Below are 230686 nucleotides of genomic sequence, written 5' to 3' on the forward strand. Positions count from 1 at the left end.
TCGAGGTCCCGGGCCAGCTGCTCGCGGAGCTGGACCGCGCGCTGGGTGAACGACGTGCCGCGCCCGTCGACCTCGAGCAGCACGTTCGTCGTGAAGTCACCGACCACCTGGTCGATGGCCGGGTGGATGGGCAGGCGCCTGAAGAGCGTGAGGTTGAGGCAGAAGCGGGCGCTCTCGCTCCATGCGGCGAGCACCTCCGCGAACGCGGCGCAGACCACGCCGGAGCGGGTCAGCCCGGCTTGCGCGGACCGCTCCTTCAGCCGCTCCCATCGCCTCGCGTCCAGGCTCCCGCCCAGCCGCCGGAACGCGGGGCGCACCAGCTGCTCGGGAGGCGTGGCCAGGGGCAGCACCGGGGCTTCCGGCAGGTCATCCAGGCGCGCGCGCCAGTAGGCCTCGGCGCTCCGGTAGGCCGTCGTATCGCGGGCGGAGAGCTCCGCGAGCACGTGCTCCCGGAAGGACACCGGGACCGGCTCCAGCACCTTCTCCGGCGTCACGTACAGCTCGCGCCACTCCTCGAGGAGCGCGAGCACGGCGGCGGCGTCCATCGTGATGGCGTCGATGTCCAGGTGGATGCGCGTGCGGTTCCCATCGAGCAGCGTCGCGCGCAGCTCGAAGGTGGGCCACTGCCCCAGCGGCACGGAGCGGTTGGAGAGCTCCTGGCGAATCCCGGCGAGCTTCGCCTCGACGACGTCCCGCGCCTGTCCACGCAGGTCCAGCACGGGCATGGAGAAGGACGGCACCTGCTCCAGCACGCGCTGCTCCCCCGACGGGAGCACCACGGCGCGCAGCATGGCGTGCCGCTCGATGAGGCGCCGCCACGCGCGCGACAGCCGCTCCACGTCCAGCGCCTGGCCGTCGAGCTCGTGGTACAGGTGGCAGGAGATGCCGCCGACGCCGAAGTCGGTGCCGCGTCCGACCAGATAGGCCTCCTGGATTTCGGTCAGCGGGAAGGGCGCGTGCGCCTGCTCGGAGCGGAGGGCCTCGCCCTGGCGTCGGAGCAGCTCGAGCACCTCCGCCTTCCGGGCGGCGATGTGCTGCTGCAGCTCGGGCGTGATGACGTTGCGCGCGGCGCGGACCCGGAGGTGCTCGCCCTCGACCTTGAGCTCCACACCCAGGCGCGTCAGCTCGGCAATGAGTTCGGTGGCATTCAAAATTGGAACTCCTCCATCGGGTCATCCAGGGCCGCCTCCGGCGGAGGCGGCACGGCGTCGAGGCTCTCGAGGACGAGCGTCACGAGGTCGTCGAAGCTCAGGCCGCTCAACAGCTTCACGGCCGGGACCGAGAGCCCCAGCGCCAGCTCCAGCCGCGCCTTGAGCTTCATGCCCATCAGCGAGTCGAAGCCGAAGCGGACCAGCGGCAGGCGGCCGTCGGCCAGGTCTCCAGGGAGGGCCAGCATCGAGACCACCTCGCGTCGCAGCGAGCCGTCGACGCGCGCCCGACGCTCCTCGGGGGTCATCCGGGCCAGCTCGTGGAGCGGAGGGAGTCCCTCGGCCACCGCCGTGCCCGAGGCCCGGGGCCGCGCGCGGAGGAGGAAGTCGGTCAGGAGCGAGGCGTGGTCCGCCGAGGGATAGACCTGTCCCCACTTCGCCCAGTCGATGCGGGCGATGCCCACGTGGGTCTCGGTCGTTCCTCGCAGGAGCCTGCCGAGGATGGCCACGCCCTCGTCCGGCGCGAGGCTCTCCAGGCCCAGGGCCTCCAGCCGGGCGCCCCGGTCGGCGCGCGCCGCGGCGAGTCCGACCTCCGCCCAGGGGCCCCACGCCAGCGAGCACGCGGGCAGTCCACGCGCCCGCCGCTCGGCGGCCAGCGCATCCAGGAAGGCGTTCGCGGCGCTGTAGTTCGCCTGCCCCACCCCGCCGAGCAGCGCGGCGATGGAGGAGAACATCACGAAGAAGTCGAGCGGGTCCGCTCGCGTCTGCTGGTCCAGGTGGAGCGCCCCCGCGACCTTCGGCCGCAGGACCCGCTCGATGCGCTCGCGCTCCTGGCTCGCCAGCAACGCATCGTCGAGCAGCCCCGCCGCGTGGATGACACCCCGAAGCGGAGGCATGTCCGCGCGCAGCTCCGAGAGCGCACGCGCGAGGGACGCTTGCTCGCCCACGTCCGCCGCGAGCACACGCACCGAGACGCCCTCCGCCGCGAGGGCCTGGAGCACGACGCGGGCCTCCTCGGAAGGCGCGTTGCGCCCCAGGAGCGCCAGGTGCCGCGCGCCCTCCTTCGCGAGCCACCGCGCGCACCGCAGCCCCAGCCCGCCCAGGCCCCCCGTGATGAGGTACGTCGCGTCCGCGACGACCGGCACGGGGCCGGGCTCCGGGATGACCTCCAGGGACTGGAGTCGCTGGGCGAGCCGCGCGCCGTCCCGCCACGCGACGCGGTCCTCGCCATCCAGGAGCCGCAGCTCCGTGCACAGCGAATGCACCGTGTCCGCGGCCGGCGCGGGGTCCAGGTCCACGAGCGTGCAGCGGACTTCCGGGTGCTCGTGGCGCAGCGTGGCCCCGAGCCCCCAGAGCGGCGCCTGGGCCAGCGAGAGCGCGTGCCGCGCGTCCGTCGACTGGGCGCCCCGCGTGACGAGCCACAGCCGGGGGGGCACCGGGCGCTTCAGCTGGGTCAGCGCCTGGAGGACCCGCACCGCGCCGACCAGGACCTCGGTGGTGACCCGCGCCTCGCTCCCGGGCTCCAGGGCTCCGACATCGAGCGCCGCCAGGTACATCACCCCGCGACAGGGGCCCGCGCCGAGCGCCGCTTCCAATCGGCGCAGCAGCGACGCCTCCGACTCCGTCGATTCAGGGGCCGCCATCACCTGGCACGGCGAGCCCTCCGCCCCCAGCCGGTCCGCCACCGCGGCGCCGACACCGCCACGGTCCGTCAGGAGCAGCCAGGGTCCAGTCTCCCGCGTCGGAGCCGTGACGGCAGGCGCCGGTCGCCAACGGACCTGGAACAGGTCCTGGCCGGGCGCACGCACACGCTCCCTCGTGAAGGCCTCGCGGGGGGCGCGCCGGACGACGAGCCCCTCCACCCGCGCGACCGTCACCCCGTCCTCACCGAAGAGGCGGAAGTCGGCGCTCAGCGTCTCGCCCTCCTGGCCGCTCCCGGGCCGCGGCATGGCGTGCGCCCAGAGCGTGCCGCGAGGCGGCGACAGGAAGACCACGCCTTCGATGCCCACGGGAATCAGGGGCACGCCGTCATCGCGCACGACGCCCGGGACGCCGCGCAGGACATGGAAGAGGGAGTCGAGCAACCCGGGGTGCAACGGTGTCGCCGGCTGCCGGTCCTCGGGCTCCGGAGCGCGCATGCGTCCCAACGCCTCCCGCTCCCCCCGCCACAGCTGCTCGACCCAGCGGAAGCGTCGCCCGAGCGAGATCCCCTCGGCATCCATCGTCTCGTAGACCCGCGGCACCTCGAGGGGGGTCGGACATCGCGCGCGCAGTTGCTCCAGCGACACCGCCGCGTCGACTCGCGGCGCGCCGGAGCGCAGCACCTTGCCCTCCGCGTGGAGCACCCAGTCGCCCCCCGCCTCCTGGCTCTGGATGCGGAAGGAGGCGCGCCCCGACTGCTCCGCTCCCACCACCACCGAGACGGGACGCCCGAGCCCCGCCTCCACCACGAGCGCGCGCGGGAAGACGATGTCGGCCAGACGAATCGGCGCGGTGCCCTGGAGCGACTGGAGCGCGGAGAGCACCATCGAGACATGCCCGGCCCCCGCGACCACCACCGCGCCGTGCAGCAGGTGCTCGCCCAGCAACGGCATCCGCTCCACCGACAGCTCCACCTCGAACAGCGTCTCCGCCAGCGGAGAGCGCACGCGGCGCCCGTGCAGGGGCAGCACCTCCTGCGTGGAGGCGGGCCTCGAGGCGGCGGGAGCCGGGCTCGCGACCCAGTAGCGCTCCTTGCGCCAGGGATAGGACGGCAGCGGCACCAACGCCCCGCCCTCCGGGAAGAGCCGCTCCCAGGCTGGCGAGACGCCCGCGACGAACAGACCGCCCAGCAGCGCGCGCAGGGTGTGGCGCTCGGCCTCTCCCCGTCGCAGCGCGGACACCACCGTCGCACTCCGGCCCGCCTGCTGGAAGCACTGCTGCACCGGACGCGACAGGACCGCGTTGGGGCCAATCTCGACGAAGAGCGAATGGCCCTCGGCCGCGAGCGCGGAGATGGCGGGGGCGAAGCGCACGGGCTGCCGGAGGTTGCGGGCCCAGTAGTCGCGGTCGAAGTCCCGCCCGTCCGCGCGCAGGCCGGTGACCGAGGAGAAGATGGGGAGCGCCTCGGGCCGTGGGCCCAGTCCCTCCAGCGCCTGTCGCAGGGCCTCCAGGTGGGGCTCCACCGCGTGGCTGTGCGAGGCGTAGTCCAGGCCGAGCCGACGACAGGAGACGCCGCGCGCAGCCAGCACGCCGAGCACCTCCTCCATCGCTCCCGCGTCACCGGACAGGAGCACCGACGTCGGACTGTTGAGCGCGGCGATGGACAGCCGCGTGCCCTGCGCCGCGATGGCCTCGGCGGCCTCCGCCTCGGAGAGCTCCACCGCGCTCATCGCGCCACTCCCCGCGATGGCCGCGAGGATGCGGCTGCGCTCGAGGGTGATGCGCATCGCGTCCTCGACCGAGAGCACCCCGGCCGCGTGGGCCGCCGCCACCTCTCCGATGCTGGACCCCAGGACCGCGTCGGGCTCCAGCCCCCAGGAGCGCAGGAGCGCCACGAGCGCCGCCTGGAGCGCGAAGTGCGCGGGCTGGGAGATGTGGGCCAGCTCGAAGCGGGGCTGCTCGCGTCGCAGCTCCTCGATGACGGACCAGCCCGCGAGCTTCATCAGCACGGCGTCCACGGACCGCAGGGCCTCGCGGAAGACGGGCTCCTCCTCGAGGAGCGCGCGCCCCGCGCCGGACCACTGCCCTCCCTGTCCGGTGAACAGGAAGACGACCCTGGGGGCCGCGCCGGGGAGGGCATAGCCGGACGTGACGTCCGGGTGCGACAGGCCACGAAGGAAGGCCTCCAGCGCCTCCGCGGCACTGCTTCGGGAACGAGCCACCACGGCGAGCCGATGCTCGTGGTGACTCCGACGACAGCTCGTGGAGTAACAGAGGTCGCGCCACGCCGCGCCGTCCCCTCCGTTCAGCGTCGCGGACAGACGCCCCGCGGCCTCGCGCAGGGACTCCGCCGAGCGGGCCGACAGGACGAGCAATTCGGGACGCTCCACGGACGCCGGGGCCTCTGCCCGAGGCTCACGCTTCGGGGCCTCCTCGAGGACCACGTGGGCATTGGTCCCGCTGAAGCCGAACGAGCTGACCCCGGCGATGCGCCGCGCCCCGTCCGGGACCTGCCACGCGCGGTGCTCGGAGATCACCTCGACGGGCAGCTCGGCCCAGGGGATGTGGGGGCTGGGCTCCTTGAAGTGGAGGCTGCGCGGCAGCTCGCCCTGGCGAAGCGCGAGGATGGCCTTGATGAGGCTGGCGATTCCCGCCGCGCCCTCCAGGTGTCCCAGGTTCGTCTTGACCGAGCCGATTCCCAGCGGCGAGGAGGCGGGACGCCCACGCCCGAGGACCGCCGCGAGCGCCTGCACCTCGATGGGGTCACCGAGGGACGTCCCGGTGCCGTGCGCCTCGACGTAGCCGACGTCGCGCGGGGCGACGCCACCCTGGCGCAGGGCGCTCTCGATGACGCGCTCCTGGGCGGGCCTGCTCGGCGCCGTGAGGCCATTCGAGCGGCCATCCTGGTTGACGGCCGTCCCCCGGATGACGGCGAGGACGGGGTCGCCCTCCGCGAGCGCTTCCGACAAGCGCTTGAGGACCACCACGCCCGCGCCCTCTCCTCGCACATAGCCATTGGCGGAGCGGTCGAAGGCCTTGCAGGCGCCGTCCGGGGACAGCGCCTTCAGCTTCGAGAAGTAGACCGTCATGCGCGGCGAGAGCAGCAGGTTCGAGCCGCCCACGAGCGCGACGTCACACTCCCCCTCCCGCAGGCTCTGGCAGGCCAGGTGCGTGGCGACCAGGGACGAGGAGCAGGCGGTGTCGACGGCGAAGGTGGGGCCCTCCAGGCCCAGCGCATACGCGATGCGTCCGGCCGCCACGCTCAGCACGCCACCGGAGCCCGAGTAGGCGTTGATGCCGCGAGCATCGGCGGCGTTGAGTTCCAGCAGCGCGTAGTCGCTCAGGCAGATGCCCAGGAACACCCCGGTGGGGGTCCCCTTGAGCCGCTCCACCGCCATGCCCGCGCGCTCCAGCGCCTCCCAGCTCAGCTCCAGCAACATGCGCTGCTGCGGGTCCATCGACCGGGCCTCCGCGCCGGAGATGCCGAAGAACGAGGCGTCGAACGCGTCGATGTCGTCGATGAAGCCGCCGTGTCGCGAGTACGTCTTGCCGGGGACTTCCGGGTCCGCGTCGTACCAGTCGTCGAGCGCCCAGCGCGAAGCGGGCACCTCGCGCACCGCGTTCACGCCGTCTGCGAGCAGGCGCCAGTAGTCCTCCGGGCTCCGGACCCCACCGGGCAGCCGGCAGGACATCCCCACCACGGCGATGGGCTCCGCGCCGTCCACGGCCGCCCTGCGTGGCTTCACGGCCCGAGGCGCCGGCTCCGAGGCCGCCGCGTCGACGGAGGGGAGCTCGCGCCCCAGGAAGTCGAGCAGCTGCTCCAAGCTCGGGTGGTCGAACAACAACGTGACGGGGAGGGAGCGACCGAGCGCGGTGGACAAGGCGTTGCGCAGCTGCAACGCCATCAGGGAGTCGAGCCCCAGCTCCTGGAGGGGTCGACGCGGGTCGATGGGCGACGAGGACGACAGCCCGAGGACGTCCGAGGCCTGCGACTGGAGCAGCGCGAGCAGTCGGGCGCGGGCCTCACGAGGCGAGGCCCCCGCGAACACCGTCGAGGGCGGCGCGGAGCGGGTGGGCTCGGCGCGACGAGGCGCGAGGACCTCGAAGAAGGCAGGCAGCCCCTCCCGCACCGCGCGCCCGCCGGCGGCCACGACCACGGTCTGCGTGAGGTCGGCGCCGAGGATGCCCTCCAGCGACGCGAGGGCCGCGGCGGGGGCGAGCATCCCCACTCCGAAACCGGACCAGGACTTGCCGGCGTCGGCGGACAGCCGCGCGGCCATGCCCACTTCGGCCCAGGGGCCCCAGTTGATGCTCGTGGCCGTCAGACCGTTGGCGCGCCGGTGATGGGCCAGGGCGTCGAGGAAGGCATTGGCGGCGGCATAGCTGACCTGTCCCGTGGTCCCGAAGACGGCGCTCACGGAGGAGAACAGGACGAAGAAGTCGAGGCGCGACTCGAGGGTCTCGTGATGGAGGTTGAGCGCCCCGTGGACCTTGGGCGCGAGGACATCGGCCATCCGCGCCGTGTCCTGGAGCACGAGGAGGCCATCGTCGAGGACACCCGCGGCATGCACCACGCCCCGGAGCGGAGGCATCGCCGCGCGGCACTCCGACAACACCCGCGCGACCTCCTCGCGTGACGACACGTCGGCCTGTCGCACGGTGATGTTCGCGCCAGCGGACCGCAGCGCGTCCACGCGTGCTTGCGCGAGCGGCTCCGGCGCACGGCGGCCCAGGAGGACCAGGTGACGCGCGCCCCGGTCCACCATCCAACGGGCCACCTCGAGCCCCAGGCCCCCGAGGCCGCCGGTGATGAGGTACGTGGCGTCGGCGGAGAGAGACAGTGGATGGGGCGCACGCGGAAGCCGCGCGCGTGCGAGCCGGGCCACGAGGCGACGACCCGAGCGGAAGGCGACGCGGTCCTCGTCCTGCGACGAGGAGAGTTCCTGGGCGAGCAGCGCCGCATCCTCTCCACGAGCGGACGGGTCCAGGTCGATGCGTAAACAGCGCAGCTCGGGGTGCTCGAGGGCCACCACGTGGCCCAGGCCCCAGAGCGGCGACTGCTCGACGGCGAGGGCACCCTCCTCCACGCCGGTCGCCTGCGCGCCTCGCGTCACCAGGACAAGGCGCGGTGGAGTCCCACCGCCATGGGTCGCCAGCAGCTTCACGAGCCCGACCCCACGCTCGACACCGTCGAGTGGCGAGGACGTATCGAGCCCTCGCAGGTCGACGACTCCGACGCGGGCCCGCGTCGATTCGCCGAGCCCGACCCCACGCTCGACACCGCCGAGTGGCGAGGATGTATCGAGCCCTCGCAGGTCGACGACTCCGATGCGGGCCCGCGTCGATTCACCGAGCGCATCGATACGCTCGAGCAGGCGCCGCTCATCGCCCTTGTCGGAGGACCGCGCCTCCACACGTGCACCAGGGCGACCGTGGTCATCTGAAGCACCCGCGTCGCCGTGAGCACCAGGACGTGCGAGGTCGGAGGAGAGCACCTCCACGCGAGCACCCCGAAGCTCGAGCTGTCGGGCGAGCGCCTCCGCGAAACCGCCGCGGTCCGCGAGGAGGAACCAGGTGACGGGCTCACTCGCGGAGGCCAGCGCCGCCGCGGGCCGAGGCTGCCACTCCACCTGGAAGTGCAGCGGCGCCGCCCCCGTGTCTCGCCGCAGGACCGTGTCCCGAGGCGCCCGGCGAATCGTCAGGCCGTGGACCTCCGCCACGACGACACCCGCGTCGTCCAGCAACCGCAGGTCCACCGTCGAGGCTTCGTCGACCGCGCCCGTCCCCGAGCGCAGCACGAGATGACAGAACCGAGGACGTTGCGCCCCGTGGAGCACGAACCGGTCGATGCCGATGGGAACGAAGGCCATCCCCTCGATGGACGAGAAGCCCGAGACCGCCCCCAGCACCTGGAAGCACGAGTCGATGAGCCCCGGATGCAGCCGGTAGTCCTCCGCGCCATCCCCCACATCCGGAAGACGCAGGCGCCCCAGCGCCTCCCTCTCGCCCCGGGAGACCGCCTCCAGCCAGCGGAACTGGCGCCCCAGCACCAGGCCCTGTCGGTCGATGCCCTCATAGAAACGCTCGATGGACGGGAGCGCCTCGAAGCGGGCCTCGAGCCCGGCGAGCGGCTCGGCCTCGGAGGGCACCTCCCCGCTTCGCTCCAGTCGCCCCGTGGCATGCAGCGTCCAGCGCGGTGACTCCGCGTCATCGCTCGCGAGCCGGGTCGACAGCCGGAAGTCACCCCCGGCCGCGATGGACACCTGGAAGACCCGCTCCTCGGCGTCCTCCATCACGATGGGACTCAGGAACAGCACATCCTGGACGCGACAGCCCTCCGGCCCCCAGAGCCGACGGGCCGCCTCCAGCAGCATGCCGACCATGCTCGCGCCCGCGACCACCACCGTGCCGTAGAGCCGGTGGTCGGCGAGCAGCCGCACGCGGTCCGCTCGAAGGGATGACTCGAAGCGCATCCCGCCGAGGGGCGCCTCCACCGCGCGCCCCAGCAGCGGATGCCCCCTGTCTTGCGCGGCCCCGGGCGCGACGTCGAACCAGTAGCGCTCGCGCTGCCACGCATAGGACGGCAGCGCCACCCGCCGGCCCCCACGAGGGAAGACGCCCTTCCACGCGGGCTCGCGCCCCAACGTGTGGAGCGCGCCCAACGCGGCGAGCATCGTGACGCGAGGGGGCCGGTCACGGCGCGCGGAGAACAGCGCCGACGTCCCCTCCACCCCCGAGGCCTCGAGCGTCCGCGCCAGCGGCTGCGACAGCACCGGATGCGGGGAGACCTCGACGAAGACGCGGCAGCCGTCGGCGAGCATCGCCTGGATGGCCGGCGCGAACAGGACCCGCTGCCGGATGTTCGCGCGCCAGTGGTCCGCGTCGAGCACCGAGGCCAGGACCCGCCCACCCCGCACCGTGGAGTACAGCGGCGTCACCAGCGCCTTGGGCGCGAGCTCCCGCGTGCAGTCGTCCAGCTCCGCCAGGTGCGCGTCCATCTGCGCGCTGTGGAACGCGTGGTCGACGTTCAGGAGCCGGACGCGAATCCCCTGCGCCTGGAGGCTGTCCCGCAGCGACTCCAGCGACGCGCGCTCTCCCGAGACGACGATGTCCTCCGGACCGTTGAGCGCGGCGACCGACAGCGCGTCACCGTGAGGCGCGAGCAGCGGCGCCAGTCGCTCGAGCGAGGTCGCCACGGTGGCCATGCCTCCGCGTCCGGCCGTCTTCCCCATCAAGCGGCTGCGGCTCACGACCAGGGCCATCGCCTCCTCGAGCGACAGCGCGCCGGCGAGGTGCGCCGCGCTGACCTCTCCGATGCTGTGCCCCACCACCGCGTCCGGACGGATGCCCCACGCCGCCCACAGCGCGGCGAGCGACACCTGGAAGGCGAACAGGAGCGGCTGCTCCACCTCCGTGCGCGGCGGAGCGGCCCCCTCCCGCGCGGCCTCCATCGCCTCGACGAGCGAGGCCCCGGTGCGCGCGCGGAACGCCAGGTCGCAGCGCTCGAACATCTCCCGGAAGCAGGGCTCCTCCTCGAACAGGCGGGTGCTCTCCCCGAGCGGGAAGCCCCCCTGCCCCGATAACACGAAGCCCACGCGCGGCGCCTCGCCCTGTCGGACCACCCCCTGGGACTGGAAGGCCCGAGGAGGCGCCCCCTGGCCGAACGCCTCGAGTTCCTCCGCCAGCGCCGTCCGCGTCCGGGCCACCAACGTCAACCGGTGCGCATGGTGGTCACGCCAGAGCCCCGCGGTGGCGCAGAGGTCCGCGAGCGAGGGCGTGGGCGCGCCGCGAAGCTGCCCGGCGACACGACGGGCCTGCTCCCGGAGCGCGGGCTCCGTCCTCGCGGAGAGCACGAACAGCTCCGCGGCCCCGTCGGCGGTGGGAGGCACGGGGGCCTCCGGCAACACCCGCTCCCAACGAATCGCGTGGCCCGCCGAGGCGAGCGCGTCGAGCGCGCGATGAAGCCCATCCAGGTCCGACGCTCCGCGCTGCAGCCCCTGCACCACCGTGGCCGTCGCCGCGTGGGCCGCGATGTTCTCCTCCACCGAGCGCGCGTGGATGGGATGCGGGTTGACGTCGAGGAAGACCTCGTGCCCGGAGTCGAGCAGCGTCTTCACCGCGTCGGCGAACCGCACGGGCGCCTGGAAGTTGTCGGTCCAGTACCCGGGTCCCAGCGACACGCCGTCGACGAACGCGCCCGACACCGTCGAGACCATCGGGATGCGCCCCGGCAGCGGCCTCAGCGCCGGACAGCCTCCCAGGAAGAGCGGCGCGAGCGGCGCCACCTGGGGGATGTGCGCGTAGAAGTCGATCTCCACCGTGCGCGCGAAAATCCCCTCCGCCACCAGCCGCGAGGCGAAGTCCTGGAGGGCCGAGGGCTCTCCGCCGATGCCCGTGGACCGGGGGCTGTTCACCGAGGCGATGGCAATCCTCCCCGCCCCGGCGAGGCGCGCCTCCACCTCCGCCGCGGGGAGCCCCACCACGCCCATGCCCGCGCCGCCCGTCACGCTCCGCTGCACCTGGATGTAATGGCGCGCGAGCGCGAAGACCTCCTCCAGCGTGAGGATTCCCGCCACGTGCGCCGCGGCCCACTCGCCCACGCTGTAGCCGATGACGGCGCTCGGCTCGACGCCCCAGTCCCGCCACGTCGCCGCGAGCGAGACCTGGAGCGCGAGGACGACTGGCAACTGCACCTCGCCCCGCTCGAAGCGCGAGCGGTGGCGAGGCGCGAGCAACGCCTCCACGAGCGAGTCGCCCCCGAGCCCCCGGTACACGGCATCACACGCCTCGAAGCGCGCACGGAAGACGGGCTGCGTCGCGAGCAGCTCCCGCCCCATGCCCCACCACGCCGAGCCGGCGCCCGCGAAGAGGAACGCGACCTTCCTCGGCCCTCCGGGGAGCGGCGGGCGGGCCACGGCGGAGGGAGGCGCCACGGCCCGCCGGGGCCCCGGCAGATGCTCCTCGACGACGAGGTGACAGTTGGTGCCCCCGAAGCCGAAGGAGCTGATGCCCGCCAGCGCGGGCTCGTCGTCCCTGGGCCACGCCGTGAGCGCCGTCTGCATGCTCAGGCCCAGCGCATCGAACGGGATGTGCGGGTTCGGCTGCTCGAAGTGCAGGCTCGCCGGGAGCCGCCGCTTCCGGATGGAGAGCGCCACCTTGATGACGCCCGCGACGCCCGCGGCCGCCTCCAGGTGCCCGATGTTGGTCTTCACCGAGCCCACGCGAAGGGGCTGCCCGGAAGCGCGCGCCGCCCCGCCCAGCACGGCGCCCAGGGCCCGGGCCTCTATCGGGTCGCCCAGCGGCGTTCCCGTCCCGTGCAGCTCGACATACTGCACCCGCGCGGGGTCCACGCCCGAGGCGCCGTAGGCGGCGCGCAGCAGCTGCTCCTGGGCCTTGGGGCTGGGAGCCGTCAGCCCGTTGCTGGCGCCGTCGTTGTTCACCGCGCCGCCACGGATGACGCAGTAGATGGAGTCCCCATCCGCCAGGGCGCGCGACAGGGGCTTGAGGACGACGACGCCCGCGCCCTCTCCGCGCCCGTAGCCGTTGGCCCGCGCATCGAAGGTCTTGCACCGCCCGTCCGGCGCGAGCGCACCGAAGGCAGAGACGGCCTGGAGCGTGCGGGGAGAGAGATTGAGCTGCACGCCCCCCGCGAGCGCCAGGGTCGACTCGCCCGCGCGCAGGCTGCGACAGGCCTCGAGGATGGCGACCAGCGACGAGGAACAGGCGGTGTCGATGGCCAGACTGGGGCCCTCGAACCCGAACGTATAGGAGACCCTGTTCGCCACGATGCTCCCGGCGTGGCCGGTGCAGGTATGAAGGGAGGCGGAGGCCCCCTGGAGCGTCTGGAGGTCGGCGTAGTCGCGCCAGACCAGCCCCGTGAAGACGCCGGTGCGCGAGCCCCGCAGCGTCCCGGGCGCGATGCCCGCGTCCTCGAGCGCCTCCCACGACAGCTCCAGCATCAAGCGCTGCTGGGGGTCCATCTGCCCCGCCTCCCGGGGCGAGATTCCGAAGAAGCCCGGGTCGAAGCGGTCGACCGTGTCGAGGAACGCCCCAGGTCGCTCCCAGGCTCCGGCAGAGGCCGCCCAGCGCTCCGGGGGCACGTCCGTCACGCAGTCGACGCGCTCCTGGAGGACCCGCCAGAAGCCCTCGGCATCCGGCGCGGAGGGGAAGCGACAGGCCAGCCCGACGATGGCGACAGGCTCCGAGGGCTCCTGGCCGGGCACGTCCCAGCCGGGCTTCGACGCCGCTTCGGGTCCCAGCAGATGGGCCGCCAGCCCCGCGGGTGTCGGATGCTCCCAGATGAGCGTGGGCGACAGCGGCCGCCCCAGCACCCCCGACAGCCGGGAGATCAACTTGAGCGCGACGAGCGAGTCGACGCCCATCTGGAAGAACGGCGTCGCGAGCCCCACCTCGCTCGCCTCACGCCCCAGCAACGAGGACAGCTCGACCGCGAGCCACGCCCGCAGCCCGTCGACGTCGCCAACCCGCTCTTCCATTCCCTGCCTCACTGGCATCCAGGCGGTCTTCCGTCCACGACCGGAGACACCCTGGACGTCGCAAAAGACATACATGCCCGACCCCAGGCATGCACCCACGCATCCATGTGAATCAGCGATTGACCTGCTACCGATACACCCGGCAACGCATACAACAACCCATAACTCCGCCGCTCGGGCGATCTCTCTCTACGCCCGGAACTCGCGCAATACCAGATGATTTTCTGCCCCGCGGACAGGGGATGGAGAGCACTCCCGGACAATCCGATTTTGAGAATATGCACACTGCAAAGGCACCCGAACAAAGACACTCTCAACGCAGGTTTTGCGTCCGCCTGCGTCACATCAATGTCAAACACGCCATTCGCGCACGATTTGCGGGAGAGTGGACTCCCCATCCTCGGTTGAGGCTTCACGCCCGGGGCCGTCACGGCCGTCAGGAGAAGGCCCTCGACCCGGGGAGGGCCCTGGCCCCGCCGCGAACGCTCAGGTCTTCATCGACCGGATGAAGTCGATGAACGCCCGCAGCGGTGTGGGGAGGTGGTGGCGGCCGGGATAATAGAGGACCGGCCCGGAGAAGCTCGGCCACCAGGACTCGAGCACGGGGACCAGCTCTCCCCGGTCCAGGTAGGGACGAAGCCAGTCCTCGAAGTCGTAGATGATGCCGGTCCCCGCCACGGCGGCGGCCACCGCCAGGTCCGTCGTCGTCCCGAGGCCGACGATGAGCGGGCCCTTCGGCTCGACGTTGAGCGTCACCCCGTCGCGCTCGAACTCCCACGCGTGCAGCGGCCCCTTCGTGAACCGGCCCCCCAGGCAGTCATGGTTCAGGAGCTCTTTCGGATGCCTGGGGCGCCCACGCCGCGCGAGATACGCGGGCGAGGCGGCGGCCGCGAAGCGCTGGACACGCGGACCGATGGGCACCGCCACCATGTCCTGCGCGAGCCGCTCCTCGTAGCGGATGCCCGCGTCATAGCCCTCGGCCACCACGTCGACCAGGCGCTCCTCCGCGATGACCTCCATGCGGATGTCGGGGTACTTCGCCAGGAACGGCGGCACGATGCGGGGCAACACCAGCCGCGCCGCCGCGATGGGGACATTGAGCCGCAGCCGCCCCGCCGGTCGGCCGCGGAAGTCGTTGACCACGTCCAACGCCGAGCGGACCTCCCCCAGCGCGGGCTCCAGCCGCTCGAGCAGCCGCGCCCCCGCGTCCGTCAGCGTCACGCTCCGCGTCGTCCGGTGGAGCAGCCGGACCCCCAGCCGGGCCTCCAGCCGGCGGACGGCGTCCCCCAGCCGCGAGGCGCTGCTGCCCGTCACCCGCGCCGCGCCGCGAAATCCGCCCTCACGCGCCACCGCCCTGAAGGCCGTCAGGTCCGAGAACTCATCCATCACTGTGCGGATTTTCGCACAGCCCGTGCGCATTGCCACCGATTGTCGCGCAGCGGCGCCCTCCGTAGAGAAAGGGAGAACCTCGAATCCCAAGGACCTCCACCATGTCTCCCATCCCCCAGACCTATCGCCTCGGCACCCACACCGTCCGCCGCGTGGGTTACGGCGCCATGCAGCTCGCCGGCCCCGGTGTCTTCGGTCCACCCAGGGACCGTAAGGCGGCCCTCGCCGTGCTGCGCGAGGCCATCGAGCAGGGCGTCGACCACCTGGACACCAGCGACATCTACGGCCCGCATGTGACGAACCAGCTCATCCGAGAGGCGCTGCACCCCTATCGCGACGGGCTGGTCATCGCCACGAAGGTGGGCGCGGTGCGTGGCCCCCAGGGCTCCTGGGAGCCCGCGTCCTCTCCCGAGGACCTCGAGCGCTCGGTCCACGACAACCTGCGCAACCTCGGCCTCGACGTGCTGGACGTCGTGAACCTCCGGGCCATGTTCAGCGCCGAGGGCCCGGTGGAGGGCTCCATCGAGGCGCCCCTCACCGCGCTCGCCGAGCTCCAGCAGCGCGGGCTCATCCGCCACATCGGCCTGAGCAACGTCACCCCGACGCAGGTCGCCGAGGGCCGCAAGCTCGTCGACATCGTCTGCGTGCAGAACCACTACAACCTGGCGCACAGGCATGACGACGCGCTCATCGACCAGCTCGCCGCCACGGGGACGGCCTACGTGCCGTTCTTCCCGCTGGGCGGCTTCACCCCGCTGCAGTCGAGCACGCTGAACGACGTGGCCACGCGCCTGGGCGCGACGCCGATGCAGGTCGCCCTGGCGTGGCTGCTGCACCGCGCCCCCAACGTGCTGCTCATCCCTGGCACGTCGTCACGCCCCCACCTCCGGGAGAACCTCGCGAGCGCCTCGCTTTCGCTGAGCGCCGGGGACCTGGACCTGCTCAACCGCCTCACCGAGCGGGGCTGACCGCGCGCGGGACACCCCGCGCGGCGTCCCGCCCGACGTCAGTTGCCGCGGTAGGTCGTGTCGAGGATGCCGACGCCAGCCCCCTCCACGTAGAGGGTGACCCGCGTGCCCTGGGTGGCGGCCTGGGTGGCGCGCTCGAACAGCCCCAGGCGCTCCGCTTCACTGTACTGGTAGCCCGCCGAAGCGGCGCTCGCGCCCAGGTAGTAGTAGTTGCCGACGAAGCTCCCCGTGCAGTTCGCCGCCGTGTACACCTGCACGACCACGTAGCCCTGGCCGTAGGTGAGATTGGGCTGACGCGTGTACGTGGCCGCGCAGACGTAGCCATTCACGGTGATGGGCGCCGCCAGCGCCGGATTGGCAAACCCGACCGACATCATCACCGCCGAGACAACGAGGGACGCTCGCTTCATGGTGTTGCTCCTTCCAATGGGGACTTGGATTGGAATTCCCACAGCCATGATGGATGCCGGGCTCCGGAGAAATGACTTTGGCCTTTCCACACAAACCAACGCGCGAGCCGCTTTTTCTTCCCGAGGGTGCGGGCTTCTCCAACGCGAATCGCACTCGGTATTGGCCCGGGGAGGTATCGACGGCACGGGGGGCTCCTCGGGTACGACTACGGCTCCATCATGCGCGACTCGCGCACGGCGTTCTCGAGCAACGGGCTGCCGACCATCGAGCCCCTGGGGCGGGCAGGCCATCGGCCAGAGCGCCTCGAACGGCGAAGAACGACGTGGTGGCCGAGGGCGGTGGCAGCGGCACGGTGAACGCCAACCGCACCGCCGTGGGCGCGTGGGAGCAGCTCATCATCACATTCGAGTGAGTCGCGGCCCGCCGGCCAGCCCTTGCGTCGTGGCAGGCCGCGCGGGTCGAGTGGCCCCGGTGTGGCTCACCACCGTCGGTGGACGGTCGCCTTCGGGCCCGTCACCAGGCTCGCGTCCGGCACGTCGTCGCAGACGATGGCTCCGGCCGCGACCACCGCGTCGCGACCAATCCGGACCCCGGGAAGAATCGTCGCCCCCGCGCCAATCCACGCGTTCTGGGCCACCTCGATGGGCGCGCCCGTGAGGTACAGCCGCCGGTCCCCCGGGTCCACCGGGTGGCTCATCGTGATGAAGGTGACCTTCGGGCCGACCATCACCCCTTCGCCCAGCCGGATGCCGGCATGGTCGAGGAACGTGCAACCCTGGTTGATGAACACCCGCTCGGCCAGCTCCAGCCGCAGCCCATGGTCCGTGTAGAACGGCGGATAGACGGTGACCCGCTTGGGCAGCGGCCGCCCGAGAATCTGCTCGAGCAGCGCCGCCTTGCCCGCCTCGTCCTCGAACGGTAGGACGTTGAGGCGTGACGTCAGCCCGGTGACGTGCAGCACCCGCTGGCTCATCGCCGCGAACTCGGGGCTGAAGGCCCGCTCTCCTCTCGCGAGGGACTCCGGGTCGTGGATGCGCATGAGGTTCTGGAGGGGCATCCCACGAGCCTGGCCCTCGGGCCGCGCCCGCGTCCAGCGCCAGGAAACGCTTCAGCCCGGGCGGCGGATGGAGGACGCTGGGCGCCCCCCCCTCGCACGGAGTCGGTGATGACGTACATGCTGTTGGTCATGGAGGAGAGCAAGCGCAAGCGGAGCCGGACGGCGGAAGAAGGCCGCCGCGAGATGGAGCGGATGGTGGGCTTCGTCCAGGACCTCCAGGCGCGCGGGCTCTGGAAGGGCAGCGACTCCCTCCGGTCCGTCTCGGAGGGGGTCCGGATCGAGGTCCGGGACCACCAGCGCACCCTGCGTGATGGCCCCTTCGCCGAATCCAAGGAGGTCGTCGGAGGCTACGTCCTCTTCGACTGCGCGAGCCGGGAAGAAGCGCTCGCCATCGCCAGCCAGTGTCCCGCGGCCGAGTGGTCCACCGTCGAGCTGCGCGAAATCGGCGTCTGCTACGAGGAGGAGGACCCGGGCTGAGGCCCCCGCCTCCGTGCCTCGCCAGGAGGTTGGTGCAGTGGAACTCTTCGCTCGGACTGTTGCGTGTCTGCCCTGAAGCGCCCACCAACTCCTTTCAGCTTCCAGGAGACTGGGGTGGCCGCCGCACCCCATCCCTATCAATTCAAGATTAATATGGACTACTAGACACACCGGTAGTATCTGCGCGCCCCAGCTCGAAGCTGAGTCGGGGGCCGAGATGACTCGTGTCGCGAGGTCAGACGGAAAATCCGCAAGTCCTCACACCGAAGTGGCGGTCCTGAAATGGCTGCCTTCGCAGGCGGAATACCTGCATCAACAGGCCGTGCGGTTGGCTCGGGCAGGGGGACCACAAGCCGCGGGGGTCCGTGAGCGCGCCGAGGCCAGCGCGAGCGCGCTGCGAGAGCTGCTGGACCCCGGGCAGCGCGCCGTGGTGGATGGCTATGCCAGCAATCGCACCACCCTGCTGGTGGTCGAGGGCATGCGAGAGGTGGGCGAGGGCGTCCCTGAGACGAGGCCGTCGCTCGAGTCCTTGAAGGTCGACTTCGATTGCCAGGTGCTCGCGTCACGCAGCCAGCTCCTGTTGAACCTCTGTGACAATCGCGCCTTCGCGTACGATTTGGATTACAATGAGATGGTCCGCATCGTCGGCAACTTCAAGGGGGGCGGCCAGCACAAGATTCCAGAGGAGCCCGCGCCCGAGGACGTGGAGCTCTCCTCCCACTCCGGCCTCGCGCTCGGCGCCCACACCGAGCCGCCGTATTACTGCTCGTTCCACGCGACGCAGCGGCGCTCCCCGGCGCCCTCGACGCTGATTCTGACGGCGCGGTGGAATCCGCTCCAGGAACCGACCCAGGTCATCCCGGTGACGCCGGTGCTGGAGGCCCTGGGAGAGCCGGTGGTCGACGCGTTGACCCGCAAGCACTATCAATTCACCCGGCCCGACTCCTACGTCCCCGGTGACGAGGACGGCCGCGACGTCTCCATCGTGGACTACAACCCACACGGCGACTACGCGTTCCGGTTCAGCGCCTATCGCTTCTCCGCGTGCGCCGGGGCGCCGGAGACCGCGCACAGGGCCCTCGCCGCGCTGCAGGCCGGCATCGCGAACGCCGAGCGGCTCCAGGTGACGCTGGACTCCAGCAAGGCCATCCTCATCAACAACACCAAGGCCCTGCACTGCCGCGACATCATCAAGGACAACCGGCGCATCCTCGTGCGACTGTTCGGCTACAACCGCTTCTCGACCGCCATCGTCCAGTCGACCGACCCGATGCTGGTCCAGGGCTGACCCCGCGACACCATGCCTCGACTCGACCACCTCTCCGTCATCGCACCCTCGCTCGTCGAAGGCATCTCACATCTCCGGGAGTGCCTGGACCTCGACATCCCCTTCGGCCGCAAGCACATCCACATGGGCACGCACAATCACCTGCTCCGGCTAGGTGAGGCCGCCTATCTGGAGGTGATTGCCATCGACGAGGAGGCGCCGCCCCCCGCGCACCCCCGGTGGTTCGGGCTGGACGACCGCGCGGCGGTGCGGCGGGCGTGGGACGACGGCAGGCGCCTGCGGGGCTGGGTGGCGAGCACCGACCACTTCGCCCGGGACCTGGCCCGGCACCCGGGCGTCTTCGGTGAGCCGCGCGAGTTCCACGCCGGCGCGTCCAGCTACTTCTTCGCCGTGCCCGTGGACGGCTCGCTGCCGATGGGGGGCGTCGTGCCCTCGCTCATCGACCGCAAGGGGGCACGCCCGACGCTCGCGCCCCAGACCGAGCGGGGCTGTGAGCTTCTGGCCTTCACGCTCGAGCACCCGGACCCGGCCGGCATCACCCGGCTGTACGAGGCACTCGACATCCCTGGCGCGCCCGCCGTGAAGCACGGCGAGGCGCTCCGCTATACCGCGACGATTCGCACGCCGTCGGGAATCCGCATCCTGACTTGAACCCTGGGGTCGACGATGTCCAAGGTGGCTTCTCCCTTTCAGAAAGACGGCGGCGGTCTGGCGCTGTGTCCCTACGACGCGGAGCTCGACGCGCTGCTGGCCCGGGCCTCGGCCGACGAGCGTGAGCACATCGCGGCGGCACAGCGCGACCTGCGCGCGACGGCGCTCGACCACCGGCTCCAGTTCGACGCCAACCACGCGTACCCGGTGTGCCTGCGGCCGACCCTCATCGACGCGGACTGGGCCGCGGAGCTGAAGCTCGCCGGCGAGCGCTTCATCCGCGTGTTCGACGACGTGCTGGAGCTGTACCGCCACGACGACGAGGTCCGCCGGCTCTATCGCGGCTATGAGCCGGTGCGAGACTACCTGCTCGCCGCGCCCGGGTTCCGGCCGCTCACGCGCATCTGCCGCTTCGACGGCCTGGTGGCGCCGGACGGCCGCTACCTCATCCTGGAGACCAACACCGACTGTCCCGCGAACCTGTTCGCGTCCGGGATGGCGACGCGGCTGTGGCGCTCGCGGCCCAACCCCATCCTGGCCGCGTGGGGGCGCGACGTGGAGCTGGTCCCCCAGCCCATCGTGGAGACGCGCAACCTGTTCATCTCGGAGATGCTGGACACGTATCGCGCGGACAAGGGGCGTGAGCCGAGCGAGGTCCGCATCGTCAACTACAACGGCCGCTTCACCAGCGAGACCGACCTCATCATCCAGGGCTTCGACGAGCGCGGCATCCACTGCGAGTTCATCGACCTGCGGGAGCTGGCGCGCGGCGCGGGCCACGTGACGCACCGGGGCACGCGCATCGACCTCGTCTACAACAAGTGGGACCTGCGCGACCTGGTCCGGTGCCCCGACGCCGAGCCGTACCTGCGCGCGGTGGCGGACGGAGACGTGGTCAGCGTGAACCCGCTGGCCTGCCAGTGGCTCTACGCGGACAAGTCGATCCTGGCGCTCCTGAGCGACCCGCGGTTCGGCGACCACTTCTCACCGGCGGACCGCCAGCTGTTCCAGCGCCACGTGCCGTGGACGCGCGTGGTGGCGCCCGGGCGCTCCATCTCCATGGAGGGCGACGCGGTGGACCTGTGCGACTACCTCCAGCGCAACAGGTCCCGCTTCCTGCTCAAGCCGACCAACGCCACGTGGGGCGACGGCATCGTGATTGGGAACAAGGCGCGGGAGGAGGACTGGCGGCGCGCCGTCGAGACCGCGGCGTCCGACGCCTCGTACGTGGCCCAGGAGTACATCCAGGGCCACGTCGTCCACTGTCCGGACCCGACGACGGGCGAAATCACCCAGCGCATCGCGGACCTCAACATGTTCATCTTCGGCGGCAAGGCGGTGGGCTTCCTGTCGCGGGCCAACCAGAGTCCCATCATGAGCCTCTACAAGGGCGGCGCGATGCTGCCGGTCCTGGTCGCCCGCCACCCGGCGTCATGAGCCCCCCCCTCTCGGACGCCGCCGCGTGGCGGAGCATCTTCACGATTTCGTTCCTGGTCGGCATGTTCGCCGTCGCGGTGGGCGGCACGCCCGTGTTGCTCGGCGTGCTGCTGGCCCGCCAGGGCGTGGCCGACAGCGTGATTGGCATCTCCGCGGCGTGCAGCCCGCTGGGGTTGATTGCCTCGTCGTTCGTGATTCCGTGGGCGGCCGAGCGGTTCGGCGCGGTGCGCATCGGCGTGGCCAGCTGCCTGCTCGGCCTGACGGCGATGGTGGCGATGGCGCTCGTGCCAGAGCCGCTGCTGTGGATTGTCGCGCGCCTGCTGTGGGGCCTCGCGGTGGGCGGCTTCTACATCGTCAACAAGGCCTGGCTCGCGCAGCTCACGCCCTCGGGGCGCCGGGGCCGGGTGTTCGGCATCTACACGTCGTTCCTGTCCGCGGGCTTCGCGTGCGGGCCGCTGGTGGTGGCGCTGGTGGACTTCCGCTCGCCCCACTGCTTCGCGCTGCTCGGCGCCGCGTTCATCGCGTGCGCGCTGGGGGTGTTGCTCGTCCGCCAGCGGCTGCCGGACTTCCACGGCACGGCGCGCGCGCCGGTGCTCGGGGCGCTCGGGTTGATTCCGGCGGCGCTGCTGGCGGCCGCGTCGTTCGGCGCGTTCGACCATGCGTCCCTCGCGTTCCTGCCCAGGTTCGGGGCCGCGCATGGCACGAGCACGGCGGTGATGGGCATCGGGCTGAGCGTGCTGAACGTCGGCAACGTGGTGCTGCAGCCCCCCATCGGCTGGGCGTCCGACCGCTGGGGCCGACGCCCGGTGATGATGGGCTGCGCGTTGCTCACTGTGCTGGGCGGCGCCGCGCTGCCGTGGGTCATCGGCGTCGCGACGCCCCTGCTGTTCCTGTTCCTGTTCGTCTGGGGCGCGTGCGCCTACGGCACGACGACGGTGGCGCTGGCGTCCATCGGCGACCGCTTCAGCGGGGCGCAGCTGCTCCGTTGCAGCGCCGCCATGACGATGGCGGGCGGGGTCGGCGGGGTCACCGGCTCCTCGGCCATCGGCGTGCTGCAGGACGTGTTCGGCACCCAGGCATTCCCTCGCGCGCTCATCCTCATCTTCCTGGCGCTGGCCGTGGTCGCGGCGCGCTCGATGCGGGGCGGCAGCCCGGCCACGCTGCCCGACGCCGCCGCCACCCGGTGAGCACGCCCACACGCCGTCAGAGCGAGGCGGAGGGCTGACCGCCCTCCCGGGGCGTGACGCCACCGCGGACGGAGCCGCGGACCAGGTCCTCGAGCGTGGAGGTGATGGCGGCGCGGTAGCGGTCGAACGCGTCCACGCTCTTGGGGACATCACAGATGATGGAGTGAAGGAAGAGCCCCTCCGCGTTGCGGTAGAACCACATGTTCCCCGTGTTGGAGTGCGAGGACTCGGGCAGCGTCTTCGGCCGCCAGACGTCGAGCATGTCCGCGCCGGGGAGCTTCCGGTAGTCGAGGAAGGAGAAGAAGTTGACCGGGAACGGCCACGTCCTCAAGTGGAAGTACTGCGGCGCGAGCAACTCCCAGACCTTCACGAAGGGCACGTCGACGTTGCGCAGCAGCTCCTCGAAGCTTGCCTGAACCCCCTCGACCACCTCCGGGAACGTCATCCCGTCGGCGATGGGGAAGCGGATGGCCAGGGTATTGACGAACCAACCGAAGGACTTGCGCCAGCGGGGGTCCTTGCGCTCGGCGATGGGCATGAACCCCCGGTACACCTGGGCGCCCGAGATGTCCCGCAGGGCCATGCCCACGACGGCCAGCATGCCGATGAACAGCTTCACGCCGCGCTGCTGACAGAGGCACTCGAACGCCTGGGCCCCCGCGTCGTCCAGCAACCGCACGGTGCTGTTGCGGGCCGGGTACATGCGGCCGGACTCGATGCCCAGGTCGAGCGGGATGTGCGGGAACAGGTCTCCCGCGTCCGCGATGAAGGCGCGCCAGTAGTCCAGCTCGGGGCTGTCCGCGGTCAGCTTCGAATAGCGGTGGCGCTGCACGTCCCCGAAGTCGAGGTAGCTCCCCGCCACCCCGGGTGCCGGCGTCAGGCCCGCAGCCAGGGCGGCGTAGTCGCGCTGGACGTCCTCGACCGCGAACACCAGGGAGAGGCCGTCACACAGGATGTGGTCGAAGCCCATGTAGACGGTGGCCTGCGACGCCTCCACCACCACGCCCATCACGAACAGCGGCCACGACAGCGTGTCGATGTCCCGGTTGAACGTGGCCTGGATGTGGGCCGTCACGGCCTCGCCCGACGCGAAGTGCCCCACGTCGGTGCGCTCCAACCGGACCTCCGAGGGCGTCATGACGTCGCAGCGCAGGTCCCCGGCGATGAGCTGCTCGAACCCGCAGCGCAGCACCTCGTGCCGCTTCACGAAGTGCAGCAGCGCCGCCTCCAGCGCCGCCAGGTCGAGCGGGCCGGGGATGCTGAACGACAGGCCAATCCAGTAGTCCTCCGAGACGTGCTCCTGCCGGGCGGACACCGCGGCCGCGAAGTGCTTCTCCTGGTTGTAGGAGGCGGGCCGGTCTCCGGCCGAGAGCGAGGCGAGCGTGTTCGCGGCGGGGCGCAGTCGCCATTCATGGACATGCCCGGCGTGGAACCCCGCCTCCTCGAGGGGGAGCTGATGCATGGAGGAAACCCTTTCTCTTTCGTGTGTTCAGCGCATCGCTGACCTGGGTTCGTGTCAGTGAGCCCTGCGCACAGACTGTGGTTGCCTTTCGGCCTGGACAAGCTCTCTTCAGCTCAGTGTCGGATGCCTTCAACCAAGCCCGACGCCGGACGGGCGGTGACGTCTGCCATTGCGCTCCGGATGCGGGGGAGTCGGAACGACGGAGCAAGACAGTGTGGAACAGCCTCCACTGGGAACCAACGACACGGCTAGCGGCTTTCCACGAGCCGGCTCCGGCCGATGACGGACTCGCCTGGTGGGCCTCCGCGGCCATGGGCTTGCGTCAGGCGGCGAAGACGGCGCCTCGGGGCAAGCTGCTGAGCCTGGGCGTGGGTTCGGGGCAGGTGCCCATCGGGGTGAAGGTCCCGAACCCGAGCGCCCCCGAAGGCGAGTTCATCGTCCTGGGCCACGGCGCGCCCATCGCCCACGACAAGAGCGCGGACCAGCAGGGGCTGAGGACGCCCAGCGACGCCGACCCCAAGTACAGGGTCAGCTACCCCGTCTTCCTCTCGCGTCTGAGCGCCGTCCAGGCAGAAACGGGCGTGAGCGACCCGGAGCTTGCCCAGGCGATGCTGCGGATGGTGCGCAGCCCCGGCGAGGACCCCGGGGGCGTGCCCGCCGAAGTGCTTCCACTGCTCCGGGAGATGCTCGTCACATGGATGGTCGCGGAGCCCGCCCGCCACCGCTCGGTCATCTTCAACAGCGTGCTGAGCCTCCAGGAGATCGCCGACAAGAGACAGACCTTCGCGCAGATGCTCCCGGACAAAGGCAGATATCCCATGGCGGGCAAGGGCACCGCGAAGGACGGACGGCTCGCGGAGAAACACGAGAAGACACTCCTGGACGACAAGGCCGCGACGGCCAGCACGAAGGTCGAGGAGCGGCAGAAGGAGCAGCTGAAGAGGACCACCCCGGATGGGGACCTCTCCTCGCCGCTCGAGCAAATCCTCCACGAGTACGGCATCGGAGGCCCCCGCCTGCGCTACCTCCCGTAGACGGCGCATCCCGTGGCTGACCACGCACGCCGCTTCGGGTATGCAGCACGCATGACTCACCCCGATTTCGACCCCCAGCTGGCCCCGCTCCTCGCCCCGCTCGCGGGCTATGTCCCCTTGAAGATGACGCTGGAGCAGCTCGAGCACTTCCGCCGACTGAGCGACGTGACGCGGGAGGCGCTCATCGGGGACGCGCAGGTCGACTGCGTCGACCACACCGTTCCCGGGTGTCAGGGGGATGACATCGTCGTCAGCGTCATCTCCCGCAGGGGCCACTCGGTGGCCGGGCCCGCCGTCTACCACATCCATGGTGGCGGCATGGTGATGGGGACCCGCTTCGCGGGAGCACGGCCCCTGGTGGACTGGGCGCTGCGCCATGACGCCGTCTGCGTGAGCGTCGAGTACCGGCGGGCGCCCGAGCATCCCGCGCCCACCCTGGTGGAGGACTGCTACGCGGGCCTCAAGTGGATGGCGGCGAACGCGAAGTCGCTGCGCTTCAATCCCAACCAGCTCGTCATCTTCGGCGGCAGCGGCGGGGGCGGGCTCGCGGCGGGGACCACGCTGCTCGCCCGGGACCGGCAGGGGCCTCGGCTGCTCGGCCAGCTGCTGCAATGTCCCATGCTGGATGACCGCAACGAGACGGCCTCGGCGCATCGGTACGACGGCGTCGGCGTCTGGGACCGGACCAGCAACCTGACCGCGTGGCGCGCCGTGCTGGGAGACCGGCTCGGCGGTCCGGAGGTGTCCCCCTACTCCGCGCCCGCGCGGGCCTCGGACCTGAGCCGGCTGCCGCCCACCTTCATCGACGTGGGAGGCGCGGAGACGTTCCGGGATGAAGCCGTCACCTACGCGAACAGGGTCCTGGCGGCGGGGGGCGAGTGCGAGCTGCACGTCTGGGGCGGCGCGTTCCACGGCTTCTACGACATCGCCCCCCAGTCGGCGCTGGCGCAGGCGTGCATCGCGGCGCGGGACTCGTGGCTCGCCCGGATGTTCGCGCGCGACGTCCCCGCCCCGTGACGGGGTAGACTCCGGGCCCCCCTCGCTTGGAGTCCCCTGGATGAGAACCGTCCCCCTCGTCGTCCTCCTCCTGCCGCTGTCGGGTGTCGCCGCCACGAAGAACGTGACCACCGTGGCGGAGCTGCAAGCCGCGCTGTCCTCCGCGAAGGCGGGGGACGACATCGTGCTCGCGGATGGCACCTACACGGTGAACGCGAACCTGAACTGCGCGGCGGAGGGCACCGACGCCCAGCCCATCACCGTGCGCGCGGCCAACCGTCACGCGGCGCTCATCCGCTTCAACGCCACCGAGGGCTTCAAGGTGTCGGGGCGCGCCTGGGTCTTCGACGGGCTCACCATCGAGGGCATCTGCGCCCGCGACCAGGACTGCGAGCACGCGTTCCACGTCACCGGCCACGCGGAGGGCTTCGTGCTGCGCAACAGCCGCGTGCGCGACTTCAACTCCCAGCTCAAGGTCAACGCGACGAAGAACGGCAGCGGCGTCTTCGAGATGCCGCACCGCGGGCTCATCGAGCGCAACGACATCTACGACACCCGCCCGCGCGTGACGGGGACGCCCGTCAACAAGGTGAACATCGACACGGGCGACGACTGGGTGGTGCGCGACAACGAGGTGCACGACTTCGCCAAGCAGGGCGGCATCTCCTACGGCGCCTTCATGAAGAGCGGCGGCAAGCGGGGAATCTTCGAGCGCAACCGTGTCCTGTGCGTCAGGGACCAGCCCGCGTCGGACACGCGCATCGGCCTGTCCTTCGGCGGCGGGGGGACGGGCGCGGCGTTCTGTGCGCCGGCCTTCGACGCGACGGTGCCGTGTGACCCCGAGCACTCGGATGGCATCATCCGCAACAACATCGTCGCCAACTGCTCGGATGTCGCCGTCTACCTGAACCGGGCCGCGCGCACGCAGGTGCTGTTCAACACCTTCATCGCCACGACGGGCGTGGACTTCCGCTACGCATCCTCCACCGGCGAGGCCCACGGCAACGTGTTGTCGTCCGTCATCCGGAACCGCGAATCCGGCAGCTTCACCGCGGGGACGAACCTGATGAACGTGGCCACGGGCACGTGGACGTCCTGGTACGTGGCGCCGATGCGGGGCGACCTGACGCTGAAGGGCCCGGTGACGCAGCTGGTGGGCGCCGCCGCCCCCCGGGCCTCCGTCACCGAGGACTTCTGCCAGCGCCCCCGGCCCACCTCCGGCTCCCACACGTTGGGCGCGCTGGAGCACTCGCTCGGTGACTGCGCGCCCGTCACGCAGCAGCCCGACGCGGGCACTCCCGACGCGGGCGGCGGCACCCCGGACGCGGGCGGCGGCACCCCGGACGCTGGCAGCGGGACTCCGGACGCGGGCGGCGGCGTGGCGGACGCGGGCTCGAACCCGGACACGGGCGCCCCCGACAAGGACGGCGGCGGTTGCGGCGCCAGCCCGGGTCTGTGGCCCCTGCTCCTCGTGCTGCTCCTGCCGTTGAGCCTGCGGCGCCGGCTGCGTTAGCGGCGGACTCCGCCCTGGCCCGTGGGTGACCTGCCCACGGGCGCAAGGCGGGCACTGTCGGTCAGGTCACGGACACACGCCCGGGCTGCCGTCCACGAGGAGGTCCTTGGGCGGATTCAGGAGGAGCTCCACGACGCCCGTGTCCGGGGAGTAGTCGAAGGTCTGGGAGACGTTGACCTCGGGCCCCTTGTAGGCCCGGCTGGCATCCGCCAGGGGGAAGTAGGGGACGGTCACCGTCACGGGACCGAAGGGGACGGGCTGGATATCGCAGCCGCCCCCCGTGGGTGAGAAGCGATGCCCTCCCCAGGTGAACTCCACCGTCTTCCCCGGCTGGATGTCGAACGTCATGCGTTGGTCGTTTCCCTGACAGGCGGTGGAGCGCGGGCAGCCACAATTCGGAAAGCCCGTGCCTTGCAACTCCCCCTGCCCCACCCGGATGGAGTGCGACGCCGGTGTCTTGACCGTGGTGATGAGCTTGGCCGCGCAGGCCCCGACGTTGGTGAGGAGGAAGACGACGCGAGGCTGCGGGATGACAGGCCCCGCATCCACTTCGCCACCACCCGCATCCACTTCGCCACCGGTCTCCGGTTCGATGGCGGAGTCATCACAGGCAACAGCGGTGCCCAGCCATGCCGCCATCACGACACACCTCAACCACGTCTGCTCACGCACGTCCCCACTCGATTCTGGCCCCGAGGCGTGAACACTAGCGGAGCCCGTCATGACGCGCTATTGGCAAGCGCCATCTCCACCATGGTTGCCCCCACACCGGATTCGGGCCCCGAGCGCCCACGGCATCGACTGGCAGTGCTCGCGCTGCCGCTCGTGGTCCTGGTCTGGCTGGTGCTCGTCGTCACCCCTGTCTGGCTTCAGGCCGCGCGGGCCTGCTTCCCGAACTTCGACCTGGGCATCTATTCCCAGGCGGTGGCGCGTCTGTCGTTGGACCAGCCCAACCCGTGGGTCAGCGCGCGCCAGGTCTTCATCTTCAATGACCACTTCGACCCCATCCTCTGGGTGGCGCATCCGCTGGCGCGGCTCCTCCCGCCCATGTGGGCGGCGCTGGTCGTCGAGGCCCTCTTCGTGCTGCTCACCGTGGCGCCCCTGCTCTGGCTCCAGGCAAAGGGACTGCTGAGCCGCCGCGCCATCGTCCTGCTCACAGCGCTCCTGCTCTTGAGCCCCAGCGTGGTGGAGGCCCTGAAGTTCCCCGCCCACCCCACGACGTGGTCCGTGCTGCCCTGGGTGCTGACAGGCGTGGCCTTCCATCTACGACGCCCGGGGCTGCTGCTCGCCTCGCTGGTCCTCCTCTTCTCCTGCAAGGAGGAGTTCGCGTTCGGCGGCGTCATGTTGACGCTCGCGCTGCTCCTGCGGGGCGAGCGCCGCCTCGCGGCGGGCGTGGGCGCGCTGTCACTCGCCTGGCTCGCGGGCGTCTACGGGCTGCGCCCCTGGCTGCTGGGCCCCACCGTGGACTACGGCTTCCGGCTGAGCCAGGGAATGGAGGGAGGGTGGCCGCACTACCTCTCGCTCCGGCTGGCGCCGCCCCACCTGTCACGCATGGGCACCCTGGTGCTGCTGTTCGTCCCGCTGGGACTCTGGGCATGGCGCGAGCGCGTGAGGCCGGACTGGGCCTGGCTGCTTGTGCTCCTGCCGATGCTGGGCATCCGCTTCCTCGCCATGTCCTGGCGGTTCCACTACGGCGTGTCGCTCGTGGCCGCGGCGCTCATGGGCTTCCTGCCCGTCCTCCGCGCCCGGAGGCCGCCCGCGTGGGTCCTCGCCTCCACCGGCGTCATCCTCCTCGCCAGCAACGAGCCGAACCTCCGGAAGCTCACGAGCACCCTCACCTCCCCGATGACGTCTCCGCGTCACTGCCCCGCGACACCGGAGCGGCTGGCGAGCCTGACGCGGGGCATGGACCTGCTCCAGCAGCACCGCGAGGGCTCGGCGCTGCTCGGCAGTAACCTCGTCGCGCCGCTGGCGGACCGCGACGACCTCTACGCCGTGGGAGGTCCCCAGCCCGACGAGGGGCGCGTCCACGAATGGGTCTTCATCGAGAAGCCACCCCATGGCGACGTCTGGCCCCTCACGCCCGAGCGGGTGAGCGAGCTCATCGACGTGTGGCGCAAGGACGCGGGCACCCAGGTCCTCATCGACGACGAGCACGTCTTCCTGGCCCGAGGGCGCTTCACGGCGCACCGCTGACGCGCGTCTCGAAGAGGGTCCCCGTGAGGCCGTCGGTGAAGACCTTCGAGGGCGGCAGGCCGAACATCCCTCGGAACAGCCGGGAGAAGTGCGCCGAGTCGTAGAAGCCCGCGGCGTGCGCGACCTCGGTGAGGCTCCTCCCCCGGAGCGCGAGCGCCGCGGCCGCCTGCATCCGGTGCCACGCGCGATACGCCCCCATCGGCACGCCGACCTGCTCGCTGAACCGGTGCTCGACGAGCGAGGTCGAAGCCCCCACCCGCCGCGCCAACCCCACCGCGTCCGCGGGCGCCGACTCCCGCGTGGGAGCAGCAAGCCACGCGGCGACCCGCGCGATGCGCGCGTCGACCTCCCGCGGGCAAGGCCCCAGGTGCAGCGCCTGCTGGAAGAGCTCCGTCCAGGGCTGCAGGTGTCGCGCACCGAGGGCGGTCTCCACGGCCGCGCGCACCGCGCTCGCGTCGACCTGATGGCGCAGCTTCACGCCGGGCTCCAGGAACAGCACCGCGGCGCGCCCACCCTGGAAGTCGAGCGCGTGCCATTGCCACCCCCGCACGAAGGTGGCCTCGTGCTGCCCGACACGGCCGTCGCCGTCGACGAGCTCGAACGCATCATCCAATCCCACGAGCACGGCGTTGGCGGCGAACCGATGCCGGGGCAACTCGTGGAAGCGGCCGACGTAGAGCGCTCGACCTCCGCCCAGCAACAAGTGGCTCCGCATCTGCAGAATCATACAAGCCGGCCCGTGGCGCCGCACCTAGCGTGGCTTCGTGAAACACGCCGCTCCCCTGCCCGCCACGCACCGAGGAGGCCCCATGGCCGAGGTCCACCCGTCCCTCCCCCAGATGATTCTCGACCGGGCGAACGCGTCGCCGCATCGCGTCGCGTTCCGCGTCAGACATGACGACACCTATGTGGACCACCGCTGGTCGGAGCTGCTGCCGCGAATCGAGTCGCTCGCCGCGGGACTGTTGAGCGCGGGCACGGTGGACGACGGCGCGTGCATCACCCTCGTCGGCAACACCTCGATGGCGTCCTGTCTCGTCGACTTCGCGGCCCTGCGCGTCGGCCTCAAGACGGTGCCCGTCTACGCCAGCCTGCTGCCCGAGGAGGTGGGCTACATGCACGTGGACACCGCCGCGCAGCTCATCGTCGTGGACGACGCGAACCAGCTCGACAAGGTGCGCGCCTTCCGTGCGGGCTTCACCTTCTTCGACCGGCACTACCCACCCGACGCGCTCGCCGCGCGCGCCAGGGTGGTCGTCATCCATCCGGCCGGACTTGCTCCCGCCGATGACTGGGAGAGCCTGGAGGCGCTCGAGGCTCGCGGGCGCGCCCGACGGGCGGAGCTGGAGGACGAGGTGCGCCGCAGGGCGTCGCTGATTCGACGCGAGCACGTCGCGACCTTCACGTACACGTCGGGGACCACCGGCGCGCCGAAGGCGGTGATTCAAACCCACGACAACATGCTGGCGATGCTCGAGGACGTCGGCGCCGCGCGGCTCCTGGATGACAACGTGCTCACGCACGGCCTGTTCCTCTTCCTCCCCGCCGCGCACTCCTTCGGACGCATGGTGGAGTTCGCGGGCCCCTTCTTCGGCGCGCCGCTGGTGATGTCGTCGGTGCCCACGCTGGCGGCGGACCTGGTCGCCTCGCGCCCGGGCTTCTTCCCCGCGGCCCCGCGCGTCTTCGAGAAGATGATGGCGAAGGTCACCAGCACCATCGAGGGCGAGCGGGGCTTGCGCCGCTGGATGCTGGACTGGGCCCTGGGCGTGGGGCGCCGCGCCGCGACCCACGGCAAGTCCCGGCCCCTGTGGCTGGAGGCGCAGCGGGCCCTGGCGGACCGGCTCGTGCTGTCGAAGCTGCGCGCGCGCCTGGGCCTGGACCACGCCTCCGTGCTCCTGTCCGGCGCCGCCGCGCTTCGCGTCGACGTGCAGCTGTTCTTCCTCTCGCTCGGGCTGACCATCCTGGAGGCCTATGGGCTGACGGAGACGTGTCCCGGGCTCACCATCAATCCCAGGGAGGACGTGCGCCCTGGCACGGTGGGACGCGCGTTCTCCCGCTGCCAGCTCAAGGTGGACGCGGATGGCGAGCTGCTCGCGCGCGGACCGAACATCTCGCGGGGCTACCTGAACAGGCCGGAGGCCACGGCGGAGGCGTTCGATGACGACGGGTGGTTCCGGACCGGAGACCTCGCCTCCATCGACGCGGAGGGCTTCGTCCGGGTGACGGGGCGCAAGAAGGAGCTGCTCAAGACGAGCGGCGGGAAGTACGTGGCGCCGCTGAAAATCGAGGCGCAGCTCAAGCGACACCCGCTGGTCCAGGAGGCCGTCGTGCTCGGCGACGGACGCAACTACTGCACGGCCATGTTCGCGCTCGACCCGGAGATACTCGCCATGGTGGCCCGGCGCGAGGGCATCCCCGCCGACCCCGCGCACCCGCGCATCAACGACATCCTGAAGGCCCTGGTGGAAGAGACCAACGCGGGCCTGGCGTCCTTCGAGCGCATCAAGACATTCCGTGTCTCCCCGGGCCCGTTCACGGTGGATGGCGGCGAGCTCACCGCGTCGCTCAAGGTCAAGCGCCACGCCGTCACCCGCAAACACTCGGCGCTCATCGAGTCGATGTACGGGGCCTAGGCGTCGTCAACCCGCCTGGGCTCGCCTAAGTTATCCCCGCACTTCGCGCATTCCGCGCGAATCAACTGGAGATGGTCATGCGAGCAATCCTGGCAATCGCGGTGGCGTTCGGACTGACGGCCTGTGGGGGCGTGGAGACGGGTGAGCCGATGGCGCCCGAGGCCACCGAGCAGGCGTCGTCGGAGCTGGCCGGCAGTTGCGAGGCCCTCGTCGGGACCTTCTGTCGCCCCGGAGCGTTCACCTCCTGCACCTGGTCCGACGGCAACCTGGGCGAGTGCGAGTGTCAGCGCACGCCCTTCAACAAGTGGCTCTGCTACTAGCCTTCACGCCGTGTCAGTCCCGTTGATTCCGTCCCGAGGCAGGCAGACGGAATCAACGGACCTGCCTCAGGGCCCGGTGGAGAAATGTGGGCGACACACCCACAGGAGGGTGCCTAGAATCAGGCCTCCCCGCCGCTGAAGGTCGACTCCGCTGAACACCACCGAACCGCGCCACCTGGCCGGCCTGGACCTGCTCCGGTGCCTGGCCATCTTCATCGTCGTCCTCTTCCACTACCCACGCCCCGAGGGACACGAGTCCTACCGGATGCTCGCCAACTTCGGCTGGACGGGCGTGGAGCTGTTCTTCGTGCTGAGCGGCTTTCTCATCGGCTCACAGCTGATGGAGCCGGTGTCGCGCGGCGAGGCGCCATCCCTGAAGCGCTTCTACCTGCGGCGCTCGCTGCGCATCCTGCCGCCCTACCTCATCGTGCTGGCGCTGTACCTCTTCGTCCCCGCGTGGAGCGAGCGTCCGGTGGAGACGCCCGCGTGGCGCTTCCTCACCTTCACGCAGAACTTCGGACTGCGCCTGAATGGCTTCTCCCATGCGTGGTCGCTGTGCGTGGAGGAGCACTTCTACCTGGTGCTCCCGCTCACCGTGCTCGCGCTGCGAGGACGCGTCCGGGCCGCGCACCTGCTCGTGGGCGCTGGGGCGTTGATGCTCGGCGGAATGCTCCTGCGGGCATGGCTGTGGCAGCGGCACTTCTCGATGCTCGCGCCCGAGGACACCGCGTGGCGCGGCTACGACACGCTGCTGTACTACCCGACCTACGCGCGACTCGACGGCCTCTTGTGTGGCGCGATGCTCGCGGCGCTGCGCGTCTTCCGCCCCGCGACCTGGGAGCGCTGGACCCGAGGGGCGCGCGCGGGCGCCCTGGCCGGAGCGGGCCTTGCGTGCCTGGGCGTCGTGTTCTGGCTGAACGAGGAGCACTTCCGCTACCTCGCCCACACGATGCTCGCCTTCCCCCTGACGTCGCTGGGCTACGCGGCGCTGCTCGCGGCCATGGCGAGCCCCACCGCGTCGCGCGTGTGCGCCCGCATCCCCGGGGTGAAGACCTTCGCGCTCTTGAGCTTCACCATCTACCTCACGCACAAGGCCCTGCAGGCCGGAGCGCGCGTCGCGCTGGAGCCCTACGGCCTGGACGCGTTCCACCCGCTCACGTTGCTGGCCGGCGCGGCGGCGGTGCTGCTCGCGTCCCTCGCGCTGCACCACGGCGTGGAGCGCCCCGCGCTGAAGTGGCGCTCACGGCTGGAGGCCCGGCTCTCCCACGAGCCCACGCCGCGGCCCGCCCTCCGATAGCCCGGGGCCCCTCCACGGAGGCCCCCGGGACTACGGACGCTGCACGGGGCGGGACATGGGCGCGGCGGCGGGGCGCGGCGTCTCCTGGAGCAGGCGCAGCGCCCGCTCCAGCACCTCGTCCCGGCCCGCGCGCACACCCGCGAGCGTGGGGCGCACCGCCACGTGCGGCGTGAGCCCCTTGCGCTGGAGCTGACCGCCGTCCGCGTGCCGGGCATCCATGCCCGTGAAGCTCATCCAGATGCCGCCGGGCAGCACCGCGTACGTCATGTTCCCGTTGGCGCCGGCGGTGGGGCTCCCGACGAAGGTCGTCCCGCTGGTGACCTCCAGCATCAGCCCCAGGTGCTCCGCCTGGCTCACGGCGCGCTCGTCGATGAGCGTCACGGTGCGGCCCCGGTACACCGGCACGTCCGCGGTGGGCAGCGCCTGCACCAGGGCCATCCGGCCGTTCACCAACGTGGAGCCCGCGACGACGGGCACCTCGAAGCGGGACCAGGTCTTCGCGCGCTTCACGTTGAGGTACGGCGCCAGCGTCCCCGCGGTGCCACGCGGGTAGCCTCGCAGGTCGAACACCACGGCCCGGGTGGTCTGGACCTTCCGCATGACCTCCGGCACCTCGTCGGCCCCCAGTTGCGAGAGGTTCACGAGGGCGATGTTGCCCTCCAGCAGCTTGAAGGGCTCATGGGGGCGCTCCGGCCGGGAGAACGCGGCGGGCCGCTTCACCTTCACCTCCCGACGCCCCTTCTCGTTGAGCACGGTGAAGGTCGCCTCCGAGTCCGGGGGGCCCGCGAGCGCCAGGTAGACGTGGTACAGCCGGGTCGCCGCCTCGGTGGAGGCCTGGTGGACGGCGTCGATGCGGCGGACGCGCTCGTCGAGGAGCTCCGCGTCCACCTTCTCGATGACGTCCCCCACCTGGAGCCCCTGCGCGAGCGAGGCATTGGTCACGGACGTGATGACCACCTTCCCATCGAGGTCGAGCACCTCGACGGGCGCGGCGATGCCGCCCCAGATCTCCCTGAACGTGGGGTGGCCGCTGAGCGAGACGTGCCCGTCGCGCAGCTCCCGCGCGGACTTCGCCACCTCGAGCGCGTACGCCTTCGCGTCCTGGGCGGCCTCGAAGCGCTCCAACATCCCGGGGAGCGCCTGGCTCCAGTCCACGTCCATCAGGTGGCGATAGGGGAAGAACAGCTCCACCACGTTCCACAGCCGCACGGCCGCCAGCAGGCGCAGCTCGCGCGAGGGGTACGGGGACTCCGCGTAGGCGTTGTCCGGGCGCCACTGGGCCTCGGGCCGCGCCGGGGCGCTCGGGCCCTTGGGCTTGGACTTCTGATTCGCCAGCGCCAACGCGCGCGTGTAGGCCGCGTCCGGGGCGGACAGGTCCGCGCGCGCCGGCACCTCCGCGTCGAGCCCCAGCGGCAACACCGTCTCGCTGGTGCGGACCGTGGCGACGAGCGTGCTCCCCAGCGGCACTTCCTGCGTGTCCACGGCCAGCGCGTCCGTCACCGGGCCCTCGCCCACGAAGAGCGCGCGTCCCGAGGCGCGCAGCGCCAGCACCTTCGGCGAGACGACGCTCCGCGCATCCAGGAGGAAGACGACGCGCGCGAACTTCTTGCCGGCGTTGCCCTCCACCACCGAGCTGACGTCCTGGTTGAAGGCCGTGGTGTAGGGCGAGTCCATTCCCGTCTGGGCCTTGTAGCCACCGTGGAGCGAGGAGCGCGAGCCCGGCACGGACAGCTCGCCGTCGATGAAGAGGGGCAGCATCCAGTCCGCGGCGTTGGAGGCGCTCCAGGCCGCCGCCTCGTCGAAGCCTCGCATGCGCATGTCGACGACGGCGGCGCGCGCCTTGCGCACGGGGCCCCAGAGCTTCTCGCCCAGGCCCCAGAAGGCCTGGGGGCCCTCGGGCGTGGCGAGGTTGCGCAGGTCCAGGACGACCACGTCCTTCTCCAGGCCCAGGAGGGGCCGGAGCGTCGGCGGGGCCAGCGCCGCGGGCGGACGCGCGCTCTTCACGCGGGTGGCGGGGTCCTCGAGCGCGCCGAGCATCGACTGGACGGCCTCGGCGAACGCCTCGTCGCTGGTGGCGGCCTCCACCTTCGGCACCGCCGCCAGGAAGGCCGCGTCCCAGTCGATGCGCCGCGACAGCATCCACGGGTGGCGATAGCGCACCTGCCCCCAGAGCTCGCCCAACGCGCTGAGTCGCTGGAGCCTCAGCTGCGCCTGGGCCTCCTCCGGCTTCGAGGGGGCCTCCGAAGCCATCGCTCCCGAAGCCAGCAGAAACGCCAGACACAGTCCCAGCCTCGAGCCCAGGTCCTGGTGCCGCATGCAAGTCCTCCTCGTGTTCCAGCCAGCGAGCGAGGACTCTAAGTAGGTCGCCGGAAGTTCCGAGACAAATGCCGGTCGCATGCGCATTTTCTGGACCATGCGACCGGCAAGGAGCCCTGCCGAACTGGGGCTGACAGCAGAGGACAGGCGGAAGCTGGAGCATGCGCTGCGAAGCGTGCGCGACGCCCGCCACTTCCGTCGACTACTGGCAGTGAGACTCCTCGCAGAGGGCAAAGGCCCGGGCGAGGCTGCGCATCTGGCAGCCCTGAGCCGGCCAGCCGTCTACTTCTGGCTGGAGCGCTATCTGGCGCAGCGTGACCCCGAAGCGCTGCGAGATGCCCCGCGGCAGGGGCGGCCGAGGAATGCGCCGCGCCTGACGGCCGAGCGCCTGCGCGAAGTCGTCCGAGGCAGCCCAGAGAAGCAGTCCTGGGCGAGCCACGGCTGGACGGTGCCGCTGCTGTGCACGCACCTGAAGCGACAGGGCATCGAGGTGTCGCCCCGTACACTGCGCCGCCGGCTGCACGAGGCGGGCCTGGCGTGGAAGCGGCCACGGTACGTGTACGCCACGGCGGCGCCCCATCCAGGGCAGAAAAAGGGGGCCTTGTCCGCCGTCTGAAACGGCTCAAACGCCTGTTCCCCCGGGCCGTGCTGCTCGTCATGGACAGCACGGTGCTGCGGTGGTTTCCGCCGCTGCGCGCCGCCTGGGCCCCCAGGGGAGAGCAGGCCGTGGTGCCGATTACAGGCGAGAACGCCAAGCGCACACTGTGGGGCGCCATCAACCCTCGCACCGGCAAGCGCGTGCTGCTGGCAACCCAGCGCGCCAGACGCGAAGACTTCATGGATTTTCTGCGCGCCCTGCGTGCCGCCTACCCCGGTCGCCCTCTGCTGCTGGTGTTGGACCGCGCCAGCTGTCACACGGCCCAGAAGTCCCAGCAGCTCGCCGCTCGCCTCGGAATCCACCTGCTGCTGTTGCCCAAGCAGCGCTCAGAACTCAACTGCATGGACCACTTGTGGCGCTCCCTGAAGCAACGCGTTTCCGCCAACCGTCAGTACCCCACGGTCGAGCAGCACGTCGGCGCCGCCATCCGATGGGTGCTGGGCCTTTCTGCACGGGACGCCCTCCGCAAGGCCGGCTGCCTCGCCGAGGGCTTCTGGCTACGCGATTTGTTAGAGAACTTCTGGCGACCTACTTAGAGCGACCCGGAGCCGGAGTCGCGGGCCCGGTGCGCCTTCAGGATTCGCACGAAGCTCTCACGCTGACGTGCCTGGGAACGACGCAGTGGGTCCAGACTGGCGATCCAGAACGCGTCGAACAACGTCGGGTCCTCGCCGACCACCTCGACGAGCGCCTCGATGAAGTTGCGGACCCGCGCCGGCTCGCGTCGCGCGGAGGCAGGCACGAGCCGCCATTCCCGCTCCACCACCTCGCGGACCGCGTCCTCCTCGAAGACGACCACCCGGAAGACGATGCAGAGCGACCGGTCCGGGCGCTCCTCGGTGCTGAACCAATGGAGGAGCTTGTTGTCCGACTCGAGCCTGGGCCGTCCCTCCAGGGACGCCTGGAGCGCCTCCGCCGAGAGCTCCTCGCCGGGCAGGGGCGGCTCGCTGACGAGCTCCTCCGGCAGCAGGTCGAGCGCGGGGAGGTCCGGCGTGCCCTCGGGTGAAAAGCGCACGGAGCTGAACCGCTTGCCGTCCCCGCCGACGTAGGTCGAGAACGCGTCGAGCCGACGCGCCTCCACATCGAAGACATAGACATAGGACACGCTCCCGGTCTCATCCGGCGCGACCGGTAGGCCCGGGCTCTCCTCCGAATAGCGCTCCTCCTCCGTCTCGTCCTTCCCACCCATGCAGGTGGACCAACCCCAGGGGGCCTCGTCGATGAGCCGCGCCACCACGGCCTGGAGGTCGCCGCGGGCGCGCTCGACACACGCCATCAGGTGTTGCCCGAGGCCCGTGGGATAGCCATCCCAGTGATGATAGACACCGCGCCAGGGCCGAGAGGAGACGTGCTCGGGAATCTCCGAGCCCGACGTGTACACAGCGATTGCACCACGGGTCGACATGGGGCCGGAGTGTAGCGTCCAGCCCTCACGGCCTGTCGGACAATCACGCCTTCCAAGCGAAGTCACGCCTCACGGCCGGATGCCCAAAAGCGCCAGACGCAGCACCCGGCGCGCCGTGGGGGCATCCTGCTCGTTGGCGACCGCGATGGCGTTCACGAGCCGCAGCAGGTCCTCCGCCGTGGCGCCGGAGTGAATCGCGCCCGCCGAGGACGCCCGCGCCACCAGCCCGTTCAACACCTCGAGCAGCATGTCCGTGCAGCACAGCTCCCATGGTGACAGCCCCTCCGGGCCCGCGAGCAGCGCGGCGGCGAGCCCGCGGTGCGTCGCCGTGTAGACCGTCACCTCCTCCAGCCAGGCCGCCAGCTCCGCGGCCGGATTCCTGCCCGGCTGAGCGGACGCCATCGCACACAGCTGCGCGACGCCCTCCCGGAACACCACCTCCAACAACGCCTGCCGCGTCGGGAAGTGTCGGTGCAGCGTCGCCGAGCCCACCCCCGCCCGCCGCGCAATCTCCTCGAGCGACGCCTGCGCGCCATCCCGCGCGACCAGCGCCGAGGCCGCCGCGACGATCCGCTCCCGGTTGCGCTGGCCATCCACTCGCAATGACTTCACGCGCTCCACGACACCTGTCTCCTCACCGCGACGCGCCCCCACAACCGGGGGAGCCCTCCACATTCAACCACGGAATGGCACGGGGGGACGCCACCTGCCGTAGGGCCGCCGTCACCCAGGCGGTTCGGGACCCAGGCCCCCCGTGTCTCCCGCTCGCCCGCAATGGCAGTCAGCGTTCGACATGGACACACACACGAGCCCCATCCAGCCGGGGATTTTCTGTCAACACGCTGTTTCATTTCGATTCATTTCAGGAAATCCAAACAAGTACCACTTAGATGGATTTTGCGGCAAAACATCGAATCAGCCGCTAGGACAGACACCAAGCCGGTCATGGCGGGCGTCCGCCCATTCCTGGCATCTTCCTTCAAGGACTCATCACTCATGTCACACCCTCGCACCCTCTTTGTGCGCGCTCTTCGGGGCGCGTTGCTGTCCTCCGTGTTGCTCGCCGCCCCTGCCCTCGCCGAGGAGACGCACTGGGGCTATGCGCAGACCGTCGACCCTGAGCACTGGGGCGAGGTCGCCGGTGGCGCGCTTTGTTCCACGGGCATCCAGCAATCCCCCGTGGCGCTGTCCATCTCCGGGGCCACGCACACGAATGTGCAGGCGCCCAGCTTCCACTACGGCACCAGCCAGGTGCGCATGGTGAACAACGGCCACACGGTGCAGTTCAACTACGACGTGGGCAGCACCCTGCGCCTGGGCGACCAGGAGTACAAGCTGGCTCAGTTCCACTTCCACACGCCCAGCGAGCACACCCTGAACGGCGTGCACCATCCGCTCGAGGTGCACCTGGTGCACACCGACGCGGCGGGGACGCCCTGGGTCGTGGTGGGCGTGCTCATCGAGGAGGGCCTGGTGAACGCGGCGCTCTTCACCGCCTTCCGTCACCTGCCCCGTCACGAGGGTGAGACCAGCACGCCGCTGGGCGCGCTCATCAACGCCAGCGCGCTCCTGCCGTTCAACCGGGCGTTCTTCCACTACGCGGGCTCACTCACCACCCCCCCGTGCAGCGAGGGGCTGCAGTGGTTCGTGATGAAGAACCCCATCCAGATGTCCGACTCGCAGATCGCCGCCTTCGAGCGGCTGCCGCACCTCAACCCGAACAACCGCCCCGTGCAGCCGCTGAACGGCCGCGACGTGGGGCTCCAGTCCGCGCACTGAGGTCAGGCTCGGGGGCACTCCAGAAGCTTGGGGGGCCCCCACCCTGTTCAATCCGCCGACAAGCGGTGGGGTCCCCCGCTTTCGACCCGTCCGTCCTTCACGGACCCGACAGACGTCGTGTTGAGACAGAGCTCGAGGCGGCCCAGAGGATGCCGCCCTGTTTACAGACAAGCACTGCCAGCCGAGGCAGGTGCGGAATCCCGCTGCCTTGACAAACGGGGGGCCCCTCCGTATTCAACGACCATAAACGGTGGGGTCCCCCACTTACGAGAGGAGCCGCCGATGCGCCGCCACCCGACTGTCCTCGTCACCGCCGCCACGGGGAGACAGGGCGGAGCCACGGCCCGGGCCTTGCTGACCGAAGGCAGCACCTCGGTGCGTGTATTGGTGCGCAATCCGGAAGGGCCCAACGCCAGGGCGCTCGCGGCGGCGGGGGCCGAGCTCGTGGTGGGAGACCTGGACGACCTCGCGTCACTGCGCGCCGCCTGCGCGGGGGTCCAGGGGGTCTTCTCCATGCAGTCCCCCATCGTCTCCGCGACGGGCGTCGACTTCAGCAAGGAGGTCCAGCAGGGCAAGAACCTCATCGAGGCCGCGCTGGCCGAGCGCGTGGAGACGTACGTGCACACCGCGACGTCCGGCGTCGGGGACCACCGGAACATCGAGGGTTGGGCGGAGGGACGCTGGAAGGAGCACGAGGTCTACTGGGAGAACAAGCTCGCCACCTGTGAGCGCGTCCGGAGCGCCGGGTTCAGGCACTGGACGCTCATCCTGCCGGCCACCTTCATGGACCACGCGATGCTGGACACGTCCGCCTTCGTCGACGGGCACCGGTGGGTGACGGTGCTCGAGGCGGACCGGCCCATTCCCTTGATTGCCCCGGAGGACGTGGGCAACGCGTCCGCGGCGGCCCTCCTGAACCCCGCGCGGTTCCACGGGGTGACGCTGCAGCTCGCGGGCGACGTGCTCACGCCCCGGCAGATGGCGGAGGTCCTCTCCCGCGTCGATGCAAAGACCTACACCGTCCAGTCCAGCACCATCGAGGAGGCCGTCGCCGCGGGCCTCCATCCCGGCGTGGCGCGAGGGCTGACCTACATGAACGTCGCCCCCGCGCTGGCCCGGCCCGAGCTCGCCAGCGACCTGGGGCTCTCGCTCATGCGCTTCGAGCCCTGGTTGCGCCAGCGCCGTATCCAGGCAAACCGTGAGGCGCTCAGTACGGGCTCGCCGTCGGGCGGATGATGATTTCGCTCACGTCCACGTCCGGCGGCTGGCTGATGGCGTAGGCGATGGAGCGGGCGACGGCTTCGGCGGGAATCGCCACCTTGCGGAACTCACGCATCACGTCGCGCGCGTTCGAGTCGCTGATGCTCTCCGCCAGCTCCGACGTGGTGACGCCCGGGGAGATGACCGTCACGCGGATGTCCCCGCCCACCTCCTGACGCAGCCCCTCGGAGATGGCCAGCACCGCGAACTTCGTGGCGCAGTACACCGCCGCCGTCGGACTCACCGCGTGCCCGCCGATGGACGACAGGTTGATGACCTGCCCGGACTTCTGCCGCTTCATCACCGGCAGCGCCGCGGCGATGCCGTGCAGCACGCCCCGGATGTTCACGTCGATCATCCGGTCCCACTCGTCCACCTTCAGCTTCTCCAGCAGCGACAGCGGCATCACCCCCGCGTTGTTGATGAGCACGTCCAGCCGCCCGAACGCCTCCACCGTGAAGCGCACGAAGCCCTCCACGTCCTCGCGCTTCGTCACGTCCACCGCGCGCACCCGCACCTCGCCTCCCGCCGCCGTCAGCTCCTTCGCCAGCACCTCCAGCCGCTCCTGCCGGCGCGCGCCCAGCACCACCTTCGCGCCCTGCTGGGCAAGCAGGCGGGCCGCCGCCTCGCCGATTCCGCTGCTCGCTCCGGTGATGGCCACCACCTTGCCCTGGATGTTCGTCGTCATGTGCACGTCCCTCGATGGATTGCCCGGTGCCAGGAGGGCGCCGGGGACATGCACACCTTCTCAACCGAGGGCCTGGGGGCGTTATCCGGATGCTCGCCGGCTCTTGCCTAATCCTGCACGGGACGTTTGACTGCCTGCCATGAAGCGCGCCCCTCCCTCGGCGTCCGCCCCGAATCCCAGCCTGGACGAGCTGGCGACGCTCCTCGCGCGCCACACGCCCGCGGACGGCATCCACGCCACCGCCATCCCCCGGCTCTCGCTCATCCGCGCCTCCGCCCCCACCCCGGAGCTGCACGCGCTGCAGGCCGCCGCGCTGTGCATCGTCGCGCAGGGCCGCAAGCAGGTGCTGCTCGGTGACGACGTCTATGTCTACGGGACGGACCAGTGCCTGGTCGCCTCCATGGACCTCCACGTCACCGGCCAGGTCATCGAGGCGACGCCCGCCAGGCCCTACCTCTGCTTCCGGCTGGACCTGGAGCCCGGCCAGCTCAGCAGCCTGATGATGGAGGCGGCGCTGGAGGCGCCCGAGGACCGCGGCGTGGCCCGAGGGCTCGCGCTGGGCCCGGTGGCGGCACCGCTCCTGGACGCGACGTCGCGGCTCGTGCGGCTCCTGGACACCCCGCGCGACATCCCCGTGCTCGCGCCGCTCATCACCCGGGAGATTCTCTACCGCCTGCTGTCCGGGGAGAACACCGCGCGGCTGCGGCGCATCGCCATGGCGGACAGCCGCCTGGACGCCATCGCCCGCGCCATCCACTGGCTCAAGGCGCACTACGCCGCGCCCCTGCGAATCGAAGACCTGGCGCGCACCGTCCACATGAGCCCGTCCGCGCTCCACCACCACTTCAAGTCCGTCACGGCGATGAGCCCCCTGCAGTACCAGAAGCAGCTGCGCCTGCAGGAGGCCCGTCGCCGGATGCTCGCCGAGGCCATGGACGCGGCGATGGCCGGGCACTCCGTGGGCTACGAGAGCCCGTCCCAGTTCAGCCGCGAGTACAGCCGGATGTTCGGCGCCCCGCCGTCGCGGGACATCGCACGGCTCCGCGAGTCGCTCGGAGCCGTGCAGTGACGCCGTCAGCGGGGCGCGCCGCGCAGCTCGTCCATCAGCGCCTTGGCCGTGCGGCCGTCATGCACGCTGAAGTCGGCGAGCCCCGGGTGGACCTCGGAGCCGAGCGCCTGGATTTCACCCGACGCCGTCACCCGGAGCCGCCCCTGCCAGCCCCCGAGCACGTGGTACGCGCCCGGGTGCTTCGCCGCGGGGATGAGGAAGAAGATGGCCTCCTCCGCCAGCCGCAGCACGGGCTTGTCATCCGGCTCCATCCGGTGGCCGTCCGGCGCCAGTCCCCCCAGCTCGACGATCTCCAGCTTGCTGTCGGGCCCGAGCTTCGCGCCCCCCAGCGCGACCAGCCCCTCTTTCGCGCGGGCGACGTCCGACACCACCAGCGTGGAGACCGTCAGCGGCGTCTCCGCGTAGCGGTCCCCCGCCTCCTCCGGCGTGAAGTACCGCTGGGCCTTCTCGTTCCAGCCGTAGACGCGCTGAACCGCCGGACGCGACGACACCACCCGGGCCTGGACGATGACGCCCGACTCGCCCACCATCTCCTTGAAGCTGTCATGCGTCACCCAATGCACCGTCATCGGGTGGCTGTGCTCCACGGACTCGAGCGGCTGGGACACCGGTTGCGCGACCTCGGCGGACGGCGCCTCGCGAGCGCAGCCCATCATCGCGCCCCAGACGCACGGGAGCAGCAACAGCCTGCGTGCCTTCTTGAATTCATGCATGGCGTTCTCCTTTCCTGGCGGCCCGTCAGGGATACAGCGCGTTGAGGCCCTGCGCGTCGCAGCCGCTGAGCGTGGCGGGGTTGGAGCACTCGGTGCAGGGGTTCATCACCCGGCCCTGGGTGCAACCACAGACATGCTTCATTCCCACCGCGTGCCCCGTCTCGTGCTCGGCCAGCCACAACCGCCAGGTGGCGTCCGCCGTGACGCGGCTCAGGTTGAACTGGATCATCGCGCCGCCCCGGTTGATGCAGTTGTTGGCGCCGATGCCGCCCGGGTACGTCGTGTAACCCCACCACGTGTCGGAGGTGTTGGCGTCCCAGTAGTCGATGTCGTGGTTGGAGTGGTTGGAGCCGTCCGTGTTGAGGTACAGCGTGTTCCCCGGCGCCGCGGGCGGGTTGTTGAGGTTCGTCCAGGCCTGCGGCACCTGGCTGATGGACGAGTGGTTGTAGACGTTGACCGAAGTCCAGTGCTGGGAGCCGCTGTAGGTGATTCCGCACCACTTCCAGCCCGACAGGTTGTAGCAGGCGTTCAATCCCCCCGAGCCGCAGTCATCGCGGGTGCAGGCCCGGGCGTCGGGCGAGGTGAGTCCTCCGAGCGCGGCCACCATCGCGATGGCGGCCGTCCGGTTCCAGAGCGTTCGCATGAGCCGTTCCTCTTGGCGGGGCGTGGGCTACTGACAGGTGATGCCCGGCAGGCCCTGGTAGGAGCCCTGGGACGTCCACAGGGAGATGGTGCCGCCGCAGCCCGGCGTGGCCGCGTACGGGTCATCCGTTCCCCACGTCGGGTCGGAGAACTCGAAGTGCAGGTGAGGCCCCGTGGACGCGCCCGACGAGCCCGCCTTCGCAATCCAGTTGCCGCAGGGGATGTTCGCGCCCACGCTGTACTGGAAGCTGAACTTCTTCAGGTGGAAGTACTTGCTGCGGCGGTTGTCCGAGTGCCGGAGAATCATGTAGTTGGCCGCGCGGATGCCGCAGTTGGCGTTGGGGTCGTCCTTGTTCCAGGCCAGGCACCGGTCGTAGAACCCGTCGACGGCGCTCTCCAGGACGCCGGAGGCGGCGGAGATGACCCAGACGCCCGCGTCCATCGCCGCGAGGCCGCCCGACAGCGAGAAGTCCGTGCCCAGGTGGCCGTAGTAGGTCCAGCCCTGGCACGTCCAGTCCTTCACGCCCCCCAGGTCCTTGTACGCGCCGACATAGCAGCCGCCGCTGGCGCACTGGCCGGGGTTCATGGACATGGGGAAGCGGAACATCGTGCCCGCCAGCGCGGACGCGGGCGCCACCAGCAAGGCCCCCACCAGCAGGGCCTGCAGCTTCATCGAGAGCGTCGTCTTCACCGGGCACCTCCTTCCCGCACCGCCACACCGGTGCGCACATCCAGCGTCCACTGCTCGCCGCCGCCGGCCGCGTAGCGCAGCCGGTCCTCGGACAACCACTCCATGGCCCCGGTGTTGATGGGAGGCGGCACGAAGTTCGCGGGCACGCCGTCGCGCAGCGCGCCGGCCTTCAGGCCGACGTTGGTGAGCTGCACCGGCTCCGCGCCATCCAGCGTGGTGCGGAACCACGACGCCATGGTGGTGCGTCCCGACACGAACACCACCGTGCGCCCGTCCGGGGACATCGTGCCCATCGCATCCAGACCCGGCCCGTCCGCCACCACGGTGACGCGGCCGTCCACGGCCACGAAGCCCACCGCCGTCTCATGCGACTCGGCGCCGGTGCGCGACAGGGTGGCCACCACGCCGTCGCCCTTCACGGACGGCGCCAGGTCTCCGAGCACGCGCTGCGCCAGCAGGCGCTCCCGGCCCGAGTCCTCGCGCAGCCGCAGGTCTCCCTCGGGGGTGAGCAGCAGCGTCTTGTCGCCCAGCGCGCTGGCCTCCGCGTACTTGAAGGCGCGGTCCACCACGCGCACGGTGCCCCGGGCCTCGTCGTAGCGCAGCACCGCCAGCCTCGGCTGCAGGTCCGTCCCCGGCGGGGGTGCCTCCTCGATGACGCCCAGCACCGTCTGCGCGCCGCGGCCGTGCAGCGTGGCGACGAACGCCTTCGCGCCGAACTCCTTGGCGAGCATGGGCTCCACCGCCGCGCGCATCGCCCGCACGCGAGTCACCTCGCGCGACGCCCCACCCTCTTCCGCCTGAGCGACCGGCCCCGACAGCAACAGTCCGGCCACCGCCATTCCCAATGTCTTCATCACGAGACCTCACTGAACCTTCATGATTGCAATGCAGCCATGCCCGGCCGACACACGGCTCCGGGCACACGGCGACTCACCACTGACGAAGGGCGCGGGTGTCCCCATGCGGGGCATCGGGACGTGGGAAGCACGCCCTTCGCCCCCATGACCGACGGGGCGGATTTACGTCCCATTTCCCGGCGCGACGGACCGGACCACGGCGCCAGGGCGCGGGTCTCCAGGTCCTTCTTCGCCAAGGTGGCCGACCTTGTTCACGCCTCGAGGGCGGCCACCGTGAACGGCACGACTACACGCCGCTGGGCGTCACTCGGCGCCCGGCAACAGCGGGGGCGCGGAGAAGAACAGCAGCCCGCGGCTCAGCATGGGCATCCAGGCGCCGTAGTGGTCCTCGCCCGGGAACTCCAGGAACCGCACCTCCAGCCCGCCGCCCAGGGCGGACAGCTCGCCGGACAGCTCGCGGGTGTTGTCGACCATCCGCCGCTCGACGGCGAGCATGCCCCGCTCACCCTGGCTCTTGCGCGGCGTCTGCTCGAGCCCCCCCACCGTGAGCAGCACACGCGCCCTCACCGGCGTCGCCGCGTGGTGCGCCAGGAAGGACGGCTTCCCGGTGAGCACGTGGCGGTGGTTCCACCAGAGGGAGGGGCTGCCGGCGATGAACGTCTGGAACGACGTGGGCCGCGTGAAGAGCGCGTGCACCACCAGGAGCCCACCATAGGAGTGGCCCATCAGCGCCGTGCGCGACGTGTCCAGCGGCAGCCGCGCCGCGAGCACGGGCTCCAACTCCTTCTTCACGAAGTCCAGGAAGCGGTCCGCCCCGCCCTGCTTCTTCGAGAACCGGTCCCCCGTGTTCGACAGGTCCGGGGCCGGCGGCGTGTAGTCCTCACCGCGCGCCTGGTCACTCGCGGCCGTGTCGCCCGGGTAGCCCAGGCCGACGATGATGGGCGGCGCGGCCGGCACCCCGAAGCCCTTGGCGAGCCTGGGGAGCGCACGCGACAGGCGCTCCAGCGTGGGGAAGTGCGAGCCCCCATCCAGCAGGTAGATGACGGGGTGGCCCGCCGCGGGCGCGGGGCCCTCCGGGATGGCCACGAACATCCGGTGGGTCCGCCCCGTGTGCGTCGACGCCAGGTCGAACTGGAACGTGCCCGGCAGCGTCACCGGCGCCCAGTCCACCTGGACCACCGAATCGGCGCGGGGCGTGGGCCCCGAGGAACAGCTGGCGGTCAACAGCCCCGCCGCGAGGAACAAGGGGATTCGCATCAGGTGGCCCACTCCTTGGGAACAGACGGCTCCTGGCCGGGGCTCGCGGCCGGAGCGCCCAGGGACCAGACACTGTCCTGGGGACCCGTATGCGCGCGTCGGGACGTCGCCCGCGCCATCCAGGCGAAGCAGAAGGCCCCCAGGAGCGCGGTGAGGTCCACGCCCAGCCCGTCCAGCGTCGCCCAGGGGCCGAGCCCCGGCACGAGCCACCCCACCAGGGTGGTGAGCGGAATGGCCAGCGTGCAGAGCGCCGCGCCCCACAAGAGGTCGATGGACGCGCGCGCCGCGCCTCGCGCCAGCGCATAGCCGATGGAGGCGAAGAAGACCGCGTAGTAGCCGTATTGGTGGAAGACCCGCACGTCCGCCACGTGGGCGCCGAGCCACTTCGCCAGCACCAGGGTGAAGGAAATCCCGCTCACGCAGCCCAGGCAGATGCCGACGGTGATGGCCGCCATCCAGCGCACGTCCCGCCGCTGGACGGGCAGCGCTCCCGCGGCGCGCGCCTTCTTGCGGCGCGTCTCCACCCACAGCACGTTGCCGCTGTAGAACAGCCACGCGCCGCTGAGCGCGAGCAGGAAGTAGATCCACTTCACCGGCGGGCCGCCGAAGGTCCCGAAGTGCAGCGCGAAGAAGCTGCTGATGAGCGTGACGGGGGCGGACATCTGGCCCGGGAGGAAGTCGGCGGACTGCACCTTCCCGCTGTACGGGTCCAGCGCCACGAACCCTCCGAGCGCGCGCGGAGACAGCGCCGCCGGGTCATGCCCCCACACGCGCACCAGGGCGCGAGGCGTGGCGACCTTCACGTACTGGAGCGAGTGCGGCTCCAGCGCGGGAGCGGCGACCCGCGCCCGGGCGAGCAGCTCCGCGGGCGGCAGCATCGTGGTGGGGTCCGGAGCGCTCCGGACGTCACCGGCCGCCGGCCTGAAGCCGGCGCGCAGCGTCCCGCCGTGGATGAGCTGGTCCTGCACGTCGTAGATGATGTCGTGGAGGCCGAACACCGCCGCGGTGATGGCAATCAAGAGGTGGAACGGGAGGCTCGCGATGCCCACCACGTTGTGCGCGTCCATCCACCACCGCTTGAGGCCCTTGCCCACGCGCAGCGCGAAGAAGTCCTTCACCAGGGACGGCAGGACGATGACCAGCCCCGACAAGAGCGCGAGCGCGTAGAGCAGCGAGATGACGCCCGTGAGCACGCGGCCCACCTCGGTGTCGAAGGGCAGGCCCACCACCCGGTGCAGCACGTCGATGAACTCGCCCACCTTGCTGGGGTGTCCCTCGGTGACGACGGCGGCGCCGTTCGCCTGGAGCGTGGCGTGGAACCGACGCGCGCCGAGCACGTCGTGGTCCTCGTCGCCCTCGTTGCGGTGCCAGCTCATCGGCGAAGGCGCCTGGGCCGGCGCCGCCTCGAGCGTGAGGGTGAACTCCTCGGCCACTTCGGGGTGCTGGGCCAGGGTGGTCTTCACCAGGGCGTGCAGCTCCGCGGCGGACCTGGGCTTCGAGGAGGCGCGTTCAGCGGGCGGCGTGGCCCAGCGGGCCAGCGGGTCCTTGAAGACGGTGAAGGCGCCCGCGTAGAAGCAGATGAAGAGCCCCAGTCCGGCGACGATGCCAGCCCAGGTGTGGACGACCTTGTAGACCTTGATGAGGGCGGAGCGCATGGGAGTGCCGGCGGAGGTCAGGGGTTGCGCAGGAGCAGGAAGGTGCCCCAGGTGAGCACCGCCGCGCCGCCCAGCCACAGCCAGGCGCGCGGCCCCGTCCTGAAGAAGAAGCAGCCGCCGACGACGCCCATCCACACCGGCACCACGCTCCACATGACGAGCTGGTTGCGGGGGCTCGTCGCCATGGGCGCCAGGGCCAGGGACAACAGGCCGCTCACGCCGAACGCGAGCACCAGCCCCAGCAGCACGCCCGCGAGCGTCTTGGAGAGCCAGTCCGGCCGGAGGACCTCCTCATCGCCGCCCGCCATCACCGAGCCTCCCCTCGCCCGACGAGCAGCGCCGCGTACGGAAGCAGCATGAGGAGCAGCGTCGTCCAGACGAAGAGCACGTAGAGCGCCACCCAGGGCTGGAGCGACTGCCCCAGGAGCGGCAGCGCCGCGAGCACCAGGAGCGAGCCCACCCAGCGCGCCGGACGCGCGGGCAAGGCAGCGCGCAGCAGGCGCTGGTGGCGCGAGGACAGGTACAGGCCGAGACATCCCCCGAGGGAGAGCAGCAGCGCGAGGGGGACGAAGGGATTCATGGCGCCCGGGGAAGCAAGGGACAGCGGGAGCAAAGGCCCCCGCCGGGACACGGCGGAGGCCCTGCTCGAGGAACAGCGAGGACTAGCGGACGCGCAGCAGGCCGCGCACCTGGCCCTCGACGACGGTCTTCGCGTCACCCAGGCCCGTCTGCGGGCTCATGATGCGGAAGCGCGTCTGGGCGTTGTCGTTGACGAACTCGGGCAGCACCAGGAACTCGCCCGGGTTCTGGGGAATGGTGCGGCCGTTGGTGGGCACCAGGTCGTCGCGCACCACGGCCGTCGCCGTCGGAGCGTCGCCGAGCGTCACCTCCCACAGGCTCCACCACCCGCCCGTCGAGGCATGGCTGCCGTGGAAGGGCCGGCCACCCGCCACCGCGGCGTCGAACGCGACCTGCGCGGCCGCCTTGTCCATCACCCGCACGTAGCCCTTGCCGGGCGCGCCGGGCAGCAGCATGGACGCGATGTCTCCATCCGTGCCGGGAGAGACGAAGGCGTCGAGCGTGGTGAACCAGTTGTCGAACTCGCCCGTCGCGGGGTCGAAGCGAATCATGCACGGCTTCGCCGCCGTCGTGGGCGACACGAAGTGCGCGCCGGCGGCGAGCGACTCGGTGGCGTAGTAGATCTTCCCGTCCGTGTGCTTGACGCCGTCGCGCGCCCAGCCGCAGCGGGTGTCGGTCTTCACCGTGACTTCGTCCGTCTGCGTATCCACGATGACCAGCGCTGTCTTGGCCGGAATCGTCTTCACGTCGGCGGCGTGCCAGCCACCGGCGATGATGACGTCATTGCCCGCGGTGACGGCCAGGCTCTGCGAATAGCGGAACGTGAACTCGCCGTCCTTGAGCTGCGCCGTCAGGTCCTTGGAGCCGATGAGGGACAGGTCCTTCGGGTTCCAGATGACCAGCTTGTAGTTCACGTGGTCGAAGTAATAGGCCTTCGACTCGCTGACGAAGTAGTGCTGGGACTGGTAGCCGTTGGTCGCGCGGACGCCGTAGCCGGTGAAGGACAGCGCGGCCTCCGGCACGAGCGCCCCGGAGGCGTTGAGCGTGTAGGGCGTCATCGTCGGCTGGGTCGAGCTGCTCACGAACAGCTTCCCGGCACCCGGGTAGCCCGCGACGATGTACGCGTCCGCGGACAGCTCGAGGGCGTTGGCGATGCCGACGGTCTTCGCCTCCTGGATGTCGTCCACCGTCACCAGGTAGCTCTGGGTGTTGCCACCGGCGATGGGCACCTGGGTGATGAGGGCGTAGAGCGGGTCCGGCGTCCCCGCGTCCGGGTCCGTCGGGTTGCCGGCATCCGGAGTCGGCGTCGGGTCATCCGAATCCGAGCAGGCGGTGGCGAACACGGCGAGAGCGAGCAGTGCGGACTTCAGCTTCATCGGGCTTCCTTTGGCGATGACATCCTGAAAGGGGACACGGAGGGCGGCTCAGAGGTCGACGGTGAGGCGCGCGGACAGGGCGCGCCCCGGCCGCTGGACACCGACGAGGTCGAAGGCGGCGGCGTCGGTGAGGTTGTGGAGGTTGAAGGAGAAGGAATACGCGCGCCGCTCGAACCGGGCGCGGTAGGTGAGCGCGGTGGAGTGCAGCACCTGCGTCGGCACCGACTGCTTCGTGCCGCCATTGCCCGCGCTCTCCCAGGAGCGGTCGAACGAGCCGACGACGCGGGTGGTCCACTCCAGGCCGAGCGCGTCCTCGCGGGAGAGCAGCCGGCTCACCTGGAACCGCGCGGTGCCGGTGGCCTGCAGCCACGGGAGGTTGGGCATGCGGTCGCCCTTGAAGCGCGCGAACTGCCCCTCCTGCGCCAGGTTCTTGAAGTCGAGCCAGGTGACGGCGCCGGTGAGCCCCACCCAGTCACCGGGGGAGTCCCAGTCCAGCCCCGCGTGCGCGGTGACGGAGCGGGCGTGGTCCACGTTCTCGTAGGCCTGCGTGGTGTCGCCGGGGAACAGCTGGATGAGGTTCTCGATGTCGCGCAGGCCCGCCGAAGCGTTGGCGCCGAAGCGGCCCACGGGCGTCACCCACGAGAGCAGCTCCACGCCCACGTTGGCGTTGTGGCTCGACTCGGGGAGCAGCGCCGTGCTCTCCACCAGCAGGCCGCCGTCGCCGAAGAGCTCCTCCACCCGGGGCATCCGCGTGGTGCGCTCGTAGGACGCCTTGAGCAGGAGCCAGCGCGTCACGCTGAAGCGCAGCGTGTCGCCGTAACCACCCGCCCACCGCGTCTCCGCCAGCTGAGCGTTGGTCCCCGAGGTGAGGCGCTGCACGTAGCCCTTCACGAACAGCGTGTTCTCCAGCCGGCCCTCCCACAGGGACTGCCGGTGGGACAGCCCTCCGAAGCCGGACGTGAGCCCGAGCGGAATCCGCAGCGGGTCCTCCTGCCCCAGCCGGGTGAGGTAGGCGTTCTCGCCCGTCCGCTCGCTGTCGTCGGCGCCGAGCGACAGCTCCAGGTCCTCCACGTCGAGCAGCGTGCCGAGCAATCGCACACGTCCGAACAGCGTCTGCCGCTTCTGCGTGTTCTCCAGCGGGGACGAGCCAATCTCACCCGCCCGTGCCTGGGTCCCCTGGCAGACGCCATACCAGTCGTAGAGACAATCCGAGACATCGTACAGCTCACCGATGCGCTGGTTGTATCCCGCGATGGCCAGCACCTTGAGCCGCTCGTGGGCGGACACCTCGTAGCGCAGCCCCACGCCGTAGCTCTCCTGCCCGGAGGTGACGGCGCCATAGGGGCGAATCATCAGCTGGTCGTGCGGGACTTCCTTGTCGTACTGGCCCAGGTAGCCGGTGAGCACCAGCCGGTCGAGCCCCGGCAGCGACTCGACGCCCAGCTCCAGGCTCCCTCCGGAGCCCCGGTAGGCGTCATGGCTGCGGTTCAGCGCGCGAGGTCCCACCCGCCCGGTGACGGGGTCGGCCACGGGGACGGTGACGCGGTAGTCGTTCCGGGCCCGGTCATGGAACCCCGCGGCGCGCACGAAGACCTGCTCGTTCGCCCGCCACGTCACCCGGCCGGTGCCGCGGTAGCTGCCGAAGGAGCCCGCCTGGAGCGACAGGGACGCGCCCGTCTCCGGGGCCGCCAGGTCCGAGCGCAGGTGGATGGCCCCGCCCAGCGCGTCCGTCGCCAGGCGCACCGGGACGACGCCGTTGAAGACCTCCATCTGCCGGATGAGGGAGACCGGGACGCTCCCCAGCCCGTAGACATACGGCGAGTACTCGATGGGCACGCCGTCGAGGAGGACTCGCACCTGGTCGCCGGAGAGGCCGCCCAGGGACAGCTGCGTGCGGCTGCCCAGGCCGCCCGTCCTCTGGACCTGCACGGCCGAGGCGCGCGTCAGCACCTCCGCGAGGTCCTCCGCGCGCTCATGGGCCTTCTCCAGCTCCACCACGTCCACCGCCTCCGAGCCACGCACCAGCACGCGCGCCTCGGTGGCCTTGCCCCGGACAATCGACGTGAAGGAGGGCAACTCCGGCTCCGGGGGGACCTCCGCGGGCGCCTGGGCCACGGGCGCCGGGGGCGCGGGGCTCTCGGTGACGGGGGGAGCGGCCTCGGCGGGCGCGGCGAGGACGAAGTGGTGGATGAACTCGAACTGGCAGGCGACGGGGGTGCCGTCCTGCAACGCGGGCGTGAAGCGCGCCTTCGCCAGCGCGTCCACGGCCGCCTCGTCCAGCCCGTGGCCAAGCCCCTCGACGACCTGCGCGCGCGTGACGCGGCCCTCCTCGTCCAGCGTCAGCAGGAGCTTCACCGCGCCCCCGACCTTCGCGGCCAGGGCCTGGGGCGGATAGACGGCCTCCGGCTTGGACAGGAGCACCGGCGGGACGACGCCGCTGGACGGCGCGCGGGGCTCCTCGGTCGGCGCCGGGCTGGCCGGAGCGGCGACAGCGGTCCCCGGAGGCTCACTCGCCTCCTGCGCACGCGCATCCCCTCCCGACAGCAGGGACAGCAGCACCAGTGCGGAGAACGAAGAGGTCGGCGCGAGGGCGCCCCGACAGCGACGAGGTGTAGGCATGTTCAGGGAGTGCGGGTCGGAGCTCCCAGGATGATTTCGATTTTGAATCTCATATTCATTATCGACCCACACCACCTTTGTCCTATCAGCGGTGGCGGTGGGGGTCAATCAGGGAGGCTCTCCCGGGTCGGAACAGGGGGCCGTCCGGAGACCTGCGCTACTGAGACTGATAGGGCCGGTGACTCCGAGCCCGCAATCCTTGCGCGTGGGGCACTCCAAGGCCGCATCGAGCCGCGCTTCCCGAAGAGGTCCCGGTGCCAGGGGAGACAGGGGAGGTGTCCGGTGGCGGACTTCGAGCCCCCTTCACGTCCCGCTCAATTCCTGCTCAACCGCGACATGCGCGGCCTTCACAATGACAATCCAGACAGCCGCACCGCCCGCGGAAACGCTCAGCGAACCTGGAGGACGTCGCCTCATGAGGACCCGCCTCGACTGCCTGTCTCCCGAAGTCATCGCGAACCTGCACGCCCACCTGGCGGAGCTCCGGCGCCAGGGGCCCATCGTGCAGGTGGACCCGGGCGGCATGTGGGCCGTCACCCGCTACGACGAAGCACAACACGTGCTCAAGTCGCCGCAGCTCTTCTCCTCCACGGGGATGCGCCTGGCGTTCCAGCCGGAATGGCTCGGGCGCGCCAATCCCCTGGCGGAGTCGCTTCCCTTCCTGGACCCGCCCCAACACGGACGGCTGCGGACCCTCATCCTGCGGGACTTCACCTCCGCGGCCATCAAGCGCCTGGAGCCGCGAATCCGCGCCCTCACCCGGGAGCGCATCGCGCGGATGATGGAGCAGCGGACGGTGGACTACATGGAAGCCCTCGCCGTGCCCGTTCCCGCCACCGTCGTCTGCTGGCTGCTCGGGCTGGACACCGCGCTGCTGAAGCACTTCGAGCGCTGGGCGCATGACATCGCCCTCATCGGCGGTGTCCACCCGGAGGACACGAAGCAGATGGAGCAGTGCCGACGGACGCTCGACGAGATGGAGCGGTACGTCCAGGACGCCCTGGACGCGCGGCGCAAGACGCCGGGCGATGACTTGATGAGTGATTTGCTCCAGGCCCGCGCGGGCGGGCAGGCCCTGACCCCACAGGAGCTGATGAGCTTCTTCTTCGTGCTGTTCACCGGCGGGGTGGAGACGACGACCTATCTCATCGGTCAGTGCGCCCGGATGCTCTGTCAGCACCCGGAGCTGCTCTCCCGCCTGCGGGAGACGCCGACCCTCATCCCCCGCTTCGTCGAGGAGACCCTGCGCTACGAGCCCTCCGTCGTGGCGCTGCTGCGCACGTGCCTGCAAGACGTGACCGTGGCCGACACCGCGCTGCCCAAGGGGAGCGTGGTGCTGGTGTCGCTCGCCTCGGCGGGCCGTGACGAGAAGGTCTTCCCCGACGGTGACCGGTTCATCCTGGGGCGGGAGAGCGCGCAGCACCTCACCTTCGGCCACGGCATCCACTACTGCCTGGGGGTGATGCTGGCACGGATGGAGGCCAGCATCGCCCTGGAGGAGCTCATCCCCCACGTGAGCCGGATGGAGCTGCGCACGGAGCGCATCGACTGGACCACCTCCCTCGTCGTTCGCGGGCCGGCGACGCTGCCCGTCGAGCTCTTCCCCGCGTGAGCCAGGGCGCGGGGCCCCACGGGAAGGGGCGCGGACCCCTCATGTTATAGGGTCCGCGCATGCGGATGATCGACAGCGTGGAGTTGCACCCTCAGCGCGCACCGGCGCCGCCTCGCGCGGCGTCCACGCCCATCGCGAAGGACACGGTCCCCTACGTCGAGTTCCTCGCCTTCGAGCCCCATGGCTCCCTGCTGGTCATCGAGGCGCCCAACCTCGCCAGCCAGTTGGGGCGGCTGGTGCGCCGGAGCGGCCCCCGCTTCGACGTCGAGGCTGAGCTGACGGACCTGCGCGGCCCCGGCGCGCGCTCGCCGGGTGGGCGCTGGCTGCTCACGGGTGGCGCGTTGTTCTCGGGACAGGCGGCGTGCTGCCAGGTCATCGACCTGCACACCTTCCAGGTCGTGCACACCCTGCCCGTCATGCGGCCCTTCGTCTGGGTGGACGATGCGCACTTCATCGCCCAGTCGCCGAACTGGAGGACCGCCGTCACGGAGGGGGGAGTGACCCGGGCGGAGACACGACGCGTGGACCCGGCGCTCGCGGCCGCGCTGCCGGGCCTGGTGACGCCGGAGCCGTCGATGGTCCTCGTCTCCCTGGCCTCCCTCGACTGTCGGCCGTTGCTTCCTTCCCTCCTGCTCGATGAGGAGACCTGCGCCGTGCTGTCGTCCGACAAGGACATCCTCTACACGGCCACGTCCTTCTCCCGCGTGTCCGCGGTGAGTGTGTCCGACGGGCAGGTGCTCTGGCAGCGCCCACCGTCACGGCTCGTCACGGAAGGCACCGTCTACGCGATGGCGCTCGATTCCTCGACGAACCGGCTGGTGACTGTGGGCGGCGGCGTGGAGCACGACACGCTCGTGCTGGATGCGAGGAGCGGTGACGAGCTCTCACGCCACTCCCTGGAGAAGCTCACGCGCGGAATGACCCCGGGGCCGAGCACCCGCGGGGATGCCGTCCACTTCCGCGAGGACGGCCTGGGTGTCATCGGCACCAACAACGGCCTGGTCATCGAACTCGGAACCGATGGGCGCTGGTGCGCCTTCAAGGCGGGAAACCGCTCGCACCGAGCCATCGCGTTCTCGCCCGACGGCGCGTCCATGATTCTCGGAGGCGCGGCGAAGAACCTGCGCGTCGTCCCGCTCACGACGCGCTGAGCGGCGCTTCAGGAGTTCCTGGCCCCGGAGCTGGCAGCCCGTCACCGCGCGACCCAGGCTACGGGCGCACCATGTTCACGGGCACAGCCCCCGTCAGGTCCTCCACGCTGTCGAAGAGCAGCTGGCCCACGTAGTTGAAGTTGTGGGCCCACGCGCCCTTGTCCTTGCGACTGAGCTGGTAGTTGTGCGTCGCCTTCACGAGCGCGGGGGTGAAGGGCGCGAACGCGTTGGACGAGACGGCCTCCGTCGCGCTGCACGTGCCGTCCTTGTCCGTGTCCTTGAAGAAGTACGGATTGACGTCGCCGTTGTAGCAGAGGCCGTTGCTCGTCACCGTGCGCATGGCGGCCAGCAGGCGCGCGGCCATGCCATCCACCTCCGCCCGGAGCAGCTCCGTGGTGTTGCCGTCCCCGTCGTAGTCCTGGAGGTGCACGTTACGAACCTGCTCCGCCGACTCCTGGTCGGCATGACACGTCTCGCACCGCGTGCTCCACACGTCCGCGATGCGGAAGGTGTGGTTGCTCACGCCGGGGACATGGCAGCTGGTGCACTGCGAGCCCCCCAGGTGCGAGAGCCGCCCGGCGTACGTCTTGCCCGGGTACTCGTACCCTGTCTTCGCCAGCGTGCCCTCACGCGTCCCGGCGGCGGGCATGTAGTGGACGTTCTGGAAGCGGGGCGTGCCTCCCGCCGCCAAGGCATTGTCGAGCGTGGCCTTCGACGCGCGTCCGATGTGGCAGTTCGCGCAGAGGTTGTCCTGGCCCGGCAGGTTCACCGTCGTGCCATCCGGCAGCCACGTGCGCGTGGGGACGAACACGTCGTAGTCCGGCGCGAAGCTCTCGTGACACGTGGCGCACTCCAGCCCGTTGGCCGTCTCCGGCACCGCCTGCCCCACGCCATACTGCACGAAGAACCGGTAGCCCTGTGCGCCGCTGTGGCAGCGGGAGCAGCTGGCCTGCACCGTCTCGCTCGCGTCCCAGTTTCGCGCCGCCTTGCTCGCTCCATTGAAGTGGCCGGGGTCGTTGCGCACCAGCAGCGACGTATCGAAGGGGGTCGTCAGCGCGCCGTTGAGCGACTGAATCGAGTCGTGCAGGAGCTGGATGATGTACTTCGCGTTGTGGGCGAACGCGCCTGGGTCCACGCGGGCGAGCTGATAATTGAAGGCCGCCTTCTGCAGCCGCGGCGTCCAGCTCTTGTAGGCGTTGGTGCCCACGACCTCGGCCGTGGAGCATGTCCCATCGCCATCTCCATCCCGGAACCAGTAGGGATGGGCGTTGCCGTAGCAGAGGGGCTGGGCCCGCTCGGCGCCATAGCGCTGGAGCGTGGCGAGCAGCCTGTCGCGCAGCCCCTGAATCTCGAAGTAGATGCCCTCGGTGCGGTTGTTGTCTCCGTCGTAGTCCTGGTTGCGCGAGGCGATCTGCCGGATGTTCCACGCCTGGGTGACATCGGTGACGCCCGGATGGCACGTCGCGCAGGCGTCCCAGCGGACGCGGGTGCTGTGCGGGTCATGGCACTCGTTGCACTTGTCGAAGTCCGGCACATGGCGGAAGCGCGTGTCGTAGACCTGCCCGGCGTACTGGTAGCCACCGGCCGCCTGGGCGGCGAAGAGCGTGGCGGCCGCCGGGTAGTAATGGATGTTGGTGAAGCCCAGCGCCGCCGAGGCCGTGTCCTCCCCCACTCCCGCGTCGGCGACCTGCGCGTCGATGTCCTTCCCCGCGGCGCGCCCCTGGTGACACACCATGCACCGCGCCTCCGCGCCCAGCCCGGTGACCTCCTTGCCCGACGGGAACGTGACGGCCGTCAGCCGCGAAGCCGCGGCGTCATGGCACGTCTCGCACCGCACCACGGACTCCGTCCTGCCCGGCGCGTCCACGCGGCCCGGGGAGGAGCCGTCCCCGCCCAGGAAGTCGATGTAACCCTCCGAGCTGTGGCAGCGCGCGCACGTCGCGGGCACCATCCCCTCCTCGTTCCAGTGAGAGAAGGCCTCCGCCGTGGTGTCCGCGTGCGGCGAGCCCGCCCAGGCCACGTAATAGGGCACCTGCGACGGGTCCACGCCGGCGTCCCCCGCCGAGGGCCCCACGACCACCACCGCGTGACGCCCCTCCAACCGCGAGCGCTTCCCGACGACCTTCACCGCCGTCTCACCCACGCTGACGCCCGTCACCAATCCCGTGTCGTCCACCGTGGCGATGGCCGGGTCCTCGCTCTCCCACGTGTAGCCGTCATCCGTGGCCTCGCGCGTGGCGGCGCCGAGCTGGAGCGTCTGTCCCAGCAGGACCGAATGCGCCCCGCTGGTCGTGATGCCCGGGTTGGCGTTCTCCAGCTTCGCGCAAGCCACGAGGAGACAGGGCAGCGCGGCGACCAGGAGCAACGTCGTTCGTCTCATCGGGTCCCTCCTGGGAGATGTGTGGGTCATGGCAGCGCGCCTCCGGCGATCCACGCCAGGAGCGTCTGATACTCGGGGGTGCCGTCGGCGTAGATGGCTCCGCCGCCGTGTCCCGCCCCCGCGGCCTTGCGCAACAGGCGGCTGCCAGCGGGCGCCGCGGTGTCCGTCAGCGCGTTCGACACCTGGAAGTCCGCGTCCGCGTCGCCCGTCAACACGAAGCCCGTGTTGCCCGCGGCGCCTCCAGCGCGATGGCAGGACTGACAGCCCGATAGCAACAGGGGATGAGCGTCCGTGGCGAACGAGGGCGCGTCACCTCCTCCGTCGCCACCACCGCCGCCGTCACCACCGGAGGGCGTGCCCGCGTCGGGGCTCGCGTCGCCGCGGTGGAAGTCCGCGCAGCCCGGGACGAACAGGAGCGCGAGCAGGAGTCCGAGCCTAGAACTCATACGCCACCACCAGTCGCGTGAAGTCGTCCGGCACCTCGTCCACCTTCTCCAGGTTCCAGAACTGGAAGAGGCCCACGCTCAAGCCCTTCCAGCGGGCGACCGCGCCCACGTTGTGCGCGGAGGCGTCCTCGCGGGTGAGCGCGGTTGTGTCGAGAATCCGCCCGCGCTGATTGCCGAAGGTGCGCAGGCCCTGCCGATACTGGAGGTAGAGCCAATCGGTGGGATGGAAGCGGAGCTGGAGGTAGCTGGCGAAGTGGTAGTAGTCCGCGCCGGGACCGCCGTACCCCTCGGCCTCGCCTCCAGAGACGTCCGCGCGCAGCAGACCCGCGCCCAGTGAGAAGCGCTCCAGCACCGGCACCCCGCGAGGGCGCCACGACGCGACGTCCAGGGCCTGGAGGAACAGCCTCCGGCCGTATCCCAGCGGATTGTAGTAGGCCGAGTACCAGAGGCTCAGCGGGCCCCAGGAGCCACCCAGCCGCGTCCCCACGCCCAGCCGCGTCGCTTCCAACGGAGCGAAGTCCGACTGGAGGTTGAGTACTGCATCGGCCCGCCGGAGCTGGTAGCCCGCGATGACGTAGACATCCGCGGAGAGCAGGAACGGCCCCTCGCGGCGCTGCACGTTCGCCGTGAGCCCCTCGCGCGCGTAGACAGGCGGAAGCACCTTCTGGTCGAAGCCCGCGAGGCCGCCGTAGCTATGGTGGAACAGCGGCTCGGCGCCGAAGGGCACCAGCACCTTGCCCACCTTGGCGGAGAGCCGCACCGGCCAGTCCTCGCCGCTGACGCGATAGCCCACCTCCCAGAACTGGAGCGACAACATCTCCAGCGTCAGCGTCACCGGGTCCTCGGTGGACTGGCGCGTCAGGAAGAGGAAGTGGTGGTAGCTGCGCAGCGCGTTCGAGGCGCCCTTCTGGAAGGGCTGGTCGTTGTAGCCGAGGCGCTCGTAGTTGAGGTCGAAGCGCCCGTTGAGCGTGAGCGAGCCGAGCACGGGGAAGGTCCCGAGTTGGACGCCCGGCGGCGGCCCACCCGATGAAGCGGCGGGCCGCTCGGTGGGTGGCGTCGAGGACGGAGAAGCGGGCGCAGCGGTGGCCACGGAGGCAGGTGGCGTCAGGGACGGAGCAACGGGCGCGGCGGTGGCCAGGGGAGGAGCCTCCGTCCCGCGCGCGCCCTCCTCAATCCACCGGGCCAGGAGCGCGAGCTCCGCGCTCCCGGGCTCCCACACCGCGCCGCCCTGATGCGAGTCACCTCGCGCGCGTTGATACAGGAGGCTCGTGTCGGCCGAGCCGGGCGTCACCAGCGCCAGCACCGTGCGCAGGTGGGGCTCGGGCTCCGAGTGGGCGACATAGCGGGTGGACCCGGCGAACCCATCCGCCGCGTGACAGCTCGCGCAGCCCGCCAGGAGCTGCTCGTGGATGCGGGGAGCGAAGCGCAGCGAGTCCGAAATGGAGGCAGACGCCGGCACGGGCTGCGTCCCTGGCGCGAGCGGCGTGGACGAAGGAGGCGTCGGCGCATCCCCCACGCGCGCGGAAGCAGGAGCCCCCGGGGGTACTGCCACCGTCGAGGAGGGCACCACGGACTCCACCCCCACGCGCGAGGAGGCCATGGACTCCGAAGGTGTTGCCCCCGTCGAGGACGGCGCGACGGGCAACTCTCCCACGCGCGCGGAAGCAGGAGCCCCCGGAGGCATTGCCGCCGTCGCGGGTGGCGCCGAGGGCACCTCCCCCAGGCGCGCGCCCCCCGGAGGCGTTGCCACCGTCGAAGGTGTCGCTGAAGCCACGTCCCCCACGCGCGCGGAAGTCGGAGCCCCCAACGTCGTTGCCGCCGCCGACGAGGGGGGCAGCGCGGTCCCGGCAGGGGCCTGTCCTGGGAGCGCCCCGGATTCGACCCACTTCAGCAACGTGGCGTACTCGGGCGACTCGGCCGCGAGCGACTTCTTGCCACCATGCAGGACCGCGCCGGTCCCCTTCTTCAACAGCGGACTCTGCGCGGCGGCATCCAGCTTCACGAACCGCAGCGTGGTCTCGTAGTCCGTGCCATCGCCACGCAGCACCCACTTCGACCTGCCAGCCATGCCCTCCGGGCGATGACATGACAGACACCGGGCCACGAGGATGGGCCGGGCGTCGGCGGCGAAGGTCGGTCCGCGCGGCTTCGGCGCCCCTCCCGTCCTCGGCCCCGACGGAGTCAGCACCGGTGCTGGTGCCGCCTTCGTGGGCGCGGCAGGTGCCGCGGAGGTCTCGGGAGTCCCCGCGTCAGCGCTGCCTTCTGGTGCGGGCGGAGTCGTCGGCGGACGCTGGATGCCCAGCCGCTCCTGGAGCTGGCGGCGCTTCTCCTCCTGCGTCTGCGCGCGCGCGGGCATGGCCGCCGTCAGCAGGAACACCCCCACGCAGAGACGGCCCAGGTCAATGAGGCGCATGGCAGACCTCGCAGCGCATGGAGCTCGGCGCCTTGGCCGCCCGTCCATCGTGGCAACTGCCACAGTAGCGGCCCTCGCGCATGTCCTGATGGGTGAAGCCCAGTGGGGCCTGGGGGAACACCCCCGGGTGGCAGCTGTAGCAACGCTGCGAGTCGTGGGCCCAGTGTGAGAACAGCGCCGGCACCGGCGCCTTGCGTTCCTTCAAGGGAGGAATCCGGACATCCTGGGGCGCGTTGACCGCGAGGATGGGCGGCGCGAAGAGCAGCGGCACGGCGAGCACCACCCGCCAGCGCCAGCGATGCAGCACGGCCCCCGCGCGAGCGCGCCAGGGCTCCGAGGTCGGAGTGCTCATAGCGCCTTGCGCTCCTTGAGGATCTTCCAGACGGACACCACGTAGAGGCCCACTCCCAGCAACACCAGGGGCACGCCCACCGCGGTGAACACCACGAAGGTGAGCGGTGACCAGAACAGCGTGGTGAAGAGCTGGACACACAACCCCGCCAGCACCAGCAGGGCCGCCCTCCGGATGCGCTTCTCGTGGCTCATGGACGTGGCTCCGGCAGCCAGAAGTTCCGCGCCTTCACGCCCTCCAGGTCGTGCGCGAGGTCGTGACACGTGAGACACGAGCGCGCGCCGCTCTGGAGCTCCGCCTGGATGTGCTGGTGCGCGGACGCCTCCAGGAAGCTCCGGGCGTCGCTGTGACAGTGCAGGCAGTTGTAGTTGGGATACGGCTGATAGAGCTTCGGTCGCTCGGGAATGGTGCCGAAGTAGTGGACCCAGACGTGCTTGAGCCCGTTGAACTTCGCCTTCGCGTCACCGAACAGGGCGTAGTCCGTGTGGCACGCATAGCAGGTGGTGTCCCGGCTGATGAGCCGCTTCTGGTAATGCACCGCCGCCAGCGACGCGGCGTTGTCCACGAACAGGCTCTGCCCGTACGGCTCCATCTCGTGACAGCCCAGGCAGAACTGCGTCTGCGACGACTCACGCACGCCCACGGCGACGCCCGCGCCGGTGACGACCAGTGGGAGGATGGCCAGACCCGCGAGCAACACCAGCCGCCCCAGGTGGCTCGCGGTCAGGACTCCCGCCGCGAACGCAATCAGGGCGACCAGGACCGCCACGGCGATGACAACCACTATCAAGAGGGTGGGCAGGCGGGAACCTCGCTCCCTTTCCTATACAGGTCTCATGCCCATGCGTGAACCCTGGAATGAAGATGCGCAATCGACACGCAATTCCTGCGCACCCGCGCCATGGCGCGCAAGAATTGCGCGACCATGACCGGGGGGAGCGACAGCACGTCCAATCCCTAGCGCTTGTCGACGAGGTGGCGCAGGAGCGAGGTGAGCCCGGAGAAGCGGAACGACGGGTCGATGTACTTCTCGAGCACGTAGAAGGCGAAGTAGTAGGCACGACAGAAGGCCCAGATGGCGAGCAGCAGCAGGAGCAGGACGCGCCACTCGGGCAGCTCCATCAGGAGCAGCGCCGACGAGACGCAGCCGATGACGACGAAGAGGATGGCCTTCACCCACATCCACCGGTGGGATTGCAGGTCGCGCATCCCTGGAACGTAGCGCCTGGCGAGCCCTCTTCGACAGGCCGGCCCACCCACGCTCGACCTCCGGGACTTGCATACATACCAACCGTACGGTATGACATCACCATGCCACGCCCACCGAAACACGCGCCAGAACGCGGGGATGCCCGGACGCGGCTGCTCGAGGCCGCGCGCGACACGATTCGCGCGAAGGGCTTCGCCGCGACCTCGGTCGAGGAGCTCTGCCAGGTCGCGGAGGTGACGAAGGGCGCCTTCTTCCATCACTTCAAGAGCAAGGAGGGGCTCGGCGTGGCCGCCGCGGAGCACTGGAAGGAGACGACGACCGCCTTCTTCGCGAGCGCGCCCTACCACGCCCCCGCGGACCCGCTCGACCGGGTCCTGGCCTACGTGGCCTTCCGCAAGTCCATCATCACCGGGAGCCCCGCCGAGTTCTGCTGTCTGGTGGGCACGCTGGCGCAGGAGGTCCACGCGAGCGCGCCCGACATCCGGGACGCCTGCGCCGCGAGCATCTTCGGTCATGCCCAGACGCTCGAGGCGGACATCGCCGCCGCCATGCGCAAGCGCCGCGTCTCCGGAGGCTGGACGGCCGCGAGCCTGGCACGCCACACCCAGACGGTGATTCAAGGCGCCTTCGTGCTCGCCAAGGCGGGGAACGACGCGGCCCTCGCGCGCGAGAGCCTGGACCACCTGGACCGCTACATCCGCCTGCTCTTCAGGCTCCCCCCCCCGGAGAAAGCCTCACCATGACCCAGGCCTCATCGCTCGGCTGCGCCTGCGGGGAAGTCTCCCTGCGGGTGGACAAAGCCCCCATCATCAGCGCCGAGTGCTGCTGCGACAGCTGTCGCGCGGCCGTCGCGAGATTCCAGACGCTGCCCGCGTCACGGCTGCTGCTGGGGCCTCGGGACGCGTCACGCTTCGTGCTCTACCGCAAGGACCGCGTCCACTTCCTCCAGGGCACGGACCGCCTCGCGGAGTTCCGGCTCACGCCGGAGTCGAAGACCCGCCGCGTCGTCGCCACGTGCTGCAACACGCCCGTGTTCCTCGAGTTCCAGAGCGGCCACTGGCTCAGCCTCTATGGGGGCCTCTGGGCCGACGGAACCCTGCCTCCGCTGGAGCTGCGGACGATGACCTCCGACCTGCCGCCCGGGCCCGCGCTCCCCACGGACGTGCCCAACAGCCGGCACCAATCCGTCGCGTTCTTCATCAAGCTGCTCGGCGCGTGGGTGGGGATGGGCTTTCTCAGCCCGAAGCTCACCTTCGTCAAGGCGGAGCTGCCGCGCTGACCTCGCGCGCGGATGCGCCTGCTAGAGCCTGGCGACGACGAGCCCTCGGGCGTCACGATACCACCGACAATCGCATGACCAGAGCCCTCCAGGTGCAACAGCAACGCACAGGAACGACCGGGCATCAGCAGATAGATGGAACCCCGGACGCGACGAGGGGCGTCGAAGCAGCTCACGAATTGTTCGTGAGTTCATCGACTTGCTCGAGGAGTTCCCATGCCCGCTCGCCGTGTATCCCTGGTCCCTGTTTCACTGTGCGCCACTGTCGCGCTCGCCCTCCTCTCCGGCTGTGGCGGAGGCCTCGCGACGTCCAACCCGCGCTACTTCACCGACGGGAAATGGAACGCGTTGGACAGCCCGTATGCCCTCACGCCCATGCTCGCCTGCGCGTATCCGGCGGAGGGCAACGACAAGGTGTATCGCAACCTCGAGGACCATCTCGCGCCCGCCATCTGGAGCGCGTATGGCAAGGATGTCTCCGAGGTGAAGGTGAAGAAGTTGAAGGGAGACAGCGAATGGTGTGACGCGTTCCCGAACATCGCCGCGGACCGCTTCATCGTCCCGCCGCGGATGAAGAAGGAGCTGGCCGAGTACGTGAAACAGTCCGGCGCCAGGGGTGTCATCATCCCGGTCGCGCACCTGTATCGCTCGCCCATCATGAAGGATGTCCTGGGCCCTGATGGTTCGCCCATCGGGAGCGTGGAGACGGACCGCTTCGGCGCCGACGGCACCGCGGGACTCTTCGTCCACTACATCAACGAGAGCGGAGAGCTCGTCTACACGGGACGCTCGAAGACGAATGGCCTGGGCGTACTCGCGAACCCCATCGATTACATGCGGGACCATGCGTCCGACTACGCCCAGCAGATGACGCAGAAGGCGCCGCCCGTCACCCTCCAGTAGCCCTCGTGCTTGACTCTCCCCCTGGGGGAGACCGCCACCCTCCAGGCATGTCACCCACGGACATGTCTCGGAGGAAGCGCATGGCGGCGGCAATCCTTGGAACCCTCATCCTGCTGGCGGGCGCGGCGGCGGGCGCCTGGTGGTGGATGGGGAGGGCCCTCTTCCAGCCCGGCACCGTGACGCAGGTGCTGACCGCGCGGGGCGAGACGCTGGAGGTTCCTCCGGGACAACGCGCGGACGCCTCGTCCTGGCAGGTGACCGGTGATGTCCAGTTGCACCACGTCGCCGTGGGCGAGGGGCGGGACGTCCTCGTCATCCACGGAGGCCCTGGCCTGCCTCCAGCGAACCCCTGGCGCGCGGCGGCGCTGACGAGGGATGCCCTGCGTTGGCACTTCTATGACCAGCGAGGCAGCGGCGCCTCCTCGCGGCCCATCACCCTGCCGCCTCCCGGGGGCACCTGGCGGGCCATGCAGGAGGTGGAGGCCCGCCTGGGACTCGCCGCGCAGCTCGCGGACGTGGAGCGCATCCGGCGCCTGCTCGGCCGGGAGCGACTCACGTTGGTGGGCCACTCCTTCGGCGCCCTGATTGCCCTGCTGTACGCGGCCGAGTGGCCGGAGCGGGTGGACGCGCTCGTGCTCGTGGCGCCGGCCCCGTTGGTGACGATGCCCTCGAAGGGCGATGACCTGTTCACCCAGGTGCGCACCCGTCTGGACGAAGCAGCCCAGCGGGAGCTCGCGGCCTGGATGAAGCACACCTTCGACTTCCCTGCCCGCCTGAAGGACGACGAGGCCCGCCTCGCCGAGCACTTCGCCGCCTTCGGACCGCTGTATGCCCGGGCCCTGAACGCCGAGCGCCCCGACACGAGGCCTCCCGACACTGGTGCCGCTGGAGGCTTCCTCTCGCTCGGGCTCTACCTGAGCCTGGGACGCCATCACGACTGGAGCGAATGGCTGCGCCGGGTGCGCGCGCGCACGCTCGTCATCCATGGCGCCCATGACCTGCAGCCGCGCTCGGCCACCACGCGCGTGGTAGAAGCGATTCCCCACGCGCGACTCGTGGAGCTGGCGGGCAGCGGGCACTTCCCCTTCGAGGAGCAGCCCGAGGCCTTCGCGGCCACCGTGCGCGCCTTCCTCCAGGAGGAGGAGCGGTGAGCGGACTGCTGTACTCCATCGGCGAGGTGTCTCGCATCACCGGGCTCACCGTGAAGGCGCTGCGCCTGTACCAGGAGAAGGGGCTGCTCGAACCCTCCCGCGTGGACGCCTCCACGGGCTACCGCTACTACACCGAGCACGACATCTCGCTCGCCCACACCGTGCGCGCGCTGCGCGACCTGAAGCTCTCCCTGGAGGAGATTCACGGCGTGCTCACCCAGCTGGGACAGGGCGCCTCGCTCGCGGAGCAGCTCGCGCGCGTGCGGGCCCGACTCGCCGAGGAGGCCGCGAGCGCGCGACGCTCCGTGCTCGCGCTGGACACGCTGCTCGAAAACCAGGCCCGGGCGGAGGCCTACCTGCGCGCGCCACCGCCCCTGCTGGAACGCTGGCTCCCACCCGTTCGTGTCGCCGTGCATCGGGCCCGGGGGCGATACTCCGACGCGTCGGTGTTCTTCCCCCGGCTGCTGGCCGCGTGTGGCCCCCACGTGGCCGGGCCCCCCTTCTGCCTCTTCCACGAGGCGGAGTACCGCGAGGACGACGCGGACCAGTCCTGGTGCGTGCCTCTGGCCCCCGGGGCCGTCCCGGAGGGCGTCGCCATCTCGGAGCTGCCCGAGGTGCGGGCCGTCACGCTCGCGCACTCCGGCCCGCCCCACTCCGTGGGCCCATCCTGGGCCCGTCTCTTCGCCCACCTCCACGCGAAGGAGCGCACCCCGAGCGTCCCGCTTCGCGAGACCTACCTGCGCGTGGACTCGGCCCAGGGCGCCTCGTGGATGAGCGAGCTCGCGCTGTCGTGGGAGGCGAGCCCGGACTGAATCAGGGCGACGGCGCCCGGTGGCTCGTGGAGAGCCAGCGACGCACCTCGTCCAGGTACTCCTTCGGGAGCGCATGCCCGCTGTCGAAGGTCTTGTGTGTCTTTCGCACGGACGGAGCGGACTCGAACAGGGCGCGACTGTCGGCGACGGGCGCGAAATCATCCTGGTTCGCGGTCAGCAGCAACCAGTCCTGGCGAATCGTCGACATGTGCCGCGACGGGGCGACCTCCTCCATCGACGGGTCGATGTGGGGCGGCACCATGGTGATGAGGTGGGTGACGCGCTTCTCGCGTGCCGCCAGCAGGAGCCCCACCTGGGCCCCCATGCTGTACCCGACGACGAGCACGCGCGGCGGCTTGCCCTGGGCGAGCACCGCGGACAGCAGCGCGTGGGCATCGCGCACGGTGTCGGCGATCATCTTCACGTACCGCGCGGGCTCGCCCTTGTGGGCCAGCTTCGCGAGCGCCCCGGGCTTCGCCTCGGGGTTCGCCCGCTCGCCGTGCAGTCGCGCGTCGAAGAGATAGACGCGGTAGCCGGCCCGCAGGAGCTCGTCCTTCAAGACGCCGCCATGCGTGGGTCCCGCGTCCGACAGCCAGTCCTCCTTGCGGCGCGTGAGGCCATGCACCAGGACGGCGATGGGTGGATTCGCGTGCCCCCCTTCGGGCTCGAGCACCCGCGTGGGGATGCGCTCTCCATCCGCGCCGCGAACGTCCAGCGACGTCGTCGGGGCATCGGCCCGGGCCAGGGAGGCGGACAGCAGCAGCACGCACAGCGACAGCCAGCGGAACATGGTGGACTCCTGGAAGTGAGCTTCACCGTCACCCTGCCCTCCGCTGTGTCGGACAGGCGTCAACCCGCGGTTGACGTTCGATTGACGTTCCCTCCGGTAGCCTGCGACCGTCCTGCCATCCCGAGGTCCCCTGCCCGCTCATGCGAGTGCTCGTCGTCGAAGACAACCGTGACCTCCAGGCCAACATCGCGAGGTTCCTCGGCGCGGACTTCCAGCTCGACTTCGCCGCCACCGGGCCCCAGGGGCTCACGCTCGCGCTAAGCCACGAGTACGACGTCATCGTGCTGGACCTGATGCTGCCGGGGATGAGCGGCATCGAGCTGTGTCAGCGCTACCGGCAGCTCGCCGCCCGGCTGGTGCCCATCCTCATGCTCACCGCGCGCGACACGCTCGAGGACAAGGAGGAGGGCTTCCGAGCAGGCGCGGATGACTACCTCGTCAAGCCGTTCTCGCTGAGGGAGCTGCGGCTGCGGCTGGAGGCCCTGGCGCGCCGCCCCGTCCCTCCGAGCGGTCGGCGTCTGACGGTGGGCTCGCTCACCCTGGAGCCCGACACAGGACAGGCCCGGCGCGGCGAGCGCGGCGTGCGACTCAACCGGACCGAGGCGCTGCTCCTCAAGCTGCTGATGGAGTCCGCGCCCGGGCCCGTGTCGACGGCGACGCTCGCCCATCAGCTCTGGGGCGACGACGCACCGGAGTCCAGCGCCCTGCGCACGCACGTCTATGCGCTGAGAGGCGCGCTCGCCGAGCTGGGGATGGACGACTGCATCACCACCCACCGCAACAAGGGCTACAGCCTGGAGGCCCGTGAGGACTAGGTCGATACGAGCGCTCCTCCTGGGCGCCATGGTGTCGTCCGCGGCGCTCTCGCTGGTCCTCATGGGGGCGTTCTTCACGCTCTTCAGCTACGACCTCGAGGACACCCTCTTCGCGCGGCTCGTCGCCGCCGCGATGGACGAGCACGGCGGCGATGGGGTGATGCCACTCGGCATCAGGACCTATGTGGGCCACGCGAGCCTGCCGTCCTGGCTCCAGGCGGAGGTGCCGGCGGACGCGCTGGGTGGCGAGTACGAAATCTTTCCTCCCGGGCATGGACACTTCCATGTCGCGGTGCGACCGGACGTGTCGACAGGCTTCACGCGCTACGGCGTGCTCGACACGACGGAGCTGACCGGCACCACGCGCCAGCTGCGTCGCACGTCGGGCCTGCTGGTGGTGAGCGCGGTGCTGGCCCTGCTGGGCGCCGCCGGGCTCTCCCTGCTGGTCGCGAGGCGGCTGGGGGTTCCGCTGGAGCGGCTCGTCGCGCAGGTGCAGTCGGGCCATGAGCCGCGAGCCGAGGACATCGTCGTCACCGAGGTGCGGGCCCTGTCCCAGGCCTTGAGTGCCCGGGATGTCCGCATCCAGGAGCTGCTGGAGCGGGAGCGGGCGTTCAACCGGGACGCCAGTCATGAGCTGCGCACGCCGCTCGCCGTGGCGCAGGGCGCGGTGGAGATACTGGAGCTGGACCCGCCCAGGGACTCGGCGACCTTCGAGCGGCTGCGGCAGGCGGTCCTCCAGATGGGCCTGCTGACGGAGGGCATCCTCTGGCTGGCGCGGCCGGGGCGCTCGGACGAGACGTGCGGACTGGTGGGCATCTCTCGCGAGCTGCTCGCGCTGTACGGTGGCCACCTCTCCCGAGGCGACGTGGCGCTCGTCATCGAGGCGACGGACGAGGTCGTCGTGCCGCTGCCCGGCTCCGTGGCGCGGGTGATGCTGGGCAACCTCATCAAGAACGCGCTCGCGTATACGGAAGAGGGGCGCATCGTCATCCGCGTCACGCCCGAGGCGTGGAGCATCGACGACACAGGGGTGGGCTTCGGTCGGAGCGAGCCCGAGCGGAGGGGCTTCGGTGTCGGACTGTCGCTGGTGGAGCGGCTGGCGCGCCGGTTCCAGTGGACGCTGGACCTCCGCGCGGTGGAGCCGCATGGCACACATGTCCGACTGACCTGGCCTTCATGAGGGCGGGTGCTGGAACTCATGACCCGGGCCATCTACAACTGCCCCATGCACTCGAGCCTCCGCCGCCTGACCGCTCTTGTCCTCGTCTCGCTGACGCTCGCCTGCGCGACGCGAGCCACGGCGCCCTCCCCAGGAACCCCCATGACGACGCCCTCCCCGCTGGACGCCCCCGCCGAGCAGTACGTGAAGCTGGCCCTCGCCGTGGGGCAGCACGACGGCAACTACGTGGACGCCTATTACGGGCCGGAGGCCTGGGCGAAGGAGGCCGAGGCCACGAAGCTGCCCCTGCCCGAGATTGCCGCGCGCGCCGCCGCGATGGTGGCCGCGGTGGAGGCGACGCCGGTGCCCGCCGATGAGCTGCTCGCGATGCGCCACCGCTTCCTGCTGACCCAACTGCGCTCGCTGGAGGCGCGGGTGCGGATGCTGTCCGGCGAGAAGCTGAAGTTCGACGAGGAGAGCCAGGCGCTCTACGGCGCGAAGGACCCGGGGCACACCGACGCGGAGTTCGAGGCGGTGCTCGTGGAGTTGGACAAGCGCCTGCCCGGCCAGGGTCCGCTGGTCGACCGGCTGGACCGCTTCCGCAACGACTTCGTCATCCCGAAGGACAAGCTGGACGAGGTCTTCCGCGTCGCCATCCAGGAGGCCCGGCGCCGCACGCTCCAGCACGTGGAGCTGCCCGCCAACGAGCACTTCACGTTGGAGTACGTCACCAACAAGCCGTGGAGTGGCTACAACTGGTACAAGGGCAACTCGACCAGCGTCATCCAGATCAACACGGACCTGCCCTTCTACATCCTGCGCGCCATCGACCTGGCGGCGCACGAGGGCTACCCGGGGCACCACGTCTACAACGCGCTGCTGGAGCAGCACCTGGTGCGCGGACGCGGGTGGGTGGAGCTGATGGTGTATCCGCTCTACTCGCCCATGTCGCTCATCGCCGAGGGCAGCGCGAACTACGGCATCGACGTGGCGTTCCCGGACGCGGAGGCGTACTTGAGGGACGTCCTCTTCCCGCTGGCGGGGCTCGACCCGAAGCGCGCGGCCAACTACGTGGCCGTGGAGGCGCTGGCGGCGAAGCTGTCCTACGCGAGCAACGAGGGCGCGCGCCGGTACCTGGACGGACAGCTCAGCCGCGAGGCGACGCGGGACTGGTTCGTGCGCTACGGCCTGGTGTCCGTGGAGCGGGCGACGCAGAAGATGGCCTTCATCGACTCGTATCGCGCGTATGTCATCAACTACAACCTGGGCCAGGACCTGGTGAAGCAGTACGTCGAGCGCCACATGGGCGCCGACACCTCGCCCGAGCGCCGCTGGCAGGTGTTCCGCGAGCTGCTGTCCTCCATGCGGCTGCCGGCGGACCTGGACCCCGCCGCGAAGTGAGGGCCGGGTTCCACACCTGCCCAGGAAGCGCGAACAAGGGAGTCACACATGCGCGTCACACGGACTGTTCGACTCGAGGTGAACCCGACGACGGACCCGCGGTGGGCCGCATGGGAGGGCTCCTTCAGGTTGCCCGCGGCGCCTGGCGAAGCCGGAGGGCCCCAGTGGTACTCGGGCAAGCGGCGCGGCGAGCGCCTCGTGATCCACCGGCAAATCCCTGCCTGGGAGCGCTGGGTGTGGCGCCCGAGGAACCACGTGGAGTCCTCCGTGGAGAAGGTGGCTGAGAAGGAGGTCCAGGTGGTGACTCGCCTGGTGTGGCACGACTCGGTCATCCTGCCCCTCGCCGCGTTGGTGCTCGGGACGCTCGCGACGTTCCGGTTCCTGTGGGGGACCGCCTGGCTCTGGGGCTTCCTGGCGATGATGTATGCCTTCGCGGGCCTGCCGTGGCTCGTGGGCTCTCGACAGGTCCGGCGGGAGTCCCTGGCGTTGACCCACGCACTCGAGAGTCAGGCCACCGCGGCTGACACGACAACACGCCCCCATTGACGTGTCAGGCCAGGTGCTTTGACGTGTAGGCCCGAAGCACCCTCTCTTGAACACACCACATCCCCCCGGAATGACAGGCGCTGGGGGGATGGCTTATCGTGTGCAAGTGGGGGAGGCATGCACACTCGTGCGGACCGTCTGTCATTCGAGGCGCCTCTGGCAGAGCCGACCAGGCTCGTCGAGCAGGCCCGCGACCTGGTGAACCAGCGCGTGACGCTGGGGGAGGTCATCCCCTTCCTCACCGAGCCCGAGTTGCTCGCCGCCAGTGATGCCTTGCTGCTGTCGGTGCCCGGGTTCCGCGAGCTCCACGCCGAGCTGTGGGACCCGGCCCTCCCCGAGCCCGAGGCCCTCTCCACCCTGCCGGAAGGCTCGTTCGGCCGCTGCTACGCGGCCTACATGGCGCACTACCGACTGGCCCCGGACTTCTTCCCCATCCAGGCCGAGCTCGACCCGGAGGCGACGCCCACCCGCTACGCCGTCCACCGGCTCAACAAGTGCCACGACTTCTTCCACGTCCTGGGCGCCTATGAGACGTCGGACGCGGACGAGGTCGCCGTCCAGTCGTTCGTGTTCGGACTCGCGCCCTCCGCGCTCGCCCTGTTCCTGGCGGCGGCCTCCGTGCACCCGGACATCCTCCGCGACAAGTACAAGCACCTGCGCGACATCTACGAAGGGCGCATCCAGGCCCACGACTTCGTCCGCGGCGTCGCCGCCACCGCCCTGCTGGGCGCGCGCCTCGAGTCCCTGATGGAGGAGCCGCTGGAGGGGCTGCGGCAGCGACTCGGCCTGGGGGCACGGGCGGACTTCCGGCCCGGGCATCCCGGCGAGAACACCTGCTCGGGCCGCTCCGTCCCCGCCTTCTTCACGCACGCCGCCGCTCAGGGGCCGTGAAGCTTCAGCATCCGCCGCCCCACCTCCGTGTCCGCGAAGTCCGGCAGCCCCTCAGCGTCCGTGCTGACGCTGAGCTCCCGTAGAGCCTCGTCGCTCGCTCCCATCTCGCGCAGCGTCAGGCCAGCGAGGGCGTAGGCATCGCTCCCCAGGAGCAACCGACGTGGCTGTTTCTGCATCGCCGCGAGCCGCAGCAGCGCCTTCGCGGCCTTCTCGGGCACACCGCGCGCCGCGCCGGGGTTGGCCCTCACGCTCGCGTTGAGCGCCCCCACCGTGGCCTGGTAGTCGGGCTTCGAGGGATGAATCGTCATCGACGCGCCCGCCCAGTCCGTGGCGAAGCCACCCGGCTCCACGATGGTCACCTGGATGCCGAGCGGCGCCACCTCGTTCATCACCACCTCGCTGAAGCCCGCGACCGCGAACTTCGCGGCCTGATAGGCGCTCAGGCCCGGTGTGCCGCCACGCCGCCCGCCAATCGAGCTGATTTGGAGGATGCGCCCCTGGCGCTGCGCGCGCATCACCGGCAGCACCGCCCGCGTCACGTGCACCACGCCGTAGAAGTTGGTTTCCATCTGCGCGCGGAAGTCGTCGAGCGACAGGTCCTCCGCCGAGTCGATGTTGGCGTAGCCCGCGTTGTTCACCAGCACGTCGATGCGGCCGAAGGCCTCCACCGCCTCGCGCACCGCCCGCGCCGCCTGCTCGGGCTGGGTGACGTCCAGGGCCACCGGTCGGATGCGCGCGCCGTGCTCGCGAACGAGGTCCGCGAGCGACTCGGGGTTGCGCGCCGTGGCGACGACGCGGTGCCCGGCGGCGAGCACGGCGAGGGTGAGCGCGCGGCCCAGGCCACGCGAGCTGCCCGTGATGAACCACACCTGCGAAGTGTCTTGGGTCATGGGCTCAAGATGCGGCGCGAGCCCGCGCGCCTCAAATCCAGACGCGCCACTATCTCATCGAATCGCGCCAACGGTGCGGCGTGGTGCCCTCCCAGGCGCGGAACGCCCGCGTGAAGGAGTTGAGCTCCTCGAAGCCGAGCAGGAAGGCAATCTCGTCCACGCCCACCTGCTCGGTGCGCAAGAGCCGCAGCGCCGTGCGATGCCGGACGTCATCGAGCACCTGCTGATAGCTCAGGCCGTGCTCCTCCAACCGACGCTGGAGCGTCCGGGCGCTGAGCGCCAGCTCCCGCGCCACCTTCGCCACGCTGGGCCGCTCCCCCGCCATGCGCCGGGCGACCACCGCGCGGACCCGCTCGACGAGCGAGTCCTGCTCGACGGGCGCGAGTCGCTCGTCGAGGCTGGGGAGCAACACCCGCAGCAGGTTCGCGTTGTGGGTGACGAAGGGCGTGGAGAGCACCTTCGCGTCGAAGACGAGCGCGTCGCGCCGCGCCTTGAAGCGCAGCGGGCAGCCGAAGAAGCGCATCAGCATCGGCTCGTCCGCCCGGGCGCGGAGGAGCTCCACGCGCTTGGGCGCCAGCGACAACCCGCTCCCGCGCTGCAGCAGCACCAGCAACGAGGCCAGCGAGGCATCGACGAGGCGCGCGGGCGCGGGGCTGGAGGCGTGCAGGTACGTCGTGTGGACGGTGACCTCGCCGCCCTGGGTGTCGACGGACATGTCCTTCGGGCCGCACAGCCGCTTGTAGCGGGCGATCTTGCCCAGGGCCGTGCCCAGGTCCGGTGAGTGCAACGCGGCCAGCGAGGAGATGTCGTACTCGTGCACCTGCGTCTCACGCGCGAGGCGCAACCCGATGTCCGCCGGAGACGACTCCCCGAGCACCTCCCAGAAGTGGAAGAACTGCGCGGTGCTCATCGCGCCCCCAGCGGGCACGCGCGCGGCGGCGGTGGCGTGGGCCACGTTCGCGCCGAGCCGGGCAAGACGCACGCCCACGTCGGGCGCGAGGTGGACGAGGTCTCCGCTCATCGGAGAAGCGTAACGGGCCCCCTGGCGCGCGACCAATCCGATCGCGCCAATCGCCCGGACGGTGCCCCCGCGCGCCAGGACAATCCCTCACGCAAGGCCCTGGTCTCGGACCACGACCGCCTGTATGCCTGCCGGCATGAGCGCTCGGAATGCAATCGTCGTCGGCGGAACGGGCAACATCGGCGCCGCTGTCATCCACAGGCTGCGGGCGGAGGGACTGCACGTCATCTGCGCCTCGGAGGACGTGACGCGGGAGTCATCCGACTCGATGCGGGTGGACGTCACCGATGAGGCCTCCGTGAGGTCGCTGTTCGACAAGGCGTCCGCCAACGGGCCCCTTCATCTGCTGGTCAACTGCTCGGGCTTCGGGGCCTTCACGCCCATCGAGGAGACCTCGCTCGCCGACTGGCGGAAGAGCCTGGACGTGAACCTGACGGGTGCCTTCCTGTGCGCGCGCGAGGCGTTCAAGCGGATGAAGGCGCATGGCGGAGGGCGCATCGTCCACATCGGCTCGGTGAGCGACCACCTCACCCTGCCCATGAATGGCGCCTACGCCGCCTCCAAGCATGGCCTCCGGGGGCTGACGGGCGTGCTGAACGCGGAGGGAAAGGACCACGCCATCCGGGCCACGCTGCTGTCGCTGGGAGCCGTGTACACGGCCTTCTGGAAGACGCGTCCGGAGTTCAGCCCCGCCGACATGCTGTCCGTGGACGACGTGGCCGAGTCCATCTGGGAGATTGCCCGCAAGCCCTTGCACATCCGCGTGGACGAGCTGCGCGTGGTCCCCTCGAAGGGAGTCCTGTGATGACGTCGCCCTCGAACGCGGACCTGGTGCTCGTCACGGGGGCCAGCCGGGGAATCGGCGCGGCCATCGCGGAGGTGCTCGCCGGGCAGGGGCTGCGCGTCGTCCTCCTCGCGCGGGACGAGGAGGCCCTGGCCCGCCAGGAGGCGAAGCTGCGCGCCTCGGGAGCCCAGGCGTGGTCCTTCGCGTGCGACCTGGCGAACGAGGCCGCGCTGGACGCGACGCTCGCGAGGCTGGAGTCCACCGTGGGAGTGCCAGGAGTCCTCGTGAACAACGCGGGCTTCGGCGGGCCCTTCCACCGCGCCGACGAGGTCTCGCGGAGCGAGTGGGAGCAGCTCTTCGGGGTGAATGTGGACGCCGTCCACCAGCTCTGCCGCTGGGCCCTGCCGCGCATGAAGGCGGCGAGGTTCGGCAGAATCGTCAACATCGCCTCCTCCCTCGGCCTCTTCGGCGGGGCGCTCTCCTCCACCTACGCGGCCACCAAGCACGCGCTCGTGGGCTACTCCAGGTCCATCGGCGCCGAGTGGGGCGCGCACGGCATCACCTGCAACGCCATCTGCCCCGGCTACATCGACACGGAGATGCTGGCGAAGGCGCCGCCCGCGCTCCGCGAGGAGCTGCTGCGCAGGATTCCCGCCGGGAGGTTCGCCACGCCCGACGAGGTGGCCCGACTGGTGGCCTTCGTCGCGGGCCCCTCCGGGGGCTACATCAACGGCACCACGCTGGTCGTCGACGGGGGATTGTCGTCCCATCTGGCCAACGACCTGCCGACCTTCTGAGGCGGCGCCGCTACGCCTTCTTCAGCGCGGAGACCAGGTCGCCCGCGCCCAGCCGGGTGACCTCCTCCGCGGAGGTGTGCAGGAAGCGCAGGGCATACCCCTCGCTGCCCTGAGAGAGCGCGGGAACATCCGTCAGCCCCGCGAAGAACGTGGGCGCCTTGCCGGGCGTGAAGCTCCGCGCGGTGGAGTCCGCCTCCAGGCCTCGCAGCCTGCGAAGGAAGGAAGCGGTGTCCTCGTCCTCCGCCCGCTTCAGGACGGACACGGAGCCATCCCGACGCCGGACGTGCACGGTGCGGCTGCGCGCGGCGGCGTGCAGGGTCGCCAGCTCCCACAGCGTGGGCCGGGCGCCGGTGCCGAAGTAGGCCAGGGTGTCCTTGCCCAGGCGCGCGAGTCCGCCCCGGGAGCGGGCCACGCTCTGGAAGCCGTCCTCGGGAGGGACCTTCACGTCCACCCAGCGAAGCTGCTTCTCGACGAGGTCGATGACGAGCGGCACCGAAATCTGCGCGCTCCCCTGCAAGTCGAAGCGCTGCTCCACCGTGCGCGCGTCGAAGTGTTCCCCCTCCACCTCGTCCCGGACCATGAAGCCCGCGAACGCGTCCTCCATCCGGTCGAACGAGACGCTGTTGAAGGAGAAGACCACGGGGATGGCGTAGCGCACGCCCTGGGCGAGCAGGCGCTCCATGTGCACGTCCAGGAACTCTGCGCCTCCCAGCGGCGGAGAGCCCGACGTGACATCCCCCGAATGCACCGCGGCGTCATCCTCCAGCCGCAGGTTCGTGTAGTCACACCGGTCCACCAGCCACCAGTTCTTGTCGTAGAGCGCCACCGACAGGTCCAGGTCGACGTACGTGTTCTGGGGCTCCGTCCAGTGGACGAAGAAGCGCAGGACCTTCCCCTCCGGAATCGGCAGCAGGCTGCCGCGAGGCACCGCCACCAACGCCTTCGAGGCCGTCTTCTCCGCCATCGGCACCAGAAGGTCTCCGAGCGCCTCGTCGATGACCGCCTGGGGGAAGGACGGCAGGGCCTCCGCCCGTCGCAGCAGCTCCCGCTCCAGCGGCGCCACCAGCTGGCCAATCACATCCCCGGGGAGCAACGGACGACGGTCCTCCATGCCCCAGGCGTGGGTGGCCTCACCCTTCGGGAAGAAGACGCGCCGGGCGAACGGCTGGTGCCGCTTGCGCAGGTGCGCCGAGGCGGCGAGCAGCAACGCGGGCGGAGACCGGGGCAGCACGGCATCGAGCGTCGCGAGCAGCTCCGGCGCCAGCGACGCGGAGCCCGCGAGCGCCACCGAGAGCCGGCTCACATGGTCCAACCTGCGCAGCAGCTCACCGGGCCGCTGCCGGAGCAGCGTCAGCGCGCCCGGAAGCGCCCTCGCGCGCAGCGCCTCCTCGACGCGCGAGGTCCAGGAGCGGAACTCCACCACGACGCCGCCCTCGACGTCCCGCGTCTGGAAGGACTCGGGATGCTCGCGCGTGAGGCCCAGCAGCGTCGCGCCGAACGGCGTCTGCTCGGAGAGCACCGTCCCGCGCAGCACGGCGAACGCGAGCGAGACCTTGGGATGACGCCGCCACTCCTCAAAGACGTGCAGCAGCCCGCCAAAGGCCTTCCACAGGCCCGGGTTGCGCCCGACGTCCTCGGTGACGTTCAGCAGGGAGAAGCCCTCCATCATCCGGAGGACGGCGCGCCGCACCTGACGCGGCGGGCTCTTCAAGGGCACCTTGACGGAGAGGTCGGGGTTGCCACCCGCCCAGGCCACCAGCACGCGGAGCACATCCGTGGCGGTCTTCACGTGCGCCGCGGCGCCGGCCAGCACGTCCCCCGCCGTCCGGGGGTCCCGGAGGAGGTGCCCCACGATGAGCGCCAGGGTCTCCTTCACCGGGATGCGCCGGGGCAGCCAGCCCAGCACCCGAGGCCCGAAGGCGGACACGAGCCGCTTGAGGATCTCCAGGTCGCGAGGGTTGAGCACCGTGGACCGCGATGCCAGCCGTCGCATCAGTCCGCTCGCGGTGGCCTCGGGGTCCGTGCCCAGGGACAACCGCGTCAACTGGCTCCGACGGATGGAGTAGACGGTCCGCGAAGCGCCCTTGAGTTCCTTGGGCTGCAGGAAGGGGTCCGTCGGCGACAGACGTCGACGGCAGATGGGACAGGCGGAGTAGTCCTTGCCGTCGAAGCACTTCTCACAGACGAGGTGGGCGCACGGCGACAGCGCGCGCACCGAGCCCAGGGTGCCGCAGTGGATGCACGGCTGCTCGGGGTTCTGGTACAGCCACGACAGCACGCGCTGGACGAACAGCGCCTGCGTGTCGCGCGGGACGCTGTGGGGGAAGGCGCGGAACAGCGGGACGAAGGGGCGGTCCTTGCCCACCGTCGCCGCGCAGTTCTCGTAGAGGAAGCGGCCAGACGCGGCCAGGGGCTCGTCGGGGAGCGCGAGCAGCGCGTCCCGGAGGTCCCCCGCGAGCACGTAGCCGACACCCGCCAGGTCCGCATCCAGCGCGACCAGGGCCTCCTCGCGTGCCTTCGTGTCACCGCCGGCGGGCAGGCCCGTGGGAGGAAAGACGAGCCCCGTGGTCCAGAGCAACAGCGCGGCGGAATCGCCCGTGAGTTGGAGCGAAGGGGCGCCCATGGTGACTCCCTGAGAGAGGGGAAAGGCGGGGCGGAGAGCGGATGAGCTACCTCATAGGAGTGAGAAGGAAGCACACCCAAAGCCGCCCCGCAGAGAATCCTACCAGGGCTCACCAGGAACCGCCAACGAGGAAAAAGACCGGGGCATCGGACTCACGCCGTGCGCCAGCGAACCATCGCCAGACATCCTCGACGTTGAATTGACAGCGTGAACCCACCCCTCTCAAGTTGGGCCGTCGCCGACGCCGGCGATCTGGAGCACGTGAGGGTGTGGGCGGGCGCAATGCCTCTCAGACCCAGACACGCATCGCAGTCCATCGCGTCATTCCCATGCCGAGGATTGTTCCATGTCGAAATCGAATCCGTCGACTGTATCCAGCCGTCTGTTCTTCACACTCGCCACGCTCTGGGGCGTGCTCCTGGCGCCCGCCGCCCAGGCCCACTCGGCTGTCTATGGTGGAGGACCTTTCTACTCCGGGGGCACCGCGGTGATGGATGACCTGCGCGCGTCGGGGTTCACCACGGTGATTCTGTGGAGCTTCCACATCGAGGACAACGGGGACCTCGTCTACAACGACATCCCCGTGGTCCGGAATGGCGCGTACATCGGCGACGCGGCGTGGCCCACGCGGCTGGCCACGCTCAAGCGGGCGCCCACGTCGGTCAATCGCATCGAGGTGTCCATCGGCGCCTGGAGCGTCCCGGACTTCGAGCGCATGGCGAGGCTGGTCAACGGCACCGCCGCCGGCTGCGGCACCACGCTGGTCTGCGGCACCGGGAGCAACAGCATCCTGTACCGCAACTTCCAGGTGCTGAAGACCATCACCGGCGCGGACGCGGTGAACTTCGACGACGAGAGCGCGTATGACCTCGCTCCGACGACGACCTTCGGGCAGATGCTGATCGGCCTGGGCTACAAGATCGCCTTCGTGCCGTACACGCAGCAGACATTCTGGCGCAACCTCCGGAACAACCTGGGGAGCGCGGTGGACCGCATCTATCTCCAGGTCTACGACGGCGGCGCGGGCAACAACCCGGCGAGCTGGAACACGGCCATGGGGATGACGGTGTCCCCGGGCCTGTGGTCGCGGCACGGCACCAACTGCGCGTCGGGTGACAGCCCGGCTTCGGTGCAGACCAAGATGACCCAATGGAAGGCCAATGCCGGCATCCCGGGCGGCTTCATGTGGCTGTATGACGACATCCAGCGGTGCTCGGCGCAAGGGACGAGCGCGCAGTACGCGGCGGCCATCAACACCGCGGTCAGCGGCAACACGCCTCCGGTGGCGAACTTCGGCGTCACCCTCAGCGGGCTCACGGCGACGTTCAGCGACGCGTCCACGGACGCCGATGGCAGCATCGTCTCGCGCAGTTGGAGCTTCGGCGACGGCACCACGTCCACGGCGACGAACCCCGCGCGCACGTATGCGAGTGGCGGCAACTACAACGTCACGCTGACGGTCACGGACAACGGTGGGGCGAGCCACAGCAGGACCCAGACGGTCTCCGTGGGCACGGGCTTCATCAACCTGGCGCTGAACAAGCCCACCAGCAGCACCACGCCCTGCAACAGCAACGAGACTGCGGCCAAGGCGGTCAACGGGAGTGTCTCGGGTGGAACCACCGACAAGTTCTGCTCGTTGACGTCACCGGCGTGGATGGATGTCGACCTGGGCTCGGCCCAGACGGTCAGCAGCTTCACCGTGAAGCACGCGGGGGCAGGCGGTGAGACGGCGACCTGGAACACCCAGGCGTTCACCATCCAGACTTCGACCAATGGGACGACGTGGAACACCGTCGTCACGGTGAGCGCCAACACCGCCAACGTCTCCACCCACCCCATCACCGCCACGTCCGCGCGCTACATCCGGCTCCATGTGACGCTGCCCACCCAGGACTTCTCGCCGGCGGCACGCATCTACGAGTTCGAGGTCCGCTGAGTTCCAGGCATCCGCGCCGACCCGCGAGCATGTCTCGGGTCGGCGTGGGCGTCCCTCGTCAGGGCGCTGTTCAGAAGTGCGTGTGACTCGCCCCTACAAACATCACCAGCGTCCGTGGCCCTACGTCTCGAGAAGACGGCCATGACATGCCGGCACACCCTGCATCGACGTGGCGCGCACGGACCGGCGGCGCACGGGGGCGACTTCCTTGCGTCGAGCGCGGACACAAAAGGCCGCGACGGGCGCGCGCATCCATCCACGTCGTGCCCGATGAGAGCGCCCGTGGACTAGGGGGCGCTCCTTGCCAACCTCGAGCGTCGACACGGAAGGCCGCGACAGCCGGCCTCATCGATACAAGCCATGCCGAGCTGGAACGCCTCGCGAGTGCGCGGGGCACTACTTCCCGGCGTCGAGCGCGGACAGCGCGGCCTTCACCGCGTCCACCGCGTACTGGGAGAACTCCCGCTGCATCCTGGGCAGCCGCTCCGCTTCCGCGAGCGCCGTCTCCAGGTCCTCGCGCGCCTCGTCCTTGCGGCCAGCCCGCTCCAGCGTCCGCGCCCGGCTCAGCCATACCGCCAGCCGTCGCCCTCCCTGCGCCCGCTTCAGCGCGCGGTCCGTCGCGGCGAGCGCCTCGTCGTAGCGACCGAGCTCCCGGAGGTTCGCGGCCACCCGCGCGCTGGCGGAGAAGTCGTCGGGCAGCTCGCGCTCCGTCTGGACGAAGAGCGCGAGGGTGTCCGCCAGGTGCCCGCTCGACTCCGCGGCGCTGTAGAGCGGAGGGTCCCACGCCGCCCGCCCCCGCGCCGTGGTCTCCTCGGCGCGATACGCGAGCACCTTCGCGTAGTACTCCTCGGACAGCTTCCGGGCCCCCTCCTTGTCGCCGCGCTCCTCGAGCAGGTCCGCCATGGAGCCGTAGAGCCACGTCTGACCCTTCGCGTCGCGCTCGCGCAGCTGCTCGAAGGCCTTCTCGAAGTAGACCTCCAGCGCCTTCATGGCCGGCGCGGCCCAGGGCTTGGGCTCGTCCGCGTACCTCGCGCAGGCGTAGGCGGTGCTCGCGGCGCCCGCCCTGCGCGCTTCGTCGAGACTCGGAACCTCTTTCACCGCGTACTCCGCGCACGCCTGGAAGGCCTCGGCGTTCCACAGCGCGTTGAGCGCGGACTCCACGGCCCTCGCACGACGGCTCCACTGCTTGGAGCCTTGCGCCACCGCCTCCTGGTACTTGCGCGCCGCCAGTTCGTGCTCCCGCCTGGCATGGGCGCGGTCTCCTTCGAGCAGCAGCAATTCCGGCCCCGACACCTGGGCACTCAATGCGCGCCGGGCATCGTCGAGCAACGCCAGCACGTCCTCCAGCCCGGCGCCGCCCATCCAGCGCAGCGCGGGCGTCTCCGTCTCGGAGTCGAGCACCAGCAGCGTGGGCAGGTTGTCCACCGGGAAGCGCTCGAGGAGCGGCTCGTTGATGGGGTCATCCACATCCACCGCGAGCAGGACGTAGTCCTTCGCCTTCTCGATGAAGCCGGGCGCGGCGAAGACCTGCGCCTCCATGGTCCGGCACGGCGGACACCACACCGCGCCGAAGTCGATGAAGAGCGGCTTGCGCGCGGCCCGGGCCTGGGCGAGCGCCGCGGCGTAGTCGTTCTGGATGAACGCCGCGTGCTCGGGGGGACGTGCTTTCGTGGTGGCACAACCCACGAGGACCATGAGGCAGACGGGGAGGAGCCGCTTCATGGGAGGCGACTCTACCACCGCGACAGCTCACATCCGTTCGCCGGGGAGCTGGCTGGCCTGCTTCACCCAGGACACGAAGCGGGCCTCGTCGAGCGCGTCGTCCTCGCGGATGTCGAGGTAGCGGGTGTCCTGGCTCTTCGACTCGCCCGGAGGCATGGGCTTCAGCGCCGTGCCCCGGAAGAAGGCCACCTTGATGTACTTCGCGAAGCAGTGGATGCCGAGGAACATCCCCTGGCCCTCGATGCCATACATCGGCGAGTTCCACTTCACCGCCTTGGACACTCCCGGGACGGCGCGAGAGATGAGCGCGTCGAGTCGCGCGCCGACCTCCCGCTTCCAGCCCGGCATGGCCGCGATGTAGGCCTGGATGGGGGCCTCCCCGTACCCCTTCGCGATCTGCGGATTGCCTCCGGAGAGGAGGACTGGCGCCTTGGCCGGTGCCGAGGTCGCCTTGCGCTCCGTGGCCTTCTTCGCCGCTGGCTTCTTCGCCGTGGTCTTCTTCTCGGCGGTCTTCTTGGCCTGGGCCTTCTTCGCCGTGGCCTTCTTCGCAGTGGCCTTCTTCGCCGCGGCCTTCGCGGCCGTCTTGCCAACCATGTCGCGCACTCCTGGATGACGGGGGTGGGGCGCCATCACGCCCCGAACCCTATCGCTTCTTCGCCTTCGCACCGCTCGGCTTCGCGGCCTTCTTCACGGCGCTCTGCTTCCGCGCCGCCGGGGCCTTCTTCGCCGCCACCGCCTTCTTCGCCACCGGCGTGGCCTTCTTCTTCGGCGCACTGTTCAGGGCCGCGGCCGCCTTCACCAGCGCCTTGAACGCACTCGCGTCGACCTTCTCCCCCTCACGGATGTCGATGGCCCGGCGCGCGTTGCCCTCCAGGCTGGAGTTGAAGATGCCCGTCGGGTCGGGGACGCGGGCGCCCTTGATGAAGGTGAGCTTCGCGACCTTCGTGTACGCCTCCCCCGTCGTGACAATCCCATTGCAGGACCACACCGGCGTGCCCCACTTCCACTCCTCGGTCATCTCCGGGACGGCCTCCAGGATCAGCTTCCGCATCCGGGCCAGGGCCTCTCCCCGCCAGTCCCCCAGGTCGAGGATGCGCTGGTCGATGAGCCTCGACGCGGCCTCCCCGCTCGCCTGCCCCTCCCCCTTCTTCATGAGTGACCTCCGGCCAGCACCGGCGCCGCGGCCGGAACCGGAGCCGCCTGCAGGCGACGCCAGAAGAAGTACGACAGCCCCCAGAGCACGCTGGTCCCCACCACCCAACCCCACGCCTCGGGGCCGTCCCCCACCGCGCGGTGCGCGATGAACGCGGAGGCCAGGTTGATGGCGAACCCCGCGTAGGCCCACTCCTTCAGCCGCGCCGGCACGGGCGCGAGCAGCAGCACCACCCCGAGGAACTTCGCCCACGACAACCCCTCCCGGAAGTAGTCGGGGAAGCCCAGGTGGGTGAACGCCGCCGCCACCTGCGGCAGGCTCAGCTGCGCGTAGGCGGTGAAGCCGATCTGCAAGCAGAACAGCGCGGTGACAACCCAGAAGCCGATGGTGATTCTCTTCGAGCGCGTCATCTTCAGTTCCTCGGGGAAGAAGTGTGTCCAGGGGTCACGACGCCGAACTGCTCGGCGTACTCGGCATGCAGTCGCTGCCAGCCCTCGAACCGCATCGCCTCCGGGCCGACCAGGCGCCCCAGCGGCTCGCCCGCCAGGAGCCCATCCAACACGTCGAAGCAGATGTGCCAGCCCGCCGCACCCATCGCGATGAAGCCCTGGTGGATGTTGTGCCAGAGCGTCAGCCGCGTGCCGCCGCTCTCGCGCGGCTCCAGCTCCCAGCGGACATCGTTCCCGCCCCAGCTGTACTCGAGCAGCTTCGGCGCCTCGGCCCGCTTCACCTGCGTCTCGGCGACGAGCGGCTTGGGCGCGCCCACCGTGGTGAGCATCGCGGAGCCCACCGCGCCCAGGTTCCGGTCCGAGTCGAACGGCGCCCACTCCCGCAGCTGCTCGGGGTCCGTGAGCGCCTCCCAGACCTTCACGGGCGGGTGGCGCAGGTCACGCACGAGGACGAGCGTCCAGCGCTCCGCTTCCTTCTTGATGTGGGCCCCGGCCGCGCGGCCGGGGGTGTACTTCGCACGGTGAGTCATCGCTTCTTTCCTTTGCTGGAGGTCTGCTCCATACGGTCCAGATGGCGCTCGAGCGCGTCGACATGGGCCGTCCAGAAGCGACGGAAGGGCGCAAGCCACTCGTCGACCTCCATGAGCGGCTCGGGCCGCAGCCGGTAGACACGTCGCTGGGCCTCGACCCGGGACTCCACGAAGCCCGCCTCGCGCAGCACCCGCAGGTGCTTGGACACCGAGGGCTGGGACATCCGCAGCTCCCGCTCGATTTCGCCGACGGAGCACTCCGACGCGGCCAGCAGGCTGAGGATGCTCCTCCGGTTGGGCTCCGCGATGATTCCGAACGAGGATTCCATGCCGCATATATACCCATGTATTCATATAACCGTCAAGGCATGTACTGGAAATATGACAGGACCTTGTCAGGACATCGGGGGGTTTTGGCTTCGAGATGCCCGGCTCGCGACGTAGCCTCCGGCGCCATGGCCACCCCAGATGACCTGGCGTGCGAGCTCGCGGAGCTCGCGCGGCTGCGGCGCGCCCGAGACCTGATGGACCGGGAGTTCGACAGTCCCCTCACGGTGGAGTCGGTGGCCCGGGCGGCCGCCATGTCCCCCGCCCACTTCTCGCGCCGCTTCCGGAAGGAATACGGCGAGAGCCCCTACGGCTACCTGATGACCCGCCGCATCGAGCGCGCCATGGCGCTCCTGCGGCGCGGGGACCAGAGCGTCACCGACGTGTGCATGGCGGTGGGCTGCTCTTCCCTGGGTTCGTTCAGCGCGAGCTTCACCCGACTGGTGGGCATGCCGCCGTCCGACTACCGCGCGAAGCAGCACACCGAGGACCAGGTGCTGCCCGCCTGCATCCAGAAGGAGCGGACGCGCCCCCGCCGAGCAGGATTCGAGAAGCACCCTCCCACCCGTTGACCCACAGTGGAGTCATGACCCTCAAGCTCACCACCGTTCACCTGATTGTCGACGACCCGGACAAGGCGCTGCCGTTCTACCGCGACCTGCTGGGCCTGAAGCTCATCGGCGACGTCTCCCACGAGGCGTTCCGGTGGCTCACCCTCTCGCCTCCCGCGCAGCCGGACATCCAGATCGTCCTGAGCCAGCCGCACGCCGGCCGCACGAAGGAGGACGGTGACGCCATCGCGCGCCTGCTCGCCAAGGGCACGCTGGGCGGCGCCCTGTTCAGCAGCGCCAACCTCGCGGAGACCTTCGAGAAGCTGCGCGCCTCGGGCGCGGACGTGGTGCAGGAGCCCACGAACCAGCCCTGGGGCGTACGCGACTGCGCCGTGAGAGACCCCGCCGGCAACCTCATCCGCATCAGCCAGGCCTTCCCCCTGCGCGGCAACGCGGGCTGAGCAAGCCCGCCCCCGTCGTCCCCACACCCCACCCGTTCGCCGTTGGTACCCCTGTCATGACCGAGCCCAAGCACTCCACTCCCGCGCATCCCGCGGACCGCCACGACCTCATCCGCGTCCGGGGCGCCAGGGAGAACAACCTCAAGGACGTGAGCGTCGAGCTCCCCAAGCGCCGGCTGACGGTGTTCACCGGCGTCTCCGGCTCGGGCAAGTCGTCGCTGGTCTTCGGCACCATCGCGGCCGAGTCCCAGCGGATGATCAACGAGACCTACAGCGCGTTCGTCCAGGGCTTCATGCCGTCCCTGGGCCGGCCCGAGGTGGACGTGCTGGAGGGCCTGACGACGGCCATCATCGTCGACCAGGAGCGCATGGGCGCCAACTCCCGCTCCACCGTCGGCACCGCGACGGACGCCAACGCGAGGCTGCGGGTGCTGTTCAGCCGCCTGGGCAAGCCGCACATCGGCTCCTCCAACGCGTTCTCCTTCAACATCCCGTCGGCGCGCGCGTCGGGGCAGATAACGGTCGACAAGGGCGAGGGCCAGGTCGAGGAGCGCGTGGTCACCATCTCCGGCGGCATGTGTCCCCGGTGCGAGGGCATGGGCTCGGTGACGGACATCGACCTGGGCCAGCTCTACGACGACAGCAAGTCGCTCAATGAAGGCGCGCTCACCATCCCCGGCTACAACGCCGACGGGTGGCAGGTGCGCATCTACGCGAACTCGGGCTTCCTGGACCCGGACAAGCCCATCCGCAAGTACACGAAGAAGGAGCTGGAGGACTTCCTCTACAAGGAGCCCACCAAGGTGAAGTTCGAGAGCATGAACCTCACCTACGAGGGCCTGGTGCCCCGCATCCAGAAGTCGTTCCTGTCCAAGGACAAGGAGGCGATGCAGCCGCACATCCGCGCCTTCGTGGAGCGCGCGGTGACCTTCACGCCCTGCCCCGAGTGCGCAGGCACCCGGCTCAACGCGGCCGCCCGGTCCTCCAAGGTGAAGGGCATCAACATCGCCGAGGCCTGCTCGATGCAGGTGAGTGACCTGGCCGAGTGGGTGCGCGGGCTGAACGAGCCCTCCGTCGCGCCGCTGCTGGCCACGCTGCGCCAGACGCTCGACTCGTTCGTGGAGATTGGCCTGGGCTATCTCAGCCTGGACCGTCCGTCGGGGACGCTGTCGGGCGGCGAGTCCCAGCGCATCCAGATGATTCGCCACCTGGGCTCGTCGCTCACCGACGTGACGTACGTGTTCGACGAGCCGACCGTCGGGCTGCATCCGCACGACATCCAGCGGATGAATGACTTGCTGCTGCGCCTGCGCGACAAGGGCAACACCGTGCTGGTGGTCGAGCACAAGCCGGAGGTCATCGAGATCGCGGACCACGTCGTGGACATCGGCCCGGGCGCGGGCACCGCCGGTGGCGCGGTGGTGTTCGAGGGCACCGTCGACGGGCTGCGCGCCAGCGACACGCTCACCGGACGGCACCTGGGCTACCGCGCGTCGTTGAAGCCCTCGGTGCGAAAGCCGTCGGGGGCGCTGAAGGTGCGCGGGGCGAAGGCGCACAACCTGCGGGGCGTGGACGTGGACATCCCGCTGGGCGTGCTGGTGGTGGTGACGGGCGTGGCGGGCTCCGGGAAGAGCTCGCTGATCCACGGCTCGGTGTCGGGGCGTGAGGGCGTGGTGACGGTGGACCAGAGCGCGATTCGCGGCTCGCGGCGCAGCAACCCGGCGACGTACACGGGGCTGCTGGAGCCGATTCGCAAGGCCTTCGCCAAGGCCAACGGCGTGAAGCCCACGCTGTTCAGCGCGAACTCGGAGGGCGCCTGCCCCACGTGCAACGGCGCCGGGGTCATCTACACGGACCTGGCGATGATGGCGGGGGTCAGCACGCTGTGCGAGGAGTGTGAGGGCAAGCGCTTCCAGGCGGCGGTGCTGGAGTACCGGCTGGGCGCGCTCAACATCGCCGAGGTGCTCGACCTGCCCGTCAAGGACGCGGCGACCTTCTTCGGCTCCAAGGAGGCGCGCACGCCGGCCGCGCATGAAATCCTGAAGCGGATGAACGACGTCGGGCTGGGCTACCTGCGGCTCGGCCAGCCCCTCACCACGCTGTCGGGCGGCGAGCGGCAGCGGCTGAAGCTCGCGACGCACATGGGTGAGGAGGGCGGCGTCTACGTGCTCGACGAGCCGACCACGGGCCTGCACCTGGCCGACGTGGAGAACCTCCTGGGGCTGCTGGACCGGCTGGTCGACTCGGGCAAGTCCGTCATCGTCATCGAGCACCACCAGGCCGTCATGGCGCACGCGGATTGGATCATCGACCTGGGTCCGGGCGCGGGGCACGACGGCGGGACCATCGTGTTCCAGGGGCCGCCGGCGGACCTCGTCTCCGCGAAGGCCACGCTGACCGGGCAGCATCTGGCGGCGTATGTCGGCGGGGCCTCGGGCACGAAGGTCGGAGGCGGAAAGCCGGAAGCTCCCCGGGGGCGCGCGGCGCGGCGCTCGTAGTCGCGGCCTCCCACGAAGGCTCCGTGCTCCCAACGCGAGGGACACGGAGCCTTGCCGAGGCGATGGCTCAAGGCAGGACGGCGGTGGCTTCGACCTCCACGAGGATGTCCGGCTCGAAGAGCACGCTGACGCCAATCAACGAGGCCGGCGCGGGGACGAACTTCAGCTCCTGCGCGACCTGCTGAACACCCGCGCCGAACTGGGGCAGTTGCTCGGGCTTCCAACCGACCACGTAGAACCTCAAGCGGACCACGTCGCTGAACGAGGCTCCGGCCGCCGCGAGCGCGAGGCCGACGTTGCGCAGCGACTGCGCCACCTGCCCCGCCAGGTCTCCTCGCGCGACGAGCTTCCCCTCCGCGTCGTAGGCGACCTGACCGGCGATGTGGACCTGCCGGGAGCCCGTGGAGATGGACACCTGGTGGTAGAGCTCGGGCTTCATCATTCCATCGGGGTTGAGCAGCGTGACGGGCATGGCGGTTCTCCTGGGGTTGGCGATGTCATGACCCTATAGCGCTGGGATTGACGAACGGTGTTCCCCACTCCAGCGATGAGGCCGCTACAATCGTGGGGCCCATGAAGCGCGCCAACCTCGACGAAATCCTCGCCTTCATGTCCGTCGTGGACGCGGGCAGCTTCGTCGCGGGAGGGCGGGCCATCGGACTGACGCGCTCGGCCGCGGGCAAGGCGCTGGCCCGGCTGGAGTCGCGGCTCGGCGTGCGCCTGCTCCACCGCACCACGCGCCATGTGAGCCTCACCGACGATGGCCGCGTCTTCCATGAGCACTGCCAGCAGGTCCTCGCCGCGCTGGAGGAAGCGGAGGCCAGCGTCGGACAGCACACGGGGACTCCGCGAGGCGTCCTGCGCCTCACCGTGCCGGACGCGTTCGGCAGGCTGCTGGTGCTCCCGGTGCTGCGGGACTACCTGCGGATGTGGCCCGAGGTGCAGGCGGAGGTGAGCTTCAGCGACCGCGTCGCGGACGTCATCGAGGAGGGCTACGACCTGGCCGTGCGCATCCAGGCGACCCATACGGATACGCGCCTGGTCTCCCGGCTCGTGGCCGAGTACCCCGCCATCCTCTGCGCCTCACCCACCTACCTGGCCGCGCGTGGAGAGCCCCGGACGCTGGAGGAGCTGTCCGCTCACGACTGCCTGTTCTTCAGCAGCCGCGCGCGCAGGCAGCGCTGGCGCCTGCGTGAGCAGGGCGGCTCCTGGGTCCACGTGGAGGGACGAAGCCGCCTCCGGCTAGACAGCGGCGAGGCGCTGCGTGACGCGGCGGTCGCCGGGATGGGCGTCGCGTTCCTCCCCGGCTTCCTCGTCGACGCGGACCTCTCGCGAGGGCGTCTGCGGGCGCTGCTGCCCTCCGTCGAGACGGGCACCGTGCGCATCACCGCGCTCTACCCGAGCAAGACCCACCTGCCCGCCAAGGTGCGGCGCCTCATCGACCTGATGGTCGAGCGCTGGAAGCCGAAGTCGCGCTGACGTGGGTCGCCGCCACGCGAACCCGGGCGGGAAGGCCCAGGCGCGCCACCACGGCGTCCGGCCCATCCTCGGCCAGCGTCACCCGCGATTGCCGCGCCTCAGCGCGGAGCGCAGCCTTGCGGCTTGAACACTCGCTCCGTGGACGCGGGGAACCGGGCGAGCCTGCTGGCGGGCCGGCGCGGCCTCGGCGTGAGGTCACCGCCGCAGTTGGGGCAGATACCCTTCAAGCGCTCCGACACGCAGTTCGCGCAGAACGTGCATTCGAAGGTGCAGATGAACGCGTCCGTCGCGTCGGGCGGCAGGTCACGGTCACAACACTCACAGCCGGGGCGGAGCTGCAGCACGAGGGAGACCTCCTGGGCGTCGGGACCCAACGAAACACGGGGACGCGACCGGTGCAATCTCCCCGGCCCCGGCGCGAAGCCCCGCTGCCCGTTAACAGGAGCGCTTGACCTTGCCACGGGTGTCAGGGGCTGGCGTGGCCCCCAGGAGAGTCGGATGAACATCGGAGAACTCGCCCTGGAGTCCCCTCACTCGCCGTTCGCATCCCAACCGGAAGCGCTCGCGGCGCTCCTGGATGGCGCGCGCTGACGAAGGTCAGTCGCCCGAGGGCTCCGCCCGAAGCGCGAGGAGCAGCTCCACCTGGGCGCGCAACGTCCGCGCCTCCTCGTGCTTGCCCAGCTTGACGTAGAGGGCCTCCGCCTCCCGCCGCTCCTGGAGCTCCTTCTGGAGGAGGCCATCCACCGCCTCCGGTGACAGGAGCCGACGCGGCACGTCTCCGCTGCCCAGCCCCTCCACGCCCCCCGCGACGACCCCCGTGACGGCCTTGGGGGCGACGCTCAGGTCCGCCGCCTCGGCGTTGTCGAGCGCGGCCAGCGTCTCCCGCAGCACCGCCACCGCCGCCGCGTTCCTGTCCCTCAGCGCATCCTTGAGCGCGGCCCGCAGCCGCGTCTTCCAGTCACCCACCGTTCTCATCGGCCCACCGTAGAGGTCCCCACCCGAACACTCAAGGCAACCCACCAGGCGCTCCCCTCCCCGCCCGAACTTTGTGTCGATTTGACACGAAGCCTGGAGCTTGAGAGAGTGACGACGTCATGGACACCGCCTTCGTCGCCTTCATTCCGCTCTCGAACTGGCTGCGCGGATTCGATCGCTACCGCATGCGGTACTCGAAAGCGTCCATCGCCGAGTCGACCTTCCCCGACGCGTTCTACATGTTGAGGGAGGACGAGCCCTGGACGCCGGGGCTCGCGAAGGCGCGGCGGCTCGTCGCGAAGCTCGGCCGCGCGAAGGACCGCGTCGTCGCGCTGCGCGCCCGGCTGCCCACGTCGGGTGAGCGGGCGATGCGCCCCAACGACACCACGGGCACGGGAATCGGCTGGCGGTGGCCCTCGCCCGAGGTCCCCTTGAGCGGCGTCGCGTGGGTCGAGGACGACGGGACGCTGCGCCCCACCCTCCACGAGGAGGTCACCGCGCAGGCCTTCCAGTTGGACGACACGGGGCTCGCGCCGTGGGAGGACTGCCGCCCCCGCTCCTTCTCCGTGCTGCCCGTGGCGAAGGCCTGTCAGGCGAAGTGCGCGTTCTGCTTCTCGAAGGCCAGCGTCTCCGACCTGGCGCGGCAGCGCAGCGCCTCGCTCGAACATCAGCTGCACTGGGCGGACCTCGCCCGCGCCCGAGGGGCGGAGCGCGCCGTCATCACCGGTGGAGGCGAGCCCACCTTGATGGCCCCCGGCCCGCTGCGCTCGCTGGTGCGCGGCCTCGCCGAGCGGTTCCCGAAGACGCTCCTCATCACCAACGGCGCGCGCCTGGATGCGGGGCAGCTGCACGCCTTGCGCGACGAGGGCCTCACCACGCTGGCCGTCAGTCGTCACGGCGTCACGCGCGAGGACGACGCGCGCATCATGGGCCTGTCGGTGGACTCGGGTGCGCTCGCGCGGGCCTTCGGGCTGCGCAGCCGCGCCATCTGCGTCCTCCAGCGGGGCGGCGTGGATGACGTCCCCAAGGTCCTCGCCTACCTGGAGCGCAGCGCGCGCGACGGGTTCCACGAGGTCTGCTTCAAGGAGCTCTACGTCTCCAGCCTCTCCGAGAACGCATGGGCGCCGAGCGCCGCGAACCAGTACTGCGCGGCGCATCAGGTGCCGCTCGCGCTCGTGCTCCACGCCATGGAGGTCGGAGGCTTCACGCAGGTCGACGCGCTCCCGTGGGGAAGCCCCGTGTTCGAGGGAGAAGTCGCGGGGCGGGTGCTGCGCGTGGCGGCGTACACGGAGCCGTCCGTCGGCTGGGAGCGCACGCACCGGAAGGTCCGCTCGTGGAACCTCATGAGCGATGGGACCTGCCTCGCCTCGCTCGAGGACCCCGCCTCGGAGCTGCGCGGATGAGACACGAGGACTTCCTCGCGCTGCGGGACTCGTGGCGCGCGAAGCGGCCCGGGCTCATCGACCTGGCGGAGCTCAACGTCTACCGGAGCCTCGGGCCTGGCTTCGCGCCCATCGCGCCTTCCACCCACGCGGAGTCGCCCTACCGGTGTCACCTCGCCGAGCGCTATCTCGCGCACCTGGGGCTCGACGCGGGGCTCAAGGCGCGAACGCAGGTCAGCCACGGGGTGCGGCGCTCCCTGCGCGCGCTGTTCGGGTGGCTCGCGTCCCGGCGGGCGCGCCTCGGCGTCCCCGAGGACGTGTACCCGGTGTACCTGCAGCTCGCCGACGAAGCAGGTGTCCAGGTCGTTCGCTACGCCTCGCGCGAGGGACTGCCCGCGCTCCAGGCCTGCGACGCGCTCCTGATGTGCGAGCCGCTCAAGCCCTGGGGGCGCGAGCTCGGACGCGAGGAGGCCGAGCAGGTGGAGGCGTGGGTCCGCGCCGAGCCGGGGGAGCGGGTGCTGCTCATCGACTCCGCGTACGCGACACCTCCGGCGCCGTGGGTCCTGCGGCTCATGCAAGAGGAGCTCGCATTCGTCCTCGTCTCGCTGTCGAAGGGCTGGCTCATCCCGGACCACGCGGGGCTGTGCATCACACCATCGCGGTGGCGCGAGGACATGCGCGCCGCCTTCGCGCCGCTGCCGAAGGACGAGCGCAAGCTGCGCATCGGCTACGCCGCGCTCACCGAGCACGCAGCGCGTCCCACCGAGGTCCGAGCACGTCTCGTCGAGCATGCGCGCGCACTGGACGCGCTCACCACCCGCAGGCCCGAGCTGCGCGCCTCGCGCTGCATCGGATACTTCGCCACGTCACAGTGCTCGTTCGAGGAACTGCTGGAGCAGGGCGTCCTCGGCGTGCCGGCGTCCGTCTTCGGCGGCCCCGAGGCGCTGAGCATCCTCTCGAGCCTCCCCGCCGCGCCGTCGGCACGAGCGACCTGATGGCACGGCGGTGGTTCTTCACGCAGCGCGGCCTGTATTGACACCCAGCCCGCGGGCGCACCGGGCCTCTCCCGCGACCGGTGCGCCCTCTCTCGTGAAGCCGTCGCTACTCGAAGAGGGAGAGCTGCCCCAGCGAGCGCAGCTGCCCCGTCGTCTCGCGCGGGACCGCCTTCACCCGGACCTGGGACACGGCCGTCGTGCCGGTCAGGTCCACCTCCACGAAGGGCCGCGCGCCCGTGCCCTCGAGCAGGTTGGCCAGGGGCACCCACTGCGTGCCGTCGGCGCTGCCCTCCAGCACCAGCTCGTTCACGGCGCCGGAAACCTCGAAGTTGCGCAGCACCGCCTTGCGTGGCACCACCGGCCTGGCCAGCTGCACCACGACCTCCTGGACGCCCGTCTGGAAGAGCACGAGCCCATCCAGCTCTCCGTTCGTGAGGCGGCACGGCGTCTCCGCGTTCAGGTACGTGCACGTCGCGCCACGGCTCACGGGGACGAGCGCCCGGCGAGGCAGGGCCCGCTCATCGCTGACATAGGTGAGGCTCACCGACTCCGAGCCCGCCTTCGCGTCACGCTCGACGCTGACGAACGCCTCGAGCCCCGCCGCGTCCTCGAGGACGTAGTCGCTCAGGCGCACGGGCGACACGGCATCCGTCACCCGCCAGGCCTCACGCAGCGAGGGGCGCACGGACAACACGTGCCCATCGCTCTCCAGCCCGTGCGTCGCGCGCAGGGAGCGGAAGCCCACGCTCACCCCTCCCGCCTCCTCGGTGGCCGTCATCGTGCCGGTCCACTCCTGCAGCACGGGCAGCTGGACCTCCGACTCCTGCACGAGGAACGCGGCGGAGACGCTCCGACCCTCACGCTGCGCCGGCGAGCGGAGGACGAAGCAGCGCGCGATGCTCCCGTTGCGCGTGTCCGCTCCCAACAGGTCCAACTCGAACGTGCCATCCGCGCGGGCCTTCACCGACTTCCAGCTCGCCGTGAAGCCCGCGAACGCACACGACGAGTTGTCGCTGCGGTAGACCTTCAACATCGCTTCGGGCAACGCCGCGCCCGCCTCGTCGACCAGGCGCCCCTTCAGGACGATGTCCAGGTCATCCGCGACCTTGCTCTCGGTACAGCCGACCACCCACGTCAAACCACCCAGTGTCAACGCGCGAATCCATCGCATGGGAACCCCCTTGGCCAATGAGCCGGGGCTTCATTGCAAGATCGGGCGCAGGGGCCGCTCCCTCTGGAGGCGCGGAGCAGGACCCGTCCTTTCGTGACAGGGCCGTCATGGCGAGCCCCCTACGCGGGTGCCACCGCCACTTCGCGGTGGCCTCGCCGGGGCCGAGAGCCACGCGGCCAGCTCCCCGCGCTCCTTCGCCGCGCCCCAGGCCTCGCGCGCCAGCGTCAACGCACGGGCGCGCCTCAGGGGCGCTTGCGCTCCTTCTCCGAGACGCGCTCGGGCGCGATGCGCAGCAAGACGCCCAGGAACCGCTCGGACAGCGCGACCTTGGCCCCCGCGAAGCGACGGACGAAGTCCAGCGCATCGAGAATCTGCTCCTGCTTGTACGCGAACAGGATGGGCAACGAGCTGAAGCTGAGCTCTCCCGCGGCATGCCAGCCCGGCGAATCGGGGACGATGCCAGCAAGTTCCTTGAAGCGATGTTCCTGTTCCCGGGCCAATTGCTCCAGGACCTTGCTCACGGCGGGCTTCTTCAGCTCCGCCAGGGCATCGCACCACGAAGCGAAGGCCGAGGTGGCCGGCACGCCGGGAAGCCGGTAACGCTTGGGCCACTGCTCGACCTCCTCGAGCAGCTCCACGCGCCGGCGCAGCTCGCCCGGCTCGGTCAGCTCGAGCCCCGCCTCGGGAAGCAGCTCCTCCAACGTCAGCATCTCGAAGGCGTTGCTCGGCCGGAACACGTTGGCCCGGAACACGTCCTTGTCGGGCAGCCGAACGTTCAGCTCCATCAGCCGGGTGCGCAGGGGCCGCAGCCGCTCGAAGTCCTCCGGACGAGACTCGATACCCAGCGGCGCGGTGAAGTCGCGCTTGCAGGCCCGGCAGGCTTCGTCGTCCGCCGCGACGGGAGCGCCACACGAGCACCGCAGCGTGCCCACCTCGGGTTCGGGTGGCTCGTATTGGAGCACCTCTTCCCGGAGGTGCTTCTGGAGCGTGACGAAGTCCGTCTTCACCCGACGGTCCTCATGGGGCACCGGGAGCGCCCGATGGCGCTCCTCCCACAGGAAGCACCGCACCTCGCCGTCGAGGGCGAACTCCGCCAGCACGCCCCGCCCGCCCATCGACACCGTCAAATCGAGCATCGACTCGAGCAACGCGCGCAGCTCGGGCGCCTCGGCCTCCGGGACGGCGCCACGAAGCTCGACGGGGTCGAGGGTGGCCGCCATGTCGAACAGGGGGCGTTCGACCAGTTCGAAGAGCAGCTCCACGACAGGAGCGTCCTGCCCCTCCGGACGACGGGCGCTCCACTTCTTCCGGACGGAAGCGGGCACCGACATCACCACCGCCAGCCCGGTCAGCCCCTCGATTCTCACGCATGCTCCCGATGTGGGTCCAGAGCCAACCTCTACTCGATGGCAACTGTCACCGTCCACGTCGGACCTCCCGTCCCGGGCGCTGACGCCCTGGCGCGAAAGGCCCGTGGGGGTTACCTGTTCCCCTGCTCGGCATCAGCGCTTCTTCGTCGTCATCCAGGAGGATGTCACGTGAGCCCCGCCCCCTTTCCCAGCCCCGAGATGTCGCGGGAGGAATTGAGCCTCGAGCTGCGACGCAGGATGTCGCGCCCCCAGCGACACCGCCTGCTGCAGGGCTACCCCATGGCCCCGGTCCTGGAGGAGGTGGAACCCGCGCATGACCCACTCCACGAGTTCGAAGTCGACCCGTCCCGGTCACTCATCATCGGCGTGCTTCCCCATACCTATTGCAACCCCAAGGTGAAGGGCTGTGGGTTCTGCACCTTTCCCCACGAGAAGCTCGCCAATACGCCGATGCGGCGCACCGTCGAGCAGGTCGCCATCGAAATCGAGCGCACGGTCCGACGACATCCGTCGTTGAGGGCCCGCACCATCGACGCCGTCTACTTCGGCGGAGGCACGGCCAACCTGACGCCGCCCGACGGGTTCGAGCGCCTGCTGGAGGCCCTCGGGACGTCCTTCGACCTGCGCGGCGCGGAGCTCACGCTCGAGGGCGTCCCCCGCTACTTCCTGCTCCATGACGAGGCCCTCCTCGACCTGCTGGCGGGCGCCGGCGTCCGGCACCGTCGGCTGAGCATGGGCGTCCAGACCTTCGACCCGGGCTGGCTGAAGCGCATGGGGCGTGACGCCTTCGGGGACGAGGGTGACATCCGTCGGGTCATCGAGGCCGCGCATCGACGCGGGTTCACCATCTCCGCGGACCTGCTCTTCAACCTGCCCGGGACCTCGGTCCAGCACGCGCTGGAGGACGTGCGCAAAGCCGTCGCGCTCGGACTCGACCAGGTCTGCGTCTACAACCTGGTCCTCACGCAGAAGCTCCCCACCGTGTGGGCGAGGAACGTGGGCCTGCTCGACGCGATGCCCACGGGGGACCAGGCCGTGGGGACCTGGCTGGCCGTCCGGGACCTGCTGCTCGCGCAGGGCTATGTGCAGACCACGCTCACCAACTTCGAGCGGGCGGAGGTCGCGAGCACGCCCCGGCGCTTCGTCTACGAGCTCGCGAGCTTCGACCCCGAGCGCCGGGATGCGCTGGGCTTCGGCCCGGGCGCCATCTCCACCTTCACCTGCGGGAACCCGAAGCTCCTGCTCCGCGCCCTCAAGTGGATGAACCAACCGACGAGCGAGGGCTACAGCCGCGCCATGACCGAGTACCAGCGCGCGGTCGCCACCACGTTCGGCTACCTCCCCCTGGACCTGAGCCTGCTGCACCTCACGCGCAACCTGGCCCGGCTCCGGATTGACGGCGCCGCGTACGAGCGCGTCTTCGGGAGCAGTCCGTTCGAGGACTTCGCGGCGAGCTTCGAGCTGTTCGAGGAGGCGCACCTCCTCCGGAGGGAAGGCCAGGTCGCGCACCTCACGCCGGAGGGCATGTTCTACGCGGACTCCATCGCGGGGCTGCTCGCCCACCCGATGCTCGCCCTGCGACGTCAGTGGGACAAGGAGGGGGAAGGCAGCCACATGGGCTGAAGCCGCGCTCCCCGCTCCGACACACGCGGTACCGGAGCGAGGCGTCGTGTCACGGCAGGCAGGTCGTCGACAGCAGCGTGAGGGACGTCGAGCCCACCTGGCTCACCATCACCTCCAGCCGGTCACCGCCGCTGAAGTTCCCGGCCGCGAGCCCGCGCGGCATGGCGTCCAGCACCACGTCCCTCCTCGCCGCGAACGAGCCATCTCCCAGGCCGCGCAGGAAGCTGACCGTCTTCGATTCGTCGTGCGTCACCGCGACATCCAGGTGGCCGTCCTGGTCGAAGTCCGCCACGAGCAGCGCGCCCACTTCACCCAGCACGGGGAAGCGCTTCGCGGCATCGAACGTGCCGTTGCCTCGGCCCAGCCCCACGCTCACCTCGGGTTCGTTGAAGGAATCTCCCTTGCTCGTCACCAACAGGTCCGCCCGGCCATCGTGATTGAAGTCAGCGGCCGCCACGTGCCTGGGCTGGTTCTGGGCGGAGTAGCGAGCGCCCGAGCGGAACGAGTTGCCGTCTCCCGAGCCGAAGTAGACGTAGACGTCGGAGACGAGCGACGCGGGGAGCGCCACATCCAGGTGTCCGTCCCCGTCGAAGTCCGCCGTGGTGACGGTGAGCGCGGCGAAGGGGAGGTTGAAGTCCTGCCGGGTGAGCGCACCGAACCCATTCCCCCGCATCCAGCTCAGCGTCGAGCTGCCCGTCGAGAGGCTCGTATTGACGGTGAAGACATCCAGGTTCCCATCACCGTCGAAGTCCGCGGTCGTCATCGCCCACGGCCCCGCGCCGGTGAGCGTGCTGCGTCCCTCGCCGAAGTCGCCGTTGCCGAGCCCGGGCAGCACGCTCACCGTCTGGCTGCGCGTGTTGAGCACCGCCACGTCCAGCAGCGAGTCGTTGTTGAAGTCGCCGGTGAGGACCTGCTGCGGGTCCGCGCCGACGCCGAACTCTCCCTGCTTGCGCACGCGCCCCTCGCCCTGTCCGAGGTAGCTCGCCACCGTCCTCTCGGTCATCCGGGTCCCGGCGAGGTCCGGCTTCCCGTCCTTGTCGAAGTCCCCCGCGACCAGTCCCCGGAGCTCCGCCTCCACGGCGACCTGGGGGAGCTTCGTCCAGCCGACGTTGTCACACCGGGTCTTCGACAGCCGAGGCGCCGAGGGCGGCCCCTTCCCCACCGCGGTCACCGCGCGGACGACGACCTGGTACTCCGTCTCCGGCGTCAGCCCGGTGAGCAGCACGCTGGTGCTCAGCGTCGCCTCGGAGCGCGGGGTGGCGGCATCGAGGAGCTCGACGACATACGACTGCACCCTCGCGCCTCCATCCGAGTCGGGCGGCGCCCAGCTCACCTGGAGCGTCGAGTTCCCGGGGAAGACCTCGAGGATGCGTGGGGCGCCCGGCAGGGCCAGCGTCGTCACGGGGGCCGAGGAGCCCGACTCCGGCCCGTCACCGGCGGCGTTGGTGGCGCGGACGTGGAAGGTGTAGCTCGTGTCGTCGGCGAGCCCGGCCACCAGCGCGGTCGTGGCGCCAGTCGTGGTGGTGGTGACGCCGCCGGTGCCCGTCACCGTGTACTTCACGATGGCGCCGCCACCGTTCGAGGCGGGCGCCTTCCAGCTCACCTGCGCGGAGCGGACACCGGCCTGCGCCTGGACCTCCGTCGGCGCGCCCGGCACCGTCACCTCGGGCTCCGGCTTCGGCGGAGGCCCCTCGCCTCCACCGCTGGAGCCACAACCCGCGCACACCCCGAGCAATCCCACCAGCAGCGTGGCCACGAAGCCGCGCGCATGCACTTGAAGCATCATTCCGTCCCTGTTCGAAGAGCCCCGGCCAGCCATGGACGGACAGCGGAGCAAGCCATATGCCCATGCGCGCCACGAGGAGGACAGGTGCGAGGCGTGCAACGCATGGCACAGGGAATGTGCGGCGGAGGGCACGCCGCCCCCTTCCCTGCACAGCGCATCCCGCTTCACTCACACCGCGCGCTGAATCAGACCCGGGTCAGGGGCCATGATTCGCAGCGCCAAGGTCATTCATGGTGAGCCTGTGGGACATGCTGAGCCTGTTGTGGGTTGCATCCACCGTCGGCGGAACACTGGGCGGCGCCCTGAGCGCGGGCGGAGGCTTCGCCCGGTTGAGCCTGGGCCTCTTGCTGGGGCTCGCGATGGGCGTGCTCCTCGCGGTGGGCTTCAGCTTCCGTCTCCGTGAAGCGTCCGTGGCGGCCGTGCCCATCAGGGGCACGTGGGGACGCAGTCGATGGGCTGGTTCCTCCACGCCCCCGCCGAGCAGGACCAGCAACCTCCCGCAGCGCAGACATCCGCGCACTGCTGTCCGCACTGGTAGCCGCACCCGGCCCTGCACTCGATAGCCGAGGCACCGCCCGGCGGCGGGCCATCACAGGCGTCCTCCGACGTCGAGTCACCACAGGCGAGGCAGACCCCCCACGCACACAGACTCAGGCCGCCCCTCAGTCGCTTGCTCACCAACGTGTCGCCTCCAGGTTCTCGGGGCAGAAGACCACGGAACTCCCGACACAGCCGTCACGATTCGCATGGACAGCGCGGTGCGCGAATGCGGAGACAGGGCGGCCCGGGTATAGGGACATCACCTTGGGGGGATTCCTGGAGCACCGAATGCAGTGGAGAACAGCGGTACTGGCGGCCCTCCTCATGGGGTGCGCCCCCACGTTGAAGCCCCCCGAGACGTCCCTCGCATCCCCGACCGTCGCCGCGTCCACCGCCGTGGTGACGGAGGACATCGAGCGCTTCTGGGTGGCCCACGACGCCGCGGTGGCGACCCCGGATGTCGCCGAGCGCGCCGCCCTCCTCCAGCGCCTCTACATCGACCCGGGGAGCCCCGGGCTGCACGCCCTGATGCAGGCGCGTGACTACACGGCCCAGTCCTACGCGGACGTCATCACCCGCTATCCCAGGTACTGGGCCTCCGTCCGCCCGCTGACGGCGCGGGCCCGGAGCGCGGCCGCGTCGTTGGAGCAGGACCTGGCCACCTTGCGGAAGCTGTATCCCGAGCTGCGGCCCGCCACCATCACCTACGCCATCGGCGCCATGCGCACCGGCGGCACGACGCTCGGCGACAAGGTGCTCATCGGCGCGGAGATTGCGCTCACGGACGAGTCGGTGGACGTGTCCGAGTTCCCCGAGCCGATGAAGACCCGCCTGGGCGCCTTCTTCGCCACGCGCCCCATCGACAACAACGGCCAGAACAACGTCCACGAGTACGTGCACACGCAGCAGCGAGACATGGCGGACGTGCTCGCCTCGCGCGTCGTCTACGAGGGCGTGGCCGAGTTCGTCGCCGAGCAGGTCACCGGCAAGCGCCCCCCGCTGGAGATGTACCGCTACGGCCCCGCGCACGCGGACGCCATCCGCGAACACTTCGTCGCGCAGATGGACGGCGCGTCCCTGACGGACTGGCTCTACAACGCGCCCGCCAACACCTTCGGCGTGTCGGACCTCGGCTACTACGTGGGCTACGAGATTGCCCGGGGCTACCACGCGCGGGCCGCCGACAAGCGCGCGGCCCTCCGGGAGATGATTCAGCTCGACTATGGCGACGTCGCCGCGGTGAAGGCCTTCATCCAGGCCTCCGGTTACTTGCAGCAGTAGCCACGCGGCGCCGCCCTCACTCCCTCCGGGTGGCGGCCTTCGGCGCGGGCTCCTCGCGCAGCACCTGGAGCGCGCGCTCGAGCAGCTCGTCGCGGCCCGCCTGCAGCCCCGCGAGCGTGGGCCGCACCTTCACGTGCGGCTCCAGTCCCTTCTTCTGGAGCTGCCGCCCGTCGCCGTGCAGCACCGCCTGCCCGGTGAAGTAGAAGACCACCCCTCCGGGCAGCAGCGCCCGGGTGACGTCTCCGTCCGTCCCCGTGGTGGGGCTGCCCACGAAGACGGTGTCCGTGGTGGCCGCCAGCAGGAGCCCCGTGTGCTCGGCCTGGCTGATGGCGCGCGCGTCGATGAGCGTCACCGTGCGGCCCCGGTACTTCGGGCCCGGGCGCGCCGGCACGGCGTCACTGGACTTCAGCTGGCTCGAACGCAGGCCCCGCACCAGCGGGCGCTCATACACGGCATACGGACGCGAGCCCTTCACGTCGAGGTACGGCCCGAGCGCCCACATCGTGCCGCGCGGATAGTCCCGCAGGTCGAACACGATGCCGCGCGTGTCCTTCAGCGCCTCGAACATCGCGGGGACCTGCTGCTCCTCCAGCAGCCCCAGGTCCACGAAGCCGATGTTGCCCTCCAACATCCGCCAGGGGCTCCCCACCTGCGCCTGGGGTGGAATCCCGCGCCGATGCGTGCCCTTCACCTCCCGCAAGCCCTGGGGCCCGCGCACGCCCAGCGTGGACACGGTGCCGTCCGGCGCCGACGCCGCGCGGCGCAGGCGGAAGTCCCGCAGCATCTGCGGCGTCGACGCCGCCACGTAGGGCGTGACGCGACGGACCCTCGCCTCGAAGGGCTCGCCATTGAAGGTCTCGATGACATCCCCCACGGCCAGGCCCGGCACGGCCTCCGGGACGAACACCTCCAGCACCACGGCCTTTCCGTCGAGGTCGGTGAGCCAGATGGGCAACGAGGCGCCATAGAAGCGCTCCAGCTCGGGGTGGCCTCGCATCTGGGCGTGCCCGTCCTCGAGCCACGTGGCCGCCTCGACCAACGTCAGCGCATACGCCTGCGCATCCTTCGCGGCCTCCAGCTTCTGGAGCAGCCCGGGCAGCCGCGCCTCCCAGGGACGGCTCAGCAGCGAGTGGTAGGGAAAGAAGAATTGAACCACGCTCCAGAACTTGGCCCCCGCGAGCAGCCGCAGCTCGCGCGAGGGCTGGAGCGCGTCCGGATACGCCGGCTCGGGGCGCCAGGCGGGGACGGGCCTGGCAGACAGTGCCACCGCCGCCGCCTTGGGAGGCCGGTTCGCCAGCGCGAGCACCTGCCGCAGCCCCTCGTCGGGCCCCGTCGTCGTCGCGCGCGCGGGCCGCTTCACGTCCGCCTCGAGCGGCAACACCGGCTCATCCAGGCTCACCAGCGCCTGGAAGCCCTCGCCCAACGGCACGGGGAGCTGGTGATTCAGGGACGCGATGCTCAGCGGCCCCTCGGCCACCAGGAGCGCCTTTCCCTGGGCGCGCAGGGCCAGGATGGCGACATCGAGCGCGGAGTCCTCATCGACCAGGAACACGAGCCGCGCGGGCTTGCGTCCCGGGGTGCCCACAAGCAGCTCACTGGCGGAGGCGACGAGCTCGGTGTGGTAGGTGCCGTCCGTGCCATCCTGCGCGCGCAGCCCCGCGTGGGCCACTTCGCGAAGCCCCGGCACGCTCAGCTCGCCTTCGATGAAGTGCGGCAGCAGCCGCGACGCCACCCACGAGGCGCCATAGCGCTCGAGCCCGCGCATGCGGAGGTCCAGCACCACCGCGCGCGCGCGGGCGGCCTCCGCGTCGAGCGTGGTGCTCAGCTCGCGGAAGGTCGCGAACGCCTCCGGCCCCAGGAGGTTGCGCAGGTCCAGCACCAGGACGTCCTTCTCCCAGCTCTTGAGCGGACGCAGGGCCGGCGCGGGCTCCTTCCGGACGACGGGCGTCTCGGGTTCCACCAGCGTCGCTGGATCACCGAGCACCGCGAGCATCCCCTGCACGGCGGCGGCGTACTCGCGCGCGTCCCTCGAGGCCTCCACCTTGGGGAGCGCGGCGAGGAAGGCCGCGTCCCACTCGGCGGGCATGGAGAAGGCCCAGGGGTGCCGGAAGCGGACATCGCCCCACAGCTTCACCAGCCGCACCCGACGCTCCGCGCGCAGGGCCTCGGTCGTGTCGGCGGTGGTGGCACCGGGCGGCGCCGCCCCCGTGAGACACAGGAGGGCAAGGGACCACAGGGAGATTCGCTGGAGCAGCGCGCGCGTCATCGGGACATCCTCCCGACCTCGGGGTGGAGCTTGCGACCTGCGCGCAGCTCACCCGACTTCGCACGGGTGACGCAACCACCCGGGCTTCGCGCGCCGCTACTTCTTCTTCACCAGCTTCTGGCCCAGCGTGAGCAGGAGCACCAGCACGCCGCCCGCGGCCAGACCCACCGCGCCGTTGAGCAGCATGGGGGCCAGGCCGCCCAGGATGCTGCCCACGCCGGGCGCCGACGAGGCCCAGGCCGTGAACGACTCTTCCATGTGGTGCAGGGTGGAGACGCCGTGCACGAGGATGCCGCCGCCCACCAGGAACATGGCCGCCGTGCCCGCCACGGAGAGGAACTTCATCAGCATCGGCGCCGCGCGGAGGATGCCCGCGCCCAGGCCGCGCTGGAAGCCGCTGGCCTGACGGCTGAGGTAGAGCCCCGCGTCGTCCAGCTTCACGATGCCGGCCACCAGCCCGTACACGCCCACCGTCATGATGAGCGCGATGCCCACCAGCACCGAGACGCGGGTGGCGAAGGTCGCCGCGGCCACGGTGCCCAGGGTGATCGCGATGATTTCGGCGGAGAGGATGAAGTCGGTGCGCACCGCGCCCTTGATCTTGTCCTTCTCCAGCGCCACCAGGTCCACGGCCGGGTTCGCCAGCGCCTCGCGCAGCTCCGCCTTGTGCGCGTCATCCTCCGCGCCGTGCAGGAACTTGTGGGCGATCTTCTCGAAGCCCTCGAAGCACAGGAAGGCGCCGCCCACCATGAGCAGCGGCGTCACCAGCCACGGCGCCAGCGCGCTGATGGCCAGCGCCGCCGGCACCAGGATGGCCTTGTTGACCAGCGAGCCCTTCGCCACCGCCCACACCACCGGCAGCTCGCGGTCCGCGTTCACGCCCGTCACCTGCTGGGCGTTGAGCGCCAGGTCGTCTCCGAGCACGCCTGCCGTCTTCTTCGCCGCCACCTTCGTCAGGATGGAGACGTCATCCAGGATGGTCGCGATGTCGTCGATGAGCGCAATCAGACTGCTGCCGGCCATGAAGTGTCTTCCCGAGGGAGGTGAGGGACGTCGCTGTACCGCCAGGACGGATTAGCACAGCGGGGAGTCCGGGGCACGGCTTCGCGCGGGGCCCTCGGACCTCCCTAAGCAGGCGCCCCGGAACGCGAAAGTCCTCCCCCGGGAAGGCAGGCGAGCACCCCGGGCCGCTTCATCGGCTTGACTATTATTATCTCCGAGTAATAACAGCCCCATGAACGCGGAGGAAGGGCTGGTGGCGCTCGGGTTCACCGAGGTCGAGGCGCGGGTGTACTGCGAGCTGCTGAAGGGGGCGCCGGCCACGGGCTACCGCCTGGCGCAGGCGCTGGGGAAGGCGCCGCCGAGCATCTACCAGGCGCTCGCGTCGCTGGAGCACAAGGGGGCGGTGCTGGTGGAGGAAGGCGAGCCGCGCTCGTTTCGTCCCGTGCCTCCGGACGAGGTGCTCGCCGCGCTGCAGCGGGGCTTCGAGACGCGCAGGAGCGAGGCGGCGAGCGCGCTGCGCAAGCTGCACGCCCCCGCGCAGGACGACCGCATCTACCACCTGAAGAGCACCGCGCAGGTGATGGAGCGCGCGCGGGCGATGATTGCCTCGGCCACCGAGCAGGTGCTCTTCGACCTCTTCCCTCCTCCCTTCACCGCGCTCGTCCCCGCCCTCACGGAGGCGAGCGCGCGCGGCGTGGCCATCGCGGGGCTCGTCTACGACGAGACGCCCAAGGTGGCCTTCGACTGCGTGCTGTCCTCCAACGCGGAGTTCGTGCGCGAGCGCTGGCCGGGCGCGCAGCTCACGCTCGTGGTCGACGCACGCGAGTTCCTGGTCGCGCTGCTCACCCCCGACGGCGCCGGCGTCAAGCAGGCCATCTGGAGCGACAGCGGCTACCTCTCCTGTCTGCAACACAGCGGGCTGTCCGCGGAGGTGCGCCTGAGCGCGCCCCAGGCCACGCGCGCCCGGCTGTCACGCGCCTTCTCCCTCGTCGGCTCGAGCCCGCCCGGACTGCGGCAGCTCGTGGGCCAGCCCTCCACCCCCAAGCGCGGAAACACCCCATGAGACCCCTGCTCCCGCTCCTGTTGGCCCTCGTGCTCCTCCCTCTCACCGCCCCCGCGGACGCGACGCTGACGCTCATCGCGCGTCACCTCGCGTGGCGCGGTGGGGACGCCTTCACGCGCCTGGAGAGCCTCCATGTCCGGGGGAAGACCTCGACCTCCGGGCTCCAGGGGACGATGGAGTCCTGGAGCCATCGCGACGGACGCGTCCGCCACGACGAGGACTTCGGGGTGGTGCGCCACTCGATGGCCTTCACGCCCGAAGGCGGCTGGAAGCTCAACGCCAGCGGTCAGGTGGAGGATGCCTCGCCCACCGACGCCCGCGACGCGCGGCACCAGCTGGCGTTGGAGCTGGGGACCGCGCTGCGAGGGGGCGACGGCGCGAAGCTCGAGCCCCGCGCCGATGAGACGCGGGATGGCCGCGCCTGGAAGGTGGTGCGCGTCACCTTCGGCGACGAGGACCTCTATGACCTGTTCCTCGACGACGCCACTGGAGCGCTCCACGGCCTGCGCATCCGCGAGAACAACGTCACGCGCTTCGTGCGCCTGGGGGACTGGCGGCAGGTGGAGGGCGTGCGCATGCCCTTCCTGGAGGAGGAGCTCACCGACAACCCGGACTCCGACTCGCGCACGGTGGTGGAGACGCTGGAGCTCAACGTGCCCATCGCGCCCGCGGTGTTCGAGCGTCCCCAGGACGTGCGCAAGGCGCGCTTCACGAACGGCCGCCACACCACGGGCTTCCTCCCGTTCGAGTTCTTCGACGACAACCGCGTCTTCATCCCGGCCAGGGTGAACGGCAAGCCGACGCAGGTGCTGCTCGACAGCGGCGCGGAGATGACGGTGGTGGACGCGGCCTACGCCCGCACGCTGGGGCTGAAGACGGAGGGCCAGGTCGCGGCGGTGGGCAGCGGCGGACAGGCGCAGGCCCAGTTCGCGTCGGGCGTGGACATCGGGATGGGCAACCTCAGACTGACGGGGTTGACGGTGGCGGTCATCGACCTGGCCCCCGTCGCGCGGATGCTGGGACACCCGCTGCCCGTCATCCTGGGCAAGGAGGCCTTCCATCAGCTCGTGGTGGACGTGGACTTCCCGAACCGGCGCGTCGCCTTCCACGACCGCGCCCACTTCAAGCCGCCCGCGAAGGCGGTGCGGCTGCCGCTGGTGGAGTCCGCGGGCGGGCAGCGCGCGGTGCAGCTCTCCATCGAGGGCCGGCCCGCCATCCCCGTGCTGTTCGACGTGGGCAACGGCGGCGCGCTCTCGCTCTTCCCCGCGTACTGGGAGGAGGCCCGGCTGCTGGAGGGACGGCCCAGCTCCAAGACGTTGTCCGGCGCCGTGGGCGGCCTGAGGGAGCGCGACGTGGCGACGCTGAAGCGCATCGAGCTGGCGGGCGTCACGCTGGAAAACGTGCCCACGGTGTTCGACGACGCCGGCAACAGCATCTCCACCTCGGACCGGCTGCTCGGCAACCTGGGCCTGGGCGTCCTCGCGCGCTTCCGGATGCTCACCGACTACCAGACGGACACGCTGATGCTCGTGCCCGACGCGCGGGCGCTGCGTCAGCCCTTCCGCAAGGACCGGTCCGGCCTGCTCGTGCTCCCCTCCTCGGAGGGCCGGCTCGAGGTGAAGCTGGTCGCGCCCGGGAGCCCCGCGGAGGCCGCGGGCTGGAAGGTGGGCGAGGAGATTGTCGCCATCGACGGCAAGCCGCTCGGCCCCGACGCGTCGAACCAGGCGCGGTCCAGCTGGCGGTATCGCGCCAGCGGCCAGACGGTGGTCCTCACGGTGAAGGGCGGCAATCAGCGCCGGCTCACCCTGCGCGACTACTACTGACGGCCGGGCGGGCGGCGGTACCCGCACGCGTCGCGGGTGCCCGTCGCCTCGATGACGCACCCGTCGGCGCCGGCTCGTCGAGGGCGCGCAGCTCGGCGGCGTGGTGCTTGCCCCAATCACACAGCGCGCCCACGATGGGCCGCAGGCTGAGCCCCAGCGCGGTGGCCGTGTACACGACGCGCGGCGGCACCTCCGCGAACACCTCGCGCGCGACGACGCCGTGCAGCTCCATCTCGCGCAGCTGCTGCACCAGCACCTTCTGGCTCACGCCCGGAATCACCCGTCGCAGCTCCGACAGCCGCTTGGGTCCCTCGAAGAGGAAGTAGAGGACGAAGATCTTCCAGCGCCCGCCAATCACCTTCAGCGCGCGCTCCGCGGGCACCAGCGGGAGCTCCTTCACGATGGGCATGGTTACCTCCGGGTTCCTAGGGAACGAAGACGTCCGTAGAGGGGGAAAAGGTCTATAGTTCCCGGGACGGGGCGTATTTACAACTCAGGCCAGCAATCACGCGGCACGAGAGAGGAATACGCCCATGTCCGAAGCCACCAGGCAGGTCCCCATCGCCCTCATCACCGGCTCCAGCCGGGGCCTGGGCCGGAGCGCCGCGCTGGCGCTCGCCGAGCGAGGCAGCGACGTCATCGTCACCTACCGCTCGGGGAACAAGGAGGCGGACGAGGTCGTCCAGGCCATCCGGGCCCGGGGGCGCAAGGCCGTCGCCCTGCGGCTGGAGGTCGGCAGGACGGACACCTTCGACGCCTTCGTGTCCCAGGTGCGCGAGGCCCTGAAGCAGACGTGGGGCCGCGAGCGCTTCGAGTCCCTGGTCCACAACGCCGGCGTCGGCGGCTACGCGCCCTTCGTCGAGACGAGCGAGGCCCTGTTCGACGAGCTCTTCGCCGTGCACTTCAAGGGCCCCTTCTTCCTGACGCAGAAGCTCTTGCCCCTGCTCGCCGACGGTGGGCGCATCGTCAACGTGTCGACGGGGCTGGCCCGCTACACCCTCCCGGGGCTCTCGGTCTACTCGGCGGCCAAGGGCGCCCTCGAGGTGCTCACCCGGTCGCTCGCCGTCGAGCTGGGCGCGCGGCGCATCGCGGTGAATGTCGTCGCGCCCGGAGGCATCGTCACCGACTTCGGCGGCGGCGTCATGAAGGACCCCGTCCTCCAGAAGACCGTCATCGAACAGACGCCCATGGGGCGCCTGGGACAGCCCGAGGACGTCGCGGGTGTCATCGCCATGCTGCTCGCGCCGGAGACGGGCTGGGTCACCGGCCAGCGCATCGAGGTCACCGGCGGCTATCGGCTCTGACGGCGCGCGCGAAATAACAAACACCCCAGGCCCGCGTCGTCCAGGTGTGGTGCTCGCGCACGGGGAACAGGCCCCGTCGACGAAGCACCACATCCCGGAGGACGTATGTCCTTGAACGCGTCGAGGCTGTGGAGCTGGAGTCTCGTGGTGGGGTTGGGGCTCGTGGGCTGCGAGGCGGCACCGCCGCCTGGAATGGAGTCGGAGGCCACGCTGGGCGAGTCGGCGAGCGCCGTGGTCATCCCCCCCACCACCTCCTTCGACTGGCCCCCGTTCGCGAACGTGACGGACGTGTCCCTGGGGTCGGGGCATCGCACCGTGGCGGTGGCGCCGGGCAAGCCCTTCTCCCTGTCCACGGACTACTTCGTGGGGGCGGACCCGTGCATCGGGTGCAACAACCAGCTCGTGTTCGGGGTGCAGGATGGCACCGGCGCGTGCGCCTTCGATGGCGTCGGTCCCGTGCAGAGCCACGCTGACGTGGAGCTCATCGCGCCCACGACCCCGGGCATCCACAAGGTGCACGGCAATCACACGCGCGCGCCGGACTGCGCCGCGGCGCTCGGGGCGGCGGTGAGCGGACCGGCCTTCGGGCTCATCGGCGTCTACGCCGACCCGTGGGAGTGGAGCTGGGGCAGGGTCAACAACCTCCGGCTGAACGGGAACAGCTCGCACAAGATCAACGTCTTCCCGGGGGCTCGCGTCGACATCACCACCGACTACAAGCTCGACCCGGGGTCGGGCGGCTGCCCCGGCTGCTGGGCCCAGCTGGTCTTCGGAATCGACCAGGGCTCCAAGACGTGCATCTACAATGGCATGGGCACGACGAGCGCCACGAACAGCACCTTCTCGCTCACCGCGCCCACCCAGCCGGGCCTCTATCCCGTCTGGGCCGCGGCCCAGTGGGCCTTCACCTGCGACCAGGCGCTGTCCTGGTCCAACGGCGGCGCGCCCGTGGCCTTCATCGAAGTGAAGTAGCGGGAGGCTACTCCGAGCGCAGCACCTCGGCCGGGTCCACGCGCGCGGCACGGCGCGCGGGCCCGAAGCTCGCCACCACCGCCAGGGCGGCGAGCAGCGCGCACACCGCCGCCAGCACCAGCGGGTCCGTGGCGCTCACCTCGAAGAGCAGCGCCCCCAGCACCTGCCCCATCAACAGCGCCCCCAAGAGCCCGAGCACGATGCCCAGCCCCGTGAAGCGCAGCGACTGGAGCACCACCATGCCCGCCACCTGCGCCGCGCGGGCTCCCAATGCCAGCCGGATGCCCATCTCCCCGCGCCGCTGGCCCACGATGAAGGCGATGACGCCGTAGAGCCCCACCGCGCTCAAGAGCAGCGCCATCCCCCCGGCGATGCCGAGCAGGAACAGCGTGAAGGACGCCCGCGCCACCGACGGCGACTTCGCCAGCACGCGGTCCATCGTCTGCGCGTTGGCCAGCGGCACCGTGCCGTCCATCTGCGCCAGGATGCGCCGGATTTCGGGCGTGAGCGACTCCGGGCGGGAGGTGGCCATGCGCACCACCACGGCGGGCGAGCGGCGCGGGCCCCACAGCGGCAGGTCCGCGGCCGGCGCGAGCGGGAAGAACACCGCCTCCGACGGCGCCTGGTCCAACCCCTGGGCCCGCAGCGGCCCCGTCACGCCGACGACCTTGTAGAACGGCGGACCGAAGCCGTTGCCCCGGAGGCCCTTGCCCAGCGGGTCCTGCCCCGGCCAGAGCCGCTCGGCGAGCGCCTGCGTCACCACCACCCCATCCGACTTCTGCTCCAGGTCATCCCACGTCAGCTCGCGCCCCTGCACCAGCGGGATGCCCAGGGCCTTGAAGTACCCGGGCGCCACGCCGGGCGTGGTGACGCAGGGCATCTTGGAGGGCTCCTGGGACATCCCCTCGACGGCCAGGGCGGCGCAGCCTCCGAAGCGGCCCAGCGGCAGGTGCGTGGACAGGCTGGCGCTCTTCACCCCGGGCAGCGCCTCGATGCGCGACAGCAGCTCACCGTAGAAGCGGTTCACCTCGTCGTAGCCCGTGTAGCGCGTGCGAGGCAGCACGATGTCGAACGTGAGCACGTCGCGCGAGTCCAGCCCCGGGTCCACCCGGTGCAGCGTCCAGTAGCTGCGCAGCATCAACCCCGCGGCGGCCAGCAGCACCACCGCCAGCCCCACCTGCCCCACCACCATCCCTCCGCGCACGGCCTGGCTGCGGCGCGAGGACGTCAGCCCCCGACCCGACTCGCGCAGCCGCGCCAGCGCCTTGTCCCCCCCGAGCAGCGGGAAGAGCCCGAAGACGACGCCCGCCAGCAGCGCCAGCCCTCCGGCGAACACCCCGCCGCGCCAGTCCAGGCCAATCTCCCGCAGACGCGGAAGCCCCGAGGGCTCCATCGAGACCAGCAGGCTCAGCGCCCCGTGCGCGAGCACGAGCCCCAGCCCGGCGGCGACGCCACACAACAGCAGGCTCTCCGTGAGCGCATGCCAGGCCAGGTCCCGCCGGCCGGCGCCCAGCGCGGTGCGCACCGCCAGCTCCCGGGAGCGCGCCTCCGAGCGCACGAGGAAGAGGTTGGCGACATTGGCGCACGCGATGAGCAGCACCAGCGCCACCGAGCCCAGGAGGATCCACAACACGCGGTCCGCGTCCCCGACCACGTGCCGGGCCAGGGGCGACACCCGGGTGGTGAAGCCCGTGTCCCGCATGAAGCTCTCGGTGTACGCGAGCGGGAAGAGCTCCGGCAGGCGCGTGGTCAGCGTGGCGAGCTCGGCCCGAGCCTGCTCCAGCGTGACGCCGTCCTTCAGCCGGCCCGCGGCCCGGACCCAGTGCGAGTTCTCCGGCGGGCTCGTCGGGTCCAGTTGCAGCGGCCGCCACAGGTCCACGGTGTCATCCGGCAGGTGGAGGCCCGGCGCCATGACGCCGATGACCTCCGTGGGCTCGTCATCCAGCCGTATCGACGTGCCCAGCACCTTCGGGTCCGCGCCGTACTGCCGCACCCAGAAGTCGTAGCCGAGCACCACGGTGCGGGGCGCGCCGGGCACATCCACCTCCGGGGTGATGATGCGGCCGAGCGCGGGCCGCGCGCGCAGCACGTCCATCAGGCTGGCCGACACCAGCGCCACGTCCACGCGCAGCGCGCCCTCCTCGGCGGCGAGGCTGCCGTTGGACGTGTCGAGCGCCCCCAGGGACGCGAAGCCGCGGGCCTCCTTCTGGAAGTGGTGGTAGCCGGCCACGGACAGGTCCCACCGGGCCTCCGGCGCGAGCCTCGGCACCGGGCTGTCCAGCCACACCAGCCGCTCCGGGTCCGCGTACGGCAGCGGGCGCAGCACCACCGCGTCCACCACGGAGAACAGCGCCGTCGTCGCCCCCAACCCGAGCGCGAGGGTGAGCACCGCCATCACCGCGAAGGACGGGCTGCGCGCCAGCGAGCGCAGCGCCTGGCGCGTCTCGCGCGCCACCATGTCCCAGAGCTCCGTGCGGCGCGTCTGTCGTGCCATGCGCTCGTCAATCACGTGGGTCTCCTCGCGGTAGGTCTTCACATCACCGAAGCGCGCGAGCGCCTCCGCGCGCGCCGCCTCGGGGGTCATTCCCCGGGCCACGTACTCCTCGGTGCGCATGGCGAGGTGGAACTCCAGCTCCTCCGCCACGTCGTCCTCCAGCTGCCCGCGACGCACGAGCGCGCGCAGCGCGTGATAGCGGTCCTTCATCCAGCGCATGGGACGCGGTCCTTTCCTCAGGCGCCCTGCATCACGGGCCGGGCCTGGAGCACCTTCGACACGGCCTCGGTCATCCGCTCCCAGGAGGAGGCCTCCTGCGCGAGCTGCCTGCGGCCCTCCGCCGTCAGCGTGTAGAACTTCGCGCGGCGGTTGTTCTCGGACACACCCCAGTCCGCCTTCACCCAGCCCCGCTTCGTCATGCGGTGCAGCGCCGGGTACAGCGAGCCCTCCTCCACCCGCAGCGCGTCATCCGTCGTGCGCTGGAGCCAGCTCGCCACCGCGTAGCCATGCATGGGCCCGCCGGTCAGCGTCTTGAGGATGAGCATGTCCAACGTGCCCTGCAGCAGCTCGGTCTGCATCGTGTCCCCTAGAATGTCTAGGGGTAGATAACGCCGCTCCCCTAGAACGTCAAGGGGAGCGGGTGTCGGCGCGCAGGGCGTCGAGCTGCGCATGCGCCACGCGGCGTCGGAGTCTACGCCCGAACCCGGCCGCCTCCGAGCGGGTGCAGCCAACGGGCACCGGCGTGCAGCCAACGGGCCCGCCCGCCTGCCCTCCGCGTCATGCCTGCCGGCGGGTGAACACGCCCAGCTTGTCGCGATTCCACGCGTTGATGGTCAGCGAGGCGGCCCGGTTGCGCGCGAAGGTGAAGATGGCGCCGGAGAACCCGGAGGCGTTCTCTCCCGTGGTCTGGAAGAAGAACTCGTCGCCGCTGTAGTGCATGAGCGGGAAGCGCTTGCCCGCGGGCCCCACGGTGAAGGACAGCACGCCCTGCTGGAGCGACACGGTGAGGTCGCCGTAGACGCGGTTCGGGTACGTGCCGACGTAGGCGCCCAGGTTTCGCGGCGGCGTCGGATTCACCGCGGGCCGCGAGTACTTCGTCTGGTCCTCGGTGACGGGCTCGGACACGATGGGCCCCAGGTAGGCGAGCCAGTTCCGCGTCGAGGCGTTGTAGCGGACGATGTCCACGAACTCGGCGGCGATGGCCTCCGGCAGTCCCCGAGGGTCCGCGTTCGTCAGCACGGCGATGCCCAGCTTCTTCGACGGGTACAGGAGGATGCTCGTCGCGGCGCCGCGCCCGAAGGCCCCCGAGTGGCTCAGCCGCAGCTCCCCGGTGTTCTCGTAGTCGACGTTCCAGCCCAGGCCGTAGAAGCCGCTGCGACCTCCGAGCTCCTCGGGCCCATGCGTGACGCTCTGGGGGCGCCAGATGGCTTGCAGGCCCGCGGTGTCCACGAGCGGCCCCTGGAGGCCCGGGACGACGCCGCCCGCGAGCAGCATCGTCAGCCACCGGGCCAGGTCTCGCACCGACGCGTTGGCGCCCCCCGCGGGCGCCTGGCCGTCATTGTTCGCGCCCAGGTCCGGCGTCCACCGACCGTTCACCAGCGTGTGCAGCGCCGCGCGGTTCTTGCTCGCCTGCAGCTCCGCGAAGGAATAGTTCGCGCTGGTCATCCCCAAGGGAGCGAAGAGCACCTCGCGCGCCAGGTCTCCCCACGAGCGCCCCGTGGACGCGGCGAACGCCACCGCGCCGGCCGTGAGCCCGTAGTTCGTATAGGCATACGTGTCGCGGAAGCGTGACAGGGGATACAGCGCGAGCTTCGAGATGATCTGCTCGCCGGTGTAGCCGAGGTCCTCGAGCAGATCGCCCGCATGGTCCGGCAGGCCGCTGCGATGCGAGAACATGTCGGCGACGGTGACGTGCTGGCCCACCCACGGGTCCGCCAGGGTGAAGCCGGGGCGCAGCGACTGGAGCGTGTCGTTCCAGCCCTGCCCCTTGGACAACTGCCGCGTCAGGGCGGCCGCAATCACCGTGGAGCTCAAGGGCTTGGAGACGGAGGCGAGTTGGAAGACGGTGTCCGGGTCGACGTCACCCGCGACTCCCGCCTGCTTCTCCCCGATGCCCTTCAGGTAGCGGACGACGCCGTCGTACACCACGGCGACCGCGATGCCCGGGACGGTGGTGGCCGCCTTGTCCTTCTTGATGATGTCCTCGAGCACCGCCAGCGCGCGTGTCACCCCCTCCGCGGTGATTTCGCCACACGCCGGTACCGGCGCGGCCGTGGCCCCACGAGAGACCTGCGCGGGCACGGCGGCCTGGGCCATCGAGGGTCCTCCCGTCACGGCCACCCCGACACCCGCGGCGCCGAGCCCCCGCAACACCGCCCTGCGCGGCAACCCCGGTGTCGAGCCGTTCACATCGTCCTGCGCCATGTCGGCCTCCTCGGTCTGACGTCGAAGAGGTTTCGACGAACCGGCCGCGCGGAGGGTGGGAGGCAGCAGGCACCCGCGCAACGTCCCGAAGTCCAGTTGCGCGGCGCGCACCCTCGAAGCGGGGCCTCACGTTGACTTTATATACGGCATATATAAATCATCCTGGAAACGAGTCATGGGGCCGACGACGTGGCCCGGGAGAGAGACGCATGGCGGAGCGCTGGCTTCTCCAGGGGGCGACGGTGGTGACGGGAGACCCCGAGCACGAAGACCTCCCGTGCGGTGACCTCCTCATCGAGGACGGCCTCATCGTCGCGATGGGGCGCGGCTTGAGCACGGAGGGATGTCAGGTGCTGCCGCTGACCGGGAAGCTGGTGATGCCGGGGCTCATCGACACGCATCGACACACCTGGCAGACGCCGCTGCGGGGGCTGGGCGCGGACTGGACGGTGATGGACTACCTTGCCGCGGTCCGCGTGAAGCTCTCCCCGGTGTTCCGCCCCGAGGACCTCCATGCGGGGACGCTCGCGGGGGCGCTCGAGGCGCTCGACGCGGGCATCACCACGCTGGTCGACTACTCGCACTGCATCAGCTCGCCGGAGCACGCGGACGCGGCGCTCCAGGGGCTCCAGGACTCCGGCATCCAGGCCCTCTTCGCCTACGGCTTCGCGCCGGGCCCCACGCCGAGCCCGGCCTTCCCTTCCCTCGAACATCGCTTCGCGGATGCGCGCCGACTGCGAGCCGGCCCCCTGTCCTCGGACTCCAGCCGGGTGCGCCTGGGCATCGCGCTCACCGAGATGCAGGTCCCCTGGGAGCAGAGCCGCGCGGAGGTGCACACGGCGCGCGCGCTGGGAGTCCCCATCAGCCTGCATTGCTCGGCGTGGCCCGTCACGGGGCCGAGCGAGGTCGAACAGCTGGCGCGTGAAGGGCTGCTCGGCCCGGACCTCCTCTTCGTGCACTGCACGTTCAGCAGTGACGAGGACCTGGCGCGCATCGCGAACAACGGCGGCTCCATCAGCGCGACGCCGGAGTCGGAGCTGCAGATGGGCATGGGGTTCCCCATTGTCGGGCGCGCCCTGCGCGCGGGGGTGAGGACCACACTGGGCTGTGACGTCGTGGCGAGCAACGGGGGTGAGCTGTTCACGGCGATGCGGCTCGCGCTCCAGTCGGAGCGGGGACGCGCGAACGCGCTCGCGGGACTGCCTCGACGCCTGGACCTGAAGGCCCGCCAGCTGCTTCGCATGGTGACGCAGGACGCGGCGGACGCCATCGGCCTGGGGGCCGTCACGGGCTCACTGCGCCCCGGGAAGCAGGCGGACCTGGTCGTGCTCTCGGCGGACTCGCTGAACCTGAGCCCGCTGGGGGCTCCGCGAGACGCCATCGTGATGCAGGCGCATGCGGGAAATGTCGAGTCGGTGATGGTGCGCGGAAAGCTCGTGAAGCACCGAGGCGTCCTCCTGGGGACGGAGGTGTCCGGTGTCCGACGCCAGGTGCTGCGGGCCCGCGACGCGGTGCTCGAGCGGGTCGGCGGGATGTCGGCGCTCCTCGCCGAACACGCGAGGCTGGAGGAGCACTGGGACCTGGGCGCGGGACGTGCACCCGGCACGACTGTCACGCGCTGACGACACGAGGCCCAGAAGCCGGTTGCGCGCCCCTGGAAGCCGACTACGTTCGCGGGAGTGAAGACCCCCAAACCGAGAGGGCGGCCTCCTCGGCTGTCCGGTCCGCTCGTCATCGAGACGGCCGCGAAGCTCGTGCGGGAGAACGGGCTGCGAAACCTCTCGATGCGCGCGCTGGCGGACAGGCTCGGCGCGACGCCCATGGCCTTCTACCACCACGTCGGAGACCGCGACGCGCTGGTGGCCCACGTGGTGGAGCACATCTTCGAGCAGCTCGTGCTCCCCGACGCCAGCCTCGCGCCGCTGGACTGGCTGCGTGAAGTGGCGATGCGGGTGCGCGCGCTGGGGCTGGAGCATCGAGGGGTGATGGACTTCCTCCTGGAAGAAGGGCCCGCGGTGCACGGGGCGCTGGTCGTCCTGGACAGAACCGTCACGAAGCTGCACGAGGCGGGCGTGCCGTGGCACGAGGCGGGGGACCTGCACAACACGTTCTTCTCCTGGCTCGCGGGCACCATCCGTCGCCAGGAGCAGTGGGCCGCGAGGCAGGAGGATGCGCCCCCTCCCCTCCAGCGCTTCCACGCCGCCGCCCTCGCGCTCCCAGCCAAGGACTACCCGGGTGTGGCGCAGACGCTGACGCGCATGCGGACCCTCGATGTCGAGGCCGAGTTCCAGAACAGCCTCGACTTCATGCTGGAGGGAATCGGCCGACGACTGGAGCAACACCGCGCCAGGAAGCCCCGGGGGCGATAGTCGGACGGCTCAACGTTTGAAGCCGACGTCCAGGGCGCGGACGAACGGCGGGGGGCGCCGCGCATCTCGCGCCCCCCGCGTGCGCCGGAGCGCGCTACAGCGCTTCCACGAACATCGCCAGGTCGCGATAGGCACCGGAGGGAGTCATGGTGACGTACCAGACGCCCGGCTCGGGGTCCAAGACCCAGCAGGAGTTGTAGCTGCGGAAGTCCGACGACATGCAGCCGTACTCCGTGGCCGTCGGCGGGCTGTCCTTGCGCGCCGCGACCTTCATCGCGCCCGCGGGAGAGCCCGTGTCCATGCCCGCCGCCTCCACCGCGAGGTGGTCCATGCCCGGGGGCACCATGACCTTGAAGGTCCTCGCGAGCGCGGACGAGGCGGTGAGCCCCTTCGTATAGGTGCCGCTGCGCACCAGCGACACGGCGTCCACCTGCTGGGCATGGAAGCCCACGACGCGCGCCGAGGTGAAGGTCGCCGAGGTGGACCTCACCAGCGCGTACCAGGTGCCCGCATCGGGCGCCGACACCTGACACCGCACGGTGCCCGCGGTGGGCTCCGCGCAGCGCGTGCTCGCCGTCGTCGGCAGCGCGTCCTTCGCGAGGAAGACCGCCAGGTCGCCCGTCGTCGCCGCCTGCTGGCCGGACACCTCGAAGAGCAGCTCCGTCTCCCCCGCCGGCACCTCCAGCGTGAAGAACTGGGGCTGGCCCGGCTTGATGACGAGGTTGGGCAGGGGCACGCCATTGGTGAGCGCCGTCACCGTCTGCGCGGCGAGCATGCCGCCGGTGAGCGACAGGCCGCGATACCGCGTCGTCCCCGTGAGCGACACGAACCACGTTCCCGCACTCGGGTTGGGGATGACGCACACCCGTCCGTGGGTGGTGGTGGAGCCGGTGCAGTCCACGCTCACGCTGCCCACCGGCCGACCTCCAAACTTCACCTTGAGGGTCGGGTTGCCCACGCCGTTCCCCGTGCCGAACCACAGCAGGCCCTGGCCCGGAGGGACCTCCATCCGCCACACCTGCTGCGAGCCGCCCTCCGCCGTCAGGCCGGTGAGCGCGACGTGGGACGACAGCGGGGCAATCCCCTCCGCCTGCGTCATCGAGTACGTCCCCGACAGGCGCGCCATGGACGACAGGTTCGTCACCGTCTGCGTCCAGTGCCCCACGTGCCACGTGCCGGCGCGAGGCTGGACGAAGTCGCAGTTCTCCTCGCTGCCCATCGCGTTCCTCGACGCGCAGTCGTAGCTGTAGGTGGTCGGCGGAGCACCGTAGCGCACGTAGAGGTTCGCGTCGCTGGTGAGCGTGCCCTCGCCCTTCAGGTTGAAGTTGAGGTGGCTCGCGCCCGGAGGGACCTCCAGCCGATAGACGGTCATGGTGGACACGGGGACGTTCTGGACGGGCTGCTCCCACATGCCGTTGACCAGCGCGCGCGCCTCCCGGTTCGTCGTGGTGATGCGCATGGCGCCGTTGAACGCGGTACTGCCAGACAGGGTGATGTACCAGACGCCTCCCGCGGGGGTGGGGATGTCACAGGAGCGCCAGGCCTTGCACTTGTAGGAGAACTCGGTCGGATAGGCCCCGTGCTGGATCCAGAGCTCCGGCCCGACGGAGTCGTGGTACTGGCGGCCCAGCATCTCCACCAGGAGATAGGGCAGGCCCTCGGGGAGCTCCAGGCGGTAGGTCCGGAAGACGTTCGCCGAGGACGGCACGGGCGTCGCGGTGTCGGCGACGACGGAGGAGATGGGCCCCGTCTCCGAGTGCCTCGCCACGAGGGAGGCGTTGGAGCCCGAGCCCGGAGGCGGCCACATGCTGGTGACGCGCACGAGCACGAACCAGGGGCCCTCCTGGGGGTCGAAGTAGTCGCACCGCTCGTAGGACGAGTACGACTGGGTGGAGGCGCAGTCGTAGTCCGTGTTCGTCGGCAGGGCGCCGCGCTTGACGTAGAGGCTCGCGTCCGCCTGGCTGTAGCCCTGCGTGACGAAGGTCAGGCCGGTGCGCCCAGGCGGTACGTCGAAGCGGTAGTAGGTCCCCTGGAAGGTCTCGGCGATGCCGTTCACGGTGACGCCGTTGAACAGGGGGAGCGGCGCGGTCACCTTCGCGGTGAGCGTGCGGTCCGTGAAGGCCGCGCGCGAGCGGACGCGCACGTACCAGGTGCCACCCGCGGGGCGCTCGATGACACAGGGCGTGAGCATGAAGCACCCCGTGGTGCCCGTCGCGGGGGGCGGGCTGCCCGGCTGTGCATCCACCATGACGTCCAGGGTGGGGTTGCTCAGGGTGAACTCGAGCTTCACCTGGTGGGGCGGCACCTGGAGGGTGAACAGCCGGTCCTCCAGCGGCATGCCGGAGAACGGTGCCGAGGGCTGGTCGAGCACCAGCGCTCCGGTGGAGACGGGCACGGCGCTGGTGTAGCCGGCCGTGAGCGTGTGGCCCGCGAAGTCGCCGTAGCCGCCCGGCTCCACCCAGAAGTGCCACGTGCCCGCCGCCGGCGCGTCGATGACACACGAGCCCGGCAAGGACTTCCGGCAGGCATAGCCGCCGTCGTGCACGGGCCGGCTGCCACGTCGCGCCGACACGTAGCCCGAGCCCGTCCCGCCCTGCGCCCAGATGGCCAGCCGCGCCTGTCCCGGTGGGACCTCCAGCGTGTAGTAGAGGCGGTCATCACTGTGGCCGCCCACGCCTGTCACTTGTTGGAGGTTCGTGAGCGCCGTGTTGCTGACCACGCCCTTGTAGCGGCCCAGGACCGAGAGGTACTCGAACTTGCGATACGGGTACTCCGGAGCCACCCGGACATACCAGGCACCGGCGCGAGGCTCCTCGAAGGTGCAGCGGCTCCCGGTGCTCGACCGGCTGCAGTCGTAGTCGGTGCCCTCGGGCGGACTGCCGTACTTCACCGTCATCAGGAAGGAGCCGAAGAAGAGGGACGGCACCTCGAAATAGAGCGTGGCGACAGACTCGGGGACATCCAGCCGGAACAGGAACGGCCCGCCCGATTCGCTGTCGAGGCGGGACACCTCCTGACCGTTCACCAGCGGAACGGCCAGCTCCAGGCTCACTGACTGCGCGAGCAGCGTGACGCCACTGAACGCCGCGTAGGCCCGCACCATGACGTGGTACGTCCCCGCCACCGGCGCCGTCACCGTGCAGGTCTCCGTGTTGCCGGTGGCCCACGAGCGGCAGTCGTAGCTGGTCGTCGAGGGGTTCCCGCCCCGCTTGACGTAGAGGTCCGCGTCGCCGGTGCCTCCCGAGAGCGTGACCTTCAGGGAGTCCTGCTGCGCGGGCACCTCCAGCGTGAAGAAGAGCATGGCGTCCTTGGCCGCCGAGAGGTTCGTCACCGGCTGGCCATTGATGAGCGCCGTCACGGGAGGCACCACCGTGCCCACGAGCTTCGCGCCGCTGAAGGCCGTGTAGCCGCGCAGCATGACGTACCAGGTCCCCGCCTGGGGAGCTGACACCTCGCAGCTCTCCGTGTTGCCGGAGGTGTTGGAGCGGCAGTTGAACGTCGCGAGGTCGGGCGTGGAGCCATGCCGGAGGTAGAGGTCCGCGTTGCCCGTGCCGTCCGAGAGCGCCACGCTCAGCCGCGTCTGCCCCGCGGGCACCTGGAGCGAGTACATGAGCCAGTCGCCCACGACGCCGGACACAGCCGTCATGGCCTGGCCGCTGGTGAGCGCGCGCACGGGGCTGGCGCCCGTGCCGTAGGCGGAGACGGTGGCCGTGAGCGTCACGTTGGAGAAGGAGCTCGTGGCGGTGAGCAGCACGTACCAGGTCCCGGCGATATCGCGGCCGGACACGGTGCAGCGCTCCACGCTGTCGGCTCCCGCGGACGTGCAATCACCCGTGGTGGCCGTCGGTGCGGCGCCGAAGGCCACCTTCATGTCCAGGTTGCCGGGCCCTCCCGTCGTGGCGAAGGTGACCGCGCTCTGGTGGGCCGGGACGTCCAGCGTGTAGAGCCGCTGCCCGCCCGTGGGGGCCGCGATGAAGGGGATGGGTGTGCCTGGGGTGAGCACTCCGTCCACCAGCTTCTGAGAATGGCCGTCGGTGGAATCCGGGTCCGACTCGGGTGACTCACCACGACAGCCGCTCCACAGGAGCAGCGCTCCCGCGAGCAGGAAGATGCGCTGAAGACTTTTCACAGGGGTCCTCGAATCGAGTCAGGGCCTCGCGGTGAGGGCCGCGAAGCCGCTTGAATTTGCAATCAGGTGACACTTGCTTCCGTCACCCTCGAACGGACCCGGGCGCGGATTGTCGCGTCGCGCCGCGAGGAATTTTCACCGGGTGTTCCAGACGAGGAGGACTCACGAGGTCTCGGAGCCGCCCTCGGAGGACACGGCCACCTCCTCGACGTCTCGGGTTCTCGAGGTCTCCAGCTCCACCGGACTTCCGAGCGCGCGACATCCACAGGCCGGACTGGGCGCCATGGCATGGAAGCCATCTCGTGCCCGGCGACTTCATCGCGCGGCTGCAGCAGGAAGCGGTGAACGCTCCCGAAGTGGCTTGCGACCCCAGGACATTTGCATTGCTCATCAGTCGACCTGCGCCGCCACAGCGCGTCTGCTGGTCAACGCTCCCCACTCAGCGGCTTAATTGGCTTAATCATGTTTTACGGCTCTATGCATGATGTTGGCGGCCCGGCCATCCGGAGCCAGCGCCTCCGCTCTCCCTTGGCGTGGAGCGCCCGAGAAACCGTCGACCACAAGGAGCACCATCATGTCTGGCCATCTTGCTTCACGCAGTCTGGCGTTGCTGGGAATCTGTGGGGGCCTGAGCGTTCTGGGAGGCTGTGAGCGCGCCGAGCCAGCGTCCGCGGACCTCGACCCGGTGGGCCAGGTGGAGAGCGCCGCCATCGTCGACACCATCACCGCGGGTACCTACGTCATCCGCTCGGTGATGACCAACAAGTGCATCGACGTCGCCTCGTCGAGCACGGCGGACGGCGCCAAGGTGCAGCAATGGGATTGCAATGGAACCAATGCACAGCGCTTCGTCGTCACGCCGACGTCCGGCGGCTACTTCAGCATCATCAACGTGAACAGCAACAAGGCGCTCGACATCAAGGAGGCCAGCGTCGCGGCGAACGCGCTCGTCCACCAGTGGAGCTACGGAGGTGGAACGAACCAGCAGTTCCGCTTCGTGAAGGAGGTGGGCAGTGAGTTCAGCATCCGCGCCCGCCACACGGACATGGCCATCGACGTGTACTGGGGCAATACGGCCAACGGCACGGAGCTGGTGCAGTACCCCTACGAGCAGCGAACGAACCAGCGCTGGACGTTCGACCGTGTCGATGGAGGCGGCGGCACGGGGCTGGCGGCCATCCTGAGCGAATCCACGTTCAACGCCATGTTCCCGAACCGGAACCCCTTCTACACCTACAGCAGCCTCATCGCCGCCGCGAGCACCTTCCCGGCCTTCGCCAATACAGGCTCGCTGGAGACGCGCAAGCGCGAGGTGGCGGCCTTCTTCGCCAACACGGCGCACGAGACCGGGAACTATGTCTACATCGAGGAGATCGCCCGTGGCCCCTACTGTGGCACCTGGGGCCCGCCGGGGTGCAACTGCGTCGCGGGCAAGCAGTACTACGGCCGTGGGCCCATCCAGTTGTCCTGGAACGGCAACTACTGCGCCGCCGGAGCCGCGCTGAACCTGCCCCTGCACACGAACCCCGACCTGCTGGCCCAGGACGCGAACGCCTCGTGGCGCTCCGCCTTCTGGTTCTGGACCACCCAGACGGGTGCCGGAAGCATGACTGCGCACAGCGCCATGGTGAACGGGGCCGGCTTCGGTGAGACCATCCGCACCATCAATGGCACGTTGGAGTGCAACGGTGGAAACCCGGGGCAGGTGCAGAGCCGCATCCAGAAGTATCAGGACATCGCCAACCTGCTCGGCGTGAGTCCTGGAGGCAACCTGGGCTGCTGAGAGGCAAGTCCCAACGCTCGTGGAGTGGGGCCGGAGAATCGACGGCCTCACCCCACGGGTGCGCCTGCGCCAGCATCACTGGAACAAGATGGGAAGCTGCTGCCGGTACGCGAAGTCGGCCAGCCACCGCAGCCGCTCCAGCAAGAACTCCCCATCCACGTCGATGAACGACTCGAACGCGTTCTTCGGCACCAGCCCGATGGACTTCGCCACGTTCCGTTGCCACTCCGAATAGAACGCGACCCCGGGGCGAGCGCTCAGCTCCGTGGCGATGGTCGTCAATTCATCCCGCAGCGTCTGGCACTCCGCGGCGGACCACTCGCCATCACAGTCCGAGTGGAGGATGAGCGTGGGAAACCGGGAGCCCTGCATCCCACCCTCCAGCTCGCGCGTGACGTAGTCCCGCAGTTCGCCGAAGTCCGCGTAGGAGCCCACCTCGACGCCCTCCAGTTCTTCCTCGTCCTCGAAGACACAGAGATAGAGCCCCATTACATCGCCTCCCGCTGGATGGTTCGTCCCGTCGTCCGGATCAGGGTCTTGAGCGACGAATGGAACTTGCAGCGCTTTGGAACCACCAGCACGAGCCGCTTGCGAATTTCCACCGCCCTGAACGCCAGGAGGCGGATTTGGTAGGTCGCGCGCAGGACGGACACTTTCTTTATCAAGTAGAGCTTGTCGTTGATCTCCGCATCAGGGCGCGTCCCACGCGGGACCTGGTGTCGCGTGTACTTGAAGGTCATGGGTTCGAGCCGGGTAGGGGTTTGACGGTGACGCCCCGGCGCTCCTACCACGCGCGGCACGCCCCCTGGATGGGCCTGTTCGTGAAAATCATGGGCACCATGAGTCGCTCGGCGTGAACTGGGCTTTGCCCTCGGCGGTCCGCCCCGCGGCGGTTCTCGAGCATCGAACTGCCAATAAGCGCACCGCGCCGTTCATGGCTACGCTCGTGGAGCCGAAGAGCGACTGCCCCGTGCACCGTGACTTGTGAATCGCGGTTCACCCATGCACCAAGGTGCGTTCATGACCATGAGCGATGAGGCCGAAGGCTCGACCACGAAGGCACAGCTGCGACAGCAACTGGACGCCATAGAGAACGACGCGCTTCGACAAGCGGCCAACTGGTTCATCCTCGCCGCCGGCACGGCGAACGTGATCATGCAGCTCTCCCGGCCGGCCGTCGCTTACGGCGTCATGGAGAGCAAGGTCGACGAGGGCAACCTCTTCAAGAACCCGAAGCGGCGGGCCCGCACCACGCTGGCGTACCTCGCGGTGACCATGCTCGGCGGGGCGGAGGAGCGCGCCGCGATACGCCGGGCGACGAACGTCTCCCACGCGCGCGTCCGCTCCGAGCCCGGGCATCCAGTCGGCTACAACGCGTTCGACCCCGCGCACCAGCGCTGGGTGACGGCGTGCCTGTACGTCGGCGCGGAGGACGCGTACCAGCGCGTGCACGGCCCGCTTCAGGGCGAGTTCCGGGAGCGGTTCTACCAGCAGGGGAGCGTGTTCGGCACGACCCTGCAGATGCCGCCCGAGTCGTGGCCGGCGACCCGCGACGACTTCGAGGCGTACTGGCAGGCGGAGGTCACGGGGCTCACGATGGACGAGCGCACGCGCGACTACCTCTGCCGGATCGTGCGACTCGAGTATCTCGGTCGCCGCATCCCCGCGCCCGTCCTGCGGCTGCGGCAGCGACTGGTCGCTGGCTACCTGGGGCCGGAGTTCCGCACGCTGATGCAGCTACCGTGGACGGAGGCCGACGCCCAGACCTTCGAGAAGTTCAACCGACGGCTGGCGGGTTTCATGCGTCTGGCCCCCACCGCCATTCGTGAAGCGCCGCTACGGCGACAACTGCGGGACGTGCGCAGGCGGCTGGCCGAGGGACGCCCGCTGTTCTGACACGGCTGGCAGTCAGCGCCGGAACTTCTGCGGGAACAAAGACTTCGGTGCAAGTCCACATCACCCCACGGGGACACCGGGCATGTCGCGAACGACCTTCTCGAGCTCCGCGCGGGCCACCGACTCCGGCGTCCACCGAATCAGCGTGTCGCGCACACTCCGCGCAAGGCCGTTCTCCCATTGCGCAACCCGGCCAAGCATCCATGAGCGGTCGCGAATCCGCTCCGCGCGCGGACGGCGGAGTTGCTCATACCGGGCCAGTGCCTCGTCCGTGGGCCCCATCGACACCAGGAGCTGCGCGAGCGCGGCTGCGTCCTCGATGGCCAGCCCCGCGCCCTGCCCCAGGTTCGGCGTCACCGCATGGGCCGCGTCACCTAGCAGCACGACACGAGGCTTCCACCACCGCAGCGCCGAACAGTCCTCGATGTCGTTGTGAAGCAGCCCTTCGAGCCCACCGAACGCCGCCAACGCCGAACGGGCCGGGTCCGCGAAGCCGGCATACAGCGCCTGGAAGCCGGCCAGGTCCTTCCACGGAGCCGGCGCACGACGCGGGGCATTGAGCGTGAGGAAGACATAGGACTTCCGCTCACCCAACGGCACCACGCCCACGCGCCTGCCCGTTCCCCACATCTCCACCACCGCGTCCTCGAAGTGCCCTTCCACCACGCCACGCCAGCACGTGTAACCAGAGTAGCGAGGGTGCACCTCGGCGCCGCACACGTGCTCCCTCACGATGGAACGGATGCCATCCGCGCCGACCACGACGTCGTAGCGCCCCGCTGTTCCATCGGAGAGCTCGACGTCCACGCCATCCGCCCCACTCCGCAAGCCCATCACCGTCACGCCCAGGCGCGGTGTGGGCGCCACGGAGCGCAGGACCTGGAGCAGCTTGTTCCGATGAAGCGTGGTCGCCGGCAGCGACAGTCCCGACACGGAGTAAGACGTCTGTTGGAGCACACGCCCCGACGCATCGGTGATGCGCGCCAGTCCCACCGGATGCCCGGCGGCGAGGACAGCCTCATGCAGCGAGAGCCCCTTCATCACGGCCATCACATTCGGGCCCAGCACGATGCCCGCGCCCTCGTCCCCATAGGAGGCCCGCCGTTCGACGAGCTCCGCCACCACGCCCCGCCTTGCCAGTGCGGCCCCCAGCGCGAGCCCTCCGATTCCTCCCCCCACCACGAGGACCTTCACGATGACCTCCTCGAACCCAACCCCACGAACAGCATCTCCAGGTCACGGCGAAGGCGCGCTCGCGCCGTGGCCACCGTGGAGCCCGCCATCGGCACGAGCATCCGCATCACCGCCGCGTAATAGACGCCGAAGACCAGCTCCGCCGCCCGCTCGCCGTCCACCTCCGCTCGCAGCTCACCTCGCGACTTCGCGTCGGACACGACCGATGCCAGCGCCCCCACCAGCCTCGCCAGCGCCGGGCGATGCAGCTCCTCGGCGGCGCCCGTGAGCCACGGCAGCTCCTTCACCACCACCCGCGCCAGCTCCGGCTGCGACGCGTAGTGGGTCAACAGCGGCGAGAACAGGTGCATGCACCGGTCCACGAAGGGCCCCTCCCCCGGCAGCGACGTCACCGCCCGCTCCACGAGCGGCATCGCCTCCGCGCGCCACAGCTCGTGCAGCAGCGCGTCCTTCGTCTCGCCGTACACCAGCACCGTGCCCGTCGCGACGCCCGCCGCCTCGGCGATGGCGCGCACGGTCGTCCCCTCATAGCCACGCTCCGCGAACAGCCGCTTCGCCGCCGCCCGGATGCGCTCCCACTTCTCGCTCTTGGCTCGCTCCCGCAGGGACATATTGAACAGGTTCATAATTGAACGCGTTCAAAATCTCCAGGGATTCGCTCCCGGACCGCATCGGGAACCACACGGGCAGGCGCTGGCGACCCGCCGGGCGTTGAAGGAAGGAGCGTGCCGCTGGCGTGGGATTTCGCGAGGCGGCGATGTAGGGATGCGCCGTGCCCGACCTGCTCGGGCGGAGGAGGACGGGTGACAGTCGCAACCCTCGAAGAAGGCCCGCTCAGGGGGCCGAGCTTCTTTCTCGACCGCACGGCGCTGCGGGCGGTCGCGCTGGCCCATCGCGACCGCTACGGCGTCGCCAAGCCCCATCCCCACGTCGTCATCGACGGCTTCCTCGGAACGCGGTTGGCGTCCGAGCTGGCCTCGGTCTTCCCGGGGGCGAACGACGCGCAGTGGAAGCGCAGGGACCACGTGGAGCAGGCGGCCCGGCTGGGACAGCTCCAGCGCAAGGCGTTCGAGGACGTCCCCGGCCCGCTCCGGCACCTGCTCTCGGAGTTCTCCGGCATGTCGTTCATCGACTTCCTGGAGACCGTCACCGGCGTGCAGGGGCTCATCCCGGACCCGCACTTCCGGGGCGCTGGCCTGCACCTCACGCTGCGCGGAGGACACCTGGCGCTGCACGCCGACTTCAACCGCGACCGCTTCCGGGCGCTCACCCGTCGGCTCACCGTCCTCTACTACCTGAACCCGGACTGGCAGCCCGCCTGGGGCGGCGACCTGGAGCTGTGGAACGCCGACCTCACGCGATGCGAGACGCGCATCTCACCGGTGCTCGACCGCCTGGTGGTGATGGCGCACGGCGATGACCACTGGCACGGCCACCCCACCCCACTGGACTGTCCCGAGGGACGCGGTCGCGCCGCAGTCGCCGCCTACTTCTACACCGCGGAGGTCTCCACGGACGCGCCGGAGCCCCACAGCGCCATCTGGGCTCCCACGCGCCCGTAACCTCTTCCCCCGCCCGCGTACGCGAGCAGGAGAAGGGACGAAGGCAGGGAGGGGCCAGCTCACGCACGGGCCCCTCCGCGACTTCAATCCGAGCCGAGGAGGTCCTCGCGCCTCAGTAGATGCACTGGAGTCCGAGGTTCAGCACGAACGGGACCCCCGTGTTGGCGTAGAGGTTCATCGTGCCCGTGGTGTAGCCGAAGTACTGGCAGACCCGGTTGACGGACGAGCGCAACTGCCACCACGAGGTGAACGGCGGGTTCATGCCGCTGAGGAACGGAAACCGGGGGTCATCGGTGTCGACTCCGCGAGGCGCCACGTGGGTGCTCGGGATGCAGACCAATCCCATCAGGTCCGCCGACGTGTTCTGGAAGCCCGTGAAGAACCCCGTGTTGTAGACAGAGCCACACTCCCTGTCGGCGATGGCGCCCGCGTTGTACGCCGCCTGCGAATCGAGCGAGGTGGAGCTGCCCTGCCACAGGGCCCACGCCCGCGCATCCGAGCCAGGGAGGTCCTGCCAGGTCACCATGTCGGAGGTGAAGCAATGGATGCCCATCAGCTCACCCGACTGCTCTCCGGTATACATGCCTCGCGCATAGCCATAGTTGGCACACACCCGCTCGGCGCTGCGGTTCGCGTAGGCCCAGCCCACGTCGTTACGATTCGTGATGGGATATCCCCCCGCGCTTCTGTCGGCGGCCGTCGTGTCGAAGAAGACAATCCCCGCGAGGGCGGGGGCCGAGACCAGTGCGACGATGGCGGCTGCAAGGGATGTCACGAGCTTGGAAATTCGCACGGCTCCAAACATTCTCTCTCTCCTGGAAGGAACATCGGCGGAGGTCGCCGAGAGAGATACGAAGCCCTGGTGAATCCTGGTCATCGTCGGCTGTGCATTTCCCGGGGAAGCCAGCAGCGCGCTGTACGATTCCCATGCAATCAAATACATGCCGCGCGACGCGTCAGCGAGGACCGGGAGCGCCCTGCGACACGCGTTCGGCACGGAAGCGACGCAGGCGCCGGCTGCTCACCAACATTCCATCGACGCCGCCTGACGCCCCCTTCGTGAAGGACACCGCGCCGAACGAGCTCACGAAGCGGTTGCCCCCCACGGGCTCGAGCAGGAGGTCGTCGCGACGGAACCAGCTCAGCGCCAGCTTCCCGTCGACGAGCCGCACCGTGTACGTCATGTCCACCTCGTCGCTGCGGTACTGCCCGACCAGGGCCTCCAGCTCGCCCACCGTGGGCATCGGCTCGCGCACCCGGACGAACTCTCGCGTCGTCGGCCAGAAGTCCTGGATGCCCAGCACGGGCGCCCCCGGCGCCGCCGACGCGTTGAAGCGCCACACCCCGGGCGTCGGCTCGGCCGGCAGGAACGCCCCCTGGCCGATGGGCGTCAGCGCTGCCGAGGAGCCCACCTCGCGCAGCGCGCCGTCCTTCACCTCCAGCCGCACCACCTCGTCCGTCTGGGGGCTCCAGTAGTTGCCGGCCAGCGCCGCCAGCTCCTCCGCGGGCACCACCACGGCGGGCGGAGTCATGTCCTTCAAAAGGCCGCCCAGGTACACCTCGGCCACCTTCCGCGCGAGCACCGTCGGGTCGATCTTCCCGTCGTTGCACAACACGGTGATGGCCAGCTTCTGCTCGGGGAAGAGGATGCTCTCCGTGCGGAAGCCCGCCACGTACCCGTCATGGCTCACCGTGCGAAGGCCCCGGTACGCCCCCAGCCGCAGCCCGCCGCCGTAGCCCGTCTCCCGGCCGTCGTTCAATCGACCCGAGGTCTGGAGCAGGTCCCGCAGCGCCGTCCCACCCAGGCGGCCATCGAGCAGGTTCTGCTGCCACGTCAGCAGGTCGTTCACCGACGAGTACACCGCGCTCGTGCCGTTGTACCCAAGGTCCGCCGAACTCAACCGCCACCCCCCTTCCGCGCGGGGCATGTACCCTGTCACGCGCTGGGGGATGGGCGGCGCCAGGTCATCCCGGAACGAGGTGTCCACCATGCCGAGCGGCTTGAAGATGCGCTCGTCGGCGAACGCCCGCTGCGACTTGCCGGACACGCGCCGCACGATGATGCCCAGCAGCGAGTACGCGGCATTGCCATAGAGAACCTCCTCGCCCGCAGCGAAGTTCACCCCGCGCTGCCGCGACTGGACCCAGAGGACATCCTCCTCGGTGTACAGGTCCTCGCCGCGCCATCCCGCCAGGGAGAGCAGCTGGCCCTGTTCGCGCAGCCCGTTGATGTGGTGCATCAGGTGCGCGACGGTGATGCGCTTGCCGTGGTCGGGCAGCTCCGGCACGTGCTTGCGCACATCATCATCCAGCGACAGCTTCCCCTCCTGCGCCAACAAGCCGATGGAGAACGCGACGAACTGCTTGGTGATGGACGCCAGGTTGAACGAGGAGCGAGGTGTGAGCGGCACGCCGAACTCCAGGTTCGCCAGGCCATGGCCCTTCACGTAGTCGCGCACACCGTCGCGCGAGACGCCCACGCCGCAGCCGGGCGACGCCTTGCCACGCCAGGTGGCGAAGAGCGCATCGACACGGGCGTGACGCTGGGCACGTGTCTCTCGCGCCGGTTGGGCGCGGGCGACAGGAACCACCAGGCCCCACGAGACGAGGGCCACCCACAGCAGGAGGGAAAGGGAAGGTCGCATGCACGGAGGATTCCGGAAGCCGTTCCGCCAGGTGCCGCCCATCTGCGAAGCGCCGCCCGGCATCGGTGAGCGCCTCGATTCCGGCGGTGGACGACTCCCCCTGGAGGCGAGTCCCCTCGGCCCCGCCCAGGTGTCCCCCAATCCGCTGCCCATAAGCGCGCGGAATCATAGGGAGCCCCTCGGGTGAGACCTGAGTCACGATTCAGGAAGGCCCCTTCCCCCAGCCTTCCGACGACAAGACCTTCTCCGAGGTGGACGGGACGAGGGATGCCGTCCTTGAATCCGCCGCATGACGCGGAGACTCGGCGAGCGGCTGGTGCTGGATGGCGTGTTGACGCCGGAGCTCTTGTCGCGAGCGCTCGCGCATCAACAGGAGACGGGCCAGAAGCTGGGCGAGTGCCTGGTGCGACTGGGCGTGGACGAGACGCCGGTGCTGCGGCTGCTCGCGCAGACGCTCTCGACCCGCTTCGTCTCCACCGAGAAGCTGAGCCTGGCGAAGGTCGACCCCGCCCTGCTGGAGAAGGTCTCCGTGCGCCTGGCGGAGGGCTTCGACTTCATGCCCCTGCGACTGGCGCAAGGCGTTCTCTATGTGGCCATCGCGGAGCCGCAGCGACAGCGCGCGCTGGAAGAGATTGTCCGCACAGTGGGCGTCACACAGGTGCTGCCTTTCATCGCGGTGCGCAGGTCCATCCGCGCGGCCATCCGCAAGCACTACTACGCGGTGGCGGACGCCTTCGAGCACCCGCCGGAGGACGAGGCCTGCCCCCACTGCGGCGCGCCCACGCTCCCCAAGGACTTCCAGTGCCCCCGCTGTGAGCTGCTGCTGGTGCGCCACGTCGAGGACCTGCCGCCCCGCGACAACGTCTCCCTGGTCCGCGCGCTCCTGACGCAGCCCGAGCGACAGGGCACCCCGCGCGCTCCGCAGTCGGAGACCACGCGGGTGGCGCCGTTCGACGCGGCCCAGGAGGGCTCACAGGCCCGGCCGTTCCTCGTGGGCGGACTGAGCGTGACGAACCTGCGGCTCAGCCCCTTCGAGGCGTATGTGCTCTCCCTCGTCGACGGGCACACGTCGCTGTCGGACCTGTCGCTCATCACCCAGCTCGCGGAGGTGGAGCTGCGAGCGCTCTTCGCGTCGCTCGGAGAACGGGGCGTCACGCGGCTCTACGAGCCCCCCGCGCCGACAGCCCGCGCGGCACCCGCCGAGCCGACGCCTCCGCCCGTTCCCCAGGCGACGCAGGCCGGACGCGCGGTGCCCAAGCCCTTCGTGGAGGACGCCAACGAGGATGTCCTCCAGCGCGTCATCCGGTTGGAGCAGGCGGGACGGTGGGCGGAGGCCATCGAGCTGCTGGAGCGAGGCATCGGCCTGCTTCCCCACCCCGCGCCGCTCTACAACCGCCTGGGGATGATTCTGCTGAACCACCACCGGGACTACGAGCGCGCCACGGCCCTGTTCCAGAAGGCCTCCGACCTGGCGCCGGAGAACAACCTCTACACGATGAACCTGTACTCAGTGATGTGCCTGCGCGCGGACGCCACCAACGCGGGCCAGCACAAGGCGCGACGCTGAAGCGGCCCTCCGCTCACGACAACCGGGGACGGCCCAGCCACAGCAGCCCCAACCCCAGGGCCAGCAACGTGGGCCACGCCAGCGCGAGGAACCCCAGCGCCACCCGCGGGACGACGTCGGCACCGGGCTGTTCGACATAGGCGAAGCGCGGCAGTCGCACATGGTCCGCCGCGCCCAGCGTGTCGCCCGCGAAGACTCGCGGCAACAGGGCCTCGCGCCACGAGGCGTGGAAGCGGTCCACCTGCCGCAGGAAGTGCGCGTGCCGTGCTCCACCAGTCCCCGCCACATCCTGGAGCGCCTGCTGGAAGGCCAGCGCGGGGGACACGAAGCGCAGCAGCTCCAGCGCGGATTGCTGCGCGTCCAACTGCGACTGGAAGGCCGCGACCACGGGGGCGGTGGCCCGGGCCGCCTCGTCCTGAACCGCCAGCGCGGTGGGCCAGTAGCCCTCCGTCCGGGTCCCCTTCGGCGCCAGCTCCGGATGGTCCTCGAAGTAGGCGGACAGCACTTCGCTTCCCCGCCGCTGCGCATCCAGCGAGGCGTCGCGGGTCGCCCCCACCAACGTCACGCGCGAGGGCACCGGATACAGCGCGCTCACGCCGAGCTGCGCCGCCGCGGGCACCACCACCACGAGCAACAACCACACGCCCACCAGCACCAGCGCATTGGTGGCGGAGCTCAGCGCCCGCGCGTTCACCGCCAGCGCCAGACAGAACCAGAACGCCCCATAGCCCACCACCAACGCCAACCATCCCAGGAGCCTCGGCAGCCCGCCGCCGCCTCCCGTCAACACATGCCCCGCGAGGCCCGCGAGCACGCACAGGCCCAGGAGCACCGCCGCGCGAACGGCGAGCCTGCGCAGCGCCCAGCCCCGAAGCCCCGTGGCCTGCACCAGCACCAACCGGAGCGTGCCGTCCTCGCGCTCCCGGGACACCAGGTCGAACGAGAACGCGAGCGCGAACAAGGGCAGCAGGTAGAGCAGCACGAACGACACATCCAGCGTCCCGGTGGCCAGGTGCGCCGGGTGCTCCAGCGTCTCGCGCGCGAAGTCCGTGAGGCGGCCCTGCAGTGACACCTGGTAGGACGACGGCAGCAGGTCCATCTGGCCCACCGTGAAGACGCTCAGCGGCCCCGGAGGCAGGAGCGCCTCGGGCTGGACGAGGAAGTTGCCCACCGGCACCGGCATCGTGGGGCTCTTCCAGGCGGGGGGCTCGGTCCCCTGCCCCTGACGCAGCGCCTCGGCCTGGGCCGCGAGCTGTTCGCGTCGCCAGGCCTCCTGCGTGAGCAACGTCTGTTGATGCGCGCGCAGGTCCTGGGTGAAGCGCCAGCCGTTGTAGAGCCCCAACGCCATCAGCCCGAGCAGGAGCGCGGCGGCGAAGAGGAGCATCCGGTCCTTGCGAAGCAGGAACCACTCGTGTCGGAGCAGGGACATGTTCATGGGCTCGTGCCTCACAGCGCGCTCAGGCGTGCGCCGGCGCGCAGGGCGAACGCCGTGGTCCACGACAACCAGAGCCCGAGCAACAAGAGCCCCGGAACCTGGGACGAAAGCGCATCCGTCAGTCGCTCCGCCTCCAGGCGCAGCTCCGGCACCTGCCGCCACAAGGACGCATCCGCCTTGTAGTTGGCGTCGCCGTGCTTCGAGCGGAACGCGACGTCATCGTTCATCCGCTTCACCAGCGCCTGCCGGTAGTCCTCCGCCTGCTCGGTGAAGCGCAGGTGCGCGGACAGGTCCGTGCGCGCGAGCGACGCGGACACCTGCCGGAGCGCGAGCATGGGCGACAGCGGCGCGAAGGCGCGGTGCAGCCGCTCCTGGGACGCATATCGCTCCCGCAGCTCCCCGAAGCGCACCGCCGCCACCTTGCTGCTGTACTCCTCGCCCGCCTGGAGCGCGATGCCCCGGAAGTTCACGGGGAGCGCCTCCACCGAGTCCACCCCGTAGCGCGCCAGCGTCTCGCGCTCCAACGCCACCTGCCGCGCGTCCGCCGAGTCATGTCCGCTCAGCCCCTTCTCGTAGTCCTCCGCGAGCCTGCGCGCGAAGTCCTGCGCCGTCGGCACCGGCGCCCACGTCCGGGCCGCGTCCGCCGCGAGCCGGGGCACCAGCAGCGCGTTGAGCATCCACACCGCCAGCAGCACCACCAGCGCGCCGCGCGACGTGCGCGCCCACGCGCTCACCGCCAGCCCCAGGAACACGAAGCCCGCCAGGTACAGCCCATACCCCAGCGACAACACCAACAGGCGCCCCAGCAGGTCTCCCCACGAAGCATCCAGGCCGCCGCCCAGCCCCACCACCAGGCCCAGGCCCACGACGACGAGCGGCACCAGCAGCGCCGCCAGCGCCAGCCCCACGCCCAGCGCCTTGCCCAGCACGAGCTGGTGACGCCGCACGCCGGTGCTCAACAGCAGGCGGAGGGTGCCCTGCTCCCGCTCGGCCGTGAAGGCGGAGTAGGTCAACAGGATGATGAGCAGCGGCAGGAGGAGCTGCAGGACTCCGGCGCCGGTGAGCTCTCCGAAGCGGGCCACGGCGGTGGCGTCCGTCGCGGGGCGGTGCTGGGTGAGGTTGCGCTTGTGCGCCTCCAGGTAGACGGCCACGCCCAGGTACGGCTCCACGCCCCGGTCGAACGCGGCCAGGACGGACTCGGGCTTGAAGGCCCAGACGCCGTAGTGCGCCGCCGAGTGGGGGTTCTTCTCCCCCTGCTCCAGCCAGTGCTGACGCGTCAGCCGAGAGCCCGCCTCGCGCTCGGCGCGCGACTCGCGCACGTGCAGCGCGCCCATTGCCAGCCCCACGACGGCCAGGAGCCCCACCAACATCCCCGCGGTCCGGAAGCGCCCGTCCCGCGACAGCTCCACCCATTCCTTGCGTGCGATGGCCCGAATCATTCGTGCGTCCTCAGCCCCGCATGTGCGTCAGGTACAGCTGCTCCAGCTCCGCGTGCCCCAATTCCCGCGTGGCGCGCGTCTCCACCAGCCGGCCTGACTTCATGATGCCCACGCGCGTGCCAGACTCCTTCGCGCGGAACAGGTCATGCGTCGCCATCAGCACCGCCATTCCCTCGCCGCTCAGGCGCAGGAGCAGCTCCGACAGCTCGTTGGAGGCCAGCGGGTCCAGGCCCGACGTCGGCTCGTCCAGGAGCAACGCCTTCGCACCCTTGGCCAGCGCGATGGCGATACCCACCTTCTGCCGCATGCCCTTGGAATAGCGCCCCACGGGCACGTCCATCGCCCCCGGCTGCAGCCCCGCGCGGGCGAGCCAGTCCGTGGACTCCAGCGTGGACAGCGCCGGCCGCCCCGCCAGCGTGTTGAAGTAGGCCAGGTTCTCCCGCCCCGTCAGCCGGGGGTAGAGCATCACCAGCTCCGGCACGTAGGCGAGCAGCCCGCGCACCTGGGCCTCGTGGTGACGCACCTCCAGCCCCGCGACGCGCGCCTCCCCGCCCGTGGGCTCGATGAAGCCCAGGAAGAGGTTCAGCGTCGTCGTCTTGCCCGCGCCGTTCGCCCCCAGCAGGCAGAACACCTCACCCGCCTGGATGGACAGGTCCAGCCCCTCGAGCGCCGGGTGCGCGCCGTAGCGCTTGGACAGGTTCCTCGCTTCAAGCATGGAGACTCCCATAACGGAGCCACCCGCAAGATCGCAACTTGATTGCATCTACAAATCGATACACGTCCCGTGTGACTCCGGGGACACTCCGGGCCGCAGGGGACGGACACGAGCTCCCCTGCGGCCCCTCCTGGACGTGCGCGGCTCAGGACTTCTTGTACGCGTCCGCGATGCGCAGCAGGTCCGCGATGGTGAAGTCCCCGCCCGAGCCGTAGGTGGGCTTCCAGCCCTTGTTCTGGAGGAAGGACGTGGGGTCGTTGAGCAGGACGCTGAAGAACGTCTCCCCGACGATGCGTCCGCCCACCGGCCCGAGGAAGCGGCCCTGGTTGGCGAGGTTCGCCTCCTTGAGGATGTAGTACCAGAGCGGCGCCACGGTGCTCCCCCACCCCTGCGGCAGGCCGAGCTGCGAGTTGGCGTAGCGGGTCGTCCCCAGCGCCTCGGCGACCGTCTGGCCGGCCGGCAGGGTGAACTCGTTCTGGCGCAGCAGGTTGCGCCCCGCGAGCGACAGGTACAGCGGGTCCGGCTTGCCCTGGTACTGCGGATGGTCGAAGCCGGGGATGAGGGCCTCCGGCAGGTTCAACAGCTCCGAGGCCAGGTACGTGTCGAACAGCTTGGCGCCCTGCGGGGTGACGCCGGAGCCCAGGTTGAAGAAGTTCCTCCAGTCCACGCGCTTCTCCGGACTGAGGAACGTCCCGGGCTGGTGCAGGTCGAAGATCTGCACGTTCGAGTAGCTCGAGTTGACGGTGTACGTCTCCCGAATCGTCGCGTGCCCCATGCGGTAGGCGGCGGCGGAGAACTCGATGGGAATCTGCTGGAGGTTGGGTGGGAAGTACTGCGGCCCCTGGTTCACCAGCTTGCCGTAGAGCTCGTCGCCGACGAAGCGGCGCACGAAGTCATGGTAGACAATCCATTGGTAGTGCCAGCGCACCCGCTGGGAGGCCTCGGCGAAGAGCGCGCCTCCGGAGAACGAGCCCGACAGGTCCTTGACCACCTGGTTGTGGAACTTGATGAAGGCCAGGTGCAGCTGATTGACGAACATGTTGTCGTCGTTGCGCGGGTCTCCGATGATGGCCGTGCCCTGGACGTTGCGCAGCACGTCCCCGTCCGGGTTGTCCTGCCGCCCGAACAGCAGCGTGGCGCCGTCCTTCGCGTCGAACAGGAAGGCGTCCTGCACCGGTCCCCGGCCGTAGATGTTGCCCAGGTCCAGCGTCGGGGTGATGGCGTCTCGCGTCTGGTTGGGCTGGGTGCCCCGGCTGTTGATGTCCGAGAACACGTCGAACGTCAGGTCATGGTCCAGGAACTGGCCCAGGAACGTGTAGCCCGCGGGGATGGTGGGGTTGTCCTGCGGCACGCTCGGGCCCAGCCGGTCATCGTCCATGGGCCCGCCCGGCAGCGTGAGGGCGCGGAGGTCCTCCACGTTGAAGACGGAGGGACGCAAGTCCGGGAACATGCGGAAGAAGTCGGAGACGACGGGGCCGTTGTCCCCGGTGAGGGACTGCGCGGATTTGCTGGAGACAGCCGGGCCCACGACGCCGTGGGGGCGCACCAGGTTGCCGGACGGCGCCTTGGACAACATGGCCGCCCCGGTGCCCCGGTGGAATGGACAGCCACTGCCCGGGAGCGCGACCGTGACGCGCGGAGGAATCTTGTCACTCATGACGAATCTCCTGTGTGTCGAGCGGCGTGGCTCAGGTGGTGATGGTGATGTACGGGTCCCACGAGTAGGTCCCCACCTTGTTGCCCAGGTTGTCCGTCACCTGGACGTAGAGCTGGTAGGTCACCCGCTGTCCCGACAGCGCGGCGGTGGGATGCAGCGCGGTGGACTGGAAAAAGAAGTCCACGTAGGGCTGGGTGTTGTAGCCATCCACCTGTCCACCCGCGACCTCGGGGACCGGCACCTTGATGTGGGACACCAGGGGCTGGGGCGGAGAGATGCACTGGGCATTGCCGGAGACGTTCATCTTGTAGAGCACCGCCGAGTAGCCGGTGTTGAGCGTCAGCGAGGCCATTCGCCAGCGCAGCGTGTCGTTGGTCTTCGCGGCGACGGTCAGCTCGGAGATGGCCTCCATGCCCACCGCGTCGTCCTTGCGCACCAGCATGTACACGCAGTCCGCGATGGAGACTCCCGGCTCGTCCACCGACCCGTTGGGGCCATACTCCTTCAGCACCTTGTCCACATCCACCACGGTGAGAACATCGACGAAGCCATCATCCTGAGCCATGACGCACCTGTTCCTTGCGATTCGAGTCGAGACAAATCCAGACATCCACCCGCGCGGACACGCGTCAGGCGGTGATGGTGATCTTCGGGTCCCAGGAGAAGTAGCTCAGGATGTTCCCGTCGTTGTTCGCCAGGGCGAACGTGAAGGTGTAGACCACGGGCGTCGTCGTCGGGTTCACCGCCGTCGCCTGGAAATAGGCATCCTGGTACGTCTGCTTCGAGTCCACCGTGACCTGGTTGCCGTGCACCGACGGCAGGGGCACCGTCACCGTGGGCTCGATGAGGAAGGGCGACGTGATGCAGCCCTCTCCCCGGAGGATGTCGCACCCGTTGAGCGCGACGCTGAAGCGCGTGTTGCCCGTCAGCGAGGTGATTCGCCACCGGATGTTGTTGTTGGTGTTGACGACGATGTTCAGGTCATCCGTGGCCTGACCCGACAGCATCTCGTCGTAGCGGATGAACATGTAGACGTACGGGGTGGGCTCCCCCAGGTCCACGGGGTGGTTGGAGTCCGTGCTGAACTTCCCCTGGTAGTCCAGGTAGAGGTTCTCCGCGTCCACGACAATCAAGACATTGGCGGTGTTCTCGGTATCTGCCATGACGACCTCTGGGGTGCTTTCGGGGTGGAGTGCTCAGCGGGGCCGGAGGATTCCGGGCCGCTGGATGGAGAAGGGCTGGATGTTGGTGCGGGTGACCCCCGTGAGCGCGAGCTCCGACAGGATTCGCCCGAGCAGCGGCGCGAACTTGAATGCCTGCCCCGTGTCACCGGTGAACAGCAGCACGTCCGGGTGCCCGGGGAGGACATCCAGCACGAAGTTCAGGTCGGGCGTCATCGTGTAGAGACAGCCCACCGGGTCCACCGCCAGGGACTGCAGCCCCCGGAAGTGCTCGCGCATGAAGGTGTTGAGCAGGTCCACCATGCGCGGGTCCGCCTGGGGTGGCGAGGTGGGCGGCAGCGGGGACTTCAGGAAGGTGAAGTCGGTGCCCACCTTGATGCGGCCGGGCGTCAACAGCGGCGGCAGCCCGTAGTAGGTCGTCGTGTCGTCCCCGGGGAACTTCGGCGCGCCGAAGTAGAACCAGAGCGGATACGTGTACTGGGACGGGGACACCTCGAAATAGGCATACGTCATGCTCCAGATTTCGAGCGCGAGCTGGATGTTCAGGCTGTCGAGCACGCCGTTGGTCCACGCGGACGGCACCAGGATGAGCTTCTTGCCGGTGTACGTCCCCTGCGCGGTGGTGACGGTGACCTGGCCGGGCGCGTCCTGGATGCGGCTGACCGTCCGGCGCGGAATCATGTCCACGCCCCGCTCGCGGCACTGGTCGGCGAGCGCGCGGAGCGCCCGGTCCGCCGCGATGACACCCGCCTGGGGCTGCACCAGGCCCACCACGTCGTCGCTCAGGCCCTGGAGCACGGAAAAGCGCTCCGGGAAGTCCGCCGCGGTGAGGCGCTGGAAGGGCAGGCCCTGCTCCTCCAGGACGGCCTCGGAGTCCTTCAAGTCCCCTTCGGGCGTGTCCACGCCGCTGGGCGGGCCGAAGAACAGGAGCGAGGTGTCGTTGAGGATGCCGTTCAGGCCGCTGTCCGACTCCAGCTCCCGCCAGAGCGGATAGGCGGACTGCGCGAGCAGGGACAGGTGCGGGTCCGAGTACATCACCCGGAAGAAGCGCGACTCGCCCTTCGAGGAGAAGAAGTCGTTGTCGAAGTCGAACTGGTCCAACAGCAGGACCTTCTTGCCGGCCTTCGAGCACCACCAGGCCGCGGACAGACCGATGGCGCCCGCGCCCACGACGACCACGTCATAGGAGTCCATGTCTTCGTCTGCTTTCGTTTCGAAGGAGGGTGTCTGTCGTTACCAGCCGAGGTAGTACTGGCTGTCCAACCAGGCGGGCCACGCGAGCCCGAAGTGCGCCTGGAGCATCTTCTCCGCCTCGCAGAAGGCGCCCTCCACCCAGCCCTGCTGGTCCGAGTAGGCCTCGCCGCAGATGTGGAGGTGCTCGTCCGGGTCCGGCCGGCGCATGAAGGGCATCACGTCCCGCACGCTCACCCCGGCGCGCCACGCGTGATAGCCGCCGCCATAGGGGTCCTCCGTCCAGTTGCGGAAGTAGGAGACGTACGGCTGGGGGACGGGGTTCGCGGGCCCGTGCAGCTCCTGGAGCTGGCTCACGGCCTCCGCCACCATCACCGCCGGGGCCTGCAGGTCCTCCACCTGGGCCAGCGCCTCGCGTGAGGCCAGGGCCGTGGGCCGGGGCTTGAAGCGCTCGAGCCGCTGGTGGGGCGAGTCCATCAGCGCGGACCAGAAGGGCGTGGTCCGCATGTCGTTGTAGCTGGCGAGCAGGATGGAGTGGCTGTTCACAGGGTCGGTGCCGAAGTAGTAGCACTGCCGCATGGGCAGGTCGGTGATGGACTCGCCCGCCACGGCCTGGAACTCCTGGTTCCACCAGGGGGACTCGAAGCCCATCAGCAGCTTGAAGGACGGCTCGGAGATGACGGCGTCCAGGTTCTTGCGCACCTGCGCGCTCACCTGGGGCCTGGTGAAGAACCGGTCCGCGCCAATCAGCTCCAGCGCGCGGCGGGGCATCGCGAGCACCACGGCATTGGCATACACCGTCCACGACTTGCCGCTCGGGACGTTGTTCAGGGTGAGGACATACCGGTACGGGCTGCCCTCCGGCGCGGCGGTGAGCGCCGTCAGGCCGTTCTGTCCCCAGAGGTGGGCGCGCTTGCCGCTCGGGTCCTGGGCGACGAAGCGCTGGGCGAGCGTGTTGCCCAGCTGGTCATAGCCGCCGTTCAGCGTCTGGTATTCCACGCTCGCCAGGGAGAAGTCGCCCACGAGGTACGGAAAGGCCTCCGCGGCGTTCCAGTTGATGGTGTTGGAGTAGTAGCCGCCGGCCACGGCCAGGAACTCGTAGGCCTCCTGGCCCACCTGGTCCTTGAGGAGGTTCCAGAAGCCCAGATCATTGACCTTCTTGCCCTGGTAGGGCCCCGGCTTGCGGTAGGTCAGGTTGGGTTTGATGTCGTCCCAGTCCCGGGCGGTGAGCTCGAAGGAGTAGTCGTAGGGAGGGGTGAACTTCACCTGGTTCGCGTAGCGCTCCTGGAACCAGGGGTCTGCCATGAGGACGTCGTAGATGACCTTGTTGAAGAGCTGGTCCGAGTCGAAGCCCACCACGTCGTCGGGCAGGAAGTAGCGCGTCTTGAACGTGCGGCGGTCCGCCTGGGCGTTCGCCCACTCGTCGGCCTTGAAGCGCTGGCCGCGCAGGTAGCGGTAGTGGTTCTTGTCGTCGCCCAGGGGGAAGTCCTGGGGCGTCAGCTCCTGGGAGAAGACCTCCGAGATGAGCGAGTTGACGATGACATGCGATTGCAGATAGCGCATGCCGCCAATCTCCGCCGCCAGGGAGACGCCGGGCAGGAAGACCGACTCGATGCGGCCGCCCAATCGCTCGCTCAATTCGAAGACGTGCACCGAGGATGGGCGCGTGCCGCCCTCCGCGAGGTCGCCGACGAGCAGCCGCCAGCCCGTGTAGAGCCCGGAGACGCCCGCACCGATGATGGCGACGTCGAGCTGGAGCCCGTCGTCCATTCCCGGGTCCATCGGGGGTGGATTCACTCGCGACATGTCTGCCTCTCAGGGGATGGGGCACCGCGCCCTATTTCAGGGAATTCCAGTGCAATCCCTGCACCACCAATTTCACGACTGCCTTTCGTCTGCCTTCAAGGACTTGCGGCGCGGCGGGGGCAGGCATTGACGTGTCAGGCTTCAGCCGCCTCGGGCGGACGACGCAGGGCGCTGACACGTCATGGACGGCGCGGACACGTCAACGCCCGGAGAGCCCCTGACGAGGAAAATTCCGGGCTGGACGTGATTGGGGGTCCGTGTCGATCTTCCCAGCGGATATTCGTCGCCGATTTGAAGGCGCCTTTTCGGCACCCTCTCGCACCAGGAGGAGCTCCCATGTCCTACATCGATGGTTTCGTCATCGCCGTGCCGACCGCGAACAAGGAGAAGTTCATCGACCACGCCCGCACGGGCGACCCCGTCTTCATCAAGTACGGGGCCCTGCGCGTGCTCGAGTGTTGGGGGGACGACGTGCCGAGCGGCAAGCTCACCGACTTCCGCCGGGCCGTGCAGGCCAAGGACGACGAGACGGTGGTCTTCTCCTGGGTCGAGTGGCCCGACAAGGCCACGCGCGACGCCGGCATGGCGAAGATGATGGAGGACCCCGACATGAGCCCGGAGAAGAACCCGATGCCGTTCGACGGCGCGCGGATGATCTACGGCGGCTTCGCGCCGGTGGTCGAGCTGAAGAAGTAGCCAGGTCGAAAGCGCCGGGGGCTCAGGTCAAGAGCCGCCCCCGCGCGCCCTCGACGACCAGCTGCAGCAGGGGCGAATGCAGCCCGCCGCCGCCATGCTCGCTGACGCGGCTCCACTGGAGCTCGCCGGAGTCCGCGTCGAACGCCGTCAGGGTCTCCCGGTGCGAGACGATGACCTGCCCCTGCTCGACGAGCATCGTTCCGCCAGCGAACGTCGACGACTGCTCGGAGTCCACGCGCTGGGCCCAGAGCAGGCGCCCGCTCCCGGCGTCGAGCGCGTGGACCTCCAGGAAGACCCTCTTCGTGAACGTCCCCTCGGCCCCGCCGGAGAACACGAACACGCGCCCCTCGCGCAGCTCCGCGTACGTCGGCCGGGGCCGCACGCCCGGCACCGACTTGCCGGGCACGGCGAAGGTCCACACCGTGTCGCCGCTGGCGCGCTCATACGCCGCGACGAGTCCGTTGAAGGCCGTGATGAGCAGGGAGCCGGGCGCTGGCGAGGTGTCGTTCATGCCACGCCGGGATACCACAACCCTATTGCGCCAGCGTGGAGCGGTACGAGGCCAGGGTGCACCGCATGCGCTGCACCTGCTCCGCGGTGAAGCCCGTCATGCACGCGTCATCCGTCAGCTCCATGTAGTTCTGCACGGGCACGGGCGCACCGCCGCAGCTGGTGAGCCCCACGGGGCAGCCCTTGTGGGACGTGACGTTGGGCGCCGTGTCACAGATGCGGTCGCCCGTGGTGTAGCAAGCCGGCGCCGTGGCGATGCCACAACCCTCGTAGTACGTGTGGAACAGGCCCAGGTAGTGGCCCACCTCGTGCGTGACGGTCCTCCCCTGGTGATACGGCACCACGGGCCCCACGCGGCCGAAGGCCAGCCAGTTGATGACCACCCGGTCCTGCGGCTGCCCCACCGCGCCCGAGGGGTCCGCGGGGAGGAAGGGCACATACCCGCGCGAGCCGCCCGCGCTGTTCGTGTAGAGGTTCAGGTAGCGCGTCGGGTCCCACGCAATGGTGTTCCAGTAGCTGCCCTGGTCCTGGTACCAGGTCGTGTTGCAATAGCGCTGGATGCCCGTCGTCGGGTTGCCCGCGGGGTCCTCGGTGGCGAGGAAGAACTCCAGCTTGCTGTCCACGCCCGCGGCCCCCGGCGTCCCTGTCAGCGCGCGGAAGTCCTCATTGAGGACCGTGATTTGACTGTGCACCAGCGCGTCCGAGATGTTGCCGTTCGCGCACGCCGCATCCGAGATGAGGTGCACCACCACCGGGATGCGCCGCACCGTGGTGGGCTGCCACAGCGGCCCGGGCACGGTCTGCGCCAGGGAGCAATCCGAGGGCGTGAAGCTGGCCACGCGCAGCGCGGCCGCAGGCTCGGGCGCGACACAGCGGTCCGCGTGCGGCGAGAAGACATCCGAGGAGAACAGCGCCAGGACGGAGGACACGAGGGCATGGGCTGGGAGCATGGGCCTCACGCTACCGAGCCACGCTGACGCCTTCCAGGTGGCCGGGGTGGGCGCATGGGGGGTGGAATGGTAGGAAGAAGGAATGGCTCGCGCTCGTCCCACATCGCCACGCTGCCCTCGGTGCAACGCGCCATTCACCCTGGTCGCCGAGCAGGTGTTGTACACCTGTTACTACTGCAACGCGTCCATCGATACGCGGGGAGAGCAGGCTCCGCGTCCGCTCTATCAAGCTCCGTCAGCGACGGGGCCCAACAGGTTGCCGCTCGTCCTGGGCGCGGGGATTGCCGTCATGCTGCTGGGCTCCGCGGCGGGCTTCTTCGCCATGGCGTCCTCGAGCGACTCCTACACGCCCCCGCCCGCGCGCGCCGAGCCACCCCCACCGCCCCCCACCGCGCAGGTGCCGCCCGCGCCGCCCCCGAAGCCGAGGTTCGCGTGGGACATGGACAACACCCCCACGGTGACGGACGTCAACGGGGACGGCACGGACGACATCATCGGGACCATTCGTCGCGGCACGTCGTTCGACCGCTATTCCACGGCCGCCTTCGACGGGAAGACGCTCGAGCCCCTCTGGGAGGTGCCCATCGAAGGCGCGGCCCCCACGGACCTCGCCTCCCGCGAGCGCTACATCCGGCAGGGAAATCGCCTGGTGCGACGGGAGGCCATGGCGGTGAGCCTGCTGGAGCTGGCCACTGGCAAGGTGGTGGGGCGCGTGGCGCTGTCGGACAAGCCCGACAAGCTCTGCATCCCGCAGGGGGACACCTCCTCCGTGTGGGTCTCGGTGATGGACCAGCGGAACATCCTGCTCGACACGACGACGGCGACCGCGCGCCCCGCCTCCCAGACTCCTCCCAACTGTCAGCCCCCCGAGCGCGGCCGCTACGACTGCTCCCCCGCCATCCACCGGAAGACCCATCTGCCGTGCTCGCTCGCCCTCAAGGCCCCGCCCATCCCGGGCTTCCGAGGGCAATATCGCTACACGGCGCATGGGCTCGACGTGGTGCTGGGCGCCCGGAACCCGGGGACGCGCGTCCCCATGGCGGCGGTGTTCGAGAAGGGCGCGAAGGAGCCCCTGTGGCACGGCGCCATCGCCGACATGGACATCGAGCAGGTCTTGGAGACCACGCCGGAGGCCCTCGACATCTCCGAGGACGCCCTCTTCGTGGCCTACCGGCTGAGGGCCGGCGGCATGCACCTGGTCCGCCGGGACGTGAGGACGGGGGCCGTCGTCTGGGACGTGCCCATCCCCCGCTCCAAGGACGGCTCGCTCGTCACCAGCTTTCGCAAGCAGGGGGACCGGCTCTACGTGCCCCACTGGATGTGGCTGGATGTCTTCGACGCGAAGACGGGCAACGTGATTGGCACCCTCGGCACCTGGTAGCCGAGGGCGCCTTTCTGGGACTCAGCGAGCCGCCGGCCACAGCCGCACCACCAGGGCCGCCAGCGCGGACACGGTCGCAAGCAACGTCACCGCGCCCCAGCCCCACCCGGCCAGCACGAGGCTGCCGCTCACCGCGCCCAGCGACATGCCGATGAACACGCAGACGAACAGCACCGCGTTGAGCCGGCTGCGCGCGGCGGGGTCGATGCCGAACACCATCGTCTGATGCGCCACCAGCGTCATCTGCACGCCCAGGTCGAAGCCAATCGCGCTGGCGCCGAACAACCACAGCCGCGCATCCGGCTGGAGCCACGGTGAGGCGAACATCGCGGCGAACGCCACGGCCGTCAGCCCCGCGCCCAGCCGCGTGACGAGCTCGGGGCCGAAGCGGTCCGACACGCGCCCGGCGATGGGCGCGCCCAGGGCCCCCGCCGCACCCGCCAGGCCGAAGGCGCCCGCCGCCGCGCTGCCCAGGTGGAACGGCGCGCCATGCAGCATCACCGCGAGCGTGGACCAGAACGCGCTGAAGCCCACCGAGAGCAGCCCCTGGGCCAGCGCGGCCCGGCGCAGCGCCCCGTGCTTGCGCCACAGGCCCACGAGCGAGCCGAGCAGCGCGCCGTAGGACAGCGTGCTCGTCGGACGGAAGGCCGGCAGCCCGCGCCACACCACCGCGCCAATCACCACCACGCTGCCCGCGGCCATCAGGTACATGGCGCGCCAGCCGAGCTGCTCGGCCACCACGCCGCTGACGACGCGCGAGAGCAGGATGCCGAGCAGCAGGCCCGTCATCACCGTCCCGACGACACCGCCGCGCTCCTTCTCGGGGGCCAGGGTGGCCGCGGCGGGCACGATGTCCTGCGCCACCGTCGCCGTGAGCCCCACCACGAAGCTCACCACCAGCAGCGGACCGATGGCGGGCGCCAGGCCGCTGAGCAGCAGGGCCACCGCGAGCAGGCCGACCTTGATGAGGATGATGCGGCGCCGGTCGAAGCGGTCCCCCAGCGGCGTCAGCAGCAGGATGCCCAGCGCGTAGCCCAGCTGGGTGAGCGTGGGCAAGAGTCCCACCGCCGTGTCCGAGGCACCGATGGAGGAGCCCATCACCCCCAGCATCGGCTGGCTGTAGTAGAGCGAGGCCACCGAGAACCCGGCGCTCGCCGCCAAAAGCAGGCGCAGCCCCCTCGACATCGAGCCCGAGTCGCCGGGGCCCACCAGGGCGAGGCGAGGCGCGCGGGCCTCGTCCGAGGGCAGCGCGCCTCTTCCGGCGGGTTCATGTACGGCGCGAATGAAGGACATGACGTTCACCTGGGTTGCTGCGAGTCGAGGTGAAGGTGTCCCAGAGCAGCGGTCCACGGTAGTAGCGGGGTCCGCACAGCGGATATACGCTCCACGTATAACGCCATGCCCCGCCCCCCCAAGTCCGCTCGGCCGCGTGCCCTCCCGAAGCCGCCGCCCACCACCGCCGACCGGCTCGAGCTGATGCAGACCTTCCTGCGCATCGTCGACGCCGGGAGCCTGTCCTCGGCCGCCGCGCAGCTCGGCACCACGCAGCCAACGGTGAGCCGTCGCCTCCAGGCGCTGGAGCGCTCGCTCGGCCTGCGGCTGCTGCAGCGCTCAACCCACGCGATGAAGCTCACCGAGGACGGCGCGCGCTGCTACGAGCGGGCGAAGGAGCTGCTCGCCAACTGGGAGATGTTCGAGGCCGACCTGCGCGGCGCGAGCGACGAGCCGGAGGGCACGCTGCGCGTCGTCGTCCCCCACGCCTTCGGCCAGCAGCTCCTGGTGGAGCCGCTGACGGAGTACCTGCACCGGCACCCGCGCGTCAGCGTCGAGTGGCTGCTGCACGACCGCGCGGTGGACTTCATCGCGGACGGCATCGACTGCGCGATTCACGTCGGCGAGGTGAAGGACCCCAGCGTGGTGGCCATCCGCGTGGCGGAGGTGCCGCGCATCGTCGCCGCCGCGCCCTCGGTGCTGACGGGGCGCTCCCGGCCCACCCACCCCGACGAGCTGGCGCGACTGCCCTGGCTGTCGCTGCGCACCTTCTATCGCAACGAGCTGTCGCTGACCCACGTGGCCACCGGGGAGGCCCAGCCCATCGTCTTCCAGCCGCGCGTGAGCACCGACAGTCTCTATGCGCTCCGGAGCGCGGCGCTGAAGGGGCTCGGCATCTGCGTGGCATCCGCGTGGGTGCTGCACGAGGACATCGTGAAGGGCCGGCTCGTCCACCTGGTGCCGGAGTGGCAGGCCTCCGCCCTGCCCATGTACCTGCTCTATCCCGCCGCGCGGTTCCATCCCGCGAGGCTGCGCAAGTTCGTGGCCCTGATGCGCGAGCTGATTCCCACCGCGCTCGCCGTGGCCACGCGCAAGCAGTGAGACCTCGCGAAACACAGACATCGCCTCCCCGCAGGTAGCCCCCGCAGACAGCGGGGCCCCGCCCGAGTTCCCCGGCACATCTCACCAGAATGCCACAGCCCGATTGTCTGATGCCCGCCGTTCGGGCCGACGCGTTTGTGTTCATCTATTTCGTGCCTTAGACATGGAGTGCTGGATTTATCCGAGAGTCTGGCGGCGCCCGCTGGCGTCTCACGTCCAAAGAAAGGCATGACCATGAAGAAGCTGCTCCTGGGAATGTTCCTGGCAACACTGTCGCTCGTCGGCTGTGGCACCGAGGAGGCGAACCTGCCGGAGACCGGACAGGTGATGACCACGGAGGATGGCCGCGAGCTGGTCATCGAGCAGCGGTCGGCGGAGCCCGGTGAGGAAGCGCCGGATGTCGATGCCGCCAACGTGAGTGTGGACGAGGACAGTCTCGCCTGCTGGGTGGTGCTCAACTATTGCCGGCACCCGGATACGGGGCGGCCGCATTGCACGGCCACCGGCTGCACCATCGCCCAGGCCATCAAGCATTGTCAGGCGCTCATCAGGAAGCACTGCTGAGCCTTCACCGCGGCAGACGCATGGGACCTCTCGGCCGTGGCCGAGAGGTCCGAAGGTGACAACGAATGGCACGGGGCTTCAGCGGGGAGCGGGCGGCTGGTCGAGTCCCACGAAGGTCCGGAAGAAGCGCTCCGGGTCCATGGCCACCGAGATGAAGGTCCGGGTGCCGTGTGCCAGCTCGGAGCCCCACTCCCCGCGCTCGCGCACCACCTCCACCTGTGCCCAGGTGACGATTCCGGGGTCGATGGCCGCGCACGCGGCGAGGGGGTCGTGCAGGAGCTTGCCTTCGGGCCGCTGCGCCAGGTAGCGCTCCATGGCTTCGAAGATGAGCGCCAGCCCGGGCGTCGCGGAGGCGTGGGGCTTCATGCGCTCGTGGAAGGCGCCGTCGTAGGCCACGCCATGGGTGACGTTCTTGGACACCAGCTCTCGGCGACCCACCCGGTCCGAGGACAGGGCCAGCAGCGCGCCCTTGGGGTCTCCGTTGAAGTTGAAGGTCGGGCAGGTGCGCAGGCCCGCGAACTTGGGCAGCCGGTGCTCCGGAGGGACCACGTTGTCGCCCGCGAAGCCGCCCTGCGCCACCCACCGGTGCAGGTGGACGTCCGGGTGGTGCTCCAGGAGCAGCCGCAGGTTCTGGAGCGGTGCGCCCGTCAACAGCGTCGCCTGGGGATACCGCCTGAGCGTGCGAGCCAGCACCTCGTGCGCCAGGGCATCCGGCGCGGCGGGAGCCAGCGGTCCCAGCCACTTCGTGTGGAAGGCGGAGAGACTCTCCTTCTGTGATTCCGGATTGCGCGCGCCCACGGGCACGTCTCCCCGGCCAGCCCGCGCGAGCAGGTGCCTCACCATTCCCACCTGGGCGAGCGTGCCCGGCGTCACGGTCACCGCCCGCAGGGTGACGGCGGGGTGCGTGGCCAACAGGCAGAGGGTGAGCGCGTCGTCGGGGTCGCTCGTCTCCATGTCGAAGAGGATGTCAAAGGCCATGAGTGACTCCGGGGCGTGACGTCCTCGTCGAAGCACGTCGGTGACGCGCGGCGAGGACGACGGATGAGGGGCTCACCCGTGCGTCGCGCCTGACGCGCTGCTGGGCGAGGTCCTGAACGGCCCGGGGCGGATTCGCGGCGAGCAGGACCTGGCTTCTGGCGACAGGCGTCTAGAGGATGGCCCTGACGAAGAGGGACGCGACCCACACGGCCCAGAGGAGCGAGAGGGCGAGCAGGACGGCGGCGATCGGGCGGACCCACTTCGGCGATTTGTCGCGCCAGGGCAGGAGCATCAGGTAGCCGCCCGCCAGGGAGGGGATGGGGAGCAGGTTCAGGGACGCCATCCGCGCGCTCATGATGCCCCAGGCCCGGACCAGCGCTCCTTCACGGAGCAGGCCGACGAAGCGCTCCACGCGGCCCGGCAGCGCGGAGAGGTTGAACACGGCGGGGAAGCCCTCGGTGAATTGATGGAAGCCCTCCGCGGGCCCCAGGCACGCCATGGCGACGCCAATCTGCACGTACCAGGGCACCGCCAGGGCCAGTGCGTGCAGCGGGGGTGGCAGCTTGAGCAGCCGGCTCTTGAGCGGCTCCGTGGAGCCTTCCTCGGCTTCTGGCACGAACGACGCGGAGCTGCCCAGGGTGATGGGATGCAGGCTCCAGCCGATGCCCGCCATGCGCCACGCCACCAACTGGGGCCCATAGCCGATGCGAACCACGAGGGGCCGAGCCCCGAGGGCGCTCGCCACCACCGCCTGCGCCAACGCCCACATCACGTTGACCGCGAGGAACAGCACCCACAGCCAGAAGAAGAGGGCGACCCTGTCCATGGGCGGAACTCTATCTTCTTCCCACGGGAAAGACCCCGGGTCGGTCCGGACGCCCGGTGCGCCCTGTCTCGATGACGCAACAGGGCACGACTCATGAGCGTGTGTCTTTAGCAATCGATTGTGACTGGAATCCCGGCGCCAGGAGGCGCCAACACCCAAGAGCGCCTCCCGGCCGCTGCTCGCATCCCAGGCTCAGTATCTGAACGAGACCACTCCGCTGCAGCTCGTGCTGCCATAGCAACCCGCGACGATGGTGTATGCCCCCGAGGACAGAAGCCTCAGCGAGATGCTCGACGCCGTCCCACACACCCCGCCGAAGTCATCATTCCCCTAGCCCGAGGTCGAAGGCGCCCCTGACCAGACGAAGCGCCCTTCTTGCGCTTGGTCATTGAATGGACAAACCAAGGATTGCCGTCGCGCGCCGTAAACCACTCACACAGTCGTCTGTCAATGACTCCTCACGGAGCGCCCTCTGGCACACCCTTTTTCACCCCAAATGCAAACATCCACCCCAACAGGAGGGGGGGGGTGGGGGGGGGGAGGCGACACGCCAGACCCAGCTTCATGATTGCGATTACCGCGCCGGCGCAAATCCTCACAAGCGCGTCGAGCCCGCGATGACCACAGGGTCGAGGTCCATGTCCGCTTCCTCATCCTCGGGTGCGGCCGCCCCCAGCCACTACCCCGTCCCCTGTCAGAGGCTGTAAGCACGCCCCATGAGAAACCACGCCAGCCTCCTGCTCCTGCCGCTCCTCTCGCTGTTCGCCTGCGCTCCGACGGAGGGCCCGCCGGACGGTGAACCCCAGACGGGCGAGGCGCCCCAGGCCGCCGTGACGCCGCTGCGCGCGAAGGCGCTCGGGCGCATGCGCAACGCGGCGAAGTACTTCCACGACAACGTCGCGCGGCACGGCGGCTACGCGTGGCACCACAACGCCAGCAACCTGAGCGAGCGCTGGGGGGACATCCAGCTCGACGAAGAGCAGATCATGATTCAGTCCCCCGGCACGTCCGACGTCGCCATCGCCTTCGTCGAGGCCGCCCTCGCGGACCCCGCCACCCCCGCGCTCAAGACCTACGCGCTGGACACGGCGATGGCACTGCGTCACGGACAGGTGAAGTCGGGAGGCTGGCGCCTCTACGCGGACTTCAAGCCGACGCCGACGCTGCGGGCATGCTACCTCAACACCACGGCGAGCTGTGGCTGCGGCGGCTGCTCCACCACGGCCTACGACGACCAGGTCACCCAGAACGCCCTCATCGCGATGATGCGCGTGGACCAGCTGCTCGGGTTCGCCAACGCGGACATCTCCAGCGCCTCGGCGTACGCCCGCGCGCGGATGGAGACCTCGCAGTACCCCACCCACGGCGGCTTTCCCCAGGGGTTCTCCGCCCCCGTCGCCACCCGGCCCGCGCTGGTGGCGAGCTACCCTCCGTCCATCGGGACCTCCTGCGGCCTGGCCCAGTGCCACGCGAATGCGTACACCACCGAGTACTGGGATGACCCGACGCTGAACGACAACCTCGCGACCGCCTTCGTCGAGATGCTGTACTGGGCCCAGGAGGTCTACCCGGCCCGGGCCACGACGTATCAGTCCATGCGCGCCGCCTTCGGCGACTTCCTGCGCCGGGCGCAGATGCCCCCGCCCCAGCCCGCGTGGGCACAGCAGTACGACGGCCAGATGCAGCCCCGCTGGGCGCGCAGCTGGGAGGCCCCCGCCATCGCCGGCCAGGAGAGCCAGGACGTCATGTGGGCCCTGCTCCGCCTCTACCAGCTCGACCCCAGCGTCCCCGCGAACCGCGATGCCGTCGCCACCGCCCTCGCCTACCTGGAGACGGTCGACTTCGCCAACGACACGCTCATCCACCGCTACATCGAGCTCGATGACACGGCCCCGTCGAACATCGGCTTCTACACCGTGAAGGCCGGTGGCTATCCGGTCCGCTTCTCCTCGGCGGCGCCCACCTACCAGAACTACGCCTGGGAGGTCCCCTCGCAGCTGGCCGCCCTCCGCGCCGAGTACACCCGGCTGGCGACCGACACCACCGTGATGAAGCGCACGTGCCAGCAGCTGCGCTACGACACGGCGCAGGCCGTCGACGCCGCCGTCAACAACGAGAAGTGGCTCACGACCTACAGCCCGGGTGGACCTCGCAGCGGCGCCACCCCCGGCGACTACCTCGACACGAGCACCTTCGTCCGGAACCTGCGCACCCTCGCCGAGTTCGTCACGCGCACCACGACCGACTGCACGGCATGGAATTACTGATGCATCCCTGATACCACTCGGCGGACCCGGACTCCGGGCCCTGCCCGGAATATCTCCGGCCCTGGAATCTTCATGGGACGTCGTCGTTCGGAGGCAGGCACCAGGCCGACGAATGGACCCGCATCGTCGGCGAACCGCGGGACCGGGGCGCTCGGGTCCCCGAGGACAGCCGCTACGTCTTCCCCGTCAAGCTCATCCCTCGCTGACGCGCACCACGAGCTTGCCGACGTTCTTCCCCTGGAGCATCCCGATGAACGCCCCCGGGGCGTTCTCCAACCCGTCCACGGTGTCCTCGAGCAGCTTCACGCGGCCCTCGGCCACCCACGCGTCCATGTCCCGGCGGAAGGCGTCGTAGCGCGCGCCGTAGTGGTCCAGGATGATGAAGCCCTGCGCGCGGACGCGCTTCGTCTGGAAGACGGACATCACCTTCGGCAGCAGGTTCGGACCGGGTGGCGGCGCGTCCTCGTTGTAGCTGGCGATGGTCCCGCACAACGGCACGCGCGCGTGGTGGTTGAGCAGCGGCACCACCGCCTCGAACACCTCACCGCCCACGTTCTCGAAGTAGACGTCGATGCCGCGCGGGCAGGCGGCGGCCAGACGCTCGGCCAGCTTCGGCTCGCGCCGGTCCAGGCACACGTCGAAGCCCAGCACCTCCACGGCGTAGCGGCACTTGTCCGCCCCGCCCGCGATGCCCACCACCCGCGCGCCCTTCAGCTTCGCGACCTGCCCCACCACCGCGCCCACCGCCCCCGTCGCCGCGGCCACCACCACCGTCTCCCCTGTCTTCGGCTCCCCGATGTCGAGCAGCCCGACGTGTGCGGTGAACCCGGGCATGCCGAGCACGCCGAGCGCCAGCGACGGCTGCTTCATCTCCCCGAGCGCCACCAGGTCCTGCCCATCCGACAGCGCGTAGTCCTGCCAGCCCGCGTTGCCGAGCACCTGGTCCCCGACGCGGAAGCTGGGATTGCGCGAGGCGACGACGCGATTGACGGTGCCGCCCACCATCGGCGCCCCCACCGCGACCGATGCATCGGCATACGCCGGAGGGATTTCATTCATCATCGGGCGCATGTACGGGTCGAGCGACAGGGACAGGGTGCGCAGCAGCACCTGCCCTTCGCCCGGCGTCGGCACGGCTGTCTCCTCGATGCGGAAGTGGGTGGACGTCGGAAGCCCACGCGGACGCGCTGCGAGGACGACTCGACGGTTGCGGACATCGCTCTGACTCATGGCTGCGGACTCCTGGGGTGTAGGGACCTACGAGATGCCCAACCGACGCCGCGTGTCGGCCATCGCCGTGTCCAGCGGGGCGCGGTCGCGGGAAATCTTCGCGAGCAGCCCGGCGCCGAGCCACGTCTGGTACAGCGCGAGCGCCAACGCCCGCGAGTGCTCCGTCGTCGACAGCGAGCCGTCCTCGCGGCCCGCATCGAGACAGCGCTCCAACCGGTCGATGATGCCCTGCGTGCCGCGCTCCAACGCCGCGCGCATGCTCTCCGACAAATCACAGACCTCCGCGCCGAGCTTCACGACGAGACAGCGGCTCACCGCCGATTCGTCCGTCTGCGACGCGAACCAGTCCTGGAAGTACGCCATCAGCCGCTGTACGGAAGAGCCCGGCGCCGCCAGCAGCGCATCCATCCGCGACTGGTAGTCGGCGAAGTACGCGTCCAGCACCGCCTGGCCGAACGCCTCCTTGGAGCCGAAGTAGTAATAGAACGAGCCCTTGGGCACCTTCGCCGCCGCCAGCACCTCGGCCAGCCCCACCGCCGTGAAGCCCTTGCTCACCAGCAGCGGATGCGCCGCCTCGAGGATGTGTCGCCGGACGTCCTGGGAGGCCCCGCTCGCGCTCATGCGCCCATGGCTAACGACCAGTAGACCGGTCGTCTAGTCGTTCTTTCGTAGAGCAGGCGACCGCCAGGACATGAGCCCAGGACTTGCGCTGACTGAATGACCGGATTGCAAATCCAGTCAATGAGTTCCGACCCACGCACCGCCATCCTCAACGCCGCCGGAGAGGTCTTCGGCCGCTACGGCTTCAAGAAGGCCTCGGTCGAGGACATCGCCAAACGCGCCGGGGTGGGCAAGGGCAGCATCTACCTGCACTTCGAGAACAAGGAAGCCCTCTTCGAGGCCTGCGCCCAGCAGGAGTTCGCGCGGAGCCTGGCCGAGCTGCGGAGCAGGCTGCGCGACGCGAGGACGCCCGTGGAACAGGTCCGCGCCTACATCCACTGTCGCATGGAGCAGAACGGCCGGTCGCCCGCGGGGCAGCGCATCGACATGGAAACCCTGCTCGACCTCGGCGAGGCGGCGACCCACCTGATTCCCAAGATGGTGGACGACGAGACGGGCGTCCTGGCGGCCATCATCGAGAACGACGAACACGGCGGGCCTCACGGGACAGACGACCACGTGGACCGCGGGCCTGGCCCTGTCCTGGAACCTGTTCGACGGCGGGCTGCGCGAGGCCAACCTGCGCGAGTCCTCGGGCAAGATTGCCGAGGCCAACGCCGACCTGCGGGGCGCGGAGGAGCAGATTCGCGACCAGGTGCGCAAGGCGCGCGGCGAGCTGGAGACCGCCGAGGTCAACCTCGCCACGGCCGAGGAGCGGGTGAAGCTGGCCGTGGAGAGCGCGCGCCTGGCGAAGGAGAGCTTCGATGCCGGCGCCTCGACGTACCTCCAGGTGACGGACGTCAACGCGACACTCGCCAGCGCGCAGCTCTCCTCCGTGGCCGAGGCGCTCAACGTGCAGCTGTCACGGCTGGCCCTGGCGCGGGCGATGGGCCTGTTCGACCCCACCGGCCACTCGCTGGCGAAGCCGTAGAGTACCTGGGAGGCGCCGCGAGTGCCCGGGCCTGCCCCGCGTGCGGTGTCCCGTTCGTCGCGCCTCCGGGAGGCGACCTCTGAGTCCGTCACCCTGACCTCACGCCGCGCGCTGCAAGCGGCGCTTGTACCGGTCTCCCCAGTCGCGCAGGCCCAGGAGCACCGGCTCCAGCGAGCGGCCGAACGGGGTGAGCTCGTACTCCACGCGGGGCGGCACCTCCGGGTAGACGGTGCGCTTGACGAGCCCGTCCTCCTCCAGCTCGCGAAGCTGGAGCGTGAGCATGCGCTGGCTGCAGTTCGGCAGCCGCTTGCGCAGCTCCCCGAAGCGATGCGTGCCCTTGAGCAACCAGTACAGCACCACGCCCTTCCAGCGCCCACCGATGACGCCGAGGGCGGCCTCCACCGCGCAGTTCGTCTTCGAATCATCGTCGCGCTTGCGAGCCATGGTTCCCATTTTGTGCGTACTGGCCAAACTTGTGCGTACTTGCGGAGAAATAACCCGAAACGTACGTCTGCACCATGAAGACATGGGAACTGCAGCCGAGGCCGGGGTTCGATGCACTCACGCGGGCTGAGCGCCCGTCGCAGAGCGTGGGCTCGCACGAGGTGAAGGTCCGCGTCAGGGCGGTGTCGCTCAACTACCGCGACCTGCTCATCACCCGGGGGGCGGAGAAGAACCTCTCCTCCCCTCGCGTGCCCGTCTCCGACGGCGCTGGCGAGGTGCTGGAGGTGGGCTCGGCCGTCACCCGCTGGAAGGTGGGCGACCCGGTGATGGCCAACTTCTTCCCCCACTGGGTGGACGGCGAGCTGAGCGACGCGCACCACGCCAGCGCGCTCGGCGGCTCGCTCGCCGACGGCATGCTGCGCGAGGAGGTGGTGCTCCCCGAGCACGCCTGGGTGCGCATCCCGAAGGGGTACTCGTTCGAGGAGGCGGCCACCCTCCCCTGCGCCGGGCTCACCGCGTGGCAGGCGCTGTTCGAGGTCACCTCGCTCCGGCCGGGTGAGACGGTGCTGCTCCAGGGCTCGGGCGGCGTGTCCGTGTTCGCGCTGCAGCTGGCGAAGGCCGCGGGCGCGCGGGTGCTGATGACGTCGAGCAGCGCGGACAAGGCGGTGCGGCTGCGCGAATTGGGCGCGGAGGAGGTCATCGACTACCGCGCCGACGCGAAGTGGGGCGAGCGGGCCAAGGCGCTCACCGGCGGCCGGGGCGTGGACCTGGTGGTCGACGTGGGCGGACAGGCCACCTTCGACCAGTCCTCCGCGGCGCTGCGCTACGGCGGCTCCATGAGCATGCTCGGCGTGCTCACCGGAGCCCGGGGCGAGGTCAACCTGGGCGCGGTGTTCCAGCGGCGGCAGACGGTGCACGGCGTCTACGTGGGCTCGGTCTCCATGTTCGAGCGCTTCGTCGCGGCCCTGGAGCACAACCGCATCAAGCCCGTCATCGACCGCGTGTTCCCCTTCGAGGAGGCCCGCGCCGCCTGGGAGCACCTGGCCAGCGCGCAGCACCTGGGCAAGGTCGTGGTGAGCCTCCCATGAACGTCCTCATCGTCTACGCGCACCCCGAGCCCCGCTCGCTCAACGGCGCGCTGAAGAACCTGGCGGTGAGCCACCTCACCGGGCTCGGGCACACGGTGCGGGTCTCGGACCTGTACGCGATGAACTGGAAGGCCACCGCCGACGCGGGCGACTTCCTGGCGCACCCCGAGGGAGAGCGGCTGGCCTATGCCCGGGCCTCGAAGGCCGCCTTCGCGGGCGGCACGCAGCGCGCGGACGTGGTGGCCGAGCAGCAGAAGCTGCTCTGGGCCCAGGCCGTCATCTTCCAGTTCCCGCTGTGGTGGTTCTCGATGCCGGCCATCCTGAAGGGCTGGGTCGACCGGGTCTTCGCCTACGGCTTCGCCTATGGCGTGGGCGTGCACGGCGGCGAGCGCTGGGGAGACCGCTACGGAGAGGGCACCCTCACCGGACGCCGCGCGATGCTCTCCGTCACGATTGGCGGACGGGCCCCGCACTACACGGAGCGCGGCGTGAATGGCGCGCTCGATGATCTGCTCTTCCCCATCCAGCACGGCGTCATCTACTACCCCGGCATGGAGGCGCTCCCGCCGTTCAGCCTCTACATGTCCGACCGCCTCACGCCCGAGGAATGGCCGTCCGTGGAGGAGGCCTACAAGGCTCGGCTGGACGGATTGTTCACGGACGCGCCCATTCCGTTCCGCAGGCAGAACGGCGGGCACTACGACACCCAGCAGGTGTTGAAGCCGGGCCTCGGGCTCGGCGCGGGGGGCACGCGCATCCACCTGCTCCAGCCGGGTGAGCCGGAGCAGCACCGACTCAATTCGACGACGTCCGGATGAACCGCCCGGTCAGTTCACGAGGAAGTCGGCCAGCGACGACACGTCCGATGCGCAGTGGCCACCATAGAGCGGGTGCCACTCGGTCTTGACGCCGCGCTGGCGGGCGAGCTGGGCCAGGCGCTCGGTGCCTTCGTAGTTGCCGTAGGCATCGTAGAGACCGCAGGAGAGATAGAGCTCCGGCGTGCCGGGCCCCGCCTGGGAGATCAACTCCAGGGGCGAGACGCGGCGCCACTCGGCTTCGTCGGCCACGTACCTGCGCGCCAGCAGCCAGACGCCGAAGACGATCTTCGGATTGGCCCCGGTGCGCTCCATCGAGGCCCGGAGGGTTCCGAGGGAGGAGAACGGCGAGTCGAGATAGACGCCCGGGCAGAGCGCCGCGACCTTCGCGAACCGCGTCGGATGCGAGAGGCCCGCGACGAGGACATTGAGGCCGCCCATCGACTCTCCCAGCAGCATCCGCCGCCGGGGGCGACCCACCTTGGCTTCGAGCGCGGGCAGCCGTGACATGAAGTCCTCGAGCAGCCCGCTGTCCTCCTGCTTTCCCTTCGGCGTCAGCAGCCACGTCGGACCGTAGGAGACGGTGACGACGGTGGGCGGCAGGACTCCCGCGGCGTGCCAGCGCGCCTGCAGCATGCCGGTGAAGTAGGTGTCGTCGTTCCAGAGCGTCTCATCGAGCTTGCGTCCGTGGTGATGGTAGACGACGTCACCATTGGTGCCCGCCGCGGCGGTGTTGATGCAGTAACGAAGTGGACCTTCCGAATCGCACACCTGACTCGCGGGCGGGAACGAGGCCTTCTGGTCGCCGCGGCTGCGCGTGAGTTCCGTCCACGCGAACCAGGACACGATGGAGAGCAAGACGACGGGCAGCAGGTATCGAACCCGCCGTCCAGGGCGAGGCATGGGCATGGTTGAGGTATCCGATGGGAGAGGTGCCGTGACGACCGACGCGTGCGGCCCCGCCGAGCCCGCCTAGGCCAGCGCGACCTTCGAGTGGAGGTCGCGCGGCGTCGGCGGCTCCCCGGGCGAGCCGCTCGTCGAGATGTCCCCCTGCCTCAGGGGCCCGGGCAGGAGCCAGAGGCTCAGGAGGTAACCGAGGATCGCGCTGCCGCCATAGCCCACGACCGGAGTCGGATGGTTGCCGAGCGCGGCGGCGAGCATCACCGCGAGCCAGGCGGCCCCGAAGGTGAGGCAGGCCGGGCGGAGGTGCGGCTCACACGCCCTGAGGCGCAGCGCTGGGACGAGCAACAGGGCCAGGCCAGCCACGACAGCGCCCCCGGCGAGGGCATGGGCCGCGAAGGAGGAATGGAGGACCTGGTCGACGAAGGGGGTGGCGGGGAGCGTATCGGGGCGCAGCAGCGTCACCACGAACGCCAGGAGGCTGGCCGCGAAGGCCAGGCACGTCAGCCGGGACGCGCGCGTCGCCGTGACGGCCACCATCGCCGTGGCCATCATGGCCGCCATCGCGCGGTCCGGCTGGAGCGCCATGGCCAGCGCGGCGACGACGATTCCCATCGTCCCGAGCGGAGTGCGCGTCCGGGAGTAGCCGACGAGCATGAGCGGCAGGAGCACGAGGCTCGGCTGGACGACCACACCGCCGAGCCCGACCCAGCGACAGGCCCCCTCGACCCGGAGGCCGAGGAGCGAGGTCGCGAGCAACAGTGCCGAGAGACAGAGAATCAGCGCTCCGGCCCCGCGCTCGACCGACTCCGGGATGCGGCGGAGGAGGGACAGCAGGACCCACCCGATGACGAGCGCGCCCACGTTGCTGCCGAGGTAGCGGACAGGCGCCCCCGCGAGCGTCATGTAGACGAGCCCCAGGGTGACCGCGCCGACCGCGCAGAGCACGCCAACGGGCCCCGGACCGCGCGCCACGCCGAAGCCACGGTCCGCGCGCGACGCACGCACCTCCGCGCTCATCAAGGAGAGGAAGGGTTGCAGCAGGAGCAGGCCGAGGGCTCGCGGCGCCAGCCCGCGGAAGCTCTCCAGCGCGAACCTCAGCGCCTGGGTGTCATCGGGAATCTCCGCGAGCTCCGCCTGGATGGCCCACGCCCAGTCGCGCTGGTGCGGCGGCAGCAGGAACCGCAGGGCCCGGCACAGCAGCTCCGCCACGCGTCGCTGGAACCGGATGCTCATGACGTCGCCTCGCGGAGGCCACGGCGAGCCACCTTGCCTTCCGGCGGATTGTCGCGCGCGAGCTGGACCCCACTCCGGGTCAGCCGATAGGCGTGCCTCGGAGGCCGTCCGCCCTCCGCCGGCTGCTGCCACTCGGCCTCCAGGTACCCCTGGGCCTCGAGGCGAATCAGCAGCGGATAGAGCGTGCCCGACTTCACGTCCGCGAGACGGCACAGCTCATACCCGTGCGACCAGCGCTCGCCGGCCTCCAACAGCGCGGCGAGCACGACGCGGGCGTGATTCGACAGGGCGCGGGTTCGGGGCATGCCCCTTAAATCTACCTATATAGATTTAAAGTCAAGGGCCCGAGATGAACGCCGAGAGCCTGTCGACCACCCGGGCATCCACGTGCCCCGGTGTCTGGTATTCGGCGGGGCCAGGCTTGCCGGTGCCCTGGATGAACAGGTGGTTGCTCCCAGGAATCGTCACCACCTCGGCCTGGGGCAGCCCCTTCTTCCAGACGGCGAGGTCCTCCTCGGTGACCTGGTAGTCGCGCTCGCCGCGAAGGATGAGCGGGGGCCGCGCGAGCTTCCGGGCCATCGCGACACCGTCCCGTGAGGCCCAGTCCCGCCAGTACGCGGCGGGAGCGCCCAGCAGCTTCTTGTCGCCGAGCGTCCCCGCCTTCAGCAGCTCCACGTCCTTCTCGATGCCGGCGATGAGCTCCGGGGGCTGCTCGAGGTAGCGCAGCTGCGCGAGGAGGATGTCCCACGGCGCGCGCCCCGGCGGCGCCAGCAGGACTGCGCCCGAGACGGGGGCCGCGCGGACCGCTATCTCCGGCGCCAGGAGCGCACCCAGGCTGTGCCCCACCACGAAGATGCGCCTCGGGTCGATGTCCGCGCGGGCCTTGAGGGCCTCCACGGCGGCGACGGCGTCCACGACGACCTCGTCATCCATCGAGATGCCCGCCGCGGACTGCCGCGCGTACACCTTCGTCCGCTTGTCGTAGCGCAGGACCGCGATGCCTCGCGAGGAGAGCCCCTCGGCCAGGTCCTTGAACGGCTTGTTGGGCCCCGCCGTCTCGTCCCGGTCATGGGGACCGGAGCCATGGACCAGGATGATGCCCGGGAAGGGCCCCTTGCCCGAGGGCACCGTCAGCGTCCCCATCAGCTCCCAGGGCGCCTTCCCCACCGACACCTCCTCGCTCCGGAAGGCCGAGGCCTCGACATACGGCGCGGCGGACACGGCGGTCGACGGCGCGGCCCGCACGGGGGCCTGGTCCCGCATGACAGGGGCCGCCACCAGGGGCGCCTGGGACGACGACGAGCTCGCGCAGCCGCCAAACACCATCCAGGTGGTGAGAATCGAACCTCGAAGAACGCGACGCATGTTCCCTCCCCTCACAGAGGCCGCTGGGTGCCTTCGTCATCCGTCGAGCCGCGCTCGAGGCGGCGGGAGATGACGTACGAGTAGATGACTGGAATCACGACCACCACGCCCACGAGCACCATCACGAAGTCCGGCCCGTACCCCATCAACCCCGTGACCACGAGCGCGAGGCCCGCGAGCACGAAGAGCTTCCCGCCCAACCGGTGCGTGCGCAGCCAGACCTCGTCGTTCGCGAGCGTCCAGGGCGTGCGGATGCCGAAGAAGAAGTTCTTGGTGACCTTCCCCATGAAGTTGCCCAGCGTCATGAAGAGCAGGCCCGTCCCCGCGTGGAGCGCGCGCGCCATGGGCACGTCCACGCCCAGCCCCGCGAGCAGCACCAGCCCGTTCACCATGAACAGGAACGCGAGCAGCATCGCCATGACGAACTCGTAGACGGACTGGAACCGCTCCATCCGATAGCCCCGGGGTGAGATGCGCGGCAGCGCGAGCATCACCAGGTACACGCCCGCCATCACCAGCGGCTGCATGAAGGGGCCCCAGGGCTTCGCCGTGTAGCCATCCGCCACGCCCTTCGCGTTCCAGTGCGTGGGGATGGAGTCCGGCAGTCGCTCGTAGAACACCACCGCCAGCGCGAACGACACGATGACGAGCCCCAGACCCACTGCGTTCGCGCGGCTGATTCGCATCACGGCTCCCCGTTCTTCTTCTCGACCTTGAAGAGGTCCATCAACAGCGCCGCCACGTCCTCGAACACCGTCGTGTTGAGGGAGTAGACGATCTGCTGTCCCCGTCGCTCGCTGCGCACCAGGTCCGCCGCCTTCAACACGTTGAAGTGATGCGAGAGCGAGCCCTTCGTGATGTCGAACGCCTCCGCCAGCTCACCCGCGCTCTTCGAGCCCCCCTGCAGGAGCTTGAGCACCTTGCGCCGCGTCGGATCCGAAATCGCCTTGAAGACCTCCTGCGTCCGCATCAGGACCTTTCGATTGTTTGACGACTTTCAAAATAACGATTTCCGGAGGCCTGTCAAGCCACGGAGGCCCTGCGCTCAGGCGGCCGATTCGGCGGTGACGACGGCGACGAGCAGCTCGGACACCTCGCGCATGAACGAGGAATCCAGCGTGTCGGGCGTGTCCGTGGCGCGGTGGTAGTGGGGATTGCGGAAGTTCGCCGTATCGGTCCAGAGCACCGCCGGGCGGTCGGCCAGCCAGAACGGGACGTGGTCGCTGCGGGCCAGGTCGGGCAGCAACCGGTAGAGCGGTCCCCACGTCTTCGCGCCCATCAACCGCAGCCCCGCCGCCGCGTCCGAGCCGAGGGCCCGGTCCACCGCGCCATTGGAGCGCCCCTTCGCGAGCAGCCCGAGGAAGTCCGGGGACCGCAAGCCCTTGGGCACCCACGGCAGCGGCAGTTGCTGCGCCACGCCCGAGCGCTCGCGAAAGCCGACCATCTCCAACACGTGCGTCGTCCCCAGCCCGCATGGCAGCGCGGGGACGCCCTGGGTGACGAAGTCGTCGCTGCCCAGGAACCCGTCCTCCTCCGCGTTGAACGCGAGGAAGCCCACGCCCTCCCCCGCACCGCGGAGCGCCAGCGCCCTGGCGCACTCGAGCATCACCGCCAGCCCGCTCGCGTTGTCGTCCGCGCCAGGACAGTCCGGGACGCTGTCGTAGTGGGCCGCCACGAAGGTCACCGTGCGCCCCTTCGCGCTCCGGGGAAGCGCCACCACGTTCCCGTAGCGCCCCTGGAGGTGCACGTCGAGCCCCAGCCGCTCGAACGCCTCCGCCAGCACGTCCCGGACCCAGGCGTTGTTGCGCGCGTTCACGACGAAGTGTCGAGGGATGGCCAGGCGCTCCACCCACCGGAGCAACCGCGCCTCGGCCTCCACGGCCGCCCTGTCGACAGATGCAACCACCGCCTCCGCTGCTCGCTCTCGAATGACCACGATTGACTTACTTAGTAAGCTTATGGTGTAAGTACGTCAAGTCGACATGAAGCAGACGCACAAACGAGAACCCCTTTCGAGGGAGCGGATCCTCAGCGCGGCGCTCGACATCGTCGACCGTGAGGGCCTGGAGGCCATCTCCATGCGTCGGCTGGGTCAGGCGCTGGGCGTGGAGGCGATGTCGCTCTACAACCACGTCCCCAACAAGGCGGCCATCCTCGACGGGCTCTTCGAGACGGTGCTCGCCGAGGTGCCCTCCGCCAAGCGCGGGGGGACCTGGCAGGTGGCGTTGAGGGAGCGGGCCCAGGCGCTGCGCAAGGCCCTGCGCACGCACCCGAACACGCTGCCGCTGTTCGCGACGCGCGCCGCCGTCACGCCCGGGGCCATCGCCCACGTGGAGGCGGTGCTCGACACGCTGCGCACCGCGGGCTTCAGTCCGGACGAGGCGCTCAGCGCGCTCCAGGTGTTGATGGCCTTCGTCGTGGGCCACTCGCTCTCCAGCTACGCGCCCCAGCCCGACGACGCGCAATCACATCCCGCCTATCAGCAGCTGAGCGAGAAGGACTTCCCCCGCGTCCACGAAATCGCGCGCGTGCTGGACAGCCACGACGTGGAGGAGGAGTTCGAGCTGGGCCTGGAGGCGATGATGACCGGGCTGGAGGCGGCCCCGGCGCGCCGCAAGCCCGCCCGGAAGTAGGCCCCGCCCTCAGGCGCCGATGAGCCCCTGGCCGCAGACGCGCACCGTGTTGCCCGTCACGCCGTGGGCGCCCGGGCTCGACAGGAAGGTGACGAGCTCCGCGACGTCGCGCGGCTGTCCGCCCTGGGAGAGGGAGTTGAGCCGGCGGCCCACCTCGCGCGTCATCAGCGGCATCTTCGCCACCATGGCGGTCTCGATGAAGCCCGGGGCCACGGCGTTGGCGCAGATGCCCCGCGCGGCGAGCCGGGGCGCGAGCGCGGCCACGTAGCCGATGAGCGCGGCCTTGCTCGTCGCGTAGTTGGTCTGGCCGAAGTTGCCGGACACCCCGCTGATGGAGGACAGGTACACCAGCCGTCCCTCGTCGCGCAGCGCGCCGGTGCCGAGCAGCGCCTCGTCGATCGCCACGATGGCCGCGAGGTTGACGGTGAGCACCTGCTCCCACTGCTCGGGCGTCATCTTCGCGAGCGTGCGGTCGCGGGTGATGCCCGCGTTGTGCACGACGATGTCCACCCCGCCCGAGCCCGCCCTCAGCGCGGCCACCAGCGTCACGGGCGCATCCGGAGAGGTGACATCCAACAGGAGCGCCTCACCGCCCACGCGCGCGGCGGTCTGCTTCAGCGCGTCCCCGAGCGCGGGCACATCCAGGCACACCACGCGCGCGCCCTCCTGGGCCAGCCGCTCCGCCGTCGCCGCGCCGATGCCACGCGCCGCGCCCGTCACCAGGGCCACCTTGCCGCTCAACGCCGCGTGCAGCGGCACGGCCGACGCCGCGCGCACGTCGCCGGAGAGGTGGAGCGCCTGGCCCGACACATAGGTAATCCCCACGTCGCAGAAGAAGCGCACCGGGCCGGCCAGCCGCGCCTCGGCGCCGCGCGCCACGTAGGCGACGTTCGCGGTGACACCCTGGCGGCCCACCTCCTTGCCCAGGCTGCGCACGAAGCCCTCCACGCCACGCGCCGCCGCGGAGGCCGCGGGGCTCGGCGCCTCGTCCGGCACCGCCGCCAGCACCAGCACCCGCGCGTTGCGCGCGAGCCGGGGGAGCAGCGGGTGGAAGAAGTCGTAGAGGGCGCGCGTGTCCTGGGGCCCGCCCAGGCCCGTGGCGTCGAAGAGGACCGCGTCCACGCGCTGGGAGGCGTCCGAGGGAGGACCATCCAGCACCCGGGCGCCGCCGCTCGTGAACGCGGCCTGCGCGCCCTGTGCGGCGAAGCCACCCGGGGCCGTGCCCAGCACCACGACGCGGTTCGCGAAGGGCTGCGCCGCCCAGCCCCCTTCGGCCCGCGCCAGCCGCGTGGGCTGGGGCAGGCCCAGGGCCTTCACGAGCCCACGGGTGAACGGGTTGTGGGCCAGGGACATGAGCCGGTCGGTCATGGTGCGGTACTCCGGGGACTCGGGGAGGCGAGGCGCCGGGGACCGTAGCAGGAGTGCCCGGGCCTCGCGCTCAGCGCTTCGGCTTGTAGCGCAGCCAGAGCAAGTCCCCCGCGCGCTTCTCGACGGAGACCCGCTTCAGGTGCCGCGCGCACCCCCGCTTCCCCTCCACATCGAACAGCGCGGGCGTGCCCACGCCGCCATCCGCGATGGGCGCAACCAGGATGCTCAGCTCGTCGATGAGGTCCGCGGCCAGGAAGGTGCCGTTGATCTTCCCGCCCCCCTCCAGCAGGAGCTTGCGGATGCCGAACACCTTCCGGAGCTTCGCGAGCAGCTTCTTCAGGTCCAGCGAGTCCTTGCCGCCGAACAGGTACGAGACGCCCTTGGCCTGGAGGAACGCCAGGTAGTCGTCGGAGACCTGCTCGGTGAGGAGGGTGATGACGTGCTCCTCGTCGATGGAGCCCGACCTCCACGTGAGCTTCCCGGACGGGTCCACCACGATGGCGTAGGACTCCGCGTCGCGCCGCGCGATGAAGTCCTCGCGGGGAATCGGCGCGCCCGCCTTGCGCACGGGCACCTTCGCCTTGCCGGCGTAGGGCTCCATGGAGATGCGGCCAATCATCCACGCGTCCGCGTCGTAGGTCTCCGCCGTGCGCTCGTACTCGGCCATCGCCCGGGGTGGCAGCTTCCACCCCTTCGTGACGATGCGCCCGTCGAGCGATGGGACCATGTGGCAGACGACATACGGCCGCTTCGCGTCCTTCATGGTCCGGCTCCTGTCAGAGCTTGGAGGCCACGAGCTGGGAGAGCTCGATCATCCGGTTCGAGAAGCCCCACTCGTTGTCGTACCAGGCGAAGACCTTGGCGAAGCGCTCGCCCAGCACCTGGGTGAGCGTGGCGTCGAAGATGGAGGAGCGCGCATCCCCCAGGTAGTCGCTGGAGACCAGTTGCTCCTCGGTGTAGCCGAGGATGTTCGCCATCGGCCCCTCGCTCGCCGCCTTCATCGCGGCGTGAATCGAGTCCTTGGTGAGCGGCCGGGTGCTCTCGAAGGTGAGGTCCACGAGCGAGACGTCCATCGTCGGCACGCGCATCGCCTGACCATCGAACTTGCCCTTGAGGGACGGGATGACCTCGCTCAGCGCCTTGGCGGCCCCGGAGGACGCGGGGATGATGTTCTGCGCGGCGGCGCGCGCCCGGCGCAGGTCGCCCTTGCGGTGCGGCACGTCGAGCAGCGCCTGGTCATTGGTGTACGAGTGCGTCGTCGTCATCAGGCCGCGCTCCAGCCCGAAGCCGTCCAGCAGCACCTTCGCCACCGGCGCCAGACAGTTCGTCGTGCACGAGCCGCACGAGATGACGTGGTGCTTCGCCGCGTCGTAGTCCTGCGTGTTCACGCCCAGGACGATGGTCGCGTCGTGGCCCTTGGCCGGCGCGCCGATGATGACCTTGCGCGCCCCGGCGGACAGGTGCGCGACGGCCTTCTCCTTGTCGGTGAACAAGCCCGTGCACTCCAGCACGATGTCCACGCCCAGCTCCTTCCAGGGGAGCTTGCCCGGGTCCTTCTCCGCGACGACGCGAATCTCACGGCCCTCGATGACGAGCTTGCCGTCCCGCGCCTCGGCCCGGTGCGTGGCCCGACCATGGACGGTGTCGTAGTTGTACAGGTGCGCGAGCGTCGCGGCGTCCGTCAGGTCATTGAGCGCGACGAGCTCCAGGTCCTTGATGCCTCGCTCGAACATCGCGCGGACGATGCAGCGGCCGATGCGGCCGAAGCCGTTGATGGCGAGTTTCCGGGTCATTGCGTCAGGTCTCCTTGGGAAGAAGGGATGGCGGGGGCTCCCCACGGATGGGGAGCCCGCCGCCGGGCTCATCCGGCGAACTCCACTACTCCGTGGCGCGGACCCAGTGCTGGGTGCGGCCCAGCAGGGACATGCCGATGTAGCCGCGCACCTTCAGCTTCTTGCCACCGTCCTCGACGGCGACCTTGCACTTGTAGGTCTTGCCGTTGGCCGGGTCGAGGATGGTGCCGCCCGTCCACTCGTCGTCGTCCTTCTTCAGGTTCTGGAGGATGGTCATCCCGATGATGGGCTGGTCCTTGAGCGAACCCTGGCACTTGTCGCAGACGGGGTTCTGGTCCTCGGTCGGCTCGCGGAAGAGCTTCTCAATCTTGCCGAACAGCTTGCCGTCCTGCTCGGTGATGACGATGACGGACTTGGGCTTCTTCGTCTCGTCATCGATGGTCGTCCACCGGCCCGTGGGACCGGTCGCCGGAGCGGCGGCGGGGGCCTTCGCGGCCGGCGCGGCGGCGGGAGCCTCGGCGGCAGGGGCCGCGGCGGGAGCCGCGTCCTGGGCCAGGGCGTTCGAGGCCATCATCAGACACAGGGAAGTGAGTCCGAACCACCGGGTTGCTTTCATGTCTTGAGGTCCTTGCGCGCGGGGCTCACGTCGGAGGGGGCTTGCGCTCGAGCGCCCCACCAGCCCGGTTGTACTCCAACGTCACACCAGGAGGCAGCCCCGCGTGACGCGCACGGATGCCGCTGTGCGGCATCGACACCATTCGCCAGGGGCCACCCGTCAAGCCCGGGGCCTACCCCCCAGGGGTGAGCGACAGCCCTCGGGCGCGCGCCTATTCAAGAAGCCAGGCGCAGCACGAACCCGAGGACGTTCACGGCGATGCACTTCACGTCGAAGGAACTCGAACTGAGGGAGAGAATCATCACCGCCCTCCACAGCTCCCTGTCCCTGCCGCTGGTCCTGGAGGCGACGCGGGCCCCGCTGCTCGAGCTCACCCCCGCGGACCACATGGGCCTGTGCGTGATGACGCCGGGGCCGCCCCTCGACTTCCAGTGGCTGGTCCCCGGCCACCGGCTGACGCTGCTGGACGAGTACCCCCGGTGGGCCGACTCGGACTTCGTGCGCGCGCCCATCTTCGCGCAGCCCAACGTGGTGCTCCGGGACACGCAGATGCTGCCGCGCAGGGCGCTGGAAGCCAGCGCGCTGTACCGGCGCAGCCAGGAGCTGGACCTCAGGCTGGAGCACGTCATGGCCGTGCTGCTGCCCGCCAAGGAGACCCTGCTCGGCGCCTTCACCCTGTACCGGGACCGCCGGGTGGAGTTCTCCGAGCACGAAGCCGCGCTCCTCACGAGCCTCACGCCCCACCTCACCAACGCGATCCGCAACTGCCGCGACATGCAGGCGGCCCGCAGCGGCGCGCGGCTCCTGGAGGAGCTCTACAACCGGCCGGACGCGGGCTTCCTGGTGGTGCTCCCGCCGAGCCGTGAGCTCCTGCGCTCGGAGCGCGCCAGGGTGCTCCTGGACACGTGGTTCGCGCCCTCCGACCTCCACGCATCGGGCATCCCGGGCATGTTGCTGGAGCGACTGCAGGCCCTGACGCGCATGTCCCCGGACGAGCGGCTCAAGCACAACCCGCTCGTGTCGCTGCGCGGCGAGACGTACCTGGTGGTGCGCTTCATCGAACTGCCCCAGCCCGAGGGCCCCGCCCAGTGGGCCCTGTCCATGAACGAGGTCCCCATGTCGATTCCCCTCCCGCAGAACATGCGCCTGCAGCTCACGAACCGGCAGGTCGACATCGCCCAGGGCATCCTGCGCAACTGGTCCAACGAGCAGATCGCCGAGCACCTCGGGCTCTCCGAGGACACGGTGAAGACGCACGTGCGCGACATCTTCGGCCGGCTGAAGGTCGACAACCGCGCGGACTTCCTCTACCAGGCCTCCCACCTCAACCGGCCCCTCTGAGCAGTCGCTCCTAGAAGCGTGGGAGCGCGAGCAGGTTGTCGGTGGAGATGCCGTTCGCCTTCGTGCGCAGGTACGGAGGCGTCGCCTCGACCACCTCCACCTTCACGTCCATGGGTCTGTTGCGCACCCGCGCATCCCCGCCCCTCTGGACCCACAGCACCAGCTCCGCGCGGCTGCACTCTCCCGCGTGGGTCGCCTCGACCCAGCGCAGGCGGGTGATGTGCTCGTGGAGCGTGCCCCCCTCGAGTCGTATCTGGGTGATGTAGCGCATGAAGTCGCCTCCGGTTCGAATGCCACGGTTGAGGGCGGAGGATCGCCCTCCAGGCGCAAGGTGTCTCTACCTCCCCGGAGGTAGAGGCCCGCTTCAGCCCTCCCGGAAGATGCCCGGGTAGATGCTGCGCGTGGCGCGCGCGGAGAGGACCACGGCGGCCTGCTCCTCGGGGTCCGTCAGTTCGCGCAGCACCGTGTTCATCTCCGCCACGTGGCCCTCGTCCAGCGCGCCGTGGCTGCGCAGGAACGTCACCGCCTTGCGGATATTGGGGATGGCGTCCACGGCGATGAGGCGCTCCACCGCGCCGCTCGCGCGCGTCTGGGAGAGGTACTCCAGGACGTACGCCGTCCCCAGCACCGCCGTCGGCACGCCCGAGCGGGACGTGAAGAAGTTCCAGCCGGTGTACGCCTCCACCGCGGGCGTCCTCACCGCGCGCTCGACGCGCTCCGCCCCGACGCCCAGGTTCTTCAGGTCCGACAGGAGCCACTTCTCGTGGCCGCGCTCCTCGTCCGCCTTGCGCAGCAGCAGCTCCGCCAGCCACGGGTGCGTGCCCAGCCGCCGCAGCCTGCGCCCGGCGTCGCCCAGCATCGGCGTGCTCCAGCGCGCGTAGTGGTACGTCTGGACGAGGTAGTGGATGTAGCCCGCCTCGTCGAGCGTGCCGTCGAAGAGCCGCCGCGCGTCCGGGTGCGCGTCCAGCGCCGCCACCAGCGCCCTCGCCTCCTGGTCCAGGAGCTCCACCCACCCCGTCGGGTCCTGCGTCCGCGTCTGCACGTGTGTCTCCTCTCCGGGCCACATCCGGCCGTCCATGTGACTCCCTTCGTCGCCGCGGCCCGGAGTGCGCCGCGGCGACGTCTGCGTGGGAGGACAGGGGGAGAGGAGGCCCCTGTCCGAGGCCTGGGTGCCGCTACGGCGCGCCGTCCTGGTAGTGCCGCTCGTGCTGCTGACGGAGCACGAACTTCTGGGCCTTGCCGGTGGACGTCTGCGGCATGGCCTCCAGCAGGACGACGGACTTGGGCACCTCGAAGCCGCCGAGGTGCTGCTTGCAGTGGGTGATGAGGTCCGGCGCCGTGGCCGAGGCGCCGGGCTTGAGCACGACGAAGCCGGTGACGGCCTCCGCCCAGCGCGGGTGCGGCAGGCCCACCACCGCCACCTGCAGGACGGCGGGGTGGCGCAGGAGGACCTCCTCGACCTTGATGGACGGGACGTTCTCTCCACCGGTCTTGCTCATGTCCTTCTTGCGGTCCACGAAGAGCAGCTGGCCGTCGGCGTCGAACATGCCGAGGTCGCCGGTGTGGTGCCAGCCGAACGCCCGCGCGCGCTCGGTGGCCTCCGGGTCCTTGTAGTAGCCGAGCATCACGTTCGGCCCGCGGTGGACGATTTCGCCCACCTCGCCGCGGCCGAGCAGCCGGCCCTCGTCATCCATGATGGCCGTCTCGTTCGTCACCACCGAGTCCCCCCAGTACGAGCCGAACCGCTTGAGCTGCTGCTCGGGCTTGAACATGGTGGTGGCCGGGTACATCTCCGTCTGCCCCGACGCGAGCGCGAACCCGCCCGGACAGAACTTCTCCAGGAGCTCCACGAGCAGCGTGCGCGCCATGGGCGCCATGACGTACAGACACATGCGCAGGCTGGACAGCTTCGTCGTCGGACGCGCCGGGTGCGCCAGCATGGCGCCGTACATGATGGGCAGGCCCAACAGGAAGGTGACGCCGCGCCGCTCGATGGTGGCGAGCATGGCGCCGGGCTCGAACACCCGCCGCACGATGACGGTGGCGCCCGCCATCAGGAACGACACGGAGACGGCGTGCTGCGCGCAGTGGAACATCGGCAGCACGCACAACGTCACGTCGCTGGGACGCAGCTCCAGCTCGAACAGGTTCCCGCTGAGCGCCGAGTGGATGGACGCGTGCGAGTGCATCACGCCCTTCTGCTGACCGGTGGTGCCGCTGGTGTACATGATCTGCGCCAGCTGCGTGCTCTCGACGTCCACCGCAGGCGGCGTGCCGTGCTGGCCCTTCAGCGTGTCCAGGAAGGCGACCGCGCCGCCTCCGGGCGCGGCCTGTCCCTCGGGGACACAGACGATGAGGCCCAGGCCCCGCGCGTCGAGCATCGCGCGCAGCTCCGGCTTCGCGAGCAGTTCCAGGTCGATGACCACCCGCGACACCTCGGCGTGCTCGAGGATGTAGCCGATGGCCTCCACGGAGAGGCCCGTGTTGATGGGCACCCAGACCAGGCCCGCCTTGTAGATGCCGAAGAAGGCGGTGACCATCTGCGCGGAGTTGCCGCAGAGCATGGCCACCCGCGTGCCCGGGGAGAGTCCTTCGCCGAGCAGGTGGTGGGCGAACGCGTTGGCGCGCCGGTCCAGCTCCGCGTAGGACAGCTCCAGCTCACCGTCGATGAGCGCCGTGCGCTCCGGCCACCGGAGCGCCGAGCGGCGGAGGATGTCTCCCAGCGAGACGCGGCTGATGTGCTTGTAGACGGCTTCCGGGGTCTGTCCCATCGTGTGCTCCTTCCCGCCCGACTCGGGCGCGCGAGTGGTCCCCCCCGTCATGCACCTCAGCCTCGCGACTTGCGAGGCAGGGTGCCCATGGCCTTGCTGATGATGCCGAGCATCACCTCGTCGGCGCCGCCGCCGATGGACCCCAGGCGCAAGTCACGGTGCGCGCGCGCCAGCGGGTTGTCCCAGGTGAAGCCCATGCCGCCCCAGTATTGGAGGCAGCCGTCGACCAGCTCCCGGGCGAGCCGCCCCGACTTGAGCTTGCACATGGAGGCGAGCTTCACCACCTGCGGGTCGTCCTTGTTCTCGATGTAGAGGGCGACGGTGCGGTAGATGAGCGCGCGGAGCGCCTCCACCTCCGTCTGCAGCTCCGCGAGCCGGAAGTGCACGGACTGGTTGTCGAGAATCGACTGGCCGAAGGCCTTGCGCTCCCGCGCGTACTCGGCCGTCTGCGCGATGAGCCGGTCGAACGTCACCAGGGTGCTCGCCGCCACGAAGAGGCGCTCCTCCTGGAACTGCTGCATCTGCATGGCGAAGCCGCGCCCCTCGTCGCCGATGCGGTTTCGCACCGGGACGCGCACGCCGTCGAAGAAGAGCTGCGCGGTGTCGGACGCCCACATGCCGAGCTTGCGAATCTTCGCGCGGGTGATGCCGGGCCGGTCCATGGGGACGATGATGAGCGACTTGTTCGCGTGCGCCGGGCCGTCCCCCGTGTTGGCGAGCAGGCAGACCCAGTCCGCCTGCATACCATTCGTGATCCACATCTTGCCGCCCGTGATGACGTAGTCGTCGCCGTCACGGCGCGCGGTGGTCGTCACGCTCGCCACGTCGGAGCCGGCGCCGGCCTCGCTCACCGCGATGGAGCACACGCGCTCCCCGGCGAGCGTGGGCGCGAGGAACTCCCGTCGCAGCTCGTCACTTCCGAAGCGGGCGAGCGCGGGCGTGGCCATGTCCGTGACGACGCCGATGGCCATGGGCAGCGCGCCGCAGGTGCAGTGACCCAGCTCCTCCGCGAAGGCGACCGAGAACGAGGCGTCCAACCCCAGCCCGCCGAACTCCGTGGGCTTGGTGATGCCCAGCAGCCCCAACTCCCCCAGCTTCTTGAACACCTCCCGCGCCGGGAAGAGCTCCGCATCCTCCCACGCGTCCACGTGGGGGTTGAGCTCCTGCTCGACGAACTTGCGGACCGTCTGACGGATGGCGCGGTGTTCCTGGGTCTCGTGCATGCGCTGCCTCGGTGGCTCGAAAGCCAGAGAAGGGTCGACGAAGGGAGGGCGCCACCCCGGCGCGGCGCGCGCACCCAACGGGCGTCCAGCACACCCTCCTACCGATGAGCCCCGAGTCTGCATCCCGCCCTTCTAAAAAAGCAAGCACGCTTGCTTTTTTCAAGAACCAGACGAGCGGACATCCCGCCCCCCACAAGGACTCATCCCTGGAGGGGACACCGTCGTGTCGTTCGCGGCACTTCGGCCCACCGCGTCATCCACCGGGATGTGCAGCGGGTGCGCACAGTGGCCCGACCCACGGTGCGCCCCCTCCACGTGGCGCGGAATCGGGACGAGGGGCGCGCGCGTGGCCCGTGGAGCCGACCGTCACCGTGACGGTGGGTGCTCGCCGCCCGTGCACCCGATTCGTCGCGACATTCTCCCGGACGAGACGTTGAGGAGGACAACGCCCTTGGGCGCCCCCGCCCTGGAGAGTCAGGCATCATGCGAGCATTCATCCTCCTGCTGACCACGACGATTGTCGTCGGCTTCGGAGCCGTGGGCTGTGGAGGAAAGTCCTCCTCCGAGGCCCCCGGCGACTCCCTCCTGACCGACGCGGGCACCGCCGACGCGAGCAAGCCCGACGAGACCGACGCGGGTGAGGCGGACTCCGGGACTCCGGATGCAGGCACGCCGGATGCGGGAGCTCCGGACGCTGGGACTCCGGACGCGGGCCGCGAGGATGCCGGCACGCCCGACGCGGGCCGGAGTGACGCGGGCACCGAGACACTGACCGCGCCCACCGGGGTGACGGCGACGCCGGACATCCGCGAGATGACCGTCGCCTGGAGCTACACCCCGTCCACCACGGGCAGCGCGCTGTCCTCGTTCGAGGTCGCCGCCACGCCCTCCAGCCTCAAGGTCAGCGCGGGCGCCGCCGCCCGAACGGCGGTCGTCACCGGCCTGGCCAATGGCACGCAGTACCGCTTCACCGTCACCGCCATCTACGCGGATGGCACCCGGCAGACCTCCACCCAGTCCGCCGCCGTGCGCACCTTCTCCTTGCCGGCCACGCCGACCTGGACCCGCTTGAAGGGCGCGGACCAGAAGGTGGAGCTGGAGTGGAGCCTGCCGTCGGACGGCGGCCAGCCCATCCAGGGCTACACCGTCACCGTCGCGCCGGGTGGGCAGGTCATCCACACGACCGAGCGGTCCGCGCTCGTCACCGGCCTCACCAACGGCCAGAGCTACACCTTCACGCTGGTGGTCACCACCGCGGTGGGGACCTCCACGCCCAACACCAGCTCGTCGGTCCGCGTCGCCGCCCTGCCGAGCGCGCCCCAGAACGTCACGGTGACGCCCTACATCCGCGCGGCGGAGGTGCGGTGGACCGCGCCCACGAACAACGGTGGCGCCGCGATTTCGGGCTACGTCGTCACCACGCACCCCACGGGCGTGTCCCAGCAGGCGTCCTCGACGGCGACCAGCCTCTACCTGACGGGCCTCGCCGACGGCGCCACGTACAGCTTCAGCGTGGCCGCGCAGAACTCGTCGGGCACGGGCGCCACCGCCACCACCCCCTCCGTGACGCTCCCCTCGCCGCCATCGGCTCCCGTCCAGCTCACCGGCGTCTACCACGCGGGGCAGCTCGAGCTGGACTGGCAGCCGCCCGCCAACGACGGTGGCCGACCCGTCACCAGCTACCGGCTCGTCTCCACCCCCGCGGGCGTGGACCAGAGCTTCCCAGCCTCGCCCACCGTGGCCCGCCTCTCCACGCTCACGCCCGGCGCCACCTACACCTTCACGCTGACCGCTTCGAACAGCGTGGGCGCTGGCCCGGCCACCACCTCCGCGCCCATCCAGCTGCGCGCCCAGCCGCGCGCGCCCACCGACGTGCGCGTGCACTCCACCTCCGCGGGCGCCGTCGTGCGCTGGAACCCGGCCTCCGCGCCCGCCACGGACCCCGTCACCGGGTACGTCGTCACCGCCACCCCCGGCGGCGGCTCCGTCACCGTCCCGGCGAGCGCCCGCGTGGCCACGGTGCCCGGGCTGGCCACGGGCACCACCTACCTGTTCCAGGTGAAGGCCCGGAACAGCGCGGGTGACGGACGCCCCTCCGCGCCGGCATTCCACCGCCACGTCGTGCCCCTGGCGTGCGCGACGCCGTCCTTCGCGCCCGTGTCCCAGTTCGCCTACCCCACGGGGGGAGACTTCATGGGCGCCGGCGACTTCAACGGGGACTCACGCCAGGACGTCCTGGTGGGCAACCTGTTCGACATCACCGTGCTCGCCAGCGGGCCCGGGCGCGGCTGCACGCGGCTGGCCAACTCCGCCAGCGCCGGCAACGTCCTCAGCTCGGAGCCCCCCGTGGTGGCGGACTTCAATGGTGACGGGAAGCTGGATGTCGCCGCCATCCTGGGCACCGACAGCGATGACAGGACGGGCGGCTTCACCGTCTACCTCGGCCAGGGCACGGGCACCTTCCAGGCGCCCCTGTCGACGCCGCTGGGCACCAACGTCACCACCAGCTTCAACTGCCTCACCGCCCGGGACTTCGACCGCGACGGGAAGCTGGACCTCTTCGCCCATGTCCACCTGGGACGGACGCTGCTCTATCGCGGCAAGGGGGACGGCACCTTCTTCGCCCCCACCACCGTCATCTCCTCCAACACGTACGACTGCCCCGTGGTGGCCGACTTCAACGGGGACGGGAACCTGGACTACGCCCGGCTCGACAGCGCCAACAACCGCATCGTGCAGGTCAACGGCACGGGCACCGGCTCGTTCCGGGTCCCCGTCTACGCTCCGTGCACCAGTTGCTACGGAAACCTGGTGGCGGGTGACTTCGACCACGACGGCGCCGTGGACGACCTGGCCCTGCTCCACCCCGAGAAGGTCCGCGTCTTCAGCCCCTCGGGTGGGACGCTGGCGCTCGCGTCCGAGATGCCCTTCGCCCGTCCGTTCGGCTCGACGGTCCGGTCGCCCCTGCTGGCCGACATGAACGAGGATGGCCGCCAGGACCTGTTCTGGACCAGCGCCCCGGGCGGGCAGCTCAACCTCCTGCCGGGCAGCGCCGGCCCCATGCCCTTCTCCACGCCGCGCAGCCTCGGCTACAACGGCGAGCACTACGCGCCCGCCGCGGGTGACTTCGACGGCGATGGCTTCACGGACGTGGCGCTCACCGGCTACATGTCCGTCCAGATGCTCTGGGGCACGAGCTCCCTGATCGAGAGCCTCCAGCTCGAGGGCGCCCCGGGCGGGCTCGCCAGCGGCGACTTCAACGCGGACGGCTTCGCCGACCTGGCCGCCGGGAGCAACGAGAAGAACGCCATCTTCATGTCGCTGTCGGGCAGCCCGGAGCGGAGCACCGCCGCGCTGTCACCCGTGTTCGTGCCTCCCGCGGGAAAGAAGGTCACCGCCGGGGTGCAGGACCTGGTCTCCGTGGACCTGGACGGTGACGGGCGCGAGGACCTGGCCGCCCTCACCACGTCGCTGACGCCGTCCACGGGCGTGCTGCCCCAGCTCGTCGTCTTCAAGCGCCTGCCGGGCGGAGGCTTCGCGCCCGCGGAGCGCTACGACGAGGACTGGACGCAGGCGGAGCTCATCGCGGTGGACCTCAACGAGGATGGCCGCTTCGACCTGGTGACGACGGAGCGGTTCACCCCCTCGAAAATCCAGCTCGGCGTGTGGCTCAACCAGGGCAGCGGGAAGTTCGCGCCCCGCCTCACCGTGGACGTGACGGCCAACTACGAGGTGCACACCCTGGTCTCCGCCGACCTGGACCGGGATGGCCACATGGACCTGGCGCTCCTGCGTCCGGGCAACCCCAACCTCGACAAGGGCGAGGTGTACGTCGTCTGGGGCAACGGCGACGGCACCTTCACCGGACAGACGACCTTCACCGGCGAGTACACGCACCGCGCCATGGGTCGCGCGGACCTGGAAGGCCAGGGCACCGTCGGCCTGCTCATCGACCGGGGCGAGGTGGGACTGCTCACCTATGATTCGGCCCGTCAGCCCACGCTGACGCCCAAGCACAGCCTGGGCATCCGCGCGGGCAATGGCATCCTCACGGCGGACTTCAACGCCGACGGCCTCACGGACACCTTCTCCTTCGAGCCGTTCGGCGCACGCGTGGTGATGCAGACCACGCCCAACACCTTCGCCCTGGGTCCCCTGCCCGGCTGGGGACGCACCGCCCGCGACGGGCTCATCGCGGACTGGAACGCGGACGGCCTGCCCGACCTCGCCTTCAGCAGCGTGGACGCCCAGGCGGCGACGATGGTGCTGAACGTCTGCGTGCCGCCCTGAGGCAGGCGAGGGCCCCGGGTCAGTGCGACTCGGACAGGTGGCTCGTGGCAGTCCAGCGCTTGCCATCATAGCGATAGAACCAGGTGGCGTTGCCCTCGCCCCAGTCCACGAGCGCATCCCGGCTCGTCGCGGGCACGCCATGGCGGCCGGGCTTCTTGTTCGGGAGGTAGAGTTGGAGGCAGCTCACCTCGCGGGGCAGTGACTGGACCTCACGCACGAGCCCCTTGCTCGTGAAGAGGACGCGCACGGGCACCGAGCCATTGCACGAGAAGCCCTTGCCCGGGAACGCGTAGTCCGGCGCGCCGTCCTGGTCGAAGTCGCCCCGGATGCAGGGCACGCCCGTCGTGCGGAGCACCTGCGCATCCAGCCCGAGCTCGCGCAGCGCGGACTGCGCCGAGCCCACGCTGCCCACGCACAGGCACTGCTGCGCCTCCGCCGGGTTGCAGCTCGGGTCCTGATAGGAGAGCTCCACGCGCTTGGGGGCCGCCGGCGCGGGGGCCCCCTGGGTGCTCGGGGTCACCACGGCTTGGGACGACGCCTCGGCGTAGCCGAGGGCAACCAACGGAAGAGTCCAGCCCAGCATCCAGCGCACACCCATGATGTATCGGTTCCTTCCAGGCCCAGGAATGAAACGGGCATCCGCCTATACGGCGGGGAGCGAGCGCTATTCAATGCGCCCGCGCACGAAGCGCGCCCCCTCCCCCAGGGCGGACCGTGTCGACCGGTGGCGCGTCCCCATGGACCCGGCCTCGTCCCGGGAGGGGCGGCGAGGCAGAATCGGCCGGCACATGCTCTTCGACGCGAGGACGTGGAGCCGGCACCTGCGCGGCTACGTCATCCATGACTGCGCCATCTCCCATGCGGGGCGACTCCACTTCACCCTCGTCCTGGATGAAGGCGAGGCGGGCTTCAGCCTCGACCCCGACACGCGCTTTCTCTGCTGCGACCTGGACGCGCCCGCCGCGCGGCGGTTCTCCCATGTGGACGCGCTCAATCTCGGTCCGGTGCGCAGCGCGGTGGCCATCTCTCCCTCACTCGAGCTGCTCGCGGTCGACCCCGCCGGGCGGCTCTACCGGTGTCCAGGCCGGGGCACGCCCACCCAGGATGCGCCCCCGCTGCCATGGAAAACTCGCCTGAAGCACCACGAGGGCCACGTCAGGAACCTCAAGCGCGTGGGCCGCCACGTCTACGCGCTCACCGATGCCCGCGAAATCCTCCGCCGCCAGGGCGCGCAACGCGGGGTGCCGCTCGCGGCGAGCGCGAAGGGCGCGCCCTTCCCTCGCGCGACGGACAAGCAGGCGGGATGGAGCACGGGCTTCAACGACCTGGATGGCTTCGCCTCCGACGACCTGTACGCCGTGGGCGGCTTCGGTGATGTCTGGCACTTCGACGGGAAGGACTGGACGAAGTTGCCCTTTGCCAAGGACACGCTGGTGCACACGGTGTGCTGCGCCGGTGATGGGAACGTCTACCTCACCGGCCACCGGGGCGCTCTCTGGGTCGGCCGGGGGAAGGAGTGGAAGCGACTCCAGGATGGAGGGCTGCCCCTGTCGGAGTTCAGCGACAGCGCGTGGTTCGCGGGTGCGCTCTACTGCGGGACCCATGAGGGCCTTTGGGTGAAGACCCAGCAAGGACGGCTGCGACCCGTGCGCGAGGTGGACCCGAGGATGAAGGCGGACGTGGCGAGGTGCTCCGGTCGCATCGGACTCAGCCCGGATGGCACGAGGATGCTGAGCGCGAGCCACCGAGGCGCCTCCCTCTTCGATGGCGAGCGCTGGACACTGTTGTTCAAGACCTCCCGACCCTCCACGGCCCCACGGCGCAAGATGGACTCTCGGAGGAAGCCATGAAGCCCCCCACCCGCCCCCCGAAGCCCCGAGGACACTCACGCGGCCTGCCGGCCCTCGGGCTCGGACTCACGATGTCGATGACCGCGTGTCGGTCGTCCTCGCAGACTCCGAACGACAACGCCGCGCACCTCGTCTCATCGGAGTCCGCGCCCTTCGTGGAAGCCCCTGCCCAGACGCCCTCATGGCTCGGTATCCCCGCCTCCGACTCGCGGGTGCAGGTCATCGGACGCGCGTACCGCTCCGGGACTCGCGTGGTCTTCTCCCATCCCGGCGTGACGATTCGCGTGCGGTTCTGGGGCGATGCCCTGCGCATGCGCCTCGACGACGCAGGGCCAGGCGGCGACACGAAGACCAACTACTTCGACGTCATCGTCGACGGGGGCGCGCCCCAGAAGCTGGAGGTGAAGAGCGGCGCGGCCACCTATCCGCTCGCCACCGGGCTCCCGCTGGGGCTCCACACAGTGGAGGTCCTCAAGCGCACCGAGACCTCCGTGGGCGTCACCACGCTCGAGGCGCTCGAGGTCCACGGAGAGCTCCGGGAGCCGCCGCCCCGCGCGGCGCTGCGGATGGAGTTCGTCGGAGACTCCATCACCTGCGGCTACGGCTCCGAGGTTGCCATCATCCCGCCCTCCCCTTCCTGGCGGGCGCCGACCTTCACCTCCAAGAACGAGAACCCCACGCGAGCCTACGCATGGCTCACGGCCCGGAAGATGGGCGCGGAGGCCTCGCTCATCTGCCACTCGGGGCACGGCGTGTACCGCAACCTGGACCTGTCGACGACGGGACTGGTCCCCGCCCTCTACGAGCTCGCGGTCCCCGGCCACAGCGCGCCCTGGGATTCCTCCGGTGAATCACCGCACGTGATTGTCATCAACGCCGGGAGCAACGACACCCTCGCCGGTCACGGCACCGACGTGTTCCTCCCGGATGAAGCGGCCTTCAAGTCCGCCTATCGGACGTTCCTCACGCGCCTGCGCACGCTGCATCCGCGAGCACACCTCGTGTGTACGCTGGGCAGCATGACGGATGGCTACAAGCAGCACGAGCAGGGCGGCCAGGTGACCTCCGTCCACGTGGGCGACTGGCTCACCGAGCTGGTCGCGGAGCGCCATCAACAGGGCGACACGCGCGTCCACCGCCATGTCATGGCCGTGCAGAATCCGTCCGTGGACGGAGTCGCCGAGGACTGGCATCCGTCCGCCGCCACACACGCGAAGATGGCCGATGCGCTGAGCCGCTTCATCCAGGACGTGATTCGCCAATAAGGCATCTGCCAACAAGCCACGCCGTGGACAGGAGAATGCTCTGTCCTCATTGAACGACACACGTGTCCAACGGCTGATGGAGCGACCTGGCAGGCCATTGGGCTCACATGCTCGGTGTGCCATGCTTTGGCCATGGCGGACACGCTCGGGTCAGACGCTCCCGTTTCCGAAGGATTGGACCGCCGTCGCTTCCTGACGTGGGTCGTCGCTTCTCCCACGTTGATGATTGCGGCCCGGCTGGGGCTCGATGTGCCCACGGCCCAGGCCGCGCAGCCCGAGGAGACGGCGGCGGCGACGATGAACCTCTACCTGACGCTCCAGGAGGACGGACGCGTCACCACCACCCTTCCACGCACGGAGATGGGCCAGGGCATCACCACCGCCGTGGCCATGCTCGTCGCGGAGGAGCTCGACGTCGCGCTCGACGCGGTCTCCATCCTCCACGAGGACGCGGACTCGCGCTGGTTCACCCAGCTCACGGGCATGTCCACCACGATGCGCCTCCTGTCCGGGCCGCTTCGCGCCGCGGCGGCGGACGCGCGGGCCCGGCTCGTCACGGCGGCGGCGCTGCGCTGGCGGGTCCTGGCGCCCACGCTCACCACCGCGCGGGGCGTGGTGAGCGCGCCCGATGGTCGACGCGCCGGCTATGGCGAGCTGGCGCAGGATGCCGCTCGCGTGGTGCTGCCGCTGGTCTCCACGCAGCCCAAGCCGGTGAGCCAGTACACGCTGGTGGGCAAGCCCACCGGGCGCATCGACGCGCGGGACATCGTCACGGGGGCGACCCGGCACGCCCTGGACCTGGACCTCCCCGAGGCGCTCCCCACGGTGGTGGCGAGACCTCCCACGCTGCGCGGCACCGTCCGCACCGTCGACGACGCGGCGGCGCGGGCCATGGGCGGCGTGGTGGACGTGGTCTCGCTGGGCACCGGCGTGGCGGTGGTGGCCCGGACCTTCGGACAGGCGCTCGCGGCCCGCGCGGCGCTGCGCATCACCTGGACGCCCGGCCCCGCCAGCGCGCTGTCCGACGCGGACATCCGCACGCGCTTGCGCGACGGCATCGGCGCGCGGCCCCTGCCGCCGTTGTTCACGACGCGCACGCTGGAGGGGAGATTCGACTTCCCCTACCTGGCGCACGCCCCCATGGAGACGCAGAGCTGCGTGGCGCGCGTGCAGGGCGGACTGGCGGAGGTCTGGGTGGGGACGCAGGACCCGAAGCATGCCCAGCGCGAGGTGGCGCGGGCGCTCGGCTGGGCTTTGACGCCGTGGAAGGTGACGGTGCACACCGTGCGCGCGGGCGGTGGCTTCGGCCGCAGGTTCTTCAACGAGGCGGCGGTGGAGGCCGCGCTCGTGTCGAAGGCCATCGGCAAGCCTGTGAAGCTGATGTGGAGCCGGGACGATGACATGCGCCACGGGCGCTTCCGTCCCGCGAGCCACCACCGCATCCTCGCCCACCTGGGTCTGGGCGGGCGCATCCTGGGCTGGCACCACCGCGCCGCCATCCCCACCCTGGAGGTGCCGCACGGCTTCGGCGACGTCGTCACCGCGCTGGTCGGAGAAGTGCTCCCGGAGGTCACCGGCGCGGTGTTCTTCGCGCTGTCGCAGAAGCTCCCCTATTCGTTCGGACAGGTGAGCCACGAGCTGCGCGACATCTCCATCCCGATTCCCACCGCGTCCTTCCGCTCGGTGTTCACCAGCCAGGTCGGCGTGTCGAACGAGGTCTTCGTCGACCAGCTGGCGCGAGAGCTCCAGGTGGACCCGGTGACGCTGCGTCGCGAGCGGCTCGACTCGAACCGGCTCAAGGCGGTGCTGAACAAGGTGGTGGCGGAGGGGCAGTGGGGGCGCGCGCTGCCGCCCGGGGTGGCGCAGGGGGTCGCCGTGCTGGAGGAGTGGGGGAGCGCCATCGCGCACCTCATCGAGGTGGACGTCACCGGAGGGACGCCGCGGGTGCTGCGCATCGTCATCGCCGCGGACGTGGGCCTGCCCATCAACCCCAAGGGAATCGAGGCCCAGCTCCAGGGCGCGGCGGTGGACGCGATGTCCACCACGCTGAGCGCGGGCATCCACATCGACGCGGGCGCGGTGCGCGAGAGCAGCTACGCGGACTACCGCTGGATGCGCATGAAGCACGTCCCGGCCGACATCCAGGTGCACCTGGTGCGCTCGGATGACCGCGTGGGCGGCGTGGGCGAGCTGGGCTACCCCAGCGCCGCGGCCGCGCTGACGAACGCGATTGCACGGGCCCGGGGCACGATGCCCAACCGCTTCCCCATCCTCGACGAGGGAGTCTGAGCATGCCGGCCCATCAGTTCATCCTCAATGGTCAGACGGTGTCGGTGGAGGCGCCCGAGGACCTGTCGCTCCTGTGGGTCCTGCGCGACGTGCTGGGCGTGACGGGGCCGAAGTATGGCTGCGGCGTGGGCGTGTGCGGCGCGTGCACCAGCCACCTGGACGGCGAGGCGTTCCGGCCCTGCATCCACCCGGTGGGCACGCTTCAGGGGCGCGAGGTGATGACCATCGAGGGGCTGGGCGCACAGGGGTTGCATCCGGTGCAGCAGGCCTGGATGACGGAGGACGTGGCCCAGTGTGGCTTCTGTCAGCCGGGGCAGATCATGGCCGCCGTCGCGCTGCTGAAGAAGAACGCCCACCCGTCCGACGCGGACATCGACGCGGCGATGAGCGACAACGTCTGCCGGTGCGGCACCTATGTCCGCATCCGCGCCGCCATCAAGCGCGCCGCCCTGCTGCTGCGAAGTGGTGCGACGGGTGGGTGACGGCTCGCGGGTGGAATGCCCACGAGCCTCGCGAGTGCTCAGCCGAGCTTCTTGCGCAGCCAGGTGTCCAGGGCGAAGCGGCCGGGCCCCACGGTCATCAGCACCACGGCGATGACCAGGTAGAGCAGGGGCAGCTCATAGCTGCCGGCATGGCCGACGAACGGGTCGCCCTTCACCACGGCGTGGACGTGCGTGGCGACGGCCATGGTGAAGAAGAGGCCCAGGGACGCCAGCGGCACGAGCAGGCCCAGCACCCAGGCGAGCCCGCCGCCGAACTCCGAGAGCGCGGCGAGCGCCTGGAGGATTCCCGGCACGGGCGCCTCGGCGCCCATCCAGGCGAACGGGTTCTGGATCTTCGACCAGCCGTGGAACATGAACGCGATGCCAGCGACGAGGCGCAGCAGCAGCAGGCCGACGCTGGGCGCCGTCGGCAGGGGCGCGGGGAACAGGGAGGCGAGCTTCATGATGAATCCTTCGAGGAGTCCGGGTTTGACCTGCGCGAGACATAATCCAGGTCGTCCCCTGTTGGGAGTTCTCGCCAATGGATTGGCCCATGCCTCATAAACAAGACATGCAGACACGGAAAGATGCGTGGACGTATCAGGAATGGGAGCTGTCCGCCGATTCGCGGCATCCCGGCTGGACCGCCGTCGAGCGGTTCTTGACGAGCACCCTGCCCGCCTTGCAGCCCGCGGCGCTCGCCCGCTTCGACTTCGACCGGCGCACGGGCGCCTTCCAGCTGACCCGGGCGCCCGTCGTCGCGACGAGCGACGACTTCCGTCCCTCCGACATCCTGGACGGCCTGCGTGGCCACACGTACATGGTGCTGGTCCTCCACACCTCGATGGAGATGAAGGACGTGTTCCCGGAATACGTCCTGTGCACCGAAGGACTCCTCTCGTTCCCCCGGAGCGAGCACGTCTTCTACGCCCCTGTCATCGGGCTCGAAGAGACGCTGAAGCTGGGGCGACACGCCCTGGTGGTTTCACACGACGGTGACCCGCTGCACTGGATTTCATCGGCCTCGACCCCTCGGTGAAGCGCACTCCGGCTCCGTCCGTGGCGTGACACACGGGTCGGGCGTCGTTGGTTTCGCGAGGGTCGCGGGCTAGCGTCCGCGCGCATGAAACAAGTCTCCCAGTCCATCGAGGCGTTGAAGCAGTCGAAGCTGCTGGAGCTGACCCTCTCCGAGCCCATCTCGGCCGACGCGCTGGTGAAGGCCGTGAAGCCGCACTTCGGCACCCTGCGCTGGACGCCGCCCCCCAGCTATCGCGAGGCGCTCGCGCTGGGACTGTGCATCGCGGAGCGCAATCTCCAGGCGGACGGCCTGGACGTGGGCTTCTGGCTCTACGACGCGGAGGACATCGCCAGCGCGAACGAGGACCTGGTCCACCTGCCGGAGGGCGTCTCCATCGAGGAGGGCGTGGACCTCTCCACCAACCACCTGGTCGGCTTCGCGGAGGCGGGCGGCGAGGCCGTGTGGTGCTTCGACGTGAGCAAGCCGGGCCCGAATGGTGAGTACCCCATCTACTACCACCACCAGGACCAGCCGCGCGCCCGCGTGCTCGCGACCGGTGCGTGGCACAACCCCGAGGATGCCATGCCGGACTTCGAGTCCTTCCCGCAGTGGCTCGAGACGATGACCGCGGCCCTCACCGCCCCCAAGCCGCCGAGCTGGCTCAAGGACGTGGGCGCTCCCGGGATGACCTTCGCCGACAAGCGCCTGTCGCTGTAGTCCGGCGCCACGGCCCCCGAGTCGCGGGGGCCTTCGTGCCTCAGCGCGTGCTCGTCATGATGCCGCCCTGCTGGAGCAGCGCGAAGAGGTCCACGAGCCCCTCCACCGGGAAGACGTACCCGTACTCCGCATAGGCCGCGTCGCGGATGTCCGCCACGGAGCGACGACCGTCCGCGTAGCTCGCGATGGCATCCGGCAGTTGGTAGAAGCGCAGCTCGCCCTCCCCCTGCTCCCGCAGCGCCGACGCGGCGTCCCGGAACGCGGCCCGCACCGCGTCCACCCGGGGCTGGTCCGCTGGAGCCACCTTGCCCGCCAGCTCATCGAAGGAGGCCAGCTCCTTGCCCTTCACCCGTCGCGGGACGAAGGCACGGGCGCGGCGCTCCGCCTCCGTCACGGCGGGCTCCTTGAGCGAGACACCTCGCGCCTTGCCATCCGCCTCCACGCGCTCCAGCGCCTGCTCCTCGGCGCGGTCCAACAGCTTCGTCAGCGTCTTCACCGACGCGGCCGGCGCGCCCAACGGCTGGCACGAGCGCAAGGCCTCGCGCTCCCGCGCGTAGGCGGCGCGCACCACCGCGCGCGCGAGCCGGTAGGTGCCCGCGACCTGCTCGGCGGGCGCCGCGGCCAGGTCCTTGCGCGCCCGGAACTCGTCCTCCGCCACGCGCCGGGCGCCGTGCACCGACACCAGCCGCGCCAGCTCCAGGGCCCCCGGGCCCTCCGCCCAGGCGGCCACGGTGATGGAGGCCAGCCCCGCGAACGCCGCGCGGTGCAGCTGCGTGGGGTCCACGTTCTCCGGCCGGTCCCCGCTCGTGTGATACGCGTCGTCCGGCCAGGTGGAGAACGCCACGCCGGGGATGCCGTGGTCATTGAAGAGCTGGTGGTCCGAGCCCCGGCCATAGCGCTCCAGGTGCATATCCATCGGCTCGCGCGAGCCGGTGACGGAGCCGATGCGGAAGTCCTTGCGGGACGGATACGTCACCGCGTTGAAGCGGTTCATGAACGCCACCGTGGACTCCGTCACCGCGTTCACGAAGCTGCCCAGCCAGTCCGGCGTGTACGACGCGGAGAAGCGCGAGTGCACCTTCGTCAGGCTCGCGCCGAGCATGTCGAAGTTGTAGTGCGCCACCCGCCGCACCGGCTCGGCGCCGTGGCGCTCGAACCACTCGCGCGTCCCCTCGAACTCCGGCAGCCACAGCACCCGCACGGTGCGCACCGGAGGCGGCAGCACGCCGTCCCGGATGAGCGTGGTGTACGTGCGCACCATCTCCAGCACCGTGGCCGCGCCCGAGGCGTTGTCATTTGCCCCCGGCTTGTAATGGTCCAGGTGCGCGGTGAGGACAATCTCCTCGTCCGAGCGCTGGCCGGGGATGACGCCGCTGACGACGGAGTAGTGCCCCGGCTTCGTCTCGGTGGCGATGCTCACGTCCACCTTCATCGGGCCCGTCAGGAGCTGCGCTCGCAGCTCGCGCGCCTGGCGGTCGGTGAGCATGAACAGGAAGGGCGCCGGCTGCCCTTCCGGCCGAATCCCCGGCGGCACCACCGCCCAGCCAATCTGGTCGGGGAAGTCCCCATCCATGCGATGCGGCTGGTTCCAGGGCGGCGTCGAGTACGAGGAGAGCACGCCCACCGCGCCGAGCTTCCCGACCGCCCGGCGCAGGACCGCGACGGGGTGCCCCCGCGTGAGCACCACCTTGCCCTGGAAGTCCTTGCCCGCGTAGTCCGAGTCCTGGTTGCCCTGCCCCACGTCGACCAGCTCCAGCGCCTTGCCCTCGAAGCTGCCGCTGCGCAGCGCCAGCGCCATGGGCTGGTCCGCGTGCGACGTCACCTTGTAGCGGTGCGGCCCGGACACCCACAGCTCGCCCCGGGTGGCGCGCCACTGGAGCTCCTCCTTCATCGGCTCCACGCGCACGTCCTGCAGCCCCGCGGCCTTCGCGCTCGCGGCGACCCACTCCGCCGCCTGCCCGTAGCCCTCCGCGTTGTCCCGGGCCAGCAGCGACAGTCGCTGCACACCGTCATGGATGCGGTCCCCGGAGCTCTCCGAGATGAGGGCGCGCACCACGTCGTCCCTCAGCACCAGGCCCGTCGTGGGCGACACCGGCCCCACGGGAGACACCGGAAGCTGGGCGAAGGCGGGGAGCGACACGAGCACGGCGACGGACAGGAGCAGGCGAAGGCGCATGGAGGTCTCGGTGCAGGCAACTCAGCATCCCCCTTCGCTCGAGTCCAACATCCATTGCCTGCGGACCGACAGGTGACAGTTCGGGATGAACCCGGTGTTCCAGGGAGTCCACACCCTGGAGACTCCATGATTCCCACGCGCATCTTCCTGCGCATCGCCGGCGTGCTCGCGCTGGGCGGACTGACGCATTGCACCCCCGCCGAGCCGGAGCGGGACGTCCCCGAGGCCACCGCGGCGGAGCCCACCGCGACCGCCGAGGCGGCGCTGAGCAGCTCCGCTCCCGGCAAGCGACTGTTCACCCACGCGTTCCCGAACACGAACGGACGCTCGTGCGCCACCTGTCACGTGCTCGACGACAGCACCGCGCTCAAGCCCGCGCACGTCCAGGCGCTGCATGCCTCCAACCCGCGGGACGTGCTCTTCCATCCCATCGACGCGGACGACCCGAACGCGGCGGTGCCCACGTACGAGCACCTGAAGAAGGGACTGGTCCGCGTCGTCCTGCCCCTTCCCGACAACATGGATGTCATCGACGCCCAGGGGCAGGTCATCACCCCCGCGGACAGGAAGGTCTTCGTCTGGCGAGGCGTGCCGAGCATCCAGGACGTGGCCCTCACCGGCCCCTTCTTCCAGCTCGACGGGCGTGAATCCAACCTGGAGGACCAGGCCCAGGCCGCCATCACCAGCCACAGCCAGGGTGGCGCCGTCCCCCGCTCACAGCTGCGCCAGCTGGCGAGCTTCCAGCGCGATGCGTTCACCTCGTCCCGCCCGCGCTTCGTCGCGAGCCTGCTCGACGCGGGCGTCCCGCTCTCGCGCATCCCGTCGCCCGAGGACTTCCTCTGGCTCACGCCCGCCGAGATGCGCGGACGCGAGGTCTTCAAGGTCGGCTGCGAGCCGTGCCACGGCAGCCCCACGCTGAGCCACATCTCCCAGCCGGCGATGCTGGAGCTCGCCTCAAGCTTCCCGGTGACGAAGCCCGACGGCAACGTCGTCTTCACGAACGTCCCGGGCACGGGCCCCGTCCCCGTGCAGGGCCAACGCCAGACACCCGACATCCTGAACATCGCCGTCGGAGGCTTCACGTACCTGGGACAGATTGGCCAGTTCCCCACGCTGTACAACGCCTCGCTGGAGCTGCCGCGCTACCGCTTCCGCTTCTACACGGACGGCACCCGGACGCGGCAGGTGACGGACCTGCCCCCCATCCCCGTCACCGCGAGCGGAGACCCGTACGACCCGAACCCCGCCGTGGACGAGAACGGAGCGCCCATCGTCGGCCCCAACCTCTTTCCCCAGGCCTTCACCACGGACCCCGGTCGCGCGCTCGTCACCGGCAACCCGCTGGACTTCGAGGCCTTCGACATCCCCACGCTCCGAGGGGCCGCTCGGACGGCGCCGTACTTCCACGACAACAGCATCGAGACGCTGAAGGGCGTGGTCGACCTCTACAGCCAGTTCGTCATCCCCTTCACGTCCGCGCTCGAGCTGCCTCCCGTGCATCCCCCGGAGCTCCCCGGCGCACCGCCCGAGTCGCTCAGCCCCGCCCAGAAGCAGGACCTGCTGCGCTTCCTCGAGCGGCTCTGAAGACAGATGTGAAGGAGACCAACCCGCCAGCGTAGTCCGGCGGGCCTCGTCGACCAACCTGTCGTTGCCCCGTGGAGGATGCTCCTCGGGGCATGGTCGTTCTTCGCCTCGCGTGGCTTGTAATCCCGCCCGCGCCCGCTTCCCCACGGGCGCGGGCGTCCACCCCGGACGTCGCCTCTCGACAGGAGCCTCACCCTCATGGCCCTCGAGTCACCCGCCGTCCGCACCATCTTCGTTGGACTCATGCTGCTGGGCTTCGCCTGCTCGGACGACAAACCCAGACAGCCCGAGCCACCTCCTCCGCCTCCGCCGGTGGACCCGTGGGACGGCACCTATACGCCGCTGGTGGACCCCACGGACTGGGAGGACCCGGGCGAGTACGCGCCCTGCACCGCCACCGTCGCCCGCGGCACGACGTTCGACTGTGATTCGCCCGCGCTGTTCGACGTGTCGAAGTGCGACACGGCCTCGCTCGCCACCCTGGACCCGCAGGGCATCTACATGGTGGACCTGCGCAACCAGGACGCGTACCCGGACTTCGTCAGCGTGAGGGTGCCCCGGGGCGGTGGGGCGGGGACGATGGACGAGCGGCCCCTCACCCGACAGGAGCTGACGGGCCGCTTCCACTTCACCAGCCGCTTCGAGCTCGCGAACGCCCAGCGGCAGGTGGCGCTCCTGGGCTGTCAGGTCTCCCGCCCCGGCTATGTGACGGGCTGCTATGCCCGCTGCACCAACGGCAAGGTGGGCGGCACCGGGACCTTCGAGGCCGCGCGGATGACGTGGGGGCGGGGTGAGGCCGAGTCCTCGGGCGGGCTGCGGCTGCTCTCCGAGACCTTCGTGACGCCCGGACAGCCGGTGGATGTCTACGTCGACGGGCACCACGCCTATGTCGTGTCCGTCCCCTGGGGCTCCCGGACGCCGGGGGGCCTCACCGTCTTCGACATCCGCGACCGCGCCCGCCCCGTGCTGACGAAGAAGATATCCCTCCCCGGAGACTCCTACTGGAACGCGGCCTGGACGCGCGGTGACGCGCTCTACGTCGCGAGCAAGGACACGGGCGTCCTCGTCTTCGACATCACCGAGCGCGCCAACCCCACCTTCGTGCGCAACGTGCCCGGCGGCCCGCCCCTCAACGTCCACACGCTCTTCGTCGAGGGAGACCGGCTGTACGCGGTGTCACCCGGTCCCTCGGCCCACGGGGAGACGCTGCTGTTCGACATCTCCCGGCCGCTCGAGCCGACCCTGCTCAACCGCATCGTCGTGTCCGACACGACGTCCTACCTGCCCTCGGCGCACGACAGCTTCGCCTATCAGGACCGGCTCTACGTCAACCACTTCAGCTCGGGCTATGTCGTCTTCGACGTGAAGGACGCGATGAACCCGAAGGAGCTGGGCGCGTACACCTTCGCGTCGGACAACAGCACGTCGATGAGCCACGCGGGCGCGGTGGGGACGTTCGGCGGGAGGACCATCGCGTTCGAGGGCGGCGAATACCAGGGCACCCACCTGCGCGTGCTGGACGTCACCGACCCCACGAACATCCCGCTCATCGGCCGGTACAAGCTGCGCAACCAGACGTCCATCCACAACATGGTCCTCAAGGACAAGCGTCTGTACATCGCCTACTACCACGAGGGCCTGCGCGTGCTGGACGTCTCCATTCCTCCCCAGCCGAAGCAGATCGCCCACTTCAACACCTTCCGCGAGGACGACCCGGAGCGCACCGACAACCTGCTCGAGGGCGCCATCGGCATCCGCGTGCCGGGCGACGGCCACGTCTACGTGGTGGACACCGCGCGCGGCCTGCTCATCTTCAACGAGCCCTGAGCTACCGCCGGAAGAACGACGCCTGCTGGAAGCGCAGGCCGGCGAGGACCTGCTCCACCCTCGCCTCGGACAGCGCGCCGATGCGCGCGCCGAGGCGGGACTTCTCCACCGACTCGATCTGCGACACCACGACGACGCTCTGGCGGGGGAGGCCGCCCTCGCCGGGCTCCAGCAGGACGTTGCCGGGCTCGGCGGCGCGGTGCAGGTTGGAGGTGAGCGCGCAGACCACCACCGTGGTGATTCGCGAGTGGTTGAAGACGTCCTCCTGCACCACCACGTACGGATGCGAGTAGGCCGGCGCGGGGCCTCGCGAGTCATCGGGCGCGAGCCAGTACAGGTCGCCCCGGTCGATTCGCGACGTGTCGGGGATGGTCGTCATGGCGCAAGTATCTCCCGCGAAGCCCGGAGGCATGACCAGACAGGAGGGCCGCCTTCGTAGTCCCCCTGCCAACCCGAGTGGGTGCGGCGGAAGCAATCAGAAGGTCCCCCTCATGTCAGGAGAAAAATCCGTGCGTGTCACAACTTCATTCTCCACCATCACCCGCTGGCTCATCCTGGGGTTGAGTCTCTTCGGAGCGAAGTCCTTCGCGGGCTACGTGTCCGCCCCGGATGGCTACATCCTGCTCGGCATCGAGACCTCGAATCGCTATTACGTGGCGGGCGGAGCGCGCTTCTTCATCCCTCCCGCGCAGCACAGCCTCTACTCGGGACGTTCGACGGTGGCCCTGCCCCAGGCCACCATCGACTCGTACACGCAGGTCCCCATGGACGGCACCCTCTTCCGTCAGATTGGGACCACGCCCATCTACGTCGTCGTGGGTCAGCGGCCCTGGTGGATCCCCAACCCCACGGAGCTGGATGTCTGGGATGACTGGAAGGAAGTCCACAACATCCCGAACAGCAACTGGAACGACCCCTTCATCGACTACACCTACGCCATGAGCCTGCTGGTGCAGGAGCGCACCACGAGCCAGATCTACCTGTGGGTCGCCGGCGCCAAGTACCTGCTCACCGACCCCGCGGACATCGCGTACTTCGGTGGCTACGGCAGCGTGAAGACGGTCCCCCTGGGCACGCTGGCGAGCGTCCCGAACGAGCCGTTCTGCGGCGCCGTGCTGCGTGAGCGCTCCAGCAGCACCCTCTACGCGGTGGGCTACATCAACAGCAGCACGCCCGGCCTGCGCAAGCACGCCACCACGCATCCGACGCACGGCGTGGTCCCGGATGGGGCGCTCTCCGCGTTCCCCACCATGTCCAGCGGGCTGTCCTGCATCTGGTAGAGGAGCGCATTCGCGGGAGGGCCTGTCGCACGGGCCCTCTCGCGGTTCAGGTGACTCTCGGCGGAGGAGGCGTGCAGGCAACTTCCGCTTTTCAAACAGCCTCGCCATCCCGACCAGGGTCCACCACGACTTCTACCCCGGCGAGGCTTCCCGTCGGACGGGTACGGGTTCGGCTGACGGATTATTTGCAGTATTGCAGGCATGGCACGTACCGTCGGCAGCATCTGCCTATAACGGGGGATGCGTGACGATGATGCGATTTCTTTCCGGCGAGTTCTTCCTCGACAAGAAGGCCAACGGAGGAACGGTCGTGCTCAAGAGAAGCCTGTGGGTGACCCTCCTGGTATATTTGGTGGCACTTCCGTTGAAGGTCGTAACCGACCCGGCGAGCGTTTGGGGCACTCTGAGCCTTCGAGGGCTCCTTGGAGACATCCATGACACCGCACCATGGGCTGGAGCGGTCTTCGCGGGGGCATACGCCGCCCTCTACGCTCGATTCGCGTCTCAATGGGCCTACTTGGCTGGGCTCTACAACCAAATCCTCCAAGCAGAACTTACTCTGGCTCCAGCGCAAAAGAAGAGATTGGAAGTCTGGTGGGTCGGATTCATTGAGGACGCGCTAGAATTGCACCTTGCGACAAAGCCCATGTTTGCAGCCGTGATTAGGCATCTTCTGAAGAAGCCCGGAGTGAGGAAAGAGTTTAAAGAGGGCGTGCCTGGCGGCAAGTGGCGACTCCCCGAGCTCCAGGCTGCGGTGGATGCAGTGGGCGCGGACACCGAGAAGAGATGGAAGGATGAGGCCGTACCTGCCAACGTGGGTGAACCAGCGAGTTCGTGAAAATACTGTCCACGCACCTGTGAGCTGGCCAGCCGGGCCGGGAGGGGCCAGCTGGCGTTAGGCCGCGACTGTGGCGCGGCGAGGGAATTGCTCTGGGCTGAGGGACATAGCTCGTGCGCACGGAGGCCCGGGCCGCGATACACCCGGTCACCAAGCAATAATGCACGACACGAGGTGTGAACAGACCCAATCTACTCAAGGTATCCGCTCCTTCCTGGCCACAGCCTAAACCCGCCCTTGCAACCTTTTCATCAGAGGGGAGCGCACAGCTTCTTTAGAGGTGATCTCAGCATTGCCTCAAGAGGATGAGGATGCACCCGAGGAGGCGGAAGCCGAGGAAGTTCTCCACCTTCACCTCGTAGCGAGTCACAAGACGACGGAAGTTCTGGAACCAGGCGAAGAGTCGCTCCACCTTTCATCGGCGTCGGTACCGGTGAAGCTCACGCCCATCCTGCGTCTTCGTCTTGCGCCTGCGGCGGTGCGGGGCAATCAGCTTCACTCCGCGAACGTGCCACGGTCGATCGTCGAGCTTGTCGGCGTCGTAGGCCTTGTCGCCTATGAGCCGCTCGGGAAGCTCGTCGATGAGGCTCTCGTCGAGCGTGACTTCGAGGAGCCGGGTTTCGTGGGGAGAAGCGCTTGCCGCGCGTCAATGGCGAGAGGAAGACCAGCGCCGTCTGCAGCTGCCATGATCGTAACTCCTCGCAGGAGCCCGTCGTGACAAGTGAGGCATGAGGTGAGGAGGTTGTCGCTCCCCGGCAGGGTGTGGATCTGATCCTGAGCAGCGAGTGAGCAGACAAGCAGGGGGACCGCCGGGTGACTGATGGTCGATGGGAGGGGAGGTTGCTGGCGGGTTGAGCCACAGGAGGACATCCGACGATGCCGAAGGTGACCATCGAAGTGCCGGAAGGATTCGAGGACAGCGTCAAGGCGCTGGAGGAGACGTTGGAACGCGCGCAAAAGGGCGTGGTGGGTGCAAGCACTGGAGACCTGGCTGCGTTCGACACCGCGTGGCAGGCGGTCAATGCGGGCGTGGAGGAGACTGAGCGGCAATTGAAGCGGAGGTTGCTTCGAGGGCTCGACGTCGATGCCGCCCGAATCCTCATCGAAGGCGAGCCCTACGCGCGCGTCGGCCGGTATGCGGCGAGGTACAAAACGCGCGCGGGGCCGGTCGAAGTAGAGCGAAGCCTCTACCGGCAGGTGGGCGTCAGGAATGGTCCCACGGTGGACAGCATCAGCGTGCAGGCCGGGTGCGTGGCCGATGGCTGGCTGCCCGAGGCGGCGCTCCCCATGGCGTACCTGCTGGCCCGGGGCACTTCGCGCGAGGCGCAAGCGACGGCGCGGCAATTGGGCGTGCTGCCCTACTGCCGCTCTTCGTTCGAGCGGATGGGCCATGAGGTGGGGGCGTTGTACGGCCACCAGCGGCCCCGTGTGGAGGCGGCGCTGGCCGAGGCCCTGCAAGCCCCCGAAGGGACGCACAGCGTGAGCGTCAGCGTGGACCGGGTGGCGGTGCCCATGGAGGAGCCGAAGAAGCGGCCCGTGGGACGGCCTCGCAAGGGCGCCCCTCAACGCCCGGTGGACGTCGTCTGGCACATGGCCTACGCCGCCTGCCTCGTCCTCCATGACGCCCAGGGCGAAGCGCTGGGGGCCGTGCGCCATGGCCGGATGCCTCATGGCGATGCCCGAGGGCTGGCGGAGCGCCTGGCCCGCGACGTCCAGGCGCTGGTTTCCAGACAGCCTTCCCTGCGCGTCGCCATCCTCACCGATGGCGCTCCCGAACTGCACGCCTTGCTGGACGAGGCCCTCGTGGCCCACGCGCCCGCGGCCACCCAGGTGGTGCGTCTGGTGGACTTCTGGCATTTGATGGAGAAGCTCGGGGCGGCGGCCCGCGTGGTCGCGGGTGAAGCGCACGCCTCCGCCCTGTGTGAGAAGTGGAAGCTCTCCTTGCTCAACACGCCCGGGGCGGTGTGGACCCTCGTCAGTGCACTCCACGCCAGCGGTGTCGTAGCTCGGCGTAACAGGTCCTCTGGAGTTCGGCGAACTCGGTCGGGGTGAGTTCGGCCAAACCGGTCCGCACCGGTTCGGCCAAACCGGTCCTCCGGGTGCTCCGCCGACAGGTCACGCTGGCTTCCCTTGGAAAGGGAAGTGGCGTGAGTAACCGGAGAGTGGAGATGGACCGGCTGCAGGAATTGGTGCGGTTGCACCGCCTGGGCACGCCCGCGCGGCAAGTGGCCCGGGTGCTGCGAATGGGCGTGGACGTGGAGCGCAGCTACCGGCGCGTACTGGAGACGGCGGGATTGCTGCGGGGCGACGTGCAGGTGCTACCCGAGCTCGAGGTACTCAAGGCCGCGGTGGTGGCGGCGCGGCCCGCGGCCCCGCCAGCGCCCCAGCAGACGTCCAGCCTGGAGGCACACCGCGCCCAGGTGGAGGCGTGGGTGGCCAAGGGCCTGCGACCGCAGGCCATCTTCACCCGGTTGCAGATGGAGGCGGGGGTGACGGCAGGCAGCCTCTCGGCCGTCAAACGCCTGGTGGGCAGCGTGCGTCGGGCGCAGGGCGTGAGTGAAGAGGACGTCGCCATCCCCGTGGAGACGGCCCCGGGCGAGGTGGCGCAGGTGGACTTCGGTGAAGTGGGTCGGCTGTACGACGCGGACACGGGGACGCTGCGGCGCGCCTGGGTGTTCGTCATGGTGCTCGGCTACAGCCGCCACCTCTTCGCCACGGTGGTGTTCGACCAGCGCGTGGAGACGTGGCTGCGCTGCCACGAGGCCGCCTTCGCGTACTTCGGCGGCGTGCCCCGCTGCGTGGTGCCCGACAACCTCAAGGCGGCGGTGGTGCGCGCGGCCTTCGGGGTGGACGGGGAGCGGGCCCTGCAGCGCAGCTACCGCGCGCTGGCGCGCCACTACGGCTTCATCGTCGACCCGGCCCCGCCCCGCGCCCCCGAGAAGAAGGGCAAGGCGGAGGCGGGCGTGCGCTATGTGAAGGGCAACTTCTTCGCCGGGAGGACCGGAGAGGACGCGCGTGAGTGCGAGGCCGCGCTGCAGCGCTGGCTGCGAGACGTGGCGTCGGTGCGCGTGCACGGCACGACGGGGCGCTAGCCGCGTCTCCTCTTCCAGCAGGCCGAGGCCACGGCGCTGCGCGCGCTGCCGACGGGCGCATGGGCGCCCGAGGTGTGGCACGAGGCCCGCGTGCACCGCGACGCCCACGTCATGTACGGCCGACGGCTGTACTCGGTGCCGTGGCGTCTCATTGGCCAGCGCGTCTGGCTGTGCGTCACGGCCCATGACGTGCGCGTGTACGCCCAGGACGAGCGCGTGGCCACCCACCCGCTGCGCGGCGAGAGCCACCGCAGCACCGTGGAGTCCCACCTGCCCGAGGCGCGCGCGGCCCTGCGCCACCGCAGCCGCGACCATTGGGAGACGCGGGCGGCCCGGCTGGGTCCTCACACCGAGGCGTACGTGCGCGCCGTCTTCGACGCCGATGACGTCCTCAGCCAACTGCGCTGCGTGCAGGCCATAGTGGTGCACCTGGAGGGCTTCCCGCGCGAGCGGGCCGAGGCCGCGTGCCGCCGGGCGCTGCACTTCGGCAACCTGCGCTACCAGGGCCTCAAGGACATCCTGCGTCGCGGCCTGGACTTGCAGCCGTTGCCCCAGGACGGGCACCTGGCCATCGCCACGCCCGCCGCCACGGCTGCGCCGCCAGCTCCCCGCTACGCGCGCGACGTGCGCACGCTGCTGCGTTAGCGCTCCCCTTCGCTGTCCTTGCAGTCCCACCCCGCTCAAGGAGTGTCCCCCGCCTGAGTACCTATGACGAGCTTGTCCCCGTCCTGAAGAAGCTGCGCCTGTCCGGGCTGCTGCAGTCCCTCGAGGTGCGCTGCCGCGAGGCGGCCGACGCCAACCTGTCGCTGACGGAATTCCTCTACCGACTACTGGCCGACGAGGTGGAGCGCCGCGACGGCAAGCAGTTGGACGCGCGCCTGCGCCGTGCCGCCTTCGAGCGGCCCAGCACCCTGGAGGACTTCGATTTCTCCTTCAACACCTCCGTCCCTCGCACCAAGGTGCTGGAGCTGGGCACTTGCACCTTTGTCGAGCGGCACGAGAACGTGCTGGTGGTAGGACCGGCGGGCGTCGGCAAGAGTCACCTCGCCCAGGCGCTGGGGCAGCGAGCTTGCCGCGCTGGCCATACCGTCCTCTACGTGAGTGCCCACGACATGCTCACGCAGCCGCGAGCCTCACGCGCTGACAACAGCTACGAGCGACGCCTCCTGCGCTTCACCACGCCAGCCCTGCTCATCATCGACGACCTCGGACTGCGGCCACTCACGGGCGAGGAGGGCATCGACCTGTACGAGATTGTCCGCCGTCGCTACGAGCGCGCGGCCACTTGCATCACCTCCAATCGTGCCCTGGAGGAGTGGCCGCCACTATTCGGTGACGCACTGCTGGCCAGTGCCGCCATGGACCGACTGCTGCACCACGCCCATGTCCTCACCATTGAGGGTGACAGCTACCGCAACCCACCGCCCGCCAAGCGTACCCGCGCACCGCGCGCGGCCCAGGTTGAGGCCCTCGCACGCTGACACCTGGCAGAGCCCCTGCCGGACCGGTTTTGCCGAACTCGCGCGGTCCACACTGTCGCGCTTCCTGGGCGCTTCGCGTCCGGACCTGATTGGCCGAACCCAACAGCGACCTGATTGGCCGAGCCTTGACAAGCGGCAAGCGCGACGTCGTCCTCGGCGACCGCCGGCCCGTGCATGAGGCTATCTGCTACCTGGAGAACCACGGGGAGCGAATGCACTACGCCGAGGCACGAGCGCAAGGGCTGCCCATTGGCAGCGGTAACGTGGAGGCCACCTGCAAGTCTCTCGTTGCCCTGCGCATGAAGCGTCCAGGCGCCCGATGGAAGGAGGACTCCGGCCAACACGTCCTCGACCTCCGTTCCCTGGTGCTCTCGGACCGCTGGGACGCCGCCATGAACCTCACGCTCGCGCCGCAGCGTGCGGAGGTGCGGCGCGCCGCCTGATCAGGATGGGCGCCCCCCCCCGGCAGACGAGCGAGTGAATGGACTTGGAGCAGATGAGGGAGACGTTGCGAGCGCAGGCGAAGGCGCGAGCGGGAGTGGGAGTGAAGCTGCGGTTCGACGAGGCCTTCCGCGCGCAGGCGGTGGAGTACGTGAGGGGCCGGCAAGCGCAAGGGGTGACACAGGAGGCGGCGGCCAAGGAGTTGGGGATGTCGTCTTGGACGTTGTCGAGGTGGCACCAGCAGATGCGGCGAGGAGGGGTGAGTGCCAAGGGAGGCAAGGAGACGTCGCGGGCGTTTCGCCCCGTCGCGGTGAAGCGCGGGCCGACCCTCGCGCCCCCGGACAAGCCGAGGCCTATCGGCCCAGTTCCCGGGGCATCCACTCTCCGCACTCATCGTACTCGCCCGGCTCGAAGGACGAGCGGGGCATGTCGTCCGTCATGGTCTTGATGTTTCGCTTGATCTCGCCAAGCGCGGAGCGCTCCTGGTGGTGCGTCGGAAGCCGCACGATGCGCTTGCATTGCTCCACCATGCGTTTCCGAATTTCATCGTGGCGTGCCCTGACCACGGACTGCGCGATCGCCATGGACTCCTTGGCCATCGGCATGCACGTCGAGGAATGGTGTGGTTCTTCAAGGTAGCCCGGACCCGACACGTACATGAGCGACATACTGATACTCGCGGTCAGCTCGTACGCCGGATCCTTGATGCGTTCCTGGTGCCCCTGCATGGCTTGCCGCACGCTCCATTCGTCGGGGCATTGCTCTCGAGAGAGCGGCGGATCCGAGATCGGCGGGTTGTGAAGGCAGTCGCAGAGCGCAATCAGGAGGAATGCTGCGAGGGTTGTTCTGTTTTTCATCCCGGCCAGTGTGGCCCAAGGTCTGCGCCCTAGCAATCGGCCCCGCCTTTAGAGAAGCGCGATGACTGCGGCGCGCTGCTCGCGCCGGCCTTGGTCGGCGGCGGCATCGCTATGGCCACCCGTGCCGTTGAGGCGGCAGCGCGCCGGGCCACGAGCGCGTCAGCCGCCGCGTCCGACGCTGCGCGTTTGCCGTGCCCCCCTGTGTCAGGGAAGTTGTCGGCTCGGCTGACGTGCTGAGCTGATGACGCCCTGGGGACGAGAGCAGGCATGACGCGGCGCAGCACACAGACGCATTCAAGGCACATATGGTGAAGCGGATGGTGGGCCCCGGGCGCGGTGAGCGCCTCGGTACTCGCCCGGCAGGTAGGAGTGTCCCAGCCCACAGTGCCGCACTACTTCTTATCTGGAGACGTCGTTGCTTCCTTCTTCGAGCACCCAAGGCAGGTCAGGCTGTTGTCTATGATTGACTTGCGAAGCTGCTCGAACTGCTCGCGCGCCGTCTTCGCCGACTCATCCGCCTCCTTAGCCTTCTTTTCCGCAGCAGCAACCTTGTCGTTGAGCTTGGCGGTTTCGACTTCAGCTTTTGCCCTCTCCGCCGAAGCTTTCGCCTCCGCAACCGCCCTCTCTTTTTCGATCTGCGCGAGCGCTACGGCGGTATCCATAATTGAATCGAACGCTTCGCGGTAAGTATTCTTGAAATAGATCTCTTTCAGGGTCCGTATTTGCGACTCAACCTCTGCGAGCCTGGTCTGCGCCTTCTTCTTTTCCTCGTCCTGGTCGCTCGCTTGGGCACGTTGGCGGAGCGAATCCCGTTCCTGGCTGAGGCTTTCAATTTTCTCCTCGGCCTTGACAGTTGAGGCGATAACTTGATCAATCACACCGGAGGACGCATCAGTGCCACCCAGTTTCGCGCGCAACCGAGCCAGGTCTGAGATAGGCGAGGCGTACGGATCGAACATGCCATTCATGTAGGCTTCGCAAAGCCGATAGAGTGAATATTGCAGCAGCAGCGTGCGTTCGTTCTGCGCAAATAATTGCGAAATAGAAGTTGTAGCTTCGTAGCCGCGGGTTGCGGACAGGCTTGCCGCTGCTTCAACCCCTACTCCAGCAGGAGTCGCGACGTTGCTATCGGCGCCAGCGGCGATCTCGGCAATGGCCTTGAACGCAGCGGCCTGTGCAGCTTGGGCCGGTGGTGCAACACAAATGGACTTGAGGTAATTACCTTTCGCTTCGCGGGAGCTTGAGATGACGACGCCCCCTTCTCCAGGATAATGGGCCACACTGTTTTCGCTTTTGATTTCACGAATGGAAATCCCCTGAGTTCCGCCGGAGGGGGTTGCGCATCCCCATGAGCTAATTAAGGCAGTAACGAACAATGACAGGCGCGCAGATGCTTGTTTCATGTCTTCCGTGCTCCAAGGCAGTGGTTGGACCGCCCTCGCGAGATGCAAGAAGTGTTCGGGAGGCTAATATAGCTTCCGCTGCGGCCAGGGCAAGATCTTGGAAGGCCCGGCGATAGGCCATGGAATGGCTAACCGAAGGTCACGATCCTCGAACTGGAGTTGCGTCGGGTTCGTTGAGTCCGTTCAACTGAGGGAGAAGGACCCAACAATGCCGAAACCGGAGCCCCCATACCCGCCGGAGTTCCGAGCGCGAATCGTCGAGTTGGCGAAAGCAGGACGGACGACGAGCAGCCTGGCCGAGGAGTTCCACGTCACTGACACAACGGTGCGCAACTTGGTACGCCAGAGCGAACTGGACGAGGGCACGCGACAGGATGGGCTGACGTCGGACGAGAAGCAGGAACTGGCCCGCTTGCGGCGCGAGGTGAAGGCGGTGAGCGGTCGGGTAGACCAGGGAGGTCACCCTCCCTGGCCCCCCACAGATCCGGACGTGCGGGACTACCGCATCCGGCTCTTCGGCTCATGGGTTCGCTGCGAGAGTGCGGTAGCGGTGGATGATGCGCACAGGCGGCAGCGGGTAACGCTGCAGCAGCCGTGCGAATCCCTCCCATGCCAGCGTGGCGCGCTGCGAGCGGCGTCCCAGCCACTTGCGCCACGTGTGTGTCACCCAATACAGGAAGCGAGTGAGGCTCCGCGTGTTTCCGCTGATTCCGTAGTACGCGTAGTGGCCCCTCACCTTCTGTACGAGGCCGCGGTGCTGCTCGGCAACGGGCAGATGCCTGTTGAGGCGACACCAGTCCGTCATCCTCTTCAGCGCCCGCGACATCCGGCTTGACGCGGTCTTCCGCTGGACGGCCCACCTGCCCTTCAGCGTCCTCCCCCAGAAATGGGTGAAGCCGAGAAAATCGAAGCTGCGCGGCCGTGGCCCGGTCGGCTTGGTGGCCGAGCGGGGTGGCCGTGGAAACTGCACCAGCCTCGTCTTCTCCGGGTGGAGCTTCAGCCCGTACTTGCTGAAGCGCTTTGGGAGCACAGCCATGACGCGCCGAGCGTCCTCCTCCCGGGTGAAGAGCACCACGAAGTCATCGGCGTAGCGGACGAGAGCGGCCCGGCCCTTCAGACGCGGCCTCACCTGCCTCTCAAACCACACGTCCAGCACCTCGTGCAGGTAGACGTTTGCCAGCAAGGGGGAGATGACGCCCCCCTGCGGAGTGCCTTCCTCGGGGTGGACGACGGCCCCTTCTTCCAGCACTCCTGCGTTCAACCACTTGCCGATGAGGCGCAGGAGCACCCCATCGCGCACCCGCCGCTGGAGGAAGGCGAGGAGCCGTTCATGGTCCAGGGTGTCAAAGAAACTCTGGATGTCCACCTCCAGCACCCACCCACCGTTCATCTCCATCGACTGCTGCCACAAGGCCTCCAGCGCCAGGTGTGCACTGTGTCCAGGCCGGAAGCCGTAGCTGCACGGCAGGAAGTCCTGCTCGTACACGGCCTCCATCACCATGGCGACCGCCCTCTGGAGGAGTTTGTCCTCGAAGGTCGGAATCCCGATGGGACGTGTTTTGCCCTGCCCCTTCGGGATGTGCACCCGACGCACGGGCGGCGCTCGGTAGGTGCCGGACTTCATGCGCCCCAGCAGCGATTGGAGGTGCTCCTCCAGCCTCGCTGCGTACTCCTGGGCCGTCTGTCCGTCGACGCCTACCGCGCCGTCCTTGCGCACCCGCCTGTGGGCCTCGCGCAGCCAGTCGATGTCGATGTGGTGGGCCAGCGTCGTGAAGGCCATGTCCGGCCCCTGCCTCGCCAGCGTTGCTATCCGTTGAAGTCTCGTTGAGATGGGGATGGGACTCGGTGTTCCCGCCATCTTTCCCTCCTTCGGGTCCATGTTCCGGTGCTCCCTTCCCTCCGCAGGGTCCGACCCCACGCAGCAGCCGTTCCCCTGCCTCTGCGGTACTACGGAGCACTCCGACGCCCTGTCGCTCCTCCCGCTATCGGCTTCGTTGCCTTCGCCCTCGCGGTACCACCCTCGTCCGTCTTTCGCTCCTCCGGGAGGCGGACGCATCGCCCGGAGGCCGGGGTTGTTCTGACGGGTTCCCCAACCGTGTCGTAGAGGTGGAAGAGACAGGGCCTCCCAGGTTCCTGGGGAGCCCCCGTGCGTACGTGCCCCGCTCTGGCGACCCCGGTGAGGCTGAGAGTACCTGGCCATTCTCGCGGCGCTCCCAGTGCAGCCTTCCGTCTCTTGAACGACGTCGGCCCTCACGAGACCAACTCTTTCGGGGCTCAATGACGCGGCCCGCACGCTCGCTGTCTACGCTTCGCAGCCCGGGTTACCCCGGCGCCACGCAAGACTCGCTTCCGGCTGGTGGCCCACCTTTGCCGGGCAGGGATTTCACCTGCTGGGCTCCATATGAGGTTTCGGTTCTGGTTATGCCATCACGTCCTCCTCACCCAGGCTTGTCCTGGCGCACTCAAGGTTGTTGTCGCGTGAGAGGGTTCAGCCGATGCGCTTCATCTCCTGCACTGCCGGGGTGAGGGTCGGAGAGGGACCGAGACGGACGGGGCCCGCTGGCGTCCAGTTGCGCGTGTCGCGGCTCCAGCGCTCAGGGTGTCGGTTGCGAGCGCGCTGGTACACCTCGTGGCGCCGGGCCAGCAGAGTGTCCTCACGACCGAAGTGCCTGTCGTCGGGAGTGACGAAGCGAATGGCGGAGTCGCGGTGCTCGGTGTTGTACCAGGTTACGAAACGCGTCACCCAGGCTCGCGCGTCCTCGACGGACGCGAAGGGGCGCCGCGGGAAGGAGGGACGGTATTTCAGCGTGCGGAAGAGGGCCTCGGAGAAGGGGTTGTCGTCCGAGACGCGGGGTCGGCTGAAGGAGGGCGTGACGCCCAGCCACTGCAGGGCGGCCAGCAACGTGGCGCGCCAGAATCCGGCTCGCTGCTGGACTCCGCACGGCCTGCAACATCTCTTCCCGGCAACCAACGCGCTCGTCGCGACCGCGCTCTCCATCAAACACTTCGCTCAGCAACAGTGGGTCAGCGGCCCTGGTGGATCCCCAACCCCACGGAGCTGGACTTCTGGGATGACTGGAAGGAAGTCCACAACATCCCGAACAGCAACTGGAGCGACCCCTTCATCGACTACACCTACGCCATGAGCCTGCTGGTGCAGGAGCGCACCACGAGCCAGATCTACCTGTGGGTCGCCGGGGCCAAGCACCTGCTCACCGACCCCGCGACATCGCGTACTTCGGTGGCTCCGGCAGCGTGAAGACGGTGCTCCTGGGCACGATGGCGACCGTCCCGAACGAGCCGTGGTGCGGCGCCGTGCTGCACGAGCGCTCCAGCAGCACCGTGTACGCGACGGGCTTCCTCAGCAGCACCCCCGGCATGCGCAAGTACGCCGTGACGAACCCGACGCACGGGGTGGTCCCGGATGGGGCCCTCTCGGGATTCCCCACCATGTCCGGCGCGCTCGCCTGCATCTGGTAGGGAGCGCATTCGCGGGAGGGCCTGCCTCACGGGCCCTCTCGCGGTCTGACGCGCCTACCCCGGGCCCGATGCGGCGGGCCCGGCGAGCGTGTACGGGTCCGGGAAGGCAGCGCGGATGGCCGCGACGAGCTTGGGCTCGAGGTCCGAGCGCGTCGTGGCGTCCATCCACCGGAAGGAGGTGCTCAGCCGCTGGAAGAGCCGCATGAAGTAGAACGGGGACTGACCGTTCGTCGGGATGCCGCTGCTCCAGCGACGAATCGTGTGTGCCAGGTCCCCCATGGGTTCGAAGAACGACAGCGCGGTCGCCAGCTCGAGGCACTTCTCCGTTTCGCGCTTGGGATGCAGCGCGACGAGCAGGTGCAGCATCGCCACCGGGTCGTCGCTCGCCCGCCATGCGGCCACGACCGTCTCCGGCGCGACGCCCAGTTCCTGCACCGAGCCCCAGTCACGGGCGCGGCTGGACACCTCGGCCATCAGGTCGGTGAGGGTTCGCCCCGGGGTCATCCGACGACGATACGGGATGGCGCGGGCGGGATGCATCCTGGAGCGCCGGCCGAGCAGGCTCCCACACGATTCGTCAGGGGCACCGCGGGCGCTTCAGTGCTAGTCCATGGGGCCATGTCCGGCGAATCACCCGTTCCGCCCCCTGGCGGCCAGCCCACCCTGCGCTTCCCCCCCGAGCTCCCCATCTCGAGCCGGGTGGAGGACATCACCAAGGCCATCTCCGCCCATCAGGTGGTCATCGTCGCGGGGGCCACCGGCTCGGGGAAGACGACGCAGCTGCCGAAGATACTGCTCGCCATGGGGCGTGGCCGCCCTCGGCAGATCGCCGTCACCCAGCCCCGGCGCATCGCCGCGACCAGCGTGGCGGCGCGCGTGGCGCGCGAGCTCGGCACGGAGCTGGGCACGGACGTCGGCTACCAGATCCGCTTCGAGGACCGCTCGTCCCGGAGCACGGCCGTGAAGTTCATGACCGACGGCGTCCTGCTCGCGCAGATCCACAGCGACCCGCTCCTGCGCCGCTACGACACCATCGTGCTCGACGAGGCCCACGAGCGCAGCCTCACCATCGACTTCCTGCTCGGGTGGCTCAAGCGCCTCCTGCCCCGGCGCCCCGACCTCAAGGTGGTGGTGAGCTCGGCCACCATCGAGACCGAGCGCTTCTCGCAGTTCTTCGGCGGCGCTCCGGTCATCCAGGTGGAGGGCCGCACCTTCCCGGTGGACGTGCTCTACGAGCCGCCCCCCGAGGACGACGAGCTGGCGGACGCCGTCGCCGACTCGGTGGCGAACGTCCTCTCGCTCGACCCGGACGGGGACGTGCTCGTGTTCCTCCCGGGTGAGCGGGAGATTCGCGAGGCCGAGAGCGCGCTGAACGCGCGCAACCTCCGCGGCACGGTGGTGCAGCCCCTGTACTCGCGCCTGTCCGCCTCCGAGCAGTCGCGGGTCTTCGCCTCCATCCCCGAGCGCCGCGTCATCCTCGCCACCAACGTCGCGGAGACGTCCATCACCATCCCGGGAATCGTGTACGTCGTGGACACGGGGGTGGCGCGCCTGTCGCGCTATGACTCGCGCTCGGGCGTCACGCGGCTGCACATCGAGCCGGTCTCGCAGGCCAGCGCCGACCAGCGCAAGGGACGCTGTGGCCGCGTGCGCGAGGGCATCTGCGTGCGCCTGTACGACGAGGCGAGCTTCACGTCGCGGCCCGCCTTCACCGACCCCGAAATCAAGCGCACGGGGCTGGCGGGGGTCATCCTGCGGATGAAGTCCCTGGGCCTGGGTGACGTCGAGGACTACCCCTTCCTCGACCCGCCCCAGCCGAAGGCCATCGCCGAGGGCTGGCGGGTGCTGGAGGAGCTCGGGGCCATCGAGGGCAAGGAGCGCACGCTGACGCCCCTGGGGCACCAGCTCGCGCGCTTCCCGGTGGACCCGCGCATCGCGCGGATGATTCTCGCCGGCGCCGAGTACGGGTGTCAGGACGAGGTGCTCATCGTCGCCGCGGCGCTCAACCTGCAGGACCCGCGCGAGCGGCCTCGGGAGCTGGCGCAGAAGGCGGACGCGCTGCACGCGAGCTTCCGTGACGAGCACTCGGACTTCACGGGGCTGCTCAAGCTGTGGGCCTTCATCCGCGAGGCGGACAGCCGGGGGACGTCGCATCTGCGGCGGGTGTGCCGGGACAACTTCCTGTCCTTCCTGCGGGTCCGCGAGTGGCGGGACGTCCAGCGTCAGCTCGAGGAGACCGTCCGGGATTTGCGCCTGCCGAAGAAGGGCAAGGGCGCGCCGGTGCGCGGGGACGTGCTGCACCAGGCGCTCCTCACCGGGCTCCTGTCGCGCATCGGCCAGTGGAATCCGGAGCAGCGACACTACACGGGCGCGAAGCAGACGCGCTTCATGGTGCACCCCTCGTCGGCGCTCGCGAAGAAGCCCCCGGCCTGGGTGATGGCGTTCGAGCTGGTGGAGACGTCCCAGCTGTTCGCGCGCACGGCGGCGAAGCTGGACCCGGAGTGGCTCTCGGAGGCGGCGCCCCACCTGCTCAAGCGCAGCTACTCCGAGCCGCACTGGTCGGAGAAGTCCGCGCGCGCCGTCGTGAAGGAGAGCGCGACGCTGTTCGGGCTCCCGGTCTTCAAGGAGCGGCCCGTGGCCCTGGCGGGTATGGACCCCGAGCGGGCGCGCCTGATGTTCATCGAGCACGCCCTGGTGCGGGGCGAGTACCGCTCGCGAGGGGCGTTCCAGGAGAGGAACCGCCGGGTGCTCGAGCGCGTGGCGAGCCTGCGGGACAAGGCACGCAAGAGCGAGCTGCTCGACAACGAGGCGCTGCTGACGTTCTTCGACAAGCGCCTGCCGGAGGATGTGACGGACGGCGCCGCCTTCGAGGTCTGGCGTCGCAAGGCAGAGGCGGCCGACCCCGACGTGCTCGTGCTCACGATGGAGGATGCACTCGCGTACGACCCGGGGCTGTCTCCGGCGAACTACCCGGATGCCATCAGCCTGCACGGCGCGTCCGTGCCGGTGACGTACACCTTCGACCCCTCGGCCGAGGACGATGGCATCACATTGAGTGTGCCGTTGCTGCTGCTCGCCCAGATGGTCCCGGGTGAACTGGACTGGACCATCCCTGGGTGGCATCGGGAGAAGCTCACGGCCCTGCTCGAGCAGCTCCCCCGCGCCCAGCGCAAGCAGTTGGGGTCGTTGCCGGACCTGGTGGAACTGCTCGCGAAGGAGCTGGTGCCCTTCCGCGGGCCGTTGATTCCAGCGCTCTCGCGCACGGTGTCCCGGCTGAGCGGCATGGACGTGCCCGAGGAGTCCTTCCGGGCGGAGGCCGTGTTGCCGTATCTGCGCCTGACGCTCCGGGTGATTGACGAGAAGGGGAAGGAACTCGCGCGGGGACGCGATGTCGACGCGCTGCTCAAGCAGTACGGAGGTCATGCCCGGGCGGTGCTGCGCAGCACGGCGCCGACCTCGGATTGGGAGAAGAAGGGGCTGACGGCGTGGACGTTCGGGGAGCTGCCCTCCGTGGTCACCCGGCGGGTCGGTGGGCTCGAGGTCCGCAGCTATCCCGCGCTCGTCGACCGGGGGGCCACGGTGGACCTGGTGCTGCTGGAGACGTCCGCGGCCGCTGACGCGGCTTCGCGCACGGGGGTCCGGCGGCTCTTGATGCTCGCCGCGCGTGGGCACGTGGCCGTCAGCGCCTCGCGCATGCCGCAGCCCTTCCCATCGATGGACGGAGCACCGCCCGCGCGGGGCCAGGCAGAGGCGTTCAAGGCGCTCGTCCTCGCACGCGCCGTCGATGATGCGTTCAAGCTCGCGCCGGGCGCGCCGCTGCCTCGCACGAAGGCGGCGTTCGACACGCTGCTCCGGGAGGGCTCACCGCACATCGAGCAGGAGGCACGGGACTGGGCGAACGCGGTCATCGTCACGTCGGGGGAGCTCGCGCAGACGCTCGCGGCGCTCAAGACGGCGTCCAAGGGGCCGAGCGGCGCGGCGGCCGTGCGGGACATCCGCTCGCAGCTCGCGCAGCTGTTCCCCGCGAAGCTCATCGAGTGGATCCCCTTCTCACGCTTGATGCACTACCCGCGCTATCTGCGCGCGGTGCAGGCGCGGCTGTCGCGTGCGGTGGCGAACCCGGGCAAGGACGCGGGGAAAGCCGCGCCGTTCACGCCCCTGTGGGAGACCTTCCTCACCAAGAGCGCCACCGTGCGCGACCAGGAGGCGGCGCAGGAGCTGCGGTGGGCTTTCGAGGAGCTCCGCGTGGCCATCTTCGCGCCGGAGGTGACGACGCCCGTGTCAGTGACAGTGGCGAAGGTCAGCGCGGCGCTCGCGGCGCTGCGATAGAGCTGTTATAGCCCGCTCCGCTCGGCTGTATTCACCCGAGGGGGAAAACACCAAGATGTCGGAGCGGCATATTGAGATGTTCTGGCGTTGTTCGAGTTGCAACCACCGCAACCTCGGCCGCCACATGGTGTGCCAGCGCTGCAAGAACGCCAAGGACGGCAGCGAGCAGTACGAGATGCCGGAGGACACCGCCTCCGCCGTCACCGTGACAGACGAAGCGCTGCTCAGGATGGCCACCTCCGGCCCCAACTGGCGCTGCGCCTACTGCGAGAGCGACCAGCGCGCCCTCGACGGTGGCTGCAAGAACTGCGGCGCCTCCGCCGTCGATGGCACGAGCACCGCCGACTCCGTGCCGCCTCCTCCCGAGCTGCCCACCGGGAAGAGCAAGCCCCGCCGCATCGGCTGCTACATCCTCCTGGGCCTCGCGCTCTTCTGCTGCTGCCCCGCGATGATCGCCGGACAGAGCGGCTCGTCGTCCACGACGAAGGAAGCCGCCGCCGCCACCACCGCCGCCAAGGGCCCCGAGTGGACGCGCGCGCTCCAGGTCCAGGACGTCGCCTGGGAACACACCGTGAGCGTGGAGCGCTACCGCCTGGTGGACGAGGAGGGCTTCGAGGAGGACCGACCGGAGGACGCCCTCCAGGTGAAGGCCCAGGGCAAGCGCCATCACCACGACGACCAGGTGCTCGACGGCTACCAGACCGTCTCCTACACGGAGCGCGTCCAGAAGGGCTTCACCACCGAGACCTACCGCGACAAGGAGGCCTGCGGCGAGGACTGCACCACCACGCCCGAGAAGTGCAAGGAGACCTGCACCAGCAACAAGAACGGCTTCGCCACCTGCAAGACGACCTGCACCGGCGGCGAGAAGCGCTGCAAGACGCGCTACTGCTCCGTGACCAAGACGCGCAAGGAGCCGCGCTACGTCGACGAGCGCCGCACGCGAAAGGAGCCGCGCTACCGCAGCGTGCCGCGCGATGCCACCTGGTACACCTGGAAGGCGTGGCGCTGGACGCACGAGCGGGACGTGAAGGCCCAGGGCACCACCGTGCAGACGCACTGGCCCACCGCCGACGAGCTCAAGCCCGCCAAGGCCCTGCGCACTGGCGAGAAGGAGCGCGACACCCGCGAGGCGAAGTACACCGTGCGCTTCCACGGCGACGCCGGGCCCGCCATCACCTACGTCCCGGCCACGCTGGAGGAGTTCCAGCGCTACACACCGGGCAGCACGCACACCCTCCAGCAGGATGAGGGCAAGGTCTCCGTCGTCGCCCCTCCGGCCCCCGCACCCGACGCCTCAACGAAGTAGCGATGCGGGGCTGCCCGGCACACTCCGGGCAGTCCTCGCCGCGAGGCCCTCGTCGGGGTCATCGCCACCTCATGGCCCAATGCCTGTCACCACGCGCCTTGCCACGGCGCGCCATGAATTCGTGCGCTCATGCCGCACGACTTCACTGCGAGAGAAGCTAGTCTTCGGGACTCATCCTCGTGCAAGGAATCCCGAATGGCGACAGTCCGCTTCGACGTGCAAGGCCATGTGGCGCTCATCACCCTGGACAGGCCGGAGGCGCGCAACGCCATCGACGCGCAGATGGCCTATGAGCTGGCCGAGGCCTGGGAGCGGCTGCGTCGGGATGAGCACCTGCGCGTGGGCATCGTCACCGGCGCGGGCGAGAAGGCCTTCTGCGCCGGCGCGGACCTGGTGAAGACCATTCCGCTGCTCTCCGGCGCGCGCAAGCCGCAGGACCGCTTCGAGGAGGCGCTCGTCGCAGACCGCAGCTTCGGGTGGAAGGCCATCCTGCGCGACTTCGACTGCGAGAAGCCCGTCATCGCAGCCATCAACGGCCACGCCGTGGCCGGCGGCATGGAGCTGGCCCAGGCCACCGACCTGCGCGTGGCCTGTCACGAGGCCTCGTTCGGCCTCCAGGAGGTGAAGTGGGGCCTGTTCCCCGCGGGCGGCTCCACGGTGCGGCTGCCCCGGCAGCTCCCCCAGGCCCACGCGATGGAGATGCTCCTCACCGGCGCGCTCATCCCCGCCTCCCGCGCCTTCGAGCTCGGCTTCCTCAACCGCGTCGTGTCGCGCGCGGAGCTGCTCCCCACCGCCTTCCAGCTCGCCGAGCAGATCGCCGCCAACGGCCCCGTCGCCGTGCGCCTCATCCGCCGCTCCGTGCGCGAGTGCCTGGGCCTGCCGCTCGAGGACGCCCTGCGCCGGGAGCTCGAAATCGCCGAGCCCATCTACCAGACGCAGGACGCCGTCGAGGGTCCCCGCGCCTTCCTGGAGAAGCGCCCCGCGCGCTTCGTCGGTCGCTGAGAGCCCCTGGAGCCCACACCCATGACGACGAACACTCCCTACCGTCCCCTTGCCATGCGCGGCCCCAGCGTGCGCGTCCAGTCCCGCCCGGATGGCTCGCTGCTGCTCGAGAGCGGCTACTCGTACGAGGACGTCGAGCGCAGCATCGTCCACGTCCTCGCCCGGCAGGCCCGCGCCATCCCCGACCGCGTCTTCCTGGCGCAGCGCGCGCCGGATGGCTCGTGGCGACAGCACACGTACGCGGACATCCACCGGCAGGCGCGCGCCTTCGCGCAGGGCCTGCTCTCGCGCGCGCTGCCCGAGGGCCGCTCGGTGATGATCCTCTCCGGCAGCTCCATCGAGTTCGCCGTGGTGATGCTCGGGGCCATGATGGCCCGCGTCCCCGTGGCCCCCATCAGCGTGCCCTTCTCCCTGTGGAGCGCAGACCACGGCAAGCTGCGCCACGCCTTCGCCGTGTGCCGGCCCGCCATCGTCTATACCGATGACGCGGACCGCTTCGCCAAGGCCCTCCAGGCCCTGGACCTCTCCGACGTGGAGGTCGTCACCGCCACCGGCACCCCGGCGGCGCCCCGTCACTCGCGGCTGTCCTCCTGGCTGGACACACAGCCCACGTCCGCCGTGGACGACTCCATCGAGCGCATCCACCACGACACCGTGGCCAAGTGGATGTTCACCTCCGGCTCCACCGCGCAGCCCCGCTGTGTGGCGCAGACGCAGGGGATGATGTGTCACCAGCTCGCGAGCTGGGCGGCGCTGGAGATGCCCGCCTCGGACCGCCCCGCGCCGGTCATCCTCGACTGGATGCCCTGGAGCCACGTGGGCGGCGGCAACATCGGCTTCAACCACAACCTCCTGCGCGGAGCCACCGTCTACCTGGACGAGGGCCGGCCGATGCCCGGCCTCTTCGAGAAGACCATCGCCAACATCAAGAGCGTGTCCCCCACGGAGTTCTCCTCCGTCCCCGTGGCCTTCCGCATGCTCGTGGACGCGCTGCGCACCGACGCCGAGCTGTGCCAGGCCTTCTTCCGCCGGCTGGAGACGATGGCCTACGGCGGCGCCGCCCTGCCCACCCCCGTCGCCAACGAGCTGCAGGCGCTCGCGGTGAGGACGGTGGGCCACCGCATCCCCTTCACCACCATCTACGGCGCCACCGAGACCCAGTGCATCACCCAGGTGCACTGGACCACCGACGAGACGGGCCTGGTGGGCCTGCCCCTGCCCGGCGTGCAGCTCAAGCTGGTGCCCACCGATGACCGCCACGCCCTGCGCGTGAAGGGCCCCACGGTGACGCCGGGACACGACGCCGAGCCCACGGGACGACAGGGCTTCGACGAGGAGGGCTTCTACGAGCTGGGCGACGCGGTGCGCTTCCTGGACCCGGCGCGGCCCGAAGCGGGGCTCGTCTTCGCGGGCCGGCTGGCCGAGGACTTCAAGCTCAACACCGGCACCCGCGTGGCCGCGAGCGCCCTGAGGCAGCAGGTGCTGACCACCGCCGCGCCGCTGCTCTCCGACTGCGTCATCTGCGGGCTCGGGGAAGAGGCCGTCGGCGTCATGGCCTGGCTCAACCCCAACGCCATCACCGCCCTGCTCGGCCCCGCGCCGGCTGACACGCCGCCGCACGCGCGCGAGGACGTGCTGAACCGGCTGCGCGAGTCGCTCGAGGGCCACAACCGCGCCTTCCCGGGCTCGTCCCACGCCATCCGCCGGCTGCTGCTGGTGGCCGAGCCTCCGTCCTTCGACACGCACGAGCTGACGGACAAGGGCTCCATCAACCAGCGCGTCGTCCGGGAGAACCGCGCGGGACTGGTGCGGGAGCTGTTCGCCTCCGAGCCCGGCGCTCGCGTGCTCGTCCTGGCGTGAGACACCGAGGCCGGGTGCATGTACGCCCCCGGCCTCGGCCTCCCGCGGGACTCAGGTGCCCACGGCCCTCGCGCCCAGGGGCAGGCCCTGGAGGAAGGTGTCGAGCGGGGCGATGAGCGCCTTCATCCCCTCGGGCGACGTGGGCCAGTGGCCCTGCCCCGCCAGCTCCACGTACGCCTTGGGGATGTCCCCGAGCTGCTCGTACGTCTTGCGGCTGTACTTCATGGGGAACATCCGGTCCTGACGGTCATGCATGACCAGGAACGGGAAGCGCGCGGCGCCGAAGGGAACGCTCTTCCGGTAGTCGGACATCACGCTGACCATCGCCCTCAGCGTGCAGCTTCCCCCCACCAGCGGGTCCTTGCCGTACGCGTCGTTGAAGTCGGCCGAGTCCGACAGCCGCGAGTACTGGAGGAACGCCTTCACCGGCACGCGCACCTTCGGCATCAGCTTCGCGAGCCCCCGGAAGAGGCTCACCACCAGCGGCATGGCCTTGCCGGGGCTGAACTCCGTCTGGATGAACTCGCGGTCGCTCGGGTCCACGCAGGCGTACCAGGCCATGACGTCCACCGGCGTGCGCTCGGCGGCGAGGTACGACGTCATGCCGCCGAAGCTCAGGCCGAAGGTGACGACGGGCCCCTTGAACTCCTGGCGCGCGCGCTGGATGACGTCCACCAGGTTCTTCACGTGCGCCTCGAGCGTGTAGTCGCCCAGGCCCTGACGGTCCAGGCCACAGCCCTCGAAGTCGAAGGTGATGACGTTGTAGCCCAGCTCGCGCAGCAGCAGCGCCGGGTAGGCGAAGAGCCGCCCGTAGGACACCGAGCCCGGCACCAGGATGATGACGGGCCGCTCGGGACTGGCTCCCGGGTAGATGTCCAGCGCGTGCGTGCGGTGCTGTCCGCGGTACGTGCTCTCGCGCACGTGCCGCGTCCACTGCCGCAGCGTCTCCTCGCCGCCGTACCAGCGCAGCAGGTAGTTCTTCCAGTACTCGGACCCCGAGTAGGGCAGCGGGCCGCTCACGCCCGGGGCCTCGCGATGACCTCGAAGGGCTTCCAGATGTAGTCGATGACCTCCGTCACCTTGTAGCAAGCGCGCGGCTCGGCGGACTTGAAGAAGTTGGTCGCGAAGTCCTTGCAGGCCACCTGCTTGAGCGGCCAGCGGTAGCGCTCGATGACCACGCGGCGCACCACACCGTCCGCGTTGACGGTGTAGGCGCGGTCCAGCGTGTTGGCGATGTCCTCGATTTCGGGGTCCGCCGTCACCGGGGAGTGGTCATCCAGCTCGTAGCGCACGAAGCGGTCGCCGGTGCGCAGGTCCACGCGGTTGCCGGTGCGCGTGGTGACACAGGACTCGATGACGATGTCGGTGAAGAGCTTCAGGCCCGTGCGCGCCATGAAGCTGGGCGAGCGCACCGCGGTGAAGTACAGGCCCTTGTCCTTCTTCTCCTCGTTGTATTCGGCGTCCTCCAGCAGCGTGCGGAAGAGGAACGCCTGATACGTGGGGCGCATGACGGGGGGCAGGAACTGGGGCCCCATGCGGTGCGGCGTCACGTTCACCAGGGACACGACGGACTTGCCGCCCACCGAGCGCACCTTCAACTGCGAGGGGATGTGCTGCTTCATCTCCTCCAGGTCCACGGTGAAGTGGACGATTTCGATGTCGTGCAGCTTGCCGGCGAGGGTGATGGGGAGGTCTTTGAGGCTCATGGTTTTTCCTTGGAGAGAGTGGAAGCGGGATGACGACTAGGACTTGAGCAGGGCCTGGAGCCGGGCATTGACCTCGTCCTCGGACATGGCGTCCACGTCCAGGGTGGGCTCGGTCGCGGCCGGCGGTGGCTCGGCGGCAGGCGCGGCGGGCTTCACGCTCGCGAGCATCCGGTCCACGTGCGCGTCCAGGCTGAGGTCCTCGAAGAGCTGGGACATGGGCAGCGACACGCCCAGCTCCTTCTCGAGCACGTTCTTGAGCTGCAGGCCCGTGAAGGAGTCGAAGCCCAGCGAGATGAACGTCGAGTCGAACGCCACGGTGTCCTCCTTCGCGAGCTGGAGGACCTTGCGGATGCGCTCCTCGAGGAACGACTTGAGCTGCCCCCGGGCCTGCGCCGGGTCCGCGGACAGCGACAAGCCGCCCGTCGACTGCGTGGAGCGCACGGCGGCGGCGGTGCTGGCCGAGCGCGGCGCCTCGAGCGGGAAGCGGCCTTCCGCGTCCGCGTGGGCCACGATGTCCGCGTAGGCCTGCGGCGCGTCCAGGTAGCGCTGGTTCATGGAGAGCAGGACGTCGCGGCTGAGGAAGGGCTCCTTCTGGAGCGTGAGCACCAGGTACTGCGCGAGCCCCGTGCCCAGCAGCTTGCCCAGCATGTGCGGGCCCACGATGAAGGCGCTCTCGGCGGCGGTGATGTTCTGCTTGAGCCGCGCCATGGACGCGTCGTACTCGCGGTCATCGAAGAAGTTGCTGATTTCGCGGCTCAGGTCCACGCAGCCGATGATGCGCAGCCCCGCCTCGGCGAAGAGCTGCGCCCACTCCTTGCGCGGCAGCAGGTGCGCCTCGGACTCCTCGTGGCGCAGCGTCTCGTCCACCGTGGAGACGATGTCCGACGCGACCAACAGGCCTCCGTTGGCCAGGTGCCGCTGGATGTTGGCCAGCACGCCGCGCTTGTCCTCGATGTGATGGATGACCTGGAACGCCTGGATGAGCTCGTACTGGTCCGGGAACTCGTCCTTCGAGCTGTCGCGGTTGAACAGGCGCACGCGGTCCTGGAGGCCGCGCTCCTTCACCTTTTTGCCGCCCGCCTCCACCTGCGCGAGCGTGATGTTGTAGCCGTCCAGCTTGAGGTGGGCGTGGTTCTTCGCCAGGTCGATGAGGTCCGACGCGTAGCCGCACCCGATGTCGAGCACCCGCCGGATGGAGGAGAAGTCCACCGCGCGGTACGTGACGGAGCGCAGCTCGCGCAGCGCCTCGCCGTAGACATGCTCGAAGTGGACGTGGTCGTCCTCGGGGAAGAGGTCGGGGTAGAAGACCTTGAGCCACGAGAAGCCCTTGGGCACCTCACGCAGCGGAGCCCAGTGCAGGTACAGCTCCTGGCCTCGCGTGTTGAAGCGCTCGAAGGAGCGGCCGAAGTCGGAGTACACGTCCGCCACGCCCACGCTGCCCAGCTCGCTCGAGGCCTGGAGCTGCGAGGCCACGCGGACCACGGACGACGAGGTGGACGGCGACGACACGCGCGGCTGGGGCACGGGCTCGGCGTGCCAGTGGCGACGCCGCTGGAACGGGTAGGTGGGCAGGGACACGGTGCGGCGCGCGTACGGCTTCTCGTACTCGCTCCACGCCACCTCCACTCCCTTCACGTACAGCGCCCCCAGCGCCTCCAGCGCCGTCTCCCACTCCCCCTTCCCCTTCCTCAAACTCGCCACCCACTCCAGCCCCTCCTCCTCCAGCGTCTGCCTCCCCATCCCCACCAACACCGGCGCGGGGCCCACCTCCAGGAAGATTCCCACCCCCTCCTTCCTCAGCGCCTCCATCCCCTCCGCGAAGCGCACCGCCTCCCTCACGTGCGTGCGCCAGTACTTCGCGCTCGCCACCTCCGCCCCCGCCTTCTTCCCGCTCACATTCGAAATCAGCACCCGCTTCGGGGCTTCCAACTTCACCGCACCCACCCGCGCTTCGAAGGCGTCCAGCATCGGCTCCATCTGCGGCGAGTGGAACGCATGCGACACCTTCAGCTTCTTCGTCTTCGCGCCCTTCTCCCCCAGCCGACGCTCCGCCTCCTTCACTCCCTCCTTCAACCCCGCCACCACCCACTGCTTCGGGCCGTTCCTTGCCGCAATCGAGACGCTCGCCTCCAACCCCTTCACCGCCTCCGCAATCCACTCCTCCGGTGCCTCCACCGCCACCATCTCCCCCTCCCCCCCCAGCGCCTGCATCAGCCGGCCTCGCTCCGCCACCAGCTTCAGCGCGTCCTCCACTCCCATGACGCCGGCCACCACCGCCGCCACGTACTCCCCCACGCTGTGCCCCAGCACCGCGTCCGCCTCCACTCCCCAACTCCTCCACATCCTCCACAGCGCGTACTCCACCGCGAACAGCGCCGGCTGCGTGTACCTCGTCTCGTCCAGCTCGCTGCCCTGGCCGAACATCACCTCCAGCAGCGGCTTCTCCAGCACCCCCTCCAGCACCTTCGCGCACTCCTCCAGCGCTTCCTTGAAGGCCGGCTGCGTCCGGTACAGCTCCTCTCCCATCCCCACGTACTGGCTTCCCTGGCCCGTGAAGAGGAAGGCCACCTTCCTCTTCTCCTTCCCCACCGCCTGGCCTTTCACCACTCCGGCCACGGACTCTCCCGCCACGGTGCGTTCCAGCTTCGACTTCAGCTCCTCCGCTGAAGCCCCCACCACCGCGAGCCTCTGCTCCAGGTGCGTCCTGCCCACCGACGCCGTGAAGCACACGTCTCCCACCGCAGCCCCATCCAGCGCTCCCGCGTACTGCTTCGCCTGCTCCTCCAGCGCGCTCGGGCTTCGCGCGCTCAGCACCAACACGTGCTTCGGGCGCTCGACCACGTCCTGCTTCTGGACGGGCTCCGCCCTCGGGGGCGCCTCTTCCAGAATGACGTGCGCGTTCGTCCCGCTCAGACCGAAGGAGCTGACACCGGCGAGCCGGCGCGTCTGCTTGGGCTCCCACTGCGTCAGCTTCGTCGGCACCTCCACCGCCATCTGGTCCCAGCCGATGTGCGGGTTCGGCGTCTTGAAGTGCAGGTGCGGCGGCAACTGCTTGTTCTTCAGCGACAGCACCACCTTCATCACCGCCGCCACTCCCGCCGCCGACTCCAGGTGTCCCAGGTTCGTCTTCGCCGAGCCCAGCCACAGCGACTCCCCGCTCCGCCCCTCCCCCAGCGCTCCCCACATCGCGTCCACTTCAATCGGGTCTCCCAGCGACGTCCCCGTCCCGTGCGCCTCCAGGTAGCTCACCTCCGTCGCCTTCACCCCTCCGTTCTCCAGCGCCTGGCGTATCACAGCCTGCTGCGCCATTCCGTTCGGCACCGTCAGCCCACTGCTCGGGCCGTCGTGGTTCACCGCCGTCCCGCGAATCACCGCCAGCACTTCGTTCCCGTCCGCCACCGCGTCCGACAGCCGCTTCAGCACCAGCACGCCGCAGCCCTCGCCGCGCGCATAACCATCCGCCGAGGCATCGAACGTCTTGCAGCGGCCCTCGGGAGACAGTGCACCGCTGCTTGCCAGGTAGACGCTCACCTCCGGGGAGAGGATGAGGTTCACACCGCCCGCGAGCGCCACGGGGCACTCGCCCAGGCGCAGGCTCTGGATGGCCAGGTGCATCGCCACCAGTGAGGACGAGCACGCCGTGTCCACCGCCATGCTCGGGCCCTGGAAGCCCAGCGCGTACGACAGGCGGCCCGCGCTGAAGCACGCACCCTTCGCCGTGCCGAAGTACGGGTCCAGCTGCGACAGGTCCGCGTTCGCGAGCATGCGCTGGCTGTAGTCCGTGTTCATCACGCCCACGAAGACGCCCACGCGCTGCCGGCCTCGGCGCTCCACCGGATACCCCGCTCGCTCCAGCGCCTCCCAGCCGACCTCCAGCAACAGCCGCTGCTGCGGGTCCATCGCCGCGGCCTCGCGCGGGGAGATGCCGAAGAACTGGGCGTCGAACTGGTCCACGTCCTTCAGGAAGCCACCCCGGCGGGTGTTGATCTTCCCCGGCACCTGCGGCTTCGGGTCATAGAGCGCGTCCACGTCCCAGCGGTTCGCCGGCACCTCCATCGTGGCGTCCACGCCGTCTCGCAACAGCTCCCAGTACGCCTCCGGCGTGGTGACGCCACCCGGGAAGCGGCACGCCATTCCGACGATGGCGATGGGCTCCACGCGGGGCGTCGACTCGGCCTTCTCCAGCCGGGCCTCCAGCTTGCGAATCTTCACGAGCTGCTGCTGCACGATCTGCCGGTAGTTGATGTCCTCGGTCGTCATCTCGATATTCCTCAGGAATCCGTTGCCAGGTCCGCGAGCGCCAGACGGGCCAGCTCCGCGTCGGAGAGTGCGTCGAGGCTCACCTCGAGCTCGCCTGCGTCCGGCACCTCACGTGCCGGAGCGGGCTTCCTCTCGTCGTTGAACTTCAAGACAGCCTCGATGAGGTGGTCGGCGAGGAAGTCCACGTTGGGGTGGTTCATCGCGATGGTCGAAGGCAGCGAGTGCCCCAGCCCGTCCTGCAGGGCGTTGCGCAGCTCGATGGCCATCAGCGAGTCCATGCCCAGGTCCGTGAATCCCTGGCCCCAATCGACTCCTCCCGCCACGTCCAGGCGGAGCACGCGCCCCACCGCCTCCTGGAGCCTGCGGACGAGCACCTCTCGCCGCTCGTGCGGCAGCGCGCCCTGCAGCTCCGCCAACCACTGCTTCTTCGTCGTCGCCACGGCCGCGCGAGACTCTTCCTTCCGCGCCGGCGCCACCGCCGCGTAGAAGCCCGAGCGCCCCAGTCGTCCGAGGCCCTCCAGGTACGCCGGCCACCGGATGTGCATGAGCCCGAGCTGCGCCTGCGAGTGCCCCAGCGCCTTGCCCAACAGCTCCAGACCCTGCGCCGTCGGCAGCGCGCGGATGCCCCGGCGCTCCAACGCCTTGGCCACCTGCGCGTCCGTGGCCATGCCCACCTCGGCCCACGGGCCCCAGTCCAGCGACAGCGCGGGCAACCCGCGGGAACGACGGACGTGCGCCAGCGCATCGAGGAAGGCGTTCGCCGCCGCGTAGCCACTCTGTCCCGGAGAGCCGAGCAGCGCCGCGGCCGACGAGAAGAGGACGAAGTGCTCCAGCGGCCGGGTCTCCGTGAGGCGGTGGAGGTTCCACGCACCCGCCACCTTGGGCGCCATCACCCGCTCGAAGCGATGGGCGTCCTGCTGCACCAGTGCTCCGTCCTCGACGATGCCCGCCGCGTGGAAGATGCCGAGCAGCGGCACCGCCCCCGCGTCGATGCGCGCCAGCAGCGCCGCGACATCCGCCTCACGCGCCACATCCGCCGAGGCCACCGTGACGCTCGCCCCCGCCTGCTCCAGCTCCGCGAGCACCGTGCGAGCCTCCGCCGTGGGCTCACGTCGTCCCACGAGGACCAGGTGACGCGCGCCGTGCTCCACCAGCCACCGCGCCATCGACAGGCCGAGCGCCCCCAGACCTCCCGTAATCAGGTACGTGCCGTCCGCGCGGAAGGAGGTGACCTCCGCGCCACCCTTCGCCCGTTGGAGCTGGGGACGCAGGCGCCTCTCCCGACGGAGGGCCACCTCGACTCCCGGCGTGTCGCTGGAGCGCAGCAGCTCGGTGAGCAGCGAGGACACGCTGCCCTTCACGTCTCGAGGGTCCAGGTCGATGCGGCCGCAGCGCAGCTCACCGTGCTCCAGGTCGATGACCCGGCCCAGGCCCCACAGGGACGCCTGCACGGGCGAGGACACCGCCACGCCATCGGCGGGCTGCGCGCCCTGCGTGACGAGCCACAGCGGAGACTGCGTGCCGCTGGCCACGAGTGCCTGCGTCAGGTGCAGCGCTCCCGTCGTAGCCTGGAGCGTCGCCTGATGCAGGGCCTCGGCGGACCGTGTCTCCTCGGAGGAGGTCTGGTCCAGGCCCCACAGGTAGACAGCGCCCGCGCACGGGGCTCCCTGCAGGGCCTCGCGCAGCAGTCGGGTGAAGTCGGCCGGAGCGCTCGCGTCGACCTCGAAGTGCTTCGGGGCCGTGTTCCGGAATCCAGCGCCAGGACGCACGCGGATGACGGAGGCTCCGCGCTCCTCCAGCCGCGTGGCCAGCTGCTCGCCGACGCCTTGCGCGTCCAGCAACAGCAGCCACGGGTGGGACTCGGCCTGGGGCAGCGGCGCGGGCGGCAGGGGCTCGGGGGTCCACGCCACCTCGTAGATGCGCTCCTCGGACTTCTTGTGCGTGCTGGCCTGGAGGACCTCACGGCTGGCGCGACGCGCGTGGAAGCCGAGAATCTCCGCCACCGGGCCGTGCTCGTCGAAGAGCTGCACGTCGCCGCTGAGGATTTCTTCCGTGATGGCCCGCTCGCCCGCGGTGGACTTCGCGTAGCACCACAGCGCGCCCTGCGGACGGCGGAAGAAGTTGAGCCTCGAGACACTGAACGGAATCGCCAGCGCGTCGGCCAGGCTCGTCGCGTCGCTCACCATCCAGTTGGCGAGCATCTGGAAGCACGAGTCGATGAGGCCCGGATACAGCTGGTAGTTGTCCGGGGAGTCCGGCAGCTCCGGCTGCTGCATCTGGCCGAACGCCTCGTCCTGGCTGCGCTGGAAGGGACCAATCCAGCGGAAGCTCGGGCCCAGCGTGTAGCCCATGGCTCGGAAGAACTTGTAGAAGTCGTCTCCCGAGCGCGACTCGGTGCAGCGCGCCAGCACGGCCTCGCGCGCGGGCAGCGTCCTCGGCGTGGAGACCTGCGACGGGTCCACTCGCAGCTCACCGGTGCCGTGCAGCACCCATTCACCGGACTCGCCCTGCGTCATCAGCTTGAGGGAGTAGCCCTCCGCGTGCGGCGAGAAGATGAGCTGGAGCGGGCGCAGCTCGTCGTCCGCGAGCACCAGCGCCTGGTGGAAGGTGAGGTTCTCCAGCGTGCAGGCCTGGGGACCGAAGGTCTCCACGACGGCCGAGAGGACCATCGAGAGGTGAGAGGCCGCCGGCGTGACGACCGTGCCGTAGAGACGGTGGTCATCGAGGTACGCCGGACGGAACGCCCCGAGCGTCGTGCTGTAGATGATGTCGTCGAACGCGGGTGAGTACAGCCGGGTCCCGAGGTGCGGCTTGATGGTTCGAGCCTCACGCGGCGCGAGCAGCGCGCTCTGTCCCCGCGGCTCGCGGGTCCACCAGTAGCGCTGACGTTGGAACGGGTAGGTGGGCAGGGACACGGTGCGGCGCGCGTACGGCTTCTCGTACTCGCTCCACGCCACCTCCACTCCCTTCACGTACAGCGCCCCCAGCGCCTCCAGCGCCGTCTCCCACTCCCCCTTCCCCTTCCTCAGACTCGCCACCCACTCCAGCCCCTCCTCCTCCAGCGTCTGCCTCCCCATCCCCACCAACACCGGCGCGGGGCCCACCTCCAGGAAGATTCCCACCCCCTCCTTCCTCAGCGCCTCCATCCCCTCCGCGAATCGCACCGCCTCCCTCACGTGCGTGCGCCAGTACTTCGCGCTCGCCACCTCCGCCCCCGCCTTCTTCCCGCTCACATTCGAAATCAGCACCCGCTTCGGTGCTTCCAGCTTCACCGCACCCACCCGCGCCTCGAAGGCGTCCAGCATCGGCTCCATCTGCGGCGAGTGGAACGCGTGCGACACCTTCAGCTTCTTCGTCTTCGCCCCCTTCTCCCCCAGCCGACGCTCCGTCTCCTTCACTCCCTCCTTCAACCCCGCCACCACCCACTGCTTCGGCCCGTTTCGCGCCGCAATCGAGACGCTCACCTCCAGGCCCTTCACCGCCTCCGCAATCCACTCCTCCGGTGCCTCCACCGCCACCATCTCCCCCTCCCCCCCCAGCGCCTGCATCAGCCGGCCTCGCTCCGCCACCAGCTTCAGCGCGTCCTCCATCCCCATCACTCCCGCCACCACCGCCGCCACGTACTCACCCACGCTGTGCCCCAGCACCGCGTCCGCCTCCACTCCCCAACTCCTCCACATCCTCCACAGCGCGTACTCCACCGCGAACAGCGCCGGCTGCGTGTACCTCGTCTCGTCCAGCTCGCTGCCCTGGCCGAACATCACCTCCAGCAGCGGCTTCTCCAGCACCCCCTCCAGCACCTTCGCGCACTCTTCCAGCGCTTCCTTGAAGGCCGGCTGCGTCCGGTACAGCTCCTCTCCCATCCCCACGTACTGGCTTCCCTGGCCCGTGAAGAGGAAGGCCACCTTCCTCTTCTCCTTGCCCACCGCCTGGCCCTTCACCACTCCGGCCACGGCTTCTCCCGCCACCATGCGCTCCAGCTTCGTCTTCAGCTCCTCCGCTGAAGCACCCACCACCGCGAGTCGCTGCTCCAGGTGCGTCCTTCCCACCGACGCCGTGAAGCACACGTCTCCCACCGCGGCCTCGCCCAGCGCTCCCGCGTACTGCTTCGCCTGCTCCTCCAGCGCGCTCGCGCTCCTCGCGCTCAGCACCAGAACGTGCTTCGGGCGCTCCTGGAACGCGGGCAGCTCACGCGGAGCCGGAGCCTCCTCGAGGACCACGTGCGCGTTGGTTCCGCTGAAGCCGAACGAGCTGACACCGGCCAGGCGGCGTCCCTGCTTCGGGTCCCACTGCGTCAGCTTCGTCGGTACCTCCACCGCCATCTGGTCCCAGCCGATGTGCGGGTTCGGCGTCTTGAAGTGCAGGTGCGGCGGCAACTGCTTGTTCTTCAGCGACAGCACCACCTTCATCACCGCCGCCACTCCCGCCGCCGACTCCAGGTGTCCCAGGTTCGTCTTCGCCGAACCCAGCCACAGCGACTCCCCGCTCCGCCCCTCACCCAGCGCTCCCCACATCGCGTCCACTTCAATCGGGTCTCCCAGCGACGTCCCCGTCCCGTGCGCCTCCAGGTAGCTGACCTCCGTCGCCTTCACCCCTCCGTTCTCCAGCGCCTGGCGTATCACCGCCTGCTGCGCCATCCCGTTCGGCACCGTCAGCCCGCTGCTCGGACCGTCGTGGTTCACCGCCGTCCCGCGAATCACCGCCAGCACTTCGTTCCCGTCCGCCACCGCGTCCGACAGCCGCTTCAGCACCAGCACGCCGCAGCCCTCGCCGCGCGCGAACCCGTCGGCCGAGGCGTCGAACGTCTTGCACCGACCCTCCGGCGAGAGCATGTGCGCCTTGCAGATGGACAGCGTGGCCTCGGGCGTGAGGATGAGATTCACACCGCCCGACAGCGCGAGCGTGGACTCACCGTTGCGCAGGCTCTGGCAGGCCAGGTGCAACGCCACCAGCGACGACGAGCACGCCGTGTCCACCGCCATGCTCGGACCGTGCAGCCCGAGCGCGAACGACAGGCGACCGGCGACCACGTTCAGCGAGGTGCCCGAGGCGAAGTACGCGTCCACCGCCGCCGCGTCCTGATTGAGGATGACGCGCGAGTAATCCGACGCGGTGACGCCCACGAAGACGCCCGTGTTCGTCTCTCGCAGCGAGTCCGCGTTGATTCCCGAGCGCTCCAACGCCTCCCAGCCGACCTCCAGCAACAGCCGCTGCTGCGGGTCCATGCTCTCGGCCTCGCGCGGGGAGATGCCGAAGAACTGCGGCTCGAAGCCCGCCACGTCGCGCAGGAAGCCGCCCTTGCGCATGTACATCTTCCCCGGCGCCTCCGGGTCCGAGTCGAACAGCGCATCCACATCCCAGCGGTCCGCCGGCACCTCCGAGGTGGCATCCACGCCGTCGCGCAACAGGCGCCAGTACGCCTCGGGCGTGTTCGCGTCCCCCGGGAAGCGGCAAGCCATGCCGATGATGGCGATGGGCTCGTCCGTGCGAGCGACGGCCTTGGGGGCCTCCGCGCGAGGCTTCTTCTCCTCCACGAGGCTCAGCAGGTGCTCGGTGAGCGCCTGCACATTGGGATGATTGAAGGCCAGCGTCGCCGGCAACGACTGCCCCACCACGCGCTGGAGCCGCTCCTTCAGCTCCACCGCCATCAGCGAGTCCATCCCCAGGTCCGCGAAGCCGCGTCCCGCGGGAATCGGCCGCTTCGGGTCCAGCCCGAGTACCCCCGCGACCTGCTGGCGCACCGCCGCCTCCAGCTCGTCCCGCCCCAGCATGGGCGCGGTGGGCGCCATCGGCGCGGCGGCGGTCTCCACGGCCTTCGTCCCCAGCGCCGCCAGGAACGGCCGAGGACCACGGGCTTCATAGATGGGCTTGAAGCGCTCCCACCGCACGCGCGCCACCGTGGCCTGCGTGACGTCCGCGCCGAGCAGCCGCTCGAACCACGCGACCCCCTCCTCGGTCTCCAGGGAGTCCACGCCCATGTTCGCGAGCCACCGCTGCGCATCCGGCGACGCCATGCCCCGGCCCGCCCACGGGCCCCAGTTGATGCTCGTCGCGACAAGCCCCTGTGCGCGCCGGTGCTGCGCGAGCGCATCCAGGAACGCATTGCCCGCCGCGTAGTGTCCGGAGCCCACCGAGCCCCAGACCGCCGAGATGGACGAGAAGAGGACGAAGAAGTCCAGCGAGTCCCCTTGCGTCAGCGCATGCAGGTGCCACGCGCCCTCGACCTTCGGCGCCAGCACGGCATCCAGCGCGGAGGCATCCAGCTCCCGCAGCCGCGCGTGCGTGGAGACACCCGCCGCGTGGACCACGCCCTTGAGCGCGGGCATCGTCGCGCGCACGTTCTCCAGCAGCGCCACCATCTGCTCACGACGGGAGACGTCCGCGCGCGCGAGCACCACCGTCGCTCCCGCGGCCTCCATCTCCCTCACCGCCGCGATGCGCACGGCCACGTCACCACCACGAGCCTCCAGGGCCTCCCACTCGGAGCGCTCTGGGAAGGCGCTGCGCGCCGTGAGCACCAGGTGCCGCGCACCCTGCTTCACCATCCATCGCGCCACCTGCAGCCCGAGCTCTCCCTGGCCGCCCGTGACGAGGTACGTCGCCGCCGAGGCCAGCGTCGTGGCCTTCGCCGCGGGGAGCGGCTTCGACTCCAGCCGGGGGACGAACCGACGCCCGTTCCGGAGCGCGACCTGCTCCTCGCCCTCACCCGCACCGCGCATGAGGACGTCCGCCAGCGGCTCGCCCTCCGCCTTCTCCACGTCCACCAGCCCGCCCCAGCGCTCCGGATGCTCCAGCGCCGCCACGCGGCCCAGCCCCCACAAGAGCGCCTGCGACGGGTCGACCTCCGAGGACTCCACCGCGCAGGCCCCGCGCGTCACCACCCACAGTCGGCCGGTCAGCTCCGACGAGGACTCGAGCGCCCGCAGCGCGGAGACCACGCTGATGCAGCGCTCCCGGGTGCTGGTCCTCAGCGCGCCCGGCGACTCCACGCCCGACGCATCCAGGCCCCACAGGTGCACCACGCCCGCGCGCGGCAGGTTCGCCGGGAAGGCCTCCTTCCACAGCTTCGCCAGCGCCACGCCGTCCGCGGGGTCCACGGCCAGGGCCCCCGGAGCGGAGGCGGCCCCCGCGTAGACCTTCACGTGCGGAACGCCCTGCTGCTCGAAGCGCGCGGCCAGCGCCTCACCCACGCCGCCCTGGTCGCACAGCAGCATCCAGGCACCCGGGACGCCCTGCCCGCTCGCCGTCGACTCCTCCCAACGCACCTGGAAGAGCGAGCCCGCGTCCAGCTCCGTCACCGCGCCGTGCACCGTGGCGCTTTCGGAGCGCCCCGTCGCGAGGCGAGGCGCCTCCGACGGCCAGTGACGCTGACGACGCCACGGGTAGGTGGGCAGGGCCACCTTCTGTCGCGAGGGCTCCGCGTCCACCGCGCGCCAGTTCACATCCTGGCCCCGGAGGAACAGCCGTCCCAGCGCGCCGAGCAGCTGCTCCGCGTCGGGACGCCCCTTGCGCAGCGAGGCAATCCACGCCGGCTGCTCTCCCAGACACGCGCGTCCCAGGCCCAACAGCGTGGCCGTGGGCCCCACCTCGACGAACACGTCGATGCCCAGCTCGCGCAGCGACTCCATGCCCTCCTGGAAGCGCACGGCCTCACGCGCATGACGACGCCAGTACCCCGGCGCCCCCAGCTCGCCAGCGCCCACGGGCCGGCCCGTCACGTTCGACACGAGCGGAATCGTCCCCGGCAGCACCTTGACGCGAGCCGCCTGGGACTCCAGCGCCTCCAGCATCGGGTCCATCAGCGGCGAGTGGAACGCGTGCGAGACGACGAGCGCCTTGGTGCGCACGCCCTTCGCCTGGAGCTCCTGGTCGAGCCGCGCAATCACCTCTCCCGCGCCGGACAACACCACCTGGCCAGGAGCGTTCAGGCAGGCCAGCGACACCTGGCCCCGGTGCGGCTCCAGCAGCGGCTGCACCTGGGCCTCGGTGGCGAAGACGCTGAGCATCGCGCCTCCCGAGGGCAGCGCCTGCATCAGCCGGCCGCGCTCCGCGATGAGCGCGAGGCCATCCTCCAGGGACAGGTGGCCCGCGACGACGGCGGCGGCGAACTCGCCCACGCTGTGGCCCATCACCGCGTGCGGCACCACGCCCCAGCTCTTCCACACCTGCGCCAGCGCGTACTCCAGCGCGAACAGCGCCGGCTGGCTGTACTCCGTCTGGTCGATGGGCGACGTCGCGCCCTCCGCCGGGAAGAGCACCGACAGCAGCTCCATGCGGGGCTTCAGCAGCGCGGCGCACCGGTCCAACGCCTCACGGAACACGGGCGACGTCGCGTACAGCTCGCGGCCCATGCCCACGTACTGGCTGCCCTGCCCCGTGAACAGGAAGGCCACCCGCGGGGCCTGGGGCGCGGCCTCCGCCGAGGCCACGGCGTCCGAGACGTCCCCCTTCGAGAAGCCATGCAGCGCCTCGGCCAGCGCCTGCGTCGAGCCGCCCACCACCGCCAGACGGTGAGCAAAGCGTGCTCGCGTGGTGTTCGCGGTGAAGCACACGTCCGCCGCGTCCAGCTCCGGGTGCGCGGACAGGTGGCTCGCGTACTGGCGGACCTGCTCGGCGAGCGCGTCCTCCGACTTCGCCGTCAGGAGCAGCAGGTTCGAGGGGGGCCGGCTCGGCGCCGCCGAAGGCACCGCGCGCACGGGAGCCTCTTCCAGCACGACGTGCGCGTTGGTCCCGCTCATGCCGAACGAGCTGACGCCCGCGAGCCTCGGCTTCTGCGAGCGGGCCCACGGCAGCGCGCTCTCCGCCGGGATGACGAAGGCCGTGCCGTCCATGCGGATGCGCGGGTTGAGCCGGGTGAAGTTCAGGTGCTTGGGGATGCGCTCGTTGCGCATCGACAGCACCACCTTCATCAGGCCCGCGATGCCCGCCGCGGACTCCAGGTGGCCCATGTTCGTCTTCACGGACGCCAGCGCGCACTGGCTCCCATCCGCCCTCGGCGCGCCCACCACGTCGGCCAGGGCCTCCACCTCGATGGGGTCACCCAGCGACGTGCCCGTGCCGTGCGCCTCGATGTAGCCGATGGCCGAGGGCTCCACGCGCGCGTTCGCCAGCGCCTGGCGCAGGAGCGCCTGCTGCGCGAGCACGTTCGGCGCCGTCAGCCCCGTCGAGCGGCCATCCTGGTTGATGGCCGAGCCCCGCACCACGGCGAGGATGGTGTCCCCGTCCGCCTGCGCGTCCGACAGGCGCTTGAGCACGATGACGCCGCAGCCCTCACCGCGCACGAAGCCGTTGGCCCACGCATCGAAGGTGCTGCACCGCCCGTTCGGAGACAGCGACTGCGTGCGGGCAATCATCTCCGTGCTGAGCGAGTCCAGGATGAGGTTGACGCCGCCCGCGAGCGCCAGGTTGCACTCGCCCAGCCGCAGGCTCTGACAGGCCAGATGCACCGCGACGAGCGACGACGAGCACGCCGTGTCCACCGCGAGGCTCGGCCCCTGGAGGCCCAGCACGTAGGAGATGCGACCGGGCGGGAAGCAGTGCCCGTTGCCCGTGATGTAGTACGCGTCGAGCTGGTCCGCGCCCATGGGCAGCACGCGCTCATAGTCGTTGCCGGTGATGCCCACGAAGACGCCCGTGGACGAGCCCAGGAGCTTCTCCGGGTTCTGCCCCGCGTCCTCCAGCGCCTCCCAGCTCACCTCCAACAGGAGCCGCTGCTGCGGGTCCAGGCTCGCCGCCTCGCGCGGGGAGATGCCGAAGAAGTCCGCGTCGAAGCCGTCCACCTCGTCCAGGTACCCGCCCCAGCGCGGCGTGCCCGTGTCGGCGCCCGTGCGGCGCGACGCCGGCTCACGGCGCACGGCGTCCCGGCCCTCGTCGAGCAGCTTCCAGTAGGCCTCGGGCGAGTCCGCCCCACCCGGGAAGCGGCACCCCATGCCGACGATGGCGATGGGCTCGGTGCGCGCCTTCTCGAGCGTGTCGAGCTTCGCCTGCACCTTCTGCATCGCGAGCACGGCGCGAGCCATGCGCTGCTTCAGTTCGTTCTCCTTGGTCGCGTCACTCACGATTCGTTCTCCAGCGCGGTCAGCGCATCGTCGAAGAGGTCCAGCAGGTGCTCATCCGAGAGGGCCGCGAGCTCCGCGGCGGACTCGTCGGATGGACGCTCCTGGTTCGCCTTCGACGGCGAAGGGGTTGAGGGCTCGCGCACCGGCGCGAGCTCGAGTCTTTCGAGCAGGTGGACGCTCAGCGCGCCGAGCGTGGAGTGCGTCCACAGGAGCGTCGCGGAGAGCTTGAGCCCCAGGGACGCCTCGACACGGTTGCGAAGCTCCAGGCTCATCAGCGAGTCCAGGCCCAGCGCCCGGAACGGGTCCGCCCGGCCCACGCGCGAGGGCTCCAGTCGCAGAACCTGGGCAATCCGCTCGCGCAGGTGTGATTCCAACAGCTCCAGGCGCGCGCCCGGCTCCGCCTGCTTCAGCGTGCCCAGGAAGTCCGAGCCGGGACGGGCCACCTCACCGCGTCCCTCCGCGCTCAGCTCGGACCAGACGCGCAGCGGCGCCACGGACGGGAAGAACTCCAGCCACTGGCGCACGTCCAGGCGCACCGCGGCGGCCTGCGTGGCGCCCTCGTCGAGCAGCCGCTGGAGCAGCTCCTCTCCTTCACGCGCGACGAAGCTCGCCATGCCCTGGTACGCCAGGCGCTCGCCACGGTTGGACTGCGCGGCGGCCAGGCCCACATCGGAGAACGGACCCCAGTTGACGCTCGTCGCGGGCAGCCCCACCGCGCGCCGGTGATGCGCCAGCGAGTCCATCGCCGCGTTCGCCGCCGCGTAGTTGCCCTGGCCCGGCAGGCCCAGCAGCGACGCCACGGACGAATAGAGGACGAAGAAGTCCAGGACCTCGCCTCGCGTCAGCTCGTGCAGGTTCCACGCGCCGCGCACCTTGGGCGCCATCACCGTGCGCAGGTGCGACGGCGTCAGTCGCGCCAGGGTGGCGTCCTCCAGCACGCCCGCGCAGTGCAGCACGCCGCGCAGGGGCGGCAGCGCTCCGTCACGCGTCCTGGCCAGCGCGTCGCGCAGCTGCTCCGCGTCCGCGACGTCGGCCTGGGCCACGACGACTCGCGCGCCCTGCGTCTCCAGCTCCGTCAGCGTCTTGCGCGCGGTCTCCGACGGAGACGAGCGACCCATCAGGAGCAGGCTCCGCGCGCCGTGCTCCACCAGCCACTTCGCCGCGGAGAGGCCCAGTCCGCCCAGACCACCCGTCACCAGATACGTGCCGTCCGCTCGCACGCGGAAGCCCGAGCGCGCGGGGGCCACCTTCAGCGTGGGGTCCTCCATGCCGATGACGAGCTTGCCGGTGTGCCGACCCTGCGCCATCTCGCGGAAGGCGTCCGCCACCCGCGAGACGGGGAAGCGCTGGTACGGCAGCGGCCGCAGCGCGCCCGACTCCACCTGCGCCATCACCTCCTGGAGCAGCCGCGCGAACAACACGGGCTTGCGCTCCTGGAGTCCCGCGAGGTCGATGGCCGTGTACGAGATGCTCTTGCGGAACGGCGTGAGCTCCAGCGCCCGGCCGTCGTAGATGTCGCGCTTGCCGACCTCCAGGAAGCGCCCCTCCGGACCGAGCAGCTCCAGGCCGCGCGGAATCGCGTCACCGGAGAGCGAGTTGAGCACCACGTCCACGCCCTCGCCGTTCGTCAGGCGCTTCACCTCGTCGGCGAAGGCCAGCGTGCGCGAGTCCATGACATGGGCGATGCCGAGGGTGCGCAGGAACTCGCGCTTCTCGGGCGTGCCCGCGGTGGCGAAGATTTCAGCGCCCCGGGCCTGGGCCACCTGCACCGCCGCGAGTCCCAGTCCGCCCGCCGCGGAGTGGATGAGGACTCGCTCCCCCTTCTGGAGCCGCCCCAGGTGCTCCAGCGCGTACCACGCCGTCATGAAGACGAGCGGCACGGTGGACACGTCCTCGGCGCTCATGCCCTCGGGGCACGGGCGCACGAAGCGCGCGTCCGCGATGACGTGCGAGCCCAGGCTGCCTCCGGCCACCGCCACCACGCGCTGTCCGACAGAGAGCCCCGTGACGCCCTCACCCACGGACACCACGCGGCCCGCGCACTCACCGCCCAGCGAGACGGGCCCGGGAGGCAGGCCCGGGTAGATGCCCATCGCCTTCATCACGTCGATGAAGTTGAGGGCCGCCGCCTCCACCTGGACCTCGACCTCGCCCTGGCCAGGACGACGTCGCTCGGCCACCCGCGCCACCAGCCGGTCCAGCACACCGGGCGTGGGAATCTCCACCCGGAAGGCCCGCCCCTCGACGGGGAGCCTCGGCTCGGCGGACTCACGCGACGCATCCACCGGGAGACGCCGCGCCAGTCGCGCCGCGTGCCGTCCCTGGGTACGCAGCGCGACCTGCTCGTCCTTCGCGCCCGCGAGCACCTCCTCCGCCAGCAGCGAGGCCGCCGCGTCCGGGGACAGCGCCTCGACATCGACACAGGTGCACCGCAGCTCCGGGTGCTCGTGCGACACCACGCGGCCCAGGCCCCACAGCGAGCCCTGCACCGCGTTCACCCGGGGCTCTCCGCCCACGGCCTGCGCGCCCTTCGTCACGAGCCACAGCCGGGGCGCGGTCCGCCACCCCGCGCGGGTCAACTCCTGCACCAGATGCAGCGCGCCGCCGCACAGCCGCTCGGCCTCGTCGCTCGCGCGGGCTCCGGACACCTCCACCTCGGAGGCCTCGAGCGCCCACAGGTACACCACGCCTCCGCACGACTCGCCCTCGGAGAAGGCCTCGGTCAGCAGTCGTTGGAAGTGCTCGCGCGAACCGGGGGCCACCGCGAAGTGCCGGGCGCCGAGCTTGCGGAACTCCGCCCCCGCCTCGACCTTCACGCACGTGCCGCCCCGCGCTTCGAGCTGGCTCACGAGCGCGGCGCCATGCCCCTGGCCATCCATCAGCACGAGCCACGGCGCCTCGGCGGACGGCGACGTCGCGGGCGCGTCCACGCGGTGCCACGCCATCTCGAACAGCGCCCGGTCCTGGGCCACCAGACGCGCGTCCCGCTGTCCCGCCAGGGGCGCCAGCACCATGCCGCGCACCTCGGCGACCGGCAGGCCCTCCGCATCGAGGAGCCACACGTCTCCCTGCCGAATCGTCTCCCCTGCCGCGGGCTCCGACAGGCGAGCGTGTGCCCAACGCACCGGCGTGCCCGCGCGACTCACCGCGAAGCGGCGCACGCGCACCGGGACGTGGGTGCCACCGCCCGACGGGAACGCCTCCAGGAGCACCTGCAGGCTCGCGTCGAGCATCGCCGGGTGCAGCCCTCGCACGGCGCCCAGCGCCTCGGGCACCTCCAGCCGCCCCAGCGCCTCACCGTCGCGACGCCACACCTCGCGCAGCCCCTGGAACGTCGGGCCGTAGCTCAGACCGCGCTCCTCCATCTCGCCGTAGTGCGCGGAGCCCTCGCGGACCTGCGTGCACCGACGTCGCACCTCGTCCAGCGACACAGCGGATGGCGTGGCCTCCATGGCCAGCGGTCTCACGGTGCCGGACGCGTGCACCGTCCACACCTCCGCGCTCTCGCCCGACACGGGCACGAAGCTGGAGACCTTGAACGACGCGCCCTGCGCCGACTCCGACGTCAGCACGAGCTGGGTCGGCCGCGAGCCCTCCTCGGGCAGCGCCAGCGCCTCGTCGATGCGCACGTCCTCCAGGGCCCACGTCCCCTCGCCCAGTCCCTCGCGCGCCGCGGCCAGCGCCCAGTCCAGATAGGCCGCCGCCGGGAGCACCACGGTGCCCTGCACGCGGTGGTCCTTCAGGTACGGCAGCTTCTCCACCGCCACATCCACGTCCCAGAACCGCGCCCCGGGCCGGAGCGAGGAGCGGCGCGACACCCCGAGCACCGCGTGTCCCTGTCCCGCGCTCCTCGAAGCCCCCGCCGCGCCCGGCTGGAACCAGTACCGGTCCCGCTGCCACGGGTACGTGGGCAGCGACACCTGACGGCCCTCCGCGGGTGTCACCGCGCGCCAGGAGACCTCGCGCCCCTCGGTGTAGAGGCGGCCGAGCGACTCCAGCATCACCACCCGCTCGGGCTGCTCGCGCCGCAAGGACGGCAGCACCGTGCCCGGCTTGCCCAGGTGCGCGAGCGTCTGCTCGATGGAGGGCAGCA

Annotated in this window: 185 protein-coding genes and 5 pseudogenes (2 of these 190 cut by a window edge); 86 read left to right on the forward strand and 104 right to left on the reverse strand. The window is 70.1% G+C overall.

Annotated elements, in window-relative coordinates; translation table 11 throughout:
- The 3 genes from VZQ01_RS08740 to VZQ01_RS08750 all read right to left on the reverse strand — a co-directional run.
- Positions 1-1151, reverse strand: partial view of a non-ribosomal peptide synthetase gene (locus tag VZQ01_RS08740; RefSeq protein ID WP_426747531.1) — the start only. The gene continues 2905 nt to the left of window position 1, outside the view; 1151 of the gene's 4056 nt are visible here — the first part of the coding sequence; it begins with the start codon at positions 1149-1151; its stop codon lies off the left edge, out of view.
- On the reverse strand, positions 1148-13285 hold the full coding sequence (locus VZQ01_RS08745; protein ID WP_426747532.1) for an SDR family NAD(P)-dependent oxidoreductase: 12138 nt from the start codon (positions 13283-13285) through the stop codon (positions 1148-1150). Before VZQ01_RS08745 ends, VZQ01_RS08740 begins: the two co-directional genes overlap by 4 nt.
- A 486-nt stretch (positions 13286-13771) precedes the next feature.
- The gene (locus VZQ01_RS08750; RefSeq protein WP_223750318.1) at positions 13772-14671 is read right to left on the reverse strand and encodes a LysR family transcriptional regulator; all 900 of its coding nucleotides are present in this window, start codon (positions 14669-14671) and stop codon (positions 13772-13774) included.
- Between the two features lie 104 nt (positions 14672-14775).
- On the opposite strand from VZQ01_RS08750, the gene VZQ01_RS08755 reads away from it, so the two are divergent.
- A complete protein-coding gene (locus VZQ01_RS08755) occupies positions 14776-15642 on the forward strand; it encodes an aldo/keto reductase family oxidoreductase (protein ID WP_223750317.1) in 867 nt (288 codons plus the stop codon).
- A gap of 38 nt (positions 15643-15680) precedes the next feature.
- On the opposite strand, the gene VZQ01_RS08760 is transcribed toward VZQ01_RS08755, so the two are convergent.
- On the reverse strand, positions 15681-16052 hold the full coding sequence (locus VZQ01_RS08760; RefSeq protein WP_426747533.1) for a hypothetical protein: 372 nt from the start codon (positions 16050-16052) through the stop codon (positions 15681-15683).
- Between the two features lie 479 nt (positions 16053-16531).
- Positions 16532-17110, reverse strand: coding sequence for a sugar O-acetyltransferase (locus VZQ01_RS08765; protein ID WP_324289061.1), 579 nt, complete (start codon positions 17108-17110; stop codon positions 16532-16534).
- Between the two features lie 108 nt (positions 17111-17218).
- Here VZQ01_RS08765 and VZQ01_RS08770 point away from each other — a divergent pair, with 108 nt between their 5' ends.
- The 5 genes from VZQ01_RS08770 (at position 17219) to VZQ01_RS08790 (ending at position 22150) form a co-directional block, all read left to right on the forward strand.
- The gene (locus tag VZQ01_RS08770) at positions 17219-17587 is read left to right on the forward strand and encodes a YciI family protein (protein ID WP_267697309.1); all 369 of its coding nucleotides are present in this window, start codon (positions 17219-17221) and stop codon (positions 17585-17587) included.
- 268 nt (positions 17588-17855) lie between these two features.
- Entirely contained in the window at positions 17856-18875 is a 1020-nt protein-coding gene (locus VZQ01_RS08775; protein ID WP_426747534.1) for a hypothetical protein, read from the forward strand.
- 12 nt (positions 18876-18887) lie between these two features.
- The gene (locus tag VZQ01_RS08780) at positions 18888-19526 is read left to right on the forward strand and encodes a VOC family protein (protein ID WP_267697311.1); all 639 of its coding nucleotides are present in this window, start codon (positions 18888-18890) and stop codon (positions 19524-19526) included.
- Positions 19527-19550: 24 nt separating this feature from the next.
- Positions 19551-20963, forward strand: coding sequence for an ATP-grasp domain-containing protein (locus VZQ01_RS08785; protein WP_426747535.1), 1413 nt, complete (start codon positions 19551-19553; stop codon positions 20961-20963).
- Positions 20960-22150 carry an MFS transporter gene (locus tag VZQ01_RS08790; RefSeq protein WP_426747536.1) on the forward strand — a complete coding sequence of 397 codons (1191 nt, stop codon included), beginning with the start codon at positions 20960-20962 and terminating at the stop codon, positions 22148-22150. Before VZQ01_RS08785 ends, VZQ01_RS08790 begins: the two co-directional genes overlap by 4 nt.
- Positions 22151-22166: 16 nt before the next feature.
- On the opposite strand, the gene VZQ01_RS08795 is transcribed toward VZQ01_RS08790, so the two are convergent.
- Entirely contained in the window at positions 22167-23612 is a 1446-nt protein-coding gene (locus tag VZQ01_RS08795; protein WP_426747537.1) for a condensation domain-containing protein, read from the reverse strand.
- A 311-nt stretch (positions 23613-23923) separates the two neighbouring features.
- Between VZQ01_RS08795 and VZQ01_RS08800 the strand changes: the two genes are divergently transcribed.
- Genes VZQ01_RS08800 through VZQ01_RS08810 form a run of 3 tightly spaced genes read left to right on the forward strand, consistent with a single transcriptional unit; the run spans position 23924 to position 27155 of the window.
- Entirely contained in the window at positions 23924-24646 is a 723-nt protein-coding gene (locus tag VZQ01_RS08800; RefSeq protein WP_426747538.1) for a hypothetical protein, read from the forward strand.
- A gap of 51 nt (positions 24647-24697) precedes the next feature.
- A complete protein-coding gene (locus VZQ01_RS08805; protein ID WP_426747539.1) occupies positions 24698-25663 on the forward strand; it encodes an alpha/beta hydrolase in 966 nt (321 codons plus the stop codon).
- A 40-nt stretch (positions 25664-25703) separates the two neighbouring features.
- A complete protein-coding gene (locus VZQ01_RS08810; protein WP_426747540.1) occupies positions 25704-27155 on the forward strand; it encodes a chondroitinase-B domain-containing protein in 1452 nt (483 codons plus the stop codon).
- Between the two features lie 66 nt (positions 27156-27221).
- Here the strand turns inward: VZQ01_RS08810 and VZQ01_RS08815 are convergent, their stop codons facing one another.
- Positions 27222-27794, reverse strand: a complete 573-nt coding sequence (locus VZQ01_RS08815) for a hypothetical protein (RefSeq protein WP_426747541.1) — start codon at positions 27792-27794, stop codon at positions 27222-27224.
- A 168-nt stretch (positions 27795-27962) separates the two neighbouring features.
- Between VZQ01_RS08815 and VZQ01_RS08820 the strand changes: the two genes are divergently transcribed.
- Positions 27963-29351, forward strand: coding sequence for a DUF2079 domain-containing protein (locus tag VZQ01_RS08820; RefSeq protein WP_426747542.1), 1389 nt, complete (start codon positions 27963-27965; stop codon positions 29349-29351).
- Here the strand turns inward: VZQ01_RS08820 and VZQ01_RS08825 are convergent.
- Entirely contained in the window at positions 29335-30078 is a 744-nt protein-coding gene (locus VZQ01_RS08825) for an AraC family transcriptional regulator (RefSeq protein ID WP_408891278.1), read from the reverse strand. The genes VZQ01_RS08820 and VZQ01_RS08825 overlap by 17 nt on opposite strands.
- An 82-nt stretch (positions 30079-30160) precedes the next feature.
- On the opposite strand from VZQ01_RS08825, the gene VZQ01_RS08830 reads away from it, so the two are divergent.
- From VZQ01_RS08830 to VZQ01_RS08840, 3 genes are all read left to right on the forward strand, one after another.
- A complete protein-coding gene (locus VZQ01_RS08830; protein ID WP_426747543.1) occupies positions 30161-31984 on the forward strand; it encodes an AMP-dependent synthetase/ligase in 1824 nt (607 codons plus the stop codon).
- 77 nt (positions 31985-32061) lie between these two features.
- Positions 32062-32304, forward strand: coding sequence for a hypothetical protein (locus VZQ01_RS08835; RefSeq protein ID WP_046712023.1), 243 nt, complete (start codon positions 32062-32064; stop codon positions 32302-32304).
- Between the two features lie 214 nt (positions 32305-32518).
- Positions 32519-33601 carry an acyltransferase family protein gene (locus VZQ01_RS08840; protein WP_426748945.1) on the forward strand — a complete coding sequence of 361 codons (1083 nt, stop codon included), beginning with the start codon at positions 32519-32521 and terminating at the stop codon, positions 33599-33601.
- 30 nt (positions 33602-33631) lie between these two features.
- Here VZQ01_RS08840 and VZQ01_RS08845 read toward each other — a convergent pair whose 3' ends face one another.
- On the reverse strand, positions 33632-35917 hold the full coding sequence (locus tag VZQ01_RS08845) for a S41 family peptidase (RefSeq protein ID WP_223750304.1): 2286 nt from the start codon (positions 35915-35917) through the stop codon (positions 33632-33634).
- 211 nt (positions 35918-36128) lie between these two features.
- Between VZQ01_RS08845 and VZQ01_RS08850 the strand changes: the two genes are divergently transcribed.
- Both VZQ01_RS08850 and VZQ01_RS08855 read left to right on the forward strand, forming a co-directional pair.
- Positions 36129-36533 (forward strand): helix-turn-helix domain-containing protein, encoded by a 405-nt coding sequence (locus VZQ01_RS08850; protein WP_426744686.1) that lies wholly within the window; start codon positions 36129-36131, stop codon positions 36531-36533.
- 29 nt (positions 36534-36562) lie between these two features.
- Positions 36563-37111: an IS630 family transposase gene (locus VZQ01_RS08855; RefSeq protein WP_408891716.1), complete on the forward strand. Its 549-nt coding sequence runs from the start codon at positions 36563-36565 to the stop codon at positions 37109-37111.
- Here the strand turns inward: VZQ01_RS08855 and VZQ01_RS08860 are convergent.
- Both VZQ01_RS08860 and VZQ01_RS08865 read right to left on the reverse strand, forming a co-directional pair.
- Positions 37108-37980 (reverse strand): hypothetical protein, encoded by an 873-nt coding sequence (locus VZQ01_RS08860; protein WP_408891281.1) that lies wholly within the window; start codon positions 37978-37980, stop codon positions 37108-37110. The two genes, VZQ01_RS08855 and VZQ01_RS08860, sit on opposite strands and share 4 nt — an antisense overlap.
- 69 nt (positions 37981-38049) lie before the next feature.
- Entirely contained in the window at positions 38050-38592 is a 543-nt protein-coding gene (locus VZQ01_RS08865; protein WP_223785507.1) for a TetR/AcrR family transcriptional regulator, read from the reverse strand.
- Positions 38593-39144: 552 nt separating this feature from the next.
- Between VZQ01_RS08865 and VZQ01_RS08870 the strand changes: the two genes are divergently transcribed.
- Entirely contained in the window at positions 39145-39759 is a 615-nt protein-coding gene (locus VZQ01_RS08870) for a carbonic anhydrase (RefSeq protein WP_426748946.1), read from the forward strand.
- 282 nt (positions 39760-40041) lie between these two features.
- On the forward strand, positions 40042-40995 hold the full coding sequence (locus VZQ01_RS08875; protein WP_426747544.1) for an NmrA family NAD(P)-binding protein: 954 nt from the start codon (positions 40042-40044) through the stop codon (positions 40993-40995).
- On the opposite strand, the gene VZQ01_RS08880 is transcribed toward VZQ01_RS08875, so the two are convergent.
- Positions 40967-41707 (reverse strand): SDR family oxidoreductase, encoded by a 741-nt coding sequence (locus VZQ01_RS08880; RefSeq protein ID WP_426747545.1) that lies wholly within the window; start codon positions 41705-41707, stop codon positions 40967-40969. The two genes, VZQ01_RS08875 and VZQ01_RS08880, sit on opposite strands and share 29 nt — an antisense overlap.
- A 139-nt stretch (positions 41708-41846) precedes the next feature.
- On the opposite strand from VZQ01_RS08880, the gene VZQ01_RS08885 reads away from it, so the two are divergent.
- Entirely contained in the window at positions 41847-42776 is a 930-nt protein-coding gene (locus VZQ01_RS08885; RefSeq protein WP_223750298.1) for an AraC family transcriptional regulator, read from the forward strand.
- Positions 42777-42781: 5 nt separating this feature from the next.
- On the opposite strand, the gene VZQ01_RS08890 is transcribed toward VZQ01_RS08885, so the two are convergent.
- The 10 genes from VZQ01_RS08890 to mxcH form a co-directional block, all read right to left on the reverse strand.
- Complete coding sequence (locus tag VZQ01_RS08890; protein WP_223750297.1) at positions 42782-43489, reverse strand: hypothetical protein; 708 nt, start codon at positions 43487-43489, stop codon at positions 42782-42784.
- Positions 43490-43514: 25 nt separating this feature from the next.
- Positions 43515-44132 carry a hypothetical protein gene (locus VZQ01_RS08895; RefSeq protein ID WP_141322970.1) on the reverse strand — a complete coding sequence of 206 codons (618 nt, stop codon included), beginning with the start codon at positions 44130-44132 and terminating at the stop codon, positions 43515-43517.
- Between the two features lie 27 nt (positions 44133-44159).
- On the reverse strand, positions 44160-44822 hold the full coding sequence (locus VZQ01_RS08900) for a M23 family metallopeptidase (RefSeq protein WP_223750295.1): 663 nt from the start codon (positions 44820-44822) through the stop codon (positions 44160-44162).
- Positions 44819-45676 (reverse strand): TolB family protein, encoded by an 858-nt coding sequence (locus VZQ01_RS08905; RefSeq protein ID WP_426747546.1) that lies wholly within the window; start codon positions 45674-45676, stop codon positions 44819-44821. Before VZQ01_RS08905 ends, VZQ01_RS08900 begins: the two co-directional genes overlap by 4 nt.
- A 306-nt stretch (positions 45677-45982) precedes the next feature.
- On the reverse strand, positions 45983-46936 hold the full coding sequence (locus VZQ01_RS08910; protein ID WP_223750293.1) for an alpha/beta hydrolase: 954 nt from the start codon (positions 46934-46936) through the stop codon (positions 45983-45985).
- The gene (locus VZQ01_RS08915) at positions 46936-48591 is read right to left on the reverse strand and encodes a PepSY-associated TM helix domain-containing protein (RefSeq protein WP_426747547.1); all 1656 of its coding nucleotides are present in this window, start codon (positions 48589-48591) and stop codon (positions 46936-46938) included. Before VZQ01_RS08915 ends, VZQ01_RS08910 begins: the two co-directional genes overlap by 1 nt.
- Positions 48592-48608: 17 nt before the next feature.
- Positions 48609-48899 carry a hypothetical protein gene (locus VZQ01_RS08920; RefSeq protein WP_141322973.1) on the reverse strand — a complete coding sequence of 97 codons (291 nt, stop codon included), beginning with the start codon at positions 48897-48899 and terminating at the stop codon, positions 48609-48611.
- On the reverse strand, positions 48899-49171 hold the full coding sequence (locus tag VZQ01_RS08925; RefSeq protein ID WP_223750290.1) for a hypothetical protein: 273 nt from the start codon (positions 49169-49171) through the stop codon (positions 48899-48901). The genes VZQ01_RS08920 and VZQ01_RS08925 overlap by 1 nt, the downstream gene beginning before the upstream one ends.
- Before the next feature lie 82 nt (positions 49172-49253).
- The gene (locus VZQ01_RS08930; RefSeq protein WP_267697325.1) at positions 49254-50546 is read right to left on the reverse strand and encodes a DUF4374 domain-containing protein; all 1293 of its coding nucleotides are present in this window, start codon (positions 50544-50546) and stop codon (positions 49254-49256) included.
- 48 nt (positions 50547-50594) lie between these two features.
- Positions 50595-53165 (reverse strand): TonB-dependent siderophore myxochelin receptor MxcH, encoded by a 2571-nt coding sequence (mxcH, locus tag VZQ01_RS08935; protein WP_426747548.1) that lies wholly within the window; start codon positions 53163-53165, stop codon positions 50595-50597.
- Between the two features lie 415 nt (positions 53166-53580).
- On the opposite strand from mxcH, the gene VZQ01_RS08940 reads away from it, so the two are divergent.
- The gene (locus VZQ01_RS08940; protein ID WP_267697327.1) at positions 53581-54777 is read left to right on the forward strand and encodes a cytochrome P450; all 1197 of its coding nucleotides are present in this window, start codon (positions 53581-53583) and stop codon (positions 54775-54777) included.
- Positions 54778-54836: 59 nt separating this feature from the next.
- Positions 54837-55928 carry a WD40 repeat domain-containing protein gene (locus tag VZQ01_RS08945; RefSeq protein WP_426747550.1) on the forward strand — a complete coding sequence of 364 codons (1092 nt, stop codon included), beginning with the start codon at positions 54837-54839 and terminating at the stop codon, positions 55926-55928.
- 58 nt (positions 55929-55986) lie between these two features.
- Here the strand turns inward: VZQ01_RS08945 and VZQ01_RS08950 are convergent, their stop codons facing one another.
- The 7 genes from VZQ01_RS08950 to VZQ01_RS08980 all read right to left on the reverse strand — a co-directional run bounded on the left by VZQ01_RS08950 (position 55987) and on the right by VZQ01_RS08980 (position 62728).
- A complete protein-coding gene (locus VZQ01_RS08950) occupies positions 55987-58308 on the reverse strand; it encodes an Ig-like domain-containing protein (RefSeq protein WP_426747552.1) in 2322 nt (773 codons plus the stop codon).
- 26 nt (positions 58309-58334) lie between these two features.
- Positions 58335-58754 carry a hypothetical protein gene (locus VZQ01_RS08955; protein WP_223785498.1) on the reverse strand — a complete coding sequence of 140 codons (420 nt, stop codon included), beginning with the start codon at positions 58752-58754 and terminating at the stop codon, positions 58335-58337.
- Positions 58744-61167: a hypothetical protein gene (locus tag VZQ01_RS08960; protein WP_426747553.1), complete on the reverse strand. Its 2424-nt coding sequence runs from the start codon at positions 61165-61167 to the stop codon at positions 58744-58746. The genes VZQ01_RS08955 and VZQ01_RS08960 overlap by 11 nt, the downstream gene beginning before the upstream one ends.
- Positions 61154-61519 (reverse strand): c(7)-type cytochrome triheme domain-containing protein, encoded by a 366-nt coding sequence (locus VZQ01_RS08965; protein WP_426747555.1) that lies wholly within the window; start codon positions 61517-61519, stop codon positions 61154-61156. Before VZQ01_RS08965 ends, VZQ01_RS08960 begins: the two co-directional genes overlap by 14 nt.
- Complete coding sequence (locus VZQ01_RS08970; protein WP_223750280.1) at positions 61516-61713, reverse strand: hypothetical protein; 198 nt, start codon at positions 61711-61713, stop codon at positions 61516-61518. The genes VZQ01_RS08965 and VZQ01_RS08970 overlap by 4 nt, the downstream gene beginning before the upstream one ends.
- Positions 61710-62288: a NapC/NirT family cytochrome c gene (locus tag VZQ01_RS08975; RefSeq protein WP_426747556.1), complete on the reverse strand. Its 579-nt coding sequence runs from the start codon at positions 62286-62288 to the stop codon at positions 61710-61712. The genes VZQ01_RS08970 and VZQ01_RS08975 overlap by 4 nt, the downstream gene beginning before the upstream one ends.
- A gap of 188 nt (positions 62289-62476) precedes the next feature.
- Entirely contained in the window at positions 62477-62728 is a 252-nt protein-coding gene (locus tag VZQ01_RS08980) for a hypothetical protein (RefSeq protein ID WP_141322985.1), read from the reverse strand.
- Between the two features lie 102 nt (positions 62729-62830).
- Here VZQ01_RS08980 and VZQ01_RS08985 point away from each other — a divergent pair, with 102 nt between their 5' ends.
- The 5 genes from VZQ01_RS08985 to VZQ01_RS09005 all read left to right on the forward strand — a co-directional run bounded on the left by VZQ01_RS08985 (position 62831) and on the right by VZQ01_RS09005 (position 66874).
- Complete coding sequence (locus VZQ01_RS08985; RefSeq protein WP_426747557.1) at positions 62831-63472, forward strand: TetR/AcrR family transcriptional regulator; 642 nt, start codon at positions 62831-62833, stop codon at positions 63470-63472.
- On the forward strand, positions 63469-64008 hold the full coding sequence (locus VZQ01_RS08990; protein WP_426747558.1) for a GFA family protein: 540 nt from the start codon (positions 63469-63471) through the stop codon (positions 64006-64008). Before VZQ01_RS08985 ends, VZQ01_RS08990 begins: the two co-directional genes overlap by 4 nt.
- A 216-nt stretch (positions 64009-64224) precedes the next feature.
- The gene (locus tag VZQ01_RS08995) at positions 64225-64911 is read left to right on the forward strand and encodes a hypothetical protein (protein WP_267697334.1); all 687 of its coding nucleotides are present in this window, start codon (positions 64225-64227) and stop codon (positions 64909-64911) included.
- Between the two features lie 80 nt (positions 64912-64991).
- On the forward strand, positions 64992-66062 hold the full coding sequence (locus VZQ01_RS09000; RefSeq protein ID WP_267697335.1) for an alpha/beta fold hydrolase: 1071 nt from the start codon (positions 64992-64994) through the stop codon (positions 66060-66062).
- Complete coding sequence (locus tag VZQ01_RS09005) at positions 66059-66874, forward strand: MerR family transcriptional regulator (RefSeq protein WP_223750275.1); 816 nt, start codon at positions 66059-66061, stop codon at positions 66872-66874. Before VZQ01_RS09000 ends, VZQ01_RS09005 begins: the two co-directional genes overlap by 4 nt.
- 1 nt (position 66875) lies before the next feature.
- Here VZQ01_RS09005 and VZQ01_RS09010 read toward each other — a convergent pair whose 3' ends face one another.
- Positions 66876-67664, reverse strand: coding sequence for an alpha/beta hydrolase (locus tag VZQ01_RS09010; protein WP_426747559.1), 789 nt, complete (start codon positions 67662-67664; stop codon positions 66876-66878).
- Between the two features lie 140 nt (positions 67665-67804).
- Between VZQ01_RS09010 and VZQ01_RS09015 the strand changes: the two genes are divergently transcribed.
- The 5 genes from VZQ01_RS09015 to VZQ01_RS09035 all read left to right on the forward strand — a co-directional run bounded on the left by VZQ01_RS09015 (position 67805) and on the right by VZQ01_RS09035 (position 72476).
- Positions 67805-68479 carry a response regulator transcription factor gene (locus VZQ01_RS09015; protein WP_426747560.1) on the forward strand — a complete coding sequence of 225 codons (675 nt, stop codon included), beginning with the start codon at positions 67805-67807 and terminating at the stop codon, positions 68477-68479.
- Positions 68469-69659 (forward strand): sensor histidine kinase, encoded by a 1191-nt coding sequence (locus VZQ01_RS09020; RefSeq protein WP_426747561.1) that lies wholly within the window; start codon positions 68469-68471, stop codon positions 69657-69659. Before VZQ01_RS09015 ends, VZQ01_RS09020 begins: the two co-directional genes overlap by 11 nt.
- A gap of 141 nt (positions 69660-69800) precedes the next feature.
- Positions 69801-71039 carry a hypothetical protein gene (locus tag VZQ01_RS09025; RefSeq protein ID WP_426747562.1) on the forward strand — a complete coding sequence of 413 codons (1239 nt, stop codon included), beginning with the start codon at positions 69801-69803 and terminating at the stop codon, positions 71037-71039.
- Positions 71040-71306: 267 nt separating this feature from the next.
- Positions 71307-71585, forward strand: coding sequence for a hypothetical protein (locus VZQ01_RS09030; RefSeq protein WP_223750270.1), 279 nt, complete (start codon positions 71307-71309; stop codon positions 71583-71585).
- A 117-nt stretch (positions 71586-71702) separates the two neighbouring features.
- Entirely contained in the window at positions 71703-72476 is a 774-nt protein-coding gene (locus VZQ01_RS09035; RefSeq protein ID WP_223750269.1) for a Coq4 family protein, read from the forward strand.
- On the opposite strand, the gene VZQ01_RS09040 is transcribed toward VZQ01_RS09035, so the two are convergent.
- Together VZQ01_RS09040 and VZQ01_RS09045 are read right to left on the reverse strand one after the other, a co-directional pair.
- Positions 72464-73366 (reverse strand): SDR family NAD(P)-dependent oxidoreductase, encoded by a 903-nt coding sequence (locus tag VZQ01_RS09040; RefSeq protein WP_426747563.1) that lies wholly within the window; start codon positions 73364-73366, stop codon positions 72464-72466. The genes VZQ01_RS09035 and VZQ01_RS09040 overlap by 13 nt on opposite strands.
- Before the next feature lie 49 nt (positions 73367-73415).
- Positions 73416-74387, reverse strand: a complete 972-nt coding sequence (locus VZQ01_RS09045) for an AraC family transcriptional regulator ligand-binding domain-containing protein (RefSeq protein ID WP_426747564.1) — start codon at positions 74385-74387, stop codon at positions 73416-73418.
- A 136-nt stretch (positions 74388-74523) separates the two neighbouring features.
- Between VZQ01_RS09045 and VZQ01_RS09050 the strand changes: the two genes are divergently transcribed.
- Together VZQ01_RS09050 and VZQ01_RS09055 are read left to right on the forward strand one after the other, a co-directional pair.
- Positions 74524-75192 (forward strand): SDR family oxidoreductase, encoded by a 669-nt coding sequence (locus VZQ01_RS09050; protein WP_426747565.1) that lies wholly within the window; start codon positions 74524-74526, stop codon positions 75190-75192.
- The gene (locus VZQ01_RS09055; RefSeq protein ID WP_426747566.1) at positions 75192-75968 is read left to right on the forward strand and encodes an SDR family NAD(P)-dependent oxidoreductase; all 777 of its coding nucleotides are present in this window, start codon (positions 75192-75194) and stop codon (positions 75966-75968) included. Before VZQ01_RS09050 ends, VZQ01_RS09055 begins: the two co-directional genes overlap by 1 nt.
- Before the next feature lie 10 nt (positions 75969-75978).
- Here VZQ01_RS09055 and VZQ01_RS09060 read toward each other — a convergent pair whose 3' ends face one another.
- Positions 75979-78591, reverse strand: coding sequence for an MXAN_6230/SCO0854 family RING domain-containing protein (locus VZQ01_RS09060; protein ID WP_426747567.1), 2613 nt, complete (start codon positions 78589-78591; stop codon positions 75979-75981).
- Positions 78592-78937: 346 nt separating this feature from the next.
- On the opposite strand from VZQ01_RS09060, the gene VZQ01_RS09065 reads away from it, so the two are divergent.
- The gene (locus VZQ01_RS09065; RefSeq protein WP_223750263.1) at positions 78938-80530 is read left to right on the forward strand and encodes a PKD domain-containing protein; all 1593 of its coding nucleotides are present in this window, start codon (positions 78938-78940) and stop codon (positions 80528-80530) included.
- A gap of 396 nt (positions 80531-80926) precedes the next feature.
- On the opposite strand, the gene VZQ01_RS09070 is transcribed toward VZQ01_RS09065, so the two are convergent.
- From VZQ01_RS09070 to VZQ01_RS09095, 6 genes are read right to left on the reverse strand one after another with little or no spacing between them, the layout of a single operon-like run.
- Positions 80927-82252 (reverse strand): thioredoxin family protein, encoded by a 1326-nt coding sequence (locus VZQ01_RS09070; protein ID WP_426747568.1) that lies wholly within the window; start codon positions 82250-82252, stop codon positions 80927-80929.
- A 27-nt stretch (positions 82253-82279) separates the two neighbouring features.
- Positions 82280-82846 (reverse strand): DUF1801 domain-containing protein, encoded by a 567-nt coding sequence (locus VZQ01_RS09075; RefSeq protein WP_426747569.1) that lies wholly within the window; start codon positions 82844-82846, stop codon positions 82280-82282.
- 49 nt (positions 82847-82895) lie between these two features.
- Positions 82896-83405: a DUF1801 domain-containing protein gene (locus VZQ01_RS09080; protein ID WP_370640414.1), complete on the reverse strand. Its 510-nt coding sequence runs from the start codon at positions 83403-83405 to the stop codon at positions 82896-82898.
- Positions 83402-83815 carry a DoxX family protein gene (locus VZQ01_RS09085; protein WP_223750262.1) on the reverse strand — a complete coding sequence of 138 codons (414 nt, stop codon included), beginning with the start codon at positions 83813-83815 and terminating at the stop codon, positions 83402-83404. The genes VZQ01_RS09080 and VZQ01_RS09085 overlap by 4 nt, the downstream gene beginning before the upstream one ends.
- Before the next feature lie 2 nt (positions 83816-83817).
- Complete coding sequence (locus tag VZQ01_RS09090) at positions 83818-84384, reverse strand: SRPBCC family protein (protein WP_426747570.1); 567 nt, start codon at positions 84382-84384, stop codon at positions 83818-83820.
- On the reverse strand, positions 84381-84713 hold the full coding sequence (locus tag VZQ01_RS09095) for an ArsR/SmtB family transcription factor (protein ID WP_046711976.1): 333 nt from the start codon (positions 84711-84713) through the stop codon (positions 84381-84383). The genes VZQ01_RS09090 and VZQ01_RS09095 overlap by 4 nt, the downstream gene beginning before the upstream one ends.
- Positions 84714-84839: 126 nt before the next feature.
- Between VZQ01_RS09095 and VZQ01_RS09100 the strand changes: the two genes are divergently transcribed.
- The 3 genes from VZQ01_RS09100 to VZQ01_RS09110 are packed head-to-tail and all read left to right on the forward strand — an operon-like array spanning position 84840 to position 88221.
- A complete protein-coding gene (locus tag VZQ01_RS09100; protein ID WP_223750261.1) occupies positions 84840-85283 on the forward strand; it encodes a helix-turn-helix transcriptional regulator in 444 nt (147 codons plus the stop codon).
- A 14-nt stretch (positions 85284-85297) separates the two neighbouring features.
- A complete protein-coding gene (locus tag VZQ01_RS09105; protein WP_223750260.1) occupies positions 85298-85723 on the forward strand; it encodes a VOC family protein in 426 nt (141 codons plus the stop codon).
- Positions 85724-85779: 56 nt separating this feature from the next.
- On the forward strand, positions 85780-88221 hold the full coding sequence (locus VZQ01_RS09110) for an ATP-binding cassette domain-containing protein (RefSeq protein WP_426747571.1): 2442 nt from the start codon (positions 85780-85782) through the stop codon (positions 88219-88221).
- 67 nt (positions 88222-88288) lie between these two features.
- Here the strand turns inward: VZQ01_RS09110 and VZQ01_RS09115 are convergent, their stop codons facing one another.
- Entirely contained in the window at positions 88289-88693 is a 405-nt protein-coding gene (locus VZQ01_RS09115) for a RidA family protein (protein WP_141324986.1), read from the reverse strand.
- A 101-nt stretch (positions 88694-88794) separates the two neighbouring features.
- Between VZQ01_RS09115 and VZQ01_RS09120 the strand changes: the two genes are divergently transcribed.
- Positions 88795-89700: a LysR family transcriptional regulator gene (locus VZQ01_RS09120; protein WP_141324988.1), complete on the forward strand. Its 906-nt coding sequence runs from the start codon at positions 88795-88797 to the stop codon at positions 89698-89700.
- Positions 89701-89798: 98 nt separating this feature from the next.
- On the opposite strand, the gene VZQ01_RS09125 is transcribed toward VZQ01_RS09120, so the two are convergent.
- Both VZQ01_RS09125 and VZQ01_RS09130 read right to left on the reverse strand, forming a co-directional pair.
- On the reverse strand, positions 89799-90044 hold the full coding sequence (locus VZQ01_RS09125) for a DUF1272 domain-containing protein (protein ID WP_223785478.1): 246 nt from the start codon (positions 90042-90044) through the stop codon (positions 89799-89801).
- Positions 90045-90297: 253 nt separating this feature from the next.
- Positions 90298-90675, reverse strand: a complete 378-nt coding sequence (locus VZQ01_RS09130) for a GatB/YqeY domain-containing protein (RefSeq protein ID WP_426747572.1) — start codon at positions 90673-90675, stop codon at positions 90298-90300.
- Positions 90676-90794: 119 nt separating this feature from the next.
- On the opposite strand from VZQ01_RS09130, the gene VZQ01_RS09135 reads away from it, so the two are divergent.
- Both VZQ01_RS09135 and VZQ01_RS09140 read left to right on the forward strand, forming a co-directional pair.
- Complete coding sequence (locus tag VZQ01_RS09135) at positions 90795-92078, forward strand: radical SAM protein (protein WP_223785477.1); 1284 nt, start codon at positions 90795-90797, stop codon at positions 92076-92078.
- Positions 92075-93052, forward strand: coding sequence for a PLP-dependent aminotransferase family protein (locus VZQ01_RS09140; RefSeq protein ID WP_426747573.1), 978 nt, complete (start codon positions 92075-92077; stop codon positions 93050-93052). Before VZQ01_RS09135 ends, VZQ01_RS09140 begins: the two co-directional genes overlap by 4 nt.
- Positions 93053-93158: 106 nt before the next feature.
- On the opposite strand, the gene VZQ01_RS09145 is transcribed toward VZQ01_RS09140, so the two are convergent.
- Together VZQ01_RS09145 and VZQ01_RS09150 are read right to left on the reverse strand one after the other, a co-directional pair.
- On the reverse strand, positions 93159-94223 hold the full coding sequence (locus tag VZQ01_RS09145; RefSeq protein ID WP_223750254.1) for a hypothetical protein: 1065 nt from the start codon (positions 94221-94223) through the stop codon (positions 93159-93161).
- 242 nt (positions 94224-94465) lie between these two features.
- Positions 94466-95590, reverse strand: coding sequence for a hypothetical protein (locus tag VZQ01_RS09150; protein WP_426747575.1), 1125 nt, complete (start codon positions 95588-95590; stop codon positions 94466-94468).
- A 171-nt stretch (positions 95591-95761) separates the two neighbouring features.
- Here VZQ01_RS09150 and VZQ01_RS09155 point away from each other — a divergent pair, with 171 nt between their 5' ends.
- A complete protein-coding gene (locus VZQ01_RS09155) occupies positions 95762-97216 on the forward strand; it encodes a radical SAM protein (protein WP_426747576.1) in 1455 nt (484 codons plus the stop codon).
- A gap of 49 nt (positions 97217-97265) precedes the next feature.
- On the opposite strand, the gene VZQ01_RS09160 is transcribed toward VZQ01_RS09155, so the two are convergent.
- The gene (locus tag VZQ01_RS09160) at positions 97266-98999 is read right to left on the reverse strand and encodes an FG-GAP-like repeat-containing protein (protein ID WP_426747577.1); all 1734 of its coding nucleotides are present in this window, start codon (positions 98997-98999) and stop codon (positions 97266-97268) included.
- Between the two features lie 831 nt (positions 99000-99830).
- Between VZQ01_RS09160 and VZQ01_RS09165 the strand changes: the two genes are divergently transcribed.
- On the forward strand, positions 99831-100823 hold the full coding sequence (locus VZQ01_RS09165) for a DUF2268 domain-containing putative Zn-dependent protease (protein WP_426747578.1): 993 nt from the start codon (positions 99831-99833) through the stop codon (positions 100821-100823).
- Positions 100824-100839: 16 nt separating this feature from the next.
- Here VZQ01_RS09165 and VZQ01_RS09170 read toward each other — a convergent pair whose 3' ends face one another.
- Positions 100840-103089, reverse strand: coding sequence for a S41 family peptidase (locus VZQ01_RS09170; RefSeq protein WP_426747579.1), 2250 nt, complete (start codon positions 103087-103089; stop codon positions 100840-100842).
- A gap of 96 nt (positions 103090-103185) precedes the next feature.
- Positions 103186-104112, reverse strand: coding sequence for a DUF808 domain-containing protein (locus VZQ01_RS09175; RefSeq protein ID WP_426747580.1), 927 nt, complete (start codon positions 104110-104112; stop codon positions 103186-103188).
- A 211-nt stretch (positions 104113-104323) separates the two neighbouring features.
- Here VZQ01_RS09175 and VZQ01_RS09180 point away from each other — a divergent pair, with 211 nt between their 5' ends.
- Together VZQ01_RS09180 and VZQ01_RS09185 are read left to right on the forward strand one after the other, a co-directional pair.
- Complete coding sequence (locus VZQ01_RS09180) at positions 104324-105154, forward strand: TrmB family transcriptional regulator (RefSeq protein WP_426747582.1); 831 nt, start codon at positions 104324-104326, stop codon at positions 105152-105154.
- The gene (locus VZQ01_RS09185; protein WP_426747583.1) at positions 105151-106977 is read left to right on the forward strand and encodes a retropepsin-like aspartic protease; all 1827 of its coding nucleotides are present in this window, start codon (positions 105151-105153) and stop codon (positions 106975-106977) included. Before VZQ01_RS09180 ends, VZQ01_RS09185 begins: the two co-directional genes overlap by 4 nt.
- Here VZQ01_RS09185 and VZQ01_RS09190 read toward each other — a convergent pair.
- A complete protein-coding gene (locus VZQ01_RS09190) occupies positions 106955-107386 on the reverse strand; it encodes a winged helix-turn-helix transcriptional regulator (protein WP_223750247.1) in 432 nt (143 codons plus the stop codon). The two genes, VZQ01_RS09185 and VZQ01_RS09190, sit on opposite strands and share 23 nt — an antisense overlap.
- A gap of 124 nt (positions 107387-107510) precedes the next feature.
- Here VZQ01_RS09190 and VZQ01_RS09195 point away from each other — a divergent pair, with 124 nt between their 5' ends.
- The gene (locus VZQ01_RS09195) at positions 107511-108281 is read left to right on the forward strand and encodes an SDR family NAD(P)-dependent oxidoreductase (protein ID WP_426747584.1); all 771 of its coding nucleotides are present in this window, start codon (positions 107511-107513) and stop codon (positions 108279-108281) included.
- Positions 108282-108386: 105 nt separating this feature from the next.
- Complete coding sequence (locus VZQ01_RS09200) at positions 108387-109253, forward strand: hypothetical protein (protein ID WP_408891311.1); 867 nt, start codon at positions 108387-108389, stop codon at positions 109251-109253.
- Between the two features lie 7 nt (positions 109254-109260).
- Here VZQ01_RS09200 and VZQ01_RS09205 read toward each other — a convergent pair whose 3' ends face one another.
- From VZQ01_RS09205 to VZQ01_RS09215, 3 genes are all read right to left on the reverse strand, one after another.
- Complete coding sequence (locus VZQ01_RS09205) at positions 109261-111966, reverse strand: ABC transporter permease (RefSeq protein ID WP_426747585.1); 2706 nt, start codon at positions 111964-111966, stop codon at positions 109261-109263.
- Positions 111967-111983: 17 nt separating this feature from the next.
- On the reverse strand, positions 111984-112325 hold the full coding sequence (locus VZQ01_RS09210) for a PadR family transcriptional regulator (RefSeq protein ID WP_223785471.1): 342 nt from the start codon (positions 112323-112325) through the stop codon (positions 111984-111986).
- Positions 112326-112524: 199 nt separating this feature from the next.
- A complete protein-coding gene (locus tag VZQ01_RS09215; protein WP_426747587.1) occupies positions 112525-114171 on the reverse strand; it encodes a serine hydrolase in 1647 nt (548 codons plus the stop codon).
- Between the two features lie 209 nt (positions 114172-114380).
- On the opposite strand from VZQ01_RS09215, the gene VZQ01_RS09220 reads away from it, so the two are divergent.
- Entirely contained in the window at positions 114381-115793 is a 1413-nt protein-coding gene (locus tag VZQ01_RS09220) for an amidohydrolase family protein (protein WP_426747588.1), read from the forward strand.
- Positions 115794-115850: 57 nt separating this feature from the next.
- Entirely contained in the window at positions 115851-116540 is a 690-nt protein-coding gene (locus VZQ01_RS09225) for a TetR/AcrR family transcriptional regulator (protein WP_267697365.1), read from the forward strand.
- A gap of 94 nt (positions 116541-116634) precedes the next feature.
- On the opposite strand, the gene VZQ01_RS09230 is transcribed toward VZQ01_RS09225, so the two are convergent.
- Entirely contained in the window at positions 116635-120669 is a 4035-nt protein-coding gene (locus VZQ01_RS09230) for a PPC domain-containing protein (RefSeq protein WP_426747589.1), read from the reverse strand.
- A gap of 574 nt (positions 120670-121243) precedes the next feature.
- Between VZQ01_RS09230 and VZQ01_RS09235 the strand changes: the two genes are divergently transcribed.
- The gene (locus VZQ01_RS09235; protein WP_223785466.1) at positions 121244-122452 is read left to right on the forward strand and encodes a glycoside hydrolase family 19 protein; all 1209 of its coding nucleotides are present in this window, start codon (positions 121244-121246) and stop codon (positions 122450-122452) included.
- A 75-nt stretch (positions 122453-122527) separates the two neighbouring features.
- On the opposite strand, the gene VZQ01_RS09240 is transcribed toward VZQ01_RS09235, so the two are convergent.
- Both VZQ01_RS09240 and VZQ01_RS09245 read right to left on the reverse strand, forming a co-directional pair.
- Positions 122528-122941, reverse strand: coding sequence for an Imm70 family immunity protein (locus VZQ01_RS09240; protein ID WP_426747590.1), 414 nt, complete (start codon positions 122939-122941; stop codon positions 122528-122530).
- Positions 122941-123192: a hypothetical protein gene (locus VZQ01_RS09245; RefSeq protein ID WP_426747591.1), complete on the reverse strand. Its 252-nt coding sequence runs from the start codon at positions 123190-123192 to the stop codon at positions 122941-122943. Before VZQ01_RS09245 ends, VZQ01_RS09240 begins: the two co-directional genes overlap by 1 nt.
- 280 nt (positions 123193-123472) lie before the next feature.
- Between VZQ01_RS09245 and VZQ01_RS09250 the strand changes: the two genes are divergently transcribed.
- Positions 123473-124348, forward strand: coding sequence for an oxygenase MpaB family protein (locus VZQ01_RS09250; protein WP_426747592.1), 876 nt, complete (start codon positions 123473-123475; stop codon positions 124346-124348).
- Between the two features lie 60 nt (positions 124349-124408).
- On the opposite strand, the gene VZQ01_RS09255 is transcribed toward VZQ01_RS09250, so the two are convergent.
- On the reverse strand, positions 124409-125542 hold the full coding sequence (locus VZQ01_RS09255) for an FAD-dependent monooxygenase (RefSeq protein WP_426747593.1): 1134 nt from the start codon (positions 125540-125542) through the stop codon (positions 124409-124411).
- Positions 125539-126168 (reverse strand): TetR/AcrR family transcriptional regulator, encoded by a 630-nt coding sequence (locus VZQ01_RS09260; RefSeq protein ID WP_426747594.1) that lies wholly within the window; start codon positions 126166-126168, stop codon positions 125539-125541. Before VZQ01_RS09260 ends, VZQ01_RS09255 begins: the two co-directional genes overlap by 4 nt.
- Positions 126169-126345: 177 nt before the next feature.
- Here VZQ01_RS09260 and VZQ01_RS09265 point away from each other — a divergent pair, with 177 nt between their 5' ends.
- On the forward strand, positions 126346-127104 hold the full coding sequence (locus tag VZQ01_RS09265; RefSeq protein ID WP_223750232.1) for a 2OG-Fe(II) oxygenase: 759 nt from the start codon (positions 126346-126348) through the stop codon (positions 127102-127104).
- 112 nt (positions 127105-127216) lie between these two features.
- On the opposite strand, the gene VZQ01_RS09270 is transcribed toward VZQ01_RS09265, so the two are convergent.
- Both VZQ01_RS09270 and VZQ01_RS09275 read right to left on the reverse strand, forming a co-directional pair.
- Complete coding sequence (locus tag VZQ01_RS09270) at positions 127217-127753, reverse strand: hypothetical protein (protein WP_426747595.1); 537 nt, start codon at positions 127751-127753, stop codon at positions 127217-127219.
- Positions 127754-128060: 307 nt separating this feature from the next.
- Entirely contained in the window at positions 128061-129749 is a 1689-nt protein-coding gene (locus VZQ01_RS09275) for a serine hydrolase domain-containing protein (protein WP_426747596.1), read from the reverse strand.
- 289 nt (positions 129750-130038) lie between these two features.
- Here VZQ01_RS09275 and VZQ01_RS09280 point away from each other — a divergent pair, with 289 nt between their 5' ends.
- Positions 130039-131316 (forward strand): GspE/PulE/PilB domain-containing protein, encoded by a 1278-nt coding sequence (locus tag VZQ01_RS09280; RefSeq protein ID WP_426747597.1) that lies wholly within the window; start codon positions 130039-130041, stop codon positions 131314-131316.
- A gap of 13 nt (positions 131317-131329) precedes the next feature.
- On the opposite strand, the gene VZQ01_RS09285 is transcribed toward VZQ01_RS09280, so the two are convergent.
- The 8 genes from VZQ01_RS09285 to VZQ01_RS09320 all read right to left on the reverse strand — a co-directional run bounded on the left by VZQ01_RS09285 (position 131330) and on the right by VZQ01_RS09320 (position 140740).
- The gene (locus tag VZQ01_RS09285) at positions 131330-132745 is read right to left on the reverse strand and encodes a DUF3526 domain-containing protein (RefSeq protein WP_426747598.1); all 1416 of its coding nucleotides are present in this window, start codon (positions 132743-132745) and stop codon (positions 131330-131332) included.
- A gap of 17 nt (positions 132746-132762) precedes the next feature.
- Positions 132763-134190, reverse strand: a complete 1428-nt coding sequence (locus tag VZQ01_RS09290; protein ID WP_426747599.1) for a DUF3526 domain-containing protein — start codon at positions 134188-134190, stop codon at positions 132763-132765.
- Between the two features lie 10 nt (positions 134191-134200).
- On the reverse strand, positions 134201-134905 hold the full coding sequence (locus VZQ01_RS09295; RefSeq protein ID WP_248544234.1) for an ABC transporter ATP-binding protein: 705 nt from the start codon (positions 134903-134905) through the stop codon (positions 134201-134203).
- Positions 134906-135050: 145 nt separating this feature from the next.
- Positions 135051-136562 carry a peroxidase family protein gene (locus VZQ01_RS09300; RefSeq protein WP_426747600.1) on the reverse strand — a complete coding sequence of 504 codons (1512 nt, stop codon included), beginning with the start codon at positions 136560-136562 and terminating at the stop codon, positions 135051-135053.
- 31 nt (positions 136563-136593) lie between these two features.
- Positions 136594-137127: an AidA/PixA family protein gene (locus VZQ01_RS09305; RefSeq protein WP_426747601.1), complete on the reverse strand. Its 534-nt coding sequence runs from the start codon at positions 137125-137127 to the stop codon at positions 136594-136596.
- A 64-nt stretch (positions 137128-137191) separates the two neighbouring features.
- Complete coding sequence (locus VZQ01_RS09310) at positions 137192-137725, reverse strand: AidA/PixA family protein (protein WP_426747602.1); 534 nt, start codon at positions 137723-137725, stop codon at positions 137192-137194.
- 33 nt (positions 137726-137758) lie between these two features.
- A complete protein-coding gene (locus VZQ01_RS09315; protein ID WP_223785456.1) occupies positions 137759-138937 on the reverse strand; it encodes an FAD-dependent oxidoreductase in 1179 nt (392 codons plus the stop codon).
- A gap of 39 nt (positions 138938-138976) precedes the next feature.
- Positions 138977-140740, reverse strand: a complete 1764-nt coding sequence (locus VZQ01_RS09320; RefSeq protein WP_426732714.1) for a flavin monoamine oxidase family protein — start codon at positions 140738-140740, stop codon at positions 138977-138979.
- Positions 140741-141076: 336 nt separating this feature from the next.
- Here VZQ01_RS09320 and VZQ01_RS09325 point away from each other — a divergent pair, with 336 nt between their 5' ends.
- Positions 141077-141436: a DUF1428 domain-containing protein gene (locus VZQ01_RS09325; RefSeq protein ID WP_426747603.1), complete on the forward strand. Its 360-nt coding sequence runs from the start codon at positions 141077-141079 to the stop codon at positions 141434-141436.
- 22 nt (positions 141437-141458) lie between these two features.
- On the opposite strand, the gene VZQ01_RS09330 is transcribed toward VZQ01_RS09325, so the two are convergent.
- On the reverse strand, positions 141459-141947 hold the full coding sequence (locus VZQ01_RS09330) for an outer membrane protein assembly factor BamB family protein (RefSeq protein WP_426747604.1): 489 nt from the start codon (positions 141945-141947) through the stop codon (positions 141459-141461).
- A 22-nt stretch (positions 141948-141969) separates the two neighbouring features.
- Positions 141970-142896 carry a zinc metalloprotease gene (locus VZQ01_RS09335; protein WP_267697378.1) on the reverse strand — a complete coding sequence of 309 codons (927 nt, stop codon included), beginning with the start codon at positions 142894-142896 and terminating at the stop codon, positions 141970-141972.
- A gap of 82 nt (positions 142897-142978) precedes the next feature.
- Between VZQ01_RS09335 and VZQ01_RS09340 the strand changes: the two genes are divergently transcribed.
- A complete protein-coding gene (locus VZQ01_RS09340; protein ID WP_426747605.1) occupies positions 142979-144277 on the forward strand; it encodes a hypothetical protein in 1299 nt (432 codons plus the stop codon).
- 21 nt (positions 144278-144298) lie between these two features.
- Here the strand turns inward: VZQ01_RS09340 and VZQ01_RS09345 are convergent, their stop codons facing one another.
- Positions 144299-145570, reverse strand: a complete 1272-nt coding sequence (locus tag VZQ01_RS09345) for an MFS transporter (protein ID WP_426747606.1) — start codon at positions 145568-145570, stop codon at positions 144299-144301.
- 105 nt (positions 145571-145675) lie between these two features.
- On the opposite strand from VZQ01_RS09345, the gene VZQ01_RS09350 reads away from it, so the two are divergent.
- Together VZQ01_RS09350 and VZQ01_RS09355 are read left to right on the forward strand one after the other, a co-directional pair.
- Positions 145676-146650, forward strand: coding sequence for a LysR family transcriptional regulator (locus VZQ01_RS09350; RefSeq protein ID WP_267697381.1), 975 nt, complete (start codon positions 145676-145678; stop codon positions 146648-146650).
- Between the two features lie 234 nt (positions 146651-146884).
- The gene (locus VZQ01_RS09355; RefSeq protein WP_248544225.1) at positions 146885-147214 is read left to right on the forward strand and encodes a YgdI/YgdR family lipoprotein; all 330 of its coding nucleotides are present in this window, start codon (positions 146885-146887) and stop codon (positions 147212-147214) included.
- Between the two features lie 78 nt (positions 147215-147292).
- On the opposite strand, the gene VZQ01_RS09360 is transcribed toward VZQ01_RS09355, so the two are convergent.
- Both VZQ01_RS09360 and VZQ01_RS09365 read right to left on the reverse strand, forming a co-directional pair.
- Positions 147293-148192, reverse strand: coding sequence for a nucleoside hydrolase (locus VZQ01_RS09360; protein ID WP_426747608.1), 900 nt, complete (start codon positions 148190-148192; stop codon positions 147293-147295).
- A 169-nt stretch (positions 148193-148361) separates the two neighbouring features.
- Entirely contained in the window at positions 148362-149018 is a 657-nt protein-coding gene (locus VZQ01_RS09365; protein WP_426747609.1) for a hypothetical protein, read from the reverse strand.
- Positions 149019-149734: 716 nt separating this feature from the next.
- Here VZQ01_RS09365 and VZQ01_RS09370 point away from each other — a divergent pair.
- The gene (locus tag VZQ01_RS09370; RefSeq protein WP_426747610.1) at positions 149735-151285 is read left to right on the forward strand and encodes a pectate lyase; all 1551 of its coding nucleotides are present in this window, start codon (positions 149735-149737) and stop codon (positions 151283-151285) included.
- A 192-nt stretch (positions 151286-151477) separates the two neighbouring features.
- Here the strand turns inward: VZQ01_RS09370 and curA are convergent, their stop codons facing one another.
- Positions 151478-152515, reverse strand: a complete 1038-nt coding sequence (curA, locus tag VZQ01_RS09375) for an NADPH-dependent curcumin/dihydrocurcumin reductase (RefSeq protein ID WP_426747611.1) — start codon at positions 152513-152515, stop codon at positions 151478-151480.
- A 27-nt stretch (positions 152516-152542) separates the two neighbouring features.
- Positions 152543-153136 carry a TetR/AcrR family transcriptional regulator gene (locus tag VZQ01_RS09380; RefSeq protein WP_426747612.1) on the reverse strand — a complete coding sequence of 198 codons (594 nt, stop codon included), beginning with the start codon at positions 153134-153136 and terminating at the stop codon, positions 152543-152545.
- 120 nt (positions 153137-153256) lie between these two features.
- Here VZQ01_RS09380 and VZQ01_RS09385 point away from each other — a divergent pair.
- A pseudogene (locus VZQ01_RS09385) lies at positions 153257-153361 on the forward strand (TetR family transcriptional regulator); the annotation flags it as partial.
- Between the two features lie 346 nt (positions 153362-153707).
- Positions 153708-154106, forward strand: a complete 399-nt coding sequence (locus VZQ01_RS09390; protein WP_223785516.1) for a TolC family protein — start codon at positions 153708-153710, stop codon at positions 154104-154106.
- A gap of 99 nt (positions 154107-154205) precedes the next feature.
- Here the strand turns inward: VZQ01_RS09390 and VZQ01_RS09395 are convergent, their stop codons facing one another.
- A complete protein-coding gene (locus tag VZQ01_RS09395) occupies positions 154206-154550 on the reverse strand; it encodes a winged helix-turn-helix transcriptional regulator (protein WP_046711907.1) in 345 nt (114 codons plus the stop codon).
- A 74-nt stretch (positions 154551-154624) separates the two neighbouring features.
- Between VZQ01_RS09395 and VZQ01_RS09400 the strand changes: the two genes are divergently transcribed.
- A complete protein-coding gene (locus VZQ01_RS09400) occupies positions 154625-155638 on the forward strand; it encodes a zinc-dependent alcohol dehydrogenase family protein (RefSeq protein ID WP_223785444.1) in 1014 nt (337 codons plus the stop codon).
- Complete coding sequence (locus VZQ01_RS09405; RefSeq protein WP_426747613.1) at positions 155635-156456, forward strand: NAD(P)H-dependent oxidoreductase; 822 nt, start codon at positions 155635-155637, stop codon at positions 156454-156456. The genes VZQ01_RS09400 and VZQ01_RS09405 overlap by 4 nt, the downstream gene beginning before the upstream one ends.
- 9 nt (positions 156457-156465) lie before the next feature.
- Here VZQ01_RS09405 and VZQ01_RS09410 read toward each other — a convergent pair whose 3' ends face one another.
- The 7 genes from VZQ01_RS09410 to VZQ01_RS09440 all read right to left on the reverse strand — a co-directional run bounded on the left by VZQ01_RS09410 (position 156466) and on the right by VZQ01_RS09440 (position 161860).
- Positions 156466-157362 (reverse strand): alpha/beta hydrolase-fold protein, encoded by an 897-nt coding sequence (locus VZQ01_RS09410; RefSeq protein WP_223752035.1) that lies wholly within the window; start codon positions 157360-157362, stop codon positions 156466-156468.
- A 63-nt stretch (positions 157363-157425) separates the two neighbouring features.
- On the reverse strand, positions 157426-158589 hold the full coding sequence (locus tag VZQ01_RS09415; protein ID WP_223752036.1) for a hypothetical protein: 1164 nt from the start codon (positions 158587-158589) through the stop codon (positions 157426-157428).
- Positions 158586-158894, reverse strand: coding sequence for a PadR family transcriptional regulator (locus VZQ01_RS09420; protein WP_426747614.1), 309 nt, complete (start codon positions 158892-158894; stop codon positions 158586-158588). Before VZQ01_RS09420 ends, VZQ01_RS09415 begins: the two co-directional genes overlap by 4 nt.
- A gap of 31 nt (positions 158895-158925) precedes the next feature.
- Positions 158926-159954, reverse strand: a complete 1029-nt coding sequence (locus VZQ01_RS09425; RefSeq protein ID WP_426747615.1) for an alpha/beta hydrolase family protein — start codon at positions 159952-159954, stop codon at positions 158926-158928.
- Positions 159955-159965: 11 nt separating this feature from the next.
- Positions 159966-160640: an SdpI family protein gene (locus VZQ01_RS09430; RefSeq protein ID WP_426747616.1), complete on the reverse strand. Its 675-nt coding sequence runs from the start codon at positions 160638-160640 to the stop codon at positions 159966-159968.
- A complete protein-coding gene (locus VZQ01_RS09435; protein WP_046711902.1) occupies positions 160640-160924 on the reverse strand; it encodes an autorepressor SdpR family transcription factor in 285 nt (94 codons plus the stop codon). The genes VZQ01_RS09430 and VZQ01_RS09435 overlap by 1 nt, the downstream gene beginning before the upstream one ends.
- A gap of 75 nt (positions 160925-160999) precedes the next feature.
- Positions 161000-161860, reverse strand: coding sequence for a M28 family peptidase (locus tag VZQ01_RS09440; RefSeq protein ID WP_408891348.1), 861 nt, complete (start codon positions 161858-161860; stop codon positions 161000-161002).
- A 76-nt stretch (positions 161861-161936) separates the two neighbouring features.
- On the opposite strand from VZQ01_RS09440, the gene VZQ01_RS09445 reads away from it, so the two are divergent.
- Positions 161937-162587, forward strand: a complete 651-nt coding sequence (locus VZQ01_RS09445; protein WP_223752041.1) for a TetR/AcrR family transcriptional regulator C-terminal domain-containing protein — start codon at positions 161937-161939, stop codon at positions 162585-162587.
- A gap of 9 nt (positions 162588-162596) precedes the next feature.
- On the opposite strand, the gene VZQ01_RS09450 is transcribed toward VZQ01_RS09445, so the two are convergent.
- The 4 genes from VZQ01_RS09450 to VZQ01_RS09465 form a co-directional block, all read right to left on the reverse strand.
- Positions 162597-163955: a 3-oxoacyl-ACP reductase gene (locus tag VZQ01_RS09450; protein ID WP_426747617.1), complete on the reverse strand. Its 1359-nt coding sequence runs from the start codon at positions 163953-163955 to the stop codon at positions 162597-162599.
- Between the two features lie 70 nt (positions 163956-164025).
- A complete protein-coding gene (locus VZQ01_RS09455) occupies positions 164026-164718 on the reverse strand; it encodes a RibD family protein (protein WP_426747618.1) in 693 nt (230 codons plus the stop codon).
- 13 nt (positions 164719-164731) lie between these two features.
- On the reverse strand, positions 164732-165748 hold the full coding sequence (gene gap, locus VZQ01_RS09460; RefSeq protein WP_223752044.1) for a type I glyceraldehyde-3-phosphate dehydrogenase: 1017 nt from the start codon (positions 165746-165748) through the stop codon (positions 164732-164734).
- Between the two features lie 85 nt (positions 165749-165833).
- Positions 165834-166364, reverse strand: a complete 531-nt coding sequence (locus VZQ01_RS09465; RefSeq protein WP_141332257.1) for a DUF2147 domain-containing protein — start codon at positions 166362-166364, stop codon at positions 165834-165836.
- 258 nt (positions 166365-166622) lie between these two features.
- Here VZQ01_RS09465 and VZQ01_RS09470 point away from each other — a divergent pair, with 258 nt between their 5' ends.
- A complete protein-coding gene (locus VZQ01_RS09470; RefSeq protein ID WP_223752045.1) occupies positions 166623-167705 on the forward strand; it encodes a LuxR C-terminal-related transcriptional regulator in 1083 nt (360 codons plus the stop codon).
- Between the two features lie 10 nt (positions 167706-167715).
- On the opposite strand, the gene VZQ01_RS09475 is transcribed toward VZQ01_RS09470, so the two are convergent.
- The 4 genes from VZQ01_RS09475 to VZQ01_RS09490 all read right to left on the reverse strand — a co-directional run bounded on the left by VZQ01_RS09475 (position 167716) and on the right by VZQ01_RS09490 (position 171699).
- The gene (locus VZQ01_RS09475; RefSeq protein ID WP_141332259.1) at positions 167716-167976 is read right to left on the reverse strand and encodes a DUF3892 domain-containing protein; all 261 of its coding nucleotides are present in this window, start codon (positions 167974-167976) and stop codon (positions 167716-167718) included.
- A gap of 93 nt (positions 167977-168069) precedes the next feature.
- Positions 168070-168771 (reverse strand): iron-containing redox enzyme family protein, encoded by a 702-nt coding sequence (locus VZQ01_RS09480; RefSeq protein WP_426748947.1) that lies wholly within the window; start codon positions 168769-168771, stop codon positions 168070-168072.
- 109 nt (positions 168772-168880) lie between these two features.
- Entirely contained in the window at positions 168881-170476 is a 1596-nt protein-coding gene (locus VZQ01_RS09485) for an AMP-binding protein (RefSeq protein WP_426747620.1), read from the reverse strand.
- Positions 170477-170532: 56 nt separating this feature from the next.
- Positions 170533-171699: an acyl-CoA dehydrogenase family protein gene (locus VZQ01_RS09490; RefSeq protein ID WP_141332262.1), complete on the reverse strand. Its 1167-nt coding sequence runs from the start codon at positions 171697-171699 to the stop codon at positions 170533-170535.
- A gap of 483 nt (positions 171700-172182) precedes the next feature.
- Between VZQ01_RS09490 and VZQ01_RS09495 the strand changes: the two genes are divergently transcribed.
- Positions 172183-175989: an FG-GAP-like repeat-containing protein gene (locus VZQ01_RS09495; protein ID WP_426747621.1), complete on the forward strand. Its 3807-nt coding sequence runs from the start codon at positions 172183-172185 to the stop codon at positions 175987-175989.
- Between the two features lie 19 nt (positions 175990-176008).
- On the opposite strand, the gene VZQ01_RS09500 is transcribed toward VZQ01_RS09495, so the two are convergent.
- Entirely contained in the window at positions 176009-176587 is a 579-nt protein-coding gene (locus VZQ01_RS09500) for a hypothetical protein (protein ID WP_426747622.1), read from the reverse strand.
- Between the two features lie 190 nt (positions 176588-176777).
- Between VZQ01_RS09500 and VZQ01_RS09505 the strand changes: the two genes are divergently transcribed.
- The 4 genes from VZQ01_RS09505 (at position 176778) to VZQ01_RS09520 (ending at position 181875) form a co-directional block, all read left to right on the forward strand.
- Positions 176778-177839 carry a hypothetical protein gene (locus VZQ01_RS09505; RefSeq protein WP_426747623.1) on the forward strand — a complete coding sequence of 354 codons (1062 nt, stop codon included), beginning with the start codon at positions 176778-176780 and terminating at the stop codon, positions 177837-177839.
- A 155-nt stretch (positions 177840-177994) separates the two neighbouring features.
- On the forward strand, positions 177995-179104 hold the full coding sequence (locus tag VZQ01_RS09510; RefSeq protein ID WP_426747624.1) for an SGNH/GDSL hydrolase family protein: 1110 nt from the start codon (positions 177995-177997) through the stop codon (positions 179102-179104).
- Positions 179105-179236: 132 nt separating this feature from the next.
- Positions 179237-181393 carry a xanthine dehydrogenase family protein molybdopterin-binding subunit gene (locus VZQ01_RS09515; protein ID WP_426747625.1) on the forward strand — a complete coding sequence of 719 codons (2157 nt, stop codon included), beginning with the start codon at positions 179237-179239 and terminating at the stop codon, positions 181391-181393.
- A 2-nt stretch (positions 181394-181395) separates the two neighbouring features.
- Positions 181396-181875: a (2Fe-2S)-binding protein gene (locus tag VZQ01_RS09520; protein WP_248544180.1), complete on the forward strand. Its 480-nt coding sequence runs from the start codon at positions 181396-181398 to the stop codon at positions 181873-181875.
- A 38-nt stretch (positions 181876-181913) separates the two neighbouring features.
- Here the strand turns inward: VZQ01_RS09520 and VZQ01_RS09525 are convergent, their stop codons facing one another.
- Positions 181914-182339: a DoxX family protein gene (locus VZQ01_RS09525; RefSeq protein ID WP_141331658.1), complete on the reverse strand. Its 426-nt coding sequence runs from the start codon at positions 182337-182339 to the stop codon at positions 181914-181916.
- A 107-nt stretch (positions 182340-182446) separates the two neighbouring features.
- Here VZQ01_RS09525 and VZQ01_RS09530 point away from each other — a divergent pair, with 107 nt between their 5' ends.
- Positions 182447-182914, forward strand: a complete 468-nt coding sequence (locus VZQ01_RS09530; protein ID WP_426747627.1) for a hypothetical protein — start codon at positions 182447-182449, stop codon at positions 182912-182914.
- Between the two features lie 84 nt (positions 182915-182998).
- Positions 182999-183610: an SMI1/KNR4 family protein gene (locus VZQ01_RS09535; RefSeq protein WP_426747628.1), complete on the forward strand. Its 612-nt coding sequence runs from the start codon at positions 182999-183001 to the stop codon at positions 183608-183610.
- 40 nt (positions 183611-183650) lie between these two features.
- Here the strand turns inward: VZQ01_RS09535 and VZQ01_RS09540 are convergent, their stop codons facing one another.
- Positions 183651-185786, reverse strand: a complete 2136-nt coding sequence (locus tag VZQ01_RS09540) for a M28 family peptidase (protein ID WP_223785431.1) — start codon at positions 185784-185786, stop codon at positions 183651-183653.
- 126 nt (positions 185787-185912) lie between these two features.
- Between VZQ01_RS09540 and VZQ01_RS09545 the strand changes: the two genes are divergently transcribed.
- Together VZQ01_RS09545 and VZQ01_RS09550 are read left to right on the forward strand one after the other, a co-directional pair.
- Positions 185913-187370, forward strand: a complete 1458-nt coding sequence (locus VZQ01_RS09545) for a cytochrome-c peroxidase (RefSeq protein WP_426747629.1) — start codon at positions 185913-185915, stop codon at positions 187368-187370.
- A 198-nt stretch (positions 187371-187568) separates the two neighbouring features.
- The gene (locus tag VZQ01_RS09550; protein WP_426747630.1) at positions 187569-189197 is read left to right on the forward strand and encodes an LVIVD repeat-containing protein; all 1629 of its coding nucleotides are present in this window, start codon (positions 187569-187571) and stop codon (positions 189195-189197) included.
- Between the two features lies 1 nt (position 189198).
- Here VZQ01_RS09550 and VZQ01_RS09555 read toward each other — a convergent pair whose 3' ends face one another.
- Entirely contained in the window at positions 189199-189576 is a 378-nt protein-coding gene (locus VZQ01_RS09555) for a type II toxin-antitoxin system PemK/MazF family toxin (protein WP_141331646.1), read from the reverse strand.
- A 130-nt stretch (positions 189577-189706) separates the two neighbouring features.
- On the opposite strand from VZQ01_RS09555, the gene VZQ01_RS09560 reads away from it, so the two are divergent.
- Together VZQ01_RS09560 and VZQ01_RS09565 are read left to right on the forward strand one after the other, a co-directional pair.
- A complete protein-coding gene (locus tag VZQ01_RS09560; protein ID WP_426747631.1) occupies positions 189707-190477 on the forward strand; it encodes a hypothetical protein in 771 nt (256 codons plus the stop codon).
- A gap of 250 nt (positions 190478-190727) precedes the next feature.
- Positions 190728-191315 (forward strand): hypothetical protein, encoded by a 588-nt coding sequence (locus VZQ01_RS09565; RefSeq protein ID WP_426747632.1) that lies wholly within the window; start codon positions 190728-190730, stop codon positions 191313-191315.
- A gap of 286 nt (positions 191316-191601) precedes the next feature.
- On the opposite strand, the gene VZQ01_RS09570 is transcribed toward VZQ01_RS09565, so the two are convergent.
- The gene (locus VZQ01_RS09570; RefSeq protein ID WP_426747633.1) at positions 191602-191727 is read right to left on the reverse strand and encodes a hypothetical protein; all 126 of its coding nucleotides are present in this window, start codon (positions 191725-191727) and stop codon (positions 191602-191604) included.
- Between the two features lie 464 nt (positions 191728-192191).
- Between VZQ01_RS09570 and VZQ01_RS09575 the strand changes: the two are divergent.
- The 6 genes and pseudogenes from VZQ01_RS09575 to VZQ01_RS09600 all read left to right on the forward strand — a co-directional run.
- Positions 192192-193313, forward strand: a pseudogene (locus VZQ01_RS09575) (ISKra4-like element ISMfu2 family transposase); the annotation flags it as partial.
- A 149-nt stretch (positions 193314-193462) separates the two neighbouring features.
- The gene (gene istA / locus VZQ01_RS09580) at positions 193463-194407 is read left to right on the forward strand and encodes an IS21 family transposase (protein WP_426747634.1); all 945 of its coding nucleotides are present in this window, start codon (positions 193463-193465) and stop codon (positions 194405-194407) included.
- 90 nt (positions 194408-194497) lie between these two features.
- The gene (locus tag VZQ01_RS09585; RefSeq protein ID WP_426747635.1) at positions 194498-195052 is read left to right on the forward strand and encodes a Mu transposase domain-containing protein; all 555 of its coding nucleotides are present in this window, start codon (positions 194498-194500) and stop codon (positions 195050-195052) included.
- 125 nt (positions 195053-195177) lie between these two features.
- On the forward strand, positions 195178-195888 hold the full coding sequence (gene istB / locus VZQ01_RS09590; protein ID WP_426747636.1) for an IS21-like element helper ATPase IstB: 711 nt from the start codon (positions 195178-195180) through the stop codon (positions 195886-195888).
- A 131-nt stretch (positions 195889-196019) separates the two neighbouring features.
- Positions 196020-196331 (forward strand): annotated as a pseudogene (locus VZQ01_RS09595) (ISKra4-like element ISMfu2 family transposase); the annotation flags it as partial.
- Between the two features lie 53 nt (positions 196332-196384).
- Positions 196385-196777 (forward strand): transposase, encoded by a 393-nt coding sequence (locus tag VZQ01_RS09600; protein WP_426748948.1) that lies wholly within the window; start codon positions 196385-196387, stop codon positions 196775-196777.
- On the opposite strand, the gene VZQ01_RS09605 is transcribed toward VZQ01_RS09600, so the two are convergent.
- Together VZQ01_RS09605 and VZQ01_RS09610 are read right to left on the reverse strand one after the other, a co-directional pair.
- Positions 196683-197069: a hypothetical protein gene (locus VZQ01_RS09605; protein ID WP_426749053.1), complete on the reverse strand. Its 387-nt coding sequence runs from the start codon at positions 197067-197069 to the stop codon at positions 196683-196685. The two genes, VZQ01_RS09600 and VZQ01_RS09605, sit on opposite strands and share 95 nt — an antisense overlap.
- 509 nt (positions 197070-197578) lie before the next feature.
- Positions 197579-198589, reverse strand: coding sequence for a hypothetical protein (locus tag VZQ01_RS09610; protein ID WP_426747637.1), 1011 nt, complete (start codon positions 198587-198589; stop codon positions 197579-197581).
- Positions 198590-198797: 208 nt separating this feature from the next.
- Between VZQ01_RS09610 and VZQ01_RS09615 the strand changes: the two are divergent.
- A pseudogene (locus VZQ01_RS09615) lies at positions 198798-198956 on the forward strand (helix-turn-helix domain-containing protein); the annotation flags it as partial.
- A gap of 153 nt (positions 198957-199109) precedes the next feature.
- Here the strand turns inward: VZQ01_RS09615 and ltrA are convergent.
- Positions 199110-200369 (reverse strand): group II intron reverse transcriptase/maturase, encoded by a 1260-nt coding sequence (ltrA, locus tag VZQ01_RS09620; protein WP_426747638.1) that lies wholly within the window; start codon positions 200367-200369, stop codon positions 199110-199112.
- Positions 200370-201077: 708 nt separating this feature from the next.
- A pseudogene (locus VZQ01_RS09625) lies at positions 201078-201497 on the reverse strand (integrase core domain-containing protein); the annotation flags it as partial.
- Between the two features lie 111 nt (positions 201498-201608).
- On the opposite strand from VZQ01_RS09625, the gene VZQ01_RS09630 reads away from it, so the two are divergent.
- Positions 201609-201848 carry a hypothetical protein gene (locus VZQ01_RS09630; protein ID WP_426747639.1) on the forward strand — a complete coding sequence of 80 codons (240 nt, stop codon included), beginning with the start codon at positions 201609-201611 and terminating at the stop codon, positions 201846-201848.
- Positions 201845-202069, forward strand: coding sequence for a hypothetical protein (locus VZQ01_RS09635; protein ID WP_426747640.1), 225 nt, complete (start codon positions 201845-201847; stop codon positions 202067-202069). Before VZQ01_RS09630 ends, VZQ01_RS09635 begins: the two co-directional genes overlap by 4 nt.
- A gap of 54 nt (positions 202070-202123) precedes the next feature.
- Here VZQ01_RS09635 and VZQ01_RS09640 read toward each other — a convergent pair whose 3' ends face one another.
- Entirely contained in the window at positions 202124-202573 is a 450-nt protein-coding gene (locus VZQ01_RS09640; protein ID WP_426747641.1) for a hypothetical protein, read from the reverse strand.
- Positions 202574-202687: 114 nt separating this feature from the next.
- On the opposite strand from VZQ01_RS09640, the gene hrpA reads away from it, so the two are divergent.
- The 4 genes from hrpA (at position 202688) to VZQ01_RS09660 (ending at position 210569) form a co-directional block, all read left to right on the forward strand.
- On the forward strand, positions 202688-206398 hold the full coding sequence (gene hrpA, locus VZQ01_RS09645; RefSeq protein ID WP_426747642.1) for an ATP-dependent RNA helicase HrpA: 3711 nt from the start codon (positions 202688-202690) through the stop codon (positions 206396-206398).
- A 55-nt stretch (positions 206399-206453) separates the two neighbouring features.
- Entirely contained in the window at positions 206454-207707 is a 1254-nt protein-coding gene (locus VZQ01_RS09650) for a hypothetical protein (RefSeq protein ID WP_426747643.1), read from the forward strand.
- A gap of 195 nt (positions 207708-207902) precedes the next feature.
- On the forward strand, positions 207903-208709 hold the full coding sequence (locus tag VZQ01_RS09655; RefSeq protein ID WP_223785425.1) for an enoyl-CoA hydratase-related protein: 807 nt from the start codon (positions 207903-207905) through the stop codon (positions 208707-208709).
- A gap of 21 nt (positions 208710-208730) precedes the next feature.
- Positions 208731-210569 carry an AMP-binding protein gene (locus tag VZQ01_RS09660; RefSeq protein ID WP_426747644.1) on the forward strand — a complete coding sequence of 613 codons (1839 nt, stop codon included), beginning with the start codon at positions 208731-208733 and terminating at the stop codon, positions 210567-210569.
- A 51-nt stretch (positions 210570-210620) separates the two neighbouring features.
- Here the strand turns inward: VZQ01_RS09660 and VZQ01_RS09665 are convergent, their stop codons facing one another.
- The 5 genes in view from VZQ01_RS09665 to VZQ01_RS09685 are tightly spaced (at most 36 nt apart) and all read right to left on the reverse strand, a layout consistent with a single transcriptional unit that may run on beyond the window.
- Positions 210621-211589, reverse strand: coding sequence for an alpha/beta fold hydrolase (locus VZQ01_RS09665; RefSeq protein WP_223752065.1), 969 nt, complete (start codon positions 211587-211589; stop codon positions 210621-210623).
- Positions 211586-212275 (reverse strand): DUF2071 domain-containing protein, encoded by a 690-nt coding sequence (locus VZQ01_RS09670; RefSeq protein WP_426747645.1) that lies wholly within the window; start codon positions 212273-212275, stop codon positions 211586-211588. The genes VZQ01_RS09665 and VZQ01_RS09670 overlap by 4 nt, the downstream gene beginning before the upstream one ends.
- 36 nt (positions 212276-212311) lie before the next feature.
- Positions 212312-216535 (reverse strand): type I polyketide synthase, encoded by a 4224-nt coding sequence (locus tag VZQ01_RS09675; RefSeq protein WP_426747646.1) that lies wholly within the window; start codon positions 216533-216535, stop codon positions 212312-212314.
- An 11-nt stretch (positions 216536-216546) separates the two neighbouring features.
- Entirely contained in the window at positions 216547-226593 is a 10047-nt protein-coding gene (locus VZQ01_RS09680; protein WP_426747647.1) for an SDR family NAD(P)-dependent oxidoreductase, read from the reverse strand.
- Positions 226590-230686 carry the 3' portion of an SDR family NAD(P)-dependent oxidoreductase gene (locus VZQ01_RS09685; protein ID WP_426747648.1) on the reverse strand. Its footprint extends 3925 nt past the window's final position, so only the last 4097 of its 8022 coding nucleotides appear in the window; the start codon falls outside the window, past its right edge; its stop codon occupies positions 226590-226592. The genes VZQ01_RS09680 and VZQ01_RS09685 overlap by 4 nt, the downstream gene beginning before the upstream one ends.

The organism is Myxococcus faecalis (assembly GCF_050039385.1).
Classification (GTDB): Bacteria; Myxococcota; Myxococcia; order Myxococcales; family Myxococcaceae; genus Myxococcus; species Myxococcus fulvus.

What these genes read in the sequence shown, in the direction of transcription:
- VZQ01_RS08745 (WP_426747532.1), bottom strand. Translation starts at nt 13,285, where the DNA reads ATGGAAGAGCGGGTTGGCGACGTCGACGGGCTGCGGGCGTGGCTCGCG.
- VZQ01_RS08750 (WP_223750318.1), bottom strand. Translation starts at nt 14,671, where the DNA reads ATGGATGAGTTCTCGGACCTGACGGCCTTCAGGGCGGTGGCGCGTGAG.
- VZQ01_RS08755 (WP_223750317.1), top strand. Translation starts at nt 14,776, where the DNA reads ATGTCTCCCATCCCCCAGACCTATCGCCTCGGCACCCACACCGTCCGC.
- VZQ01_RS08760 (WP_426747533.1), bottom strand. Translation starts at nt 16,052, where the DNA reads ATGAAGCGAGCGTCCCTCGTTGTCTCGGCGGTGATGATGTCGGTCGGG.
- VZQ01_RS08765 (WP_324289061.1), bottom strand. Translation starts at nt 17,110, where the DNA reads ATGCCCCTCCAGAACCTCATGCGCATCCACGACCCGGAGTCCCTCGCG.
- VZQ01_RS08770 (WP_267697309.1), top strand. Translation starts at nt 17,219, where the DNA reads ATGACGTACATGCTGTTGGTCATGGAGGAGAGCAAGCGCAAGCGGAGC.
- VZQ01_RS08780 (WP_267697311.1), top strand. Translation starts at nt 18,888, where the DNA reads ATGCCTCGACTCGACCACCTCTCCGTCATCGCACCCTCGCTCGTCGAA.
- VZQ01_RS08790 (WP_426747536.1), top strand. Translation starts at nt 20,960, where the DNA reads ATGAGCCCCCCCCTCTCGGACGCCGCCGCGTGGCGGAGCATCTTCACG.
- VZQ01_RS08795 (WP_426747537.1), bottom strand. Translation starts at nt 23,612, where the DNA reads ATGCATCAGCTCCCCCTCGAGGAGGCGGGGTTCCACGCCGGGCATGTC.
- VZQ01_RS08800 (WP_426747538.1), top strand. Translation starts at nt 23,924, where the DNA reads ATGGGCTTGCGTCAGGCGGCGAAGACGGCGCCTCGGGGCAAGCTGCTG.
- VZQ01_RS08805 (WP_426747539.1), top strand. Translation starts at nt 24,698, where the DNA reads ATGACTCACCCCGATTTCGACCCCCAGCTGGCCCCGCTCCTCGCCCCG.
- VZQ01_RS08810 (WP_426747540.1), top strand. Translation starts at nt 25,704, where the DNA reads ATGAGAACCGTCCCCCTCGTCGTCCTCCTCCTGCCGCTGTCGGGTGTC.
- VZQ01_RS08815 (WP_426747541.1), bottom strand. Translation starts at nt 27,794, where the DNA reads ATGGCGGCATGGCTGGGCACCGCTGTTGCCTGTGATGACTCCGCCATC.
- VZQ01_RS08825 (WP_408891278.1), bottom strand. Translation starts at nt 30,078, where the DNA reads ATGATTCTGCAGATGCGGAGCCACTTGTTGCTGGGCGGAGGTCGAGCG.
- VZQ01_RS08830 (WP_426747543.1), top strand. Translation starts at nt 30,161, where the DNA reads ATGGCCGAGGTCCACCCGTCCCTCCCCCAGATGATTCTCGACCGGGCG.
- VZQ01_RS08835 (WP_046712023.1), top strand. Translation starts at nt 32,062, where the DNA reads ATGCGAGCAATCCTGGCAATCGCGGTGGCGTTCGGACTGACGGCCTGT.
- VZQ01_RS08845 (WP_223750304.1), bottom strand. Translation starts at nt 35,917, where the DNA reads ATGCGGCACCAGGACCTGGGCTCGAGGCTGGGACTGTGTCTGGCGTTT.
- VZQ01_RS08860 (WP_408891281.1), bottom strand. Translation starts at nt 37,980, where the DNA reads ATGTCGACCCGTGGTGCAATCGCTGTGTACACGTCGGGCTCGGAGATT.
- VZQ01_RS08875 (WP_426747544.1), top strand. Translation starts at nt 40,042, where the DNA reads ATGCGCCGCCACCCGACTGTCCTCGTCACCGCCGCCACGGGGAGACAG.
- VZQ01_RS08880 (WP_426747545.1), bottom strand. Translation starts at nt 41,707, where the DNA reads ATGACGACGAACATCCAGGGCAAGGTGGTGGCCATCACCGGAGCGAGC.
- VZQ01_RS08885 (WP_223750298.1), top strand. Translation starts at nt 41,847, where the DNA reads ATGAAGCGCGCCCCTCCCTCGGCGTCCGCCCCGAATCCCAGCCTGGAC.
- VZQ01_RS08890 (WP_223750297.1), bottom strand. Translation starts at nt 43,489, where the DNA reads ATGCATGAATTCAAGAAGGCACGCAGGCTGTTGCTGCTCCCGTGCGTC.
- VZQ01_RS08895 (WP_141322970.1), bottom strand. Translation starts at nt 44,132, where the DNA reads ATGCGAACGCTCTGGAACCGGACGGCCGCCATCGCGATGGTGGCCGCG.
- VZQ01_RS08905 (WP_426747546.1), bottom strand. Translation starts at nt 45,676, where the DNA reads ATGAAGACATTGGGAATGGCGGTGGCCGGACTGTTGCTGTCGGGGCCG.
- VZQ01_RS08910 (WP_223750293.1), bottom strand. Translation starts at nt 46,936, where the DNA reads ATGCGAATCCCCTTGTTCCTCGCGGCGGGGCTGTTGACCGCCAGCTGT.
- VZQ01_RS08915 (WP_426747547.1), bottom strand. Translation starts at nt 48,591, where the DNA reads ATGCGCTCCGCCCTCATCAAGGTCTACAAGGTCGTCCACACCTGGGCT.
- VZQ01_RS08920 (WP_141322973.1), bottom strand. Translation starts at nt 48,899, where the DNA reads ATGGCGGGCGGCGATGAGGAGGTCCTCCGGCCGGACTGGCTCTCCAAG.
- VZQ01_RS08925 (WP_223750290.1), bottom strand. Translation starts at nt 49,171, where the DNA reads ATGAATCCCTTCGTCCCCCTCGCGCTGCTGCTCTCCCTCGGGGGATGT.
- VZQ01_RS08930 (WP_267697325.1), bottom strand. Translation starts at nt 50,546, where the DNA reads ATGAAGCTGAAGTCCGCACTGCTCGCTCTCGCCGTGTTCGCCACCGCC.
- mxcH (WP_426747548.1), bottom strand. Translation starts at nt 53,165, where the DNA reads ATGCCTACACCTCGTCGCTGTCGGGGCGCCCTCGCGCCGACCTCTTCG.
- VZQ01_RS08940 (WP_267697327.1), top strand. Translation starts at nt 53,581, where the DNA reads ATGAGGACCCGCCTCGACTGCCTGTCTCCCGAAGTCATCGCGAACCTG.
- VZQ01_RS08945 (WP_426747550.1), top strand. Translation starts at nt 54,837, where the DNA reads ATGCGGATGATCGACAGCGTGGAGTTGCACCCTCAGCGCGCACCGGCG.
- VZQ01_RS08950 (WP_426747552.1), bottom strand. Translation starts at nt 58,308, where the DNA reads ATGAGACGAACGACGTTGCTCCTGGTCGCCGCGCTGCCCTGTCTCCTC.
- VZQ01_RS08955 (WP_223785498.1), bottom strand. Translation starts at nt 58,754, where the DNA reads ATGAGTTCTAGGCTCGGACTCCTGCTCGCGCTCCTGTTCGTCCCGGGC.
- VZQ01_RS08960 (WP_426747553.1), bottom strand. Translation starts at nt 61,167, where the DNA reads ATGCGCCTCATTGACCTGGGCCGTCTCTGCGTGGGGGTGTTCCTGCTG.
- VZQ01_RS08965 (WP_426747555.1), bottom strand. Translation starts at nt 61,519, where the DNA reads ATGAGCACTCCGACCTCGGAGCCCTGGCGCGCTCGCGCGGGGGCCGTG.
- VZQ01_RS08970 (WP_223750280.1), bottom strand. Translation starts at nt 61,713, where the DNA reads ATGAGCCACGAGAAGCGCATCCGGAGGGCGGCCCTGCTGGTGCTGGCG.
- VZQ01_RS08980 (WP_141322985.1), bottom strand. Translation starts at nt 62,728, where the DNA reads ATGCGCGACCTGCAATCCCACCGGTGGATGTGGGTGAAGGCCATCCTC.
- VZQ01_RS08985 (WP_426747557.1), top strand. Translation starts at nt 62,831, where the DNA reads ATGCCACGCCCACCGAAACACGCGCCAGAACGCGGGGATGCCCGGACG.
- VZQ01_RS08990 (WP_426747558.1), top strand. Translation starts at nt 63,469, where the DNA reads ATGACCCAGGCCTCATCGCTCGGCTGCGCCTGCGGGGAAGTCTCCCTG.
- VZQ01_RS08995 (WP_267697334.1), top strand. Translation starts at nt 64,225, where the DNA reads ATGCCCGCTCGCCGTGTATCCCTGGTCCCTGTTTCACTGTGCGCCACT.
- VZQ01_RS09000 (WP_267697335.1), top strand. Translation starts at nt 64,992, where the DNA reads ATGGCGGCGGCAATCCTTGGAACCCTCATCCTGCTGGCGGGCGCGGCG.
- VZQ01_RS09010 (WP_426747559.1), bottom strand. Translation starts at nt 67,664, where the DNA reads ATGTTCCGCTGGCTGTCGCTGTGCGTGCTGCTGCTGTCCGCCTCCCTG.
- VZQ01_RS09015 (WP_426747560.1), top strand. Translation starts at nt 67,805, where the DNA reads ATGCGAGTGCTCGTCGTCGAAGACAACCGTGACCTCCAGGCCAACATC.
- VZQ01_RS09025 (WP_426747562.1), top strand. Translation starts at nt 69,801, where the DNA reads ATGACGACGCCCTCCCCGCTGGACGCCCCCGCCGAGCAGTACGTGAAG.
- VZQ01_RS09035 (WP_223750269.1), top strand. Translation starts at nt 71,703, where the DNA reads ATGCACACTCGTGCGGACCGTCTGTCATTCGAGGCGCCTCTGGCAGAG.
- VZQ01_RS09040 (WP_426747563.1), bottom strand. Translation starts at nt 73,366, where the DNA reads ATGACCCAAGACACTTCGCAGGTGTGGTTCATCACGGGCAGCTCGCGT.
- VZQ01_RS09045 (WP_426747564.1), bottom strand. Translation starts at nt 74,387, where the DNA reads ATGAGCGGAGACCTCGTCCACCTCGCGCCCGACGTGGGCGTGCGTCTT.
- VZQ01_RS09050 (WP_426747565.1), top strand. Translation starts at nt 74,524, where the DNA reads ATGAGCGCTCGGAATGCAATCGTCGTCGGCGGAACGGGCAACATCGGC.
- VZQ01_RS09055 (WP_426747566.1), top strand. Translation starts at nt 75,192, where the DNA reads ATGACGTCGCCCTCGAACGCGGACCTGGTGCTCGTCACGGGGGCCAGC.
- VZQ01_RS09060 (WP_426747567.1), bottom strand. Translation starts at nt 78,591, where the DNA reads ATGGGCGCCCCTTCGCTCCAACTCACGGGCGATTCCGCCGCGCTGTTG.
- VZQ01_RS09065 (WP_223750263.1), top strand. Translation starts at nt 78,938, where the DNA reads ATGTCGAAATCGAATCCGTCGACTGTATCCAGCCGTCTGTTCTTCACA.
- VZQ01_RS09070 (WP_426747568.1), bottom strand. Translation starts at nt 82,252, where the DNA reads ATGAAGCGGCTCCTCCCCGTCTGCCTCATGGTCCTCGTGGGTTGTGCC.
- VZQ01_RS09075 (WP_426747569.1), bottom strand. Translation starts at nt 82,846, where the DNA reads ATGGTTGGCAAGACGGCCGCGAAGGCCGCGGCGAAGAAGGCCACTGCG.
- VZQ01_RS09080 (WP_370640414.1), bottom strand. Translation starts at nt 83,405, where the DNA reads ATGAAGAAGGGGGAGGGGCAGGCGAGCGGGGAGGCCGCGTCGAGGCTC.
- VZQ01_RS09085 (WP_223750262.1), bottom strand. Translation starts at nt 83,815, where the DNA reads ATGACGCGCTCGAAGAGAATCACCATCGGCTTCTGGGTTGTCACCGCG.
- VZQ01_RS09090 (WP_426747570.1), bottom strand. Translation starts at nt 84,384, where the DNA reads ATGACTCACCGTGCGAAGTACACCCCCGGCCGCGCGGCCGGGGCCCAC.
- VZQ01_RS09095 (WP_046711976.1), bottom strand. Translation starts at nt 84,713, where the DNA reads ATGGAATCCTCGTTCGGAATCATCGCGGAGCCCAACCGGAGGAGCATC.
- VZQ01_RS09100 (WP_223750261.1), top strand. Translation starts at nt 84,840, where the DNA reads ATGGCCACCCCAGATGACCTGGCGTGCGAGCTCGCGGAGCTCGCGCGG.
- VZQ01_RS09105 (WP_223750260.1), top strand. Translation starts at nt 85,298, where the DNA reads ATGACCCTCAAGCTCACCACCGTTCACCTGATTGTCGACGACCCGGAC.
- VZQ01_RS09110 (WP_426747571.1), top strand. Translation starts at nt 85,780, where the DNA reads ATGACCGAGCCCAAGCACTCCACTCCCGCGCATCCCGCGGACCGCCAC.
- VZQ01_RS09115 (WP_141324986.1), bottom strand. Translation starts at nt 88,693, where the DNA reads ATGCCCGTCACGCTGCTCAACCCCGATGGAATGATGAAGCCCGAGCTC.
- VZQ01_RS09120 (WP_141324988.1), top strand. Translation starts at nt 88,795, where the DNA reads ATGAAGCGCGCCAACCTCGACGAAATCCTCGCCTTCATGTCCGTCGTG.
- VZQ01_RS09130 (WP_426747572.1), bottom strand. Translation starts at nt 90,675, where the DNA reads ATGAGAACGGTGGGTGACTGGAAGACGCGGCTGCGGGCCGCGCTCAAG.
- VZQ01_RS09135 (WP_223785477.1), top strand. Translation starts at nt 90,795, where the DNA reads ATGGACACCGCCTTCGTCGCCTTCATTCCGCTCTCGAACTGGCTGCGC.
- VZQ01_RS09140 (WP_426747573.1), top strand. Translation starts at nt 92,075, where the DNA reads ATGAGACACGAGGACTTCCTCGCGCTGCGGGACTCGTGGCGCGCGAAG.
- VZQ01_RS09145 (WP_223750254.1), bottom strand. Translation starts at nt 94,223, where the DNA reads ATGCGATGGATTCGCGCGTTGACACTGGGTGGTTTGACGTGGGTGGTC.
- VZQ01_RS09160 (WP_426747577.1), bottom strand. Translation starts at nt 98,999, where the DNA reads ATGCTTCAAGTGCATGCGCGCGGCTTCGTGGCCACGCTGCTGGTGGGA.
- VZQ01_RS09165 (WP_426747578.1), top strand. Translation starts at nt 99,831, where the DNA reads ATGCAGTGGAGAACAGCGGTACTGGCGGCCCTCCTCATGGGGTGCGCC.
- VZQ01_RS09170 (WP_426747579.1), bottom strand. Translation starts at nt 103,089, where the DNA reads ATGACGCGCGCGCTGCTCCAGCGAATCTCCCTGTGGTCCCTTGCCCTC.
- VZQ01_RS09175 (WP_426747580.1), bottom strand. Translation starts at nt 104,112, where the DNA reads ATGGCCGGCAGCAGTCTGATTGCGCTCATCGACGACATCGCGACCATC.
- VZQ01_RS09180 (WP_426747582.1), top strand. Translation starts at nt 104,324, where the DNA reads ATGAACGCGGAGGAAGGGCTGGTGGCGCTCGGGTTCACCGAGGTCGAG.
- VZQ01_RS09185 (WP_426747583.1), top strand. Translation starts at nt 105,151, where the DNA reads ATGAGACCCCTGCTCCCGCTCCTGTTGGCCCTCGTGCTCCTCCCTCTC.
- VZQ01_RS09190 (WP_223750247.1), bottom strand. Translation starts at nt 107,386, where the DNA reads ATGCCCATCGTGAAGGAGCTCCCGCTGGTGCCCGCGGAGCGCGCGCTG.
- VZQ01_RS09195 (WP_426747584.1), top strand. Translation starts at nt 107,511, where the DNA reads ATGTCCGAAGCCACCAGGCAGGTCCCCATCGCCCTCATCACCGGCTCC.
- VZQ01_RS09200 (WP_408891311.1), top strand. Translation starts at nt 108,387, where the DNA reads ATGTCCTTGAACGCGTCGAGGCTGTGGAGCTGGAGTCTCGTGGTGGGG.
- VZQ01_RS09205 (WP_426747585.1), bottom strand. Translation starts at nt 111,966, where the DNA reads ATGCGCTGGATGAAGGACCGCTATCACGCGCTGCGCGCGCTCGTGCGT.
- VZQ01_RS09210 (WP_223785471.1), bottom strand. Translation starts at nt 112,325, where the DNA reads ATGCAGACCGAGCTGCTGCAGGGCACGTTGGACATGCTCATCCTCAAG.
- VZQ01_RS09215 (WP_426747587.1), bottom strand. Translation starts at nt 114,171, where the DNA reads ATGGCGCAGGACGATGTGAACGGCTCGACACCGGGGTTGCCGCGCAGG.
- VZQ01_RS09220 (WP_426747588.1), top strand. Translation starts at nt 114,381, where the DNA reads ATGGCGGAGCGCTGGCTTCTCCAGGGGGCGACGGTGGTGACGGGAGAC.
- VZQ01_RS09235 (WP_223785466.1), top strand. Translation starts at nt 121,244, where the DNA reads ATGTCTGGCCATCTTGCTTCACGCAGTCTGGCGTTGCTGGGAATCTGT.
- VZQ01_RS09240 (WP_426747590.1), bottom strand. Translation starts at nt 122,941, where the DNA reads ATGGGGCTCTATCTCTGTGTCTTCGAGGACGAGGAAGAACTGGAGGGC.
- VZQ01_RS09245 (WP_426747591.1), bottom strand. Translation starts at nt 123,192, where the DNA reads ATGACCTTCAAGTACACGCGACACCAGGTCCCGCGTGGGACGCGCCCT.
- VZQ01_RS09250 (WP_426747592.1), top strand. Translation starts at nt 123,473, where the DNA reads ATGACCATGAGCGATGAGGCCGAAGGCTCGACCACGAAGGCACAGCTG.
- VZQ01_RS09260 (WP_426747594.1), bottom strand. Translation starts at nt 126,168, where the DNA reads ATGAACCTGTTCAATATGTCCCTGCGGGAGCGAGCCAAGAGCGAGAAG.
- VZQ01_RS09275 (WP_426747596.1), bottom strand. Translation starts at nt 129,749, where the DNA reads ATGCGACCTTCCCTTTCCCTCCTGCTGTGGGTGGCCCTCGTCTCGTGG.
- VZQ01_RS09280 (WP_426747597.1), top strand. Translation starts at nt 130,039, where the DNA reads ATGACGCGGAGACTCGGCGAGCGGCTGGTGCTGGATGGCGTGTTGACG.
- VZQ01_RS09285 (WP_426747598.1), bottom strand. Translation starts at nt 132,745, where the DNA reads ATGTCCCTGCTCCGACACGAGTGGTTCCTGCTTCGCAAGGACCGGATG.
- VZQ01_RS09290 (WP_426747599.1), bottom strand. Translation starts at nt 134,190, where the DNA reads ATGATTCGGGCCATCGCACGCAAGGAATGGGTGGAGCTGTCGCGGGAC.
- VZQ01_RS09295 (WP_248544234.1), bottom strand. Translation starts at nt 134,905, where the DNA reads ATGCTTGAAGCGAGGAACCTGTCCAAGCGCTACGGCGCGCACCCGGCG.
- VZQ01_RS09300 (WP_426747600.1), bottom strand. Translation starts at nt 136,562, where the DNA reads ATGAGTGACAAGATTCCTCCGCGCGTCACGGTCGCGCTCCCGGGCAGT.
- VZQ01_RS09305 (WP_426747601.1), bottom strand. Translation starts at nt 137,127, where the DNA reads ATGGCTCAGGATGATGGCTTCGTCGATGTTCTCACCGTGGTGGATGTG.
- VZQ01_RS09310 (WP_426747602.1), bottom strand. Translation starts at nt 137,725, where the DNA reads ATGGCAGATACCGAGAACACCGCCAATGTCTTGATTGTCGTGGACGCG.
- VZQ01_RS09315 (WP_223785456.1), bottom strand. Translation starts at nt 138,937, where the DNA reads ATGGACTCCTATGACGTGGTCGTCGTGGGCGCGGGCGCCATCGGTCTG.
- VZQ01_RS09320 (WP_426732714.1), bottom strand. Translation starts at nt 140,740, where the DNA reads ATGTCGCGAGTGAATCCACCCCCGATGGACCCGGGAATGGACGACGGG.
- VZQ01_RS09325 (WP_426747603.1), top strand. Translation starts at nt 141,077, where the DNA reads ATGTCCTACATCGATGGTTTCGTCATCGCCGTGCCGACCGCGAACAAG.
- VZQ01_RS09330 (WP_426747604.1), bottom strand. Translation starts at nt 141,947, where the DNA reads ATGAACGACACCTCGCCAGCGCCCGGCTCCCTGCTCATCACGGCCTTC.
- VZQ01_RS09335 (WP_267697378.1), bottom strand. Translation starts at nt 142,896, where the DNA reads ATGCTCCCAGCCCATGCCCTCGTGTCCTCCGTCCTGGCGCTGTTCTCC.
- VZQ01_RS09340 (WP_426747605.1), top strand. Translation starts at nt 142,979, where the DNA reads ATGGCTCGCGCTCGTCCCACATCGCCACGCTGCCCTCGGTGCAACGCG.
- VZQ01_RS09345 (WP_426747606.1), bottom strand. Translation starts at nt 145,570, where the DNA reads ATGTCCTTCATTCGCGCCGTACATGAACCCGCCGGAAGAGGCGCGCTG.
- VZQ01_RS09350 (WP_267697381.1), top strand. Translation starts at nt 145,676, where the DNA reads ATGCCCCGCCCCCCCAAGTCCGCTCGGCCGCGTGCCCTCCCGAAGCCG.
- VZQ01_RS09355 (WP_248544225.1), top strand. Translation starts at nt 146,885, where the DNA reads ATGAAGAAGCTGCTCCTGGGAATGTTCCTGGCAACACTGTCGCTCGTC.
- VZQ01_RS09360 (WP_426747608.1), bottom strand. Translation starts at nt 148,192, where the DNA reads ATGGCCTTTGACATCCTCTTCGACATGGAGACGAGCGACCCCGACGAC.
- VZQ01_RS09365 (WP_426747609.1), bottom strand. Translation starts at nt 149,018, where the DNA reads ATGGACAGGGTCGCCCTCTTCTTCTGGCTGTGGGTGCTGTTCCTCGCG.
- VZQ01_RS09370 (WP_426747610.1), top strand. Translation starts at nt 149,735, where the DNA reads ATGAGAAACCACGCCAGCCTCCTGCTCCTGCCGCTCCTCTCGCTGTTC.
- curA (WP_426747611.1), bottom strand. Translation starts at nt 152,515, where the DNA reads ATGAGTCAGAGCGATGTCCGCAACCGTCGAGTCGTCCTCGCAGCGCGT.
- VZQ01_RS09380 (WP_426747612.1), bottom strand. Translation starts at nt 153,136, where the DNA reads ATGAGCGCGAGCGGGGCCTCCCAGGACGTCCGGCGACACATCCTCGAG.
- VZQ01_RS09395 (WP_046711907.1), bottom strand. Translation starts at nt 154,550, where the DNA reads ATGGCTCGCAAGCGCGACGATGATTCGAAGACGAACTGCGCGGTGGAG.
- VZQ01_RS09400 (WP_223785444.1), top strand. Translation starts at nt 154,625, where the DNA reads ATGAAGACATGGGAACTGCAGCCGAGGCCGGGGTTCGATGCACTCACG.
- VZQ01_RS09405 (WP_426747613.1), top strand. Translation starts at nt 155,635, where the DNA reads ATGAACGTCCTCATCGTCTACGCGCACCCCGAGCCCCGCTCGCTCAAC.
- VZQ01_RS09410 (WP_223752035.1), bottom strand. Translation starts at nt 157,362, where the DNA reads ATGCCCATGCCTCGCCCTGGACGGCGGGTTCGATACCTGCTGCCCGTC.
- VZQ01_RS09415 (WP_223752036.1), bottom strand. Translation starts at nt 158,589, where the DNA reads ATGAGCATCCGGTTCCAGCGACGCGTGGCGGAGCTGCTGTGCCGGGCC.
- VZQ01_RS09420 (WP_426747614.1), bottom strand. Translation starts at nt 158,894, where the DNA reads ATGCCCCGAACCCGCGCCCTGTCGAATCACGCCCGCGTCGTGCTCGCC.
- VZQ01_RS09425 (WP_426747615.1), bottom strand. Translation starts at nt 159,954, where the DNA reads ATGCGTCGCGTTCTTCGAGGTTCGATTCTCACCACCTGGATGGTGTTT.
- VZQ01_RS09430 (WP_426747616.1), bottom strand. Translation starts at nt 160,640, where the DNA reads ATGCGAATCAGCCGCGCGAACGCAGTGGGTCTGGGGCTCGTCATCGTG.
- VZQ01_RS09435 (WP_046711902.1), bottom strand. Translation starts at nt 160,924, where the DNA reads ATGCGGACGCAGGAGGTCTTCAAGGCGATTTCGGATCCGACGCGGCGC.
- VZQ01_RS09445 (WP_223752041.1), top strand. Translation starts at nt 161,937, where the DNA reads ATGAAGCAGACGCACAAACGAGAACCCCTTTCGAGGGAGCGGATCCTC.
- VZQ01_RS09450 (WP_426747617.1), bottom strand. Translation starts at nt 163,955, where the DNA reads ATGACCGACCGGCTCATGTCCCTGGCCCACAACCCGTTCACCCGTGGG.
- VZQ01_RS09455 (WP_426747618.1), bottom strand. Translation starts at nt 164,718, where the DNA reads ATGAAGGACGCGAAGCGGCCGTATGTCGTCTGCCACATGGTCCCATCG.
- gap (WP_223752044.1), bottom strand. Translation starts at nt 165,748, where the DNA reads ATGACCCGGAAACTCGCCATCAACGGCTTCGGCCGCATCGGCCGCTGC.
- VZQ01_RS09465 (WP_141332257.1), bottom strand. Translation starts at nt 166,364, where the DNA reads ATGAAAGCAACCCGGTGGTTCGGACTCACTTCCCTGTGTCTGATGATG.
- VZQ01_RS09470 (WP_223752045.1), top strand. Translation starts at nt 166,623, where the DNA reads ATGCACTTCACGTCGAAGGAACTCGAACTGAGGGAGAGAATCATCACC.
- VZQ01_RS09475 (WP_141332259.1), bottom strand. Translation starts at nt 167,976, where the DNA reads ATGCGCTACATCACCCAGATACGACTCGAGGGGGGCACGCTCCACGAG.
- VZQ01_RS09480 (WP_426748947.1), bottom strand. Translation starts at nt 168,771, where the DNA reads ATGTGGCCCGGAGAGGAGACACACGTGCAGACGCGGACGCAGGACCCG.
- VZQ01_RS09485 (WP_426747620.1), bottom strand. Translation starts at nt 170,476, where the DNA reads ATGGGACAGACCCCGGAAGCCGTCTACAAGCACATCAGCCGCGTCTCG.
- VZQ01_RS09490 (WP_141332262.1), bottom strand. Translation starts at nt 171,699, where the DNA reads ATGCACGAGACCCAGGAACACCGCGCCATCCGTCAGACGGTCCGCAAG.
- VZQ01_RS09495 (WP_426747621.1), top strand. Translation starts at nt 172,183, where the DNA reads ATGCGAGCATTCATCCTCCTGCTGACCACGACGATTGTCGTCGGCTTC.
- VZQ01_RS09500 (WP_426747622.1), bottom strand. Translation starts at nt 176,587, where the DNA reads ATGGGTGTGCGCTGGATGCTGGGCTGGACTCTTCCGTTGGTTGCCCTC.
- VZQ01_RS09505 (WP_426747623.1), top strand. Translation starts at nt 176,778, where the DNA reads ATGCTCTTCGACGCGAGGACGTGGAGCCGGCACCTGCGCGGCTACGTC.
- VZQ01_RS09515 (WP_426747625.1), top strand. Translation starts at nt 179,237, where the DNA reads ATGGCGGACACGCTCGGGTCAGACGCTCCCGTTTCCGAAGGATTGGAC.
- VZQ01_RS09520 (WP_248544180.1), top strand. Translation starts at nt 181,396, where the DNA reads ATGCCGGCCCATCAGTTCATCCTCAATGGTCAGACGGTGTCGGTGGAG.
- VZQ01_RS09525 (WP_141331658.1), bottom strand. Translation starts at nt 182,339, where the DNA reads ATGAAGCTCGCCTCCCTGTTCCCCGCGCCCCTGCCGACGGCGCCCAGC.
- VZQ01_RS09530 (WP_426747627.1), top strand. Translation starts at nt 182,447, where the DNA reads ATGCAGACACGGAAAGATGCGTGGACGTATCAGGAATGGGAGCTGTCC.
- VZQ01_RS09535 (WP_426747628.1), top strand. Translation starts at nt 182,999, where the DNA reads ATGAAACAAGTCTCCCAGTCCATCGAGGCGTTGAAGCAGTCGAAGCTG.
- VZQ01_RS09540 (WP_223785431.1), bottom strand. Translation starts at nt 185,786, where the DNA reads ATGCGCCTTCGCCTGCTCCTGTCCGTCGCCGTGCTCGTGTCGCTCCCC.
- VZQ01_RS09545 (WP_426747629.1), top strand. Translation starts at nt 185,913, where the DNA reads ATGATTCCCACGCGCATCTTCCTGCGCATCGCCGGCGTGCTCGCGCTG.
- VZQ01_RS09550 (WP_426747630.1), top strand. Translation starts at nt 187,569, where the DNA reads ATGGCCCTCGAGTCACCCGCCGTCCGCACCATCTTCGTTGGACTCATG.
- VZQ01_RS09555 (WP_141331646.1), bottom strand. Translation starts at nt 189,576, where the DNA reads ATGACGACCATCCCCGACACGTCGCGAATCGACCGGGGCGACCTGTAC.
- VZQ01_RS09565 (WP_426747632.1), top strand. Translation starts at nt 190,728, where the DNA reads ATGATGCGATTTCTTTCCGGCGAGTTCTTCCTCGACAAGAAGGCCAAC.
- VZQ01_RS09600 (WP_426748948.1), top strand. Translation starts at nt 196,385, where the DNA reads ATGAGGGAGACGTTGCGAGCGCAGGCGAAGGCGCGAGCGGGAGTGGGA.
- VZQ01_RS09610 (WP_426747637.1), bottom strand. Translation starts at nt 198,589, where the DNA reads ATGAAACAAGCATCTGCGCGCCTGTCATTGTTCGTTACTGCCTTAATT.
- ltrA (WP_426747638.1), bottom strand. Translation starts at nt 200,369, where the DNA reads ATGGCCTTCACGACGCTGGCCCACCACATCGACATCGACTGGCTGCGC.
- VZQ01_RS09640 (WP_426747641.1), bottom strand. Translation starts at nt 202,573, where the DNA reads ATGACCCCGGGGCGAACCCTCACCGACCTGATGGCCGAGGTGTCCAGC.
- hrpA (WP_426747642.1), top strand. Translation starts at nt 202,688, where the DNA reads ATGTCCGGCGAATCACCCGTTCCGCCCCCTGGCGGCCAGCCCACCCTG.
- VZQ01_RS09650 (WP_426747643.1), top strand. Translation starts at nt 206,454, where the DNA reads ATGTCGGAGCGGCATATTGAGATGTTCTGGCGTTGTTCGAGTTGCAAC.
- VZQ01_RS09655 (WP_223785425.1), top strand. Translation starts at nt 207,903, where the DNA reads ATGGCGACAGTCCGCTTCGACGTGCAAGGCCATGTGGCGCTCATCACC.
- VZQ01_RS09660 (WP_426747644.1), top strand. Translation starts at nt 208,731, where the DNA reads ATGACGACGAACACTCCCTACCGTCCCCTTGCCATGCGCGGCCCCAGC.
- VZQ01_RS09670 (WP_426747645.1), bottom strand. Translation starts at nt 212,275, where the DNA reads ATGAGCCTCAAAGACCTCCCCATCACCCTCGCCGGCAAGCTGCACGAC.
- VZQ01_RS09675 (WP_426747646.1), bottom strand. Translation starts at nt 216,535, where the DNA reads ATGACGACCGAGGACATCAACTACCGGCAGATCGTGCAGCAGCAGCTC.